The 230,686-nt window shown below is 63.4% G+C and carries 174 protein-coding genes, 1 tRNA gene, 1 pseudogene and 2 riboswitches (2 of these 178 only partly in view); of the genes and pseudogenes, 97 read left to right on the forward strand and 79 right to left on the reverse strand.

What is annotated here, in order from left to right:
* The 3 genes from PQT43_RS10460 to PQT43_RS10470 form a co-directional block, all read left to right on the forward strand.
* Positions 1-1,853, forward strand: the end of a protein-coding gene (locus PQT43_RS10460) for a two-partner secretion domain-containing protein (RefSeq protein WP_272753824.1). The gene continues 9,256 nt to the left of window position 1, outside the view; 1,853 of the gene's 11,109 nt are visible here — the last part of the coding sequence; the start codon falls outside the window, past its left edge; its stop codon occupies positions 1,851-1,853.
* A complete protein-coding gene (locus tag PQT43_RS10465; RefSeq protein ID WP_272753826.1) occupies positions 1,850-2,329 on the forward strand; it encodes a hypothetical protein in 480 nt (159 codons plus the stop codon). Before PQT43_RS10460 ends, PQT43_RS10465 begins: the two co-directional genes overlap by 4 nt.
* A gap of 599 nt (positions 2,330-2,928) precedes the next feature.
* Positions 2,929-4,167 carry an EAL domain-containing protein gene (locus PQT43_RS10470; protein ID WP_102881569.1) on the forward strand — a complete coding sequence of 413 codons (1,239 nt, stop codon included), beginning with the start codon at positions 2,929-2,931 and terminating at the stop codon, positions 4,165-4,167.
* A gap of 22 nt (positions 4,168-4,189) precedes the next feature.
* Here the strand turns inward: PQT43_RS10470 and PQT43_RS10475 are convergent, their stop codons facing one another.
* Both PQT43_RS10475 and PQT43_RS10480 read right to left on the reverse strand, forming a co-directional pair.
* The gene (locus PQT43_RS10475) at positions 4,190-4,816 is read right to left on the reverse strand and encodes a response regulator transcription factor (RefSeq protein ID WP_102881568.1); all 627 of its coding nucleotides are present in this window, start codon (positions 4,814-4,816) and stop codon (positions 4,190-4,192) included.
* 379 nt (positions 4,817-5,195) lie between these two features.
* Positions 5,196-5,669, reverse strand: a complete 474-nt coding sequence (locus tag PQT43_RS10480; protein WP_272753827.1) for a hypothetical protein — start codon at positions 5,667-5,669, stop codon at positions 5,196-5,198.
* A gap of 194 nt (positions 5,670-5,863) precedes the next feature.
* Between PQT43_RS10480 and PQT43_RS10485 the strand changes: the two genes are divergently transcribed.
* Positions 5,864-6,769, forward strand: coding sequence for a LysR family transcriptional regulator (locus PQT43_RS10485; RefSeq protein ID WP_102881566.1), 906 nt, complete (start codon positions 5,864-5,866; stop codon positions 6,767-6,769).
* Positions 6,770-6,881: 112 nt separating this feature from the next.
* On the opposite strand, the gene PQT43_RS10490 is transcribed toward PQT43_RS10485, so the two are convergent.
* The 9 genes from PQT43_RS10490 to PQT43_RS10530 form a co-directional block, all read right to left on the reverse strand.
* On the reverse strand, positions 6,882-8,240 hold the full coding sequence (locus PQT43_RS10490; RefSeq protein WP_267268481.1) for an OprD family outer membrane porin: 1,359 nt from the start codon (positions 8,238-8,240) through the stop codon (positions 6,882-6,884).
* Positions 8,241-8,356: 116 nt separating this feature from the next.
* On the reverse strand, positions 8,357-9,706 hold the full coding sequence (locus PQT43_RS10495) for a citrate-proton symporter (protein WP_102881564.1): 1,350 nt from the start codon (positions 9,704-9,706) through the stop codon (positions 8,357-8,359).
* An 87-nt stretch (positions 9,707-9,793) separates the two neighbouring features.
* Positions 9,794-11,188, reverse strand: a complete 1,395-nt coding sequence (locus PQT43_RS10500) for an amidase (RefSeq protein ID WP_272753828.1) — start codon at positions 11,186-11,188, stop codon at positions 9,794-9,796.
* A gap of 162 nt (positions 11,189-11,350) precedes the next feature.
* Positions 11,351-11,620 (reverse strand): hypothetical protein, encoded by a 270-nt coding sequence (locus tag PQT43_RS10505; RefSeq protein ID WP_102881562.1) that lies wholly within the window; start codon positions 11,618-11,620, stop codon positions 11,351-11,353.
* A gap of 389 nt (positions 11,621-12,009) precedes the next feature.
* The gene (locus PQT43_RS10510; protein ID WP_110596685.1) at positions 12,010-12,771 is read right to left on the reverse strand and encodes a hypothetical protein; all 762 of its coding nucleotides are present in this window, start codon (positions 12,769-12,771) and stop codon (positions 12,010-12,012) included.
* A gap of 135 nt (positions 12,772-12,906) precedes the next feature.
* Positions 12,907-13,797 (reverse strand): aminoglycoside phosphotransferase family protein, encoded by an 891-nt coding sequence (locus tag PQT43_RS10515; RefSeq protein ID WP_102881560.1) that lies wholly within the window; start codon positions 13,795-13,797, stop codon positions 12,907-12,909.
* 106 nt (positions 13,798-13,903) lie between these two features.
* Positions 13,904-15,622, reverse strand: coding sequence for a hydrogenase maturation protein (locus tag PQT43_RS10520; RefSeq protein ID WP_253085391.1), 1,719 nt, complete (start codon positions 15,620-15,622; stop codon positions 13,904-13,906).
* A gap of 259 nt (positions 15,623-15,881) precedes the next feature.
* Positions 15,882-16,196: an SCP2 sterol-binding domain-containing protein gene (locus PQT43_RS10525; protein WP_011061945.1), complete on the reverse strand. Its 315-nt coding sequence runs from the start codon at positions 16,194-16,196 to the stop codon at positions 15,882-15,884.
* A 50-nt stretch (positions 16,197-16,246) separates the two neighbouring features.
* Positions 16,247-16,957, reverse strand: a complete 711-nt coding sequence (locus PQT43_RS10530) for a histidine phosphatase family protein (protein WP_267268477.1) — start codon at positions 16,955-16,957, stop codon at positions 16,247-16,249.
* 203 nt (positions 16,958-17,160) lie between these two features.
* Between PQT43_RS10530 and sohB the strand changes: the two genes are divergently transcribed.
* Positions 17,161-18,186 carry a protease SohB gene (gene sohB, locus PQT43_RS10535; protein ID WP_102864875.1) on the forward strand — a complete coding sequence of 342 codons (1,026 nt, stop codon included), beginning with the start codon at positions 17,161-17,163 and terminating at the stop codon, positions 18,184-18,186.
* Positions 18,187-18,367: 181 nt separating this feature from the next.
* On the opposite strand, the gene PQT43_RS10540 is transcribed toward sohB, so the two are convergent.
* Positions 18,368-18,862: a DUF934 domain-containing protein gene (locus tag PQT43_RS10540; RefSeq protein ID WP_016966421.1), complete on the reverse strand. Its 495-nt coding sequence runs from the start codon at positions 18,860-18,862 to the stop codon at positions 18,368-18,370.
* The gene (locus tag PQT43_RS10545; protein WP_253085393.1) at positions 18,846-20,504 is read right to left on the reverse strand and encodes a nitrite/sulfite reductase; all 1,659 of its coding nucleotides are present in this window, start codon (positions 20,502-20,504) and stop codon (positions 18,846-18,848) included. Before PQT43_RS10545 ends, PQT43_RS10540 begins: the two co-directional genes overlap by 17 nt.
* A gap of 596 nt (positions 20,505-21,100) precedes the next feature.
* Between PQT43_RS10545 and PQT43_RS10550 the strand changes: the two genes are divergently transcribed.
* Positions 21,101-22,183 (forward strand): ABC transporter substrate-binding protein, encoded by a 1,083-nt coding sequence (locus tag PQT43_RS10550; protein ID WP_272753831.1) that lies wholly within the window; start codon positions 21,101-21,103, stop codon positions 22,181-22,183.
* Positions 22,184-22,190: 7 nt separating this feature from the next.
* Here PQT43_RS10550 and PQT43_RS10555 read toward each other — a convergent pair whose 3' ends face one another.
* Both PQT43_RS10555 and metH read right to left on the reverse strand, forming a co-directional pair.
* A complete protein-coding gene (locus PQT43_RS10555; RefSeq protein WP_102864877.1) occupies positions 22,191-22,412 on the reverse strand; it encodes a DUF2970 domain-containing protein in 222 nt (73 codons plus the stop codon).
* 101 nt (positions 22,413-22,513) lie between these two features.
* The gene (metH, locus tag PQT43_RS10560; RefSeq protein ID WP_272753833.1) at positions 22,514-26,224 is read right to left on the reverse strand and encodes a methionine synthase; all 3,711 of its coding nucleotides are present in this window, start codon (positions 26,222-26,224) and stop codon (positions 22,514-22,516) included.
* Positions 26,225-26,377: 153 nt separating this feature from the next.
* Here metH and PQT43_RS10565 point away from each other — a divergent pair, with 153 nt between their 5' ends.
* Both PQT43_RS10565 and nfuA read left to right on the forward strand, forming a co-directional pair.
* Complete coding sequence (locus PQT43_RS10565; RefSeq protein WP_272753834.1) at positions 26,378-28,669, forward strand: fatty acid cis/trans isomerase; 2,292 nt, start codon at positions 26,378-26,380, stop codon at positions 28,667-28,669.
* A gap of 143 nt (positions 28,670-28,812) precedes the next feature.
* Entirely contained in the window at positions 28,813-29,397 is a 585-nt protein-coding gene (gene nfuA / locus PQT43_RS10570; protein WP_102864880.1) for a Fe-S biogenesis protein NfuA, read from the forward strand.
* 175 nt (positions 29,398-29,572) lie between these two features.
* On the opposite strand, the gene cobM is transcribed toward nfuA, so the two are convergent.
* The 4 genes from cobM to PQT43_RS10590 form a co-directional block, all read right to left on the reverse strand.
* Complete coding sequence (gene cobM / locus PQT43_RS10575; RefSeq protein WP_272753836.1) at positions 29,573-30,319, reverse strand: precorrin-4 C(11)-methyltransferase; 747 nt, start codon at positions 30,317-30,319, stop codon at positions 29,573-29,575.
* Positions 30,320-30,400: 81 nt separating this feature from the next.
* Positions 30,401-30,814 (reverse strand): cobalamin biosynthesis protein, encoded by a 414-nt coding sequence (locus PQT43_RS10580; RefSeq protein ID WP_102881552.1) that lies wholly within the window; start codon positions 30,812-30,814, stop codon positions 30,401-30,403.
* Positions 30,811-31,512 (reverse strand): CbtA family protein, encoded by a 702-nt coding sequence (locus PQT43_RS10585; protein ID WP_102881551.1) that lies wholly within the window; start codon positions 31,510-31,512, stop codon positions 30,811-30,813. Before PQT43_RS10585 ends, PQT43_RS10580 begins: the two co-directional genes overlap by 4 nt.
* A gap of 11 nt (positions 31,513-31,523) precedes the next feature.
* A complete protein-coding gene (locus PQT43_RS10590; protein ID WP_060839964.1) occupies positions 31,524-31,712 on the reverse strand; it encodes a CbtB domain-containing protein in 189 nt (62 codons plus the stop codon).
* Positions 31,713-31,809: 97 nt separating this feature from the next.
* Positions 31,810-32,036, reverse strand: a riboswitch (cobalamin riboswitch).
* A gap of 73 nt (positions 32,037-32,109) precedes the next feature.
* Positions 32,110-32,321, forward strand: a riboswitch (cobalamin riboswitch).
* Between the two features lie 98 nt (positions 32,322-32,419).
* Here PQT43_RS10590 and cobW point away from each other — a divergent pair.
* The 7 genes from cobW (at position 32,420) to PQT43_RS10625 (ending at position 43,395) form a co-directional block, all read left to right on the forward strand.
* Positions 32,420-33,490, forward strand: coding sequence for a cobalamin biosynthesis protein CobW (gene cobW / locus PQT43_RS10595; RefSeq protein WP_103739650.1), 1,071 nt, complete (start codon positions 32,420-32,422; stop codon positions 33,488-33,490).
* A gap of 3 nt (positions 33,491-33,493) precedes the next feature.
* Complete coding sequence (cobN, locus tag PQT43_RS10600; protein ID WP_272753837.1) at positions 33,494-37,267, forward strand: cobaltochelatase subunit CobN; 3,774 nt, start codon at positions 33,494-33,496, stop codon at positions 37,265-37,267.
* A gap of 154 nt (positions 37,268-37,421) precedes the next feature.
* Complete coding sequence (locus tag PQT43_RS10605) at positions 37,422-38,429, forward strand: ATP-binding protein (RefSeq protein ID WP_110596695.1); 1,008 nt, start codon at positions 37,422-37,424, stop codon at positions 38,427-38,429.
* A 53-nt stretch (positions 38,430-38,482) separates the two neighbouring features.
* Positions 38,483-39,082 carry a vWA domain-containing protein gene (locus PQT43_RS10610; protein WP_110596696.1) on the forward strand — a complete coding sequence of 200 codons (600 nt, stop codon included), beginning with the start codon at positions 38,483-38,485 and terminating at the stop codon, positions 39,080-39,082.
* A 215-nt stretch (positions 39,083-39,297) separates the two neighbouring features.
* The gene (locus PQT43_RS10615; RefSeq protein WP_102881546.1) at positions 39,298-40,944 is read left to right on the forward strand and encodes a phospholipase D-like domain-containing protein; all 1,647 of its coding nucleotides are present in this window, start codon (positions 39,298-39,300) and stop codon (positions 40,942-40,944) included.
* A gap of 133 nt (positions 40,945-41,077) precedes the next feature.
* The gene (locus tag PQT43_RS10620; RefSeq protein ID WP_267268471.1) at positions 41,078-42,652 is read left to right on the forward strand and encodes a tyrosinase family protein; all 1,575 of its coding nucleotides are present in this window, start codon (positions 41,078-41,080) and stop codon (positions 42,650-42,652) included.
* Between the two features lie 5 nt (positions 42,653-42,657).
* Positions 42,658-43,395 carry a copper chaperone gene (locus PQT43_RS10625; RefSeq protein WP_272753838.1) on the forward strand — a complete coding sequence of 246 codons (738 nt, stop codon included), beginning with the start codon at positions 42,658-42,660 and terminating at the stop codon, positions 43,393-43,395.
* Between the two features lie 74 nt (positions 43,396-43,469).
* Here PQT43_RS10625 and PQT43_RS10630 read toward each other — a convergent pair whose 3' ends face one another.
* The 3 genes from PQT43_RS10630 to PQT43_RS10640 form a co-directional block, all read right to left on the reverse strand.
* Positions 43,470-45,494, reverse strand: coding sequence for a hypothetical protein (locus tag PQT43_RS10630; protein ID WP_272753839.1), 2,025 nt, complete (start codon positions 45,492-45,494; stop codon positions 43,470-43,472).
* 123 nt (positions 45,495-45,617) lie between these two features.
* Positions 45,618-47,348, reverse strand: coding sequence for a thiamine pyrophosphate-binding protein (locus PQT43_RS10635; RefSeq protein WP_253085401.1), 1,731 nt, complete (start codon positions 47,346-47,348; stop codon positions 45,618-45,620).
* Positions 47,335-49,092, reverse strand: a complete 1,758-nt coding sequence (locus PQT43_RS10640; RefSeq protein WP_170003501.1) for a flavin monoamine oxidase family protein — start codon at positions 49,090-49,092, stop codon at positions 47,335-47,337. The genes PQT43_RS10635 and PQT43_RS10640 overlap by 14 nt, the downstream gene beginning before the upstream one ends.
* A 250-nt stretch (positions 49,093-49,342) precedes the next feature.
* On the opposite strand from PQT43_RS10640, the gene PQT43_RS10645 reads away from it, so the two are divergent.
* From PQT43_RS10645 to PQT43_RS10670, 6 genes are all read left to right on the forward strand, one after another.
* Positions 49,343-50,206, forward strand: a complete 864-nt coding sequence (locus PQT43_RS10645) for a LysR family transcriptional regulator (RefSeq protein ID WP_272753841.1) — start codon at positions 49,343-49,345, stop codon at positions 50,204-50,206.
* Between the two features lie 200 nt (positions 50,207-50,406).
* Positions 50,407-51,519 carry a tartrate dehydrogenase gene (locus PQT43_RS10650; RefSeq protein WP_272753842.1) on the forward strand — a complete coding sequence of 371 codons (1,113 nt, stop codon included), beginning with the start codon at positions 50,407-50,409 and terminating at the stop codon, positions 51,517-51,519.
* Positions 51,520-51,523: 4 nt separating this feature from the next.
* Positions 51,524-52,972 carry an aldehyde dehydrogenase family protein gene (locus PQT43_RS10655; RefSeq protein ID WP_272753843.1) on the forward strand — a complete coding sequence of 483 codons (1,449 nt, stop codon included), beginning with the start codon at positions 51,524-51,526 and terminating at the stop codon, positions 52,970-52,972.
* Between the two features lie 48 nt (positions 52,973-53,020).
* Positions 53,021-53,779 carry an SDR family oxidoreductase gene (locus tag PQT43_RS10660; protein WP_272753844.1) on the forward strand — a complete coding sequence of 253 codons (759 nt, stop codon included), beginning with the start codon at positions 53,021-53,023 and terminating at the stop codon, positions 53,777-53,779.
* Positions 53,780-54,274: 495 nt separating this feature from the next.
* Entirely contained in the window at positions 54,275-55,249 is a 975-nt protein-coding gene (locus PQT43_RS10665; RefSeq protein WP_110653276.1) for a cyclase family protein, read from the forward strand.
* Between the two features lie 81 nt (positions 55,250-55,330).
* Positions 55,331-55,843, forward strand: a complete 513-nt coding sequence (locus PQT43_RS10670) for a hypothetical protein (RefSeq protein WP_272753845.1) — start codon at positions 55,331-55,333, stop codon at positions 55,841-55,843.
* Positions 55,844-55,867: 24 nt separating this feature from the next.
* Here PQT43_RS10670 and PQT43_RS10675 read toward each other — a convergent pair whose 3' ends face one another.
* Positions 55,868-56,440: a LuxR C-terminal-related transcriptional regulator gene (locus PQT43_RS10675; protein WP_102881534.1), complete on the reverse strand. Its 573-nt coding sequence runs from the start codon at positions 56,438-56,440 to the stop codon at positions 55,868-55,870.
* A gap of 145 nt (positions 56,441-56,585) precedes the next feature.
* On the opposite strand from PQT43_RS10675, the gene PQT43_RS10680 reads away from it, so the two are divergent.
* From PQT43_RS10680 to PQT43_RS10690, 3 genes are read left to right on the forward strand one after another with little or no spacing between them, the layout of a single operon-like run.
* Positions 56,586-57,764 carry an acetyl-CoA acetyltransferase gene (locus PQT43_RS10680; RefSeq protein ID WP_272753846.1) on the forward strand — a complete coding sequence of 393 codons (1,179 nt, stop codon included), beginning with the start codon at positions 56,586-56,588 and terminating at the stop codon, positions 57,762-57,764.
* Positions 57,765-57,766: 2 nt separating this feature from the next.
* Positions 57,767-59,308, forward strand: coding sequence for a class I adenylate-forming enzyme family protein (locus tag PQT43_RS10685; RefSeq protein ID WP_253085406.1), 1,542 nt, complete (start codon positions 57,767-57,769; stop codon positions 59,306-59,308).
* A 43-nt stretch (positions 59,309-59,351) separates the two neighbouring features.
* Positions 59,352-60,692, forward strand: a complete 1,341-nt coding sequence (locus tag PQT43_RS10690) for an MFS transporter (protein ID WP_272753847.1) — start codon at positions 59,352-59,354, stop codon at positions 60,690-60,692.
* Between the two features lie 58 nt (positions 60,693-60,750).
* Here PQT43_RS10690 and PQT43_RS10695 read toward each other — a convergent pair whose 3' ends face one another.
* The 4 genes from PQT43_RS10695 to PQT43_RS10710 are packed head-to-tail and all read right to left on the reverse strand — an operon-like array spanning position 60,751 to position 68,385.
* Complete coding sequence (locus tag PQT43_RS10695; RefSeq protein ID WP_253085407.1) at positions 60,751-61,407, reverse strand: response regulator; 657 nt, start codon at positions 61,405-61,407, stop codon at positions 60,751-60,753.
* A 59-nt stretch (positions 61,408-61,466) separates the two neighbouring features.
* Positions 61,467-64,655, reverse strand: a complete 3,189-nt coding sequence (locus PQT43_RS10700; protein WP_272753849.1) for a hybrid sensor histidine kinase/response regulator — start codon at positions 64,653-64,655, stop codon at positions 61,467-61,469.
* Entirely contained in the window at positions 64,607-65,890 is a 1,284-nt protein-coding gene (locus PQT43_RS10705; RefSeq protein ID WP_253085409.1) for an EAL domain-containing response regulator, read from the reverse strand. The genes PQT43_RS10700 and PQT43_RS10705 overlap by 49 nt, the downstream gene beginning before the upstream one ends.
* Positions 65,887-68,385, reverse strand: a complete 2,499-nt coding sequence (locus tag PQT43_RS10710; protein ID WP_272753850.1) for an ATP-binding protein — start codon at positions 68,383-68,385, stop codon at positions 65,887-65,889. The genes PQT43_RS10705 and PQT43_RS10710 overlap by 4 nt, the downstream gene beginning before the upstream one ends.
* A 535-nt stretch (positions 68,386-68,920) precedes the next feature.
* Between PQT43_RS10710 and PQT43_RS10715 the strand changes: the two genes are divergently transcribed.
* Positions 68,921-71,989 (forward strand): autotransporter outer membrane beta-barrel domain-containing protein, encoded by a 3,069-nt coding sequence (locus PQT43_RS10715; RefSeq protein ID WP_272753851.1) that lies wholly within the window; start codon positions 68,921-68,923, stop codon positions 71,987-71,989.
* A 259-nt stretch (positions 71,990-72,248) separates the two neighbouring features.
* Here PQT43_RS10715 and PQT43_RS10720 read toward each other — a convergent pair whose 3' ends face one another.
* Entirely contained in the window at positions 72,249-73,031 is a 783-nt protein-coding gene (locus PQT43_RS10720; RefSeq protein ID WP_267268458.1) for an ATP-grasp domain-containing protein, read from the reverse strand.
* A 251-nt stretch (positions 73,032-73,282) separates the two neighbouring features.
* Between PQT43_RS10720 and PQT43_RS10725 the strand changes: the two genes are divergently transcribed.
* The gene (locus tag PQT43_RS10725; protein ID WP_272753852.1) at positions 73,283-74,902 is read left to right on the forward strand and encodes a serine hydrolase domain-containing protein; all 1,620 of its coding nucleotides are present in this window, start codon (positions 73,283-73,285) and stop codon (positions 74,900-74,902) included.
* Between the two features lie 119 nt (positions 74,903-75,021).
* Here PQT43_RS10725 and PQT43_RS10730 read toward each other — a convergent pair whose 3' ends face one another.
* Both PQT43_RS10730 and PQT43_RS10735 read right to left on the reverse strand, forming a co-directional pair.
* Entirely contained in the window at positions 75,022-75,471 is a 450-nt protein-coding gene (locus PQT43_RS10730) for a PTS sugar transporter subunit IIA (RefSeq protein ID WP_170004087.1), read from the reverse strand.
* A gap of 83 nt (positions 75,472-75,554) precedes the next feature.
* Complete coding sequence (locus PQT43_RS10735; RefSeq protein WP_267268456.1) at positions 75,555-76,118, reverse strand: RHS repeat domain-containing protein; 564 nt, start codon at positions 76,116-76,118, stop codon at positions 75,555-75,557.
* Between the two features lie 247 nt (positions 76,119-76,365).
* Here PQT43_RS10735 and PQT43_RS10740 point away from each other — a divergent pair, with 247 nt between their 5' ends.
* Positions 76,366-76,551 carry a hypothetical protein gene (locus PQT43_RS10740; protein WP_267268455.1) on the forward strand — a complete coding sequence of 62 codons (186 nt, stop codon included), beginning with the start codon at positions 76,366-76,368 and terminating at the stop codon, positions 76,549-76,551.
* A gap of 580 nt (positions 76,552-77,131) precedes the next feature.
* Here the strand turns inward: PQT43_RS10740 and PQT43_RS10745 are convergent.
* The 6 genes from PQT43_RS10745 to PQT43_RS10770 form a co-directional block, all read right to left on the reverse strand.
* On the reverse strand, positions 77,132-82,054 hold the full coding sequence (locus PQT43_RS10745; protein WP_267268454.1) for an RHS repeat-associated core domain-containing protein: 4,923 nt from the start codon (positions 82,052-82,054) through the stop codon (positions 77,132-77,134).
* A 2-nt stretch (positions 82,055-82,056) separates the two neighbouring features.
* Entirely contained in the window at positions 82,057-83,166 is a 1,110-nt protein-coding gene (locus PQT43_RS10750) for a DUF2169 family type VI secretion system accessory protein (RefSeq protein WP_272753854.1), read from the reverse strand.
* The gene (locus PQT43_RS10755; RefSeq protein WP_267268452.1) at positions 83,166-85,361 is read right to left on the reverse strand and encodes a type VI secretion system Vgr family protein; all 2,196 of its coding nucleotides are present in this window, start codon (positions 85,359-85,361) and stop codon (positions 83,166-83,168) included. Before PQT43_RS10755 ends, PQT43_RS10750 begins: the two co-directional genes overlap by 1 nt.
* 259 nt (positions 85,362-85,620) lie before the next feature.
* The gene (locus tag PQT43_RS10760; protein WP_267268451.1) at positions 85,621-86,685 is read right to left on the reverse strand and encodes an NAD(P)/FAD-dependent oxidoreductase; all 1,065 of its coding nucleotides are present in this window, start codon (positions 86,683-86,685) and stop codon (positions 85,621-85,623) included.
* Between the two features lie 139 nt (positions 86,686-86,824).
* Positions 86,825-88,366 (reverse strand): MFS transporter, encoded by a 1,542-nt coding sequence (locus PQT43_RS10765; RefSeq protein ID WP_267268450.1) that lies wholly within the window; start codon positions 88,364-88,366, stop codon positions 86,825-86,827.
* Entirely contained in the window at positions 88,363-88,623 is a 261-nt protein-coding gene (locus PQT43_RS10770; RefSeq protein WP_253085421.1) for a hypothetical protein, read from the reverse strand. Before PQT43_RS10770 ends, PQT43_RS10765 begins: the two co-directional genes overlap by 4 nt.
* 104 nt (positions 88,624-88,727) lie before the next feature.
* Between PQT43_RS10770 and PQT43_RS10775 the strand changes: the two genes are divergently transcribed.
* From PQT43_RS10775 to PQT43_RS10795, 5 genes are all read left to right on the forward strand, one after another.
* A complete protein-coding gene (locus PQT43_RS10775) occupies positions 88,728-89,609 on the forward strand; it encodes a LysR family transcriptional regulator (protein WP_272753856.1) in 882 nt (293 codons plus the stop codon).
* Positions 89,610-89,685: 76 nt separating this feature from the next.
* Positions 89,686-90,063, forward strand: coding sequence for a VOC family protein (locus PQT43_RS10780; RefSeq protein ID WP_253085422.1), 378 nt, complete (start codon positions 89,686-89,688; stop codon positions 90,061-90,063).
* A 346-nt stretch (positions 90,064-90,409) separates the two neighbouring features.
* On the forward strand, positions 90,410-91,972 hold the full coding sequence (locus PQT43_RS10785) for a TerC family protein (protein ID WP_110596715.1): 1,563 nt from the start codon (positions 90,410-90,412) through the stop codon (positions 91,970-91,972).
* Between the two features lie 145 nt (positions 91,973-92,117).
* Complete coding sequence (locus tag PQT43_RS10790; protein ID WP_267268447.1) at positions 92,118-92,393, forward strand: hypothetical protein; 276 nt, start codon at positions 92,118-92,120, stop codon at positions 92,391-92,393.
* A 63-nt stretch (positions 92,394-92,456) separates the two neighbouring features.
* Entirely contained in the window at positions 92,457-92,843 is a 387-nt protein-coding gene (locus tag PQT43_RS10795) for a hypothetical protein (RefSeq protein ID WP_267268446.1), read from the forward strand.
* A gap of 70 nt (positions 92,844-92,913) precedes the next feature.
* Here PQT43_RS10795 and PQT43_RS10800 read toward each other — a convergent pair whose 3' ends face one another.
* A complete protein-coding gene (locus PQT43_RS10800; protein WP_110653748.1) occupies positions 92,914-93,486 on the reverse strand; it encodes a type 1 glutamine amidotransferase family protein in 573 nt (190 codons plus the stop codon).
* A gap of 436 nt (positions 93,487-93,922) precedes the next feature.
* On the opposite strand from PQT43_RS10800, the gene PQT43_RS10805 reads away from it, so the two are divergent.
* From PQT43_RS10805 to PQT43_RS10815, 3 genes are all read left to right on the forward strand, one after another.
* Positions 93,923-95,356, forward strand: coding sequence for an RtcB family protein (locus PQT43_RS10805; protein ID WP_102881514.1), 1,434 nt, complete (start codon positions 93,923-93,925; stop codon positions 95,354-95,356).
* Positions 95,357-95,492: 136 nt separating this feature from the next.
* Positions 95,493-95,672, forward strand: coding sequence for a hypothetical protein (locus tag PQT43_RS10810; RefSeq protein ID WP_267268445.1), 180 nt, complete (start codon positions 95,493-95,495; stop codon positions 95,670-95,672).
* 46 nt (positions 95,673-95,718) lie between these two features.
* Complete coding sequence (locus PQT43_RS10815; protein WP_267268444.1) at positions 95,719-96,264, forward strand: hypothetical protein; 546 nt, start codon at positions 95,719-95,721, stop codon at positions 96,262-96,264.
* 745 nt (positions 96,265-97,009) lie between these two features.
* Here the strand turns inward: PQT43_RS10815 and PQT43_RS10820 are convergent.
* On the reverse strand, positions 97,010-97,312 hold the full coding sequence (locus PQT43_RS10820; RefSeq protein WP_267268442.1) for a hypothetical protein: 303 nt from the start codon (positions 97,310-97,312) through the stop codon (positions 97,010-97,012).
* Positions 97,313-97,343: 31 nt separating this feature from the next.
* Between PQT43_RS10820 and PQT43_RS10825 the strand changes: the two genes are divergently transcribed.
* The 4 genes from PQT43_RS10825 (at position 97,344) to PQT43_RS10840 (ending at position 100,962) form a co-directional block, all read left to right on the forward strand.
* Positions 97,344-97,733, forward strand: coding sequence for a RidA family protein (locus PQT43_RS10825; protein ID WP_102881511.1), 390 nt, complete (start codon positions 97,344-97,346; stop codon positions 97,731-97,733).
* Between the two features lie 164 nt (positions 97,734-97,897).
* Positions 97,898-98,662 carry an IclR family transcriptional regulator gene (locus PQT43_RS10830; RefSeq protein ID WP_102881510.1) on the forward strand — a complete coding sequence of 255 codons (765 nt, stop codon included), beginning with the start codon at positions 97,898-97,900 and terminating at the stop codon, positions 98,660-98,662.
* 47 nt (positions 98,663-98,709) lie between these two features.
* Complete coding sequence (locus PQT43_RS10835) at positions 98,710-99,927, forward strand: amino acid deaminase (RefSeq protein WP_123394471.1); 1,218 nt, start codon at positions 98,710-98,712, stop codon at positions 99,925-99,927.
* A gap of 117 nt (positions 99,928-100,044) precedes the next feature.
* Positions 100,045-100,962 (forward strand): sugar kinase, encoded by a 918-nt coding sequence (locus PQT43_RS10840; protein WP_267268441.1) that lies wholly within the window; start codon positions 100,045-100,047, stop codon positions 100,960-100,962.
* Positions 100,963-101,070: 108 nt separating this feature from the next.
* On the opposite strand, the gene PQT43_RS10845 is transcribed toward PQT43_RS10840, so the two are convergent.
* The 12 genes from PQT43_RS10845 to PQT43_RS10900 all read right to left on the reverse strand — a co-directional run bounded on the left by PQT43_RS10845 (position 101,071) and on the right by PQT43_RS10900 (position 117,843).
* Positions 101,071-101,346 carry a peptidylprolyl isomerase gene (locus PQT43_RS10845; RefSeq protein WP_011061856.1) on the reverse strand — a complete coding sequence of 92 codons (276 nt, stop codon included), beginning with the start codon at positions 101,344-101,346 and terminating at the stop codon, positions 101,071-101,073.
* 51 nt (positions 101,347-101,397) lie between these two features.
* Positions 101,398-103,938, reverse strand: coding sequence for a PAS domain-containing hybrid sensor histidine kinase/response regulator (locus PQT43_RS10850; RefSeq protein WP_272753861.1), 2,541 nt, complete (start codon positions 103,936-103,938; stop codon positions 101,398-101,400).
* 342 nt (positions 103,939-104,280) lie between these two features.
* Positions 104,281-106,236 (reverse strand): acetoacetate--CoA ligase, encoded by a 1,956-nt coding sequence (locus PQT43_RS10855; protein ID WP_267268439.1) that lies wholly within the window; start codon positions 106,234-106,236, stop codon positions 104,281-104,283.
* Positions 106,237-106,302: 66 nt separating this feature from the next.
* Positions 106,303-107,076 carry a 3-hydroxybutyrate dehydrogenase gene (gene hbdH, locus PQT43_RS10860; RefSeq protein ID WP_102881504.1) on the reverse strand — a complete coding sequence of 258 codons (774 nt, stop codon included), beginning with the start codon at positions 107,074-107,076 and terminating at the stop codon, positions 106,303-106,305.
* A gap of 7 nt (positions 107,077-107,083) precedes the next feature.
* Positions 107,084-108,475 carry a GntP family permease gene (locus PQT43_RS10865; protein WP_102881503.1) on the reverse strand — a complete coding sequence of 464 codons (1,392 nt, stop codon included), beginning with the start codon at positions 108,473-108,475 and terminating at the stop codon, positions 107,084-107,086.
* Positions 108,476-108,794: 319 nt separating this feature from the next.
* Complete coding sequence (locus tag PQT43_RS10870) at positions 108,795-110,213, reverse strand: sigma-54 interaction domain-containing protein (RefSeq protein WP_110653574.1); 1,419 nt, start codon at positions 110,211-110,213, stop codon at positions 108,795-108,797.
* A 375-nt stretch (positions 110,214-110,588) separates the two neighbouring features.
* Positions 110,589-112,163 carry an ABC transporter ATP-binding protein gene (locus tag PQT43_RS10875; RefSeq protein ID WP_110653575.1) on the reverse strand — a complete coding sequence of 525 codons (1,575 nt, stop codon included), beginning with the start codon at positions 112,161-112,163 and terminating at the stop codon, positions 110,589-110,591.
* Positions 112,164-112,177: 14 nt separating this feature from the next.
* Complete coding sequence (locus PQT43_RS10880; RefSeq protein ID WP_102881500.1) at positions 112,178-113,200, reverse strand: ABC transporter permease; 1,023 nt, start codon at positions 113,198-113,200, stop codon at positions 112,178-112,180.
* Positions 113,200-114,264 (reverse strand): microcin C ABC transporter permease YejB, encoded by a 1,065-nt coding sequence (locus tag PQT43_RS10885; protein ID WP_102864941.1) that lies wholly within the window; start codon positions 114,262-114,264, stop codon positions 113,200-113,202. The genes PQT43_RS10880 and PQT43_RS10885 overlap by 1 nt, the downstream gene beginning before the upstream one ends.
* A complete protein-coding gene (locus PQT43_RS10890; RefSeq protein ID WP_272753862.1) occupies positions 114,264-116,126 on the reverse strand; it encodes an extracellular solute-binding protein in 1,863 nt (620 codons plus the stop codon). The genes PQT43_RS10885 and PQT43_RS10890 overlap by 1 nt, the downstream gene beginning before the upstream one ends.
* 131 nt (positions 116,127-116,257) lie before the next feature.
* Positions 116,258-116,539 carry a peptidylprolyl isomerase gene (locus PQT43_RS10895; RefSeq protein ID WP_007924449.1) on the reverse strand — a complete coding sequence of 94 codons (282 nt, stop codon included), beginning with the start codon at positions 116,537-116,539 and terminating at the stop codon, positions 116,258-116,260.
* Between the two features lie 212 nt (positions 116,540-116,751).
* A complete protein-coding gene (locus PQT43_RS10900) occupies positions 116,752-117,843 on the reverse strand; it encodes a 3-deoxy-7-phosphoheptulonate synthase (RefSeq protein WP_123394462.1) in 1,092 nt (363 codons plus the stop codon).
* A 639-nt stretch (positions 117,844-118,482) separates the two neighbouring features.
* Here PQT43_RS10900 and PQT43_RS10905 point away from each other — a divergent pair.
* The 6 genes from PQT43_RS10905 to PQT43_RS10935 all read left to right on the forward strand — a co-directional run bounded on the left by PQT43_RS10905 (position 118,483) and on the right by PQT43_RS10935 (position 123,344).
* The gene (locus PQT43_RS10905; RefSeq protein ID WP_267268437.1) at positions 118,483-119,238 is read left to right on the forward strand and encodes a carbon-nitrogen hydrolase family protein; all 756 of its coding nucleotides are present in this window, start codon (positions 118,483-118,485) and stop codon (positions 119,236-119,238) included.
* Positions 119,238-119,702: a GNAT family N-acetyltransferase gene (locus PQT43_RS10910; protein ID WP_267268436.1), complete on the forward strand. Its 465-nt coding sequence runs from the start codon at positions 119,238-119,240 to the stop codon at positions 119,700-119,702. The genes PQT43_RS10905 and PQT43_RS10910 overlap by 1 nt, the downstream gene beginning before the upstream one ends.
* Before the next feature lie 441 nt (positions 119,703-120,143).
* Complete coding sequence (gene gacA / locus PQT43_RS10920; RefSeq protein WP_011061841.1) at positions 120,144-120,785, forward strand: response regulator transcription factor GacA; 642 nt, start codon at positions 120,144-120,146, stop codon at positions 120,783-120,785.
* 1 nt (position 120,786) lies between these two features.
* Entirely contained in the window at positions 120,787-122,610 is a 1,824-nt protein-coding gene (gene uvrC, locus PQT43_RS10925) for an excinuclease ABC subunit UvrC (RefSeq protein WP_102864946.1), read from the forward strand.
* A gap of 32 nt (positions 122,611-122,642) precedes the next feature.
* On the forward strand, positions 122,643-123,203 hold the full coding sequence (pgsA, locus tag PQT43_RS10930; RefSeq protein WP_272753865.1) for a CDP-diacylglycerol--glycerol-3-phosphate 3-phosphatidyltransferase: 561 nt from the start codon (positions 122,643-122,645) through the stop codon (positions 123,201-123,203).
* Positions 123,204-123,268: 65 nt separating this feature from the next.
* Positions 123,269-123,344: transfer RNA gene (locus PQT43_RS10935), tRNA-Gly, on the forward strand.
* A 784-nt stretch (positions 123,345-124,128) separates the two neighbouring features.
* On the opposite strand, the gene PQT43_RS10940 is transcribed toward PQT43_RS10935, so the two are convergent.
* On the reverse strand, positions 124,129-124,302 hold the full coding sequence (locus PQT43_RS10940) for a hypothetical protein (protein ID WP_250330849.1): 174 nt from the start codon (positions 124,300-124,302) through the stop codon (positions 124,129-124,131).
* Between the two features lie 756 nt (positions 124,303-125,058).
* Here PQT43_RS10940 and tssA point away from each other — a divergent pair.
* The 23 genes and pseudogenes from tssA (at position 125,059) to PQT43_RS11055 (ending at position 155,710) form a co-directional block, all read left to right on the forward strand.
* Positions 125,059-126,615 carry a type VI secretion system protein TssA gene (tssA, locus tag PQT43_RS10945; protein WP_272753866.1) on the forward strand — a complete coding sequence of 519 codons (1,557 nt, stop codon included), beginning with the start codon at positions 125,059-125,061 and terminating at the stop codon, positions 126,613-126,615.
* A 32-nt stretch (positions 126,616-126,647) separates the two neighbouring features.
* Entirely contained in the window at positions 126,648-127,151 is a 504-nt protein-coding gene (gene tssB / locus PQT43_RS10950) for a type VI secretion system contractile sheath small subunit (protein ID WP_102864948.1), read from the forward strand.
* A gap of 26 nt (positions 127,152-127,177) precedes the next feature.
* Positions 127,178-128,653 (forward strand): type VI secretion system contractile sheath large subunit, encoded by a 1,476-nt coding sequence (tssC, locus tag PQT43_RS10955; RefSeq protein ID WP_102864949.1) that lies wholly within the window; start codon positions 127,178-127,180, stop codon positions 128,651-128,653.
* Between the two features lie 14 nt (positions 128,654-128,667).
* Positions 128,668-129,075 (forward strand): type VI secretion system baseplate subunit TssE, encoded by a 408-nt coding sequence (gene tssE, locus PQT43_RS10960; protein WP_102881492.1) that lies wholly within the window; start codon positions 128,668-128,670, stop codon positions 129,073-129,075.
* A gap of 196 nt (positions 129,076-129,271) precedes the next feature.
* Entirely contained in the window at positions 129,272-131,059 is a 1,788-nt protein-coding gene (tssF, locus tag PQT43_RS10965) for a type VI secretion system baseplate subunit TssF (protein ID WP_110653589.1), read from the forward strand.
* Positions 131,023-132,030: a type VI secretion system baseplate subunit TssG gene (gene tssG, locus PQT43_RS10970; protein WP_102881490.1), complete on the forward strand. Its 1,008-nt coding sequence runs from the start codon at positions 131,023-131,025 to the stop codon at positions 132,028-132,030. Before tssF ends, tssG begins: the two co-directional genes overlap by 37 nt.
* 13 nt (positions 132,031-132,043) lie before the next feature.
* Complete coding sequence (tssH, locus tag PQT43_RS10975) at positions 132,044-134,686, forward strand: type VI secretion system ATPase TssH (RefSeq protein ID WP_272753868.1); 2,643 nt, start codon at positions 132,044-132,046, stop codon at positions 134,684-134,686.
* Between the two features lie 10 nt (positions 134,687-134,696).
* Positions 134,697-136,214, forward strand: a complete 1,518-nt coding sequence (locus tag PQT43_RS10980; protein ID WP_272753869.1) for a sigma-54 interaction domain-containing protein — start codon at positions 134,697-134,699, stop codon at positions 136,212-136,214.
* A 92-nt stretch (positions 136,215-136,306) separates the two neighbouring features.
* Positions 136,307-136,447 (forward strand): type VI secretion protein, encoded by a 141-nt coding sequence (locus PQT43_RS10985; protein WP_102864953.1) that lies wholly within the window; start codon positions 136,307-136,309, stop codon positions 136,445-136,447.
* Positions 136,448-136,464: 17 nt separating this feature from the next.
* Positions 136,465-137,661, forward strand: coding sequence for a type VI secretion system-associated FHA domain protein TagH (tagH, locus tag PQT43_RS10990; RefSeq protein WP_102881487.1), 1,197 nt, complete (start codon positions 136,465-136,467; stop codon positions 137,659-137,661).
* 5 nt (positions 137,662-137,666) lie between these two features.
* Entirely contained in the window at positions 137,667-138,170 is a 504-nt protein-coding gene (gene tssJ / locus PQT43_RS10995) for a type VI secretion system lipoprotein TssJ (RefSeq protein ID WP_102864955.1), read from the forward strand.
* The gene (gene tssK / locus PQT43_RS11000; protein ID WP_102864956.1) at positions 138,170-139,501 is read left to right on the forward strand and encodes a type VI secretion system baseplate subunit TssK; all 1,332 of its coding nucleotides are present in this window, start codon (positions 138,170-138,172) and stop codon (positions 139,499-139,501) included. The genes tssJ and tssK overlap by 1 nt, the downstream gene beginning before the upstream one ends.
* Before the next feature lie 5 nt (positions 139,502-139,506).
* Entirely contained in the window at positions 139,507-140,376 is an 870-nt protein-coding gene (icmH, locus tag PQT43_RS11005; RefSeq protein WP_102881486.1) for a type IVB secretion system protein IcmH/DotU, read from the forward strand.
* Positions 140,377-140,390: 14 nt separating this feature from the next.
* Positions 140,391-143,918, forward strand: coding sequence for a type VI secretion system membrane subunit TssM (tssM, locus tag PQT43_RS11010; RefSeq protein ID WP_272753870.1), 3,528 nt, complete (start codon positions 140,391-140,393; stop codon positions 143,916-143,918).
* Positions 143,918-144,646 carry a PP2C family protein-serine/threonine phosphatase gene (locus tag PQT43_RS11015; protein ID WP_110653595.1) on the forward strand — a complete coding sequence of 243 codons (729 nt, stop codon included), beginning with the start codon at positions 143,918-143,920 and terminating at the stop codon, positions 144,644-144,646. The genes tssM and PQT43_RS11015 overlap by 1 nt, the downstream gene beginning before the upstream one ends.
* Positions 144,643-145,704 carry a serine/threonine-protein kinase gene (locus PQT43_RS11020; protein WP_272753871.1) on the forward strand — a complete coding sequence of 354 codons (1,062 nt, stop codon included), beginning with the start codon at positions 144,643-144,645 and terminating at the stop codon, positions 145,702-145,704. The genes PQT43_RS11015 and PQT43_RS11020 overlap by 4 nt, the downstream gene beginning before the upstream one ends.
* A 76-nt stretch (positions 145,705-145,780) precedes the next feature.
* Positions 145,781-148,793: pseudogene (locus tag PQT43_RS11025) on the forward strand (type VI secretion system Vgr family protein).
* 3 nt (positions 148,794-148,796) lie between these two features.
* Positions 148,797-149,012 (forward strand): hypothetical protein, encoded by a 216-nt coding sequence (locus PQT43_RS11030; RefSeq protein WP_272753872.1) that lies wholly within the window; start codon positions 148,797-148,799, stop codon positions 149,010-149,012.
* 507 nt (positions 149,013-149,519) lie between these two features.
* Positions 149,520-149,951: a hypothetical protein gene (locus PQT43_RS11035; protein WP_267268423.1), complete on the forward strand. Its 432-nt coding sequence runs from the start codon at positions 149,520-149,522 to the stop codon at positions 149,949-149,951.
* 71 nt (positions 149,952-150,022) lie between these two features.
* Complete coding sequence (locus PQT43_RS11040; RefSeq protein WP_267268422.1) at positions 150,023-152,197, forward strand: T6SS effector phospholipase Tle3 domain-containing protein; 2,175 nt, start codon at positions 150,023-150,025, stop codon at positions 152,195-152,197.
* Positions 152,197-153,786 carry a type VI lipase adapter Tla3 domain-containing protein gene (locus PQT43_RS11045; RefSeq protein WP_323808877.1) on the forward strand — a complete coding sequence of 530 codons (1,590 nt, stop codon included), beginning with the start codon at positions 152,197-152,199 and terminating at the stop codon, positions 153,784-153,786. The genes PQT43_RS11040 and PQT43_RS11045 overlap by 1 nt, the downstream gene beginning before the upstream one ends.
* A gap of 55 nt (positions 153,787-153,841) precedes the next feature.
* Complete coding sequence (locus PQT43_RS11050; protein ID WP_336314619.1) at positions 153,842-155,431, forward strand: type VI lipase adapter Tla3 domain-containing protein; 1,590 nt, start codon at positions 153,842-153,844, stop codon at positions 155,429-155,431.
* Positions 155,432-155,449: 18 nt separating this feature from the next.
* Complete coding sequence (locus tag PQT43_RS11055) at positions 155,450-155,710, forward strand: PAAR domain-containing protein (RefSeq protein WP_102880175.1); 261 nt, start codon at positions 155,450-155,452, stop codon at positions 155,708-155,710.
* Between the two features lie 125 nt (positions 155,711-155,835).
* Here PQT43_RS11055 and PQT43_RS11060 read toward each other — a convergent pair whose 3' ends face one another.
* Positions 155,836-156,429, reverse strand: coding sequence for a DUF4265 domain-containing protein (locus PQT43_RS11060; RefSeq protein ID WP_272753873.1), 594 nt, complete (start codon positions 156,427-156,429; stop codon positions 155,836-155,838).
* A gap of 225 nt (positions 156,430-156,654) precedes the next feature.
* On the opposite strand from PQT43_RS11060, the gene PQT43_RS11065 reads away from it, so the two are divergent.
* From PQT43_RS11065 to PQT43_RS11090, 6 genes are read left to right on the forward strand one after another with little or no spacing between them, the layout of a single operon-like run.
* Positions 156,655-157,728, forward strand: a complete 1,074-nt coding sequence (locus PQT43_RS11065; RefSeq protein WP_253085375.1) for a glycosyltransferase — start codon at positions 156,655-156,657, stop codon at positions 157,726-157,728.
* Between the two features lie 52 nt (positions 157,729-157,780).
* Positions 157,781-158,803: a hypothetical protein gene (locus PQT43_RS11070; protein WP_272753874.1), complete on the forward strand. Its 1,023-nt coding sequence runs from the start codon at positions 157,781-157,783 to the stop codon at positions 158,801-158,803.
* On the forward strand, positions 158,800-159,534 hold the full coding sequence (locus PQT43_RS11075) for a hypothetical protein (protein ID WP_110653755.1): 735 nt from the start codon (positions 158,800-158,802) through the stop codon (positions 159,532-159,534). The genes PQT43_RS11070 and PQT43_RS11075 overlap by 4 nt, the downstream gene beginning before the upstream one ends.
* Entirely contained in the window at positions 159,531-160,625 is a 1,095-nt protein-coding gene (locus tag PQT43_RS11080) for a hypothetical protein (protein ID WP_267268420.1), read from the forward strand. The genes PQT43_RS11075 and PQT43_RS11080 overlap by 4 nt, the downstream gene beginning before the upstream one ends.
* Positions 160,626-160,676: 51 nt before the next feature.
* On the forward strand, positions 160,677-161,300 hold the full coding sequence (locus tag PQT43_RS11085; RefSeq protein WP_267268419.1) for a phosphatase PAP2 family protein: 624 nt from the start codon (positions 160,677-160,679) through the stop codon (positions 161,298-161,300).
* Positions 161,287-162,252 (forward strand): fatty acid desaturase family protein, encoded by a 966-nt coding sequence (locus tag PQT43_RS11090; protein ID WP_272753876.1) that lies wholly within the window; start codon positions 161,287-161,289, stop codon positions 162,250-162,252. The genes PQT43_RS11085 and PQT43_RS11090 overlap by 14 nt, the downstream gene beginning before the upstream one ends.
* On the opposite strand, the gene PQT43_RS11095 is transcribed toward PQT43_RS11090, so the two are convergent.
* The 5 genes from PQT43_RS11095 to PQT43_RS11115 form a co-directional block, all read right to left on the reverse strand.
* Positions 162,222-163,163 (reverse strand): EAL domain-containing protein, encoded by a 942-nt coding sequence (locus PQT43_RS11095; protein WP_272753877.1) that lies wholly within the window; start codon positions 163,161-163,163, stop codon positions 162,222-162,224. The two genes, PQT43_RS11090 and PQT43_RS11095, sit on opposite strands and share 31 nt — an antisense overlap.
* A gap of 99 nt (positions 163,164-163,262) precedes the next feature.
* Positions 163,263-163,844, reverse strand: a complete 582-nt coding sequence (locus PQT43_RS11100; RefSeq protein WP_272753878.1) for a CSS-motif domain-containing protein — start codon at positions 163,842-163,844, stop codon at positions 163,263-163,265.
* Between the two features lie 176 nt (positions 163,845-164,020).
* Positions 164,021-165,760: a dipeptidase gene (locus PQT43_RS11105; protein WP_253085368.1), complete on the reverse strand. Its 1,740-nt coding sequence runs from the start codon at positions 165,758-165,760 to the stop codon at positions 164,021-164,023.
* A 213-nt stretch (positions 165,761-165,973) separates the two neighbouring features.
* Positions 165,974-167,218 (reverse strand): saccharopine dehydrogenase family protein, encoded by a 1,245-nt coding sequence (locus tag PQT43_RS11110; protein WP_102863073.1) that lies wholly within the window; start codon positions 167,216-167,218, stop codon positions 165,974-165,976.
* A 29-nt stretch (positions 167,219-167,247) separates the two neighbouring features.
* A complete protein-coding gene (locus tag PQT43_RS11115; RefSeq protein WP_102863074.1) occupies positions 167,248-168,345 on the reverse strand; it encodes a carboxynorspermidine decarboxylase in 1,098 nt (365 codons plus the stop codon).
* Positions 168,346-168,697: 352 nt separating this feature from the next.
* Between PQT43_RS11115 and PQT43_RS11120 the strand changes: the two genes are divergently transcribed.
* From PQT43_RS11120 to PQT43_RS11150, 7 genes are all read left to right on the forward strand, one after another.
* The gene (locus tag PQT43_RS11120; protein WP_272753879.1) at positions 168,698-170,023 is read left to right on the forward strand and encodes a flavin-containing monooxygenase; all 1,326 of its coding nucleotides are present in this window, start codon (positions 168,698-168,700) and stop codon (positions 170,021-170,023) included.
* On the forward strand, positions 170,023-170,433 hold the full coding sequence (locus tag PQT43_RS11125; RefSeq protein WP_011061806.1) for a RidA family protein: 411 nt from the start codon (positions 170,023-170,025) through the stop codon (positions 170,431-170,433). The genes PQT43_RS11120 and PQT43_RS11125 overlap by 1 nt, the downstream gene beginning before the upstream one ends.
* A 70-nt stretch (positions 170,434-170,503) precedes the next feature.
* Positions 170,504-171,181 carry a DUF1028 domain-containing protein gene (locus tag PQT43_RS11130; RefSeq protein ID WP_102863076.1) on the forward strand — a complete coding sequence of 226 codons (678 nt, stop codon included), beginning with the start codon at positions 170,504-170,506 and terminating at the stop codon, positions 171,179-171,181.
* A complete protein-coding gene (gene argE, locus PQT43_RS11135) occupies positions 171,174-172,337 on the forward strand; it encodes an acetylornithine deacetylase (RefSeq protein ID WP_267268416.1) in 1,164 nt (387 codons plus the stop codon). The genes PQT43_RS11130 and argE overlap by 8 nt, the downstream gene beginning before the upstream one ends.
* Positions 172,338-172,558: 221 nt before the next feature.
* Positions 172,559-174,049 (forward strand): aldehyde dehydrogenase, encoded by a 1,491-nt coding sequence (locus PQT43_RS11140; protein ID WP_267268415.1) that lies wholly within the window; start codon positions 172,559-172,561, stop codon positions 174,047-174,049.
* A gap of 108 nt (positions 174,050-174,157) precedes the next feature.
* The gene (locus PQT43_RS11145) at positions 174,158-175,606 is read left to right on the forward strand and encodes an APC family permease (RefSeq protein WP_110652756.1); all 1,449 of its coding nucleotides are present in this window, start codon (positions 174,158-174,160) and stop codon (positions 175,604-175,606) included.
* Positions 175,607-175,608: 2 nt separating this feature from the next.
* Complete coding sequence (locus PQT43_RS11150; protein ID WP_272753885.1) at positions 175,609-177,021, forward strand: aspartate aminotransferase family protein; 1,413 nt, start codon at positions 175,609-175,611, stop codon at positions 177,019-177,021.
* A gap of 155 nt (positions 177,022-177,176) precedes the next feature.
* Here the strand turns inward: PQT43_RS11150 and PQT43_RS11155 are convergent, their stop codons facing one another.
* The 7 genes from PQT43_RS11155 to PQT43_RS11185 form a co-directional block, all read right to left on the reverse strand.
* The gene (locus tag PQT43_RS11155) at positions 177,177-181,355 is read right to left on the reverse strand and encodes a putative Ig domain-containing protein (protein WP_272753887.1); all 4,179 of its coding nucleotides are present in this window, start codon (positions 181,353-181,355) and stop codon (positions 177,177-177,179) included.
* 118 nt (positions 181,356-181,473) lie between these two features.
* Positions 181,474-182,010 (reverse strand): GNAT family N-acetyltransferase, encoded by a 537-nt coding sequence (locus tag PQT43_RS11160; RefSeq protein ID WP_123394435.1) that lies wholly within the window; start codon positions 182,008-182,010, stop codon positions 181,474-181,476.
* Positions 182,007-182,558 carry a phage tail protein gene (locus PQT43_RS11165; RefSeq protein WP_102880191.1) on the reverse strand — a complete coding sequence of 184 codons (552 nt, stop codon included), beginning with the start codon at positions 182,556-182,558 and terminating at the stop codon, positions 182,007-182,009. Before PQT43_RS11165 ends, PQT43_RS11160 begins: the two co-directional genes overlap by 4 nt.
* A gap of 29 nt (positions 182,559-182,587) precedes the next feature.
* Complete coding sequence (locus PQT43_RS11170) at positions 182,588-183,163, reverse strand: phage tail protein (protein ID WP_102880192.1); 576 nt, start codon at positions 183,161-183,163, stop codon at positions 182,588-182,590.
* 35 nt (positions 183,164-183,198) lie between these two features.
* Positions 183,199-183,744 (reverse strand): phage tail protein, encoded by a 546-nt coding sequence (locus PQT43_RS11175; RefSeq protein ID WP_102880193.1) that lies wholly within the window; start codon positions 183,742-183,744, stop codon positions 183,199-183,201.
* 601 nt (positions 183,745-184,345) lie between these two features.
* Entirely contained in the window at positions 184,346-185,479 is a 1,134-nt protein-coding gene (locus PQT43_RS11180) for a branched-chain amino acid ABC transporter substrate-binding protein (protein ID WP_102863086.1), read from the reverse strand.
* A 135-nt stretch (positions 185,480-185,614) separates the two neighbouring features.
* On the reverse strand, positions 185,615-186,874 hold the full coding sequence (locus PQT43_RS11185) for a methionine gamma-lyase (protein WP_267268411.1): 1,260 nt from the start codon (positions 186,872-186,874) through the stop codon (positions 185,615-185,617).
* 124 nt (positions 186,875-186,998) lie between these two features.
* Between PQT43_RS11185 and PQT43_RS11190 the strand changes: the two genes are divergently transcribed.
* A complete protein-coding gene (locus PQT43_RS11190) occupies positions 186,999-187,469 on the forward strand; it encodes an Lrp/AsnC family transcriptional regulator (RefSeq protein WP_102880194.1) in 471 nt (156 codons plus the stop codon).
* A 151-nt stretch (positions 187,470-187,620) separates the two neighbouring features.
* Here the strand turns inward: PQT43_RS11190 and PQT43_RS11195 are convergent, their stop codons facing one another.
* The 3 genes from PQT43_RS11195 to PQT43_RS11205 all read right to left on the reverse strand — a co-directional run bounded on the left by PQT43_RS11195 (position 187,621) and on the right by PQT43_RS11205 (position 190,289).
* A complete protein-coding gene (locus PQT43_RS11195) occupies positions 187,621-188,130 on the reverse strand; it encodes a flavin reductase family protein (RefSeq protein WP_110596527.1) in 510 nt (169 codons plus the stop codon).
* 113 nt (positions 188,131-188,243) lie between these two features.
* On the reverse strand, positions 188,244-189,278 hold the full coding sequence (locus tag PQT43_RS11200) for a methionine synthase (RefSeq protein ID WP_170004818.1): 1,035 nt from the start codon (positions 189,276-189,278) through the stop codon (positions 188,244-188,246).
* Between the two features lie 27 nt (positions 189,279-189,305).
* The gene (locus tag PQT43_RS11205) at positions 189,306-190,289 is read right to left on the reverse strand and encodes a DUF1852 domain-containing protein (RefSeq protein WP_170004820.1); all 984 of its coding nucleotides are present in this window, start codon (positions 190,287-190,289) and stop codon (positions 189,306-189,308) included.
* Positions 190,290-190,755: 466 nt separating this feature from the next.
* On the opposite strand from PQT43_RS11205, the gene PQT43_RS11210 reads away from it, so the two are divergent.
* The 4 genes from PQT43_RS11210 to PQT43_RS11225 all read left to right on the forward strand — a co-directional run bounded on the left by PQT43_RS11210 (position 190,756) and on the right by PQT43_RS11225 (position 194,799).
* The gene (locus PQT43_RS11210) at positions 190,756-191,811 is read left to right on the forward strand and encodes a sugar phosphate isomerase/epimerase family protein (RefSeq protein ID WP_272753894.1); all 1,056 of its coding nucleotides are present in this window, start codon (positions 190,756-190,758) and stop codon (positions 191,809-191,811) included.
* A gap of 22 nt (positions 191,812-191,833) precedes the next feature.
* Positions 191,834-192,721, forward strand: coding sequence for an alpha/beta fold hydrolase (locus PQT43_RS11215; RefSeq protein ID WP_110596531.1), 888 nt, complete (start codon positions 191,834-191,836; stop codon positions 192,719-192,721).
* A gap of 142 nt (positions 192,722-192,863) precedes the next feature.
* Positions 192,864-193,460: a TetR/AcrR family transcriptional regulator gene (locus PQT43_RS11220; protein WP_272753897.1), complete on the forward strand. Its 597-nt coding sequence runs from the start codon at positions 192,864-192,866 to the stop codon at positions 193,458-193,460.
* A gap of 160 nt (positions 193,461-193,620) precedes the next feature.
* Positions 193,621-194,799, forward strand: a complete 1,179-nt coding sequence (locus PQT43_RS11225; protein ID WP_272753899.1) for a sugar transporter — start codon at positions 193,621-193,623, stop codon at positions 194,797-194,799.
* Between the two features lie 307 nt (positions 194,800-195,106).
* Here the strand turns inward: PQT43_RS11225 and PQT43_RS11230 are convergent, their stop codons facing one another.
* The 7 genes from PQT43_RS11230 to PQT43_RS11260 form a co-directional block, all read right to left on the reverse strand.
* Positions 195,107-196,321, reverse strand: a complete 1,215-nt coding sequence (locus PQT43_RS11230; protein WP_272753900.1) for an MFS transporter — start codon at positions 196,319-196,321, stop codon at positions 195,107-195,109.
* A gap of 3 nt (positions 196,322-196,324) precedes the next feature.
* Positions 196,325-197,155: an ABC transporter ATP-binding protein gene (locus PQT43_RS11235; protein WP_258379482.1), complete on the reverse strand. Its 831-nt coding sequence runs from the start codon at positions 197,153-197,155 to the stop codon at positions 196,325-196,327.
* Positions 197,152-198,219, reverse strand: coding sequence for a FecCD family ABC transporter permease (locus PQT43_RS11240; RefSeq protein ID WP_272753902.1), 1,068 nt, complete (start codon positions 198,217-198,219; stop codon positions 197,152-197,154). The genes PQT43_RS11235 and PQT43_RS11240 overlap by 4 nt, the downstream gene beginning before the upstream one ends.
* Positions 198,216-199,349: an ABC transporter substrate-binding protein gene (locus PQT43_RS11245; RefSeq protein ID WP_272753904.1), complete on the reverse strand. Its 1,134-nt coding sequence runs from the start codon at positions 199,347-199,349 to the stop codon at positions 198,216-198,218. Before PQT43_RS11245 ends, PQT43_RS11240 begins: the two co-directional genes overlap by 4 nt.
* Positions 199,336-200,208, reverse strand: coding sequence for a PepSY-associated TM helix domain-containing protein (locus PQT43_RS11250; protein WP_272753906.1), 873 nt, complete (start codon positions 200,206-200,208; stop codon positions 199,336-199,338). Before PQT43_RS11250 ends, PQT43_RS11245 begins: the two co-directional genes overlap by 14 nt.
* Positions 200,209-200,224: 16 nt before the next feature.
* Positions 200,225-202,456 carry a TonB-dependent siderophore receptor gene (locus tag PQT43_RS11255; protein ID WP_272753907.1) on the reverse strand — a complete coding sequence of 744 codons (2,232 nt, stop codon included), beginning with the start codon at positions 202,454-202,456 and terminating at the stop codon, positions 200,225-200,227.
* A 143-nt stretch (positions 202,457-202,599) separates the two neighbouring features.
* Positions 202,600-203,502, reverse strand: coding sequence for a helix-turn-helix domain-containing protein (locus PQT43_RS11260; protein WP_102863102.1), 903 nt, complete (start codon positions 203,500-203,502; stop codon positions 202,600-202,602).
* A 375-nt stretch (positions 203,503-203,877) separates the two neighbouring features.
* Between PQT43_RS11260 and PQT43_RS11265 the strand changes: the two genes are divergently transcribed.
* The 9 genes from PQT43_RS11265 to PQT43_RS11305 are packed head-to-tail and all read left to right on the forward strand — an operon-like array spanning position 203,878 to position 221,581.
* Positions 203,878-205,545, forward strand: a complete 1,668-nt coding sequence (locus tag PQT43_RS11265; protein ID WP_272753909.1) for a (2,3-dihydroxybenzoyl)adenylate synthase — start codon at positions 203,878-203,880, stop codon at positions 205,543-205,545.
* Positions 205,532-207,283 carry an ABC transporter ATP-binding protein gene (locus PQT43_RS11270; RefSeq protein ID WP_272753911.1) on the forward strand — a complete coding sequence of 584 codons (1,752 nt, stop codon included), beginning with the start codon at positions 205,532-205,534 and terminating at the stop codon, positions 207,281-207,283. The genes PQT43_RS11265 and PQT43_RS11270 overlap by 14 nt, the downstream gene beginning before the upstream one ends.
* Positions 207,280-209,043, forward strand: coding sequence for an ABC transporter ATP-binding protein (locus PQT43_RS11275; protein ID WP_272753914.1), 1,764 nt, complete (start codon positions 207,280-207,282; stop codon positions 209,041-209,043). Before PQT43_RS11270 ends, PQT43_RS11275 begins: the two co-directional genes overlap by 4 nt.
* Positions 209,036-212,506, forward strand: a complete 3,471-nt coding sequence (locus PQT43_RS11280; RefSeq protein ID WP_272753916.1) for an amino acid adenylation domain-containing protein — start codon at positions 209,036-209,038, stop codon at positions 212,504-212,506. The genes PQT43_RS11275 and PQT43_RS11280 overlap by 8 nt, the downstream gene beginning before the upstream one ends.
* Positions 212,503-217,923 (forward strand): non-ribosomal peptide synthetase, encoded by a 5,421-nt coding sequence (locus tag PQT43_RS11285; RefSeq protein WP_272753917.1) that lies wholly within the window; start codon positions 212,503-212,505, stop codon positions 217,921-217,923. Before PQT43_RS11280 ends, PQT43_RS11285 begins: the two co-directional genes overlap by 4 nt.
* Positions 217,920-219,035: a saccharopine dehydrogenase NADP-binding domain-containing protein gene (locus tag PQT43_RS11290; protein ID WP_272753918.1), complete on the forward strand. Its 1,116-nt coding sequence runs from the start codon at positions 217,920-217,922 to the stop codon at positions 219,033-219,035. The genes PQT43_RS11285 and PQT43_RS11290 overlap by 4 nt, the downstream gene beginning before the upstream one ends.
* The gene (locus PQT43_RS11295; protein WP_110652742.1) at positions 219,032-219,811 is read left to right on the forward strand and encodes a thioesterase II family protein; all 780 of its coding nucleotides are present in this window, start codon (positions 219,032-219,034) and stop codon (positions 219,809-219,811) included. The genes PQT43_RS11290 and PQT43_RS11295 overlap by 4 nt, the downstream gene beginning before the upstream one ends.
* Positions 219,812-219,834: 23 nt before the next feature.
* On the forward strand, positions 219,835-220,158 hold the full coding sequence (locus tag PQT43_RS11300; RefSeq protein WP_102863566.1) for an isochorismate lyase: 324 nt from the start codon (positions 219,835-219,837) through the stop codon (positions 220,156-220,158).
* The gene (locus tag PQT43_RS11305) at positions 220,151-221,581 is read left to right on the forward strand and encodes an isochorismate synthase (protein ID WP_272753921.1); all 1,431 of its coding nucleotides are present in this window, start codon (positions 220,151-220,153) and stop codon (positions 221,579-221,581) included. Before PQT43_RS11300 ends, PQT43_RS11305 begins: the two co-directional genes overlap by 8 nt.
* Before the next feature lie 189 nt (positions 221,582-221,770).
* Here PQT43_RS11305 and PQT43_RS11310 read toward each other — a convergent pair whose 3' ends face one another.
* The 4 genes from PQT43_RS11310 to PQT43_RS11325 form a co-directional block, all read right to left on the reverse strand.
* On the reverse strand, positions 221,771-222,712 hold the full coding sequence (locus PQT43_RS11310) for an alpha/beta hydrolase (protein ID WP_272753922.1): 942 nt from the start codon (positions 222,710-222,712) through the stop codon (positions 221,771-221,773).
* A 172-nt stretch (positions 222,713-222,884) separates the two neighbouring features.
* Positions 222,885-225,302, reverse strand: coding sequence for a TonB-dependent siderophore receptor (locus PQT43_RS11315; protein WP_272753923.1), 2,418 nt, complete (start codon positions 225,300-225,302; stop codon positions 222,885-222,887).
* A gap of 105 nt (positions 225,303-225,407) precedes the next feature.
* Positions 225,408-226,388: a DUF4880 domain-containing protein gene (locus PQT43_RS11320; protein WP_253085345.1), complete on the reverse strand. Its 981-nt coding sequence runs from the start codon at positions 226,386-226,388 to the stop codon at positions 225,408-225,410.
* On the reverse strand, positions 226,385-226,894 hold the full coding sequence (locus PQT43_RS11325) for a sigma-70 family RNA polymerase sigma factor (protein WP_102880219.1): 510 nt from the start codon (positions 226,892-226,894) through the stop codon (positions 226,385-226,387). Before PQT43_RS11325 ends, PQT43_RS11320 begins: the two co-directional genes overlap by 4 nt.
* A 247-nt stretch (positions 226,895-227,141) precedes the next feature.
* On the opposite strand from PQT43_RS11325, the gene PQT43_RS11330 reads away from it, so the two are divergent.
* A complete protein-coding gene (locus PQT43_RS11330; RefSeq protein ID WP_267268393.1) occupies positions 227,142-228,149 on the forward strand; it encodes a zinc-dependent alcohol dehydrogenase family protein in 1,008 nt (335 codons plus the stop codon).
* 82 nt (positions 228,150-228,231) lie between these two features.
* Here the strand turns inward: PQT43_RS11330 and mhpT are convergent, their stop codons facing one another.
* Positions 228,232-229,443 carry a 3-(3-hydroxy-phenyl)propionate transporter MhpT gene (mhpT, locus tag PQT43_RS11335; RefSeq protein ID WP_267268392.1) on the reverse strand — a complete coding sequence of 404 codons (1,212 nt, stop codon included), beginning with the start codon at positions 229,441-229,443 and terminating at the stop codon, positions 228,232-228,234.
* Positions 229,444-229,774: 331 nt separating this feature from the next.
* On the opposite strand from mhpT, the gene PQT43_RS11340 reads away from it, so the two are divergent.
* Positions 229,775-230,686: the 5' portion of an OprD family porin gene (locus tag PQT43_RS11340; RefSeq protein ID WP_272753924.1), read on the forward strand. It continues 411 nt past the right edge of the window; the window shows 912 of its 1,323 coding nt (coding positions 1-912); its start codon is at positions 229,775-229,777; the stop codon falls past the right edge of the window.

A 230,686-nucleotide genomic window follows, 5' to 3' on the forward strand; every position in this document is an offset into this window, starting at 1 on the left:
CCTTCTGGAATTCCTCCAAAGGCCGCGGCAACACCGATGAAACCCTGCGCCAGAGCAGCCTGGTGGCCGGCGGCAGCCTGACCATCAAGGCCGTGGAAGGCTTGAAGATCGACATCAAGCACATCGACCAGAAAAGCGTCAGCCAGGCCATCGACGCCATGGTCCAGGCCGACCCGCAACTGGCCTGGCTGAAACAGGCCGAGGCCCGGGGCGACGTCGACTGGCGCCAGGTCAAGGAGATCCACGAGTCCTTCAAGTACAACAACTCGGGTTTAGGCCCGGCAGCGCAGTTGATCATCGCCATCGCCCTGGCGGCGGTGATGGGGCCGATGATGGCCGGGATGAACACCATGCTCCAGGCAGTGGCGGTGAACGCCGCCACCAATGCCACGGTCAGCACCATCGACAACCGCGGCAACCTGGGCAAGGTCCTCAAGGACGTGACCTCCAAGGAGAGCATCAAGGGCTACACAGTGGCCGCAGCCACCGCCGGAGTGGCCCAGGGGTTGAACTACAACCCGAGCGCCATGGGCCTGGATGCCAAGAGCCTGCAGACCGTGGCGGTCAAGGTCACGGCCGATGCCTTGATCAAGACCGCAGTCTATGGCGGCAGCTTCAAGGACAACCTGGCGGCTTCGGCAGCCGGAACTGCGGCCAGCATCGGCGGGGCGTATGGCGCCGGCAAGATCGGCGACCTGGGCCTGACCGAGGGCGGCCTGGCGAAAATCGCCCTGCATGCCGGGCTCGGCGGCCTGCTGTCTGAAGCCATGGGCGGTGATTTCCGCACCGGCGCCATCGCCGGTGGTGCCAACGAGTTGCTGGTGGGGGTGCTGGGGGACAAGCTGCTGCCGGACAACCTGATCCCCGGTTCGCCGGAGTACATCCAGGCCCAGGCCAACCTGATGGCCCTGTCGCAGATTGTCGGGGTCCTCGGGGCGGCCGCCGCCGGCGGTGACATGAGCATCGCCTCGACGGTGGCGGCCAATGGCACCCAGAACAACTACCTGACGCACCAGGCCTTCGACGAGTTGGGCAACTGCCTGTCGGGACGTACCTGCTCCACCGATGAGCAGAAAACGGCCGCTGTGACCAAGGCCGAGAAACTCAGCGAGTGGCTGGACTCGGAGATGCGCAGCATCTGCGACAAGGCGCCAACCGGCGACGGTTGCCGGGCGGCGGTCAACGCTTCGATCAAGTACGTGGCCATGAAGGATGCCTGGAAAATCATGAACAAGGACGTGGTCCGTTCCTCGAAGAACACCTTCGACTACCTCTACAACACCGAAGGGGCGGCGACGCGCCTGGTGGCCTACCTGAACACCATCGACAACCGGGCCAACTTCTTCGGCGCCAGCAATGTCTATGAGCAGAATCTGGGCATTGGTGCCAAGTGGTTTGGCGGTGCGGAAGAGGTGTCCAGGGCCTTTTTGACCGGGTTGGGTGCCGATGGCGATGGCAGCTATCTGCCTTCCTACATCACCTTCGCTGCTGGACGATTAGTGGCGCCGGTCTATGACTGGCGCAAGGCGGCCGGGGATGCGTTGATCACCGGTGGCTTCGATAATTTCAAGAATCTCTACAACAAGGCCACCACCGATCCGGTCGCCTGGGATATCAAGCAGTTGAAAGGCGAACAGACTATATTGCAGCCGGTTCATGAGAAGTACCTGGGGGGCCGTGATCTGTTTCAGTCGATATCGGGCAAGGCCACCAATACTTCAGGAATAGCAGGGCACTTTATTGAGGAGAGGCAGGGTGTTCCAGGTGGAATCAATATTCTGGATTACGCCTCCAGGGTCGAGTTTGGGTGCAAGCTGCTGGGTTACTCAAAAAGTCAGGGATGCACTCCATGACTGAGGTGAAATACCCAAGTCTGAAGGTGTTTGCAGTGTTTGTGCTGTGTCCCCTGGTACCGGGTTTTGTTGCCGGCCTGGTGAACTTCGTGTTGCTGCTTGCTCATCTGACCAGCAATCCGCGCTTGCTCGGCGAAGTCAGGGGAGGGGAGCTGTTGCTGATGCCCGTGTTGGCGCCGCTAGTGACGCTGTTGCTGTTCTTCCTGCCCTTCTTCGGGCTGGCCCTGGGGGTGGCGCTGATGAAAGTCAGGCGCAGCGCGTTCAGTTGCATTGCTCTGTCATTGATTGGCGGCAGTCTTGCCATGGCATGGGCTCTGCTGTTTATACGCGAAGTGGTCAATGACATTGCAACGGCCCGCTACTCCGATTACCTGCTGGGGCTGTTGCTGATCTTCCTGGCCGCCGCCATGACCTGCTGGCTGACCGCGCGTTTGTTCCTGCCGCAGCAGGATACTGGTCCCGTCGTGGCCAAGTGATTCACGTGCCCCCGGTTGCCGTTACGGACAGCCGGGGGGGCGAGGCCGAACGTCTTGATGGGCCTGCGGTTTGCAATCAAGAGCCTTCTCGGTAGCGCCCGAGAGTCGTCCTATCTCATTTACAAGCTAACGTTTGTTGGCTTTCCCGGCCTTGAGGAACAAGGCAAACGTCAAACACGAGATAGGTATAAAACCCACGAAACTCATCAAGTCCGCACTGTCTGTCGCTGTCTGCTGTATCGCTGCTCAGGCCATGGCAGCAGACGGCGAAATCAACTTCACCGGCTCTATCACCGCCAGCACCTGTTTGGTGAGTGTCGGCGATCTCAATGGCGCTGCTGGCACGAATGTGTCCTTGGGCAATGCGCCGTCCCTGTCGCTGAAAACTGGCGCAGCAGCGCCCAATGCTCCCTCTCTCCTTACTGGGCAAGGCAAGTGTCCGTGCTGATTTAATATTCAATTACCGCTAACCCCTGCGATTGCCCGCTTTTAGCAAGTAACTGGTCACCATCGGAAATATCCAATCTAAATTTAAGAAGTGTCCTGAGTTCAGTTGAAGCTGTTTTGGATAGGATGCTTTTTTCTCCGGAGCCGCTTTGATGTCGACGCTGAGCGTACTGCTGTTGTGTTCGAACGCTTTTCGCGTTCGACGGTTTTCCAGAATATTGGCAGCTTCGGGCTTTGCCCGGGTGCAGGTAGTCAGCCAGGAAAATGACTGGACCCAATTCCCACCGGAACTGGGTGAACTGGACCTGGTGATCTGCGATTCGCTGCACTCCCTGACGGCCATTTATTACCTGCGCCGGCTCTGCGAACACTACGGTTTCTTCTCGATGATCGAGTGCGAAGCCCTGGAAGCGCCCATTCGCTGGGGGCTGGCGAACTTTCGCGTGCGTTCCGGCAAGTATTGCGTCGGCAGCTACAGCGATCTGGACACGGTGCAGATCAGTGGCTTGTTGCTCAAGGCGCTGACCGTCAAGCGCACGGTAAAAAATCACTCGCGCAGCAGGCTGGCGGCCGATCGGCGCGCCCCTGCCAGCAATGACTGGAGGGCGCAGCTGGATGTTGCCCAGGCGCTGGAACAGCAACAGATCGTTGCCTATTTCCAGCCCCAGGTGTGCCTGAAGACCCGGCGTATCACCGGCGCCGAGGTCCTGGCCCGTTGGCAGCATCCGCACAGGGGCGTGCTGGGACCGCAGTCGTTCCTCGATCTGGTCGACAGCCCGGAGCGCCATCGACAGCTGTTCGACTGCCTGTTGCAACAGGGCCTGATGCTGCAGCGGCAACTGCAGGCCCACACCCAGGGTGATGCCCTGGTGTTCTCCTACAACATCGAGGCCAGCCAGCTGACTGATCCCGAGTTTGCCGCCCAGATGCTGCTGCAGGTCGAGGAGGCGGGTGTGCCCAAGAAGCAGGTCACCCTGGAAATCACCGAGCGCCAGGCTCTGGTTCTGGACATGCAGAGCATCGAAAACATCAGCGTTCTGGTCAAAGGCGGTGTGCGCCTGTCCCTTGACGATTTCGGTACCGGTCACTCGTCGATCATGCGCCTGGCGGGTATTCCCTTCGGCCAGATCAAGCTCGACTCGGGTTTTGTCGCCAACGCCCTGGGGCTCAAGGAAACCCGGATCATCGAGGCGGTGGTGGGGCTGGCGCGTTCGCTCAATCTGGAACTGGTGGCTGAGGGCGTCGAGACGGAGAAACAACGCGCGCATTTACAGCGCCTGGGGGTCGATGCGGCCCAGGGCTATCTGTTCCACAAGCCGATGCGGGGTCAGGCGCTGCTCCAGGTACTGAACGCGAGCCACGCGCCGCTGCGGCTGATTCGTCAGGGCTAGCTGCGCAGCGGGCCGGCGCTCCTCATATCAGGTTCAATTGCCTGGCGATGGTGGCCAGCTCGATGGTGGTCCGCACCCCAAGCTTTTTCAGCACATTGATCTTGTGACCGCTGATGGTCTTGTTGCTCAGGTTGAGCTTGGTGGCGATCTCCAGGTTGGTGTGGCCGTTGGCAAGCAACTGCAGGACCACCAACTCCTTGTTGGTCAGGTTGCTCAGCGCATCGCTCGGGTCGTGGCCGGTTCCCCGGTACATCTCCAGCACTTCCTTGGGAAAGTACAAGTAGCCGTCGGCCAGGGCATCGAGGCCCTTGACCAGTTCCTTCAGTCCGGCGCTCTTGTTGATGAAGCCCATGGCCCCGGCTTGCATGCAGCGCACGCCATAGGTACTGGCGCGGCTGGCGGTGAATACCAGGGTCTTGACCTCCAGTTGGTCCACTGCAATGCGTTGCAGGACCGACAGCCCATCCAGGTTGTCCAGGGAAATGTCCAGCAGCATGTAGTCCGGGCGCAGCTTGTGAATCTTGTCCAGTGCGTCGAAGCCGTCGGAGGATTCACCGATGGGCTTGTAGCCGTTCTCTTCAAGCAGCTCGCTGACCGCGGCGCAGATGATGGGATGGTCGTCGACGATAAGCACGCGTCTTTTTTTCATGGGGTCCTCGGAAGAAACCCTGGTCAGAGCTGTTAGGGCTCGTTGCGTAAAATGGGTCACTCGGCAGTCACTGCTTTTATTGTGGAAGTCATAGGCCCAATGACTCTTTTGCATGGGGTCAACGATGTTTTGCAGGTCCGCGAAGAGCGCGGCATAACCCCAAGAGAGTGAAGGCTTGGTAAACAGCGCAAGCATGTTAGTTCAGAAAAACGGGCAAAAGATTGGCGCAAGAAGCGACTGGTAAATATCCAAGACGCTTCTTGCCAGGGCGCGCGCGCAGTCTATGAGGGCTGTACTCAAGTGGGAAGTTTGCGCAGTGTCCTCAGCCGCTCGGGGCTGAGGATGGCGGGGCGACAGGTCCTGGGCGCCGTTCAGGCTTTTACGGCGCCTTGAGCATCACATAGGCTTCACCACCACGGCGATCGTGCATGATGATGAACGTCTGGCCCTCGAGGGTGATCCGCGCCGGCACGCTCTGCGCCACCGGTGTGCTGGAAAACTTGCCGACGCTGCTCAAGAACTGCTGGGTCAGCGAGCTGTCGTTCTGGCTCGGGGTGGTGATCGCACATTCCTTGTTGGCCTGGACCTGGACCCCCAGGGTTTGATCCTGGTCCATGCCCATCTTGGCGAAACCGGCGTCGGTAAGCTCAACGATGCCATAGGACCGGGCGGCGGTTTCAGCACCGGCGAAAGACGGAGCGGACTTCAGGCAGATATCGCGAAAGGCCAGGATGCCGGCGGAGGTGATGGTGGGTTCAGGGTCGATCTTGCGGGTGATACTGGAGCAGGCGCTCAGCAGCGTCAGGGCTGCGAGCAGCAGGGCTAGCGGTGCAGTGTGGGGCAGCGTAGTCATGGAAAATCCTTGGCAACAGGTCGGCAGGGGCGCCGGAAGTGGTTCGTGTGCCATTGCGCAATCGGCTGTTTAGCAGGGTAGGCATGGCGGGCGCGCAGATCAATATTTTGTAGGCGGGCGCCGGGGCATTCCAAGTGCACTGGCGCAGTAATTGCGTGTTTCAGGGATCTGTTCAGCGATGGGGGTGAGCGACCATGCAGTTACGAGCGTTGCGTTATTTTCACGAGGTGGCCCGTTGTGCCTCCCTGCGCCAGGCGGCGGAGCGGCTGTACGTGACCCCCACCGCCGTGAGCCGGCAGATCGAGCAGTTGGAGCACTTCTTCGGCACCGCGCTGATCGAGCGCGGCCCGCGGGGCATCCGCCTGACGGTGGAAGGCGAGTGCCTGGCCGAGCAGGTCAGTTCCACCTTGCGCGGCTTCGATCAGGTGCGCGACGTGATCGCCAGCCGGCAGAGCCAGGTAGCGGGTAACGTCAGCATCCATGTGTCGGAAAGTATCGTTTCCAGCGTGTTGGCGCCGGTACTGGCGGCGTTCAACCGGGCCCACCCCAAAGTCACCTTCAACATTGTCATCGCCAGTGCCGGCGCCACCCTGGATGCCCTGTGCAGCGGCGAGGCCGATCTGGGCCTGGCCTTCTACCTGCAAGAGCGCGCCGAGGTCGAAGTGACCGCCCATTGCCAACTGTGGCACCGGGTGCTGGTGAGTGCCGAGCACCCGTTTGCCCAGTGCCCGAGCATTCGCCTGGAGGACCTACAGGGCCAGCCCCTGGCCATTCCCGATTCGGCCTACGGCGTGCGCCAGGCCCTGGAGGGCGCGGCGAAGAAACGTGGGGTGAATATCCTGCCAGTGTTTACCACCAGTTCCCTGGAGGTACAGAAAAGCCTGGCTCGCCAGCGCGCGGCGGTACTGATCCTGCCCCAGGTGGATGCCGAGGCCCGGGACCTGGGGGATGGCTTGGTGGCTGTGCCGATCGATGACGAACACCTGGAGCGGATCCGCGTGGATCTGTGCGTGGTGCGCAACCGCCCCTTGTCGGTGGCCACCCTGAAATGCCAGGAAATGCTTGCCCGGGCGATGCAGCACTACGCCCTGGTCGATTGACGGCCTGGAGGAGGGGCCGCGTTGCCTGGGGGCCGCCTGCCGGCTGCCGCTGGCGGCCTTGAGAACGCCGCGTCCGCGGCAGCGGCCACGGGGGCTCGCGCTGCAGCGTGTTTCAGAACAGGTTGAACGGGAAATTCCCCACCAGGCGGAATTCGTCGTAGCTGCCGTCGATCTGCCCGCCGCTGGCGCGATGGTTGTAGACGATGGTGCGCAGCACTGCGTCCTTGAGCCGTCCGGATTGCACCACATACGCCAGCATCAGGCCGTTTTCGTTGTGCTTGGCGCCGTCCAGGCCGCGCACGTTGTAGCCGCGGTTGCGGCCATCGCGATCACCATCATAGTGCGTGCCGTCGATGCCCCAGCCCTTGGCGTGCCACAGGCTGGCGCTCAGCCCCGGCACGCCATAGGCGGCAAAATCCAGGTCGTAGCGCAGCTGCCAGGATTTTTCATTGGGGCCGTTGTAGTCCGAGTACAGGGAGTTGGCCATGTAGTTGCCGGTGGACTCCCAGACATAGTCGAAGTACTCGTTGCCGAACACTTGCTGCCAGGCCAGGGTCAGGCTGTGGGCCTGATGGCTGCCGGTCAGCGCCAGGCTCAAGGCGTCGTTGTCGATGTAGCCCAGGCGCTGCTGGCCCTGGTCCCGGGTGTGGTAGTAGTTGAACGCGGTCTTCAGCGCCAGCTGGCTTTTGTCTCCGGCGCGGTGGGTCAGGCCCAGGTAGTACTGGTCCCACATGTTCTCGAAGCGCGAGGCGTAGAGGCTGCCTTCCAGGCCCAGGCCGGGTTTGACGGTCGCCCCCAGGTAGCTGATGCGCTCACCGCTGTAGGCGCGGTTGCCGAAGGTGGTGGTCAGGCGCTCGCTGCCGGTGCCGGTGCGCGGGATGGCCCGGTCGAAACTGCCGGCCTGCACCGACAACCAGTCGGTTTCATTGCTGTACAGACCCACGCCCTGAAAGCTTGAGGGCAGGGCGCGGTTGTCCTTGTAGCGCAGCACCGGGTTGTCGGTCATCAGGCGCCCGGCCTTGAGCTCGGTGTTGGACAGGCGCAGGCGCACATCGCCGATGCCCAGGCGGCTCCAGGTGGGCAGGGCGTCGCCGTCGCTGTCCACCAGCACCCGGTCGCCACCGTTGGCCACCCGGCCGTGACCGCGTTCCAGGTTGACCGCGCTGAACAGCGCCGCATCCACGCCAAAGCCGATCAGGCCCTGGGTGTAGCCCGAGCTGTACTTGAGCATGCCGGTCTGTACCCAGGTTTCCCTGACCCGGGTGCGCTCGATGCCGTCGGGCTTCTTGATGCTCAGGTAGGTGTCGCGCTGGGTGTGCTGGTTGGAATAGTAGTGGCGCAGGTTGAGGTCCAGGTGGCTGCCCTCGATGAATCCCGGCGCTTGCTCCTGTTGGCTCGGGCGCGGGTTGTCCTGGGCCAGCAGCGTGCCGCTGGCGCTCATGGCCAGGACGCAAAGTATGAGCTGTTTCATGTTGCTTCCCCACAAATCAAAGGCGTCAAGCCACCGCCCGACCGCGGCTGTGCGCGGCCGGCAGGGTAGAGAAAAACGCGGTGGCGCAAAAGAGTGCTGGGCAGTGCCAAGCGGGATCAGCGGGCGCGGGCTTCTGCGAGCCGTTGGCCGGGGTGGCTGCGCCCGGGTGTTTGCGGGCGGGTTTCCTTGGCGAACCAGGCCGCGGTCAGGCACACCAGGTTGGCCACCAGCAGGTAGCCCACTGGCGACATCGGGTTGCCGGTGGTGCCGATCAGCCAGGTGATGATGATCTGCGCGGTGCCGCCGAAGGCCGCCACGCCAAAGGCGTAGACGATGGAGAAACCGGTGGAGCGCACCGCCTTGGGAAAACTCTCCACCAGCAGCACGATCAGCGCCGCGCCGCTCATGCCGTGCAGGCCGGAGAGCACCGCCAGGGTCAGCAGGAAAGTCGCCGGGCTGGGATGCTCGGTCATCAATTGCAAGGCCGGGAACAGCACCAGCAACAGCACCACTCTTGGCGCCATGAGGATGGTGCGGCGGCCGAAGCGGTCGCAGAGCATGCCGCCGGCAATCGCGCACACCGCCATCGCCGCGCCGGCCACCAGGGTCGAGAGCATGGAGATGCTGGTGGGCAGTTTCAGTTCGGTGAGGGCGAAGGTGGTCATGTAGTTGATGAAGTACTGGGTGATGGTGCTGCCCGACAGAATCAGCAGCCCCAGCACCAGGGCCCGGCGATGCTCGCCGAACACCTGGCGCACCAGGCTGCCGGTGCTGGCCTCTTCGCCCTGGCCGTGGAAGGTTTCCGCCAGGTTGCGGCGAATGTAGATGCCGATTGGCAGCACCAGCAGGCCGAACACGAAGGGCACGCGCCAGCCCCAGGTGTTGAGGTCCTCGGGGGACAGCACCTGAGTCAGGGTGTAGCCCACGGTGCCGGCGGCCATGGCGGCCACGCCCTGGGCCACCACCTGCCAGCAGGCATAGGTGCCGCGCTTGTGCGGAGGTGCGGCTTCAAGGATGTAGGTGGTGGCGGGGCCGGCCTCGCCGCCCCAGGCCAGGCCCTGGATCAGCCGGGTGATTACCAGCAGGATCGGCGCGGCGATGCCAATGCTCTCGTAGCTGGGCAGGATGGCGATGCTGCCGGTGCCCACAGCCATCATCACCAGGGTCAGGAGCATCGCCGGCTTGCGCCCGACGCGGTCGGCGTAGGCGCCGATCAGCACGGCCCCCAGGGGCCGCACGATAAAGCCGACGCCGAAGGCGGTGACCGACAGCATCAGGCTGACAAAGGCGCTGTCGGAGGGAAAGAAGGTGTGGCCGATCATCACCGCGAAGGTGGCGTAGACCCCGAAATCGAAGAACTCCACGGCATTGCCGAGGATCACCGCGAACACGCTGCGCTTGCCCCCCGCCGCGTTGGGCGTTTCGGGCTCGGGTGTGGCGGATGGATTGGACGCTTGGCTGTGCATACTGGCCCCTCGAATTTTTATTCATAGGTTGCCCAGGCCCCGGGCGGCGGGGCCCGGGGCTGGGGTGAAGGTGGCAGTTTCGGTGTGTCAGTGAGACGGCGGATTCGGCCAGCTGTGGATTGCTCCGCGCCAGCTCTCATAGGTCTTGGCCACTTGCAGCAGCCATTGATCGGCAAAGCGCGGGGCGATCATCTGCAGGCCGATGGGCAGGCCATCGGCGGCGAAACCGCAGTTGATCGACAGCGCCGGTTGTTCGCCCATGTTCCAGGGCAGGGTGAAGACGATGTGCTCGAATGGTTGCTGCGGGTCGTTGCTCGGCGACGGCCACTCGGCGGGAAAGCGGTTGATCTGGTTGGTCGGCGAGAGCACCAGGTCGAACTCGCTGAACACCTGGGCGGCGCGGCGGCGCATCTCGAAGGTCTGGTTGAAGCCCAGCACCGCCTCGACCCCGGACAGGTCGGCCCCCGGCGCCGCCCAGTCGCGGATGTAGGGCAGCACCTTGGCGAACTGCTCGGCGCCCAGGGCCGAGAGTTCCGCCCATTGCCGGGCACGCCAGAAACGGTCCAGGCCGTCCAGTTGCGCGCGATCCATGATCGGCGCCAGGCTGCGGACCTGGGCGCCGTGGCTTTCGAACAACCGCGCGGCCTGTTCCACTGCTGCGCAGACAAAGCCTTCCGGTTGCAGCCCCGCGCCGGGTTCCAGCATCAGGCCGATCTTCAAACCGTTGACCGACACCGGCGCATCGCTCCAGTCGCTGGTCAAGGGCGGCAGGCTGGTGGCGTCCCGGGCATCGGGCTTGGCCAGGTAGCGCATCATCAGCACCGCGTCGTCGACGCTGCGGGTCATGGGGCCTGCGCAACGCCCGGTGTAATACGGGTCGATGGGAATCCGCCCCAGGGTCGGCTTGAACCCCACCAGCCCGCACCAGGCGGCCGGCAGGCGCACCGAGCCGCCGATGTCGGTGCCGATGTGCAGCGGCCCGTAACCGGCCGCGGCGGCCGCAGCGGCGCCGGAACTGGAGCCGCCGGTATTGCAGGCGGTGTTCCAGGGGTTGCGGGTAATGCCGTGGAAGCTCGACAGCCCCGAGGACAACATGCCGAAGTCCGGCACCGTGGTCTTGGCCAGGATGATCGCTCCGGCTTCACGCATCCGCGCGGCGGGTGGCGCGTCCTGCAGGGCTGGTTTCAATGTGGTGGCCGCGCTGCCCAGGGGAATCGGCGTGCCTTGGGTGGCGATCAGCTCCTTGATTGTCACCGGAATCCCGTCCAGCGGACCGTTGGGGGTGCCCTTGTTCCAGCGCTCGGTGGCGGCCCGGGCCTGCTGGCGTACCTGCTCCGGATCGAAGGCGTAGAGCGCACGGATATGCGGCTCCCAGCGCCCGATATGGGCCAGCAGGTGCTCGTAATAGTCCAGGGGCGAGAGGGTGCGGCTGGCGAATTGCGCCAGCAGCTGGGTGGTGGATAGATCGTGCAAATCAGTCATCGAACGCATCCTTGTGTCGGGCGTCAGTCGGGTTGCTGATGACCCGACTGTAGCGCTTGCACCTTAGCCCAACCATCACAAAGGACGCAGTGTGGTGTTGCGTTTTTGTGAGCACTGGGGCGGCGTGTTTCCTTGCCTCTTCGCCGGCAAGCCGGCGCGGGGTCAAGGGCGCTGTGCTTGCAACTGGCGGCCCAGCACATCCAGTACATCGCAGCCATCGCGCAGCGGAATGGCGCAAACCAATGCCAGCTCTTGCAGCACCACGGCATCGCCGGGGATGTCGGGGCGGGCGGCGAAGTTTTCCAGCAGTTGAGTGACGGCGCGGATGCGATAGGCGGCCGCTTCGTACAGCACATCGGCAGGGGCCTGGGTATCGATCAGCAGGGAAGGGATGGTGCAGTCGTGGCCGGTGATCGGCATGTAGCGATTCATGAGTCCAACTCCATTCAGGGGTGAGCGCCGCTACTCATTCGTCGCCAAACAAAAGGGTGGCAGCTGTACGCGGGTTGGCGAGCCGGGAATGGATGAACCGACAGACCCTAAGGTCTCCCACGCACAGCCGCCATCAAGCGGTCATGCGCTAACAAAGTCCCTGACTCATCTGCCAGAACCTTGCTTCGTTCCATTCACCGGGTCGCCAAACCCGTTCGTCATCAGGACGACCCGGGACTATAGGCATGCACTCCAGAACGGGACAAGGCACCGGCAGGACAGGACTTTCTGAGTTTGCTGTAGGACTCAGGAGCGCGAGTGTGGATCAAGCGCGCCACAGGTTCAATGCGGGGCCTCAGTCGAAGCCGAGGCTTGCGCTGTGGCGGGTTTCAGTTCCCTGGCTGCGCCTTCAGTTTTTCCGCGACATCGGACACCACCCAATTCAGCGTGGCGATCGGAACCGTGATCGCCTTGCCATCGGCGTAGAGCGCACAGAAGGATGCCGAGCACTGCATGACCCGGTAAGTGCCCTTATGCCCATCCGGGTCGTTGACGGTCACTTGGGGTGAGTCTTTGAAGCCGTTTTTCAGATCCTCGGCCGCCGAGTCTTTGCCGATCAGTACAAAGGGGGTGATGGTGATCATCAAGATAAAGGAGATGAAAAACATCGCCACAAACAGGCCGTAGCTGGGGATGAAGATGTACAACGCACATTTTCCTATCTCCTTGAAGAAGGAGGGGGCGGCAACGGTGGCCTGCGGTGGCTTGGCGGACTGCTTCTTGTCAGTGATTTTTTTGTTGAACAAGGCGATCAGATAGTTGAGGCCGCCGAACACCAGGATGCTCAGTACGCAGACGATTGCGGCCCATAGCCAGTGTTGTCCGATGAACTCCAACCCGCCTTTCAAACCGTTGGTCATGGCGTGATACCAGGCCAGAACTGCGTTGACGAAGGTGGTGGAGGTGTCCATGGGAAACATCGAGGTTTCCAGCTGAAAGTAGCCGAGGTAACCATCGTGGTAGGCCTTGCCGTTCAAATAGAAGAACGGAGTGGTGATTGCCAGAATCACCGAGCCGATCATGCCCCAGGCAATCGGGCTTTTACCGGTCTTTTCCTGGGCTTCTTCTGTGTTCTTGACCTTGGCGTTCATCGTCTTTCCTTAGATTTTTCCAATGGTGTCTTCAACTCTGCGATCCGCGCGGGGCGAAATCGTGGCAGCGGCTTTCTTTCTTGCTATCAGGCAAACGGGGGGAAGCTGGGGCAGCAGGCTGGGATGCGTCGCCTATCAGCAATACCAATGAGGCACATCCCGGGAAAAACCGGCGAAGTCTTCCCAGACCTTTTGTGTGCGTTGCAGGCTGGCGTGGATTTCCTGCTCGCCGAAGGCCATGGCCCAGAGCACGCTGAAGAAGCTGTCAAACGCGGCGTAGAAGGCCATGCGGGTGAGAAAAACCGGCTCGGGATGGCCTGCACAGTAGCCGTCGATCTGGCCGCGGGCGAAGTCGCTGCTGAGGTTGCAGGAAAACAGCGCCAGCCGATTGAAGTCCCGCGCCGGATCTCCGAAACGGCAGCGGTTGAAGTCGATGATCGACAACTGGTCATCGGCGCCCACGATCATGTTGTTCAGGTGATAGTCACCGTGGAGAAACACCAGCGGCGTGTCCGCCAGCAGATGAAAGTGCTGTTCGAGAAACTGCAGGAAGTCTTGCTCATGGGCCACCTTGTGGCCACAGCTCCGGTACTGTTCGAGCTTTTTACGGTAGATGGCACGCATCTGCTGTTCGGCGTTTTCAGTGCCCTCAGGCGCAGCAACGCTGTGGATCTGCTGGAGTATTTGACCGGCTTGCAGGCCAAGCTCATAACAGGCGGCGGCGGGCTGCTCGGCAACCCATTGCGCGCCATCCTTGCCTTCGATCCACGACAACAACGAGTAAACCTGGCGTCCTGAATCAAACAGACCGAAGTCCAAGGGTTGGGACATGGCGATGCCCTTTGCCGCCAGATGCTGGGTCCACTGGAACTCGTCGCGTTTGTTGACGTATTGGGATGAATCGTTGGTGCGCAACAGCAGGTGTTGGCCTTGTTCGTCGACGATATGAAAGATTCGATCGCTGGACCAGCCCTGGGTTTGTGCTTCGATGCTGCGCCACGTGGCGTGGCCTGGAATGTCTTGCATGCTCGCCTCCTTGCAAACGATTGCCGCCCCTGGGGGGCGGCAACAAAAGGCGGCGAATGGTACGTGGCCTGGCGGTGCTTTGAAAGCCTGTCGCTCAGGCGGTGAGTCAGCCCACCAGGGCGATGTCCTGGGGCTTGGCCCAGGCTTCGATCAGTCGCTCCGGGGTGCAGCAGGTCTTGCGCTTGTAGACGAAGTTGCTGCACTTCTCGGCGAAGCCCTTGCGGTTTTGCACCATGTCCATGTGCATCTCTTCCAGCTCGGCGTTGCGGCAGTGCTGCATCAGCTGTGGGTCGGCATCCAGCTTGCGCTGGCGCAGGTGCTGGTAGCGCGGGTCGGTGAGGACGCCATTGGCCCGTTGCAGCAGCCACAGGCCGAACTCGTCCGGGCAGCGCGGGCCGATCTCCTGGACCATGCCCATCTGCAGGGCCTGGAGGGCGCTGATGGGCAGGCAGGCCTCGGTCAGTTGCTTGGCCATGGCCTGGCCGACGGCGCGGGGCAGGCTGTAGGTCCAGTACTCGGAGCCGTACAGGCCCATGCTCTTGTAGTGCGGGTTGTACACGGTGTCGGCGCGGGCCAGGACCACGTCCGCCGCCAGGGCCAGCATCAGGCCGCCAGCGCCGGCATTGCCGGTCAGGCCGCTGACCACCAGTTGGCGGGCGGTGAGCAGCTCCAGGCAGACATCGTCGATGGCCTGGATGTTGGCCCAGGCTTCCAGGCCCGGCACTTCGGCGGCCTGGATCACGTTCAGGTGCACGCCGTTGCTGAAGGCACCGCGGCCGCCGCGTACCAGCAGCACCTGGGTGTCCCGGGCCTTGGCCCAACGCAGGGCGCTGACCAGGCGCTGGCATTGCTCAGTGCTCATGGCGCCGTTGTAGAACTCGAAGGTCAGCTCACCGACTCGGCCGGACTCGCGGTAGCGGATCGGTTGGTAGGCTTCGGTGCTGAACGGGCTGCTGGATACCGACCAGTCCAGCACCGGTACATCGGCCAGGCGTTCGCCGAGTACGTGGCGGGCGGGGCGCTTGAAGGTTTCTTCGCCGGGCTGAGGCTTGAGGCGCAGAGAGCCGATCCACAGGCTGTGATCGCCGCAGGCCACCAGCACCGCATCGTCGTGCACCGCCAGCAGTTGCCCGGGCATGCCGGTGCGTGAATCCAGGTGGGCGTCGTAGACGTAGTACTGGCCGCCGGCGAGGCTGGCCAGGACGCCGGGCTGGCCATCAGCGGCGTCGATGCTGCGCTTGATGAACTGCGCGCTGTCGTGCCAGCTGAAGGTGCGGTCGCACTGCTTCATGTTCGGTTGCAGGCGGCCAAGCACCGCGGGGTTGTCGTAGTCCAGGGGCACAGGACGGAAGCCGTTGCGGAATTTTTCCACCACGTCGCGGATGCAATGGATGGCGGCGTCGCTGACCAGGCCGTTGTACAGCTCGGATTTGCGCAGTCCGCTGGGCAGGTTGAATTCATGGGTCGACCAGATTGGCCCGGCGTCCATTTCTTCCACCGCCTGCAACGCGGTGACGCCCCAGCGCTTGAGCTCCTTGCTGATGGCCCAGTCCAGGGCGCTGGCACCACGGTCGCCGACGATGCCTGGGTGGATGATCACCACCGGACGCTTGGCGTTGCTCCACAGCTGCTGCGGTACCCGGTCCTTGAGGAACGGGCAGATCACCAGGTCGGCCTCGGCTTCTTCGATCTGCCGGCAGACCTCTTCTTCACCGGTGAACAGCACCACGCTGGGGCGGTGCCCGGCCTGGCGCAGGTCGAGCCAGGCCCGTTGGGTCAGACCGTTGAAGGCGGTGGACAGCAGGATGATCTTCAGTGATCGCATAAGCGGACTCTTCCGTGAGTGATAGCGGTGTGGCAAAGGGCTCCGGCTGTGCCGTCCCTGGCCGCAATGGAGGCGCAAGAGTAGAGGGGGGGGGCGAGGCACAAACTGACCGAGATCAATCAAGCGTGCGGCCGGAAGACTGAGCCGCCCAGTGGTATTGATCCAGGGCAAAGCGGCGGGCTAGAGGCGTTGCGTGGTGCAGAAACGACAAATCCCGCCTCAGGGGCGGGATTTGTCTACAGCCGGACCTTGCGGTGTCTTAGGCTGGGAACAGCTCGCTCAGTTTCATGGCCAGCATCATGTCGCCTTCGGCGCGCAGTTTGCCGCCCATGAAGGCTTGCATGCCGTCGGTTTCGCCGCTGACGATACCGTCCAGGGTTTCACCGTCCATCACCAGGGTGACTTGTGCGTCTGGGTTCTCGCCTTCCTTGAGTTCACAGGTGCTGTCCTTGACGACCAGCGAGAAATGCTTGGAATCATCGATGCGGAAACCGAAAACCAGGTCCAGGCCGGCAGCGGCAGCTGGGTTGAACTTGGCTTGCATGGCTTGTACGGCGTCAGCTACGGAGGTCATGGTTCGATCCTTTTATGGGTGGTTACAGCAAGGGTCACAGTAAGCCGGGCTCAACGGAAAGTGATGAGCTCCGGAGCCTTCAACAGTTGCAGATGGGCATGACCGTTGAAGGAAGCCAAAGACACCTCGCGCCCACGGAACTTCAGCTGGTTGAGCGAGGTGTTGACGATTTGCCAATTCAGTTCGAACGCCTGCTGGGCAGGTATCCGGGTGATCAGGTGCAGCAGGGCAGTGATGGTGCCGCCGGAGGTGAACACGGCAATCTTGTGCTGGTTGTCCGCTGCTTCGAGAATCCGCTGCAGACCGCCCTGGACGCGCTCGACGAATCCCAGCCAGCTTTCCAGCCCGGGAGGATCGTAGGTGCCGGCCAGCCAGCGCTGAATGATCAGGGCGAAGATGCGTTGGAACTCGGCGCGGTTCTGCGCGGCGTTGCGCAGGATGTTCAGGGCTTCGGGTTCCTGGGGCAACAGGTCGGGGAGCAGGGCGCGGATGATGGCATCGGCGTCGAACTCGTTGAAGGCTGAATCGATTTCCAATGGCGGGTGGTCAAGCCCGGCGGCACTCATCTGTTCCATCGCGGCCTGCGCGGTGTGCTGCTGGCGCCGCAGGTCCCCGGACAGGCAGCGATCAAAGCTGACGCCCAGCGCCGCCAGATGCTCGCCGAGCACGGCAGCCTGGCGCACGCCGGTGGCAGACAGCACGTCGTAGTCGTCTGCACCGAAAGAGGCTTGGCCATGTCGAATCAAATAGATGCTGCCCACGTCCGTGTCGTCCCGGTACGTTGAAAGTTTTGCGAGGTTATGAGGATGCCAGTGAGCTGTCAATGAAAAAACATACGCTTGTTTGAAATGCTTGTTGGAGCCTCGTAACACGAGGTTTCGCGACTGGTGGCCGACCGGTCGCGCCGGTATGCTTGAGCCCATTGCGCTGCTGGTTGGCAGCGGTTCATGTTTGAGGAGTCCCTGTGGAGTTTTTCGCCGAATACGCCAGTTTTCTGGCCAAGACCGTGACCCTGGTGGTCGCCATCCTGGTGGTGCTGATCACTGCCGCTGCGCTGCGTAGCAAGGGCCGCCGCAAAGGCACCGGGCAGTTGCAGGTCAGCAAGCTGAATGATTTCTACAAGGACCTGCGCGAGCGCCTGGAGCAGAGCCTGCTGGACAAGGATCAGCTCAAGGCCTTGCGCAAGGCCCAGGGCAAGACCGAGAAGAAACAGAAGAAACAACCGGCCGAGGCCAAGCCCCGGGTGTTCGTGCTGGACTTCAATGGCGATATCAAGGCTTCGGCGACCGAAGGCCTGCGCCATGAGATCACCGCCTTGCTGAGCCTGGCCACGCCCAAGGATGAAGTGGTGCTGCGCCTGGAAAGCGGTGGCGGCATGGTGCACAGCTATGGTCTGGCTTCGTCGCAACTGGCGCGTATTCGCCAGGCCGGGGTGCCTTTGACCGTGTGCATCGACAAGGTCGCGGCCAGCGGCGGCTACATGATGGCCTGCATCGGCGAGAAGATTATCAGTGCGCCGTTCGCCATCCTCGGTTCCATTGGCGTGGTGGCGCAGTTGCCCAACGTCAATCGACTGCTGAAGAAACACGACATCGATTTTGAAGTGCTCACCGCCGGCGAGTACAAGCGCACCCTGACGGTGTTTGGCGAAAACACCGAGAAGGGCCGGGAGAAGTTCCAGGAAGACCTGGATGTGACCCATCAGTTGTTCAAGAACTTCGTGTCCCGCTATCGCCCGCAATTGGCCATTGATGAAGTGGCCACCGGTGAAGTCTGGTTGGGCGTGGCGGCGCAGGAGAAGCTGCTGGTGGACGAGCTGAAAACCAGCGATGAGTACCTGGCGGACAAAGCCAAGAATGCCGAGGTGTTCCACCTGCACTATGCCGAGCGCAAGAGCTTGCAGGAGCGTGTCGGGCTGGCGGCCAGCGGTTCCATCGACCGCGTGCTGCTGACCTGGTGGAGCCGCCTGACCCAGCAGCGGTTCTGGTAAGCCCCGAATTGCAAGCGCCGGTTCTGTAGGAGCTGGCTTGCCAGCGAAGGCGGCTGCCAGGTTTGTACAAGGCTCAAGGGCCCTTTCGCCGGCAAGCCGCCTCCTACGGTGCAAATGGTAGGCGGCACAAAAAAGCCCTGAACCGGGAAACCGGTTCAGGGCTTTTTGTTGGCGCCAGGGCTTAGCGGCGACGGAACAGCGGCAGCGGTTCGTCAGTGGCGGCCTGGTAGGTCACCGAGAAGTCCTTGAGGCTTTCCAGGGCTTCGTAGGGGTCCTTGTCGGCCCGCAGCGCGTAGGCGTCGAAGCCGCAGCGGTGCAAGTAAAACAGCTGGTCGCGCAACACGTCGCCAATCGCTCGCAGTTCGCCTTTGTAGCCATAACGGTCACGCAGCAGGCGGGCGTTGGAGTAGTTGCGGCCATCGGTAAAGGCCGGGAAGTTCAGGGCAATCACCTGGAAATGCTCGACGTCGTCACCGATCTCCTCGGCTTCTTCGTCAGCATCCAGCCACACGCCCAGGCCGCCGTCGCGAGCCTTGAGGGCATGGGCGTGATCGCGCCACAGGGCCAGCGGCACGATCAGGTCGTCGCAGTTGGAGATGCCGTCGAGGGTCGCGTCCTTGGGCAGCAGGTGCCAGGTTTCGTCGATGACCTCGTTGTTCTTAATGATTCGCTGCATAGACGCGCTCCTTGAAGAGGTCGATGCCAATACGTTGATAGGTGTCGATGAAGCGTTCGTCTTCGGTGCGTTGTTCCACGTACACGTCGATCAGCTTCGAGATCACGTCGGGCATGTCGTCCTGGGCGAAGGACGGGCCGAGGATCTTGCCCAGGCTGGCGTCGCGGCTGGCGCTGCCACCCAGGGACACCTGGTAGAACTCCTCGCCTTTCTTGTCTACCCCGAGGATGCCGATGTGGCCCACGTGGTGGTGACCACAGGCGTTCATGCAACCGGAGATGTTCAGGTCCAGCTCGCCAATGTCGAACAGGTAGTCCAGGTCGTCGAAGCGGCGCTGGATGGATTCGGCGATCGGGATCGACTTGGCGTTGGCCAGGGAGCAGAAGTCGCCGCCCGGGCAGCAGATGATGTCGGTCAAAAGGCCGATGTTCGGCGTGGCGAAGCCGTTTTCACGCAGCTCGCCCCACAGGGTGAACAGTTGGCTTTGCTCGACGTCCGCCAGAATCACGTTTTGCTCGTGGGACGTGCGCAACTGGCCGAAGCTGTAGCGGTCGGCCAGATCGGCGATGGCGTCGAATTGCTTGTCGGTGACATCCCCAGGCGCTACGCCGGTGGGTTTGAGCGACAGGGTGACGGCGACATAACCCGGCTTCTTATGGGCCAGGGTATTGCGTGCGCGCCAGCGGGCGAAACCGGGGTGCTCTTTGTCCAGGGCCGCCAATTCGCTGTCCTGGTTGCTCAGGGTCTTGTAGTCAGGGTCGACGAAGTGCTTGGCCACACGGTGCACTTCGGCTTCGGTCAGGGTGGTCTGGCCGCCGCGCAGGTGAACCATTTCCGCCTCGACCTTCTCGGCGAACACTTCCGGCGTCAGGGCCTTGACCAGGATCTTGATCCGCGCCTTGTACTTGTTGTCACGACGGCCGTAGCGGTTGTAGACCCGCAGGATGGCGTCGAGGTAGCTCAACAGGTCCTGCCAGGGCAGGAACTCGTTGATGAAGGCTCCGACCACCGGGGTACGGCCCAGACCGCCACCGACCAGCACGCGGAAACCCAGCTCGCCGGCAGCGTTGTACACCGGCTCCAGGCCAATGTCGTGGACCTCGATGGCTGCGCGGTCGGAAGTCGAGCCGTTGATGGCGATCTTGAACTTGCGCGGCAGATAGGCGAATTCGGGGTGGAAGGTGGTCCATTGACGGACGATCTCGCACCAGGGGCGCGGGTCGATCAACTCGTCGGCGGCGACACCGGCAAACTGGTCGGTGGTGACGTTACGCAGGCAGTTGCCGCTGGTCTGGATGGCGTGCATCTGCACGGTGGCCAGCTCGGCCAGGATGTCCGGCACGTCTTCCAGGGCTGGCCAGTTGAACTGCACGTTTTGCCGGGTGCTGATGTGCGCATAGCCTTTGTCGTAGTCGCGGGCGATCTTGGCCATCATCCGCGCTTGGCGCGAGGTCAATTGGCCGTAAGGCACGGCTACCCGCAGCATTGGGGCAAAACGTTGGATATAAAGGCCATTCTGCAGGCGCAGGGGACGGAATTCCTCTTCGCTCAGCTCGCCTGCCAGATAGCGTCGGGTCTGATCACGGAACTGCTTGACGCGGTCCTCGATGATCCGCTGATCGTACTCGTCGTATACGTACATATAGGTCCAGTTCTCAGGCTACAGGTGGCGCCAAAGCGCACTTGGCAAATACTGCGGTGAACGGCTTCGGTACGTTGCTTCGACTGGCGTCGACCGGGGCTTGTCGCCGGTTTCACCTCGTCCTGCCTTCGTTCTCGCTCAACCCCACCCATGTAAGCAAATCTGCGCGCACGGCCGCGCACTCCGGTCGGAGCCGCCGAACGATACCAGTTTGTGGTTATGCGCAAAAGTGATGTTTGAGTATATGCAAAGAACCAAAACGACTAACGGTAGGGGTATATGAGTATCCACATTTGAGGTGGGGACAATCCTGGTCTTAACTGTGGTCGTGTCTTTGAGCAGTCACCGACAAAATCTACTAGAGGCGATGCTATGAGCCATCCAACCAAAGTAAGGAAAAGTGACAGTAGCGTTGATGCTTGGGCCATTCTCTTTCTGATCATACTGGTCGTGGGTACGGCCGTGTTTTGGGTCAGCCACCAGTAGTCGAGCGTAAAAGAAGAGCCCGAATTGTCGGACAATCAGGACAATTTGCCGCCGTTGGCCAGCAATTTGCCAGTTATACTGCCTGGGATAATCCAGGGGCTCTTTTCACAATGTTCAAGGTTCTGTGCAAGTGGGTGATATGTCTGAGTTTGCCGTTCTGGGCGGTGGCTCAAGCAACGTCAGTGGTGTTTCTCAACCCCGGTAATTCAACGGAAACCTTCTGGGTCAGTTATTCGCGGTTCATGCAGGCAGCCGCCCGGGATCTGGGCATGGACCTGCAAATTCTCTATGGCGAACGCAATCCCCAGAACTCTCTCGATCAGGCTCGGGAGCTGTTTCAGCGAGCGCAAAAGCCCGATTACCTGATATTGGTCAACGAACAGTATGTCGCTCCGCAGATCCTGCGCATGTCTCAGGGTTCCGGGGTCAAGCTGTTTATCGTCAACAGCCCACTGACCGAGGATCAGCGGGCGTTGATTCGCCAAAGCCGCAGCAGTTACTCCGATTGGATCGGCAGCATGATGAGCAACGATGAAGAGGCCGGTTATCGGATGCTCAAGGAGTTGTTGCGCCAGCATGGCCCTTTGCCTGCCGGGCAAACAATCGATTTGCTGGCCTTTTCCGGGGTGAAAGTCACACCGGCGGCGCAGTTGCGCGAGCAAGGGCTGCACCGGGCCCTGGCGGAAAATCCTCAGGTGCGTCTGCGCCAGCTCGTGTATGGCGAATGGAACCGGCAGCGGGCGCACGAACAAGCACAACAGCTGCTGCAGCGCTATCCACAGACGCAACTGATCTGGTCGGCTAACGACGAAATGGCTCTGGGGGCCATGCAGGCTGCCCGGGAGTTGGGCCGCAAGCCGGGGCGCGATCTGCTGTTCAGTGGACTCAACAGTTCGCCCGAAGCCTTGCAGGCATTGATCGACGGGGAGTTGTCGGTGCTGATGGCCGGACATTTCACCAGCGGCGGCTGGGCCCTGGTGGCCCTGCATGATGATGCGCTGGGGCTCGATGCCCGACGTCTGGGAGGGCCGGACTGGCATTTGTCGCTGTTCCAGTCATTGACCCGTGACCAGGCCCGGCAACTAATTCGCCTGGGCGATCAGGTCGGTGCCCGGGTCGATTTTCGCGGGCTGTCCGCCCAAGGCAAGCCGGACAGCTACCGCTATCCCTTCAGTTTGCAGCTGCTGCACTGACGCCGTTTCAGACTCCCGCCAGGTGCATCGCCAGGTTGGCGATACCCAGCAGCACCAGCACGAACAGGGTGGTAAAGAGAATGCCCAGCACGATGAAGTGACTGGGTTTGCCGTGACTGAAGTCCCGGGCGCGATTTTTCCCGCTTTGTACGCCGAAGGCGGCCGCCAGCACGCTTTGCAGCATCTGCAGGAAGGTTGGGGGCTGATTGTCGCTGCTTGGATCGTCCATAAATCCCTCGACACGGTTGGGTGTCAACAGAGCATAGACAATGTCGCCTGTGATGGCGGGCTGGTGTAGGAGCCGGCGGGCCGGCTCCTACAGAGTCTGGGTCAGTTGTCGTAGCCCAGGTTCGGCGCCAGCCAGCGTTCGCTTACGGCCAGGTCCTGGCCCTTGCGCTCGGTGTAGCTCTGCACCTGGTCCTTGTCGACCTTGCCCACCGCAAAGTACTGCGCCTGCGGGTGGGCGAAGTACCAGCCGCTGACTGCAGCCGCCGGGAACATGGCGAAGTGTTCGGTGAGGAACACGCCACTGCGGCCGGCGCGGCCTTCGCTGGCCTCGGGGTCGAGCAGGGCGAACAGGGTGCTCTTCTCGGTGTGATCCGGGCAGGCCGGATAACCCGGGGCAGGGCGGATGCCGCTGTACTGCTCCTTGATCAGCGCCTCGTTGTCCAGCTGCTCATCCTGGGCATAGCCCCAGTAGTCTTTACGCACCTGCTGGTGCAGCCACTCGGCGCAGGCTTCGGCCAGGCGATCGGCCAGGGCCTTGACCATGATCGAGTTGTAGTCGTCGCCAGCATCCTGGTAGGCCTTGGCCACTTCCTCGGCGCCGATCCCGGCGGTGGTGATGAAGCCGCCGACATAGTCGGTGATGCCGCTGTCCTTGGGCGCGACGAAGTCCGCCAGGGAAAAGTTCGGTTTGCCGTCAGTCTTGATGATTTGCTGGCGCAGGTGATGCAGGCGCGCCAGGGGCTGGCCGTCGTCGCCGTAGACTTCCAGGTCGTCGTCCTGCACCTGGTTGGCCGGCCAGAAGCCGAATACCGCCCGGGCGCTGATCAGTTTTTCATTGATCAGCTTATCGAGCATCTCCCGGGCGTCCTTATACAGGGCGGTGGCGGCTTCACCGACCACTTCGTCTTCGAGGATGCGCGGGTACTTGCCGGCCAGGTCCCAGGAGATGAAGAACGGCGTCCAGTCGATGTACTCGGCCAGCACCTTGAGGTCGATGTTGTCCAGCACCCGGGCGCCGGTGAAGGTTGGCTTGACCGGCTGGTAGTTGGCCCAGTCGAACTGTGGCTTCTTGGCGATGGCTGCGGCGTAGCTCAGGCGCTCGGTACGGGCGCTGCGGTTGGCGGTACGCTCGCGCACCTCCACGTACTCCTCCCGGGTCTTCTCGACGAAGCCAGTCTTGAGCTCCTTGGACAGCAACTGGGTGGCCACGCCCACGGCGCGGGAGGCGTCGGTGACGTAGACCACCGCGTCATTGCTGTACTTGGGCTCGATCTTCACCGCGGTGTGGGCCTTGGAGGTGGTGGCGCCACCGATCATCAGCGGCAGGTGGAAATCCTGGCGCTGCATCTCGCGGGCGACGTGGACCATCTCGTCCAAGGACGGAGTGATCAGCCCGGACAGACCGATGATGTCGCACTTCTGCTCCTTGGCCACCTGGAGGATCTTCTCCGCCGGCACCATCACCCCGAGGTCGACGATGTCGTAGCCGTTGCAGCCCAGGACCACGCCGACGATGTTCTTGCCGATGTCGTGCACATCGCCTTTTACCGTGGCCATGAGGATCTTGCCCTTGGCCTCCGGCTTGTCGCCTTTCTCCAGTTCGATGAACGGAATCAGGTGGGCTACTGCCTGTTTCATCACTCGGGCGGATTTCACCACCTGGGGCAGGAACATCTTGCCGGCGCCGAACAGGTCGCCGACCACGTTCATGCCGGACATCAGCGGGCCTTCGATCACTTCGATCGGGCGGCTGAAACTCAGGCGCGACTCTTCGGTGTCTTCGACGATATGGCTGGTGATGCCCTTGACCAGGGCGTGCTCCAGGCGCTTGTTGACGTCCCAGTTGCGCCATTCCTCGGTTTCCGCTTCCTTGACGCTGCCATCGCCCTTGAACTGGTCGGCGATGGCCAGCAGCGCGTCGGTGCCGTTTGGCGTGCGGTTGAGCACCACGTCTTCCACGGCATCGCGCAGCTGCTGTGGGATCTGGTCGTAGATCTCCAACTGGCCGGCGTTGACGATGCCCATGGTCAGGCCGTTGCGGATCGCGTACAGCAGGAACACCGAGTGGATCGCCTCACGTACCGGGTTGTTGCCGCGGAACGAGAACGACACGTTGGACACGCCGCCGGAGCTCAGGGCATAGGGCAGTTCGTCGCGGATGTAGGCGCAGGCGTTGATGAAGTCCACCGCGTAGTTGTTGTGCTCCTCGATGCCGGTGGCCACGGCGAAGATGTTCGGGTCGAAGATGATGTCTTCCGGCGGGAAGCCCACTTCATTGACCAGAATGTCGTAGGAGCGCTTGCAGATTTCCTTCTTGCGCGCCTCGGTGTCGGCCTGGCCGACCTCGTCGAAGGCCATCACCACAACGGCGGCGCCGTAGCGCTTGCACAACTTGGCGTGGTGAATGAACTGCTCGACGCCTTCTTTCATGCTGATGGAGTTGACGATGCCCTTGCCCTGGATGCACTTGAGGCCGGCTTCGATCACTTCCCACTTGGAGGAGTCGATCATGATCGGTACGCGGGAGATGTCCGGCTCGCCAGCGATCAGATTGAGGAAGGTGACCATGGCCTTCTTCGAATCCAGCATCCCTTCGTCCATGTTGATGTCGATCACCTGGGCGCCGGCTTCCACCTGCTGCAGGGCGACTTCCAGGGCCTCGGTGTAGTTGTCTTCGCGGATCAGCCGGGCGAACTTGGCCGAACCGGTGATGTTGGTGCGCTCACCAACGTTCACGAACAGCGAGTTGCGATCGATGGTGAAGGGCTCCAGGCCCGACAGGCGGCAGGCCTTGGGAATGTCCGGGATCTGTCGCGGGGCATAACCGGCCACGGCTTTGGCGATGGCGGCAATGTGCCCCGGGGTGGTGCCGCAGCAGCCGCCGACGATATTCAGGAAGCCGCTCTGGGCGAATTCCTCGATGACCTTGGCGGTTTGCTCCGGCAGTTCGTCGTATTCGCCGAATTCGTTGGGCAGGCCGGCGTTGGGGTGCGCCGAGACGTGGGTGCTGGCCTTGTTCGACAGCTCTTCCAGGTACGGACGCAGCTCGCTGGCGCCCAGGGCGCAGTTCAGGCCCACCGAGATCGGCTTGGCGTGGGCCACGGAGTTCCAGAAGGCCTCGGTGGTCTGGCCCGACAGGGTGCGGCCAGAGGCATCGGTGATGGTCCCGGAAATCATGATCGGCAGCTCGACGCCCAACTCTTCGAACACGCCCTGTACGGCGAAGATCGCCGCCTTGGCGTTCAAGGTGTCGAAGATGGTCTCGATCAGGATCAGGTCGGCGCCGCCTTCGATCAGGCCCTTGGTGGACTCGGTGTAGTTCTCCACCAGTTCATCGAAGGTGACGTTGCGGTAGCCGGGGTTGTTGACGTCGGGCGACAGCGAGCAGGTGCGGCTGGTCGGGCCCAGGACGCCGGCGACGAAGCGCGGCTTGTCCGGGTTCTCCTGGGTCTTGGCGTCCGCCACCTTGCGGGCCAGGCGTGCGCCCTCTACGTTTAATTCGTAGGCCAGTTCTTCCATGCCGTAATCGGCCATGGAAATGCGCGTGGCGTTGAAGGTGTTGGTTTCCAGGATGTCGGCGCCGGCATCCAGATAGGCTTTTTCGATGCCACCGATCACGTCCGGACGGGTGATCACCAGCAGGTCGTTGTTGCCCTTGACGTCGCTGGGCCAGTCGGCGAAACGCTTGCCACGGTAGTCCTGTTCTTCGAGCTTGTAGCTCTGGATCATGGTGCCCATGCCGCCATCGAGAATCAGAATGCGCTCTTTGAGGGCTTGCTTGAGAGCGTGGAGGCGAGCACTGCGATCAGACATGAGAACTACCTGGTAGGGCCATAACGAAGGGCGTGGATCATAGCAAACCTGCATGGATTTGCGGCATGTACGGGTTTTACATGAATATCGCTCATGTTGGTCGTGGGGCGAGATCGGTAGAATTGCGGCGTTTTTTCTTTCGGGACCAGGGACATGCCGTTTCGTTTTATCGTCAGCAGCGCGCTGCTGCTTCTCAGTTCAGTGTGCATGGCCCAAGGTCCGGCTCCGGCGATTTCCTACACCCGCGACATCCAGCCGATCTTCACCGAGAAGTGCGTGGCCTGTCATGCCTGCTACGACTCCGCCTGTCAGCTCAACCTGGGCAGCGGCGAAGGGGCCGGTCGCGGTGCCTCGAAGATTCCGGTGTACGACGGCGAGCGGAGTCAGGCGCAGGCGCCTACCCGGCTGTTCTATGACGCCAGCGGCAAGGCGGCCTGGCAGCGCCATGGGTTTTTTTCGGTGCTCGACGCCCAGGGCAGCCAGGCCGCACTGATGGCGCGCATGCTCGAACTCGGTCATCGCACCCCGCTGCAGCCTAATGCCAAGTTGCCCAGCGAGATCGTCCTGGGCCTGAGCCGGGAGAACATGTGCCCGCAGCCGGCGGAGTTCGACGCCTATGCCGGTGCGCACCCGAAAGAGGGCATGCCCCTGGCGGTCACCGGTCTCACCGAGCAGCAATACCAGACCCTGCAACGCTGGTTGGCCTCCGGTGCGCCCATCGACGAGCAGGGCCTGGCCCCCAGTGCCCGGGAAAGCCTGCAAGTGGCCCAGTGGGAGAACCTGCTCAACGCCCCTGGCGCTCGGGAAAGCCTGGTGGCGCGCTGGCTCTACGAACACTGGTTCCTGGCCCATGTCTATTTCGAAGGCGGCGAGCCGGGGCACTTCTTCCAGTGGGTGCGCTCCCGAACCCCCAGCGGCCAGCCCATTGACCTGATCAACACCCGTCGCCCCAACGACGACCCGGGCACCCAGGTGTATTACCGCCTGTGGCCGGTGCAAGGGGTGATCGTGCACAAGACCCACATCACCTACCCGCTGAGCGCGGCGAAGATGGCCCGGGTCAAGACCCTGTTCTACAGCGGCGACTGGCAGGTCAGCGCCTTGCCGGGCTACGGACCAGGGCGCCGGGCCAACCCGTTTGAAACCTTCGAGGCGATTCCGGCCAAGGCCCGCTACCAGTTCATGCTCGATAACGCCGAATACTTCGTGCGCACCTTCATTCGTGGTCCGGTGTGCCGCGGGCAGATCGCCACCGATGTGATCCGCGACAACTTCTGGGCGCTGTTCCAGGCCCCGGAACACGATCTGTACATCACCGATCCGGCCTATCGCGGCCAAGCCACGCCGCTGTTGGCCATGCCCGGGCAGAACGACGATGTCGGCAGCGTGCTCAGCCTGTGGCTGTCCTATCGCGACAAGCGCAACGAGTACGAAGCCCTGCGCCGCGACTTCTATGCCGATTCTCCGGCCCCCAGCTGGTCGACCCTGTGGGCCGGCAACGACAACGCGCTGCTGAGCATCTTCCGCCACTTCGACAGTGCTTCGGTGAGCAAGGGCCTGATCGGCGAGGTGCCGCAGACGATGTGGCTGTTCGATTACCCGCTGCTGGAGCGCACTTATTATCAGCTGGCGGTGAATTTTGACGTGTTCGGCAACGTCTCCCACCAGGCCCAGACCCGGTTGTACTTCGACCTGATCCGCAACGGTGCCGAGCAGAACTTCCTGCGCCTGATGCCCGCTGGCACCCGTGAGGATTTCCTTGACGATTGGTACCAGAACAGCGGCAAGTTCAAGATGTGGCTGGATTACGAGTCCATCGACGACGACAAGCGCAGCGCCCTGAAACTGGACCCCAAGGACCCTAAGAAAGACTTCGCCCATCAGTTGCTGGCTCGCTATGGCGAGCTCAACGCCAAACCGGACCCGATCAATCGCTGTGACAGTGCCTATTGCTCGCGGCCCAATATCGACCCGGCGTTGCAGGATGCCGATCAGGCCCTGAGCCGCCTGGCGTCGCGTCCGGCGGCGGGACTCAAGGTCATCGAACAGTTGCCGGAAGCCACCTTGCTGCGGGTCCAGGCCCCGAGCGGCAAGCGCGAGTTCTACAGCATGCTGCGCAATCGCGCCCACAGTAACGTGGCCTTCATGCTGGGCGAGTCGCTACGCTACCAGCCGGGTCTGGACACCCTGACCATTTTTCCGGGCATTCTCAGCAGTTATCCGAACTTCATGTTCAACGTTCCCACCGAGCAGGTGCCGGCATTTGTCCAGGCCATGCAAGCGGCCAGGGACGCCGCCGGCTTCGAGAAGATCGTCGATCGCTGGGGGATTCGTCGCAGTCATCCGCAGTTCTGGCAGTACTTCCACGATCAGACCCGTTATCTGCAGGAAGTCGACCCGGTCGAGGCCGGAGTCATGGACATGAACCGTTACGAAAACCTCTGATACAGGGCCGCTATCTGTCCTCGGGGCGCCCGCTGGCGGGCCCCGGGGAAGCCCTATACCAAGGTCTATCCCGACAAAAATACTAGGACTTTGTCAGCGGCGTCGATTGGCGTAAACTGCGCCCACGTCTGCGAGGAACCACCATGAGCGCCATAACCATTACCGACGCCGCCCACGATTATCTGGCTGATCTGCTATCCAAGCAGAACACCCCGGGGATTGGCATCCGCATCTTCATTACCCAGCCAGGGACTCAGTACGCCGAGACCTGCATCGCCTATTGCAAGCCGGGCGAAGAGAAACCCGAAGACAAGGCCCTTGGCCTGAAGAGCTTCACCGCCTACATCGACGCCTTCAGCGAAGGTTTCCTCGATGACGCGGTTGTCGACTACGCCACCGACCGCATGGGCGGCCAGCTGACCATCAAGGCGCCCAACGCCAAGGTGCCGATGGTCAATGCCGACAGTCCGGTCAACGAACGCATCAACTACTACCTGCAAACCGAGATCAACCCGGGGCTGGCCAGCCACGGCGGTCAGGTCAGCCTGATCGACGTCGTTGACGACGGCATCGCCGTGCTGCAATTCGGTGGCGGTTGCCAGGGTTGCGGCCAGGCCGACGTGACCTTGAAGGAAGGTATCGAGCGCACCCTGCTCGAGCGCATCCCCGAGCTCAAGGGCGTGCGCGACGTCACCGACCACACGCAGAAAGAAAACGCCTACTACTAAGGCGTTCGCTGCGAACAAAAAACGGCGCCCCGTGAGCGCCGTTTTTTATGCCCGCAAACCAGCTCCCCGCAAAAAAGCCTCCGTAGGAGCCGGCTTGCCGGCGAATGGGTCCTCAAGCCTTGCACGATGCCAAGACCGCCTTCGCTGGCAAGCCAGCCCCTACATAGGGTGTGTGTCAGGGGCGATAGAGGTGCGCGTGCCCGGCGCGGTACAGCGATGATTCGCTGAATGCGTCCGTGGCCAGCACCCGGCCCACCAGGATCAGCGCCGTGCGCCGGAAGCCCTTGGCCGCGACTTTATCGGCAATGTCCGCCAGGGTGCCCAGGACCCAGTCCTGATCCGGCCAGGTGGCCCGGTGTACCACGGCAATCGGGCAGTCGGCGCCGTAGTGCGGCAGCAGCTCTGTGACTATCTTCTCCAGGTGGTTGACCCCCAGGTGAATCGCCATGGTGGCGCCGTGGGCCGCGAGGCTAGCGAATTCTTCGCCGGCCGGCATGGCGGTCTTGTCCGCATAGCGGGTCAGGATCACGCTTTGGGACACATCCGGCAGGGTCAATTCGGCTCCCAGCAGGGCGGCACAGGCGGCGGTGGCGGTGACGCCAGGGATGATCTCGAAGGGAATACCCAGCTCCCGCAGGCAGCGAATCTGCTCGCCAATGGCGCCATACAGGCTCGGATCACCGGAATGTACCCGGGCTACATCCTGACCCTGGTCGTGCGCGTGCTTGATCGCCTCGATGATCTGTTCCAGATGCAGCTCGGCGCTGTTGATCACTCGTATCGCGCTGTGGCTTTCGAGGACAGCCTCGGGCACCAGGGAGCCGGCGTAGATGATCACCGGGCAGCGATGGATCAGGCGCTGGCCCTTGACCGTGATCAGTTCCGGATCGCCGGGACCGGCACCGATGAAATAGACAGTCATGGCTGTGTCCTGTGAAAAAGGGGCTGGAGCCAGCTTCAAATGAAGATTGCTCATGATCAAGGCGGCGGATTATCGAGGATTTTACCGGCAAGCGGCCATTGCCAGGGTGGCCTGGGCAAATTTCTGACGAGGGATCAGCAGTTTGGCCGGGCCGGGATGCAGCTGTTCAGCCATGGCCAGGGCGGCACTTTCGGCAACGCCGTAGCAGCCGGTGCGTTCAAAGGCGATCTGTGAACGGTGGCTCAGGCGCAAAGCATAAGGCGCCAACTGCGTGCTGCTGAAACAGGTCAGCGGCAATGCCAGTTGTTCGGCCAACTCCAGCAGTCCGGGCTCAGCCCGTTTCAGGTCGATGCTCGCCAGGGCGAAAACCTGCTGCGTATCGATGCGATGGGCTTCCAGCACCTGATCCAGCAGCGCGCGCAGCGTGGTCGCCGGGCAGCCTTTCTGGCAGCCCAGGCCGACCACCAGGGTCGACGCTGCGCGCACCTCGATCATGCCGAGTACGGATCCGTGTTCTTGCGCCGGAACAGCCAGGCGCTGATCAGCCCGAGGGCCAGCCAGAAGGCGGCGTTGGTCAACTGTGAAGCGATTTTGAACTGGGTCTCCAGTGCTTGCGGGGCCAGCATCGAATGCACTTCCGGTTGTGGTGCGCCGATCACGTGAGGCACGGCGATGATGGCGGCGCCCAGCAGTTTCAGCAGCCAGTTGCCTGCGAACACGATCAGGGCAAGGCCCACGGCGGTGGAAGCGGCAGCGCCGATCCACCAGACCTGGCGCTGCACCAGATCGGCGGCAGCGGTGCCCGGCAACTCCGGCGGCAGGCCCAGGGTCGGCGCCAGGCAGAAAGTCGCATAACCGGCCAGGCCCCAGAGCAGGCCCTGGGAAGTGCGGCTGGGCGCCCGCAGGGTATAGAGCCCAGCCAGCATCAGGGCGAAGCCGACGGCCACCACCAGGTTGCCACCGGTGGTGGACAGCACCCGCTGCCAGCCATCTTCCGGTTCCCAGGCTTCGGCGTCGTGGCTGTGGCCGGCCATGGCGCCTGCGGCGTGTTCATGAGCCTCCACGGCCGGGGCCTGTTCATAGGTTTCCGCCTGCAGAATCAGCGGGGCCACCCAGAAGCTCTGCAGCAGGGTCAGCAGCAAGGCCGCCAGCAACCCGCTGAAGCCTGCGGTTTGTGCAATACGCTTGATCATGTCGGCAGGTCTCAGTGGCAAGGGAAAGCAGCGCTGTGACGAGTGTCGTGGGCGGCGTTGTGCACCGCTTCGATATGGGAGAAACCGGCGAAGTACACCAGGCAGGCGCCCAGCAGCGAAGCGCCGATGGCGGCCACCAGGCGCTGGCTCAGGGTGGAGGTGCTGCTGGCGGAGTGGCTGGTGCTGCTGATGATCGACATGGCGCTTCCCTTTGGAGTGTCGGCGGGGGAGGAGCGCAGGAAAACCCCGCGTGAGGAGCACGCAGGGTTTGCAACAGCGCCCGCCCACCGCGGGTTTGTTATGTGTGTGTTGCGGGCCGGTCTCCGGGCTTGCGAGGGGCAGGGCATGTGTCATGCCGTGCCGACAAGTGTCGCCTTCCCATGCCTTGGCACAGTGGATCTGACACTTCGCTCGCTTACCGTTGCGGGGGCAGCACCGGACTGGTCACGACTTTTTAGTAAAGCACGTGATTCACCGGTTTCCCGTTTCACCCTGTGAAGGGCACCCGTAACAAGGCGCGTAGCAAATCATGGGCGGGGTAACGTCGTCAATTGCGGATGCCGGTGTATTGCCGATTGACCGTCCCCCGCGCTCTGCGTAGCCTTGCGCCTTCGAGGTTCTTCGGCCAGCGGTCGAAGCTAAGAAGGGAACGCGGTCGATGCCGCGGCTGCCCCCGCAACTGTGAAGGGTTTCATTTCTGCAAGGCCACTGCATTGGCGTTCGTAACGCCTGCGGGAAGGCGCAGAAACCGCCAGTCCAATGACTGGCAAGCCCCCAGCCAGGAGACCTGCCTCGATCCCAGATTCTCACTACAACCGGGCGGGGTGATCCGGTGGCGAAATCTCCGCGCGCCTCTGCGCTGCGGCTCTCGTCCCATATGCCCGCCACCTTTGCCAAGGGGCATCCGATGAAAACACTGGCCAAACTTCCCGTCACCATCGTCACCGGCTTCCTTGGCTCGGGTAAGACCACCTTGCTCCGGCACATGCTGGACAACGCCCAGGGCCGGCGCATCGCGGTGATCGTCAACGAGTTCGGCGAGCTGGGCATCGATGGCGAGATCCTCAAGCAATGCTCTATCGGCTGCACCGAGGAAGAGGCCAGCGGCCGGGTCTACGAGCTGGCCAACGGCTGCCTGTGCTGCACCGTGCAGGAAGAGTTCTTCCCGGTGATGCGCGAACTGGTGGCGCGCCGTGGCGACCTGGACCACATCCTTATCGAAACCTCCGGCCTGGCCTTGCCCAAGCCCCTGGTCCAGGCCTTCCAGTGGCCGGAAATCCGCAGCGCCTGCACCGTCGACGCGGTGATCACCGTGGTCGACAGCCCGGCCGTGGCCGCTGGCACCTTTGCCGCGTTCCCCGAGCAAGTGGACGCCCAGCGCAAGCTCGACCCCAACCTGGACCACGAATCGCCGCTGCACGAGCTGTTCGCCGACCAGCTGTCCAGCGCCGACCTGGTGATCCTCAACAAGACCGACCTGATCAACCCCGAAGACCTGGCCAAGGTGCGCCTGGAAGTGGCCGAAGAGCTGCCGCCGGCGGTCAAGGTCATCGAAGCCAGCAGCGGCCGCCTGCCCCTGGACGTATTGCTGGGCCTGGGTGCCGGCTCCGAGGAACACATCGACGGTCGCCACAGCCACCACGATCACCACCACGACGGTGACGACGACCACGACGATCACGATCACGACGCCTTCGACTCCATCTCCATCGAACTGCCCCAGGCCGACGAAAGCCTGCTGCTGGACGCCCTGACCCAGCTGGTGGTCAAGCACGGCATCCTGCGGGTCAAGGGCTTTGCCGCGATCCCCAACAAGCCGATGCGTTTGCTGATCCAGGGCGTGGGCACGCGCTTTGACAAGCACTTCGACCGCAAGTGGGGCGCTGACGAAGCCCGGACCACGCGCCTGGTACTGATCGGCCAGGAACTGGACGCCGCCCAACTCGAAGCGCAACTGCGCGCCGCCCTCAGCGTGTAAGCCATGCACCTGCTCAGGACCCAGCCCGGCGGTTTCGTGTCGGATGACAACATTGCCGACCTTGGACAAACCCCCGCCGAGCTGGTGATCCTGTGCAGCGGCGACTCCAGCCTGGCGCTGCTGGCGGATGCCGCCGAGCAGTTGCCCGGAGATTACCCCAGCTTTCGCCTGGCCAACCCGATGCAGGTGCAGAACCACGCTTCGGTGGATCTGTATGTGGACCAGGTGCTGCGCCACGCCAAGGTGATCCTGATTTCCCTGCACGGCGGCATCGGCTACTGGCGCTACGGCGTCGAGCGGCTGGTGGAGCTGTCCCAGCGCGGGGTGCAACTGATTCTGGTGCCGGGGGACGATCGTCCGGACCCGGAGCTCAGCGACCTGAGCACCGTGGGCCCCGTCGAACGCGATCGCCTGTGGCAGTTCCTGCGCCAGGGCGGGCGCGACAACGCGCTGAATTTCTACCGCTGCCTGGCCAGCGGCCTGCTGGGGCGCGACTATCCCTGGAGCGAGCCGCAGACCCTGCCACGCACGGCGATTTACCACCCACACAAGAGCCAGGCCACTCTCAGCGACTGGCAGGCCGATTGGCAGCAAGGGCAAGCAGTGGCGGCGCTGCTGTTCTACCGCTCCCACCTGCAGGCGGCCAACACCGGCTTTATCGACCTGTTCTGCCAGCGCTTGCAGGCGGCGGGGCTCAACCCCTTGCCGATCGCCGTGGCCAGCCTCAAGGAGCCCGGCTGCCTGAGCCAGGTGGAAGAGTGGCTGGAGGCAACCGCGGCCGGGGTGATCCTCAATACCACCGGCTTTGCCCAATCCAGCCCCGAAGCCCCGCACCTGCGGCCGTTCCGCCGCAACATTCCGGTGATCCAGGCCATCTGCGCCCAGGACAACGAGCCCGGCTGGCGCGACAGCGAGCAAGGCCTGGGCCCGCGGGACCTGGCCATGCACATCGCCTTGCCGGAACTGGACGGGCGCATCATCAGCCGGCCCATCAGCTTCAAGGACCTGGCCTGGCGCAGCGAGCGCAGCCAGTCGGACGTGGTCTGCTATCGCGGTCAGCCCGAGCGCATGGACTTTGTCGCCGAACTGGCCCGGCGCTGGGTCGAGCTGGGGCGCCTGGACAATGGCCACAAGCGCATCGCCCTGGTGCTGGCCAACTACCCGACCCGCGACGGGCGCATCGGCAACGGCGTCGGCCTGGACACTCCGGCTGCGGCGCTGAACATCCTCAAGGCCCTGCACGCCGAAGGCTACCCGCTGCCGGCCGAGTTGCCCGCCAGCGGCAGCGAGCTGATCCGGCAACTGCTGGGCGGGGTCAGCAATGACCTGGACAGCCTCGACCAGCGCCCGTGTCAGCAAAGCCTGGCCCTGGACGACTACGCGCTGATGTTCCAGGCCCTGCCCGCCGCCAACCGCGAGGCGGTGCTGCAGCGCTGGGGCGCACCGCAGCAAGACCCGATGTTCCGCGACGGGCGGATGATGATCGCCGGCCTGCGCTTTGGCCTGACCTTTGTCGGCATCCAGCCGGCCCGGGGTTATCAGGTGGACCCCAGCGCGGTCTACCACGACCCGGACCTGGTGCCGCCCCACGGCTACCTGGCGTTCTACTTCTGGCTGCGCCAGACCTACGGCGCCCATGCGCTGATCCACGTCGGCAAGCACGGCAACCTGGAATGGCTGCCGGGCAAGGGTGTCGGCCTCTCGGAGAACTGCTGGCCGGATGCGTTGCTGGGGCCGCTGCCGAACATCTACCCGTTCATCGTCAACGACCCGGGGGAGGGCGCCCAGGCCAAGCGCCGCACCCAGGCGGTGATCATCGACCACCTGATGCCGCCGCTGACCCGTGCCGAAACCTACGGCCCGCTGCGTAACCTGGAGCTGCTGGCGGACGAGTACTACGAAGCCCAACTGCTGGACCCACGTCGCGCTCGGGAGCTGCAACGGGACATCCTGCAACTGGTGCGCGAGACCCACATCGACCGTGAGTTGCAACTGGGCGAACAGCTGGACAGCGACGCCGACGCGGCGATCTGGCTGCCGCGCCTGGACACTTACCTGTGCGACCTCAAGGAATCGCAGATCCGCGATGGCCTGCACGTGTTCGGCGAATCCCCCGGCGGCCGACTGCGCATCGACACCCTGCTGGCCCTGCTGCGCATTCCCCGGGGCGATGGCAAGGGCGCCCATGCCAGTCTGCTGCGGGCCTTGGCCAAGGCTTTCGACCTGGGCTTCGATCCGCTGGACTGCGCCCTGGCCGAACCCTGGACCGGGCGCCGCCCGCAGCCGTTGCGACAGCTCAGCGATGCCTTGTGGCGTACGGCGGGCGATGTGCGCGAACGCCTGGAACTGTACGCCGCAGCATTGATCGAAGCCGCGCTCCAGGGCCCGGTGGCACAGTTGGATGAGCCGGGCTGGGAGCCGGTACGGGTCATCATCGACGCCTTGCGCGAAGTGGTCGCGCCGCGCCTGGACGCATGCGGCCCGGCGGAAATGCGTGGCCTGCTGGACGCCTTGAGCGGGCGTTTCGTCCCCGCAGGGCCCAGCGGTGCACCCAGCCGCGGGCGTCTGGACGTGCTGCCCACCGGACGCAACTTCTATTCGGTGGACGTGCGCAACCTGCCCACCACCACCGCCTGGCGCATCGGTTTCCAGTCGGCGAACCTGATTCTCGAACGCCACCTGCAGGACCACGGCGATCACTTGCTGCAACTGGGCCTGTCGGTCTGGGGCACGGCCACCATGCGCACCGGCGGCGACGACATTGCCCAGGCCATGGCCCTGATGGGCGTGCGCCCGGTGTGGGCCACCGGCAGCCAGCGGGTGGACGATTTCGAGATCCTGCCCCTGAGCCTGCTGGACCGGCCGCGGGTCGACGTGACCCTGCGGGTGTCCGGGTTCTTCCGCGACGCCTTCGCCAACCTGATCCGCCTGTTCGACGCAGCGGTGCAAGCGGTGGCGGCCCTCGATGAGCCTGAGGACATGAACCCCCTGGCGGCCAGGGTTCGCGCCGAGCGCGAGGCCTTGATTGCGTCTGGCCTGGAGCAGGACGCGGCCGCGCGTCAGGCCGGCTGGCGGATCTTCGGCGCCAAGCCCGGGGCCTATGGCGCCGGGGTCCAGGGTGCCATCGACGGTCGCCTGTGGCAGAGCCGCGAGGACCTGGCCGAGGTCTACCTGAACTGGGGCGGCTATGCCTATGGCGGCAGCGACGAAGGCACCGCCGCCCGCGAGCAGTTCGCCACCCGCCTGAGCCAGGTGCAGGCGGTGTTGCAGAACCAGGACAACCGCGAGCACGACCTGCTGGATTCCAACGACTACTACCAGTTCCAGGGTGGCATGTTGGCCGCGGTGGAAAGCCTCAGCGGGGCCAAGGCTGCCAGCTACCACGGCGACCACAGCCAGCCGGACCTGCCGAAGATCCGCACCCTCAAGGAAGAACTGAACCGGGTGATCCGCTCCCGGGCGGCCAATCCGAAGTGGATCGAAGGGGTCAAGCGCCATGGCTACAAGGGCGCCTTTGAAATGGCCGCGACCCTGGACAACCTGTTCGCCTTCGACGCCACCACCGAGCTGATCGACGATCACCAGTACGCCTTGCTGGCAGACGCCTACCTGCTGGACGACTCGACCCGCGAGTTCGTCCGCCAGCATAATCCCCACGCCCTGCGCGACATGACCGAGCGCCTGCTGGAAGCCCAGCAGCGCGGCCTGTGGCAAGAGCCCGGCGATTATCGTGAAGCCCTGGAGCACCTGTTGCTGGATATTGAAGAAGACAGCTGAGCCTGTAGCCGCTGCCGCAGGCTGTGAACGCCGACGACGTCGACGTCACCTGCTACCGCCCCGAACCTCTTCGCGACGGCTCTGCGGTGTCGATCGCAACCTGTAGCAGCGGCCACCCCCTGATGTTTGCACAACCCTTGAGCGAGACCCCGACATGAGCGACACCCCCCATTTTCCGCTGTCCGCCGTGGTCGGCGCCGAAAGCCTGAAACTGGCCCTGTGCCTGACCGCCATCGACCCGAAGATCGGCGGTGTGCTGATCGAAGGTCCGCGGGGCATGGCCAAGTCGACCCTGGCGCGGGGCCTGGCCGATCTCTTGGCCAGCGGCCAGTTCGTCACCTTGCCCCTGGGCGCCACCGAAGAGCGCCTGGTGGGCACCCTGGATCTGGACGCCGCCCTGGGCGAAGGCCGGGCGCAGTTCTCACCGGGGGTTCTGGCCAAGGCGGACGGTGGTGTGCTCTATGTCGATGAAGTCAACCTGCTGCCCGATCACCTGGTGGACCTGCTGCTGGACGTGGCCGCCAGCGGCACCAACCTGATCGAGCGCGACGGTATTTCCCATCGCCATTCGGCGAAGTTCGTGCTGATTGGCACCATGAACCCGGAAGAGGGCGAACTGCGTCCGCAACTGCTGGACCGCTTCGGCCTCAACGTCGCCTTGAGCGGCCAGCCCGCGCCGCAGGAGCGCGGGCAGATCATCCGCCGGCGCCTGGATTTCGACAGCGATCCCCAGGGCTTCTGCGGCCAATGGGCCGAGGCGCAAACGGCGTTGCGCGAGCGTTGCCAGCAGGCCCGAGCGCTGCTGCCGGCCATCGCCCTCGATGACCTGTCCCTGGAGCTGATCACCGAGCGTTGCTTCGCTGCAGGCGTCGACGGCCTGCGCGCCGACCTGGTGTGGTTGCGAGCCGCCCGGGCCCACGCCGCCTGGCGCGGTGCCAGCGCCATCGCCGAGCAAGACATCGACGCGGTCGCCGAGTTTGCCTTGCGCCACCGCCGCCGAGAGACGGCGCCCAGTGCGCCGCAATCGGAGTCCAGCCCCCAGACGCCGGCGTCAGCCAACGCCAACCCCAGTGAAGGCCAGGGCCAATGGGGCGAAATGCCGGCCCAGGCGTTGCCCACCGGCGCCCGGCGTGAAGTGCCCAGCTGGCCAAAAAAGCCCTAGGCATCCGTCCCCGCACTGATCGGGGGGCGGATGCCAAGCCCCGGGCGGGGCACCTGGATCATGGCCGGCAAGGCAAAGGCCGCGAGGCCCGCGCCGGTTCCATCAACTGGCCCGGCACCTTGCTCAAGGGCCGGCCGCGCTTGCGCCAAGACCTGCTGTTTCGCCTGCGCAGCCGCGCGCCCCATGAACTGTGGCTGGTGATCGTCGACGCCTCGGCCTCGACCCGCCGCCACAGCGCCCTGAGCGACGCCAAGGGTTTGCTGGCACAACTGTTCGACGACGCCTACCGCCAGCGCGCGCGCCTGGCCCTGCTTACCGCCAGTGGCCGCGCACCGAGCTGGCAGGTCCAGGGCCTGAAAGCCTCCAAGGACCTGCGGCACTGGCTCGATGGCCTCGGTGCTGCTGGCGGCACGCCCTTGCCACAAGCCCTGAGCGAAGCGGCCCAGTGGCTGGAACAGCGCCAGCGGCGCCTGCCGGCGGAACAGCAGCGCGTACTGCTGATCACCGACGGCCGCCTGAAAACCCTGCCGCTGTTGCAGCCCCTGAACTGCCCGACCTTATTGCTCGACATTGAACGCGGCCCGATCCGCCTGGGCCGCGCCCGCGAACTGGCGACACGCCTCAACGCCGCCTACCACCACCTCGATCTGTAGCCTCTAACCCCGTAACCCCGTAACCCCGTAACCCCGTAACCCCGTAACCCTGTAGCCGCTGCTGAGCCTGCGAAGCTGCGACCGCCGACGCAGTCGGCGCAAAGGCCCCCAATCCTTCCCAGAAACAACGCGGAGCCTGCCCCTGCGAGCCCTTCGGGCCCGTTCGCAGCCTGCGGCAGCGGCTACACTGCCAGCGCCAACACAGGAGTGAAGCGATGCGGGTACTGGTGCGTAACGATAAGGACGATTTCCGGGTCAAGGCCTATGCCGGGACCAATGGGGTGTTGCTGGCCATGGATCTGGATGCGTCACGGCGCAAGGGGCTGCTGGGCTTCGCCATCGAGAAGCAGGTCGGCAGCAAGCCCTGGCTGTTTCTGTTCAATAGCCTGACCTTCCCCGGCAAGACCCATACCTTCCCCCAATACAACGCCACCCCCAGCGATCAGGCGCCGCTGCAGAAGTTTCGCTGGGCCGACTACGCGGTCCGCCCCGGCACCACCCTCAACTATCGGGTGCATCTGGCCTACGGCAGCCCCGATGCGCCGCAACTGGGGGAGGCCCTGGAACTGAGCATCACCGCCGACAACGGCCAGCCGCCGGGGCAGCAGGTGATCTTCAACCGTGCCGTGGCCGCCAGCCAGGCCTTCTCGCGCAAGTTTCCGGAACTGGATGCGTTGCTCAGCAACAACAAGAAACTGCCCATCGAGTCCTGGCCCGACGCCCCGCGGCAATGGCTGGAAAACGGTCTGCTGGAGGCGCTTCTGGGGTTTATCCAGCGCGCCACGGATGCCAGCTGGAGCCTGGACATCGCCATCTACGAGTACCAGTTGCAGGCCGTTGTTGACGCGGTCAACGCCGCCTTCGACCGTGGCGTGCAAGTGCGGGTGCTGTACCACGCCGGCCCCGGGGACGACGACACCACGCAGAACCAGGCCAGCCTGCAGCACCTGCCCGAGCACAGCAAACGTGGGCGGGTGACCCACGGGATCTTCCATGACAAGTTCATCGTCCTCAGCCGCCTCGACGCCGCCGGCCAGCGTCAGCCCGAAGCGGTGCTCTGCGGCAGCACCAACTTCACCGCCAACGGGGTCTACCGCCAGGCCAATGTGCTGCACAGCCTCGATCACCCGGACATTGCCGGGCGCTATCTACAGGTGTTCGAGCAGATCTGGCAGGCGCCGACGGACGTGGGGGCCACGCGCAAATGGTTGACCCAGGACAATCCCATGCAGCCGGATGCACCGCTGTTCGCCGGTTTTTCCCCGCGCAGGGGGCAGGGCGATCTCAGTGAGTTCGTCGACATCATCAACGGCGCCCGCCGCGACTTGCTGTTCGTCACCGCCTTCGCCTTGCCCGACAGGATTCTCGACGCCTTGCTCGGCCAGCCCCACGACGATGTGCTGCGTTATGGCCTGCAAAACACGGCCAGTCGCATCACCGGCTTCCACGCCGATCGCACCGCCGAGTTTGCCGCCACCGCGTTGCTCAACAAGGGCCTGGAAGGCTGGCTCAAGGAGGGTCTGAAGGGCCAGAGGGGCAACCTGCTGGTGCACACCAAGGCGCTGGTGACCGACTTCACCAGCGAGGCTCCGGTGATCATCAGCGGCAGCCACAACCTCAGCGTCGGCGCCAGCCAGAGCAATGACGAGAACTACCTGATCATCCGTGGCGACACCGATCTGGCGGATCGCTACGGCCTGGAACTGCTGCGCTTCTATGAGCATTACCGGTTTCGCTACTTCGCCAGGCAGTTGGCCCTCAAGCAGGTCCGGCCTCTGGCGGTGGACGACCACTGGAGCGATGACTATTACCTGGAAGGCGACCTGCGCCAGCTGTCGCGCCTGCGTTTTTCCGGGCGCTGAACCGAGCCGCCGAACGGCCTGCCATCGGTCCGCTTTTACCGGGGCCGGGCAGGCAGATTGATATCACCTGATCTAGCGTTGCCAGCGGAGCGAGCGCTCCCTCCGCAACGGAGCCTTTTCAGGGAGATAAATCATGGTTTATATACGGCGTGATGTAGGGAAATTGAGCGGCGATTGGGACCCGACCCTGTTGTGGTATGCCAGGGCGGTGGGCGTCCTGCTCCAGCGCCCGATCACCGATCGCACCAGTTGGCGATTCCTCGCGGCGATTCACGGATTCTCCGAGTCGTGGTGGAGGATGGACGGCTACCTCAAGGCCGGTGAGGCACTGCCCAATGAGGCGGAACAGCTGCTGTACTGGGACCAGTGCCAGCATGGCAACTGGTTCTTCCTGCCCTGGCACCGCGGTTACCTGGCGTCCTTCGAACAGATCGTCCGCGATGTGGTCGTCCAGCTGGGTGGTCCCAAGGATTGGGCGCTGCCTTACTGGAATTACAACGAGGGGCAGCAGTCCCTGCACCTGCCCGCGTGCTTTGCCGCCAAGACCCTGCCAAACAATGAGGGGCCCAACCCGCTGTATGTTGAAAAGCGCTTTGGCCTTTTGGGCGACGGCAACGTCGTGCTCGATGGCAGCCTGATCGGTCTCGGCTGTCTGGACGACCCGAGGTACGAGGGCGGCAGCGAAGGCAGCCCGCCCGGCTTTGGCGGTACCCCGAAAACCCTGCTTAGAAGCGGTGTCACAGGCGGCCTGGAGTCGTGCCCGCACAACGTCGTGCATACCGAAGTCGGTGGCCGCGATCAGGTGCGAACCGCTCCCGACGGTTCTCGGTATACGGTTCGTGGCCTGATGAGCTATCCCAATACCGCCGCGCTGGACCCGATCTTCTGGCTGCATCATGCCAATATCGACCGCTTGTGGCAGGTCTGGCTGGACAGCCCCGAGGAGCACAGCAACCCCGACAAGTCCAACTGGTACAACGGCCCCGACAAACTGAGCCGGCCCTTTATCGTGCCCCAGGTCGATGGCGAACCATGGAAGTTCAAGGTGGCGGAGGTGCTCGATACCCTGGCGCCCAGGCTCAACTATCGATACGACACCACGGCTCCCGCCAAGAGCCAGGGCAACCGTCTGCACCAGCGCTTGCAGCGCCTGGGGCTGGCAACCGATCAATTGCAGAACTTCAGCGCCAGCGGAGCATTGATGGCCAAGGAACCGGAAACAGAAGTGATAGGGGCCAATCGTGCGCCGCTGGAAATCGTCGGGCACTCGGTGCAGACCTCAGTGCAACTGGACAAGCAGGGCGCGCAACAGGTGTTCAGCAGCCTGAAGTCGAACCTGTTCGCTGCCAGCCTTACGCCGCCGGACCGGGTATTTCTCAACCTGGAAAATATTCGCGGCAACAGCGATGCGGTGTTGCTGGAGGTTTATGTCAACCTGCCGGCCGATGCCGATCCGGCTCAGCATCCGGAGCTGCGGGCCGGGGTCTTGTCGTTGTTCGGCGTGAGCGATGCCAGTCGTACCGACCACGAGCACGGCGGGCACGGCATCACCGAGGTGTTCGAGATCACCGATATCATCGATGCCCTGCACCTGGGGGGCATCACCTCGGCGGATCAGTTGAATATCCGCCTGGTGTCCAGGGCGGCGGTGCCTGCCGAGGACCAGATCACGGTATCGCGGGTCAGCCTCACCCGGTTGGGCGGTTGAGGGGCGTGCTACGTGGCCTGCGACCCTTTGGCCAGAACCCGCGTCCCTGGTTGCTGCTGATCAGCCTGGTGGGGTGGGGGTGGTTGCTGGGGTCGACGGCGATGCTGTCGATTCCGTCGTTCTGCGGCAGCCTGCCGTTGTCCGGTTATGCCTTGGGCTGGCGGGGCATCGAGCAGGCGTTGCTGTTCAATCCACCGCAGCAATTGTTGCAGGGCTGGTGGCTGATGCTGCTTGCCATGCTGCCACTGCTGTTGGTGCAGCCCTTGCTCTACGTCTGGCACCGTAGCTTGCGGCGCAAGCGTTGGCAGGGCGTTGCCCTGTTCGTGCTGGGCTTCGGCGCGGTCTGGAGCCTGGCAGGCGTGGTGCTGATGGGGCTAGTGGTGGCGGTCCGGGTGTGGTTCGGCCTGAGTGCCTGGCAGGGTTTTTTTGCCGTGTTGCTGTTGTGCCTGGTCTGGCAGGCCTCGCCGTTCAAGCAACATTGCCTGAACCAGTGCCACCGGCAGCCGCGGATCTGTGCCTTTGGCCTGGGCTATCTGAGGGACTGCCTGGGTTTTGGCCTGTCCGCCGGGGCTTGGTGCGTAGGTTCCTGCTGGCCGCTGATGCTGTTGCCGGTGCTGCTGGAACAGGGGCATGTGGCGCTGATGCTGCTGGGCATGCTGTGGATGCTCTACGAACGCCTGTTGCGGCCTCGGGGCTTGCGCTGGTATTGGCCCTGGCCTCGTCATCCGCGGGGTTTGTCCTAGTCGTTGCCTGAGGTTGCCCAGGGGCAGGGTCGCCCGCGGTTGCGATCCCGCCCCTGGTAGCCTTTGCCTCAGGCCTACAACCGCGGCGCCGGGCTCACCGTGGCATTGCGCCAGGCGGTTTGCAGTTGCTCTTCGAGCAACGCCGGGACCTGTTTGCCGGGCTGGTTTGCCAGGCTCAGCTTCAGGCCGTTGAGGGAGCGGCCGCTGAGGCGGTTGCCCGCCAGATCCTCACGAAACACCTGTTCCGCCTCGGCATAGCGCTTCTGCGCCAGCAAGGCATAACCCAGGGACTCGCGCAGGGTGTAGTACCAGTCCGGCGGCTCGTTGTAGGCCAGGGCGTCTTGCACCTCCACCGCCTTGCGCCAGGCGGCAATCTGCTGCTGGCCGGCATCGCCGGTCAGGGCCTGCAGGTCAGCGTTGAGGCCCTCTTTGGCGTTGTTGAATACCTGGTTGCCCAGGTTTTTGAAGGCTGCGAGATCCAGTGGGCCGGCGGCACGGGTCAGGGCGCGGTCGAGCAGGGTCAGGTTGGCGATGCGCAGCAGCTGCAGCGCGGGATTGTTGCCATATTGCAGGGCGTCCTTGCCGGTCAGGGGCTGGGGCGAGGTAGCGACGGCCTGCCAGAAACCCTTGAGGGCATCACGGGCCTGGTCCTGGTTGAGGTTCTGGGCGCTCAGTTGCCGGTACGCCAGGGCATAGGCCTTCATCAGTTGGGTGTAGGGCTTGGTCAAGTCCTGCCAGGGCTTGTCCGTTCCCTGGTTGGCCTCGCGGCAGGTCTGGTTGAGGGTGGCCAGGCCGGCGTCGATCTTCGGTTCGATCCGTGCCAGGGCGTCCCAGTCCTCGAAGCGTACGGCGAAGTAGTAGGGCACCGCGTAGAAGTAGTCGCTCTTGGTCTTGAGCTCTTCGGGGTACTGCTGGCAAAGGAAGGGCACGGCCGCGTAGCGGGTGGTGTTTTCCACCAGTTCCTCGGCCATGTTCATGGATTCGTTCTTCCGGCCTTCGATGGACAGGGTCCAGGTCAGGAAGTGGATGTTGTGCCCCAGGTAGTGCAAGGCGTAGGGGCTTTGCGGCTGGACCTGATGGGCGTAGGCGCGGTCCACCGAGACGGCGGTGTAGTTGGCCACGCTGGCCAGGTTGTTGTTGCCGGTGCGCTGGTAGATGTGCGAGGCCATGTGCACCAGATGGCCGATGGCCGGGTTCTGGTCGCGGAAGCGATTGGCCATGGGCAGGCCGCTGTCGGGGAAGGGTGATTCCTCGATGGCGTGGATGTAGAAGTGATTGGCTCCGGTGTGCTGCTGGTCCTGGACCAGTACCCGGTTGAGCACTTGCAGGGCCTCGTAGGCGGCGTCGGTCGGCTTGACCTGATTGGATACGGCCTCGGTGCCGTCCCACCATTTCCACGGGTCGCGGCTGAGCAGGGCGTCGGCGTACAGGGTCGCGGCATCCAGGTCGTCAAAGTAGTCTTCCGACAGTTTTTTCATGGCGTCGGCGTAGCGCTTGTTGCCCTCATCGCCAAGGCTGACCTGGCCGTCCTTTTCGCTATACAGGCTCAGCAGCGCCTTGGCGTAGTCCACCTCGCGCTGCAACTGACGCTGGCTGAAGGTGGCTTGTGCGGCGCTGTCCTTGAGCCGGGCGCTGGCGTGCTCCAGGGCGATCTGAACCGAGCGGTAGGCCAACTGGTTGCAACCGGTGGTGGCGACACTGTTGATGTTGGAGTTGGCCGACAGCGCGATGCCCCAATAGGGCATGGCCGAGCCTTCGTCGAAGCGGCTGGCCTGGTAGAAGGCGCGGATCGCCGCGGAGAAATTGAAACCGTATTGCAGGGCCATGCCCTGGCTGTAGAAGGCCTGGACCTGCTCCGGCTGCTTGAGGCTGACCAGGGGGTAACGGGTGCCACCCAGGCCCGAGAGCAGTTGGTCGCCCTCGGTGTCCTGGGGGCTGACGCATTTGTGCAGCACTTGCAGGTAGGGCGTGTCCGGCGGCACCGGGGTGAAGCCGCCACTGTGTTCATCGCTGCCGTGGTTCATGGTGTGGGCCAGGGCGCTGGCGCTGACCAGCAGCAGGCCGGCGGCGAGGGTCGAGCGCAGGAAGGGAACGTCCATGCTGTGTTGCTCCTAAGAGGACATGCTCGGTAGGAGCCGGCTTGCCGGCGCAGGCGGTCTTACCGACCTGTTCGCCGGCAAGCCGGCTCCTACAGTGGGAGGGGCACTGACAACCGCCGGGGTTCAGTCGTTGTCGTGGCTGTGACGGGCGACGAACGACGGGCCGTCCGGCTTGGCCAGGCGCTTGATCTGCGGTGCCAGGTCCTGCCGGGGAATCACCACCTGGATCAGCGCCGGGCGGTCCTTGATCTGCAGCAGTTGCGGCAGCAACTGTTCCAGCCCGGCCCGGGTCGAGACCTTGAAACCCTCGGCGCCAAACCCCTTGGCCAGGGCCAGGTAGTCCCAGGTCGGCAGGGTGTCGAACGGGGCGAACTGGCCGCCGGGCTCGAAGGCATCGATATCGACGAACGCCTGTTCGATGGCGTAGACCTCGTTGCTCATGACGAACACCAGGGCGTTGATCCGGTTGCGTGCCAGGGTTGACAGCGACTGGCAGATCATCATGAAGCCGCCGTCGCCGGCCACCACGATCGGCCGCCGACCGCTGCCCATGGCCACCCCCAGGGCGCAGCCGGTTTCATGGCCCAGGGAACCCCAGATGGCATCGGCGACAAAGCTGTCCCGAGGCAGGCCGTTGATGTTGCTGGCGGCATACAGGGCCGAGCTTTCACCGAGGATCAGGCTGCTGCCCGGCCACAGGTTCTGTTGCCGGGCAAAACCGTCGAGGATCTCCAGGAACAGGTCATAACCCAGTGCATCGTCGGGTGCGCCCTGTTGCAGCAGCGGCGGGCGCGCGGGTTCCGGAACGTGGTTGCGCAGGGGGTAATCGCTGTCCAGGCCCAGGGCCCCCAGCAGCCGTTGCACGTACTCCGGCAGCGGTACGTGGGGGTAGTACTGCAGGCCGGTGCGGGCCAGTTGGCTGTTGACCAGGATGATCCGGCTGAAGTCCTGGTTCAGCAGTTGCAGGTAGTCGTCGGTGAAGATCACCCCCAGGGCGAGGATGCAGTCCACGTCCTGCATGAAGGCCTGGGTCCACAGGCGCGAAGCGGTGCCGGCATAGGTGCCGATGAACTGCGGGTGACTTTCGTCGACCACGGTCTTGGCTTCCAGGCTGGTGGTGAAGGGCAGGCCGCTGGCCTCGATCAGGCGCATTACCTGCTCCTGCAGGCCGTAGCGGGCCACCTCGATGCCGAGCATGATCAGCGGCGAGCGGGCGCTGCCCAGGCGCAGCAGGCTGGCCTCGATGGCGGCGCGCATCGAGGCCTCGTCGCAGCGGGCGGGCAGCGGTTGCAGTTCGCCCTGAGGGCGCGGGCAAGGTTCGCCCCAGACGTTCTGCCAGGCTTCCAGGTAGATCGGCCGGCGCTCGCTGATGGCCTTGACCAGCGCCTCGTCGATCAGCGCCGGGGCGCGCAGGCTGTCGTCAAGAATCAGGCTGGCCACGGTCACCGGCTCAAAGACCTTGCGGCCCACATCCAGATCACCGGTGGAGTGGTGGAACAGCACATCCTGGGACCAGATCAGGTCGCGGTTCTGCGCCGACGGGCTGGCGCTGATCAGCACCAGCGGATTGCGTTCGACATAGGCGCCGGCAATGGCATTCAGGGCACTGAAGGTGCCGACGCTGTATTGCAGCGATACCGCGCCGATCCCGGTGTAACGGGCATAGCCGTCGGCCGCGTAGGCGGCGGCCATCTCGTTGACTTCGCCCACCGCGTCGATGCCGTCGAAGTCGTCCAGGGCCGACATGAAGTGCGAGACGTAGTCCCCCGGCACCTGGAACACCTTGGTCAGGCCCAGTTGCTGCAGGCGGGTCAGCAGGTAGTCGGCGACGCTGAAGGGGTCATTGCTGGCCATGGGCGATCCCCTCGTAGGCGAACTGGGTGACGCCGTCCAGGGTCTTGGCGCAGTTCTGGCAGGGCAGCGGCTGGTCGCCGGGCAGGGTGCAGCCGTCCGGGGTCGGCACCGGCAGCAGGGCATAGTCCTTGGGCAGCCAGTTGGGGCGCTTGAGGCCAAAGAAATCCTGCAGGGTCGACTCGGCCACGGTCAGCGCGCCTTCCACCCAGCCCTGGCCCATGGAGTAGGCCTCGCCGACGATATGGATCTGCTGGTCGGCCACCGGCTTGCGCATGCGGCACAGGATCTGGTCGATCCGGTAGTTGGCCTTCCATTCGTGCCAGCCGCCGCCATAGGGATCGGCATCCCAGGCGTGGTAGACCGCCGAATAGGGACGTGGCAGCTCCACCTGGTCATGCAGTTGAGTGACTTGCATCTGCGCCACCCGGACCATTTCGTCGCTGACCTGAAACTCGCTTTTGGGCACCACTGCTGCAGCTTGCAACTGCCCGGCGAGGCTGGCCGGCACATGGCCGACAAAGGGTGCACCGCCTTCGAGGCCTTTCCAGAAGGGCACGGTGCCGATGTCGTTGTAGGAGGCCATCAACAGCGAGTTGAGATTCGGCTGGCCGCCGGGCTGTTCGCACTCGGTGCCCATGTAGTAGACCTGGCGCACCGGCAGGTCGGTGACCGAGCGCCCGGCCACCAGCCCGAGGCTGCGCCACCAGGGCTGTTCGTAGGCCAGAAACAGCTTGAACGCCGACTGCATCAGCACCGAGCCGAGGTTCTCCTTGAGCCAGGGATCGTCGAACAGCGGCGCATCGATCAGCTCCAGGGCACGACGGGGCATGGCCAGGATGATCTGCTTCGCCTTGACCACCTGGCTGCCGTCGATGTCCCGGGTGCTGCCCTGTTCGGTGATGGTGCTCTGGAAATGCAGGCGATAGGGGAAGTCGCGGTCCTTGGCGTAGCTGATCTGCACCAGGCGCTGGTTCATCTGCACCCGTTGGGCGCCGGGCAAGATTCCCGGCAGCTTGCGGAACTTGGCCTCCAGGGTCAGGGGCAGGCTCTGGAAACCCTTGGTCAGGGTGAGGAACTCGGTGTCGTCGCTGTATTCGGTGGCGGGCAGCTGGGTGACCGCGCTGGCGTTGGCGACGTTGGCGTCGTAGCCGCCGGCGTCCTTCATGAACTGGTAGCCCTCATTGCTCATGACCCGGTACAGCAGGTCCCAGAAGCCGTAGCGCCAGATTTCTTTGCCGAACACCTTGACCTGCATCTGCTGGCACAGGCTGAGCTGGTCGAAGCCCGGGTAGACGTAGTTCATCACCTTGACTTGCAGGTCCTCGGGGCCGAAGCCACGTTCGGACCAGGCCAGGTCGTAGGGGATCTTGTGCGGCGCCTCCTTGAAGTCGCGATAACGAAAGCGCTTGCCCCGCAGGTAGAACAGGTTGTTCAGCGAGCCCACCGGGGGCGGCGCGCCCATGGGGAATTTCTGGCTTGGCAGGCGCAACTGCTTGACCAGGCTGTCTACCAGCACATGGCCGGTGGGGCCGGGGATATAGCGCATGCCGCCGACTTCCGCGACCACGTTGGGCAGCCCCGGCAGGTTGATGCTGAACAGCCGGCCGCCGATCCGGTCGCCGTATTCGAACAGGCCGATACGCAGTTTTTCACCTTGTTCATGCTGCAGGCGCCAGGCGCTGTAGGTGCCGGACACACCCCCACCGACCACCGCGACATCGAGTTCGAGTTCTTGAGGTTTCATGCTGAAGTCCTTTTCGCTGGGAGGCGGACAGGGAGGTCCGTCGCGACCAGTATTGTCCAGTTTTGGCGAAATGCCAGTTTGCCATTAGTGCATGTTTCGGCCTGTGTATACGGGGCTTTTACGATTATTGTCGGACAATATACGGGCCTGCTGGCGGGGCGCTCTGCGAGGGGCTTGAAGCGTCGCAGCAGCGTTGGACAGGGCGGCGCCAACTGCGTAGTTTTCACGCACTGCGCACAAGGACTCCGCCATGTCTCCGGACCTGACTTCCATCGAGCTGTTTCTCAAGGCCCTGACCCTGGGCAACCTGTCCCGGGCCGCCGAGCAGTCGCACCTGTCGCTGTCGGCCGCCAGCCGGCGTCTGTCGCTGCTGGAGCAACACTTCAAGGTGGCGCTGCTGACCCGCACCTCCACCGGGGTGCAGCCGACGGCGGCGGGGCAGGCCCTGGCCGAACATGCCCGCAGCCTCCTGCGGGCGGTGGATGTGATGCACGCTGACCTGGCCGACTTTGCCAAGGGCACCACCGGCCGGGTCAGCCTGTACGCCAACAGCTCGGCGATGAGCCAGGAACTGCCCCGGCAATTGACCCAGTGGAGCGACCTGCACCCGGGGATTCGCGTGGACATCCGCGAAGAGCGCAGCCGCGAGATTCTTCTGGCGGTGCGCGACGGCATCGCCGATGTGGGCATTGTCACCACCTTGCCCCAGGCCCGGGACCTGTACTTCAAGCCCTATTGCCGTGACCGTCTGTGCCTGATCGTGCCCCAGGCTCATCCGTTCAAGATGAGCCATGCGCGCTTCCAGGACTTGCTGGGCTACGACTTCGTCGGTCTGGAAGACAACGCCGCCATCACCCCGTTGATCACCGAGGCTGCGGCTGCGGTGAGCATGCCCCTGCGCCTGCGGGTGCAGGTGCGCAGCTTCGAGGCGGTGTGCCGGCTGATCGCCGCCGGGCAGGGCGTGGGGGTGTTGCCCCAGGGCGCGGTGCAGATCTTTCGCAAGGAGATGGCCTTGCGTTTTATCGAAATCGACGACCCCTGGGCCGATCGTCAGATGTTCCTGTGCCGACGCCAGGAGCAACCTTCCCTGGCCAGCCGCGAGCTGTTCGACTAACTGGCTGACTGCGATCGCAGCGCGGCGCCGCCGCCCTAGTCGCGGGCCCCTGGCTGCTTGGCGCCGCGAGCCTTCGAATTTTGCGAAGGCGGTTTCCACAATGAGCAATTCCCCTGGGCGCTTCCCCGTGCCCAGAATGGGCTCGCCCGTGCGCTTGACCTGCCTCGATAACAACAACACGTCAGACCAGGAGATACGGCTTGTCCAGGATCAATCCCGCTGTAAAACCTCCCCATCGCATCGCGGTGATCGCCGGTGACGGCATCGGCCGCGAAGTGGTTCCCGAAGGCCTGCGCGTGCTGGAAGCCGTCAGCCGGCGCTTCGGCATCGATCTTCAGTTCGATCATTTCAACTGGTGCAGCGAGCACTACCAGGCCCACGGCAGCATGATGCCCGAGGACTGGGCCGAGCAGATCGGCGACCACGAGGCGATCTTCTTCGGCGCTGTCGGCGCCCCGGACATCGTCCCCGACCATATTGCGGTCTGGGATTCGCTGCTGAAGATCCGCCGCCAGTTCGATCAATACGTGAATATCCGTCCGGTGCGCCTGATGCCCGGGGTGCCGTGCCCCCTGGCCGGGCGGGTGCCGGGGGACATCGATTTCATCGTGGTGCGGGAAAACACCGAAGGCGAATACTCCAGCGTCGGCGGGCGGATGTGGGAGGGCACCCCGCGGGAGATTGCCTTGCAGGAGTCGGTGTTCTCCCGTCACGGCGTGGACCGGGTGGTGAAGTACGCCTTCGAGCTGGCCAGCCGCCGGCCCCGGCGCAATCTGGTGGCGGCCACCAAGTCCAATGGCATCGCCATCACCATGCCGTTCTGGGACGAGCGGGTGGAGGCGCTGGCCAAGGCCTATCCCCAGGTCGAGACGCGCAAGTTCCACATCGACATTCTCTGCGCGCACTTCGTCCAGCATCCGGACTGGTTCGATGTGGTGGTGGCTTCCAATCTGTTCGGCGACATCCTCTCCGACCTGGGCCCAGCCTGCACCGGCACCATCGGCATCGCGCCCTCGGCCAACCTCAACCCCGAGCGTCTGTACCCTTCGCTGTTCGAGCCGGTGCATGGCTCGGCGCCGGATATCGCCGGGCTGGGGGTGGCCAACCCGATTGGTCAGATCTGGTCGGCGGCGCTGATGATCGAGCACCTGGGGCAGGGGGATGAGCTCTACCAGCGGGCCGCGGCAGCGATTGTCGCCAGCATCGAGACGGTGCTCGCCGAAGGCCCGCGCACCCGGGAAATGGGCGGCAATGCCAGTACCGTGGAAGTCGGGCGGGCCATAGCCGAATGTCTGGCTGGAAACAGGAGCTGAGCTGATGAGTCTGGAACACTACATCGACAACCAATGGCAAGCCTCGTCCTGGGCCGAGGACATTCCGGTACTCGACCCCAGCACCGGCATCGCCTATGCGCGTATCGCCCGGGGCACCGCCGAGGACATCGACCTGGCGGTGCAGGCCGCGCAACGGGCCCTGGGGGACAACTTCGACGGGCCCTGGGGCAGCCTTTGCGCCCTGGAGCGTGGGCGCCTGCTGGCCCGCCTGGGCCAGGCGGTGCTGGAGCACCATGAAGAGCTGGCGCAGATCGAGGCCCGGGACACCGGCAAGGCCCTGAAGGTGGCCCGCGCCGACGCCACCGCCCTGGCGCGCTACTTCGAGTACTACGCCGGGGCCGCCGACAAGCTGCACGGCGAAACCTTGCCCTATCAGGCCGGCTACACCGTGCTCACGGTGCGCGAGCCTCACGGCGTGACCGGACACATCATTCCCTGGAACTACCCGATGCAGATCTTCGGCCGCAGCGTCGGCGCGGCCCTGGCAGCGGGCAACGCCTGTGTGGTCAAGCCCGCCGAGGACGCCAGCCTGTCGCTGCTGCGGCTGGCGGAACTGGCGGCTCAGGTGGGTTTTCCGGCGGGCACGATCAACGTGGTCAGCGGCTATGGCCACGAAGCCGGCGCGGCGTTGTGCGCTCATCCTGGCATTGCGCATATCTCCTTTACCGGTTCCACCGGCACCGGCGCCCGGGTGGCCAAGGCCGCCGCCGAACGGCATTGCCCGGTGACCCTGGAGCTTGGGGGCAAGTCGCCGCAGATCGTGTTTGCCGACGCCGATGTGGAGCGGGCGCTGCCGGTGCTGATCAATGCCATCGTGCAGAACTGCGGCCAGACCTGTTCCGCCGGCAGCCGCCTGCTGGTGCAGCGCAGCCTCTATGAACCGCTGCTGGAACGCCTGGCCCAGTGCTTTGGTCAACTGCGTGCCGGGCCCTCGGAGCTGGACCTGGACATGGGCCCGCTGATCAACCAGAAGCAGCTGCGCCAGGTGCGCGAATTCGTCCGCGAAGCCGAGGCCGCCGGTATCCCGGTGGCGGCGCGCGGGCAGGTGGTGCCCGAGGCCGGCAACGGCGGCTATTTCCAGGAGGCGGTGCTGTTTCGCGATGTGCCGCCAGACAGCCGTCTGGCCCGGGAGGAAGTGTTCGGCCCGGTGCTGGCGGTGCTGCCCTTCGAGGACGAAGCCGAAGCCATTCGCCTGGCCAACGACAGCGCCTTCGGCCTGGTGGCCGGGGTCTGGACCCGCGACGGCGCGCGGCAGTTGCGCATGGCCCACAAGCTGCGCTGCGGCCAGGTGTTCATCAACAACTACGGCGCCGGTGGCGGTGTCGAACTGCCCTTCGGCGGGGTCAAGGCCAGCGGGTATGGCCGGGAGAAGGGCTTCGAGGCGCTGCTGGGTTTCACCACCTTGAAGACCATCGCCATTCGTCACGACTGATGGCCGCCACGACGGCGGCCCATAACAACAAAAACAGGAGTCACTCCCATGCGTCTAGCCAACAAGACTGCCATCGTCACCGGCGCCGGTTCCGGCTTTGGTGAGGGCATCGCCAAGACCTTCGCCCAGCAGGGCGCCCGGGTCATCGTCGCCGACATGAACGCCACGGGCGGCCAGCGGGTGGTGGACGAGATCCGCGCCGTCGGCGGCCAGGCCCACTTCATCGAGGTCAACGTGGCCCAGGACGCCAGCGTTGGCGCCTTGCTGCGCAATACCCTGGAGCAGTACGGCGGCCTGGACATCGTGGTCAACAACGCCGGCACCACCCATCGCAACCGGCCGATGCTGGAAGTGGACGAGGCCGAGTTCGACCGGGTGTTTGCGGTCAACGTGAAAAGCATCTATCTGAGCGCCAAGCACTTCGTGCCGCATTTTCGCAGTCAGGGCGGCGGGGTGTTCATCAACATTGCCTCCACCGCGGCGATCCGGCCGCGCCCGGGGCTGGTCTGGTACAACGGCAGCAAGGGCGCGGTGGTAGTGATGAGCAAGACCATGGCCGCCGAGCTCGGGCCGGACAACATCCGTGTCAACTGCGTCAACCCGGTGGTCGGCGCCACGGCCCTGCTCAGTGAGTTCATGGGCGTGCCGGACACCCCGGAGAACCGCCAGAAATTCATGGCGAGCATTCCCCTGGGGCGCTTCTCCACCCCCCAGGACGTGGCCAACGCCTGCCTGTACCTGGCCTCCGACGAAGCCGCGTTCATCACTGGCACCTGCCTGGAAGTGGATGGTGGACGTTGCGTGTGATGATCTGTAAAACCCTCCAGGCCCGCGGGTAATCCGTGCTTTGTGTAGCCGCTGCCGCAGGCTGCGAACGGCCCGCAGGGCCGCAAAGTTCCAGCGGGCGCCTGGGGTTGACGGTTGATCGCCGGGCAAGGCCCTGCGGGCCTTTTCGCAGCCTCGCCGTGGCTCGACAGCGGCTACAGCCAGTGTCAATCCGGGCTGGTGTAGCCGCTGCCGCAGGCTGCGAACGGCCCGCAGGGCCGCAAAGTTCCAGCGGGCGCCTGGGGTTGACGGTTGATCGCCAGGCAAGGCCCTGCGGGCCTTTTCGCAGCCTCGCCGTGGCTCGACAGCGGCTACAGCCAGTGTCAATCCGGGCTGGTGTAGCCGCTGCCGCAGGCTGCGAACGGCCCGCAGGGCCGCAAAGTTCCAGAGGGCGCCGGGGCTTGACGGTTGATCACCCAAGCAAGGCCCGGCGGGCATTTTCGCCCGTTTCAACCCAATCAATGGAGTGCATTCGACATGTGTGGGATCGATAACAACACCAGCCACCCCAATACCAAGCAGCTGCTTGAAGGCCTGCCAAAGAACTGGGGCAAGTGGGGCCCGGACGACGAGGTCGGCGCCCTCAACTACCTGCAACAGGCCGAGGTGCTGCGCGGTGTTGCTGCGGTGCGCCAGGGCAAGACCTTCACCCTGCAGGTGCAGATCGGCCACCCCGGCGGCGACCCGATGTGGCCGGCGCGCAACCCCTCGATGCGCTTCAACACCCTGGACCGCAGCCACTATCAGGCCGGCAAGCAACCGTCCATGACTGGTGGTGCCGAGTACTGCGACGACGTGATCTTCATGCAACTGCAGGGCTCGACCCAGTACGACGCCCTGGGCCACGCCTGGTACGACAACCAGTTGTGGAACGGCTACGACGCCAGCAGCACCGTCGGCGGCATGGCCAAGGCCAGCGTGCTGCCGATTGCCGAGCGCGGCGTGGTGGGCCGCGCGGTGCTGATCGACATGGCCCGGCACCGCGGCAAGAAGTACCTGGGCCGCGGCGAAACCTTCAATCACCTGGACCTGCTGGCCGCCGCCAAGGCCCAGGGCGTGGCCATCGAGAAGCGCGACATCCTGATCATCCGCACCGGTTCCATGGGCGCCTTCTACGAGTACGGCAAGACCGAGTTCTTCAAGGACCTGGTGGAGCCGGGGCTGACCTACAGCCGCGAACTGGTGGACTGGTTCAACCAGATGGAAATCCCCAATCTGGTGACCGACACCATCGCCAACGAAGTGATCACCGACCCGGTGTCCGGGGTGCAGATTCCGCTGCACTGCGCGTTGATGCGCAACCTGGGCATCGCCTTCACCGAGATCGTGCTGCTCGAAGACCTGGCCGAGGATTGCGCCGCCGACGGCCAGTGGACCTTCCTCTACACCGCCGCGCCGTTGAAGATCGTCGGCGGCAGCGGGGCACCGGTGAACCCCATCGTCATCAAGTAACCGGCGCTTGCTGGTGGAGAGGCGGGCGCAGGGTTTATCCTGCGCCCCCTCACCAAGACCGATAGGGATCATCGACCGATCATGCATGACGATTCGCACTCGCCGGACTGCAGCTGCTGCCTGGATCACGCCAATGCCCATCAGGGCGTACTCGATACCCTGGGGTTGATGGCCGACCACCCCGAGGCCAGCGAGGACGACATCGTCCAACTGCTGCAGGCGCGTGGCTACTCGGCCATCGCCGCGGAAAAACTCAACGCCTTCGTGCCATCGGCCCTGGCCTGGATCGTGCTCAAGCGCCTGGGGGTGAAACACCTGCCCAACCACTTCATCGCCCTCGATGAGGCCGGTGAGGACGTACGGATTCCGGTGGCCGGCCAGCACTACTTCACCGCCGCGCTGACCCTTGCCTACGACACCTTTGAAAACGGCTGGAGCGAGGTGCTGCCGCGCAAGACCTACGAGCTCGTCGCCAACAGAAGCGCCGAAATGGCCGCTGCCAATCAGCTGCTGTTTGCGGGCGAATCCCTGCAGGGCACCACGCTGGGGGCTTCACGTCTGCTGCGCCTGAGCGCCAGCGAGCTGCTGGCTTAGCGGCAGGCGCCGCTGGGTGGCGCTTCAACGGATGTAGATGATCTTCGACACCAGCTCGGCGCTGTTCTTGGCCTGCAGCTTCTTCATCAGCCGGGCGCGATGGACTTCCACGGTGCGGTGGGAAATCGCCAGTTTGCGCGCCACTTCCTTGCAGGTCAGGCCGTTGACGATGTGCAGGGAAATTTCCCGCTCGCGAGGGGTCAGGCGCACGGTCGGCGCCAACGGCCGGTCCAGGCGCTCGAAGTGCCAGATCATCAGCCCGAACGGATCGTCCGGGGTCAGGGAAAAGCCGTGGGCCCGGGCCCAGAACACCTCGCCATTGCGGTGCTGCATGAAGCGTTCGTCGGTATAGGACGCGCCCTGGCCGTTGCGCAGCCAGTGTTCGCTGCGTTCGCCAATGCTCTGGTAATCGGCCTGGGAGGGATACAGCAACAGGGTCAGGTGATCCAGCAGCTGTTCGCGCTCATAGCCGAACAGGCGCAGGAAGGCCTGGTTGCAATCGAGCATGCGCCGATGCCCGGTGATCAACTGCGGTGCGGGTGAAACCTGAAAGGCCAGGCGCTCGAGGTCCTGGAGCTGCTGGGCATATACGGTCATGGGGCATCCTGCCTCGTGGAAGTCGGTGCGCCGCTCTGGCGAGCGGGGTACTACTTACTGCTGTACGTAGTTGCCCCAACTAGCGTCTGATTTCGGCGCTCGCCATTGTATGGAATGCCCGCTTCAAGCACAGAAGAAAATCACCATGACCCATGCTTCCGTATCCATTGTTGCTGCTGCCCACACGTCTTTCGGCCGTCTGCAGGGTTCGACCCTCGAGGACCTGATTGTCCAGGTCACTCGTGAAGCCCTGACGGATGCTGCGATTGACGCCGCCGAGATCGACGCCCTGTTCCTCGGACACTTCAACTCAGGCCTGGTGCCGGACGGTTTCCCGGCTTCGCTGATGCTGCAGGCCGACCCGCAATTGCGCTTCAAACCGGCCACCCGCTGCGAGAACGCCTGCGCCTCGGGCTCGGCGGCGATTCAGGCCGGGGTCAACGCGATCCGCAGCGGCGCCGCTGAACTGGTGCTGGTGGTGGGGGCGGAAAAGATGACCGGCAACTCCACCGCCGAGGTCACCCAAGCCCTGGCCGGAGCCGGTTACCAGAATGATCCGCAGGAGGCCGGCCTGAGCTTTGCGCAGCTGTTTGCCCGGGTCGCGCAGCAGTACACCGAGCGCTACCACAGCCCGCTGGCCTCGATGGCGGCGATTGCGGTGAAGAACCACGCCAATGCCATGGCCAACCCGCTGGCGCAGATGCATCGGCCGATGGACTTCGAGCATTGCAACAATGTGTCCCAGAGCAATCCGCTGATCGCGCCGTCGCTGCGCCTCACCGACTGCTCGCTGATCAGTGACGGCGCGGCGGCCATTGTCCTGGCGTCACCGCAGCGCGCCCGCTCGTTCCGGCGCGAAGTGGCGATCCGCTCCCTGAGCCAGGTCAATGACCTGCTGCCGATGGCCAGTCGCGACATCCTCGCCTTCGACGGCCCGCAGCGGGCCATCCACGGCGCCTTGCGCGAGGCCGGGGTGAGCCTGGGGGACATGAACTTCGCCGAGGTCCATGACTGCTTCACCATCGCCGAGCTGTTGATCTACGAGGCCATGGGTCTGGCGCCCAAGGGCGAAGGCCATCGGGCGCTGGATGAGGGCATCGTGCGCCAGGGCGGTCGTTTGCCGGTCAACCTGTCCGGTGGGCTCAAGGCCAAGGGCCACCCGGTGGGCGCCACCGGGGTCTCGATGCATGCCCTGGGCTTTCGCCAATTGATCGGCGAGCCCATTGGCCTGGGCGTGCCCCGTGCCGAGTTCGGCTTGCTGTTCAACATGGGCGGGATGGCGGTGGCCAACTACGCCTCGGTCCTGCAAGCGGTCAGGACCTGAGCATGAACATCGCCCATTGGCTGCTGGATGCGGCTCAACGCTGGCCTCAGCGTCCAGCGCTGTTCGAGGGCTGCCGCCAGGTGGCCGACTATCAGGACTTCGCAACCCGGGTCCGGGCTCGGGCCCTGCAGTTGCGCCACGGCCATGGCATCGCTCCGGGGGAGCGGGTGGCGTTGCTGATGAAGAACAGTTGCGACTACCTGGAACTGCTCTACGCCATCTGGTGGAGCGGGGCGGTGGCGGTGCCGGTCAACAGCAAGCTGCATCCGCGGGAGGCGGCCTGGATCGTCGGCAACGCCGGGGCTCGGGCGATCTATACCGACAGCGGGCGGACTTTCGAGCTTAAGGACTTGCCGGACAACTGCCGCGAGTTGCCCGGTTACGCCAGCCCCGCGCCGACGGTAGCCCCGGACCACGAGCTGCTGGAGCCCTGTCCGCGCAAGGACGATGATCTGGCCTGGCTGTTCTACACCTCAGGCACCACCGGCCGTTCCAAGGGGGTGATGCTGTCGCACGGCAACCTGATGGCCATGTCGCTGTGCTACCCGCTGGATGTGGACCCGGTGCAGGCCACTGATGCGGTGGTCTATGCCGCGCCGATGTCTCACGGGGCCGGGCTCTACAACTTCATTCACGTGCGCTGCGGGGCCCGGCATGTGGTGCCGGAGTCACGGGGGTTCGATGCGCAGGAGCTGTTCGGGTTGGCGCAGGAACTGGGGCAGGTCAGCCTGTTTGCCGCCCCGACCATGGTCAAGCGCATGGTGGAGCAGGCCCGGCAGCAAGGCTATGACGGCGCGGGGATCAAGACCCTTGTCTACGGTGGGGCCCCCATGTACCTGGCGGACCTGGGCCAGGCCCTGGATACCTTCGGCCCGCGGTTGGTGCAGATCTACGGCCAGGGCGAGTGCCCGATGACCATCAGCGCCCTGTCCCGGGAGCTGATCGCCGACCGCGAGCACCCCGACTGGCCCGCAATCGCGGCCTCGGTGGGGCGGCCGCAGTCCTGTGTCGAGGTGCGGATAGTCGATGCCGATGGACAGCGCCTGGGCCCCGGCGAACCCGGGGAAATCGCTGTGCGCGGGGCCCCGGTGATGCACGGCTACTGGGACAACCCGTCAGCCACTCAGGAGGCCCTGGTGGATGGCTGGTTGCTCACCGGCGATATCGGCTTTCTCGACAGTCGCGGGTTGCTGACCCTCACGGACCGCTCCAAGGACGTGATCATTTCCGGCGGCAGCAATATCTACCCACGGGAGGTGGAAGAGGTGCTGATGCAGCATCCCGGGGTGTTCGAGGTCTGCGTGGTGGGGCAGGCGGATGCCGAGTGGGGCGAGTCGGTGGTGGCTTTCGTGGTGCTGCGCTGCCCTGGCGGCCTCGATGCTCAGGCACTCAACCAATGGTTCGTGACCCGCATGGCCTCGTTCAAGAAGCCCAGGAAATACCTGTTTTGCCGCGAGCTGCCCAAGAACAGCTACGGCAAGATTCTCAAGACCCGCTTGCGCCAGTGGTTGCAGGACCCCACAGGGTCCATCGCCGACCTCTGAAAGATTTTTTCCATGGACAGCAATACGACAGGAGTCTCCCAACATGGACATGACCTCTTGCAATCCCCAGCGCCAGCGGCGCCGGGCCTTTATCGGCGCGACCTCGGGCCACTTGATCGAGTGGTACGACTACGGCGTCTATGGGTTCCTGGCGCTGTACATCGGCAAGGCGTTCTTCGTCTCCGATGACCCCACCAGCAGCCTCTTGGCGAGCTTTGCGGCCTTTGCCCTGAGCTTTTTCATCCGTCCCCTGGGCGGGCTGTTCTTCGGCCCCCTGGCGGACAAGATCGGGCGGCGCAAGACCCTGATCACCGTACTGATGCTGATGGCCGGTTCCACCTGCCTGCTGGGCCTGCTGCCGACCTACGCCAGCATCGGCATCGCCGCGCCGATCCTCCTGGTGCTGATCCGCTGCGTGCAGGGGTTTTCCGCCGGAGGCGAGATCGGCACCATCACCAGCTTCATTTCCGAGTACGCCGGGCCCGGGCGCCGGGGCTTCGCCACCTGCTGGCTGATGGTCACCGCGGTGCTCGGCCTGTTGCTGGGCGGCGCCGTGGCCAATGGCATGACCTGGGCCCTGGGGGCCGAGTTGATGCAGGACTGGGGCTGGCGGATTCCGTTCCTGATCGCCGGCCCCCTGGGGTTCATCTCGCTGTACATCCGCCTGAAGCTCGAAGACAGCCCGGAGTTCCTCGCCCTGGTGCACGCCGGAGAGACCTCCAAGGCACCGCTGCGGGAGGTCTGGCAGTGGAAGCGCTCGATTGCCCTGGTGTTCTTCATCATCACCCTGCACAGCTCGATCTTTTACCTGGTGCTGACCTTCGCCTCGACCTACATGTCCAACACCCTCAAGTTCGACAGTGGCACCACCTTGCTCTATGTGTTCGTCGCCAGCCTCTCGGCGGCGCTGGTCATGCCCCTGGGCGGCGCCTTCACCGACCGCTACGGACGCAAGCCGTTCCTGATGATGATCGGCACCCTGGCCACCCTGGCCATGTACTGGTTCTTCAAGTCGGCGCCCAACGCCACCCCGGCCACGCTGTTCTGGCCGCTGATGGCGGTGGCGATCCTGTTCGGACTCTACGCCTCCTCGACCTATGCCCTGATGAGCGAACTGCTGCCGACCCGCATCCGCTCCACCGGGATTGCCGTGGCCTACAACATTCCCGTGGCGGTGTTCGGTGGCAGTGCACCGCTGATCTCCACCTGGCTGATCAAGCTCACCGGCGACATCACCTCGCCCTGGTACTTCTACGTGGCCACCGGGGTGGTGTCGTTGATTGCCCTGGTGGTGCTGCGCAAGGAGGACTTTGTCGCCTGCGCTCCTGGCTTGCAGAACCAAGACAGCCTGGCACCCTCGTTGATGGTCAATCCGGCGCCCTGATGCGGCCACCAACCGCCTGGCGATTCCTCCGGCACCGGCCCGTTGAGCCGAGCCCGGTTTACTGGAACTCCCCGGACTCCAGGCAGAACGCGACCAGGGCCTGGTCGCTGTCCAGGTTGAGTTTGCGGATCGCCGAGATCTTCTGCGCGCTGACGGTCTTGACACTGCGCTTGAGGTTGGCGGCGATCTGCATCATCGACTCGCCACGCACGAAGTGCCGCAGCACCTCGTATTCCTTGGGCGTGAGGCTACTCAGGCCGTCGGCCATGGAGCGCACCGGGGTGCTGTGGAATTCACTCTGCGCCGTTAGGCTCGGCGGGTGATGGATGCGCCCCCGCTTCACGTTCTTCAGGGCGCTCAATAGTTCGCTCATGTCATGGCGTTTGAGCAGTACTGCGCGCACGCCCAGGTCGTACAGCGCCGCGACGATCATCGGGTTGGACATCATGGTCAACACCAACACCTGGACCCGCGGAAAGTGGCGGATCAGGTAGGTCACCAGCCGGATGCCGTCGCCGAACGTCTCGTCGCCCTCCATGAAGTAATCGGTAATCACCACGTCGATTCGCGGATCGTCCGTGAGTTGCTGGATCAGTGCGCTGGGGGTGGTAACGGCAGCCACCACTTCATATTGGCCCGTCTTGTGCAACAAATCGCCGACTGCAGCCAGCACCAGGGGATGATCGTCAGCCAGGGCAACTCGGGTTTTTTTCATGGTGGATACGATCCATTTTCGTCGAAGGAGATGCACAGGAATGTGGGTGCGGAGAGAGGTCAGTCGGGCTGGCTGATGTCCTGCAAGGCGTGCAACAGCGTCAGGCTATTCGTGCGCGTGGTGGTCGTCAAACCGACTTCTCGCAGGCTCTGCCCCAGGGTTTGTAGCTGTTGGATCAGGGGCTCGTGGCCGGCGACCGCCAGCGATCCGCGTATCCGGTGCAGCAGGTGGAAGATGCGTTCGTAGTCTTGCTGGTCCAGGGCTTGGCGCAGGTGTTCGAGGTCCAGCTTCATGGTGCTGGTGAAAATCTGTTGCAGGTTGGGCGGCAGGCTGCCGTGATCTTCGGGCGACTTTGGGTTGGCAGGCGGGATTTGAGCCTCCTGCGGGGGCAGTTGGGTGAGCTGCGCCAGGCTGGCCCGCAAGGTCAGCAGGGCGACCGGCTTGACCAGCCAGGTGTCCATGCCGGCGGCCTGGCAACGGGCTTCTTCATCGCACATGGCGTTGGCGGTGATGCCGATGATTGGCCGGTCGTCCCCCGATGCCCGCAGTATGCAGGTCAGCTCATAGCCGTTCATGCGCGGCATGTTGACGTCGGTCAGCAGCACGTCGTAGTCACCCACTCGCCACAGGTCGAGGGCTTCCGCGCCATCGGCGGCCAGGGTGTTGCGACAACCCAGTTGCTGTAATTGATGGCTCAGGGTCGCCTGGTTGATCGGGTTGTCCTCGGCCACCAACACATTCAGCCCCAGGGCCGGCAGGCCGCTCAGGTCGCAGGGCAGCGGTTCGCTGTGCTGCGGAGCACGCCCGAGGCGGCGTTCGATCAGGCGGCCGATGGCCATGAAGTCACAGGCTTCGTTCAGGTCCGCGCCTGGCTCCTGATGATCACCGCCGAGGTCGATCTGCAGCCATTGTGTGCCCGGTGGCGCCGGCTCGGGGCTGTCCTCCAGGAGCCGTAACTGGATGCCCTGGCCTTGGGGGGGCGCGGCCGCCGGGTCCAGTGGGCTGGCCTGGGCACCCCATTGTTGTAGCCACAGGCACAGGTTGTCGGTGAGTTCGTGGTGTGGGCTGTGGACCTGGATCTGCGTACCGCCGAGGTCCGGCGGAGGGGGGACGGGCACCTTGTCGGCTACCGGCAGTTCCAGGCTCATGGTGAAGCTGCTGCCCAGGCCCAGCTCGCTGGTGAGGTGGATCTGGCTGCCCATCAGTGCCGCCAACCGGGCGCAAATCGCCAGTCCCAGGCCGGCGCCGTGCACCGTGTGAGATTGGGCATCGATCTGATAGAAGGGGATGAACAATTGCTGCTGTTCCTCCTGGCCTATGCCTATTCCTGTGTCCACCACCTGCAGTGACAAGCAGACCCGCCCCCGGCGGCTGTTCTCGCAGCGGGCGCGTACGATGACGTGCCCTGAATGGGTGAACTTGACTGCGTTGCTGATCAGGTTGGTGAGGATCTGGCTGATTCGCCCGGTGTCGCCGAGCAAAGGCGGCAGGGCTGGGTCGACCGAGGCAAACAGCAGCAGTCCCTTGTTTCGGGCCGCGTCGACAAACGCCGCGGTACAGCGTTGCACCAGCGCCCTGGGGTCGAACGACTGATCGGCCAGGGACAGTTGGCCGGATTCGATCCGGGTGATATCGAGAATGTCACTGATGATCTGCAGCAACAGGCCCGAGGACACCTGGATGCGCTCAAGCAACTGGCGTTGTTCGCGGTCCAGGTCGGTCAGGCCCATCAGTTCCAGCGAACCGAGCACGCCGTACAGCGGCGTGCGGATCTCATGGCTCATGGTCGCCAGAAACACCGACTTGGCGCTGTTGGCCTTGTCGGCCGCCTGTTTTGCCTGGGTCAGTTGCTGTTCCATCTGGGCCCTGACACTCAGATCGGCGAAGGCGCAGACCAGCACCTCCTGGTTGCGATAACGAGTCGGAGCGTAGGCGATGTAGAACGAGTGTCCGTCGTGGCTCTGATAGTTTTCGATTTCACCCGGCTCTCTGGCCTGGCTGATCCGCTCCAGCAGTTCCAGTTCCAGGCCGCTGTCCTCCAGGCTCTGGCCAATCTGGGTGTTGAACCACTTCAGGGCCAGGGTATTGGCGAAGACAATCAGGCTGCGCTCGCGGCTTAGCACGCACAGGGCCACCGGGGTAGTTTCCAGCAGGGTCCGGTTGAACTGGTCGCTTTCCACCAGCTCGCTATGGGCCCGTTGCGCCGGCACTATGACCCGCCGTTGATACCAGCGGGCGTAGCTGCGTCCGGCCACGGGGCTCAGTACCAGCAGCAAGAGGACCCCCGCCAGAGGCCAGGAGTGGCCAAGGAACAGGGTCCGGTAGCTCAACAGGTAATAGCCGGTCCAGATGGCGCGCTCATCACTGATGCGAAACACCAGGCCGTCGCCGCGCAGGCTGACCTCCTGTTCCCTGTCCACAGGTTGCGGGCGTTCTCCCAGCAGCAAGCCATCGTGCTGGTTTTCCAGCCAGAAAGCGTCATAGAAGTTAGGTTGCGTCGGCCGCGAAAAGACATTGATGCGCTGGCGATGGGTCAAGGCCGCGGCGTAGGTGCCGGCTTGGGGTGAGCCTGTGCCGAGGTGTGGGGCGCGCAGCGGGGTGAAGGCCAGTAGATGGTCGGCAAACCCCGGCAGGCGAATCCAGCGCACTTCATCGTCGTGGCTGCCGTGAGCGCTATTGCGTATGGCCTGGATGCTGGCCATGACCTGGGCGGCGGAGAGTTGCGGCTGGCGCGTGTCGACCGTCGGTACGGTGTAGCTGCTGCCGGTACCGGCATCCACCACCAGCAAGGCCGAGGCCGGGTAGCTTGATCGGACCCAGAAACTGGAGTAGAGGTCCGCCAGGTAGCGGCCGAAACTCGCCGCCCGGGGGCTGTCCAGGGGGCATTGGAGCATGTCCTCGCAGACCAGGGTGAAGGGGGTTTCTACGCTTGAATGGCTGCCCTGGAACAGTGTGGCGCCAAGTGCATGCTGCTGATCCATGAGGCGAAAAATGCTGGTTGGGCTCTGCGGGTCATGATTGCCGAATGGCTCGCTTTTCACGCGCTCGAGCAGAACTTTTTGCTCACCCAGGTAGCGGGTCAGCAACTGGAAGTCCACGGCAATCCGTTCCTGCTCCTGGCGAATGATCCGCTGGCCACCCCAGAACAGAGCGCCGCCCATGATCAGCAGCAAAGGCAGGATGACGAACAGGAGCAGATTCAGTCGTCTGAAGTTTTGTGCAATGCGTCGTAGCGGGATATCTGGCATGGGTTGGGTGAGACGTGCTGGGTGAGTGAGAAAAGCTCGGGTGTGACAACACTGCATCCCAGCAATTGTGTAAACGCCTCCTGCTCCAATGCCGCAGAAATAAGATAGCCCTGGGCGCTGTCGCAACCAATCTGGCGCAAGAACTCCAGATCGCGAACCGATTCTACGCCCTCTGCCACCACTTCCAGGCCTAATTGCCGGCCCAGCTGCACCGCCGCCACCAGGGCCGCGGCACGGGTTTCATCGGCGGCGGCGCCGTGGACGAAGTGGCGATCGATTTTCATTTCGGTAAAGGGCGTGGATATCAATGCGTACATGGAACTGTAGCCCATGCCGAAGTCATCCTGAGCCAATCCGAACCCCTTAAGGCGCAGGCGGCTGGCCCCCATGTGGTATTGGCCGGGGGACAGTGGCCGTTCGGTCTCCAGCAGCTCGAAGCAGAGGTCGCTGGTGGATAGCCCGGCGGCAACGGTAAGCTGCTGTAGCTCGTCCGGCAGGCCCGGATCATCCAGCAGCCCGGTGGGCAGGTTGACCGACACCTTGAGGCGATAGCCCAGACGCTGCCAGTGTTGCTGCGCCTGGATGGCGTCGTCGAGCATCAGCAGCAACAGGCGGTGATCGAGCTGGCACCGGCTGATCGAGGCCAGGAACGAGTCTGGCATCAGCAGGCCGAAGGACGGGCTGTTCCAGCGCACCAGAGCCTCGGCGCCGATGATCCGACCCGTGCTCAGCGAACGTCGGGGCTGGAACCGGGCCTTGAGTTCGCGACGTTCGATTGCCCGCTCCAGCACCTGGCGCTCAAATTGCGCAGCATGCTCGGGCTGGGGCGGCGCTGCGTGGCTCTGGCCGTTGCCAATCATGGCGCTGATCTGCTCGACGTGAGCCGCTCTCAGTGGCTTGGTGAAAGTCCCGAGCACGGCCAGGCCTTTTTCCTTGGCCATCAAGCTGACGCTGTTCATCAACCGCCGGGAGCAGGATGACACGATGGCCAGGATTGGCACCTGCTTGACGCCGGTCAGGGCATGGATGAATTGCACGCCATCCATTTCCGGCATGTGCAGGTCTACCAGCACTAGGTCGTAGACCTGCTGATGCAGCATGGCCAGGGCCTGGCGCGCTTCGAGAGCGCTGTCCACCGGGCCGAAGCCGGCCTGCAGCAACAGTTGCCGCACTTGCATGCAGTGGATCGGGTGATCATCCAGCACTAGGACGCGCAGGGTTTTGGGCACGCTCACATGACTTTCCTCTTGATGGATTGCAGTACTTCGCTCAAGGCGTCCAGGGGAACCGGCTTGACGAGCAATTGATGGATTCCGGCCTCTTCACAGCGGCTGCGCAGTGCGGGCGAGAGTTCACCTGTGATGCCGATGATGGGGCCGTCGAACCCGCGCTCGCGCAAGGCACGGGCAAACGACAGGCCGTCCATGTACGCCATCTGCAGGTCGGTCAGCACGGCGTCGAAGGACAGCAGGTCGCTGCGCTTCAGGGCCTTGACGGCACTGGCGCAGGCTTCCATGTGGTTGCCCAGGTAGCGGCCCTGTTGAACGATCACCTGCAGCGACAACGGGCTGTCATCCACCGCCAGCAGCTTGAGTTCCAGACTTGGCGCCAGGGCGAGTGGGGCGGCGAAGCGACGTTCGGCGGCAATGCCTGACTGAGCTTGGGCTACCGCGTTGCGCAGGCTGTCGAGGCTGAAGGTACGGGCGATCCAGCTGTTGCTGGCTTGGTGCTGCGACGGCCCCATGCCGGGGGGGCGAATGATGACCCGTGGGCCGCTCCAGGCTACTGGTCGCGATGCCCCGAGAAACGCTTCCACCAGCACCGCCTTGTGTGTCGGCGGGTCGCGGTCGGCGACGTAGGGGATCGCCAATGCGCCCCAGCGGCGTAGCCACTGGCAGAGGTTGAGATTCATGTCTTGGACATCACCGCGCACATACACCGGGGTCAGCCCCAGGCGCGGCAGATCGGGTGGCGGTGCCGTCGTGCAGGGCTCCAGGGCCAGGCTGAAACTGAAACTGGAACCCAGTCCCGGCTCGCTGATAGCGGTCAATTGCCCCTGCATCATGCCTGCCAGCCGTTGGCAGATGGCCAGGCCGAGCCCGGTGCCCGGGGTTTTCTGGCCCAACCAACCGGGAACGCGGTAATAGGGATCGAACAGGTTGGTCTGGAACTCAGGCGCTATCCCCGGGCCACTGTCCACCACCTGGAAACGCAGGTGCGGCGTCTGGCCAGGTTGTATGTGGGTATGCAGGCGCAGCACCACGTGGCCGGATTCGGTGAACTTGATGGCGTTGCTCAGCAGATTGTTGAGAATCTGGCGAATGCGCTCGCCGTCGCCGAGCACCGTCTCGCTGGTACTCGGGTCCAGGGTCACGTACAGGCGCAGGCCCTTGCCGCGGGCCCGCGCCGAGTAACTGAAGGCCACTTCTTCCACCAGACGGATCGGCGAGAACGGCGCGCGGTTCAGGCTCAGTCGCCCGGACTCGATCAGGGACAGGTCGAGGGTGTCATTGATGGTGCGCATCAGCGCCGAGGAGGCTTGCTGGGTGGCGTCCAGATAGTCGCTTTGTTCGGCGCTGACGGCGGTGGTGCGGAGCATTTCCAGGGAGCCGAGGATGCCGTACATGGGTGTGCGGATCTCGTGGCTCAGGGTACTGAGGAACAGGGTCTTCTCGTGGCTGGCTTGCTCCGAGAGCTGCTTGTCCTGCAGCAGCGACTGTTCGGCCACCTTGAAGTTGGTGACGTCGCTGATACAGCACAACACCGCAGCCACGCCGTTGTAGCCGGTGGGGGCGCATATCAGCTGGATGAACGTGCCGTCCTGCATTGCGTGGTCGATGGTGTGCACGCGGTTGTGCGGCACCTCCAGGATTCGCTCGCGCAAGCCGGGGACCGAATCTAGCCAGCGACGCCCGGACTCGTTACACAGGATTAGCCGACCATTGTCACGGCGCATCAGGCACAGGCCAACTGGCGCAACCTCGATGAAGCGCTGGTTGAGGGAAACGCTGTCCGCCAGGGCGCTGTAGTGACGCATTGCAGGTTCCACCAGGCGCAGGCGGATGTAGCGGGCGCCGAGAAAGGTCGCTGCAAACAGCAGCAGGGTCACCAGCAGGGTGCTGTATAGCGTGCCGCCACTGTCTTTCAGCAGTTGGCTGACTGGCGCGTAGTACACCAGGCGCCAGCCGGCGTTGCCCACCGATTTGTTGAGCACGACGTAGTCAGGCAGCGCGCCCAGGCGGTGCAGGCTGAAGGAGTCTTCGTCCGCCTGCAGGCGCGCCAGGCTCGCGGGTACTTGCCAGTTGGTGCTGTGCAGCACCAGCGTGCCCCCAGCGTCGTAGAGCAGGTACTTGCCCTGGTGCAGGCCCTGGGGGTCGAGGGCCTGGTCGATGTCATTGAGCGCCAGGCCAAGCCAGCCCTCGAGGGCATTGTGTTCGTCCACCGGGCGCAGCAGGTACACCTGTTGGCTGCCTTCGGCACCGGCCCAGTGCCACAAGGTTCGCGCCCCAGGGTGCCGGGCCAGCAGGTTCTGCGCGGCGCTTTGGTCAAGCTGCTTGAGCCAGGGGGCGTGCCTTGTGCCCTCGTGGGGCCGGTTGGCGTTGCGCTGCGCCGCTCCGTAGAGGGCTGTGACCAGGCCCTGTTCCGGGGTCAGGTAGAGCAACTGGCTGTGGGTGTTGTCAATCTCGATCAGGTCTCGGGATGTGAGGATCAGGGCCCAGCGTGGGGACATGGCGTTGCCGAATGGCAATACCCTTAATTGCCCATTACTGGTCAGAAAGTTGCTGGCGGATGAACTAAGGCGGTCGTCCTTAGTGCGTACTGCTGAAGATGAAATGGACTTCAACAGACTTTCCCGTTGATTGAAGAACTGTTGTGCGTTAAATGCCGCGGCATTCATCTGTCGGCGATAGTTTGAAAGCGTTTCATTAAGTGACCAATGAATCACGAAGCCGGCAATGGCGAGAATGCAAAAAAGCAGGCTGTTCATGAATAATCGCAGCAGAATCACCGGAATATAAGCGCCGGAAAAGTGGCTGGTGAGGGCTGGAAAATGGGCTTGTTTAGGCATGGGTTCATGGTAATCAGAACTTTCTATGCCTTATCTAAGAATATTCTTAATGCTGATCGTTTAAGACGATTCTTATTTTGTGATTTTCCTATTGACTTGAGTATTTGAGCCTCTTTTGTTCTAGCGCAGAGGCTTGAAGTTTATGGTTTTTGTTAAAAAAACGATCAGTGTAGCGGTCAGTTCTGCACTGTCGTTGGTGACACTTGTTGCTCCCCCAGCTACCGCTGCCGACTATGAAAAAATCGATGTTTCTTCCGCTGAAGGCGAGTCGCTGAGCCTGGATGATGTGCGCGTCGATTACGTAGGTAGCGGCCCGGCAGTACTGGTCAGCGGTTCGCAGAATGAATTGCAGGGCAGTGGATACGATATCCACGCCACGGCGGGCAGCCCGAGCAGTTCGGTGGTGGGGATGCAGGTGGGGGCAGGTGGCAAGGCTCAGTTGTCTGGTGTGACCATCACCACTGGCGGCTCTGATTACGCCACGGCCGCCATGTCCACCGGCAGCGGCAGTCGCTTGATTCTCAACGATGTAGCCATCACCACTAGCGGTAACCAAAGTCACGGCGTGGTGGTTTCTGCCGGTGGTCAGGCAGAGTTGTCTGGGGGCTCCATCAGCACCTCGGGCAACCAGGCATCGGCATTGTCTGCCAGCGGTAGCGGCTCGAAAATCAAGGCTTCGAACATGACCCTGGCGAGCACCTCAAGTGGGTTTCTGGCGCTCCTCAAGGCCCAGAACGGCGCTGTGATTGAACTGGATCAGGTTGACATCGACTATCAGGGCACCTATGTGGCGATGTCTGTCGACGGCGTGGGGTCTTCCATTAGCGCCAACGGCGTCAACATCAATGCCAGCAATGGACGCGGCGTGAGTGTAAGCAGTGGTTCCCTGACCTTTCATAACGGCACCATCAATGCTCTGGGCGATGGCATCACTCTCACGCCTCAGTACCAGAAGCCAGGGGGGACGGCGCGAGTCAGCAATAGTCAGATCACCTCGCAGAACGGTTACGGCATCAACGTTAACGCCGACCAGTCCGCTGCTGATCTGGACACCGTGCACATCACCACCCTGGGCAACTACGGCTCGGCGATCTGGATGCCGGGCAGTCACACCCGGGTGAACGTAAACAACAGCATCCTGGAAACCCACGGCACGCAGGCCGTGGCCGTCGACAACCGTGGCGGCGTATTCACCATGGACGGTGGTGCCATCATCACCCAGGGCAACAGCTCCCATGCGCTGTACGCCTCGGCGGACACCTCGAACAGCCCGGGCGCGCAATTTAACGTCAGTCGCGTGCTGATCGAAACCAGTGGTCGTGGCGCCGTCGGGGCACTGGCACGGATGTCGGGGGCGCAAATCAGCCTGAGCGACAGCCGCATCGTGACCCACGGTGAACTGGGTTATGGCTTGTTTGCTTCGGGCCGCGGCGCCAGTGTGCAACTGGTCGACAGCGAGGTGCAGACCTCTGGTGCTCAGGCCCACGGACTGGCCATCAGCAACAACGCCACCACCCGCCTGTCGGGCTCGACCCTGACGACTGCTGGCACGGGTGCTCATGGCATTCTCAGTTACGCCACCGGTGTCGGGGTGGTGAACGACGTCGAGGTGACCTCCAGCCATATTCAGACTCAGGATGGTGCTGGCATACAAGTCAATGGTGGTGGCCTGACCACGCGTTTCACCGACAGCAGCTTGAGCGCCCGCAGCAATGGAGAGCGTGGTATCGCGCTGCGCATCGCCAACAGTGCCGACGGGGTATTGGCCGGGCCGGTGCAACTGCAAGCAGTGAGGTCGCACCTGGCGGGTGACGTGCAAGTGGATGGCGGTAGCCTGCAGTTGTCTCTGGCTGATCACTCCAGTCTGGATGGGGCCATTCTGGGGGGCGGGCGTGACACCCAGCTGTCTTTGGACGACAGCAGCGCCTGGATCTTGCGTGGCGATTCGCAGCTCACGCGCCTGAGCAACAATGGTGTGGTGGAGTTTGCCGACCCCACGCTGGCGGGCGCTTTCAAGCAGCTGCAGATCAGTGGTGATCTTAGCGGCGATGGTCACTACATCATGAACACCGACCTGGGTCGGCAGCAGGGCGACCGCCTGATCGTTGGTGGCCAGGTGACCGGCGAAAACAGCATTCTGGTCCGCAACTCCGGGTCTGAACCCGGGGCCGAGGGGCAGAGCCTGACGCTGGTACAAAGCGCGGGTGGCTCGGGTTCGTTCAGCCTGGTCAATCGTGATGGCGTGGTGGACGCCGGAACCTATCGCTACGGCTTGCAGGCCGATACCCAGGGTAACTGGAGCCTGGTCAATGTCGGTCGCCTGCAACCGATGCCGGGGCCTGACAATCTCTCCACTGGCGCCAGCGCGGCCATCAACAGCAGCGCCATCGCCACCTTGCGCGCCACCTGGGACGCCGAGCGCGCGACCCTGGTACAGCGTCTGGGCGACCTGCGCCAAGGAGTGGATCGTCAGGGACTGTGGATTCGCGGGTTCGGCCAGCAGCAGTCGCTGGACAATGGTGTCGGCCGTGATTTTTCCCAGCAGGTGCAGGGCACTCAGTTGGGGATGGATACCCGAGTCGACACCGCCGGTGGTGCTTTGGTGCTGGGCGCGCTGGCCGGCTACAGCCAGAGCGCCCGCGACTTCAAGCGCGAGGGCAGTGGCAAGCTCGACAGCTACCATCTGGGCGGCTACGCCACTTACCTGGATGATTCGGGCTGGTACACCGATACCTTGCTGACCCTGAACCGCTGGTCCACCCGCCTGGACGTGTGGGGCACCGACGGTGCCAAGGTCTCCGGGCACTCGCACAGCAAAGGCGCAGGGCTGTCGGTGGAGGCTGGCAAACAGATCGATCTGGGCGAGCGCTGGTTCGTCGAGCCCCAGGTGCAGGTTTCCATGCTCTACGCCCGTTCGGACAACTATCGCCTGGACAACGGGCTGCAAGTGGAGCCCGGTGATGGCTTGTCGACACAGGTCCGCACCGGCGCTCGGGTCGGGCGCAACCTGCAACTGGACAGTGGCACGCGCCTGCAGCCCTACCTCAAGGCCGGTTGGATCGAGGATCTTTCGGCGCAGAACAAGGTGCGCACCAACGGCATCGGCAGCCGTCCCGATGGCAGTGGTGGCGGTTGGTACGCCGGTGCCGGAATCACCGGGGAACTGACCCGCAACCATCAGGTGTATGCCGAGGTCGAGACCAGTGAAGGTTCGAACATCGATCGGCCCTGGGCGGCCAATGTCGGTTACCGCCTGAGCTTCTGAGGTTACTTTATGGCTGTTTGCCGAAAGCCTGCTGATTACCAGATGCTCCTGAAAGTGACTTATCACATGAGCCGCAGCCTTGCGGCTGAAGATGTGCCGCAGCACCTGCGGAACAAGCTGCGCATCAGCGCCGCGCAGCCGGCGGAGTTGGTGGCGCAGTTGCGGGGCGAAGGCTGGAAGCGGGCCTATATCGATGGCGGTGCGGTGATCCGGGCCTTTTTGCAGGCGGGGCTGCGGTGCTTGCTGCGCTGCGCAGTGCTCAGTCGGCAGCGCCGAGCATGGCGGCAAAGCGCTGCGCCGACCACTCCTTGCGGTCCGATACCTGACCGTCTCCCAGTTCCACCAGACGCAGCACGCCGTCGGCCCGCAAGACCACATCCACCGAAAAAAACCGGCTGTCGATCAGCGCAGCGCACTCGTTCACCAGTGCCGGCACCTCGCCTTGTGCAGCATGGGCCTTGCCGTTGAGCACGAAGTAGCGCCGTTCGCTGTCCTCCAGGTAGTCCTCCCGGCGCCGGACACAGATGCCTCCCTCGATCTGGCCGCGATACTGACGCATGCGCTCTACCAATGGGGCTATGTCTGCCGGCGAATCCACCAGACTGCCGCTGCCGGTGTTCAGCGACTTGACGTAGTCCTTGATGAAATAACCCGGCCAGTTCAGGTCTGCCAGTGCCTGGATAAAGTCGGTGTCGGGCGCCAGTACCCGGGTCTCGCTGGTGTACCGGGCCAGCAGCGGATACCACTCTGGCAGGTGATGGCAGTGCCGGTAGTGGGCCTGGGAGGTGAACTCCTTGGCGTCCTTGGCGTGCAAGTGCTCGAGCAGTGCGCCGTAGCCCTCGGGCGTCAACATCCAGCCGCGGTAGAGCACTGGCTCGTCGGCTGGCAGGGCCGGGGAAGCCTTGAAACGGCCGCTTTCGAAATCCTCGAAAGAGAACAGCGAGGCGTTCAGGCCAGCGGCCAGCACCGCCTCGTACTCGTCCAGGTAGTGCTCGTCCGGGCGTTTGGGGTCGAACGGGTCGCTGGGATACAGCAGGTGCATGGCAGGTTCCATCGAGTGAAAGTGGGGCCGGGTCGAGGGACGCGGTGAGGATGGCGTTCGAGCGGTGGATGATAACGGCATTTTTGCAGGCTTTGTTCCCGGGCCTGCAGCGCCTCATATCCCTGCACGTTTATTCACAGAAAATCACTGACTGCAGACAGATTCCAATGTTTGCGATGGTGATACTGGTGCGCCTTCCGAGGAGCCTCCCAAGGAGCCTGAAGGATCGACGTGACCAGAGGAAAACCCCCATGCGTTCCATGCTTGCAACCTTGCTGATCAGCACTTTGGGCGCGATGCCCCTGGCCCATGCCACCGAGCCTCTGGCGTTTCACGAGGTGTTCGACGACATCAAGCCTGACCAGCCCGGTTGCGCCGCCGGGGTGATGCGCGGCGCCAAAACGATCTGGAGCGCAGGGTATGGCGCTGCCGAGCTGGCCACGGGCCGGGCGATCCAGGCCGATACCCTGTTCAACCTGGCCTCGGTGTCCAAGCAGTTCACCGGTTTTGTCATCCTTGAGCTAGAAGCCCAAGGCCGCCTGGATCTGGATGACTCGATCCGGCGCTTTGTGCCGGAGCTGCCGGCCTATGCCGAGGGCATCCAGATCCGTCATCTGCTGCACCACACCTCGGGCCTGCAGGACTACATGCTGCTGGCGGAGTTGGCGGGGATTCCCCTGACCCAGCGCTTCACCCAGCAACAGGCCCTGGATCTGCTGTTCAAGCAGAACGCCCTGGTGTTTCCCCCCGGCAGCGAATTCAGCTACAGCAACAGCGGTTATGTACTGTTGTCGAGCATCGCCGAGCGAGCCGCCGGCATGCCCCTCAAGGACTACAGTCGAGCCCATCTGTTCGAGCCCCTGGGCATGAGTCGCTCGAGCATTGTCGATCAGTACCCGGTGCAGTTGCCGAACCTGGCCCAGGGCTATGAACAGGACGAGCCGTCCAAGGGCCCCGAAGCCGTGGACGCCCGCTGGGAACAGACCGGCGACGGTCAGGTGCACAGCACTGTGGCGGACCTGATGCTGTGGTTGCGCAACCTGTCCACGGGGCGGGTCGGGGGCACGGCGCTGGTGGAGAAGATGCGCCAGACCGAGCCCTTCAACGACGGTGACCCGGGCTATTACGGCATGGGCCTGGCCAACCGCAGTTACCGGGGCCTGCAAGAGGTGTCCCACAGCGGCAGTTGGGCCGGTTTCAGCACCGATGTGGCCTGGTACCCGAAGCTGGATGTGGCCACTGTGGTCCTGTGCAACAGCACGGAAGGGGAGGCGTCGGAGCGCGGGCATCGCTTGCTGGATGTCCTGCTGGGCCCGTCCTGGTTGCCCCGGGACACGGGCATTCCGGCGCCGCCGCCGAGCATCAAGGCGGTGCCCAAGGCGTTCTTGAATACCTTGGTGGCCGGCACCTACCTGGATGATCTCGGTCATCAGTTCCAGCTGCAACGCACCGGCAAGGGGTTTGTCCTGGACACCTTTCATGAGGTCCTGCCGTTGCTCCGCCAGAGCGATCAACTGATGGTGGCGGACAACGACGGCATCCCGATCTATCTCGCAGCGGCACCGGGGGCACGGATCGTCAGCAACAACCCGGCCTCGACCTACGTCCTGGCCCCGGCTTGGAAACCCGAGGATATTCGTCGTTATGTCGGCCTCTACGCCCTGCAAACCAGCCCCGGACAGCTCAAGGTCTACCCCCGGCAAGGCAAGCTCTACGTACGTATCGGCCAGCACAGCTACCCTTTGCAGCCGCTGACGACGGAGCGCTTTCGCGCCGGTGAACTGGGGGTGATCAGCTTTGCCGAGGAGGGTGCCGTGTTGACCAGCAGCGTGGCACGCAATCTGCGCTTCAGGAAGGTGACGGGGCAATAGCCTCGGGCCGCATGTTGGTAACGGACAGTCGGGGCCTTCTTGCAGCCTTTTGAGGCGAGCATTTTAGACCTGGAAGCCCCACCACCTGGCCAGCACCTCGGACCAGGACCTTTGGGGGACTACCAGTGGTCAACCAGTTGCTTGACCTGCGACGCATCGTGGCACCGCAGCAGCGCCTGACGAAAGCGTGGATTGGAGAACAGCCGGGCAGTGTCCGCCAGCAGTTCCAGGTGTTGCTGATCGGCGGGGGCGGGCACCAGCAGCACGAGGATATCGCTCACCGGCTGCTGGTCGGGTGCGGCAAAGGCCATGGCGGTCTGCGGCCGCAGGTACAGCGCATGGATGCTGTCGAGCTCGGCGAGCCGCGCATGGGGCACAGCCACACCATCGCCGATGGCGGTACTGGCGGCCAGTTCCCGGCGCCACAGACTGGCCGTGACCCAATCGCCGGGCAGTTGCCGCGTTTCTTGAAGATGCTGGCCAACCTGATCGAACAGGCGCTGTTTGTTCGAGACATTGACGTCGAGGAGGATGTCCTCGACCTGCAGATAGCGGGCAAGCTTACTCATGGGCTTCTCCGGGCGTTTCAGGCTTTGCTCAAGGAGAATTGAAGCGCATTTGCCTGGCTGGGTCAGTGGCGGCCGGGCAGTCTTTACGAACTCTTTAGGTGGGGGCTAGGGGATGGTAAGGGAATGGCTGAGGAAGTGAGGTCACTCTTGTGGGCGATGGGTGCAAAGGCGATGGTGTCGGCGTAGATGGGCGAGGTTTCGAGCAGTTTTTTGTCGCTCCACAGGTATTCCTCGCCGATGATGTGTTGTTCGCTGTGGGCGTAGTGCATGCCGCGTTTGTTGCTGCGGCTGAAGTTGAACTTGCGTGTGCGGCGGCCAAAGGCGTCGTACTGGTAGCGCCAGTGTTCGTTATTGGGGGGGTAGAGGTCGGTGAGGCGGTTGTCGCTGTTCCAGCGGTATTGCCAGTGCTGGGGGCGGCAGCCGTAGCGGTGCACGATTTTTTCCAGCAGGTGGCCGCAAGGGTCGTAGCGGTAGCGGTTGGCCCCGGACTTGAGCACGCACCCGCCTTGTTGTTCGGCATGGATGCCCATGCCCTTGGCGCTGTGGATCTGGCCTTCGCTGAGCAGGTTGAGGGCGTTGTCGTAGCACCACTGTTGTGGCTGGCCCTGGCCCAATTGAAGTGTTCTCAGTACAACAACCCCGCTCACCACAAGTAACTAAACGAGGTAGTTACTATAGCTAAGCACGATTCTAAGTCAGACGCTGCTATAAATAAATCGGCTAAAGCAGAACGTTATTGCCGGGGGGGTATTGCCCCAATGGCGGCACTAAAAAGCCCGCACCACAACTGATTATTAAGGGGTATTGGTTTGGAGTAGCACGGTTTTTTAACTGGCCAGCCAGTAATGGTGAATATTGAACAGGGTAGATTAATTATTCAGGTGGGGATCATGTATGAACGGCGTTAATATAACAGGCACCACCACCGATGAGTTTATTTTCGAGCTGATTATCGATGGTGAGGATGTTATTAGAGCAGGGTTTACGCCCGGCGCTGTATTTAAGATAGAAAAGTACCGGAATGGACTGATAATTACCCTTGCCACCGATGAGGCGGAGATTAAACGGTTATTATTGTAGGTGGGCGCTCAGCCGCATGTCGGCGTTGACTGGCTGACACAAAGCTGCCTGACCGGGCAACCGCTGGATATCAGCGTGATGCCCTGTCAGGTGGTGAATCGGGCAAAAGTAACTAAACATATGGATATTTTAAATCCTTCAAGGCTATAAATAGAAATGCCGGAAAGTGCAAAATAATCCACCGGCATTTTATTGGTTACAGTTTATATGAAAAAATAAAAAGACTCATCATTAATAGATACAACATAACTGGGGGACTCATCGAAAACTGGTGATATCAATAGATTCCTCAAGTCATTGCTTTCGATTGATTTTGCTAAAAAATCAATCAAATCGTTCCTGTATGAAACGACTAATTCACCATTAAATAAAACCTTTTTTCCTTTGCGAAAAACAAGATTGTGGGCGATGTAATATTGATTGTCAGACAGTTTATCTTCCAGCTCGACAAACGTATCCACTGGGTATATAGCACCACACTTGGTTAACTCCAACATAGAAAAGAACAAATCACTCTTGTTCGAACCAGAGTAGATTTCCTTTCTCGTAAGAAGCTCAAATGAATAATTATTTTTCATCATTAATTCGGTATATCATAGAAAATATGACCATCCGTTTCATTGTTGTACCACTTGATATGTGGTGAGTCGCCGAATCCGCCTTCCGGCCCCATATGTTGTTCATAACCTTTAGGGTACTTTGGAATACCATCAGCACGTGCACTTTGTGTATGGGCTTTATAACGGTTCATGTTGCCTTGAGACTCTTGTAAAAATGCTTTTGCGTCAGTACTTGACTGCACTTTAACCTGGAATTTATCACCATTAGCAAGAGCGCTTTTCGAATCTTTTATCGCTTGATTCCATTCTTTACTTCCTCTAACTAATGGCTTCATTTCGGAAGCTTTGCTACTGAGTTTTCCTTTATATGCACTACACCCAGCCAGCCCCAGTGGATCAACCCAACTCAACGGATTATCCACATACCCCTGCGGCCGAATCCCACCCGCGAGTCCTATCGGATCTGGACTCAAATACTGCGCCGTCTCCGGATCGTAGTACCGGTGCCGATTGTAGTGCAGCCCACTCTCTTCGTCGTAGTACTGGCCCGGAAAGCGAATCGGGCAGGTGGTCTTGTTGATCGGCACCACGTTGCTGCTGGCGAACTCGTCATTCGCGGCTTGCCATAGCCGTGCCTGGCCCCAGACGTTGGGGCTGTTGCTCCAGCCCAGTTGGCCGCTTTCGTCCAGTAGCTCTCGGGGCGTGCCGAGGTGGTCGGTGACGATGTACCAGAGTTTGTCGCCTTGTTGTTGCGCCAGTGGGGTGATGCCGCCGGGGGCGTAGCTCCAGCGGGTGGCGTGTTCGAAGGCGACGGTGCCGTCGGCGTAGATGGGCGCGGCTTCGAGCAGTTGTTCGCCGCTCCACAGGTATTCCTCGCCGATGATGTGTTGTTCGCTGTGGGCGTAGATCGAGTTGCGTTTGTTGCTGCGGCTGAAGTTGAACTTGCGCGTGCGGCGGCCAAAGGCGTCGTACTCGTAGCGCCAGTGTTCGTTGTTGGGGGTGTAGAGGTCGGTGAGGCGGTTGTCGTTGTTCCAGCGGTATTGCCAGCGCTGGGGGCGGAAGCCGTGGCGGTCGACGATTTTTTCGGCCAGGCGGCCGCAGGGGTCGTAGCGGTAGCGGTGGGCCCCGGATTTGACCACGCGCCCGCCTTTTTGCTCAGCCTTGACGCCCATGCCTTTTGCGCTGTGGATCTGCCCTTCGCTGAGCAGGTTGAGGGCGTTGTCGTAGAGCCATTGCTGTGGCTGGCCCTGGCCCAGGTGGGCGGCGATCAGTTGCTGGTTGGCGTTGTAGCGGTAGTGGCTCTGGCCCCAGCGGTTGTCGTCGATCTGGATCGGGTTGAAGGCTTTGTCGTAGCGGTAGTGGCGTTCGACAAAGGAGGTCGCTGCTGCGCCGGCCTTTTGCTCGGTCAGCAAGCTGAGGCTGTTGTAGTGCTGATGCAGGTTGAAGCCGGCGGCGCTAGTGCGCTGAATGTCGCGGCCCAGGGCGTCGCGGCTGATCTGCAGCGGTGCATGGCCGGCGATCAGCAGTTGTGCCAGGCCGCCATTGCGGTCGTGCTGCCACTGCACCTGGGGCAGGGCGGCGAAGGCTTCCTGGGCGTTGGCCTGTTCGGCGATGGCACCGGCTTGCTGGCCGATGGGCAGGCCACTGGCGGGGTCGTACTGGTGTTCGATCAGGCGGCCATTGATGCGTTCGCTGAGCAAGCGGCCCACGGCGTCGCGTTGGTATTCGATATGGGCGCCCGGGCTGTTGACGCGGATCAGGTGTCCGACGTCGTTGTAGTTGAACTCGGTCTGTTCGCTCAGTTCGCCGTTGGCCCGGTAGTGAGCGATGTTCAGCAGGCGCGCACTGGCGATGTCGTAGTGGTAGGCCACGCGGGCGCCGTCGGCACAGTGTTTTTCGCTGAGCCAACCGACGGCGTTGTAGCAATAGCGGGTGAGGGTGCCGGCGAAGTCGCGTTCGGCGATCAAGCGCCCGGCCTTGTCGTAGGCGTATTGATACACGTCGCCGACGCCATTGGTCAGGCGGGTCAAGCGGGTGAGTCTGTCGTAGCCCAGGGTCAGGCTTTGCCCGCCGGGGTAGGTGAGCTTTTCCAGCAGGTCGAAGGCGCCGTAGGCGTAGCGGGTGCGATGACCTTCGCCATCGATGAAGCTGGCCAGTCGGTGTTCGCTGTCGTAAGCCCAGTGTTGTTCGGTGCCATCGGCCAGGGTCACGCCGCTGAGGGAACCTCGGGGATGGGCGTGCTGGCTGTGGTAGGCATAACGGGTGATCTGGCCCAATGCGTCTTGCTGTTGGAGAGGGCGGCCCAGGGTGTCCAGCTGTACGCGGCTGATCTGGCCGTCCGGTTGCTGGATTTCGCTCAGGCGCTGTTTGCGGTCGTAGCGGTAAAGGGTCTGGGTGCCCTCCGGCCAGGTCTGGCTCAGCAACTCGCCATGGGCCCCGTGTTGGTAGGTGGTGGTACGCCCATCGGGGTCTTTGACGCTGCTGAGGTTGCCCTGGGCGTCGTACGCCATTTGCCAGGTGACACCGTCGCCGGCGACGTAGCGTGTCAGCAGGCCTTGGGTGTTGTAGTCAAAGGTGTGCCGGGTGCCGTCCGGGTTGATCTGAGTCAGCAGCTCGCCGAAGTCGCTGTAGCGGTAGGTGGTGGTGCGACCCAGAGGGTCGGTGGTGGCGACCTTGTTGGTGTATTCGTCCCACTCGGTCAGCCATTCGTGGCCCAGCGCATCGATTTTGCGCACCACCAGGAAGTCGCTGTTGTAGTAGTGCCGGCTGCTACCGCCTTCAGCGTCGTGGTAGTCGGTGCAGCGGTTGGCCTCGTGGTACTCGAAGCGGTCGGTGTAATGCCCGCTGTCGGCATGGGTGCGAATGACTCGCCCTTTGGCGTCGTAGGTAATGTGGAAATGGGTCTTGTCGGTGTCGTGCCACTGGGTCATGTGGCCGGCGTTGTCGTAAGCGTGATACAGGGTGCCGAACTGATGGCTGGCGCAGTCGGTCAGCATGCTGTGTTGCTCATAGCGGCAACTGAGCAAGCGGCGCGGGTGTTGTTCGCTGTCGTGCAGGGTGATGCCTGTCAGATGGCCTGTGCTGCTGAGCTCGATGTGCAACTGATAGCCGTCGCTGTGCTCGATACGCTGCACCCGTTGCTGTGGACCGTAGATAAAGCGGATGCGGTTGCCGTTGCTGTCTTCGATCGCGGTCAGGGGGCGAGTGTGGTTCGGGCTGTGGGCAAAGCTCAGGGTCTGCTGGGTCGCGCGGTCATACAGGCGCAAGGTGCCCGAACGTTGGCCGCTGAGCAGGTAGCGCCCGTTACGTCGGTTATGGGCCTGGACTTCGTCGTCCGGCGCCTCGTAGTCCAGGGTGCTGCCGTCGACCGTGTGATAGGTAATGCGCTGGTGATCGAGCACCAAGTGCTGGGACCAATCGTCCGCCCATTTAAACCCCAGCAACCCGCGAAAATTGGCCCGTGAGCGGTACAGGCGCGAGAGTTTCAGCGGGATGCTGCCGGGAATCTCCAGCACCGGCCAGGTTTGCAGGTAGTCACCGGTAGCGACATCCACCGGCTCGCCTTCAAGACTGCATTTGCTGGTTTCGCAGTTTTTGCCGCTGTCGGAGGTCCTCCCGGTTTTCACGTCTTCTGCGCTGCCGTGGGCGGCACCTTGGGGTCTGACGTGAACGCCGTCGCCGGCATGGGCGACGGTTTCAGTGCGGTTGGCGTTTTTCAAGGCATTGGCGGCTTTGGCCGCTTCCGCAGCCTTGCCTGCCTTGAACAGCGTCCAGGGCAAGGTCAGGATCTCCACGCCCGCCCGGGTCACGGCCTCGATGTGATTGCCCTTGGACCAGGCATCGGTGACTGGTTTGACCAAGGCAGAACCCACGGCCTTGGCTCCGTTGCTGATGCTTGTTCCGACAGTCCCCGGGGTGATGTTGCCCAGGCGCATGTTCTCCGCGAGGATCTGCGCATCCAAGGCACGGCCGCGCAGACCATCGGCGGTGTAGTTGCTCTGCAGGCTCTTGGCTTGATGCTTGGCCCCGGTGTAGGCCAGTTCGCCGATTCCCATGACCGTGTCTTTGGCAAACCCGGTTACGCCCCGGGTGACTTGCGCATCGGCGTCCGCCACCGCCGGAAAGTAATGGGCAATCAGCGGACCCATGGGCGTCGAGCTCAGCACCGCCCCTTGCTTGATGCTGGCGATGCCTTCATCGGCGCTTTTGTTCCAGCCGTCAAAATCGATGTACTTATCCAGCCCATCGATGTCGAGTTGCTGCTGTTTCAGGGCTTCGCGCTCGGCCTCCAATGCTTGCAGGCGTTCGCTGGTGCGTTCTCCGGGAGGGGCCAGGTCACTCGTCTCGCTGGCAACCGCAGTGGCCGACTGGGCCGTCGTCACAATCTTGCCCAGGGTGCCGCCTACACCGGCGGCGTTGCAGTTGATCAGGCAGGCGCTGTCATGCCGGGCCAGCGGCAGGCCATTGACCTTGACGTTGCCGTGGCCCTCCAGCAGCTTGACGTTGCCCGCGCCCAGCGAGGTGCCGGCCACCACATGTGCGCCGGCATCGGCCTGGACCTGATTGAAGAGGTCACCCAGCCGATAGACCTTGGTGCCACGGGCCTTGACGTCGCTGGAAGCCAGCACCGGTTTGTCCAATGTCGCGAACGAGTCAAAGGCCACCACCACCGGTCCGACCCAGCAGAAGTCCGGCACACTGCACACGGCTTGCCATTCACTGCTGTCATGGGCGACGTGGCGCTTGCTGCCCCCTTTGGCGGTGGCGGCCGCGTCCCTATCCACCGGCGCCGACTCGGCGGCTACCGCTTGAGTGGCGGCGGCTTTTTGCGCGTCCAGCTCAGCTTTCAGCTGCTGCAACTCACTGAGCCTGCGCTCATCCATCAAGCGTTGTTCCGCTGCCGCATCATCGGCGCTGTCGGAGATCGTCAATCTGTCCGTCATGTTCAAGCCTTCCCTGGCAACGCGGCGGTGCCAACCAGCGCCATGGTTATCTGGCTGATACCCGCCGTCACGGGCAGGCGCCAGAGCAGCACGGCCTGGCGCTGGTCCAGGTCAAGGCGCAGGGTGTCGAGCACCGGTACGCTGACGTAGGGCTCAGCGTCCGCGCTTTCACACACCACCAGCGGTGCAACTCCGGGCAACTGCATGAGGTAGTCACCCTCGCTCAGGCAGCCCTTGAGCCGCACGCTCTCATCACCGGTCAGATAGGGCACGGCCACCTGATCGGCCGGGGCGCTCTGGTAAAAGCGTGGGTCGAAGTCGTCCGGCAGCAGTGGATAGCGTTCAGCGAGCCATTGCGCGTCCAGCGTGCCTTGCAAGTCCACGCGCGGCTGCCACCAGCGCGCCAGCGCGGTCAGGCCCACGGGCTGCAAACGCTGCGAGGGGGCTTTGTAGGGATGTGCTGGGTCTTCAATCTGAGGGGCGGGCAGGCTGTCCAACTGCGCGATCTGTGCCTCGATGCGTTGGCGCACCGAAGCCTCCAGGGTGTTCAATTCAGCCGCGCTCGGCAGCCAGCCACAACCGGCGGTGTTGCTGGGGTAGCTGACGCTGGGAATCGGCGTCTGCCCGGGTGACGGCTCGGGGTCGTAGAAGCAGCCGCCAAACGCCAGGCGGTAATCCAGCGCGACCTTTTCCACTTTATCGGGGGCACTCAGCGTCCAGCCCATCAGCCCCTTGTGCACGGTGCGCGGGCCATGGACCTGCAAGTTCTTGCGCACCGCTCCGACCTGCACCTCGACCGGCCAGTTCGTGCGCCACTGCCCCTCAGCACTGTGCACGCTGCCTTGCAGCAGCACATCGGTGCCGGGCTTGCCCAACAGCAGATCGCCTTCTTCGGCGATCACCGCCTGCAAGGGAAAAGTGGCTATCGGTCCATCGAAGTGATCGCCGAGGACAATCGCGCTCTGATCTGCACTCAAGGGCATGGCCAAGCCCTGGGCAAAGTCAAAGGTGCCGCGAATCACCAGAATGTCCATGGGCACGCCCGCCGGGGTGGTTTTTTCATACAGCAGGTGTGGCAGCCCGGTGTGGTTCTCGATGTGGATGACGCCCATCACCAGCTACCGTCGATCAAGAGCGGCATGGCATCGGTCACATCCAGGCCTTTGAGCTGGGTGGTTTCGGCGTCCACCGGCAGGTTCGGCGCCGGTTGTGCGGTGCCGCTGTTGAGGTGCACGTCTGCGGGGGCATCGGCGTTGACCGTGTTGCCTGCCACCAGATGAATGTCCGGTCCGTCGAGGTAGATCCCGGCATCGGTGATCACCACTCTCGAGCGTCCGACCTGCAAGGTGATGCTTTCACCGTCCAGCTTGATGCTCGATCCTGGTCCGCTGGCCTCCGGCGCAGGCTCCTCACCCGCAGGTGGTGCGGCACTTTGCACGCTGCCATCGCCGACCTTGAGGCTGTAGGACGTGCCCACCACCGTGCTCTGGCTACGGCCCACCTGGGTGCTCTGGTTGATTCCCACCAGGGTGTTCATGTGCAGGCCGACGTTCTGGCTGTAGACCGTGCCGATGTTCATCATCTTGGCCAGCCCGACGTTTTGCAGAGAGGCCAGGTTGATGGTCTCGGTCTTGAAGCAGTCGACATTGATCGACCAGTTGCGCTTGATGCGATCACGTTCGTGGCGGTCGATGGTCTTGGTGCGATCACGTCCGACCCAGTGGGTTTCGTCGTGTTCGACTTCGATGTTCTGATCCCTCTCCGCGTGGACGTAGATCTCTTCGGCGCCCTTTTTGTCCTCGATGCGCAACTCGTTGGAGCCATTGCCGCCCAGGCTGCTGCGGGTCTTGAACACGCTGCGAGTCTTGTTTGCAGGCAACGGATAAGGCACGGGCGTGTGCTGGTTCGGTACGCAGCCGGTCACCAATGGCTGTTCGGGATCACCGCCGATAAAGCTGACCAGCACTTCCATGCCGATCCGCGGGATGATCACGTGGCCAAAGCCTTCACCGGCCCAACTGGTGGCCACCCGCACCCAGCAGCTGGAGAACTCGTTGCGCTCGCCTTCGCGGTCCCAATGAAACTGAATCTTTATCCGTGAGAATTCGTCACACCAGATTTCCTCACCGGCAGGACCGGTCACCAGCGCGGTCTGGCTGCTCAGGCGGGGCTTGGGGGCGGGCTCTTGCGGCCGAAAGAAGGTGTCCCAGGGGATGGCGCTGAAGCGGTTACGGTAACCCTGGGTAAAGCCGCCGTGGCGGTCGTCGCTGGTGACCGACTCTTCCAGCACCTGCGGTTGTCGACCCTCATGCTCAACGCTGACCAGCAGCCACATCTGGTTGTATTCGCCGCGCGGGTGCTCGCTGAGGGTGACCAGATGGCCGCAGCGAAAGCTCGACAGATCACTCTGCCCCTTGGCCAACTGGTAATCGGCGCGATGGCCTTCAAGGGCGATCTGGCTCAGTTGCTGGCCCACCGCGCCAGTGCTGTAGCGGCCGGGGTAGCGATAGTCCTCAAGGATTGGTAGCGCCTCGCTCTGTGCGCAGCTGTGCAGGGTGCTGGGCACCGGATCGAGCGGGGCGCCGCTGGAGGCGCTGCGCGGGTCGGGCTTTTTCAGGTTGTAGTCGCGGCGCACCACCTGGCTGGTGCGGGTGCTGAAACGCACCGCGAAATGGCTGACCACCGGGTCTTCGGCGGCTAGGCCACTGCCTTGCTGATAGCGCACGGTGGCGAGGATCGGGTAGTCGGTCTGGTTGTCGGAAAATACCAGCAGGTGCTGGTCGAGGCTGTGTTCGTGGTGCCAGTGAATGCCGTCTTCGAAGCACAGGCGTTGCACAAACTGGAAATCCGTCTCCCCGTATTGCACGCAATACACCCTGGGTACTGAAGGCTTGGGAGCAATGTTGAAGCGGTATTGGTCGGCGAGGATGCCGTGTTCCTTGAGCACCTTGGCAATGATCTGCGGCACCGTCAGGTTCTGATAGACCCGTTGGTTGTGGCGGTGCTGCAACTGATAAAGGTGAGGACGCAGGATCAGGTGATAGCGGGTCATGCGCTTGCCGCTGTCGCCGATTTCGATGTCGTCGATCAGGCCGTGGATGCCTTCACCCTTGAGGCCGAACTGCAGGAACGCCGGCTGGTTGAGCAGGCTTTCCAGATCGACATTGGGATTGTCCGAAACCAGCTCGATGTGGATCGCATACAGCTCGCTGATGGCTTCGCGGCCCTTGAAGGCCAGCACCTTGAAGTCGTGGCGAACGGCAGGGATGGACAGCACGAAATGCGCAGTGTCGGCCGGCGCGAACATAGGCTCATCCTTAAGCTTGAGAGAGGCCAGACCCGCGCCGTACCTGGCCCGGGTGCAAAGTGGCGCTCAACCTAGCAAAGGGGGCGCAAAAACTAATATGGGATGAGTCTGGAAAGTCGCTTGAAATTTCCGGACCTGACTTTGCTGTCCGCAACCAGGAGCCAGGGATGGCTGAGCCACTCAGGTCATGACCCGGCTCAAGCTCACGGGTGGCTTGATTCGAAGAACGGACGCCCGATGACGAGCCCGCTGAACCCCGTCAGCCCAGACGTGCCGGGCGGCACGAGGCAAGCTCGGCAGAGCATTGGCCCAGCAGCAACTCCTGGCTGACCAGGCGGCCGACGGTGGGCGCCAGGGTCACCCCGGCATGCATCACCGCCAGGTACAGGCCCAGGTACTGCTGGCTCGGGCCAATGATCGGCAACTGGTCACAGGGCATTGGGCGTTGACCGACCTCAACGCTGCGCAGGGCTATCTTCTCGGCGCCGCGGAACAGGCGGCGGATCGAGGCCATGGCTTGCTGCGCTATGGCCTCGGGCCCTTGAGGACCGCTGTCGTCGATGTAGTCTTCCGCCGCCAGCAGGCTGCCGTCCGCCGCTTCGCGAATCTCCAGCAGGCGGTTGGAAACCAGGGTCTTGACCAGGCCGCGCGGGGCATCGAAGCGGATCAGGATCGACGGCGAGGCCTGCACCGGCAGCTGGATTCCCAGGGGCGCCAACAGGGCAGGGGTGGCGCAGCCCGCTGCCAGGACGATATGCTCGGCTAGGTAAGGCCCGGCCGCAGTGGTGATGCCAAGCACGCGCCGGCCCTCCACCAGCAACCCCTGTACCGGCGTCTGGGTAAGCACCCGGGCGCCGTGGGCCCGGGCCCCTTCGAGCAGCGTCTGGGTGGTGGCTACCGGGTCGAGGCTGCCTTCGCCGGGGGCGTACCGGGCTCGTTGCGGTAGTTCCTGCAGATTGGGTTCAAGTTCACCGATCCGGTCACGGTCGATCCAATGGGCGGACGACATCGGCCCCTGGGTATCGGTGTCTGTCGAGTCCGGGCCGGTTTCGGCATAAGTCAGTGCTCCGGTCCATTGAATCTGCAACTGGGGCAACTCCTGCTGCAGGCGTCGATAGTCCGCCAGCGCCAGGGAGCGCAGCGGCCGAGCGGCTGCCGGGAACTCGCCGTGGGGGTTGATCCAGGCAAAGGAATGGCGAGTGACCCCAGAACCGGGACTGGCTTGCTCGACCACCGTGACCTGCGCGCCCTGTCTGGCCAGGTGGTAGGCGATGGATGCACCGACAATGCCGGCACCGACCACAATCACGTTTGTAGGCTTCACACTGACCTCGTCTGCTGAAGGCCGTACCTTAGCCGGCCATTTGTTGTTCAAGCCATTTGTTTATTGTTCTGAAATTGCAAGCAGCGGGCCGCTGCCCACCTTGGCGGCGGCCCAGAGAGCCAATCGGCATCCCCATGCTTCATTGGGTTTTCAGCACCAGGCCTTGGGCCTGGGGCAGGGGGTTGCGCATCAACCGGCCCACCACCAGGGCCCCAAGCAGGGCGAGAATGCCTGCCACCGTCAGTACCAACCCGAAGCCGCCGACAAAGGCTTGCAGGGCCAGGGGTTCAACCAGGGCGCGGGCACTTTCCGGCAGGTTCGCCAAGGCGCCCTGCATATCCCCGGCCACCACCCGCGAGGCGATGTCCGGCGCCTGGGCCAGCCAAGGCCCGGGCACCTGGCTGAGGCTGCCTTGCAGCCGTTGCAGGGTATGGCTGGCCAATAGCGCACCGAACACGCCGATGGCCAGCATGATGGCGCTGAAGCGCATGGTGGTGCTCATGCCCGAGGCCATGCCGGTGCGTTCCCGGGGCACGCAGGCCATGATGTTTTTCTGCGTATCGCCGTTGAGCAGGCCGGCCCCGGCACCGGTCACGGCAATCGCCGCCGCGAAGCTCAGGTAGCCCCCGGCATGCACCGCCCAGGCACTGAGCAGGTTGCCGCAGCCCACCAGGGTCAGCCCGGCGGCCATCGGGGCGGCGGGGCTGTAGCGCCCGGCGAGGCGGGCACCGATGCGTGGGCAGATCAGCATGGTCAGGGCAAAGGGCAGCATGCCCAGGCCTGAGGCAATGGCGGAGAAGCCCAGACCGTTCTGCAGGTAGAAGGGCAGCAGGGTCATCATCACCTGGGCACAGCCGGCGTAGGCGAACATGCCCAGCAGGGCGCCGATGAACCGCGGATGGCGAAACAGTTGCAGATCGACCATGGGCCGGCGTTGCAGGCGCTCGATCAGCACGAACAGCCCCAGCAGCGCCACTCCGGCCAACAGGCGGGTGGAGGTGGCTGGGTGGCTCCAGCCGATGCGGTTGGCTTCGATCAGGCCCCAGATCAGGCACAGCAGGCTGGCGCTGAAGGCCAGGCTGCCCCAGGGGTCCAGGCGCGCCGCCTGGGTATCCCGGGATTCCGGCACGTTGCGCAGCACGCTCCACAGCAGCAGGGCGCCTACCGGCAGGTTGAAGTAGAAGATCCAGCGCCAGCCGAAGTATTCGGTGATCAAGCCGCCGACCGTGGGCGCGGCGGTCATGGCCATGCCCATGCAGGCCCCCCAGAAGGCCCAGGCCTTGGCCCGCTCCGCTTCGTCATGGAAGGTATGGCCGATGGAGGCCAGGGCCGACGTCAGCAACAGCGCTGCGCCCACGCCTTTGAGGGCCCGAGCGAGGTCCAGCAGCAGGGCGTTGGGGGCGGCGCCGCAGCCCAGGGAGGCGAGGATAAACAGGCCCAGGCCGCAGAGCAGGGTCCTCTTGCGTCCGAAGCGGTCCGCCAGGCTGCCCGCCGGCAGCAGCAGGGCGGCGAAGGCCAGCATGTAGGCACTGACCACCCATTCGATATCGGCGAAGTTGGCCCCCAGGTCGCGGGCGATGCTCGGCAGGGCCACGGCGACGATGTTGGTGTCCAGGACGATCAGCGAGCAGACCCCGGAAGCAGTCAGCAGGGTCAGGCGGGGATTGATGAGGCGGCTCATGACGCTGTCCGCCGACTGAGGATGGACAGTGCTGTCAGTTCGATGCTCGCCACCACCGGTACCCCGTCATCGAGGATGACCACTGCACAGGGGCAGCCTTTGGCCAGGGTGGTTTGCTGGCCGGCCTTGAGCGGGATTGGGGGGCTGTTCAAAGGCAGGATTGCTTTGTGGGCAACGTTGGCTTGGATCTCTGCGGCCACGGCGCTCTGCAGGTAGCAGCAGGCGATCATTGCCAGAATCAGTGGTTTGACGCGCATGGCAAAGGCTCTCTACTGTGAAGGTCCGCTCAGCTTATCCTGGCCTTTGTGGGTCTTTGTTAGCTGCTGGCGGTCAGTTCGTTACCTTTGAGCTAATGCCTTTTATGGAAATTCGTCACTTTCGTTACTTCCTGGCGGTGGCCCGGCAGCGCAATTTTACCCGCGCGGCCGAGCAACTGGGGATTGCCCCGCCGACCTTGAGCCGACAGATCCAGGACATGGAGAAGACCCTCGGTACGCGGCTGTTTTTGCGCCAGCAGCGCGAGGTCAGTCTCACCGAGGCCGGTGCCACTTTGCTCCTGGAAGCCGAAGCCACGGTTCGCCAGTTCGAGTTCGCCCAGCGCAACGCCCAGCGCGCCGGGCGCGGAGAGATCGGCCACATCGAGCTGGGCTATGTGGCCTCGTCGGTGTATTCCGGGTTGTTGCAGAAGCAGGTGCAGAGCTTCAGTCGTGACTGTCCGGACGTCAGCCTGAATGTGCGCGAGTGTCCGATGGCAACCCTGCCGGCGCGAATTGCCGACGGACGCCTGGACGTCGGCTACATTCGTTCGCCCATGACCCTGCCCGACGGCGTGGAGGCCATTCGCCTGGACGCCGAGGGGTTTGTCCTGGCGCTGTCCGCCGAGTCCTGGCTGTGCCGGCTGCCGCAGATCGCCTCCGAGCACCTGCTCAATGAAACCTTCATCCTTCCTGAGCAGATCAGCGGCACCTTGCAAGTGGCGGCCCAGGGGGCCTATGCCCCCAAGCTCGGTGCCCAGCCCGGCGGCCTGGTGGCGGTGCTGGCCCTGGTTTCCCTGGGTCAGGGCGTGGCGGTGGTGCCCGAGTCGGTGGTGGGGCATTTGAGCCTGCCCCATGTGGTGTACCGGCCCATCGGTGGCAGTTCGGCGTCGTCCTGGCTGTCGCTGATTTACCGGCGTTTTGAGCAGGCGCCGGCGGTGGTGCGCTACATCGACCAGGTCAAGCGCGAGTACCGGCGTTCGGCCTGATACGGCATGTTCAGCACTGCGCCCGGCGAGCATAATCCGCCGGGCTATTTCTCTTCCTTCAGGAGCTGCGTCCTCGATGATCGACCAACTTGACCACCTGGTACTGACCACCATCGATCCTGTGGCCGCCGAGGACTTTTACGTTCGGGTGCTAGGTATGCAACTGCAAACCTTTGCCGGAGGGCGCAAGGCCTTCAAGTACGGCCAGCAGAAGATCAACCTGCATGTGCGTGGCCAGGAATTCGAACCCAAGGCTCACCTGCCGGTACCGGGGGCGCTGGACCTGTGCTTTATCGCCAGCGTGCCCCTGGAGCAGGTGATTGCCCATCTGCGCCGAGTCAACTGGCCGATCATCGAAGGCCCGGTGGCGCGCACCGGAGCCACGGGACCGATCCGCTCGGTGTACCTGCGGGACCCGGACTTGAACCTCATCGAGATTGCCGAGCGGGTGTAGGCGGTTTGAGGGGGTGTCCCGGATAAACTTTTGTAATGATTTCCCGCTGGGGAAAAGTGCCGCCGCCCCTGTAATCTCCAATTCCGTTTTTTCACTCAGGACTTGCATGAACACGCTCTCGGAGCCCCCCAGTCGGCGCTCTTTCTTCGCTTTGCCCCATGACTTCTCGCGCCATCCGGCCCCATTGAGACGCAGACGCTCAGGCAATCATTCTCCCGGCCGCACGTCCCCGGCCTTTGCCACTTCCCGCACTGACCAGCCCGTCACCCAGGTTGCACCTGTCCTGCACCTTGGTGCTTCGTCGCGCCTGGCCGTTTGAATTTTCTGGAGAACTTGAGTCGTCGTTATGGAATGGATCGCAGACCCCACGGCCTGGCTTGGCCTTTTGACCCTGATTATCCTGGAACTGGTGCTGGGCATCGACAACCTGGTGTTTATCGCCATCCTCGCGGACAAGCTGCCGCCGGAGCAGCGTGACCGCGCCCGCTTGATCGGCCTGTCCCTGGCATTGCTGATGCGCCTGGGCCTGCTGGCCAGCATCTCCTGGATGGTGACCCTGACCCAGCCGCTGTTCGAGGTGTTCGACAAGAGCTTTTCCGGCCGCGACCTGATCATGCTGTTCGGTGGTGTGTTCCTGTTGTTCAAGGCCACCATGGAGCTGCACGAACGCCTGGAGGGTCATGTCAGCCAGCGTGCCGGCAGTGCCACCTACGCCTTGTTCTGGCCGATCGTGGCGCAGATTGTGGTGCTCGATGCGGTGTTCTCCCTGGACGCGGTGATTACCGCCGTGGGCATGGTGGAGCATCTGTCGGTGATGATGATCGCGGTGGTGGTTTCCATCGGTGTGATGATCGTCGCCAGCAAGCCGCTGACCCGTTTCGTCAACGAACACCCGACAGTGATCATGCTGTGTCTGGGCTTCTTGATGATGATCGGCTTCAGCCTGACCGCCGAAGGCCTGGGCTTCCATATTCCCAAGGGCTACCTGTACGCGGCCATCGGCTTCTCGATTCTGATCGAGGTGTTCAACCAGATCGCCCGGGCCCGCCGCAAGAAGTCCATGCAGGGCCTGCGCCCGATGCGTGAGCGCACGGCCTATGCAGTGATGCGCCTGCTGGGTGGCCGCAAGCTGGCGGCAGAAGAGGTGGGTGAGGAAATCGCCGATTTGCTGGAAGACGGTGATGCACCGAGCAGCGAGCTGTTCGACCGCCGCGAACGGGTGATGATCAGCGGCGTACTGCAGTTGGCGGAGCGGCCGATCCGTACGCTGATGACGGTGCGCGCCGAGGTCGACTCCATCGACCTCACGGACAGCCCGGAAAGCATCCGGACCAAGTTGATGCACTCGTCCTATTCGCGCCTGCCGCTGATTCGCGATGGTGCGGTGGATGAGCCGCTGGGCTTCGTGCACAAGAAGGAGTTGCTCAAGGAATACCTGGCCGGCAACGAGCCGAACCTTGAGCACCTGGCGCGCAAGACCATCAACCTGCTGGACAGTTTTTCGATCCTCAACGCCCTGGAACAGATGCGCAAGGCGTCGACCCACATCGCCTTCGTGATCAACGAGTTTGGTGACTTCATGGGCATCCTGACCATGACCGACATTCTCGAATCCATTGCCGGCGAGCTGCCGGATGCCAGCGAGGTCGAAGGGCCGGATGTGGTGGAAGACGAGGGTAGGTTCCTGGTCAATGGCGCCCTGAACCTGCCCCAGGTGCGCCAGCGTACCGGCTTTGGCGCCGAGCCTACCGAGGACTACCAGACCCTGGCCGGGCTGGTGATGAGCCTGCTGGACCGTCTGCCGGTCAAGGGCGACCGCTTGGAATGGGAGGGCTGGAACATTCAGGTGATGGCGGTGGAAGAGCGCCGCGTGACCCAGGTCCAGCTGTCTCGGCAGGTGCCTGCCTGACGGGAGAAGTCCTGGAGTTGGCGCTGTAAGGTGCTATGCCGTTGCGTGGCTTGAGCGCAGAGGTTCAGGCCCAGGTTCATGCCCTGTCACGCAGGGCTTTTGCCTCCAGCCAGGTGTACAGGCGGCGAGCGATGCGTTCACTGGCATGTCCCTCCTCCTTGGGTGCGATGCGATCGGAACGAAGGTTGAGTCAAAGCAGTGGGAACTGCTCTTGTCCAGCCAGGGCGTGTGGGAAAAATGCTTGGATGAAGCGCTGTTTGCCCAGAATGGCTCGGTTCGCAGCGGCGCCGCCAAGCCCAAGCCTCCCGCACCTGTGGTGCAGGTTTCCAGTCAGCACGCCATGGAGCCGCCTGCTCCGTTGTTGTCGGAGGAGGTGAGACGGCTGGAGAAGATACTGAGCGTAAATGTCGCCGAGCCTTGAGCGCTTGCCGAATGTCGACCTGCTTCAGCTAAAATCCCCGCTCGCTGAATAACGAGGTGCCCAGTGAGCAAGCTAGCCTGCAGATGCGGACACATCATCATCGATCAGACCGACGATTTGCCCTATAAGGCTGCGTTGCTGCGTGATGAGCATGAAGAGCGCTTTTTCGCCGATGCCTCCCTTCTGGCCAATGAACTGCTGGATGCCGCGAGCGCCGGTAAGGTCGATAAGTTGCTTGAGCAACACTATGGCAATGGGCACTGGCGACCCGGGCCAATGGAATTCTTCGGGGACAAGTTCACCAGTGTCTATCTGTCCTCCATCTCGACGGTTTATGAATGTGAGCGGTGTGGGCGCCTGTGGGTACAGAAGGAAGGCGCCAACCACTTCGTCTGCTTCACCCCGGAGAGCGGTCAGTATGAGTCGATCTTGCGCTCCCAAGTCCCGTAGGAGCTGGCTTGCCAGCTAAAGCAGCCGTGAGATCGCTTTCGCCGGCAAGCCGGCTCCTACAAGGGAGAGGTCAGATCTTCTGCTGGTGCTCGGCGGCATGCATGCCGAGGTAGGCGCGAAGGTTGTCGTCGTTGATGCCCAGGGTGCCGAGAATCTGCGCCATGAAACTCACTGGAGCGCTGCCCGGGGCGGTGATCACGCGCTGGTCCGCTACCGCGTGGGGCACATCCTGGTAGTGCGCGGCGCCGGCATAACCGACTGCCAGCAGGTTGGCCGCCGAATTGGAGGTGTGCTTCACCGCGTCCAGCACCCCGGCCCGAGCCAATTCGCGGGTGCCGTCGCAAATGCCGGCGATCACAAGGTGGCGTGCCTGGGCGGCGCGCAGCAGGTCGCCGATGTCCGGCGCCTTGTCGCTTTGCCAGACGCTCCCGCCGCAAACCATCAGCAGATCCACTTCGTCCAGACGAATGTCTTCCAACGCCAGGTCCGGGGTCACCCGCAGGCCGCCCATGGAGGTCACGATAGCGCCCTTGGGGGAAGCGTAACGGCAGTCGAAGCCATAGTAGCCACGGCCGGTGGCGTTGATCAGGGCGGTTTCCCAGTCGGCGAAGTTGTCGCAGATGATAGTGATGGCGCGGGTCATGGAGCTTCCTTGCTTGGGGCGATGAGCGGGTGGGGAGCGCCAGGGTAACCCGTTTTTGCCGGGCGCCTGGAGAAGCTTTTACAGCTTTGGCGACAATCGCCGGCTTGGAGGAGCGATGGTCATCGCCGGCAATTGTCGTTGGCTTTCAACCAGCGAGCGGCCTTAGGATCCAGGGCAGATACTGGGTTTTGCGCTCGAGCAGGGCAAGGTGCCGCCGATCCATGCCAGCGTGTTTTACACGCCGTGGAAAGGCGGGCCGAAGCCACACTGACGTCACGTCGCCAGGCAGGCGCCTCGTCAAATAATTGCTCCCCGGCTCTTTACATCCACGCCGTCATTCCCCATTATCCGCGCCGTCTAAGTTTCGCTGCTGACCAGACAATTCCAGCCACCAAAAGGGTGGTTGTTTTGTTGCGTCCAAGAAAAGCAGTTGAAAATGACCAAGACTCCTCTGAAAAGAATTCAGCACAAGCTCGCCCGTTCCGGGGTGGCCATCGAACGCCTGAATTCCAATTCCCTCTCTATCTCTTCGATCAATGACGCCGGGCTCAAGGTGGATCTGCTGCTGCCCGATAGCTTTGCCATCGAAGAGAAAGCCATCCTCCAACTGATGGATTTCGCCAAGGTCGCCCACCCCCATGGCGGTGAAGTGAAGTGCGCCTGCGCCACGCCGGACTTCCACACCGGTAGCCCGATCCCGGTGGGCAGTGTGATTGTCACCAGCCACGACATGGTGGTGCCGCAAGCCATCGGCACCGACATCAATTGCGGCATGCGCCTGCATAAGCTGGGGCTGAACTACGAACAGTTCATGGCGCAGAAAGCCAAGTGGACCGCCCTGGTACGTGGTGATCTGCTGGAGGGTACGCGCAACATTCCCACCAGCCCAACGGCCATGACCGCGCTGTTTCAAGCGGGACTGGGGGACTTCTGGGCCCAGGTGCAGCAGCAGGACCCCATCGGGCTGTTCGCCGGGGCGGATTTCGCCCAATTGCAGCGAGAGCTGTCGGGCCTGCATGAGTCGTCGTTCGCCCGCGGCAGCGCCGACTATGCGCCTGAAGCCCTGCAGGACCGCTCGCGGAAAATCCTTCGCGACCCGGGCCTGGGCTCCCTGGGTGGCGGCAACCACTTTGTCGAGATCCAGGTGGTCACCGAGTTGGTGGATCGTCAGGCCTGCTTTGCTCAGGGCCTGTCCGTGGGGCAGGTGGTGATGATGATTCACACCGGCTCCCGGGACGTGGGCTTCTATGTGGGGCGACGCTGGATGGACAAGGCCAAGGCCTTGTGGCCAGAAGGTATCAAGCATCCCGACTCGAAGATATTCGCCCTGTTCGGCGAGATGGCTGATGAGTACCTGCTGGCCATGCACAGCGCCGCCCATTACGCCGACGCCAACCGCGCGCTGATCGCGGAAATGGTCCGCCAGCGTACCCGGCAAGTGTTTGGCGCGGGCATCGAAGCGCCGCTGATTGTCGATGTGCCGCACAACATCGTGCTGCGCGAAGAGGGCGGCAATGTGCATCGCAAAGGCGCGACACCGGCCTATGCCGGGCAGCCGCTGCTGATTCCGGGAAGCATGGGGCATGACTCCTACCTGCTCACCGGGCTGGGCAATGAGCGCTGGCTGCGTTCGGCCAGTCACGGCGCCGGGCGCTCGATGTCGCGCAGCGAGATCGTGTTCAAGGCCAAGAAGGATAAGGCTTTCCTCGGCTTGCAGGGCGTTGAGTGCATCACCACCAAGGAAGAGCGGATGATCGAAGAGGCGCCAGGGGCCTACAAGGAAATTGGACAGGTGATTCGTTCCCAGGTGGAAGAAGGGACGGTATCGGTGATGGCGCGGTTTTCGCCGATCTTGACCTTCAAGGCGTAAGCACGAAGGCGCTGTGGGGCGGGGATGGTTTTCGGGTTTGCCGTGCAACAGTGCGGCCGATACATTGTCGTCCCCCCGGCCTGGTCGTTCTGAGTGGTGCCGTTGAAGTTATCTGTGGAAGGGACGTCATCAGATCGTGAAGCGGGTTAAAAAAACTGTTTGGTTTGTGTTGTGCATGGGGTCGATGCTCTCGATGGGCGCTGGCCTTTATCAATTCATGCTGCCTAAAGGTGATCCCAGCCTGGCGTTGATGCTGGTGCTGATTGCGCTTATTTCTGGTTTTTATCTGCGGCCGCAAAAGCCCAGGGCACGGTAGTCGCTCTGGTGATTGCCTGTTTGTGGCCAAAGTCGGGTGCTCGATCATGAATCAAGATGAAAGTCTGAAGCGCGATGCTGTAGTGCCATTTACCGGTGCCAGCGAGTTCGTCGTCGACAAGCCCCCCCTTGTCGAACTGCTTGCCGTGCTTGCTCAGTGTGGCGAGGTGGTGTCCAGCTTCTTCAAGCCAGATCCCTCAATCAAGGCGTTGGATGAGAGAACGCGACTGGCCGAGTTTCTGGAGCGTTTCAGCAACCTCGCCAGGTCGACGGCTATTGGGCAGATTGAGTCTGAGTTCGGGCCCTTTTCCATGCTGAATCGATATGAGTTCGAGGGCTCGTTGCTGGCGGTGGTGCTGCGGGGCGGGTGTCATCACGCGACCCGTGGATTAAGCCTGGCCAACGCTCGGAAGTTGGTGGATGAGGCGCTGGAGGCGGTGTTTGCGGCTCCGTTTTCCGAGCTGGTGGTGTATCGGTTCGATAGTTCCGATTGGTCTGAGTTGACCAGGGATTCGACTATTTCTTCTGCCTATGTCGCCTGCCAGGGGGCGCGGAATCTTTGGTGGGTGTTGTGCGTTGCTGACTTTGATTGATGGCTTGTGGGCGCCAGGCTTTCCATGGGGGAAGTCGTTTGCCCGCATGGGTAACAGTTTGGGGCAGGCACGGGGGTGACACCCACGATGGGGCTTCTTGTGTAGGCGCTGGCTTGCCAGCGAAGGCGGCATCGAGGACACCGGTGGATTGGGTGTTGTAGGTAGCGGTTGCTGCGCTGTCACCCAGTTGTCAGCCATGGCAATACAAGCTCTGTGGCGAGGGAGCTTGCTCTCGGTCGATCGGCTGGCGTTTCGGCGCGCGTAAACCTGAGTCTCCGATTTGGCAGGTGTACATATCCGTTGCTTTGGGTGTGGCCACTGGCGGTTTCGCCCTTACGGCGAGTCCCTTTTGTCAAACGACACAAAAGGAACCAAAAAGTCTTGCCCCTCCACTCGGTGCCTCGCCGAGGCTCGGCATTCCCTCTCTCCGGCATTGATCCGTGGGCCGCCGCCACCGGCCGTCCCTGGCCGGATGGCGGCTAACCCGGCGTCCTGCCGGGTTGCCCACGGCTCAATGCCTGCGTTCGGCCATCGTGGTTAACGGGGCGCTTAGGATCAAAAGCCAAGGCAGAGCAAATCTGAGCAGAGCAAAGCAGGAGCCGTTGCTGTGCCTTGGGTTACTGCTCCGGCAGTTGCAGCGCTTGTTGTTCCGCCACGTGCAACACATGGATATTCGGACGACCAAACCCGGTCGCGGGCTGCCGCGACGCAACGGGATGTAGAAGGTGGCGAGCGTCGTCACAGGTCACTTGAGCGTGTTCTCCGCAAATACAGAAATGCCTGACATAGGCTGACGACTGTTTCTAATACTCTCTCGTTCCTCGTTGCGGAAAGTTTTGCCATTCCCTCTGTTATCTCCTTTGTTCTCCATGGCACACTCGGGCACGAATTCCGTTATTTCATATTTTATTCCGCTGTAGCGGAATATTTTAGGCGGAGTTTCTTTGTTTAGAGCCTTGGCGTTTTCCAGGCCATCGTTGTTTTCTGCGGTATTGACTGCGCAGCAACGCACGGTGAGTGGGACAGCGTTCTTGGGCATGGCCGTCAAGATGGCCAACCTTCAACCAGGAGAATCTCTCATGAGCATCACCCGTTACGGCACCGGCAGCACCGCAGGCGGTGGCCAGCCGCGTCCTTTTGCTCGCGCCGTCGAAGCCGATGGCTGGCTGCATGTATCCGGCCAGGTGCCGGCGTTGGATGGCGAGATCATTCACGGTGGGATCGTCGAGCAGACGCATCAGACGATGCGCAATCTGCTGGCCATTCTCGAAGAGGCCGGGTACGGCCTGGAGGATGTGGTGCGGGTTGGCGTGTGGCTGGAAGACCCGCGGGATTTCTGGAGTTTCAACAAGGTGTTCGGCGAGTACTTCAAGCCCGAACACGCGCCGGCCCGGGCCTGTGTGCAGGCCAGCATGATGGTTGACTGCAAGGTCGAGATCGATTGTGTGGCCTACAAGAAGAAGCCTTGAGTGCGCTTCTGTAGCCGCTGCCGAGCCTGGGCGAGGCTGCGATCGACCGCAACGCGGGCGCAGGGTGATGAGATCGCTGCGGCCCCTGCGACGGCGTGTCGCTCAGGGCGTTCGCAGCCTGCGGCAGCGGCTACAGGGATTGTGTTTTGCATAGGGGTGGGTAGATGACTGAAGACAGCATCAAGCGCCGGGCCAAGGGCCTGGATCGGGCGTTCGATATTCTCGATTTCCTCAAGGAGATCGGCCAGCCGCTGCGACCCAACGATATCGCCAAGGGCATTGGCAGTCCCAAGTCCACGGTCTATGAGTTGGTGGCGTCCTTGCTGGAGCGGCGGGTGCTGGAGCCGGTAGGCAAGGACGGTCATGTGTACCTGGGCCGCCAGCTGTATTTTCTCGGGCAGGCTCATTTGCGCCATTTCGATCTGAGCCGCGAGGCTGATCAGGCGTTGCAGGAAATTGTCAGTCAGACCCGGGAAACCGCGCAGATGTGCCTACTCAACGGGCGCAAATACACCGTGGCGCTGATGAAGGAGGGCGAGCGGAATTTCCGCATTACCTCGGACATTGGCGAGAACGCGCCGATCCCCTGGACCGCTTCCGGGCGGTTGCTGTTGGGGCATATGAGCGATGAGCAGATCGTCGAGATGATCGATGACCAGGACTTCATGCTGCCTAACGGTGAGCGGCTGCCGCTGGAGACCTTCCTCAAGGAAATCCGTCAGGCCACCGAGGAGGGGTTCTTTTCCTTCGACAGCGTCGCCGACACCTTCACCCATTGTTTTGCCGCGCCGGTACGCGATGAGCACGGGGTGTGCATCTGCACCCTGTGCATCGTCGCGCCCAGGGCCGATGCGCAGAGCCATTACCAGGACTATCGCCGGGTGCTGATCGACAGCGCCAACCGCCTGGCCCGGCGTATCAACGATTGATGACTTTGTCGCGGCTGTGCGCAGCCGCCTTGATAAGGAGTGCCAACATGTCTTCTGCTTTGAATCTGCCCCTGGTGGAAAAGGGCGCCGCTGCTATCGGCGCGAGTCTGCTGAGCGACGTCAGCCTGCCGGCCCTGGTGCTGCACCGCGAGGCGCTGGAACACAACATTCGCTGGATGCAGAAGTTTGTCAGTGACAGCGGCGCCGAGCTGGCGCCCCACGGCAAGACCAGCATGATGCCCGCGCTGTTTCAGCGGCAGTTGGACGCCGGCGCCTGGGGCATCACCCTGGCCACGGCAGTACAGACTCGCGCCGCCTACGCCCATGGCGCGCGCCGGGTGTTGATGGCCAACCAGCTGGTGGGGGCGCCGAACATGGCGTTGATCGCCGAGCTGTTGGCGGATGCGGATTTCGATTTCTATTGCATGGTGGATCACCCGGATAACGTGGCCGATCTGGGGGCGTTTTTCGCCCAGCGTGGCGTCACCCTCAAGGTGATGATCGAGTACGGCGTGGTGGGCGGTCGTTGCGGTTGCCGCAGCGAGCAGGAAGTACTGGCCCTGGCCAAGGCGATCCAGGCGCAGCCAGCTTTGGCGTTGTGCGGTATCGAAGGTTACGAAGGGGTGATCCACGGCGACCAGGCCATCAGTGGCATTCGCCAGTTTGCCGATTCCCTGGTGCGTCTGGCGGTGGATCTGCACAACGATGGTTTGTTTGCCATCGAGCGGCCGATCATCACGGCTTCGGGTTCGGCCTGGTACGACCTGATCGCCGAGTCCTTCGAGACCCATAACGCCAAGGGGCGTTTCCTCAGCGTGCTGCGTCCGGGCAGTTATGTCGCCCATGACCACGGCATCTACAAAGAGGCTCAGTGCTGTGTGTTGGATCGACGCAGTGATCTGCACGAAGGCCTGCGTCCGGCGATGGAGGTCTGGGCCCATGTGCAGTCGCTGCCGGAGCCGGGCTTTGCGGTGGTGGCCCTGGGCAAGCGCGATGTCGCCTATGACGCTGGCTTGCCGGTGCCGCTGCGGCGTTACCGCGCGGGAGCCGAGGCTGGTGCCGGTGATGATGTCGCGGCGTGCAAGGTGACGGCGGTGATGGATCAGCACGCGTTTCTCACCGTGGCGCCGGGAGTGGAGCTGCGTATTGGCGACATCATTTCCTTTGGTACATCGCACCCGTGCCTGACCTTCGACAAGTGGCGCACCGGTTTGCTGGTGGATGAGCGCCTGCAGGTGATCGAGAGTCTGGAAACTTGCTTCTGAACGTAGCAGCCGGCCCGCCGACGAACAGACCCTGGGTTAGGGCGCAACTCTGAGGACGCTTTCGTTGGCAAGCCAGGTTCTACAAGGTGGTGTGTGCTTTGAGGAGAGGTCAAGAATATGAACGGGAAGCAGCGCATTGCCGCCATTGGCGAATGCATGATCGAGCTGCAACAGCGTCACGACGGCAGTCTGCAACAGAGCTTTGGTGGCGATACCTTGAACACTGCGGTGTATCTGTGCCGGGAGCTCGGGCAGCAGGCGCAGGTGGATTACGTGACTGCCCTGGGCTACGACAGCTTCAGCGATGCCATGTGCCAGAGCTGGGCGCAGGAGGGTATCGGCCTGGGAAAGGTTCAGCGCCTGCCAGGGCGTTTGCCGGGGTTGTATTGCATTCAGACCGATGCCCGGGGGGAGCGGCGTTTTCTGTATTGGCGCAATGAGGCGGCGGTACGGGACTGCTTCAACACCGCGGCGGCGGGGCCGATCCTGGCGGACTTGTGCGATTACGATGTGTTGTATTTCAGCGGCATCACCCTGGCGGTGCTCGGGGAGGTGGGACGCAAAAAGCTGATTGACCTGCTGGTGGAAGCGCGCATCCGTCGGGCGCAGATCGTGTTTGACAACAACTATCGGCCAAGGCTCTGGGCCTCGGTGGAGCAGGCGCGAGCGGCCTATCTGCAGGTACTGGAGCATGTGGATCTGGCGCTGTTGACCCTGGAGGACGAGCAGGCACTGTTTGGCCATGACTATGCCCATGGCGTGTTCGCGGCCTACCCGAACATTGCCGAGGTGGTGGTCAAGCGCGGGGCGGATTCGTGCCTGGTGCGTTGCGGCGGCGAGAGTCATGAGATACCGGCGCTGCCAGTGGCGCAGGTGGTGGACACCACGGCGGCGGGAGACTCCTTCAGCGCGGCTTATCTGGCCTGTCGTTTGCGCGGCGGCAGCCCGGTGCAGGCCGCAGAGGCCGGGCATCGATTGGCGAGTCGGGTGATTCAGCATCCTGGGGCGTTGCTTCCCCGGGAGGCGGTTTTGTAGGAGCCGGCTTGCCGGCGAAGAGGCCTTTGAACTGGGCGCTGTGCGTGAGGGCGCGTTCGCTGGCAAGCCAGCTCCTACGGCGGGGAGGTACGGGCTGGTGCTGGGGCGTCAGTCGCGGAAGAACACCTGCACCAGGTGATAGCCGAATTTGCTCTTGATCGGGCCGTGCACGGTGCGCAGGGGTTTCTTGAAAATCACCTGATCAATGGCGCCGACCATCTGCCCCGGACGCACTTCCCCCAGGTCGCCGCCGCGCTTGCCCGACGGGCAGGTGGAGTATTTCTTGGCCAGCACGTCGAAGGCTTCGCCCTTGGCGATGCGCTGCTTGAGCTGCTCGGCTTCTTCGGCGGTTTTCACCAGGATGTGGCGGGCTTGGGCTTTCATGATGGCGTGACCTTGTAGCGGGAAATCGGCGGCCGCGGATTATGCCTGAATTCAGGACTCGCGGCCGATCATCTGGCGAATCTTCTGCGCCAGTTCTTCGATGGAAAACGGCTTGGCCATCAGGTCCATGCCCGGCTCCAGAAAGCCCTGGCGCTCGGCGGCCTTTTCCGCGTAGCCGGTCATGAACAGTACCTTGAGCCCCGGGCGCTGTTGGCGGGCGATTTCCGCCAGCTGTCGGCCGTTCATGCCCGGCAGGCCGACGTCGGTCACCAGCAGGTCGACGCGCAGTGGCGATTCCAGCAACGGCAGGGCGCTGCGTGCATCCTCGGCCTCGATGGCGCGGTAGCCCAGTTCGCTGAGGACGTTGAGCACCAGCATGCGCACCGCCGGGTCGTCCTCCACCACCATCACGCTTTCCCCGGCCATGGCCTGGGGCGCCTCGCTGCTGCCCGTGAGTTGCAGCGGTTCCAGGGGCGCGCTGTGCAGGCGCGGCAGGTACAGGCGCACACAGGTGCCCTGGCCCGGCTCGCTGCTGATGGTCACGTGTCCGCCGGACTGCTGGGCAAAACCATAGATCATCGACAGCCCGAGGCCCGTGCCCTGGCCGATGGGCTTGGTGGTGAAGAAGGGGTCGAAGGCCTTGGCCAGAATCCGTGGGCTCATGCCGGCGCCGTTGTCGCTGACCCCCAGCATCACGTAGTCGCCGGCCTTGACCGGCTCCAGGGTGCTGATGTCGCTGCCGTCGAGGTAACTGTTGGCGGTCTCGATCAGCAGTCGGCCGCCGTCGGGCATGGCGTCGCGGGCGTTGATCACCAGATTGAGCAAGGCGTTTTCCAGCTGGCTGGCATCGGTGTTTACCGGCCACACCTCGTCCGCCAGTTGCATCTGCAGCTGGATGTGTTCGCCCTTGGTGTGGTTGAACAGCTCCTGCAGTGAGCGCACCAGCTGGTTCGGGTCCAGGGGCTGGCGGTCCAGGGACTGGCGTCGGGAGAAGGCCAGCAGGCGGTGGGTCAGGGACGCGGCGCGTTTGGCCGAGGACATGGCGGCTTCGGTGAAACGACCGATTTCATCGCTGCGGCCGTTGTCGATGTAGCGCTGCATCAGGTCCAGGCTGCCGATGATGCCGGTGAGCATGTTGTTGAAGTCGTGAGCGATGCCGCCAGTGAGCTGGCCCACAGCCTCCATCTTCTGCGCGTGGCGCAGGGCGTCCTCGGCGCGTTCGCGCTCGAACATTTCGTTCTGCAGGCGCTGGTTGACGGCGGCCAGCGCCTCGGTGCGGCGGTTGACCCGTTCTTCCAGGGTTTCGTTGAGGTTGCGCAGAGCCTCCTCGGTCTGTCTGCGCTCGGTTTCATCGATGACGAAAATGTAGAAACCGTTGATGGCACCGTCGGCGCCATGGCGGGGCAGGTACTTCATCAGGGCGTGGCGCGGGCGGCCGTCGCGGTGGGGCGAGTTGGCTTCGAAGCTGCAAGGCTTGCCCGCCAATGCGGCGGCAATGTTCTCGGCGCGGGTGGCGTAGATCTCGTCGCCCACCACTTCGCGGATGGTCTTGCCGTACAGCTCCTGCGGGGTCAGGCCGTACCAGTCCAGATAAGCGCTGTTGTTCAGGCGAAAGCGCTCTTCGTGGTCGACATAACCGATCAGCACTGGCATGGCGTTGATGATCAGTTGCAGTTCGGTCTGGCTCTGGCGCAGTGCTTGCTCCATCTGCTTGCGCTCGGTCAGGTCCAGGGCGGCGCCGAGAAAGCGCGTCGGTCGGCCGTGGTGATCCTTGTAGCAGCGACCCCGGGCGAACACCCAGCGCACCTGGCCGTCGGCCAGTTGCAGGCGGTATTCCTCGGCGTATTCGCTGCCCTGGGTGATGCAGCGCTTGATGCTCCGGGCCACCATGGCCCTGTCTTCCGGGTGCACGCCTTTGAGGTACTCACTGATGGGCAGTTGTCGGGATAGCTGCGGGTCGACGCTGTGCAGCTGGGCAAAATGGGTATCGGCGATAAAGCGATCTTCGCCAATGTCCCAATCCCAGGTGCCCACCGCATCGGTGGCCGCCAGGGCCAGTTGCAGGCGCTCCTCGGTCTCGTGCTGGGCCCGCAGGCTGTCGTCGGAGCGCTGCTGCAGTTCGAGGGCGATGCGCCGGCGCTCGTTGGTCTCGATGGCGGTCACCAGGATTCCGGCAACGTCGCCGCGTTCATCGCGGATCGGGCTGTAGGTCAGGTCCAGCCACAGGTCGTGTGCAGTGCCGTCGCTGCGTTGCAGGCTGAAGCGCTGCTCGCTGAAGCTGCGCACCTGGCCGTTGAGCACCGCGCGGTAGACCGGGTCGGTGAAGTCCATCAGCTCTGGCCAGATCAGGTGCGCCGGCTGGCCGAAGGCCTGGGGGTGCTTGTTGCCTGCCAGCAGGGCGAAGCCGTCGTTGTAGATCTGGGTCAGCTCGGAGCCCCACAGCAGCAACATCGGCATCGGCGAATGGATCACGATGTCCACGGCGGTACGCAGGCTCTGGGGCCAGTGGCCGGATTCACCGAGGGCCGTGGCGGACCAGTCCAGACGGGCTATCAGGTGGGCGGCTTCGCTGCCGGAGTGGGGGGCATTCATGTCGGGTGTGTCCTGGGCGCAGCGGTGTTACGCGGCAAGGTCATGGCTCGCGTACTGGAAAAGTCGCATGGACATGCCGTGCATATTCAAACGGATGGATTGTAGGTGTTTCTGGCGGGGTTATTTTCACCTGCTTTTGCGGCAGATGACCAGTCTAGAGGGGCTGAACGGTCTCTGTAGCCGCTGCCGCAGGCTGCGAACGCTCTGGGCGGCACTGCGTCGCAGGAAGCGCTGCTCTTGAGATCGCTGAAGGTCCTGCGGCCCTTTGCGCAGCCTCGCGGGCTCGGCAGCGGCTACAGGTCCTGCGTCGCGAAGGGCTGCGCCGGCGGTGGTTGGCCGTCGTCAGTGGCGCAATTCCTCGCGGTCGCGGAACTGCTCCAGGGCTTCGGGGTTGGCCAGGGCGTCGGTATTCTTCACCGGCAGGCCATGCACCACATTGCGCACCGCCAACTCCACGATCTTGCCGCTGATGGTCCGGGGAATGTCGGTCACTGCGAGGATCTTCGCCGGCACATGGCGCGGTGTGGTGTTGCTGCGGATCACCTGGCGAATCCGCTCCTGCAACGGCTCATCGAGCACCACGCCATCCTGCAGGCGTACGAACAGCACCACCCGCACGTCATGTTCCCAGCTCTGGCCGATGGCCAGGCTTTCCAGCACCTGTTCCAGTTTCTCCACCTGGCGGTAGATTTCCGCGGTGCCAATCCGCACTCCACCCGGGTTGAGCACCGCATCCGAGCGTCCGTGAATCAGCCAGCCGCCATGGGGCAGCTGTTCGGCGTAGTCGCCCTGGGCCCAGACCCCGGGAAACAGGCTGAAGTACGAGGCCTTGAGCTTGCTCTGGTCCGGGTCGTGCCACAGGCTCACCGGAATACTCGGAAAGTGCCGGGTGCACACCAGTTCGCCTTTCTCGCCGGTCACCGGCTGGCCCTGGTCGTTCCACACTTCGATGGCCATGCCCAGGCTCTTGCCCTGCATCTCGCCGCGGCGCACCGCTTGCACCGGGTTGCCAGCGACAAAGCAGGCGACGATATCTGTGCCGCCGGACATCGAGGCCAGGCACAGGTCGCTTTTGATCTCGCGGTACACGTAGTCGTAGCTCTGTGGCGACAGCGGCGAGCCGGTGCAGAGCAGGGTCTTGAGGCTGTCCAGGCGGTGGCTGAGGCGCGGTCGGCTGCCAGCCTTTTCAAGGGCGGCCAGGTACTTGGGGCTGGTGCCGAAGACGCTGATGCCTTCGCTATCGATCAGGTCGATCAGATGCTCGTTGGAGGGATGGAAGGGCGATCCGTCGTAGAGCACCAAGCTGGCGCCGGTGGCCAGGGCCGAGACCAGCCAGTTCCACATCATCCAGCCGCAAGTGGTGTAGTAGAACAGCCGCTCGCCGGGCCCCAGGTCGGTGTGCAGGCCGTGTTCCTTGAGGTGCTGCAGCAGCACCCCGCCAGTGCCGTGGACGATGCACTTGGGCACCCCGGTGGTGCCGCTGGAATAGAGGATGTACAGCGGATGGGCGAAGGGCACCGGGACGAATTCGGGTGCGCCGTCGGGCTGATAGAAGTCGTCCCAGAGGCTGACCCGGGCCTGGGTACGGTAGTCCTCGACCCGGGCTTGCGGACGGGCGTAGGGCACGATGAGCAACTGCTCCAGGGACGGCAGGCGCTCAAGGATCTCGTTGACCTTGGCGGTCTGGTCGATGTCCTTGCCGGCGTAGCGATAGCCGGCGCAGGTGATCAGCACCTTGGGTTCGATCTGGCCAAAACGGTCGATCACCCCCTGGGTGCCGAAATCCGGCGAACAGCTGGACCACACCGCGCCGAGGCTGGTGCTGGCCAGCATGCCCACCAGGGTCTGCCAGGTGTTGGGCAGGCAGGCGGCAACCCGGTCGCCGAGGCCGACCCCGGCAGCCCGCAGGCTGCGCTGCAGGCCGGCGACCTGGGCCGCCAGTTCGGCGTAGGTCAGTGGTTCGCGCTGGCCGTTCTCGTTGATCGCCACCACCGCCACGGTGTCGTCCCGGCGCTTGAGCAGGTGCTCGGCGAAGTTCAGCGTGGCCCCTGGAAACCATTGGGCGCTGGGCATTTGCGGGACTTCGCGCAGCACGGATTCAGCGGGCTGGTGAAAGCTGACCTCGAAGAAGTCGACGATGGCCTGCCAGAAGCTTTCTCGTTGGTCGATGCTCCACTGGTGCAGGGCGGGAAAGTCGGCCAGGTTGAGGTCGTGACGGTGGTTGACCAGGCGCCGGAAGGCTTCCATGCGGGTCTTGCTGATGCGCTCGGCGCTGGGTTGCCAGAGTATTTCGGACATGGGATGCCTCTTGTTTTTCTTGAATTGCACGCAAACTGATTCTAATGCCGGATGCAGGGCGCGGGGTTATTGCGCCAGCCAGCCGCCGTCGATGTTCCAGGCCGCACCGCGAACTTGGGCGCCGGCTTCGCTGCACAAAAATAGCACCAGCTCGCCCAGTTGCGACGGGGTGACGAATTCCAGGGACGGCTGCTTTTCCGCCAGCAGATCATGCTGGGCCTGTTGCGGGTCAGCCCCGGCCGCTACCCGGTCGTCGATCTGCTTCTGCACCAGCGGGGTCAGCACCCAGCCGGGGCAGATGGCGTTGCAGGTGACGTTGCTGGTGGCGGTTTCCAGGCCTACCACCTTGGTCAGGCCGATCACCCCGTGCTTGGCCGCGACGTAGGCGGCCTTGCCCACCGAACCCACCTGGCCGTGCACCGAGGCGATGTTGACGATCCGTCCCCAGCCCTTGGCGCGCATCCCCGGCAGCCCCAGGCGGGTGCTGTGGAACACTGAGGACAGGTTGATGGCGATGATCGAATCCCAGCGCTCCACGGGGAATTCCTCCACCGCCGCCACGTGCTGGATGCCGGCGTTGTTCACCAGGATATCGACGCCGCCAAACTCCCGTTCGGCGTAGGCGAACAGTTCGGCGATCTGTGCCGGGTCGCTGACGTCCGCCGGGTGATGGCCGACCTGGCCGCCGAATTGTGCGACCTCGGCGATGGCCTTCGAGGCATCGCCAAAGCCGTTGAGAATCAGCTTGGCCCCGGCCTTGGCCAGGACCAGGGCGATGCCCAGGCCAATGCCGCTGGTGGAGCCGGTGACCAGGGCGGTCTTGCCAGAAAGAGTGGTCATGAATACCTCACACAATGCCGGTGGCGTAGAAAGTGGCGATGACGACGAAGACCGCCAGGGTCTTGATCAGGGTGATGCAGAAAATGTCCTTGTAGGCTTCGCGGTGGGTCAGCCCGGTGACTGCCAGCAGGGTGATCACCGCGCCGTTGTGGGGCAGGGTGTCCATGCCGCCGCTGGCCATGGAGGCCACCCGATGCAGCACTTCCAGGGGGATGTTGGCGGCATGGGCGGCGCTGATGAAGCTTTCGGACATGGCCGCCAGGGCGATGCTCATGCCTCCCGAGGCCGAGCCGGTGATGCCCGCCAGCAGGGTCACGGTAATGGCTTCGTTGACCAGTGGGTTGGGAATGTTTTTCAGCCAGTCCGCCAGCACCAGAAACCCTGGCAGGGAGGCGATTACCGCGCCGAAACCGTATTCCGAGGCGGTGTTCATGGCGGCCAGCAAGGCGCCGCTGACCGCGCTTTTGCTGCCTTCGGCGAGCTTGCTGCGAATCGCCGAGTAGCCGCACACCAGCACCATCACAATGCCCACCAGCAACGCAGCCTGCACCGCCCAGATGGCGGTGAGCTTGGCGATTTCACTGGTGACCGGCGCCGCCATGCCCGGCAGGCTGAGGCTGTGGGTCTTGCCGTACCACTGGGGAATCCAGTGGGTGAACAGCAGGTTCATGATGCCCACCAGCAGCAGCGGCGACAGCGCCAGCCAGGGGTTGGGCAGCTTCAGGTCCTCGGCGGTTTCCGGCTCGTTGCGCAGCTCGGTGCCGTAGCCTTCACCGGCCTTCTGCGCCTTGTTGCGCTGGCGCTGGAGGAACAGCATGCCGGCGCAGAACACGAAAATGGTGCCGATCACCCCCAGCCAGGGCGCGGCCCAGGCGGTGGTGTTGAAGAAAGTGCTGGGGATGATGTTCTGGATCTGCGGGGTGCCGGGTAGCGCATCCATGGTGAAGGAGAATGCACCCAGAGCAATGGTGGCCGGGATCAGGCGCTTGGGGATATTGCTCTGGCGGAACATCTCGGCGGCGAACGGGTAGACCGCGAACACCACCACGAACAGCGAAACCCCGCCGTAGGTCAGCAGGGCGCAGACCAAAACGATCACCAGTATCGCCTGGCGGGTGCCCAGCAGGCGGATCGCGGCGGCGACGATGGAGCGGGAAAAGCCCGACAGCTCGATCAGCTTGCCGAACACCGCGCCCAGCAGGAATACCGGGAAATACAGTTTGATGAAGCCGACCATCTTCTCCATGAACACCCCGGTAAAGGCGGGCGCCACGGCAGAGGGATCGGTGAGCAGCACCGCGCCGAGGGCGGCGATGGGGGCAAAGAGGATAACGCTGTAGCCACGGTAGGCAGCCAGCATCAGCAGCGCCAGGGCTGCCAAGGCAATGATCACACTCATGGTGTGTCTCTCCAGGATTGTTATTTTTGTCGGGTGTTGCGTGTGGAGAGCGTTATAGCGAGAACTGTGCCAAATGGATAAATCATTGAAATATATGAGTATTTTTTATTTTTTTGAGTGTTGTCCAGATTTTATTCTCCAAATGGAGACAGTGAGTCGAAGGTGCAGGCTCCCGCTGGAGTGCGCGGCACTCCCCAGGCTGGTCGTCGGGTTGTATCAGAAAGTCCGCAATCAAAGGGTTTGGGGGCACTGTCCGGCCCAGTGAGAGTAAACCCCTCGCGACAAAAGCAGTTGTCTCTAAATCGGGATCTATGTCTCGTTATTGAGACTCAGCGATTCCCAGCGCCGCCATCTTCTTGTACAGCGTCGAGCGCCCCAGCCCCAGGCGTCGGGCCGCTTCATCCACCTTGCCGGCGCATTGCGCCAGGGTGGTGCTGATCAATTGCCGATCGAATCGCTCCCGGGCGGCGGCGAAGGTGTCCTGGTTCGGCGACTCGGCCGGCACCGGGGCCGCATTGCGTTGCACCGGGCTGAAGCTGCCAATCGCCGCGCGAATGTCCGCAGCATTGAGTATCAGGTCGTCGCTGAGCAGCGCCGCGCGCTCCAGCACGTTGCGCAGTTCGCGGATATTCCCCGGCCAGGCATGTTGCGCCAGCAGGGCCAGGGCTTCGCGATCCAGTTCATGCTGGCTGCGCAGCTCTTCGAGAATCCCTTCGCTCAGGGCCGGCAGATCGTCCAGGCGTTCGCGCAGGGCCGGCACCTGGATGGGCAGCACGTTGAGCCGGTAGTACAGGTCGGCCCGGAACTCGCCGCGCTTGATCGCCGCTTCCAGGTCGGAGGAGGTGGCGGCGATCACCCGCACATCGCTATGGATCACTTCGTTGGAGCCCACCGGCTCGAACTCTTTTTCCTGCAGCACTCGCAGCAACTTGCTTTGCAGGGGCAGGGGCATGTCGCCGATTTCATCGAGGAACAGGGTGCCGCCCTGGGCGATCTGCAACTTGCCGGCGCGGCCCTTGCGGTCGGCGCCGGTGAAGGCCCCAGGGGCGGTGCCGAAGAACTCCGCCTCCAGCAGCGCCTCGGGAATCGCCGCGCTGTTGATGCTGACAAAGGGCTTGTGGGCTCGGGGCGACGCGGCATGAATGGCCTGGGCCAGCAGTTCCTTGCCGGTGCCGGTCTCGCCTTGCAGCAGTACCGGGGATTCGGCACTGGCGCTGCGTCGGGCCCGGCGTTTGACTTCCAGGCTGGCGGCGCTGGTGCCGATGAAATGGGCGAAGTTGTACTTGGTCTGCCGGGCCCGCAACAGAGAGCGGGTGGAGGCCAATTCTTCCTGCATGCTCAGGTAGCGCTTGAGCATCGGCGACAGGCTGCGCAATTCGTCGAACAGGGCAAAGCCGATGGCGCCGATCACCGTGCCGGCGGCGTCGTGGATCGGCAGGCGCATCACCACCAGCGGTTCCTTGGGGGTGTCCTGCATGTCCAGCAGGATCGGGCGGCCGGTGCGTACCACTTCCCGCAGCAGGCTGCCGGGGATCACGCTTTCGCAGGGCTTGCCGATGGCGAAGGCCGCCGATTCCAGGCCGAAGCGCCGGGCGTAGCGCTCATTCATCCAGACGATATTGGCGTCGCGATCGACGATCACCGTGCCTTCGCTGGACTGCTCGATGATCTCAAACAGCGAACGGATCGCCAGTTGGCGCACACGCTGGTAATCCTTGAGGCTTTCGCTGTCGTTCATGGCGGCATCCTGAAAATGGGCGCGGCGATTATGCCGCAGTCTGCCCCGGTTGTTGCGCTGTAGCCGCTGCCGAGCGCCAGCGAGGCTGCGCAAAGGGCCGCAGGACCTTCGGCGGCCTTGAGGGCAGCGCCTGCTGCGCAGCCGTTCGCAGCCTGCGGCAGCGGCTACAAAGAACAGCGCGCCTTCTGTAGCCGCTGCCGAGCCTGCGAGGCTGCGCAAAGGGCCGCAGGACCTTCGGCGGTCTCAAGGGCGGCGTCTCCTGCGACGGAGTGCCGCCCAGAGCGTTCGCAGCCTGCGGCAGCGGCTACACGATGCAGCATCTGTAGCCGCTGTCGAGCCTTGGCGAGGCTGCGAAAAAGGGACGTCGGCGACGGGTCAGCCGGGGTGGGCGGCGGCCAGCAGTTCCTGGGTGTAGGGGTGTTGCGGGTTGGCGAATACTTCATGGCTGGCGCCGCGCTCCACCACCTGGCCGTCCTTGATCACGATCATGTCGTGGGCCAGGGCCCGCACCACTGCCAAATCATGGCTGATGAACAGGTAGGTCAGGCCGTACTTTTCCTGCAACTGGCGCAGCAGGGCCACCACCTGTTTCTGCACGGTGCGGTCCAGGGCCGAGGTCGGTTCGTCCAGCAGGATCAGCGCCGGTTTGAGCACCAGGGCCCGGGCAATGGCGATGCGCTGGCGCTGGCCGCCGGAGAATTCGTGGGGGTAGCGGTGGCGGCTGCCGGGGTCGAGGCCGACTTCCTCCAGGGCGCGGATCACCTGTTCGTCGCATTGGCGGGCGTCGTACTGGCTGTGCACTTCCAGGCCTTCGCTGATGATCTGCGCCACCGACATGCGCGGGCTGAGGCTGCCGAAGGGGTCCTGGAACACCACCTGCATCTGCTTGCGCCAGGGCCGCAGTTGCTTCTGGTTGAGGCCGTCCAGGGCCTGGCCCTGGAAGCGGATGCTGCCTTGGGAATCCAGCAGCCGCAGGATCGCCTGGCCCAGGGTGGACTTGCCCGAGCCGGACTCGCCGACGATGCCCAGGGTCTTGCCTTGCTCCACGCTGAGGCTGATGTCGTCCACTGCCCGCAGGTATTCCTTGCGCCGGAACAGGCCGCCGCCTATCTGGAAGTCAACGCTGAGATTGTTCACTTCCAGCACGGTTTCGCGGCTGTCGCGGCACAACGGTCGGCCCTCGGGCTCGGCGTGCAGCAGTTCGCAGCTGTAGGGATGTTGCGGGGCGTTGAACAGGGTGTCGCAATCGGCCTGCTCGACGATTTCCCCGGCCTTCATCACGCACACCCTTTGGGCGATGCGCCGCACCAGGTTGAGGTCGTGGCTGATCAGCAACAGAGACATGCCCAGGCGCTGTTGCAAGGATTTGAGCAGCAGCAGGATCTTGCGCTGCACGGTCACGTCCAGGGCGGTGGTGGGTTCGTCGGCAATCAGCAGCTCCGGCTCGCAGGCCAGGGCCATGGCGATCATCACCCGCTGGCGCTGGCCGCCGGAAAGCTGGTGCGGGTAGGCCTTGAGTCGCTCCTTGGGTTTCTGGATGCCCACCAGTTCCAGCAGTTCGAGAATTCGCGCCTGGGCCTCCTTGCCCCCCAGGCCGCGATGCAGGAGCAGGGTTTCGCCGATCTGCTTCTCCACGCTGTGCAGCGGGTTGAGGGAGGTCATGGGCTCTTGGAAGATCATGGCGATGCGGTTGCCCCGCAGTTTTTGCAGGGTTGCCGGATCGCAGCCCATCAGCTCCTGGCCGCGGTAGCGCACGCTGCCGGAGCTGCTACAGCCGGTCTGCGGCAGCAGTTGCAGGATCGAGTGGGCGGTCACCGACTTGCCCGAGCCGGACTCACCCACCAGGGCCAGGCATTCGCCGGGGCGGATGTCCAGGCTCAGGTCGCGGACCACGGTCTGTTCGCCGAAGGTGACCTTGAGCTGGCGGATTTCGATGAGGTTGTCAGGCATTTCTACAGTCCGCTTCAAGATCGTGGATCAAAGGCATCGCGCAACGCTTCGCCGATAAACACCAGCAGCGAAAGGATCAGCGCCAGGGTGAAAAACGCCGTCAGCCCCAGCCATGGCGCCTGCAGGTTCTGCTTGCCCTGGCCGATCAGTTCGCCCAGGGAAGCGCTGCCCGCGGGCATGCCGAAGCCGAGGAAGTCCAGGGCGGTGAGGGTCGAGATGGCGCCGGTGAGGATGAACGGCAGGTAGCTCAGGGTGGCGTTCATGGCATTGGGCAGGATGTGCCGCAGGATGACCTTGCGGTCGCTCAGGCCCAGAGCCCGGGCGGCCTTGACGTATTCCAGGTTGCGCCCTCGGAGGAACTCGGCGCGTACCACGTCCACCAGGGCCAGCCAGGAAAACAGCGCCATGATTCCCAGCAGCCACCAGAAGTTCGGCTCTACGAAGCCCGAGAGGATGATCAGCAGGTAGAGCACCGGCAGCCCGGACCAGACTTCCAGCAGGCGCTGGCCCAAGAGGTCGACCCAGCCGCCGTAATAGCCTTGCAGGGCGCCGGCGGCGATGCCGATCAGGGCGCTGATGGCGGTCAGCGCCAGGGCGAACAGGATCGATACCCGGGCGCCGTAGATCACCCGCGCGGCCACATCCCGGGCCTGGTCGTCGGTGCCCAGCCAGTTGACCTGGCTCGGTGGGCTGGGGGCCGGCTGAGTCAGGTCGTAGTTGGGCGTGTCTTCGCTGAAGGGGATCGGCGGGAACAGCAGCCAGCCACCGTCCTTGCGGATCAGCTGCTGCACGTAATCGCTGCGATAGTCGGCCTGGAACGGCAGTTGGCCGCCGAATTCCTGCTCGGTGTAGCGCTTGAACACCGGGAAGTACAGCGAGCCCTGGTAACTGACCACCAGGGGTTTGTCGTTGGCGATCAGCTCGCCGCCCAGGGTCAGGATGAACAGGCCGATGAACAGCCACAGCGACCACCAGCCGCGGCGGTTTTTCTTGAAGCGGTCCAAGCGTCGGCGGGCGACGGGAGAAAGCTTGAGCATCAGGCATTCCTCGCGGCGAAGTCGATACGCGGGTCGACCAGGGTGTAGCACAGGTCGCCGATGAGTTTTATCAGGAGGCCAAACAGGGTGAAGATGAACAGCGAACCGAACACCACCGGATAATCCCGGGACACCGCCGCCTCGTAGCTCATGCGCCCCAGGCCGTCGAGGGAGAAGATCACCTCGATCAGCAAGGAACCGGCGAAAAACACACTGATAAAGGCCTGGGGAATCCCCGAGACCACCAGCAGCATGGCGTTGCGGAACACGTGGCCATAGAGCACGCGGCGCTCGCTCAGGCCCTTGGCCCGGGCGGTGACCACGTACTGGCGGGTGATCTCGTTGAGGAAGGAGTTCTTGGTGAGGATGGTCAGGGTGGCGAAGCCACCGATCACCAGGGAGCTGACCGGCAATACCAGGTGCCAGAAGTAGTCGGCGATCTTGCCCAGGGTACTCAGCTGTTCAAAGTTGTCCGAGACCAGGCCGCGTACCGGGAACCAGTTCAGCGAGGTGCCGCCGGCGAACAGCACGATCAGGAACATGGCGAACAGAAAGGCCGGCATGGCGTAGCCGATGATGATCGCGGTGCTGCTCCAGATGTCGAAATGGCTGCCGTGGTGCACGGCCTTGCGAATCCCCAGGGGGATCGACACCAGGTAGGTGATCAAGGTCGCCCAGAGACCGAGGGAAATGGTCACCGGCATTTTCTCCAGGATCAGGTCGGTGACCGTGGCGCCGCGGAAGAAGCTCTTGCCGAAGTCCAGTTGGGCGTAGTTCTTGAGCATCAGCCACAGGCGTTCATGGGCCGGCTTGTCGAAGCCGTACTGTTTTTCGATGTCCTGGATCAGCTTGGGATCGAGCCCGCGGCTGGCCCGGGAGCCGCTGCTGCTCATGGCATCGGCGGAGCCGCCGACGCTGCCGCCACCACCAATGCCTTGCAGGCGGGCGATGGCCTGTTCCACCGGGCCGCCGGGGGCCGCCTGGACGATGACGAAGTTGACCAGGAGGATGATCAGCAGGGTCGGAATGATCAGCAACAGGCGCCGCAGAATGTAGGCCAGCATCAGTGTCGTCCTCCGGGTTTGCCACGGCGGATCAGCTCGGCGGCCATTTGTTCATTGGTCAGCGCGGTGCTGCTGACTTCCCACCAGCTTTCGATGGCTTCGTCGTTGCTCGCCGGCACCTTGGGGATGCCGAAGCGGTTCCACCACACCGTGGAGGTGCCGGGCGGGTAGTAGTTGGCGATCCAGTAGTAGTTCCACTGCAGCACCCGGTCCAGGGCGTGGGCGTAGCGCAGCATTTCCGGCTGGCTGGTGGCCTTCACCAGGCCGTTGAGCAGGCGGTCCACTGCCGGGTTCTTGAGCACCATGTAGTTGTTGGAGCCCGGATCGTTGGCCGCCGCCGAACCGAAGTAGTTGTACAGCTCCATGCCCGGCGAAGTGGTCACCGGGTAGCCGGTGACGATCATGTCGTAGTCCCGGGCCATGAGGCGGTTGACGTACTGCGAAGAGTCGATGCGGCGGATGTTCAGGCTGATGCCGATCTGCGCCAGGTTGCGCTTGTAGGGCAGCAGCAGGCGCTCGATGGAACCTTGGGTGATGAGGAAGGTGAAACTCAGGGGCTCGCCTTCGGCGTTGACCAGTTTGTCGCCTTCGGCTTTCCAGCCGGCCTGTTCCAGCAGGGCCAGGGCTTGCAGTTGCTTGTCGCGGATCACGCCGCTGCCGTCGGTTTTTGGCGCTTGGAAAACCTGGGTGAAGACTTCGTCGGGGATCTGTCCGCGCAGGGGTTCGAGGATCTTCAGCTCCTCGGCGTCCGGCAGGCTGCGGGCGGCCAGGGGCGTGTTGGAGAAGAAACTCTGCTGGCGGATGTAGAGGTTGCGCATCATCTGCCGGTTGCTCCATTCGAAGTCCCAGAGCAGGGCCAGGGCCTGGCGCACCCGGCGGTCCTGGAACACCGGCCGGTCGAGATTGAACACATAGCCCTGAGCCGGTTGCGGCGCCGACTGAGCCAGGTGGGCCTTTTGCAGGCGGCCGTCGTTCAGGGCCGGGCTGTCGTAGCCGATGGAGTAGCCGGTGGCGGAGAACTCGCGGTTGTAGTCGTAGGCGCCGCCGCGCAGCACCTGGCGGGCGACGTCGATGTCGCCGAAGTACTCGACGCTGAAATGGTCGAAGTTGTACAAGCCGCGGCTCACTGGCAGGTCCTTGCCCCACCAGTCGGGGTTGCGGGCGAAGGTGATGCTGTTGCCCGAATCCACTTTGGCCACGCGATAGGGGCCACTGCCCAGGGGGGCTTCGTAACCGCCGCCGCCCGCGAAGTCGCGGCTCTTCCACCAGTGTTCGGGGAACACCGGCAGGGTCGCGATATCCAGGGGCAGGGTGCGGTTTTCATTGCTCTTGAAGTCGAAGCGCACCACTCGTGGCGATTCCACGGTGACGCCTTTGACGTCCTCGAACTGGGTGCGGTAGCGCATGCTGCCCTGGGTCATCAGCAGGTCGTAGCTGTAGCGCACGTCCTCGGCGGTGATCGCGGTGCCGTCGGCAAAGCGCGCCTTGGGGTTGAGGTAGAAACGCAGCCACAGGCCGTCTTCGGCACGCTCCATCTTTTCGGCCACCAGACCGTAGACGGTGTAGGGCTCATCCAGGGAACGCAGGGCCAGGGGCGAATAGACCAGGCCGTCGAGCTGGGACACGCCGATGCCTTTGTCTATATAAGGCAGCACGTGGTCGAAGCGCCCGATCTCGATGGCCGAGCGGCGCAGGGTCCCGCCTTTGGGGGCTTGGGGATTGACGTAGTCGAAGTGGCTGAAGCCCTGGGGGTACTTGGCTGGTTCGCCGTAGACGGTCATGGCGTGTTGCGGGGCCGCCTGGGCACCCGTGGCCTCCAGCAACAGGACGGTGAAAAGCACGGTGGGGAAAAGCAGTCGCATTGTCAGCCTTACGAGCCGGGTGATCGATGACCACGATTTGTACGCTAGCGGCGCGTGACTGGCCAGCCGCTTTCACAAACACAACGGCCCACCAGGAGGCGGGCCGTTGAGCAGACGCAGTCGCGAGGGGATCAGTCCTGGCGGCTGGTGACTTCCAGCAGGTGGTAGCCGAACTGGGTTTTCACCGGACCTTGCACGACGTTCACGGGAGCGCTGAACACCACGGTGTCGAATTCCTTGACCATCTGGCCCGGGCCGAAGGAGCCCAGGTTGCCGCCGTCACGGCTGGACGGGCAGGTGGAGTTCTTTTTCGCGACTTCGGCGAAGTCGGCGCCGGCTTCGATCTCGGCTTTGAGTTCGTTGCACTTGGCTTCGCTGGCAACCAGGATGTGACGGGCAGTGGCTTTGGCCATGGATGTTGCTCCTTTCAAGAAAGTTGAGAGCCTACCGGATTCAGGTGGCTATTTCTTCTCAAAGTTCCTTCAAGGCGTTGCCGTCTGGCGCCTTCGCGGGCTGCCACGCTCCTGCGGGCGCGGCAGGTGTTACAGAAGCCGGCTTGCTGGCGAAGAAGTCGCTGCTCTTGGGGACGTCTTCGCTGGCAAGCCAGTGCCTGCAGCAGGGGCAGTCAGGCGGGGACGGCAGCGACCTTGTGTGCGTGCTGCAGTTGTTGCGCGGCATTGCGCAGCAATTGCTCGGTCGCGCTCCAGCCCAGGCAGCCGTCGGTCACGGAGACGCCGTAGCGCAGCTGGCCGCTCAGGGGCTGGCAGCCTTCGAACAGGTGGCTTTCCAGCATCACCCCCATCAGCGAGGTGTCGCCCTGCAGGCGTTGCTCCAGTACGTCGTTGAATACGGCCGGTTGGCGCAGTGGGTCCTTGCCGCTGTTGGCGTGGCTGCAGTCCACCATGATCCGCGCCGGTATCTTCAGCTTGTGCAGGTCGCGCTGGACCTGGGCCACGCTTTGGCGGTCGTAGTTCGGGCCGCTGTGGCCGCCGCGCAATACCAGATGAGTGTCGGGGTTGCCCGGAGTCTGGATGATCGCCGGATGGCCCTGGCTGTCGACGCCGAAATGGCGGTGGGGGTGGGCAGCCGAACGCATGGCATCACAGGCGATGGCGACGCCGCCGTCGGTGCCGTTCTTGAAGCCTACGGGCATCTCCAGGCCGCTGGCCATCTCGCGGTGGATCTGCGATTCGGTGGTGCGGGCGCCAATGGCGACCCAGCTCAACAGGTCGTCGAAGTAGCCGGCGGCCATGGGCTGCAGCAATTCGGTGGCAATCGGCAGGCCCAGGCGCAGCATTTCGCGCATCAGCTCCCGGGACAGGGTCAGGCCGCCGGCCATGTCGTCGCTGCCATCCAGGTCGGGGTCGTAGGCCAGGCCTTTCCAGCCCACGGTGGTGCGGGGCTTTTCGACGTAGGCACGCATCACCAGGAGCATCTGGTCGCTCACCTCTTCGGCCAGGCGGGCCAGGTTGGCGGCGTATTCCAGGGCTGATTGCGGGTCATGGATGGAGCAGGGACCGACGACTACCAGCAGGCGGTGGTCTTGTCCTTCGAGAATGGCGCGTATCGCCAGGCGGTGGTTGGCGACCTGCTGGCTCAGGGCCAGTGACAGGGGCAATTGCTGCTTGAGCTCCAGAGAGCTGGGCAGGCGCTGGGTCAGGGTTTCGTTGGCGCTGACTTGGGCGGACAGGGGCAGAGCGGATACGGACGAGTTCATGTTCGGTCTTCCTGGGCGGGCGGCGGGTGATGTCCCGCGCGCGGCCCTACTGGGGTGTTCGACAATTGGCCGTACTGGCCACAAGTGTGCAATTGCCACCGGTAGGTGACCGATCGGAGGCGGCAGGCTGTCCCGAGCGGAGGCTGCTAAATCGCCAGGTGGAGAACATGTCGTAGCGGTAATAGGTGGCGTAGTTCATGGGGCAAATCCTCGGTAAGTTCGGTGTGTTGCTGAAAGTCGTGGTTAAAAACGTCGAGCCTGAAAAAACAAAACCCCCGGTCGGGAGGCCGACCGGGGGTTGAGAATTCTCTGGTAGGCGACCCGTTAAAGTGGGCGCCGGTTGGGTATCAGGCGCGCCAGTGGCTAAACCAATACCCAAAATAAAAGCTCGCCGGAGCGCTGGTGCCGTCGACCCGAGCAGCCGCAACCGAACGCAGTGCGCTGGCGGTGTGGCGATGCAGGGAAAGGGTCTGGGACAACATGAGTTTCTCCGTGAAGTGGGGCGAGCTTACTAGAGGCCGGGGCCGCGATTCAATCAGTAATTTCTATGGAAGCTGATGCAATGAGCCATGGATTAAGCCGTGAGAGGATTTATGCCACACTCGCCGCTGCCTCTCGTTGTCTCGCCAAGGAACGTTCATGACCGTGCTGACCCTCGCTGCCGCCCAATCGGTGTCCATTGCTGGAGACTTGTCGGCGAATCTGGCCCGACATCAGCATTTGATGGGGTTGGCAGCGCAGCAGGGGGTGCAGTTGCTGGTGTTTCCTGAGCTGTCCCTGACTGGTTATGAACCGCAGTTGGTCGCTGAACTGGCGCTGCCGCCCGACTCCCCGCGGCTGCAGCCACTGCGCAATCTGGCCCGCGAGTTGAAGCTGACGACGGTGGTGGGCATGCCGATTCGCTTGTCCGTCGATGGACCGGTGCTGATTGGCGCACTGGTGCTGGGGGCGGACGGCTCGCTGGCGGTTTATAGCAAGCAGCATCTGCACCCTGGAGAGGAGCGGGTTTTTGCTCCGGGTAGCGGTGGTGCGCCGTTGCAGTTGGGGAATGAGGTCCTGGCCTTGGCGGTATGCGCGGATTTCTGTCATGCCAGCCATGTGCAGGCTGCGGTGGACGCTGGCGCCGGCATCTACGCCGCCGGGGTGTTGATCAGTGAAGGCGGGTATGCCGTCGACAGTGCTCTGTTGCAAGGATATGCCCGGGACCACGGGATTCTGATGCTGATGGCCAACCATGGCGGCCCCAGCGGCGGCTGGTCCTGTGCCGGGCGCAGCGCAATCTGGGGCGCCCAGGGACAATTGCTGGGTGCTGTGGAAGGTGTCGGCGAAGCGCTGCTGATCGCCCGGCGCGATGGGGCGCAATGGCGGGTCGAAGCGCGGGCGGTTGCGGGTTGATGAGCGCCTTTCAATTGCGTCCGGCGGCTGACGCGGATTTGGCCTTCGCCCGGGATCTGACGCGTTCCACAATGCTGCGCTATTACATTCGCAATGATCTGTTGTGGCTTGACGAGGCGTTTGATGTGGCGTGGGGCGGTCGCGAGAATCTTTTGATTTGCTCGGGAACCGAGGTATTGGGGTTTGTCAGCCTGAGCAGGGACCAGCGCGCCGTCTACATCCGTGAGTTGCACGTACTGGAGGCGTGGCGGGGGCGGGGCGCCGGAGCCTGGACGCTGTTGCAGGTGATGGAAAAGGCCCGTTCGGAGCGGCGGGGCTTGTTGCGTCTGACTGTGTTCAAGGGCAACCCGGCACAGCGTCTATACGAGCGGGTGGGGTTGAAGGTGGTGGGTGAGGAGGAGTGCTTTTTGCGGATGGAATGCTCATGCGCCTCAGATCCTCTGGAAGGCTCCTGCGGCAATTGAGCGCAACCTTGTGGGTTCAATCCCATTTGCTGTTCTTGCGTCCCGCCAGAGGTGGAAAGGTATGCGCGGGATCGAGCCTCTGCCAGTGGGAAAAGTGTTGAACCGATTTACCTTGAAGCTCGCGCCTGGCTTGGCTTGTGCGGCAATGCGGATACCGGGCATAGTTCAAAACCGTTCAAATTGCTGGAGGGTACTGTTCAAGGACGATCAGAGGGCAATCTTTCGTCTGACCAGGACCCTGGCGAGTTGTCGTAGATCTAGAGTCTGCGCAAAAAGCCCCTGATCGCCGAGCCCTGAAGCCAGAGCGTTTTCTTGCTTCAGGTTGGCGGCGTCTCTTATCGCTTGCCGATGTTTTTTATATAGCGCTTGTGATTAGGTTTGTACGTCGCTTTTTGCTAAGGTATCCGGCAACCTATAAAGACCAAATCGCGAGGTGTCTGCTTGATTAGGGTGCTAGTAGTCGATGACCATGATCTCGTTCGTACGGGCATTACACGAATGTTGGCTGACATCGATGGCCTGCAAGTAGTCGGGCAGGCGGAGTCAGGGGAAGAATCCCTGCTCAAGGCTCGGGAGTTGAAGCCCGACGTGGTCCTGATGGACGTAAAGATGCCTGGGATCGGCGGCCTTGAGGCCACGCGCAAATTGCTGCGCAGTCATCCGGATATCAAGGTCGTGGCGGTGACTGTCTGCGAGGAAGATCCTTTTCCGACGCGGTTGCTGCAGGCCGGTGCGGCGGGCTACCTGACCAAGGGCGCGGGCCTCAATGAAATGGTTCAGGCCATTCGCCTGGTTTTTGCCGGTCAGCGCTACATCAGCCCGCAGATTGCTCAGCAACTGGTGTTCAAATCGTTCCAGCCTTCCAGTGATTCCCCGTTCGATGCCTTGTCGGAGCGGGAAATTCAGATTGCGCTGATGATTGTCGGTTGCCAGAAGGTGCAGATCATCTCCGACAAGCTGTGTCTGTCGCCGAAAACCGTGAACACCTACCGCTATCGTATTTTCGAGAAGCTGTCGATCAGTAGTGATGTCGAGTTGACGCTACTGGCGGTTCGTCATGGCATGGTTGATGCCAGCCTCTGAAATGACTGACCTGTTTGATCCCAGTGCTTTTCTTTCTACCTGCAGTGGCCGTCCCGGCGTGTATCGCATGTTCGACAGCGATGCACGCCTGCTTTACGTGGGCAAAGCCAAGAATCTGAAAAACCGGCTGTCCAGCTATTTTCGCAAGACCGGCCAGGCACCGAAGACCGCAGCCCTGGTGGCGCGTATCGCGCAGATCGAAACCACCATTACCGCCAACGAGACCGAAGCGCTGCTGCTGGAGCAGACGCTGATCAAGGAGTGGCGGCCGCCCTACAACATTCTCTTGCGCGACGATAAGTCCTATCCCTATGTGTTTCTTTCGGATGGCGATTTTCCGCGTTTCAGCATCCATCGCGGGGCGAAGAAGCACAAGGGCAAGTATTTTGGGCCATACCCCAGTGCCGGTGCCATTCGTGAAAGCCTCAGCCTGTTGCAGAAGACCTTCATGGTTCGCCAGTGCGAGGACAGCTATTACAAAAACCGCACGCGGCCCTGCCTGCAGTACCAGATCAAACGCTGCAAGGCACCTTGCGTCGGTCTGGTGGAGCCCGAGATCTATGCCGAAGACGTGCGCCACTCGGTCATGTTCCTGGAGGGGCGTAGCAACGCCTTGACCGACGAACTTTCCAGTGCCATGGAGGCGGCCGCCGGCACTCTGGATTTTGAAAAGGCCGCTGAGTTGCGGGACCAGATTTCCCTGCTGCGCCGAGTCCAGGACCAGCAAAGCATGGAAGGTGGCACCGGTGATGTGGATGTGGTCGCGGCCTTCGTCAACCCGGGTGGCGCCTGCGTGCACCTGATCAGCGTGCGTGGCGGTCGGGTGCTGGGTAGCAAGAACTTCTTTCCCCAGGTGGGCATCGAGGAAGACGTGGCGCAAGTCATGTCGGCCTTTCTGGGTCAGTATTTTGTCAGCAGTCCTGAGCGCGATCTGCCTGCGGAGTTGATCGTCAACGTGGTGCACGAAGACTTCCCGACGCTGGTCGCCGCCATTTACGAACTGCGGGGCCGCGAGCTGACCATCAGTCACCGGGTCCGTGGCACCCGTGCCCGCTGGCAGCAACTGGCGGTGACCAATGCCGAACAGGCTCTGAGTGCACGCTTGGCCAACCGCCAGCACGTAGCCGCGCGCTTTGAAGCCCTGGCTGAAGTTCTGAATCTGGACGAGCCGCCCCAGCGCCTGGAGTGCTACGACATCAGCCATTCCAGCGGCGAGGCCACAGTGGCCTCCTGCGTGGTGTTCGGCCCGGAAGGGCCGCTTAAATCTGATTATCGCCGTTACAACATTGAAGGTGTCACCGCCGGAGACGACTATGCGGCCATGCATCAGGCTCTTACCCGGCGCTTCAGCAAGCTCAAGGAAGGCGAAGGCAAGCTGCCGGATATCCTTCTGGTGGATGGCGGCAAGGGGCAGTTGTCCATGGCTCGCGACGTGCTCAATGAACTGGCGGTACCAGATCTGATCCTCCTCGGCGTAGCCAAGGGGGCGACCCGCAAGGCGGGTTTCGAGACCTTGTACCTGAATGACGCCGCCCACGAGTTCACCCTCAAAGGCGACTCACCGGCGTTACACCTGATTCAGCAAATCCGCGATGAGGCTCACCGCTTCGCGATCACCGGTCACCGTGCTCGACGTGGCAAGACCCGGCGTACCTCGACCCTGGAAGGGGTGGCGGGCGTTGGCCCGAAGCGTCGGCGGGACCTTCTTAAACATTTTGGTGGATTGCAAGAACTGTCTCGTGCCAGCATCGACGAGATAGCCAAAGCACCGGGAATCAGTAAAAAGCTCGCAGAGTTGATTTATGCAAACCTGCACAGCGAGTAGAATGCCCAATCACCTCGTAGCCAGTTGTGCCGATGAATATCCCTAATCTGATCACCGTTCTACGCGTCCTGCTCATCCCGATTTTCATATTGCTGTTCTATTTGCCCTATAGCTGGAGCTACATGGCGGCCAGTTCAGTCTTTGCCTTCGCGGCTGCCACTGACTGGTTAGATGGCTACCTGGCACGACGCCTGCAGCAGAGCACGCCGTTTGGCGCGTTCCTCGACCCTGTAGCCGACAAGCTGATGGTGGCGGTGGCCCTGGTGCTGCTGGTGCAAGAGCACGGCAACCTGTGGCTGACCTTGCCGGCAGCCGTGATCATCGGTCGCGAGATTGTTGTTTCGGCACTGCGCGAATGGATGGCCGAACTTGGCGCCCGGGCCCAGGTGGCAGTGTCCAATATGGGCAAATGGAAAACAGCAGCGCAGATGCTGGCGCTGGTGATCCTCCTGGCCAACCCTTCGGACTTCAGCTTCTGGGTCCTGGTGGGCTATTCCTTGCTGCTGGTAGCGGCGGGGCTAACCTTGTGGTCGATGCTGCAGTATCTGCGGGCCGCCTGGCCGCATCTGAAAATCGACAACGAGAAAAAATAAGTATTTTTGAATCAAAGGCTTGACGCGCATTCGGATTTCTATAGAATGCGTAATACCAAGACGATGCGGGAATAGCTCAGTTGGTAGAGCACGACCTTGCCAAGGTCGGGGTCGCGAGTTCGAGTCTCGTTTCCCGCTCCAAATATAGCGTTGTAGAATTCAGTTGATTTCTACTGCGATCGAAAAAAGGACCTCCGGGTCCTTTTTTCGTTTCTGTGATTTTCACTCAAATCCAGCACCATCCAGTGCGTTTAAGTCCAGAATTGAGTACGTTTCAAACGCTCAAATCTGGTCAAGTGCTGAATACGGTTTGTTGTCGGCGCATACCGATTTAGGTTATCCCCGCCCATCAACTCAATCGGACCTTGCGTGGGAAATCGCCACACCACGGGATCGTCTTACTGAAGGTTCTGTAGTTCAGTCCTCTTTCCCAAACGTGACCCCCCCCTGAAAACACAGATTCTGCTCCATCCGATTCTGCGATAGCGTTCTCCTCATGCTTTGTAGTACGCGCGACACCTCGAGTCCTCCGACATCGGTCATTTCCTGCGGTGTGTCGATCTGGTTGGTATAGAAGTTGTAGGCCTGGCTGGGAAGGCCGAGGGCGTTTTCGATGCGCGGCTGATCAGATTGCCTCATGGCCAAGTTTCTCGCTGGCATAGCGGGTCATGCATTTACCGCAGTCGCCGATTTCGATGATTGTTGATCAGGCTGCGGATGCCTTCACCGTCCAGGCCGAACTGCAAGAACGCCGGTTGGTTGAGTAGGCTTTTCAGCTCGACATTAGGCTCTGTCCGAAAAGTTTTGAGACGAAGGTCAGGCAAGGCGAAAACGGTCGAGGAACGGCCGGGGTCGCGTTCGACTTTACGGGGTGTAAATGAGCATTCCGATCAGACTCGCGCACGAGACCGTTTTCAACGCAGCATCACCGAGTATCAAGGGTTTTCGTACAAAGCCTAGGGTTGTCCGAAATCAGCTCGATACGGATCGCATACAGCTCGCAGATGGCTTCGCAACCCTTGAAGGCCAGCCCCTTGAAGTCGTGGCGAACGGCAGGGATGGACAGCACAAAATGTGCAGTGTCGACTGACGCGAACATAGACTCATCCTTAAGCTTTAGAGAGGCCAGACCCGCACCTTGCCTGGCTCGGATGCAAGATGGCGCTCAACCTGGCAAAGCGTGCGCAAACGCTAATATGAGACCGGTCTGTAAAGTCAGTTGAAACTTCTGAGTCTAAAAGCTGCCCTCAATTAAGAACGGTGATGTTTAGGTCTAGGGCTCCGCCCAACATTCAAACGCCATGACCAAACAACACATCAGGACCATTTTGGGTAAGTAAAAACATGGCCCATGTCCGGTGCTACAACAACGCAAAGCCAGCACTCTCATAATGAATCGCCGAGCAGTTTCCATTTTTTTGGAAGCTGTTGTACCGCTATTTCAGGGAGTTACACCTTGAGCCGAGTGTTCCTCTTGTTGGGCGCGACCTTGAAAGGAGGTTGTGTTTTGGTTGCTAAGTAATTTTCTTATGTTGTTGATAAATATGAACTAATTATATTTCTCTCTCGGTGCGCCGTTAGCTGAATAAGGTTGTCTCGCCCCGATTTTACTTTCTGATACAGCATGGTTAATGGAGGTATATATCTGTGGCAATGCATCGTGACGGCACTGCATCAGCGAAAAGGCCGGTAACAAAGGTCCTAGCGCGGAGTGCGCTTGTAGGAAAAATTGAAACGGTAAGGGAATTATTCTCGTAAGTTTAGGATTTTTCTTAAATTAATACTTGTGGGTTAGGGGTTATATTTTTAAAGCATTAGCCACTTGTTCTGCGGCAAAGCTTTAAACAGGTCATGGATGAACTACTCAAATAAACTGTCTGCTCATTATCTTGAGATCGCCAAAGTCTCTATTTCCAAAGAGAGTTTTGCGGGCGCGGATGTTCGCTTTTCGAGTGAATACGAAGCCCTTGAAAACGAGTTGGCCAAAGCCCAGTCCATGCATGAAAGCGGTCAGATCGACTGGCTGAAAGTTCTTGAAAACAGTGAAAACCTGCTACGTGTGCAGTCCAAGGATCTGCGGGTGGCCGCCTGGCTCACTTGGGCGCTGTATCAGCGCGAGTCCTTCGCAGGATTGCTGGCGGGTTCCAGCCTCTTGCAGTACCTGTGTGAACAGCATTGGGTCGAGGTCCACCCCAATAAACTGCGTACCCGTGGTGCCGCCATCAGCTGGCTGGTGCCTCGACTGGAGCAGGCGTTAAGCGAAAACATCGCGATCAAGGAACAGTTACCGCTGTTTCGTCGATTGGTGCTGAATCTGGAAAAGCTTGATGCAGTACTGACCCAGCATCTTGGCGATGACGCTCCTTTGTTGCTGCCCATCTGTCGGCGGCTGTCGAGCATGATCCAGCGTGCCGTCGAGCATCAGCCAGAGCCCGGAGCCGTCGGCACGGTGGTAGCACAGGTCAAGCAGGCAGCGACCCAGCTCTTCTCATCGGCCTCGTCGATCGATAACGAAAAGGATGCTCAGAGGGTCCTGCGTGCGCTGCAGGAGCATGCCCGACCTCTGTGCGCCTGGTGGCTCAAGCAGAAGGCTACCGACATGCGCTCCCTGCGCCTGAACCGCACCATGCTGTGGTTGCCCATCGATAGTGTCCCGGAGCGTAACGCTGAACAGGTCACGGCATTGCGAGGGCTGCCTGGGGACAAACTCAAGGCTTACCAGGAACGCTTTGCCGGTGGTCAGTTCGCTGATTTGTTGCTGGAGCTCGAAGCCAGCCTGTCCAGGGCACCCTTTTGGTTCGACGGGCAGCGCATGGTCTGGGAGTGCTTGCAAGCGTTGAACGCCGATCAGGCCATGCGTGAAGTCGAATTTCACTTTGCGCTCTTGCTGCAGCGTCTGCCGGGAGTGGTGGAGTTGCGCTTTCACGACGGCACTCCCTTCGCCGATCCGGCCACTCGAAGCTGGATCAGCGCCCATGTCATGCCTCACCTATCCGCCACCAGCGCACCGCGTCAGGTCGACGCCAGCTCCAGCCAGCCGATTTGGGAGGAGGCCCTGGAAGAGGTCTTGCCGATCCTGCGCAAGGATGGCCTCAAGGCGGCGGTGCAAGTACTCAAGCCAGGCCTGCAGAGTGCGCGTGGCGGTCGCGTGAGGTTCTTCTGGCATTTCAGCCTGGCGCGGCTGTGTTTCATCGCCAAGAAGTACGAGCTGGCCAAGACCCAGCTGGAAACCCTTGATCAAGAATTGCAGAACTCAGGCTTGCACGCCTGGGAGCCGGATCTTGCGTTGGAAGTGCTGCACCTCCTGCTTAGCTGCTGTGAGTTGTTGCCGCAGAACCACGCAGTGCGAGAACGCAAGGAAGAGATTTATCGCAGGCTGTGCCATCTCGACCTCGAGGTGGTACTCGAATAGGCCCACGGGCCGACAATCGCAAGGAAAGGACCATGGCCAAAGAAGGCTCTGTAGCCCCTAAGGAACGCATCAACGTCACCTTCAAACCCGCGACCGGCGGAGCTCAGGAGGAGATTGAGCTACCGCTGAAACTGCTGGCGATCGGCGATTACACCCAGCGTCCGGATGAACGCAAGGTGGAAGATCGCAAGCCGATCAGTATCGACAAAATGACCTTCGACGAAGTCTTGGCCAAGCAGGATCTGAGTCTGACGCTCAGCGTGCCTAACCGTCTTCAGGAGGACAGTGACGCTGATGAGCTGGCGGTCAGTCTGCGGGTCAGCTCGATGAAGGACTTCAACCCGGCCAGCTTGGTAGAGCAGGTGCCCGAGTTGAAAAAGCTGATGGAGCTGCGCGATGCCTTGGTGGCACTCAAGGGGCCTCTGGGTAATGCACCTGCGTTTCGCAAAGCCATCGAAGGCGTTCTCGCCGACGACGAATCCCGCGTTCGCGTGCTCGGTGAGCTGGGCCTGAACGCTGCCGCCCCAGACGCCTGACCCATCAGACAAGGAAGCCACAACACATGACTACCCGTGCCGCGCAACACCAAAGCAACGAGAGCAGCGAGTACAGCATTCTCGACGGCATCATCGCCGAAACCCGTCTGACTCCGAACGACGAAGCCTACGATATCGCCAAGCGCGGAGTGTCAGCCTTCATCGAGGAACTGCTCAAACCGCAGAACAGCGGCGAGCCGGTCAAGAAGGCCATGGTCGATCGCATGATCGCCGAGATCGATGCCAAGCTCAGCCAGCAGATGGATGAGATTCTCCACCACGAAGACTTTCAGTCGCTGGAGTCCGCCTGGCGGGGGCTGCAGTTACTGGTGGAGCGCACCAATTTCCGTGAAAACATCAAGATAGAAATCCTCAACGTCTCCAAGCAGGACCTGCTGGACGACTTCGAAGATTCGCCGGAAGTGATGCAGGCCGGCCTTTACAAACACATCTACACCGCGGAGTACGGTCAGTTTGGTGGCCAGCCAGTCGGCGCGATCATCGCCAACTACTTCATGTCGCCCAGTTCTCCTGACGTGAAGTTGATGCAGTACGTCTCCAGCGTTGCCTGCATGTCACATGCGCCGTTCATTGCCGCCGCAGGCCCGAACTTCTTTGGCCTGGAAAGCTTCACCGGCCTGCCGGACCTGAAGGATCTGAAGGATCATTTCGAAGGCCCGCAATTTGCCAAGTGGCAGAGCTTCCGGCAATCGGAAGACTCTCGCTACATTGCCCTGACCTTGCCGCGGTTCCTGCTGCGCAATCCCTATGATCCGGAAGAAAACCCGGTCAAGTCCTTCGTCTACAAGGAAACCGTTGCCAACAACCACGAGCACTACCTGTGGGGCAATACCGCGTATGCGTTCGGCACCAAGTTGACCGACAGCTTCGCCAAGTTCCGCTGGTGCCCGAACATCATCGGTCCGCAGAGCGGTGGCGCGGTGGAGGACTTGCCGCTGCACCATTTCGAAAGCATGGGTGAAATCGAAACCAAGATCCCGACTGAAGTGCTGGTTTCAGATCGTCGTGAGTATGAACTGGCCGAGGAGGGCTTCATCTCCCTGACCATGCGCAAGGGCAGTGACAACGCCGCGTTCTTCTCTGCCAACTCGGTACAGAAGCCGAAGTTCTTTGGCATCAGCGCTGAAGGCAAGACGGCGGAGCTGAACTACAAGCTTGGCACCCAACTGCCCTACATGATGATCGTCAACCGCCTGGCTCACTACCTGAAGGTGCTGCAACGTGAACAGCTCGGCTCATGGAAGGAGCGTACCGATCTTGAGCTGGAGCTCAATAAATGGATCCGTCAGTACGTGGCTGACCAGGAAAACCCCAGTGCCGAAGTCCGTGGTCGTCGTCCGCTGCGCGCTGCGCAGATCATCGTCAGCGATGTGGAAGGCGAGCCGGGCTGGTATCGCGTGAGCCTGAACGTGCGCCCGCACTTCAAGTACATGGGGGCCGACTTCACGCTTTCTCTGGTTGGCAAACTGGATAAAGAGTAACCGGGAGCCAGGTCATGAGCGGATACGGCAGCCTGTTTGAACGCCTGAGCGCAGAGGCCGACCAGCGTGTCGGCTGGAGCCGCGAGGTCGGCGCGATGGCATCGGTGGCTGCCCATCTGGGCAAGATGCTCAGCACCCGTGCGGGGAGCGTGCAAACGCTTTCCGACTACGGTTTGCCCGATCTCAACGACATGCGCTTGAGCTTGCACGATGCCCTGAGCCAGGCCCGTTTGGCCATCGAGCACTTCATCGAAGCCTACGAGCCGCGGCTCAGTCAGGTGCGTGTCGTTTCTCTGCCGCGTGATCATGACCCGCTCAAGCTGGCGTTCAGCATTGAAGGCTTGCTTGAGGTGGAAGGGATCAAGCGTCAGGTCAGTTTTTCCGCCTGCCTGGATGGCAGCGGGCAAGTCAAGGTCAGTTAAGGAGACGACGATGACAGCAAACCACGCAGTCTGCGCCAGCCGGGTTGTTGGCTGCCCAGGCCACGACCTTTGTTGGCTATCCGGTACGCGTCGCGAACACGGCAGGGATCTTTGGAGAGTGGGGTAACGCGGCGCGGCTACTGGCAACGCGTTCCACCGCAGTGATCCATGACTCTTACTACCAGGCACTGAGCCCATGTCCTTTAACCACTACTACCAAAGTGAGCTTACCGCGCTGCGCCAGCTGGGCCGTCGTTTCGCCGAGCGCAGTCCGGCCTTGGCACCTTTTCTGGGGGAGGCCGGACGAGACCCGGATGTGGAGCGCCTGCTCGAAGGGTTTGCATTTCTGACGGGACGTCTGCGCCAGAAGCTCGACGACGAACTGCCCGAGCTGAGCCACTCGCTGATGCACCTGCTGTGGCCGAACTACATGCGGCCATTGCCGGCGTTCAGCATCTTGCAGTTCGATCCCCTGCAGCAGTCCGGACCCGCCCAGCGCATACCGCGAGATACGCCGGTAGAGAGCAAGCCCATCGATGATGTCTGCTGCCGATTTCGCACCTGCTATCCGACCGATGTGCTGCCTCTGGACCTGACGGCATTGAGTTACTCGGTCAAGGGTGACGGTGCACTGTTGAGCTTGCGTCTGGAAATGAGTTGCGACGGTCATATTGGTGAACTGAACCTGGAGCGTCTGCGCCTGCACCTGGCCGGTGAGCGCTACATCAGTCAGATGCTTTACCTCAGCCTGCTGCGCAACCTTGAGGGCATCGAGCTGGTGCCGTTGGGGGTGGACGGCGAGCCGCTGGCCGGAGTCAACGGCGTTGGGATGTCCTTCAAGATACCGGGCAATCGTGTACAGCCTGTGGGCTTTGCTGAAGAAGAGGCCTTGATCCCGTACCCGCTGAATACCTTCCGCGGGTATCGCTATTTGCAGGAGTATTTTGCGCTCCAGGATAAGTTCCTGTTTGTCGATCTCAGTGGTCTGGATCTGCTGCAGAGGTTGGCCCAAGACATCCTTCAGCGCATGCACGGCCTGGAGTTGCGCTTCGATATTCGCAACAGTGGGGTGCAACGTCTGCGTCCGACACTGGACAACGTGAAGCTCTACTGCACGCCTATCGTCAACCTGTTCAAGCACGATGCCTTGCCGATTCGTCTCGACGGCAAGCAGGACGAGTACCTGCTGCTGCCGGCCAAGTACGAACTGGAGCATTGCGGCGTGTTTTCCATTGAAAGCGTCACCGGCTGGAAGCCGGGCGGCCTGGGTTATCAGGCGTATGTACCCTTCGAGTCGTTCGAGCATGATCCGAGTTTCGACGTGCCCCACAGCCGTCCGCACTACAGCATTCGCCAGCGCTCATCGTTGCTGCACGACGGCCTCGATACCTACCTGAGCTTCGGTATCCGTCACACCGATGCTCAGGAAACCCTGTCGATCGAGCTGATGTGCACCAACCAGAACCTGCCGCGCCGACTCAAGCTCGGCGACATCAACCAGTTGTGCGAGGAAACCCCGGAGTTTCTCAGTTTCCGCAATATCACACCGGTCACGTCGAGCTACGCGCCGCCGCTGAACCGCGATTTTCTGTGGAAGCTCATCAGCAACATGTCGCTCAACTATCTGTCGCTGGCCAACGTCGATGCGTTGAAGGTGATCCTCGAAACCTACGATTTGCCGCGCTACTACGACCAGCACCTGGAGAAGGTCAGCAAGCGTTTGCTGGGCGGGCTCAAGTCGATACGTCACGAGCACGTCGACCGCCTGCACCGAGGCTTGCCGCTGCGTGGATTGCGCACCGAGCTGAGTATCGATCCCCAAGGCTATATCGGTGAAGGCGACCTGTTCGTTTTCGCGTCGGTTCTTAACGAGTTTTTTGCTCTTTACGCCAGTCTCAATTCCTACCATGAGCTGCGGGTAAAAAGTACACAGGGAGAGGTGTACAAATGGGCTCCACGCATGGGGCTGCAGCCCCTGCTTTAAGCAGACTGAGCACGGTAATACGAGAGTATTCGCTGTTTCAGGCCGTACTGTTGGTCGTCGATCGCTTGCGTGATGCCCATCCGTACCTGAGTGAAGAGGAACTCTACGATCAGCTGGAGTTCCAGGCCAATCCGAGCCTGGGTTTCCCTGGCAGCGATGTTGATCGCGTGGAGTTTTTTGAAGAGCGCGGCCAGATGCGCGCACGTTTGCGTTTCAACCTGATCGGGTTGTTCGGCGCGGGCTCGCCCTTGCCGGCCTTCTATGGCGAGCAGGCCCTGGGCGATGGCGAGGAGGGCAACCCGACACGCAACTTCCTCGATCTGTTCCATCACCGCCTGCAACGCCTGATGCTGCCGATCTGGAGTAAATACCGCTACCGCGCCAGCTTCAAGAGTGGTGCCCTGGACCCGTTTTCAGCTCAGTTATTTGCCTTGATCGGCCTGGGTGGCGAAGAGATCCGCAAGGCCAAGGAACTGAACTGGAAACGCTTGCTGCCATACCTGGGATTGCTCAGCTTGCGCGCCCATTCGGCGGCGCTGATCGAGGCGGTGCTGCGCTACTACTTCAAGCACGCAGACCTGGTGATCGAGCAGTGCATCGAGCGCCGGGTAGAGATTCTCGACGAACAGCGCAACTGCCTGGGGCAGGCCAACAGCCTGCTCGCTGAGGACCTGGTACTGGGCGAGCGGGTGCGCGACCGCAGCGGCAAGTTCCGCATTCATATCAGCCAGCTCGACTGGCAACGCTTCCACGAGTTCCTGCCGATCGGATTCGGTTACCAGCCCTTGTGCGCGCTGGTGCGGTTCACCCTGCGCGATCCGCTGGACTACGACATTCGCCTGGTGCTGCGCCAGGAGGAAATCCGCGAACTGTGCATCGGTGAACAGAACACCTGTCGTCTGGGGTGGACCAGTTGGCTCGGTCATGAAAAGGCCGACGGCGTGGTGACCCTGGGCAGCAAAATTCATTAAGGACAGATGACCCATGATCAACCTAGACCTGCAACAACTTATCCAGGCACTGGACGCTGAAACCCGCCGCGACCTGGAGCGTTCCGCTGAGCGCTGCGTCGCCCGTGGCGGCAACAAGGTGCTGGTCGAAGACCTGCTGCTGGGTTTGCTGGAGCGTCCCCAGGGTCTGCTTGCCCGGGCGTTGCAGGACGCGCAAGTCGAGGCCGGCGAGTTGATTGAGGCACTGCAATCGCAAGTCGGCGATAGCGGCTCGCGCAGCCCGGTGTTCGCTCCGGAACTGGTGCAGTGGCTGCAGGACGCATTACTGGTGGCCAATCTTGAACTGGGTCAAAGCCAGGTCGAGCAGGCGGCCTTGATTCTGGCCTTGCTGCGCAACCCGATGCGTTATGCCGGCAGTCGCTACCAGCCGTTGCTGGCGAAGCTGGACATCGAACGCCTGAAGGATTTTGCCCTGTCACAACAGCAACGAACCTCCGGCGGCGGGCCGGCGGCAGCGGGGGAGTCGCTGTTGCAGCGTTTCACTCATAACCTCACCCAACAGGCGCGAGACGGCCAGCTCGACCCGGTGCTGTGCCGCGACGATGCGATCCGGCAGATGGTCGACATCCTCGCCCGTCGCCGCAAGAACAACCCGATTGTGGTCGGTGAGGCCGGTGTCGGTAAAACCGCGGTCGTCGAAGGCCTGGCCTCGCGCATCGCTGCCGGAGAAGTACCGCCCGTGCTCAAGGACATTGAGCTGCTCTCGCTGGACATGGGGCTGCTGCAAGCGGGCGCCAGCGTCAAAGGTGAATTCGAGCGGCGCCTCAAAGGGGTGATTGACGAGGTCAAAGCCTCGCCCAAACCGATCATCCTGTTCATCGATGAGGCTCATACCCTGATCGGCGCGGGCGGCAATGCCGGAGGCTCCGATGCGGCCAACCTGCTCAAGCCGGCCCTGGCCCGTGGTGAGCTGCGTACCATTGCGGCCACCACCTGGAGCGAATACAAAAAATACTTCGAGAAAGATCCGGCCCTGGCCCGGCGTTTCCAACCCGTGCAATTGCACGAACCCACCGTTGCCGAGGCGGTGACTATTCTGCGAGGCCTGGCCCAGGTCTATGAGAAGAGCCACGGTATCTACCTGCGTGATGACGCAGTGGTGGCCGCCGCCGAGCTCTCGGCCCGCTACCTCGCCGGGCGCCAGTTGCCGGACAAGGCCGTCGATGTCCTCGACACTGCCTGTGCCCGGGTTCGCATCAGCCTTGCAGCGGCACCTGAGCGTCTGGAGCGTCTGCGTGGCGAGTGTGCTGAGGGACGGCGTCAGTGCCAGGCTCTGCGGCGCGATGCCGAAGCCGGACTGAAGATCGACCAGGAGGTCCTGGACAGCCTGGAAGCGCGGCTGGCCGATGCCGCGGAGCAACAGCAGGCCCTGGAAACACTCTGGCATGAGCAACGCACATTGGCCGAGCGCCTGCTGCAGTTACGTGTGCAATTGGCCAGGGCCCGCGACGCCAGCCCCCTGCGCTCGACACAAGACAGCGAAGGCTCGCCGGATGCCGGCCGGGAGACTGATGTACAAGCCGGGCCTGGCGTGGTGGAGCTGGAGTCGGCACTCAACGACACCCATCGCGCCCTGAGCGATGCGCAAACCCGGGAGCGGCTGGTCAGCTTCGAGGTGTGTCCACGCCTGGTGGCTGAAGTCATCAGCGCCTGGACCGGCGTACCGCTGGCGCAACTGGCCCGTGAGCACAACGCCAAGGTGGCGAGTTTCGCCACTGACCTGAGTGCCCGTATTCGCGGTCAGGACCAGGCGGTACAGGTTCTGGATCGTTCGATGCGTGCCGTGGCCGCAGGCCTGAATAAACCAGAAGCACCAGTCGGCGTATTTCTCCTGGTGGGCCCCAGCGGTGTGGGCAAGACCGAAACCGCCCTGGCCCTGGCAGACCTGCTGTATGGCGGTGAGCGTTTCATCACCACCATCAACATGTCCGAGTTCCAGGAGAAACACACCGTTTCACGTTTGATTGGCGCTCCGCCGGGTTATGTCGGCTATGGCGAAGGCGGCATGCTCACCGAAGCGGTGCGGCAAAAACCCTACTCCGTGGTGCTGCTCGATGAAGTCGAGAAAGCCGATCCGGATGTGCTCAACCTGTTCTATCAGATCTTCGACAAGGGCGTGGCCAACGATGGCGAAGGGCGTGAGATCGATTTTCGCAACACGCTGATACTGATGACCTCGAACCTGGGCAGCGAGCGGATCAGCGCGCTATGCGAGAACGGCGAGCGCCCGAGTGTCGACACCCTGGAGCAGACGATCCGTCCGGTATTGAGCAAGCATTTCAAACCGGCGCTGCTGGCACGTATGCGCGTGGTGCCTTACTACCCGGTGAGTGGCCCGGTGCTGCGTGAACTGATCGAAATCAAGTTGGCGCGACTGGGTGAGCGGCTGAACGCTCGGCAGCTGGAGTTCAGCCACTGCCAGGCGTTGGTCGATCACTTGGCCGAACGCTGTACTCAGAGCGAAAGCGGTGCACGCCTGATCGACTACTTGCTCGACCTGCACGTCCTGCCGTTGGTGGCCGACCGCCTGCTGGCGGCCATGGCCACCGGCGAGAACCTCAAACGTGTGTACGCAACGCTCGATAGCAGCGGTGGCGTGGCCTGCGAGTTCGCCTGAGGTGGGCATCATGTTCACTCGGGTGCCGCAGCCGCTGGCCTATGCAGAGGCACTGCTGGCGCAATTTTCCGCTTTGTCCCGGGCGGTGCAAGGCGCTGTGCTGCTTGAAGACTTTGTGCGAGGCGCAGCACAGCTCAGTGGCTGTGAACTGAGTCAGCTGTATCTGCTCGATGCCACCCATAGCTGCCTGCAACTGCGCGCCGAATGCCTCGGTGGCCTTTTACAACCGCGGGAAGTGATCAACCTGCCGAGCGATTACAGCGGTGAGCAACTGCTGCAGTTTGCCCTGTGCCAGAACCGGGTGGTGAGCCTGGTGGGTCTGAACCACAGCCTCCACGACACCAGCTTCCTGCCCGTGCACAGCGCTGCGTGGCAGTCACTGTTATGCGTACCGCTGGTCAACGCGCGCAAGGCTGTCGAAGGCTTGCTGTTGTGTGCCAGCCCGCAACAGCAAGACCTGCAAGCCTTTGCCCAGTCGTTGGGCCAACTGGGGGCGTTTGTCCTTGGACAATGGGCGTTGCTCCAGCGTTTGCGTCTGCCCGCGGGCGAGCCTGCGCCGCTTCTGCCTCCCGAGGTCATCACCAGTGGTTATGGCCTGATCGGCACCAGTCCGGCGATGCGCCAGGCCTATCAGTTGATCAGCAAGGTCCTGCACAGCCCTTACACCGTGTTGCTGCGTGGCGAAACCGGTACCGGCAAGGAAGTGGTGGCGCGTGCCATTCATGATTACGGCCCGCGTCGTTCCCAGGCATTTGTGGTGCAGAACTGCGCGGCGTTTCCGGAAAACCTGCTGGAAAGCGAGTTGTTCGGTTATCGCAAGGGGGCGTTCACGGGCGCTGACCGCGATCGCCCCGGACTGTTTGATGCGGCCAATGGCGGCACTCTGTTGCTGGACGAAATCGGCGACATGCCGCTGTCCCTGCAAGCCAAACTGCTTCGGGTCCTACAGGACGGCGAGATCCGCCCGTTGGGCTCCAACGACACGCACACCATCGACGTGCGGATCATCGCCGCCACCCACCGCGATCTGGCGGCGCTGGTGGGCGAAGGCAAGTTCCGTGAGGACCTGTATTACCGCCTGGCTCAGTTCCCGATCGAGTTGCCGGCTTTGCGACAGCGTGAAGGCGACATTCTCGACCTGGCCCGGCATTTCGCCGACAAGGCCTGTGTCTTCCTGCAAAAGGACCCGGTGAGCTGGTCGCCGACGGCCCTCAATCATCTGTCCGGTTACGCCTTTCCAGGCAACGTGCGCGAGCTCAAGGGGCTGGTGGAGCGTGCAGTGCTGCTCTGTGAAGGCGGTGAACTGATGGCCGAGCATTTTTCCCTGAACGTTGAAGTCATGCCCGAAGAGCCGGGTCTGAACCTGCGCGAGCAGTTGGAAAAAGTCGAACGCCACCTGTTGCTCGATTGCCTGCGCAAGAACGACGGCAATCAGACCCTGGCGGCCCGGGAGCTGGGATTGCCCCGTCGCACGCTGCTGTACCGCCTGGGGCGCCTGAACATCAATCTTGACGACTTTGTGGTCTAGCGAGGCATGCAGCCTTGGCTGGTTTTTTGTACTTCTGGGCGCGCCTGCAAGGGAGGGCGTTTTGTGCACTGTCTACCTATGGAGACCTTCTGATGTCTGTTCGTCACTGGCAAGCCGTCCTCTTGACCCTGGTTGTTGTGGTCGGCCTCGGCGCCTGCAGCGGCAATTACAAATTCAACGATGACACCTATCGCCCGCTGGGTGATCCGCAGGCGGTCAATCGCGGCAAGTGAGCGCAAGGAGCAGCATCATGGAACTGGTTTTTGAAGTGCTCAATGCCAAGCAATTCGTGCCGGCGGACTTGAGCAGCAAAACTTTCAGGCGGGCGGGTGGCACCATCGGCCGGGCAGGGGATTGCGAGTGGCAGATTCCGGATAGCAACCGTCATCTGTCCAACCATCATGCGCTGGTCAGCTATCGCGATGGCCAGTTTTTCCTCACCGATACCAGCAGCAACGGTATTCAGGACCGTGGCAGTGGCGCGCGTCTGCGCAAGGGCCAAGCCCAGCGTATCGAGCAGGGCAGTGTCTACCTGCTGGGGGATTTCGAGATCCGTGCACGCCTGGTGCAAGCCTCGGAGGCCTTCGCCGTTGAAGCCGGTCGGCCACAAGCGGCCGGCAGCATCATTCCGGATAACGCATTCATAGACCTCGACCCGCTCAACGCATTGGACCAGCAGGAACACAGTGGGGCAGAGCTTGACGAGCTGAGCGCGCTTGATGTGCCACACCAGGAGCCTGGGCAGCGAGCTGACTATGCCCGCATCGATAGGGAATGCCTGTTGGTCCCGGAACTGGTGGCCCCCCCCGAGCCGCAGGCGCTACCCGAGCCCAAGGCGCCGGCCTGCCAAAGTGAGGCTTTCTGGGCGCGTTTTGGCGCGGTCCTGGGGGTGGATCTGCAGGCGCTCGATAACGATCAGCGCGAGGCCCTGGCAGTCAATGTCGCGGGGTTGTTCAAGCAGAGCATGGGGGGCTTGCAGCAGAGCTTGCGAACCCGTAGCGAGCTGAAAAACGAGCTGCGCCTGGCCCTCACCACGGCCCAGGGCAACAGTCAGAACCCGCTCAAGTTCGCCGTGGATTGCGAAGCGCTACTGGGCATCCTGCTGCTGGACCACAAGCCAGGGCAACTGTCTGCCGAGCAGGCGATTTCCCGCGCTTTTCGCGACCTGCAGGCGCACCAGGTGGCGCTGCTCAGCGCCAGCCGCGCCGCAGTGCGTAGCACCCTCGAACACTTTTCGCCGCAACAGCTGACGCTACGTTTCGAGCGCGATGGCCAGCAACCGTTGCTGGCGACTTCCGGTAGCCGCTGGCGAGCGTACCGCCGCTATCACCAGGCGCTGTGCCAGGACGACGACTGGAACGAGCGCCTGCTGGCGCGGGATTTTGCTCAGGCCTATGAAGAGCAGATCCGCCTGATCTCCACCCTCCACCTCGATGATCAAGGATGACCTGCATGTCTCGCCGTACCCACCCATTACTCAAGGCCCTGACGCTGCTCATGGCCTTGGCGCTGTTGACCGGCTGCGCATCGATGTCGCCGTATTCGACCCTGACCAAGCTCAACCTGAAGCTCAGTGCCAGCGACCGGCTCAACCCCGACCTCAATGGGCGTGCGTCGCCGATCGTGGTGCGGTTGATGGAACTCAAGCATCCCGTCGCGTTCGAGAACGCCGACTTTTTCAGTCTCTACGAGCGCGCCAGGGAGTCCCTGGCACCGGATCTGGTGGCCAGTGAAGAGCTGGAGTTGCGCCCGGGGGAAAGCCTCGAATTCAAGTTGCGGGTCGAGGACGGGAGCCGTTTCGTCGGCGTGCTTGCGGCTTATCGTGATTTGCCGGAAAGCCAGTGGCGTTATGTGGTGCAGCTCACCCCGCAGGAGGTGACCGAGGTCGGCCTGATCCTCGACCAGTCCGGCATCCGCAACAGCAACGATGTGTCCACCCAAGCGGATGACAATTGATGAACGTGCATAAAATCATTTGGCAGGAAGGCATGTTGCTGCGGCCTCAGCATTTCCAGCACAACGATCGTTACTACGATTACCAGATGAAAACCCGTACCCAACTGCTGGGTAGTTACAGTTGGGGATTTCTGGCGCTGGAGATCGATCTGCAGTTTCTCAACATGGGCAAGCTGGTGATCAGCCGGGCCTCCGGTATCTTGCCGGACGGCAGTCTGTTCGAGCTGGGGGACGATACCGAGCCACTGGCCCTGGATGTACCGCCCAACACGGGGAGCACGCCGGTCTACCTGGCTTTGCCGCTGGTCACGGGCAACCACATCGAAGCGCGGCGCGCAGAGCAATCCGATGTGCTGGCGCGCTACATCGTCTACGAGGCGGAAATCGCCGACTCCAACGCTGGTGATGATTCCAGCAGCCAGCTCAGCTGTGCCCGTCCGGACTTCCGTCTGCTCCTGGGCGAGCAGCAGAGCGGGCAGGCTTATGTGAAGTTGAAAGTCTGTGAAGTGCTGGATGCCACCTCCGATGGCGTGATCAGCCTCGATCCGGATTTCGTGCCGACCTTCCTGCACACCCATGCCAGCACCTATCTGCTTTCGTGCCTGAAAGAGATCATCAGCATGCTCAGTCATCGGGGGGACACCATCGCCGAGCGGATTCGCTCCAACGGCAAGGTCGGTGGTGCCGAGGTGGGCGACTTCATGATGCTGCAACTGATCAACCGCACCGAACTGCTGTTGCGCCATTACCTGGATCTTGAACATGTCCATCCGGAGGAGCTCTATCGCTCGCTGCTGGTCATGCTCGGGGAGCTGGCGACTTTCGCCAGTGACAGCAAGCGCCCTCGGCTGGACAGCCGTTATCAGCACAGCGACCAGGGGGCGAGCTTTCGCAAACTGATGGACGCCATTCGCCAGGTGCTGTCGATGGTGCTTGAGCAGCATGCCATCGAACTGGTGCTGCAGGCCCGTCAGTACGGGGTGCTGGTGTCGCCGCTGCATGATCACAAGCTGTTGGAGTCGGCCTCGTTCGTGCTTGCGGCCAGTGCCAACTGCGACTCTGAAGAACTGCGTCATCGCTTGCCGTCGCACCTCAAGGTCGGGCCGGTGGAAAGCATTCGGCAACTGGTCAACCTGCATCTGCCGGGGATCAAGGTCCGGCCCTTGCCGGTGGCGCCGCGACAGATCGCATTCCACTCCAACAAGACCTATTTCATCCTCGACCTCAGTCCCGAGGACTTGGCGCAACTGGAGCGTTCGGGCGGTTTCGCCTTCCACGTCTCCGGTGAGTTCGCCGAGCTTGAACTGAAATTCTGGGCCATCAGGAACTGAACGACATGATCAAGGATCTGGAACACCCTCAGGACGATAAAACCGTTTTGCTTGACCGCCTTGGGCATGGCCCGGCGCGCAACCCGCTGACCGACTTCGCCGATCCCCCGCGTTTCGAGCAGTTAGAGGAACGGATGATCTATGCCGCACGCCTGGGTCCTGCGCAATCCTTCAGCGTCAGCCTCAACCCGCTCGTGGCGGCGGCGTCCGACCTGCTGTCGGAAGTGGTTCGCCTCAAGCACAGCGAGGCGGCTGAAGACTTGCGTGCACTCAATACGCGCCTGAGTGCCGGCCTCAGGCAGTTCGACGCGCGAGCCCTGCAGGACGGTGCGCTGAGCAGCCAGGTGATGGCCGCCCGCTATGTGCTGTGCACCGTGGTCGACGAGGCGGTGGTGAGCACCTCTTGGGGCAATGAAAGCCAGTGGTCGCAAATGAGTCTGCTCAGCAGCTTTCACAACGAAACCTTCGGCGGCGAAAAGTTCTTCCAACTGCTGGATCGGCTGTCGAAGAACCCGGTCAAGCATCTGCCGATGCTGGAGCTGATGTACCTGTGCCTGTCGTTGGGGTTCGAGGGCAAGTACCGGGTCATTCCCCGCGGCGTGCTCGAGCTTGAGGGGATTCGCGACGCCTTGTACCGGCAGATCCGCCAGCTGCGTGGCGATGTGCCTCGTGAGCTGTCGCCACATTGGGAAGGGCTCGGCGATCAGCGTCGCAGCCTGGTGCGCATTGTGCCGGGGTGGATGGTTGCGCTGTTCACCGTGGTTTGCCTGCTGGTGATGTACTCGGGGTTTGCCTGGGTGCTGGGCCAGCAGCGCGAAAGCCTGTTGCAGACGTATCAACCGCTTGACCCGGTGGTGGTCCAGCCCCAGCAGTAAGACAGGGACGTGTGATGAAAAACTTCTTCAAGAAAGCCGGCGCCTTGCTGCGTCAGACCTGGGTCTGGACGCTGCTGTTGGTGCTGAGTGTGGCATTGCTGGTGTGGTTCGTCGGGCCGCTACTGGCCGTCAACGACAACAAGTTCTGGGCCAGCGCAACCTCGCGTCTGCTGACCATCAGTGCGTTGTTCCTGATCTGGGGCCTGGCGATGGTCTTTGTCAGTTGGCGCGCCGGTGTCCGCAAGAAAGCCGTCGAAGACAGCGAGGCCGGACAGCAGCGCATGCAGCGCGACGAGTTGATCGACCAGGAGCACAAAGAGCTCCATGAGCGCTTCAAGGACGCGCTGCGCACCCTCAAGACCTCAAGCCTGTACCGCGGTCGCAGCGAGCGTTGGCGCAGTGACCTGCCCTGGTACCTGCTGCTCGGTCCACAAGGCAGCGGCAAGACCAGCCTGCTGGACTTTTCGGGCCTGGAGTTTCCACTCAACAAAATGGGCCGCAAGCTGACCCGCGACACCAGCGGCACCCGGCACTGCGACTGGTACTTCGCCGAACATGGCGTGCTGATCGACACGGCCGGCCGCTACCTGAGCCAAGGCGCCGCCGACGTCGACGCCAGTGCCTGGAACACCTTGCTGGGTCTGTTGCGCAAGCGACGTCGTGGCCGCCCGCTCAATGGTGTGCTGGTGACGGTTCCGGTAGCGGCACTGCTGAGCGCCGACGAGCAGGAACTGGAGACCCTGGCGCAGCAGGTGCGTATGCGCTTGCAGGATGTTCATCAGAAATTGCATGTCGATGTCCCGGTCTACCTGGTGCTCAGCAAGGCCGACCAACTGGCGGGGTTTGACGAGTTCTTTGATCACATGAGCCGTGAGGAAAGCGATCAGGTACTCGGCGCCAGCTTTGGCAAGGAACAAAGCGGCACCGATGTGGCAGTACTTCGCCAGGAGTTCGAGGAGTTGCTGCGGCGCTTGAACAGCCAGGTGATCATGCGCATGCATCAGGAGCGAGACACCCAGCGGCGTGGGCGCATTCTCGACTTCCCACACCAATTGGGACAGATCGGAGAGCGCTTGTGCCTGTTCGTCGACATGGCATTCACCGGTAACCGCTATCAGCGGCCCAGCCAGCTGCGGGGCTTCTACCTGACCAGTGCGCCGCACCTGATCGAACAGCTCGATCAAGACACGGCCAGTATCGGCGCGACCCTGGGCATGTCGGCTGCCGTCCTGCCGACCCTGCGCGGCGGTCGCTCGCGCTTTATTCATCACCTGTTGAGCCGGGTGATTTTTCCCGAGGCCGATTTGGCCGGCCTGGACCAACGCGAGCGTCGACGCATTCACTGGGGCCAGCGTGCCCTGTACGTGGGCGCCCTGGCGGCCCTGGCGGTGTTTGGCATGCTGTGGGCCGGGAGCTTCTCGGCCAACCACGGGCGCCTGGAGCAACTGCGTTCACTGGCGCAGAGCTGGAGTGAGCAACGCGCGGCCTTGAATGCGCGGGATGACGCGCAGGCCCTGCTCAAACCCCTCGACACTCGTTATGCGGCCACCCAGGTCTTTGCGCCCGGGGGCGAGGTGGCGCTGCATGAGCGTGTCGGGCTGTATCAAGGCGATGCCAGTCGTCCGGTGCTCTTGCGTGCCTATGAGCGTGAGTTGCAGGAGCAACTGTTGCCAAGGGTTGCGCAGATGCTCGAAGGGCAGGTTCGCGCCAACATGCGCGATCGCGAACGCCTGCTCAACAGCTTGCGCGCGTATCTGATGCTGAACCTGCAGGATCGCCGTGATCCGTCCTTGCTCAAGGACTGGGTGGCGCGAGAATGGTCGAGCCGCTACGCCGGCAACAGCGCCTTGCAGAATGGTCTGAATGGACACTTCGAACGCCTGCTCCAATTGCCATTCAGCTATCCGCTCAACGAGGCTCTGGTGAGCCAGGCCCGTCAGGTGTTGCGCAGCGAATCGTTGGCTAATGTGGTCTACCGAGTGTTGCGCGAGCAGGCTCGCAGCTTGCCGCAATACCGTCTGAGCCAGCACCTGGGGCCACAAGGCAATCTGTTTGTCGGCACTGACTATGTGATCCCGGGTTTTTATACCCAGCAGGGTTATCAGCAGTATTTTTCGATCCAGGGCACGGCGCTGGTCACCGATATCCTGCGTGACAACTGGGTGCTGGGCGAAGGTTCGGGAATCAGTGGCATGGATCTGCGTCGGCTGATGGTGGAGCTGGAGCAACTGTACTTTCGCGACTACGCCAACCACTGGAGCGAAGCCCTGGGTCGGGTCAGCCTGCCGCCGTTCAACGATGCTGGCGATGGGGCCGAACAACTGGCCAGTCTGACCGCGGCCAACTCGCCGCTCTTGCAATTGCTGGTGGAGATCCGGGAGAACACCCGCTTCCAGAGCGTGCTGGAGCCTGCCGACGAGACGGCGCAGGCAGGCAAGGCGGGGGATGCAGCGCCGGGTGCGCAGGGCGAGGGGCTGGCCGCTGTCGCAGGTAAGGCCCGCCAGGCCCTGGCCAAGAGTCTGCCGAATACGGCGAAGAAGGCGCTGCAACGTCGCTTCGAGCCGCTGCACCGCTTGCTGGACGACAACAACGGCCCGGCGGCGGACCTGACCCCGGCGTTGCTGGCAATCAACGACCTGCAGCTGCAGTTGTCCAGCCTGGCGCGGGCCAGCCAGCCTGATCAGGCTGCCTTTGAAATGGCCAAGGCGCGCATGAGCGGCCAGCGCGATGCCTTGAGCAGCCTGCGCAATGCCTCGGTGCGCCTGCCGCGTCCGGTGAGCCTGTGGTTCAACACGCTGGCCGAGGACGCCTGGCGCCTGGTGCTCAATGATTCGTACCAGTACCTCAACCAGCGATACCAGAGCGAGCTGTACAGTTTCTACGGTAAGGCGATCCGCAAGCGTTATCCGTTCAATGCCCATAGCACCAGCGATGTGGCCGTCAACGATTTTCGTGAGTTCTTCAAGGCTCAGGGCATCGCCGAGCGCTTCTTCGACTCCTACATACGACCTTTCGTCAGTGGTGATCCGGGTAGCTACCGCTTGCGCAGCATCGACGGCCAAAGCCTGCCGATCAACAAGGCCTACCTTGAGCAGATGGTCGCCGCGCAAGTGATTCGCCAGGGATTCTTCGCCGAGAACCCGGCGGAGCCCCAGGTGCAGTTCAGGCTTGAGCCCTACACCCTCGACCCGGCGGTGAGTCGTGCCGAGTTCCGTTTTGGCAACCGGCAACTGGAATACCGGCATGGCCCCATTGTGCCGATGTCCTTCAAGTGGCCCACCGATGCTGAAGAAGGGCGTGCCAGCCTGGTGTTGGACAAGATGGTCGGCCGGCCCATCGGTATCGAGAAGAACACCGGGCCCTGGTCGTTGTTCCGTCTGCTCGACCTGATGCAGACCGAATACCTGACCGGTCGTGATGTGCTGGTACTCAAGGCCGAACTGGGTGGCTTGCGTGCCAACTATCTGCTGCTGAGCCAGCGCACGCCGAACCCGTTCGACATGGGCGTGCTGCGCTCATTCCGTATGCCGGCGCAGCTCTGATGTCGGTTGCCGGCACCTGGCGCAGCGCCGCACGGACCGACCCGGGCAAGGTGCGGCTGCGCAATGAAGATGCCTTTCTCGATTGCCCGGAGCAGGGGCTCTGGGTGGTCGCCGATGGCATGGGCGGTCACCAGTGCGGAGATGTTGCCAGCCAGCTGATTGTCGCCAGCCTGGCGGAGTTGTCGCTGCATGACAGTTTCGAGGGGCGGCTCAATGACTTGCGCCAATGCCTGCACTGGCTCAACCGGCGCCTTGGCCAGGAGTTGACGGTCAGTGTGGGGCGCCAAGACAGCATTGTTGGCAGCACCGTGGTGGCGCTGTTGCTGCAAGGCAACCGCGCGGCCTGTATCTGGGCGGGCGACAGCCGCTGTTATCTGTGGCGTGGGCAGTGCCTGTATCAACTGTCCAAGGATCACTCGCTGAGGCAGCAATTGGTGGACGAGCAGCGGATGAGCCCGGAGCAGGCCAGTGCTCATCCCGACGCCAATGCCCTGACTCGTGCGGTGGGCGCCAGCGAGCGGTTGGCCCTGGATGTGCTGGAGTTCGAGGTCCATGCGGGCGATGTTTTTCTGCTGTGCAGCGATGGTCTTTACCAAGGACTTAGCGGAGATGCCTTGGGCCGGGCGCTGAGCCTTGCGTCGCCACGGATTGCCCTGGAGCGCCTGTTTGAAGGGGCATTGCGCGGCGCAGCCAGAGACAACCTGACGGCCGTGGTGATCCGCCAATGACGGATATGAAGCCCGATATGCAGCGCATCCTGGCCGGTGAGGCTGAGGCCGGCGACCTGACCTATTTCGCCTTCGTCAAACCCCCACCTGCTGCGCCTGCCGTGGCGCGTCCCAGGGGCAAGGGCCGCAGCCGGGCGCGAAAACGTGGCAAAGCCAAACCTGCGCAAACTGCGCCTTTAGGCACGCTGCCGCGATTGCTGGCGGGTCGCTATCGTCTTGAGCGGCTGCTCGGTGCTGGAGGCATGGGCACGGTTTATCGCGCGCGCGACCTGCTGCATGAACAGTTTGGCGACCCCGACCCCTACATCGCCCTCAAGGTGTTGAGCGAGGAGTTTTCCGAGTCGCCGGATGCGGGCCTGGTGCTGTATGGCGAGTTCGCCCTGACGCGCCGCTTGCGCCACCCGAACATCGTGCGTTTGCACAGCTTTGAAGTGGATGCCCAATGTCACTGTGCGTTCATTACCATGGAGCTGATGCGCGGGCTGACCCTGGACAAGCTGCTCTGCGAGCACCCGACGGGCCTGCCGTGGACAGCCTTGCAGGAGGTGGCCGTGCCGCTGCTTGACGCCCTGGCTTACAGCCATGGGCGCGGCGTGCTGCATGGGGATCTGAAACCGAGCAACGTGATGCTCGGTGAAGAGGGCGTGCGCCTGTTCGACTTCGGCCTGGGTCAGGCCGAGGCAGGTGTCTTGCCTGGCCTGCCTCACTTGAGCCGCAGTCGCTTCAATGCCTGGACGCCGGGCTACGCTGCCCCCGAATTGCTGGAGGGCGGTGCCTTGTCGGCCGCTGCAGATCTGTATGCCGTTGCTTGCGTGATCTTTGAACTGGCCTCTGGCAAGCATCCCTTCCGAGGCTTGCCGTCGACCCAGGCGCGTGATCAGCGACTGGAGCGCACCCTGCAGGCGCCCAAGCATCTTCCCGGGCATTGCTGGCCCGCCCTGCGAGCGGCGCTGGCCTTCAATGTGGAGGAGCGTAGCGACGGCCTTCAGGCACTGCGTGAGGCGCTGGGCGCGCAACCGTCCTGGATATCGCGCTGGATGTCGCGATGCAGAAGATAGTCCGTGAGTGGGGAGGGTTCCGGTCTTTTTCGTCGGGCTCGGAAGGCCAATGGTTCTCTAAGTGGAGATGTGTGTCATGCGTCAAAGGGATTTGCAGTTCACGTTTTCCGTGCTGACCGCACAGGTGGCGTTCGAGGTTGTCGAGTTCACTCTGGAAGAGGCCTTGTCCGAGCCTTTTCGCTTGACGCTCGAGCTGGCCAGCGACAACGGTGCCATCGATTTTGGCCAGATCCTCGACCAGCCGGCCTTGCTGACGATCTGGCAAGGCGGCCTGCAGGTGCGGCATGTCCATGGTTTGGTCAGCAGCTTCACCCAGGGTAAAACCGGGTTTCGCCGCACCCGTTACCGCCTGCTGGTGGAGCCGCAACTGGCACGGCTGGCCCTGAGTTCCGACTGGCGTATTTATCAGCAGAAAACGGTGCCCGAGATCCTCAAGTCGGTGCTCGACGAGCACGGCGTCCTTGATTACCAGCCCTATATCCACACCCCGCATGCGCCGCGTGAATACTGCGTCCAGGCCGGTGATACCGACCTCTATCTGTTCGACCGCCTGTCCACCGAGGAAGGCCTGTTCTATTTCTTCAAACACGATGCCAACGCCCACACCCTGGTCCAGGGTGACAAGTTGTACGTCCAGGAGCGCATCCAGGGCGGGCCGGTGCTGTACACCACCCAACCGGCCGGGGATGCCCCGCAACCAGTGCTGTACGCCTTCACCTACACGGAAAACGTGCGTACCGCCGAGCAGACGCAGCGTGACTACAGCTTCAAGCGCCCGGCCTTCGACCAGCAGCAGCGAATGCTCGGCGATGACCTTGAGCATCAGGCTCAACGCTATGAGCGCTACGATTACCCGGGCCGCTACAAGAGCAGCGCCGTCGGCCAACCCTTCACCCAAAACCGCCTGTTGGGCCATCGTCACGATGCCCGGGTGGCGACGGTGGAAGGGGATGATCCGCGGCTGATTCCGGGGTTTTCCTTCCAACTGACCGGGCACCCCCGGGGTGACTTCAACCGCTGGTGGCGCTCGGTGCGCATCATCCACAAAGGGATACAGCACGCCAGCCAGCAAGAAGAGGCTGCCGGTGCCGAGATGGGCGTGAGTTACGACTTCAGCGCCCAGATCATTGCCGAGGACTGCGAATGGCGGCCGAGGCCACTGCCCAAACCGGTCATTGACGGCCCGCAGATAGCCACGGTGGTGGGCCCGGAAGGCGAGGAAATCCACACTGACGAATATGGCCGGGTGAAAATTCAGTTCCCCTGGGACCGCGAGGGCAAGCACAACGGCTTCAGCTCCTGCTGGGTGCGGGTTTCACAGAACTGGGCGGGGGCGGACTGGGGCCATATGGCGATCCCGCGCATTGGCCAGGAAGTCATAGTCGATTACCTGGATGGCGACTGTGACCAGCCAATCATCACCGGACGCACCTACCGGGCCAGCCATATGCCGCCCTACCGCCTGCCGGATCACAAGACGCTCAACACCCTCAAGAGCAAGGAACACAAGGGCAGCCGGGCCAACGAACTGCGCATCGATGACACCACCCAGCAGATCAGTGCAGCCTTGATGAGCGACCACGGCAGCAGCGCCTTGCACCTGGGGTACCTGACCCATCCCCGGCCTGAAGGGGGCGCACCCCGTGGCGAAGGCTTTGAACTGCGCACCGACGAGCACGGCGCCTTGCGCGCGGCCAAAGGGCTGCTGCTCAGCACCGAAGCGCAACTGCAGGCCAATGCCGGGCAACTGCAGCGTGGCGCCGCCATCCAGGTGCTGGAAGCCGCGCTGCAACTGGCCAAGGGGCTGGGCGACTATGCGCAAGACCATCAAGGCGTCGGGCACGACACCCAACCGCAGCAAACCCTCAGCGAGGCGGTGCGCGACCTGGGGCATGGCGCCAACGACGAGTCGCAGCAGAGTAACGGCGGCAACCCGGCCATCGCCCAAGAGCGTCACCCTGGCGGCGGGCGAGCATATCGACAGCGTCGCCCAGCAGAATCAGCAGCTCACCTCGGGACAGAAATTCGTGGTCAATGCCGGTAGCGATCTGGGCCTGTTCGCCCAGAGCGGCGAGATGCGCCACATCACCCACCAGGGGCCGATGCTGCTGCAGGCGCAACAGAACAGCATTCGCCTGGAGGCGGATCAGAGTGTGGAGGTCAGCGCGGGCCAGCAGCACGTGCTGGTGTCTGCCAAGGAGCACATCACCCTGATGTGCGGCGGGGCCTACCTGACGCTCAAGGGCGGCAATATCGAGTTGGGTATGCCGGGGAATTTCACGGTCAAGGCGGCCAAACATAGCCTCGTGGGCGGGGCCAGTCTTGCGGCGCAGTTGCCGAACTTCAACGTGGGCGATACCCAGCGGCGCTTCATGCTCAAACAGATCGATGGTCAGTCGGCCATGCCCAACGTGCCCTACACGATCACCCTGGCCAATGGCGAAATCGTCGAAGGCGTGACCGATGCGCAAGGCGCAACGCAGCTATTGCAGAAAGATGCCATGAGTATTGCCAAGGTGAGCATGAAGCGTTCGAGCAAGCCGCTGGTCACGGCCGCTGCAGCAGTGGGAGCGGCCGCTCTCGTGGCAAAGGTTTTCTCCGAACCTGATAGTGAAAAAGGGCGGGCCCTGACGGAGGGAGAAATCACTCTGGCGAAACGTGTGTTTGGCGACTCTATCGATTACGACAAGGTGCGCTTGCGTGATGAGGACTATGTGCCGTGGCAGGGGGCAACTTATGCCATTTCACCCAATGGGCATATTTACTTTGGAGAAAGCTTGCGTGGCGTTTCCGACTGGAGCCTTGAGGAGCCGGAATCACAGGGATTCTTCATTCACGAAATGACTCATGTCTGGCAACACCAACACGGAGTGAACGTACTGTTAGTGGGTGCCTATCAACAGGTAAAGCAATTTTTGGTAAGCAATCAATACGCTTACCACCTAGAGCCAGGAAAAACTCTCAAAGACTTCAATATCGAGCAGCAAGGCGACATCGTCCGCGACTACTTTATGGCAATGATTAAAGGGACAGCTGAGCCGATAGCCAAATTTGCATCCACATTAAAAAACTTTCCGGCAGGGTACTAAGTCATGAAAAAACAATTATCTCTTTTACTCATGACAACGGTCCTGATTACAACGCCTGTCCATGCCATTTCCAAAATGCCGCCAGCAACCCCTGTATTGATCAAGGATAACCAGCCTGTTGTTGATCTTCGGCCCTTGCTGGCTGGAACCAACAATGTAGAGATTACACATGTGTTTATCTGTCGCCTTACTGCGCTGCGCTGCGCTGCGCTGCGCTGAAACGATATGGGACATTGATCTTCCTGCTGGCTGGCAGCAGCCGGAAATCACTTTGCTTGGCGACTATTCGGGAGCCATCGTAAGAGTGCTCAGAAAGGAGGCTTTACAACCAGGAGGCAGTTACAACCTTTTCATTAACTTTAACGAGCGGAGCCGACGGCATCAGCAGACCGTTGACAACACGGTTACCGAGTTTTGTCTGGAAAGAAAAACGGGCGCCTTGCAAGTCCTATCCCGGAAAGATTGCCGAGCCCGAAGAATCGCCGAACAGCAAGGAACGCGCCAATGAACGGTGTGGCTATCAGGGCAAGCGCTCAAGAAGTTCAACAACGAGCAGCAAGGCGAAATGTGCGTGACTACTACCAGGGCCCGGATTTGGGATACATCGAGGCACAGGCGCAGTTTCATCGAGTGCTGGACAATTTTTCGCTTGGGTACTGAATCATGAGGTATTCGATACGGGCTGCGTTGTGTGTTGCGTTATTCATGCCATCAGTAGCAGAGGCCGTGTCCAAGCGTCCTCCGGATATTCCCGTGATGATGGAACTCGGGCGCCCAGTGGCAGACCTTGGACTTTTGTTGGCCAACACCAAAAATCTAGAAATCACTCATGTATTTCTCTGCCGTCGGACCGCCAGCAAGTGTTACGAAACGCTATGGGACATTGATCTTCCTGATGGGTGGATTCAATCCCGAATAGTGTTGTTAGGGGACTACCCAGGTGCGGTTGTCAGAACGATGAACCCCGAAGCGTTGCAGCCGGGAGGCAGTTACAACCTTGGTATTTACTTCAATGAGCGCAGCCGCTGGCACAAACAGACGGTCTCTAGCACCTTCTTGGAGTTTTGCGTGATAGAAGACGACGGCGTGTGGCAAATCCAGGATCCGGCGCTCTGCCTGGCTCGAAGAAATGCCGAAGAGCGTAAGTCTCGCCGCTGATATTGATTGGATGTAACCCCGTGGCGAGGCCTGGAAGCTCGCTATCGATGCCATCAAGGAGGAACTGCACGATGAACGACGCGCTTCGCACCAGGACCATTTGCACCGCTGAAGCGATCACCCTGCCAGGCGGTGGCGATGTGCACCTGATCGCGCCGCCCCCCAAGCCCTGCGTGACCATCGTGGTGCACGGCGTCAACGACCTGGCCGGTTGCTACGAGCGCATCGAGCGCGGCCTGTGCGAGGGGCTCAACGAGCGCCTGGACATGGCGCCGACCCTGCCCAATGGCGTGAGCAATCCGGGCTTTCTGCGTCCGGCCGGCTACAGCCTGCCCGAGGACGATGAGGGCAAGGCCCGCAACCCCGACGCGGTGTACTACCGGCGTAAATTCGCCGCCGCGGCCAACGGCGCCGACACCCGCAGTGTGGTCATACCGTTCTATTGGGGCTTTCGCGAGGAAGAGAAGCACATCATCAAGGATGCGCCCCACGGCGAGTGGATGGATCGCAACAGAAACCGCCTGGACAAGGCGGGCACCCTGGAGGGGGGACATTTCGTCAATGCCACCACCAACCTGCCGGACATGTGGGGCAAGGGCTTCAACGGCAAGCTGTTTGGCTTCATTTCCCTGGATCTGTTTGCCGGAGAGCTGACTCACCCATTGTTCTCCGCGCCTGGACGCCGCTACATGGTGCTGGCGGCGATGCGTCTGGCGATGCTGATCAAGATCATCCGCAAGCGCTACCCCAACGACACGGTGAATGTGGTGGGCCACAGCCAAGGCACGCTCATCACGTTATTGGCCCATGCCTTTCTCAATGAAGACAAGGTGCGGCCGGCCGACGGCGTGGTGATGATCAACTCGCCCTACAGCCTGTGCGAACCCAACATGGAGAAGCTTCAGGGCTTCGGCGCGCAGCAGACGGCCGAGGCTCGCCTGGCGACCCTTGACGCCATCCTGCAGTTCATTACCGCAGCGCCCAATCCGTACCCGGCCTTGTCGAGTATCGCCCTCAAGAACTGCCAGGGTTATGGCGCTATTGGCGGACCTGGCTGGAGCGGCGGCAGCGCCTGCGAAACCACGATTGACGCCAAGCGCATTGCCTTCAACGAGCGCGATAACCGAGGCAGTGTTTACCTGTATTTCACTCCACAGGACCAGACCGTTGGCCTGGCCAACGTCCAGGGAATCGGCTGGCAGGGTGTTGACGAGCAGCTGTATGGCAAGCCCCTGCGCCGGACCTTACCGCTGAGTTTCCACCAGCGAATCTTTACCCTGCGCAAGCGCGGTGGCGAAAAGGAACTGATCGGTTTGCACACGCCGCCCCATGCCTACCCATTGCTGCTTCAGGGGGAGGACACCTGGGAAGACACCGGTCTGCCTTGCCTGCAGCAGATGTCCGTGGCCCGCGCCTCCCTTGAGCAAGGGAAGTCGGTGATGCTGACCGCACCGTTATTGCCAGTGCCCGTTGAAACCAACTTTGACGCCGATGGCACAGTGGTCATGCCGGGAGCGGACTCCAACAGCGGTGTCTATCAGATCAAGGACAAACTGGCGCCCATCGACGCCGCCATTGCGATCAGCAATAAAGCCTGGACCCCCGAAAGCACCCGGCACAGCCGGCTGGAGGCGATCGACGAGGCCGTCGCCTTCAAGCACGGACGCGACATTGGTAGCGTTCAAAAGGCCCTCAACGAAGGCAAGGAGATATCTGAAACCACCCACGTGTTTGCCGCCCGAGCGACCGATGACGGCAAGGTGCTGGTGACGCGTTCAGAAACACCCTACGAGGCACGCATGCGCCTGCAAAGTGGCGGCAAGGACAAGGAGCACGAAGAAGCGCTGTCTTTCCACTCGGCCATTCCAAACAACCCTGAACATAGCCGGCGAGTGCTGGCGTATGACGTGGCGATAGGGGCGGGGGAGAGTGTGGATGATGTGACGTTTTATGCGTATTTGTGTCGGGTGGCGGATTGGCGGTTGGATTGGAGGAGCAATCGGGCCAAAGGAAGGGCACAGGCTGATTCAGATTTAGATAATGATCTTCCAGACGAAGCTGTACAGACCTTCCTTCGAGCGGAGACCGATAAAGACCGCGATCTGATCGTCTCTACAGTGACGTACCGCACAACTGGCACGCTACCAACCACGGTCGTGAACGACATGCCCTCTTTGGTGTTCTCGCAGACCTTGGCGGAGCGAAAAGCTGGCAAGCCTATTCGCCAGGGAGGCGAAGTAATCTGATGCGCTCGATATTTACCAGTTTGAGCGTTGCCAGCCTGCTGCTGGTCAGTTTTTCAACGTTGGCCGCGCAATCTCCATTAACGCTGACCCGCTGTTTTGCGAACCCGGCGACGCCCGTGCTTGCCTACCCTCTAACCAAGAAGACCGCTGATATGTCTGCTGATACTCGTTACCAAGCACCGACTACCTCACCTCGTCTAGAAACCCTGGATGTGCTCAGCATCGGCATAAGCCTGGATGTATTTCGTCAAGGGCAGACCTGGCAGGCTTTGCAAGAGCAGAGTGCGAAGCAAACGGAGTCACTGCACGTAGGCAGTATCTTGCCCATGGATCCAAATAAGTACCCAGTCACTGCTGACGACAAAGACACGGCCTCTGAAAAACGTGAAGCCGATGCACTTGAGCTAGGGCTCAGGGACTTTCTGGAGAAATGGCCGATTCCTACCGTCACTGTGGTTCGAGGTTGGGACTCAAAAGCCCCCAAACTACGCTTTACGCCCGAAGAAACTCAAGAGAGTTTATCTGTGATGGTCAACGATATGCGAACCCCTGCTGGACTGCATTGGCATCGTATTCGTAACTTACAGGACGGCATTGTCTGCAACGACACTCCCGAGGGCGTCATGGAGTCCCTGTTCCAACTATTCGAACAGCACCCAGACCTCCCGGCGCTGCTGGTGTACGTCAATGAAGGCTTCAACATGGCGCTGTCATTGACAACGAAAGGCAATAAGCCAATAGGACTTGGAACCGGCCCTCGACAACCTGGGGAGCTCACAGACTCAATGGTCGCTCTGGTCGTCGGTCGTCCCGAACGTGTCGAATGGCTGCGCTATTACGCCCCCTTCACCAAGGTCAACAAGAACAAGATCGACCCCGAATTCACCGGTTGGGGCTGGCGTAAACCTGCTTTCGAATTCCAACCTTCGGAATTCATCCCGCAACCTTGGACCGAGCGTGCTTTTGAACAGTGGGACGCCTTGCCAGTACTGGCCCGGATTCATCGCCCGGTCACGGTTTCCCAGCAGCGCCCGGACAACGGCGAGCGCCTCAAACGCGAAGCCTTGACCACTCAACTGGCCGCTGGCTGGAGCAAAGCCACTGATGCCGTTACACCAGCACCGGCCCGGGTATTCTACGACGGCGGTCTGAACAGCACGCCACTGGCCGAGTTGCTGCCCGCGTTGACGGCTGCCCGCAGCTCCCTGGACCTGCTCGATTCCCGCGAAGGCTACGACCTGACCCAGCGTTTGGGCGATACCGGCGCCGCCTCGCCGTTCGTGGGCATCGCGCTGGCGACCATGGCCAGTTACCAGAATGCCGACACCAGCGTGGTCATGCCTCTGCGTCGCAAGGATCAAGCGACCCTTATCACCATCACCTCGCCGACACCTGGGCAAAAGCCCGTTGGCAACAAATTTGGCATCAACCTGATGCCCCAAACCGCCAGCCATGACGACGGCGCCTCGGTAAAACCCGCGCCGGCTGCTCCTGCCGCATCGCGGATACCGGTTGTGGAAGAGGACTACACGCTGGAAGAGTTTCTGGCTGAGCTGAGGCCCAAGGACAACTGGATGGATGATCTCTAGCGCTGGCTGATCAAGCTGCGCTGAAGACTCGGGTCAAAGGGAGAGGGCTGTTTCGATGCACCGCATATTGTTGTTGATGGGCTGCCTGTTGTTACTCAATCACGGTGTTCAAGCCGCCGAACTGCCCCTGACTTCTGGTCGTTGCTTTGCCAGTTCGGCCACGCCCGTGACGGCCTATACCCCAGCCAGGAAGGCTTCCACCATGACTGTTGATACTCGTTACCGTGCACCGACTACTTCACCGCGATTGGAAACACTGGATGTGCTCAGCCTCGGCGTGAGTCTGGATGTCTTTCGCCAGGGAGATATCTGGAAAACCTTGCAAGAGCAAAATGTGAGAGAACCGGCGTCTCTGCACGTTGGCAGTATCCTGCCCATGGACCCGAAGAAGTATCCGGTGACAGCTGATGACAAAGATATTGCTTATGCAAAACGCAAAGCGGATGCATTGGAACTGGGACTGCGTAACTTCCCGGAAAAATGGCCGGTGCCCACCATCACAGTGGTCCGTGGTTGGAATTCCAAAACGCTGAACTTGCGCTTGAGACCTGAAAGAACCCAGGAAATGCTTACCAGTATGGTGAACAGTTACCGAACAGATGCGGGCTTACATTGGCATCGCATCCGTAATGTACGGAATGGGGTTGTCTGCAATGACACTCCCGAAGATTTTCTAGAAAGCTTGTTCCAACTCTTTGAGCGTAACCCTGATTTGCCTGCTGTGCTGATCTACAACTTGGAAGGCTTCAATATGGCCTTGGCGTTAACCACGAAAGGCAAAGACAACCAGCCTATAGGTGTAGGAACTGGTCCCCGACAACCTGGTGAACTCACCGACGCCATGGTCGCCCTGGTCGTCGGTCGCCCCGAACGTGTCGAATGGCTGCGCTATTACGCCCCCTTTACCAAGGTCAACAAGAACAAGATCGATCCCGAATTCACCGGTTGGGGCTGGCGTAAACCGGCGGTGGAGTTCCAACCTTCGGAGTTCATCCCACAACCCTGGACCGAGCGCGCTTTTGAACAGTGGGACGCCTTGCCAGTGCTGGCCAGGATTCATCGCCCGGTCACGGTTTCCTTACAGCGCCCGGACAACGGCGAGCGCCTCAAGCGCGAAGCCTTGACCGTTCAACTGGCTGCTGGTTGGAAAAAAGCCACTGATGCCGTTACGCCCGCACCGGCCCGGGTGTTCTACGACGGCGGTCTGAACAGCACACCTCTGGCCGAGTTGCTGCCCGCGCTGACGGCTGCCCGCAGCTCGCTGGATTTGCTCGACTCCCGCGAGGGCTACGACCTGACCCAGCGTTTGGGTGATACCGGCGCCGCCTCGCCGTTTGTGGGTATCGCGCTGGCGACCATGGCCAGTTACCAGAATGCCGACACCAGCGTGGTCATGCCTCTGCGTCGCAAGGATCAAGCGACCCTTATCACCATCACCTCGCCGACACCTGGGCAAAAGCCCGTTGGCAACAAATTTGGCATCAACCTGATGCCCCAAACCGCCAGCAGTGATGACGGTGCCTCGGTAAACCCTGCACCGGTTGCTCCTGCCGCATCGCGGAGGCCGGTTGTGGAAGAGGACTACACGCTGGAAGAGTTTCTGGCCGAGCTGCGGCCCAAGGACAATTGGATGGATGACCTTTAAGGTCGCTTAGGAGTGGGCATGGACATTATTCGACTAGGGGACAGTACCAGTCATGGCGGTTCTGTCATTGAGGCATTCAGCCAAACCGACTTGAACGGTAAACCCATGGCGGGTGTCGGGCACAAGGTTGTGTGTCCTCTGTGCAAAGGGGTTTTTCCTATTGCAGAAGGCAGTGCCCTGTTGGATGTCGGTGGTATTGCAGTGGCCCTTGACGGTATGAAGACCGCGTGTGGCGCCAGCCTGATCGCGAGCGGTCCCAAAGCAAGGGCTGCGTGTTAGCCGGGTAACGGCGTCGAAGTGTTCAAGAGCGCAGGGGGGCTGGCGCTGATCGATGAGCCACGGTAACGGCTTCTCAGGCCGGGCCATAGAGTGCTGTTGCGCTTGCCTTTTACTGAGCTGACCGCTCAATGGGTCATGCGTGGTAACGATGCCAGGGATGAGCATTGCGATTGTCGTTCGAAGTCGATCCCGTGATGCTGCAGGCAGGCGTCTTCATAGGCAATCTGGTCATCGTCAGCGATCGAGCAAAGGTAGGCGTCTATAGGTTCGAAGCGGCACTCTGGCGGTATATCAACCGAGAAGAGCGACAGGCTATGAGTCACTGAACAGTGGGCACCCAACTGTTGCAGTGTCTTGATGATGTTGGCTTTGTCCTGTGCATTTTCAGCGAAAACTCTGAGGGTGGAGTGGCCTCCTTGTTGAATAACGACGGTAGCGATCAGCTCGTTGTTTTCCTGTCGCGTATCAATCAGGTCGCCTTTGCTGAGTCCATAAATGTAATAGGGCGTGTTGTCGACGATGTAGGTCGTTTCGCCTTGTTTGATGCCCCAAAGGGATTCGGCAGCGACGGGTGGGTAACCGTCATCGTCCTGTTTCAGGAGGATGGTGATCTTGTGAAAGACTTCTGGGTGATGCTGTTTCATGCCCATGGGCTCCGCCCGCTCGAACGTGTCCGAGAGTAGTGATAGCTGATTCGTGCCGAAGAATACCTTATCCAATCGCTCCCTCAGGACAGATTCCAGCGGCTATGTGGGGGGCACTTCAATGGTGCTCCTGAAGAATCCGGGGTCTCGAATCGCAGCGGGGTCCAGCGACTGCGTTGGCCATCACACGGGGCGCACTTGGCGTTTGAATAATCTCGGGAATAATGCTGTGATTGCGCCCGTCGCGCCCCCGGGTGGCCGCACTTTTTTCAGAGATTCAGTGAAATGGATAGCCAAGCAATGACAACCAGGACGTCGCAGCTGCCTCCCGGCAGCGATAGGCGCGAGCGCCTGGTGGGTATCGCAGCCCATACCGCGCTGGTGTTGGAGACCAACAACCTGCGTGGCGGCAAGGATGCACAGGAGGCCTTGAACAGCCTCAAGCGGCTGATCGCACGCCTTGCCCAGCAGAGCCTGCCACCCCAGAGCTTGGCCCAGTGGGTCATCACCCACGATGGCCTCGATCCTGTGGCGCGCCAGGCCCTGTGTGCACTGGCCGGACGGGAACTGGACTTTGTCGAGATCGATACCCTCACCGGTTACTACGATGCCAAGAATGTCGGTTTCGACGCGGTCGACCAGGGGCGCTGCCAGTACGTGGTCTTTGCCGATGCCGATTGCATTCCCTGTAGCCATTGGCTGGAGCAGTTGCTCGTGCCTTTCGCCGAGGACGACGCGCCGTTGGCAGTTGCCGGGCGTACCAGTTATGCGCCCAGCGTCGCCGGCAGTGCCCTGACCGCCATCGACTTCATGTACTTCCCCAGCCCCTTGCGCCGCGGCGCCACGCGTAACTTCTACGCCAACAACGTGGCCTTTCGCTGTGACACCTTCGAGCAATATCGCTATGAGCCGCTCGATGGCATCTATCGCGCCCATTGCCAGGTCATGGGCCTGCGCTTGCAAGCGGCGGGCGTGGCGGTGGTCTATGCGCCAGGCGCCCATACCGAGCATCGACTGCCCGACAGCCAGGGCGAAGTGCTCAAGCTGCGCTGGCTCAGGGGTGGTGACAGCGTCGGCCTGACCCCCTATCTGGTTCGCGCCTATATGCCGGGCTGGCTGCAGTGGCTTGGGCGCAGTGGTCCGATCGGCCCTCTGTGCGTGATGCTCGGGCGCCTCGGCTACAGCCTGCGGGCCCTCAACCATCAGGACTTGCCGCCCTTGCGCGGGCTCCGACGTCTTGGGGCGATGCTGGTGGTCATCGGCATGTCGTTGCTCGACACCGCCGGCGCTGTGGTGCGTGGCATGGGCATCAGTGTCGGGCGCCGCAGCGCCGCTCACAGTGAAGCCTTGTCGTATCACCGCAACCTGGATTGATCCCCGTCGCGCCGTATCGTCGCACGCCGCCTGCGTGCCCACAGGACTCCCCATGAAAACACCTTCGCTCGCTTCATTCGGCTACTCCCTGGCCTGCCTGGCACTGCTGGCATTGAGCAGCCAGGCCAATGCCGCGCCTTCCGAGTTCAGTGGTCGCGGGGTGTTTCACTTCGCCTCGGACAGTGGCTGCGCGACCGTCACCCGCAGCACCGACCGCGACTGCAACCGGATTGCCCTGGATGTGGCAGATGCCCGGGCCAGCGTCGACCCGCAAACCCACGCCATCGTGATTGGCGCTGACGACCACCATGACAGCAAGACGGTGATCGGCGACGTGCTGCTGCACGGCAGTGGCATCGCCGCCGATGGCCAGCGCGTGCCGCTGAGCCTGCAGGTGCTGTTGCGGCGCTCGGGCACGAAGTGGAAGTCCGACACCTATGTGCACTCGCCCGTGCGCGGCAAGTTCAGCGACATCGTCCTCGACCCCTATCAGATCAGCGTCCGCGAAGGCGCCGGCGAGCGTGTGCTGTTCACCGCCGAGCAGGCGCGCAAGGTCCTGGCACAGCCGTCAATCGCCGCGCGAGTGGCCAGCTACTTCGTGGTCGTGCGTCCCAGCGATGCCCAGAACCCGGCGGCCGACGACATCACCATCGGCCTGGGTGTCGGACGGCTGTCCAAGTCAGTGATGCGTGCCAGTTTCACCGCGGCGCAATCGGGCACTGGCGAACTGGATGCGTTGCTGGCAACGGGCACCTGGAACCTTAACCTGCAGGCCCTGAGCGGCCAGATTCCGTTGTGGGTGGTTCAGCGCCAACTGTTCGTGTTCGGCCTTGAGGACAGTCCTCTGCTCAAGGCGGTGCGCCAACGCGGCCTGAACAAGCGCGACACCCTGGAATTGGGCGCGGTCAACGGCAAGGGCTACCTGCGTTACAACGGCCATGAACAACCCTTTGCCAATGCCGGGGCGTCCGGAACGGCCTTTATGCGTGACAGCTTTATCGGCCTGATCCTGGCCTGGCATCGCAGCCAGCAGGTAGCCACGGTATCCGCCACTGCCCGGCAGCCTGCGCAATGAGTGGGGGTGAAGCAGTCGCCACCGAGGCGGACTTCAGCTGCCTGAGCATGCCTCAGGCCCAGGGCCTGGGGGCGGTGCAGGCGCGCCTGGTGGATCGCATCAAGCGCGCTGCGCTGCGGCGTCTGCACCGTAGCCCCCGCGGGGAGCGCTTGTTGTTGCGCATGTACCTGGCCGGCGAAGACGCCACCGAGCGCACGCTGCTGGAAGACTTGCTCCCCCAGTCGCCGCCCTGGCTCGAGCGTCAGGTGCAACAGCACCTGGCCGATGAGCGTCGCCATGTGACGCTGTTTGCCGACGCTTTGCGCGGCCTGGGCGACGACGGCTCGGTGCGCCTGGAACCGGACTGGCTCAGCCGGCGCAAGATCCGCCGCTGGCAGCGCCTGGCCCATCGCTATGCGGCACATTTCGAGCATGGCCTGCTGGTGCCGGCCTACGCCACCGGGCTCTGTGCCGAGCAGATGGCCCAGCGGGTATTGAGCCGCCACTGTGCGGTGATCGGCACCGGGCATGAGCTGTATCCGCTGCTGTCGCGGGTCCTGGCCGACGAGAAGGCCCACGTGCGCTTGTGCGAGAACACCTTGCGCCGCATTGTCGCGCCCCATGAGTCTGTACACCTGGACCTGTTGCTCAAGGACATTCGCGCAGTGGATGCCAGTTTCGGCGTGACCGGTGCCCTGGCCATGTACGTCGCCGGTTGGGTCCTGGGCGGTGTGGGCAGCGCGGCCCGATGAGTAAACGGATTCTTTATCTGGCGACCGCCGATGCCCGTGGCCACCTGATGCGCGCGCAGTTGCTGGTGCATGCCCTGCGTGAGGCGGGGGGCCAGGTCGAGGTGCTGACGACCTCGGAGCAGGGGCAGCACTTTCTGCAACGCTTCGGCATCGAGGCCGAGCTGCTGTCCACGCACTATGCGGTGCAGTTCGACAGTGAGCAGAACATGCTGCGCCAAGCCACCAATCGCAATGTCGCGCATTACCTGTTTCGTCCCGGGCGGATGCTGCGGGACATTCTGCGTCTGGGGCGCAGGCTGCGCAGTGTGGATCTGGTGATCAACGACTCCTTCCATCCGGCGCTGCTGTACATGGGCATGCTGCCGGGATGGCGACGCAAGGTCGTGCACGTGTACGGCGCGAGCCTCAAGGTGGCACTGCTGAACAATTTCGCGGGCATGTGGCCGCGGCAGTTCGGGCGGTTGTTCGGCTGGATTGTCGACCGCCAGATCAACGCGGCGCGAGCCCGCATCGAGCATGATTTCGCCTATGAAGTGGACGACGCCCAGGCGCCGTTGCTGTATCGCCTGCCGACTCCGGTGGCCCTGGCGGCGGTGATGCCGGAACCTGCGGCCCCCGGGGCTGCGGTGTACCTCAATCCGCATTTCAGCGAGCCCAGCCTGGCCGATGCCTTGGGTACGGGCCTGGAGGACGCCGGCCTGGACGCGCATCGGGTGGGCGAGGGCTATGCCGGGCGCCATGGCTGGCTCGGGGTCGACCCGCACTGGGCCAGCCGCGCCGCCCAGGCCCGGCTGATAGTGTCAGCGCCGGGCATGGCGGCACTGTCCATCGCTCGGGTCTATCAGCGGCCGATCATCCTGGTGCTCAGCGATCAGCCCGAGCAGACCAGCAATGCGGCGCGTGCCGCCCAGCTACAGCTGCTGCATCGGGTGGTGACCTGGCGCGGCGACGCCGCGGACTTTCGCCGCCAGGTGACTGCGGCGGCGCAGCAATTGACCGCGGCGGCGGGGGCCGAGTCGACAGCGGCTGCCGGTCGGGCGCGGGCCCAGGGGCGGATCGACGCCTGGGTCAGCCGCCTGCTCAGCCTGTGAACACGCCGCTGTGGGCCGTGATCCACTCTTGCATCCACTAAGCGAGCAGCCATGAGCAATCCCTTGCCCAGCCCGACCCCGAGAGCCAACTATCGACAGACGCTGGTTGCGCTGCTGGGCCTGTTGTTGGGCCTGAGCATTTTCATCGGCGTGCAGCGACTGATCACGCCGCGCTACACCTGGGTCACGCCGCTGGATGAATGGATTCCTTTCATTGCCCAGTCCTGGTGGCTGTACGTGCTGTTCTTTCCCTTCGTGCTGCTGGCGGCGACCTACGCCAGTGCCGAAGCGTTCAGGACGTTCAAGAACGCCACGGGGATGGCTTTCGCCATTGCCCTCCTGTGTTTCTGGCTGTTCCCCGAGCACCTGCCCAGGCCCGATCTTGGCAACCTCGACAATGCCTTTTTGCATCAGCGCCTGAGCCGCATGTGGCAGCTGGACCTGGCGTCCAACGGCTGTCCCAGCCTGCATGTGGCGGTAACGTGCCTGGCCTGCCGTGCGCTCTGGTCCCACCCCGGCAAATGGCTGATCGGCATCACCGGTCTGTTGATCTGCCTGTCGACCCTGACCCTCAAGCAACACACGCTGCTGGATGTCGCAGGCGGCCTCCTGCTGGCCCTGGTCTGCGCCCTGGCCACCCAACGACAAGGAACCCATGCCCGTGTCCCAGCCTAATGCCCGCGCCGGCGACAATCAGGCGCTCAAGGCCTTTGTCCCGGCCGCCGAGCTGTTTGTCCTCAAGCCCTGGATCGGGATGCTGGCGCTGCTGGCCGACTGGCTGCTGATCGCTGCCGCGTTGGTCTGTGCCGCACGCTGGCCGCACCCGGTCACCTACCTGTTGGCGGCGCTGATCATTGCCCGCAGCCAGTTGGCCCTGGCGGTGATCATGCATGAGAGTGCCCACGGCCTGCTCCTGCGCCGGCAGGCACTCAATGATGGCGTGGGTCAGCTGTTGGCGGCTGGCCCGCTGTTTCTTTCCATGGCTACCTACCGCGCCGGCCACCTGAAGCACCACCGGCAGCCGATGCTGCATGACGACCCGGTGATGGCGGTGTTTGGCATGGGGGACTACCCGCTGCCTCGGGGCAAGCTGGCCAGGCGCTTGCTGGCGGATCTGTTCGGGGTGGGCTACTTCATCAGTGCCTACAAATTTGCCCGGGGTGATTACCGCGCCATCATGCCCAAGGTCGACAAGTCTGCGGGGCAGGTGTCCTGGGAGATCTGTTCAATGCTGCTGGCCAACGGCGTGCTGTTCGGCTTGCTGAGTGCGTTCGGGCACCCCTGGCTCTACCTGGGTTTGTGGTTGTTGCCGGCCATCACTTTGCTGCCCTTGATGGGCCGGGTCCGGGCGCTGATGGAGCACGCCGGCTTGCCCGCTCATGCTGACCAGAGCCAGAACGCCCGCAGCATCGTGCGTCCGAACGGGCAGACCTTCTTCTTCGGCCCCCATGGGATTCACTACCACATCGAGCATCACCTCTATGTACGCGTGCCGTTCTACCATTTGCGCCGCCTGCATGAACAACTGGCAGCGCGGCAGTTGCTGCCTGCGGCGAATCTCTATGGCGGCTACATCGGGGTACTGCGGGATGTCAGCTACCCGGCGTTGAAGCCGCCGGCGGCCTGACTCTCTGCGACGTCCCCGGTCCCATCCCCCGGATGCTGATCGATGAACTCCCGCAGTTGCTGAATGCTCATGGGGCGGCCGAACAGCCAGCCTTGGGCATACTGCACGCCATGTTTGCGCAAAATGTCGCGCTGGAGCGGATTTTCGACGCCTTCGGCAATCATCTGCAGGCCCAGGGAGCGGGCCAGTTCGATGATGTGCATCGTCACCAGGCTGGTGGGGGCGTCGGTGCCCAGGGTGTCGACAAACATCTTGTCGATCTTCAGGTAGTCCAACTCATAGGTGGCCAGGTACGACAGGCTGGAATGACCGGTGCCGAAGTCGTCGATGGCCACCTGGAAACCGTTGGCCCTGACCGCCAGTAGTACGGCGCGGGACTTGTCGGGGTCCATCAGGCCGCGCTCGGTGATTTCCACCATCAGGCTGCGCGGTCCCATGCCGGCTTCTTCGGAGAGTTTCTTCAAGCGCTGTTCGGCGTCCTGAGTCTTCAGATCCTCGCTGGAAAGGTTGATGGCGATGTGCAGGCGTTCATCGGCGCGCAGCAGTTCCGCGGCATCGCGCACCACGATTTCCATGACCCGGGCGGTGATGCGCTGGATCAGTCCGTTGGCTTCGGCCATGGGGATGAAGACACTGGGACTGATCAGCTTGCCGCCCTGGGTGCGCCAGCGCGCCAGGGCCTCGGCACCGACGCAGCGGCCATTGTGCAAGTCGATGATGGGCTGGTACTCGATGAAAAACTCGTCGCGTTCCAAGGCCGCTTGCAACTCCCCCTTCAGGGACAGGCGGCGCCGGGCCAGATAGGCGACCAGAGCGGCCAACAGCAGGCCCAGCACCAGCCCCAAAGGCGCGATGATCAGCGCGAGGCGCCGTACCCGCTCGGCCACCACCGATGAGGATTGGGCGGCCAATGCCGCGGTTTCGCTGTTGGACGCCGGCACAATGACGACGAAGTAGCCGTCATCTTCGAATTCCAGCGCTTTGCCATCGCCGCTGTAGCGCTGTACCCATTACTCCTTCACCACGCCGCGCTGGCCGATGATGCTGCGCAGCCGGGTTTGCAGGAAGGCGCTGGACACCGATGACTGCTGATTCAGCAGGTCCAGGGCAAAGTCGGGGTGAATGATGGCGGCGTAGTTGTCCCGGGCCACCACGGCAAACACCTGATCCGGCAGACCGGGCAGTTGTACTTTGTTCCAGAAGCGCAGGCCGCTGGGGTCCGGGCCCGAAAAAGCGCCCAACGCCAGGGGTTCGGTTTGGGCTTGCAGGGTGTTGCACAGCAGCGTCGAGCCGGCCATGCCGGCCATGCCCACGATGTGGCGATAGCCCAGTACCAGTCTGTGCATGTCTTGGAGCTGTTGGCTGGAACAGAAGGCTTGAGGAGGTTGCTGGTTGAGCTGGCTGATGGCGGCATTGATCTGCGCGCGCTGCAGGCGGGCACGCTCCAGAACGTCGTTGGCCACCTCGTGCAACGAGGACATGACCGCTTCGCGGCCCTGGCTTTGGGCCAGGTAGAGGGACAGCGACAGGGGCGCAAGCAGCGCCAGTAGGCCGACGGTGCAGGCCAGCAGGAGGACACCCAGCTTGTTCATTGAACTCTCCGTGACCCACTGACGGCCTCGCAAACGCTTGGCTGGGTCTTGATGACGTTCGGGAAAATGGACAGGAAAATGCCGAATGGCTTATGGGAGGGGAGTATAGAAAGCGCTGGGCAATCAATCGGAACAAGGTCATCGGACCCGCCATTGCGGCGGGTCCGACAGGTGTGTCAAAGCTTGGGCAGTTGCCCGATACGCCCGACCATCTCGGTGACGATCTGCAAGTCCAGGAGGAACTGGTCCACGGTCTTGAACTCGTTGTCGGTGTGGCCGGTGTACTTGACTTCGGGCCGCGCCAGGCCGAATTGCACGCCGTTGGGCAGCTCATGCACCGAGGTGGCGCCGGCGGAGGTGCCGAACTGGTGTTGCATGCCCAGGTTCTCGCTGGCCACCGCCAGTAAGGCCTTGACCCATTCGCCTTCGGGGTTGCGGTACATCGGCGCGGCGATGGAGGTGTCGAGCGTCACCGCCACCTGGGTTTTCTTGCTCCAGGCCGCCAGTTTGTCGGTGATTTCAGCCTTCAGCGCGTCCGGGGTCTTGCCCTTGGGCACTCGCAGGTTGACCGCCAGCTTGAAGGCTTTGTCATCCACGCCGACGAAGGTCGGGGAGGTGGTCAGCGGGCCCATGAAGGCGTCGGCGAAACCTATGCCCAGCTTGTTCCCCAGGTAGTCCAGGCCCCAGTTGTCGGCGGCGTAGCGGGCACCGTCGGTGAACGCGTTGTGCTTGAGGGCGATCTTGCCGTCGAGGCTGTTGATGAAGTCCAGCATCCGCGCCACCGGGTTGACCCCGGACTCGGGTTCGGAGGAGTGGGCGGACACGCCGGTGACGGTCAACTGCACATCCTTGTCCACCACCTTGGCGGTGACCTGGAAGTTGCCGCCGTTGGCCTTGGCATAGGCGGCACCGGCTTGCTGCAGGCTGGCCACCAGTTCGGCGGGTGTGTCGGTCTTGAAGGTGGCCACCGAGGTGGAAGGAATCTGGTTGGTGGCCAGGCCACCGGTCAGCCCGGTCATTTCCGCGCCCTTGCCTTCGGCGGCACGCCGGGCAAAGGTCGCCATCACCGTGCCGTAGCCTTTCTCGGCGATCACCACCGGGTAGCCGCCATCCAGCGCCAGGTTGTAGTTGGGCGTCGGGTTGCGTTCGAAGTAGTAGGGGATGGCGTCGCCGCTGGTTTCCTCGGTGGTGTCCACCAGCAGTTTGAAGTTGCGTGCCAGGGGCAGCTTCTCTTCCTTGATGATCTTCATGGCGTAGAGCGCGACCACGATGCCGTTCTTGTCGTCCTCGGTGCCGCGGCCGTACATGCGGTCGCCGATCAGGGTGACCTTGAACGGGTCGAGGCGGGTGCCGTCTTCCAGGACCCAGTTTTCCGGGGTCACCGGCACCACGTCGGCGTGGGCGTGGATGCCGACCACTTCGTCGCCGGTGCCGTCCAGGGAGATCTCGTAGACCCGGTTGTCGATGTTGCGAAAGTTCAGGTTGAAGGCCTTGGCCAGGCCCTGGATCTTCTCGGCGATCTTGAGAAACTCGGGGTTCTTGTACTGCGGCACACCGTCGATGTTGAAGGTGGGAATGGCCACCAGTTCACGCAGGGTCTCGGTGGCGGCCTTGCCGTACTTCACCCGGGCGTAGAGGCCCAGCAGGCGATGGATTTCGTTCTGCTGTTCGGCGGACAGGCTCTTGTTGTCGAGAAAGGCGCTGATGGCCGGGACCAGGTTGGCGTCCTTGCCCGCTTCGCTCTTGGCCAGGCTGCCGAGGAACTGACGGAAGTCGCTGACCGAGTGGTCACTGAAGGACTTGAGGATGGCCGCGCTCTGTTGCGGGGTGATATTGGCCTGGGCGGCGCTGGAAAACGCGGACAGGCTGGCGAGCATCAGGGTGGCCGCAGCCAGGTGCTTGAGAGAAAAATCCATTGTTGAGGGCATTCCTTTGCAGGTGATGAGTGGGAAGTGTCTGATGTTTCAGACAGAAACGTTCCCAAGCTAACACTACGAAGGAGGGCGGCGGGAGTCCCGGATGTGGGATCTGTCGCACAGAAATGCAAAAGCGGCGCACAAACGAAAGATGTTACAGGGCGGGGAACAGCGGGCGCCTGGGTCTCGGCGCCCGCTGTGGGTGGGGCAGGATCAGATGGCGGCGTCCCAAGGACGGTCGCCATGCTCGTCCTTGATACGGGTCGGCAGGCCCATCACGTCCAGCGCCTTGAGGAACGGCTTGGCCGCCAGCTCCTCGACGTTGACCATGCGTTGCACGTCCCACTCGCCACGAGCGACCAGCAGGGCGGCAGCCACTGGCGGTACACCGGCGGTGTAGGAAATGCCCTGGCTGTCAGTCTCGGCGTAGGCTTCTTCGTGGTCAGCCACGTTGTAGATGAAGACTTCGCGCGGCTGGCCATCCTTGGTGCCCTTGACCAGGTCACCGATGCAGGTCTTGCCGGTGTAGCCCGGGGCCAGGGAGGCCGGATCAGGCAGCACGGCCTTGACCACTTTGAGCGGCACCACTTCCAGGCCTTCGGCGGTCTTGACCGGTTGCTCGGAGAGCAGGCCGAGGTTGCGCAGCACGGTAAACACGTTGATGTAGTGCTCGCCGAAGCTCATCCAGAAGCGCACGTTGGGCACGTCGAGGTTTTTCGACAGCGAGTGCACTTCGTCGTGGCCGGTCAGGTACAGGTTCTGCGAGCCGACCACGGGCAGGTCGTCGGTACGCTTGACTTCGAACATGGTGTTGCTGGTCCACTGGCTGTCCTGCCAGCTCCACACCTGTCCGGTGAATTCGCGGAAGTTGATTTCCGGGTCGAAATTGGTGGCGAAGTATTTGCCGTGGGAACCGGCATTGACGTCGAGAATGTCGATGGAATCAATGCGGTCGAAATGTTCTTGCTTGGCCAGGGCGGCATAGGCGTTGACCACGCCCGGATCGAAGCCCACGCCGAGAATGGCGGTGACTTTCTTCTCCTGGCATTCCTCGAGGTGCTTCCACTCGTAGTTGCCGTACCAGGGTGGGGTCTCGCAGATCTTGCCCGGCTCTTCGTGGATCGCGGTGTCCAGGTAGGCCACACCGGTATCGATGCAGGCACGCAGCACCGACATGTTGAGGAACGCGGAGCCGACGTTGATGACGATCTGCGACTCAGTCTCGCGGATCAGCGCCTTGGTCGCTTCGATGTCCAGCGCGTTGAGGGCGAAGGCTTTTATTTCAGCGGGCTGTTTGAGGCTGCCCTTGGCCTTGACGCTGTCGATGATGGCCTGGCATTTGGAGATGTTGCGCGACGCGATAGCAATACGACCGAGTTCGTCGTTGTGCTGCGCGCACTTGTGGGCCACCACCTTGGCGACACCTCCTGCACCAATGATAAGAACATTCTTCTTCAATTTATTTACTTCTCCTCGTGTCTGTCCGCTCAGGAAAGGCTGGACAGGTAGTCTTCGAAACCAAACTCGCGCACCACGTCGATGCTGCCATCGAGTTGTTTCACGACAATGGACGGCATTTTCAGACCGTTGAACCAGTTTTTCTTGACCATGGTGTAACCCGCAGCGTCGATGAACGACAGTCGATCGCCGATGGCCAGCGGACGATCAAATTGGTATTCGCCGAAGATGTCCCCGGCCAGGCAGGATTTGCCACACACCATGTAGGTATGTTCACCCGTGCTTGGTGACAGCTTGGCGTTCAAGCGATAAATCAGCAGGTCGAGCATGTGGGCTTCGATGGAACTGTCCACCACTGCCAGGTGCTTGCCGTTGTACAGGGTGTCGAGCACGGTCACTTCCAGGGACGCGCTCTGGGTGATGGCGGCTTCGCCCGGCTCCAGGTAGACCTGCACGCCGTACTTCTCGGAGAAAGCCTTGAGGCGCGCGCAGAAGGCGTCCAGGGCGTAGTCCTCGCCGGTGAAGTGAATGCCGCCGCCGAGGCTGACCCATTCGACCTTGTGCAGCAGGTGGCCGAAGCGCTCTTCGATGGTGGTCAACATCTGGTCGAACAGGCCGAAGTCGCCGTTCTCGCAGTTGTTGTGGAACATGAAGCCGGAGATCTGTTCGATCACGCCTTCGATCTTCGCCGGGTCCCACTCGCCCAGGCGGCTGAACGGGCGCGCCGGGTCGGCCAGCAGGTAGTCCGAGCTGCTCACCTGGGGGTTGACCCGCAGGCCGCGGACCTTGCCGCTGGAGGCATCGGCAAAGCGCTGCAGCTGGCTGATGGAGTTGAAGATGATCTTGTCGCAGTTGGCGAGCATGTCCTCGATCTCATCGTCGGCCCAGGCCACGCTGTAGGCATGGGTTTCGCCTGCGAACTTCTGCCGGCCGAGCTTGAGCTCGTACAGCGACGAGGAGGTGGTGCCGTCCATGTACTGCTGCATCAGGTCGAACACCGACCAGGTGGCGAAGCACTTGAGGGCCAGCAGGGCCTTGGCGCCGGACTGCTCGCGCACGTAGGCGATCTTCTGCATGTTGCTCAAAAGCTTCTGCTTGTCGATGAGGTAGTACGGCGTCTTGATCATTTCAGGGTCTCCGGCAGGGCCAGCCAAAAAGGTAGGCATTGTGCCCTCAGTGCCTGCAGATCGAAAGCACGGAAATGCATTTTCGCCGGGTAATCATCTGAACGGCCAAACTGATCAGTCTGATGGCCGCGGGTTAACGCCCGGACGTCCCCGATCACAGTCCGGCCTCGTGCAACCCTGGGCCGCAGGCCCTCGTGCTGCCTCGTTTTTTCTTATCCAGGGAGCACATTTTTAGTCATTTTCCTTCGCCGACGTCTGTCGCACCATCTGCTGCATCCGACTCACACCCGGGTTCTGAACCAGGTGTCCAGCGCTTGCGCTGACGCCCTTCGTCTTGCAGAAGGACACACACATGACCGTAGAACAAATACAAGTGGATACCTTGGTGGTCGGCGCGGGCCAGGCCGGCGTGGCCATGAGCGAACACCTGAGCAAGCTCGGGGTGCCCCATCTGGTGCTGGAGCGCAGCCGCATCGCCGAGGCCTGGCGCACCGGACGCTGGGACTCGCTGGTGGCCAACGGGCCGGCCTGGCATGACCGCTTTCCCGGCCTGGAATTCGATACCCCTGCCGATGCCTTCCCGGCCAAGGATCAGGTGGCGGACTACTTCGAGGCCTATGCCCGCCAGTTCAATGCGCCGGTCCGCACCGGTGTGGAAGTGCGTAAGGTGCAGCGCAATGTCGGACGCCCAGGCTTCACCGTCGAGACCTCCGAGGGGGTGATCCAGGCCCAGCGCGTGGTGGCCGCCACCGGACCTTTCCAGCGCCCGGTGATTCCGCCGATTGCGCCCAAGGATGCACGGGTTGAGCAGATCCATTCCGCCGCCTACCGCAATCCGCAGCAACTGCCGGCGGGTGCGGTGCTGGTGGTGGGGGCGGGTTCCTCCGGCGTGCAGATCGCCGATGAGCTGCAGCGAGCGGGGCGCCAGGTCTACCTGTCGGTGGGGGCCCATGACCGTCCGCCGCGCGCCTACCGTGGCCGGGACTTCTGCTGGTGGCTCGGGGTGCTGGGGGAGTGGGATGCGGAGATTGCCAAACCGGGCCGGGAGCACGTGACCATCGCTGTCAGTGGTGCCCGCGGCGGCCAGACCATCGACTTCCGCGCCCTGGCCCATCAAGGCATCACCCTGGTGGGGCTGACCCAGGCCTTCGACGGTGAACGGGTGACCTTCCGGGCGGACCTGGTGGACAACCTGGCCCGAGGCGACGAGAACTACCTAGCGCTGCTGGACGCGGCCGATGCTTATATCGCCCGCAACGGCCTCGACCTGCCGCCGGAGCCCGAGGCTAGGCAGCGAGTCCCTGATCCGCAGTGCGTGAAGCAGCCGATCCTGGAGCTGGACCTGCTGGAGGCGGGGATCACCTCGATCATCTGGGCCACCGGCTATGCCGTGGACTTTTCCTGGCTGCAGGTGGACACCTTCAGCGAACAGGGCAAGCCCCTGCACCAGCGCGGTGTGTCCCGCGAGCCCGGGGTCTATTTCCTCGGCCTGCCCTGGCTGTCGCGTCGGGGTTCCTCCTTTATCTGGGGCGTCTGGCACGACGCCAAGCACGTCGCCGATCACATCGCGACCCAGCGCAAATACCTGGCCTACAGCCAAGCCCGGCAGTCCTCGACGCAGACTTCAGCGCAACCAGAGACACCGATCCACAACCTCGACAGCGTGGGAGCCCACTGATGCCTACTCATACCCGTATTCGCATGTTCAACACCAAGGACACCTATCCCAACCAGTCCCTGGACAATGACCTGTGCCAGGCGGTGCGTGCCGGCAACACGGTGTATGTGCGCGGTCAGGTCGGCACTGATTTCGACGGTCGGCTGGTGGGCCTCGGCGACCCGCGAGCCCAGGCCGAACAGGCGATGAAAAACGTCAAGCAACTGCTGGAAGAAGCCGGCAGCGACCTGTCCCATATCGTCAAGACCACCACCTACCTCACCGACCCGCGTTATCGCGAGCCGGTCTATCAGGAGGTGGGCAAGTGGCTCAAGGGCGTATTCCCGATTTCCACTGGCCTGGTGGTCTCGGCCCTCGGCCAGCCGCAGTGGCTCATGGAAATCGACGTGATCGCGGTCATTCCCGAGTGACCCCTGTGCGGTTGTTTCCAGCGGCGCCGAGTCGAGCGTCCATGCAGGCCCAGTGGGCCAAGGAGTTGCCATGACTTTTTCCATCGTTGGCCGCTGTGCCGAAACCGGCCAGTTGGGCATTGCCATCAGTTCGTCGAGCATCGCCGTCGGCGCTCGTTGCCCCTGGGTGCGAGCGGGAGTGGGGGCGGTGGCCACCCAGAACGTGACCCTGCCGGCCCTGGGGCCGCAGATTCTCGACCTGCTGGAGAACCACAAGCTCGATCCCGGCACGGCCCTGGACAAGGCCCTGGGCAGCAACGGCTGGAGCCAGTACCGCCAGGTGACGGTGATCGACGGCCAGGGGCGCACAGCGCTGTTCAGTGGCCAGCAAGCCCTGGGCCTGCACAACGCGCTGGCCGGCGAACAATGCGTGGCCGCCGGCAACCTGCTGGCGGGCACAGGAGTGATCGAGGCCATGGTCGAGGCGTTCGAACAGACGCCGGGCATTCTCGTCGAGCGCCTGCTGGCGGCCATGCACGCGGCCATGGCTGCCGGGGGCGAGGCGGGGCCGGTGCATTCGGCGGCGCTGAGCGTGGTGGACGACCTGACCTGGCCCATCGTCGACCTGCGGGTGGACTGGGCCGATGAAGACCCCATCGGTCAGTTGGCCGGTCTCTGGCAGGCCTATCGGCCGCAGATGCAGGACTACCTGACTCGGGCCCTGGACCCCACGGCGGCGCCCAGCTACGGAGTGCCGGGCAATGAGTGAGCATTCGAGCCGCGAGCTGCTGGCGCGGCTGGTGGGTTTTGCCACGGTCAGCCGCGACTCCAACCTGGAACTGATCGGTTTTATCCGCGACTACCTGATGAGTCATGGGGTGGACAGCGAGCTGATCTACAACCCGCAGCGCACCAAGGCCAATCTGTTTGCCAGCATCGGCCCCAGCGATCGCAGCGGTGTGGTGCTGTCCGGGCACACCGACGTGGTGCCGGTGGATGGCCAGGCCTGGAGCGTCGAGCCGTTTGTCTTGAGCGAGCGGGAAGGGCGCCTGTACGGCCGTGGCACCGCTGACATGAAGGGCTTTATCGCCTCGGTGCTGGCGGCGGTGCCGGGCTTGGTCCGGCGAGAGCTGCGCATACCGATCCACCTGGCCTTTTCCTACGACGAGGAGGTGGGCTGCCTGGGCGTGCGGCCGATGCTCGAACGATTGCAGCAGCGCCCGCACAAACCGTTGCTGTGCCTGGTCGGCGAGCCCACCGAACTGCGCCCGGTGCTGGGCCACAAGGGCAAGCTGGCCATGCGTTGCCAGGTGCGTGGCGCGGCCTGTCATTCGGCCTATGCGCCATATGGGGTCAACGCCATCGAGTACGCGGCGCGGCTGATCGGCAAGCTGGGGGAGATCGGCGGCCAACTGGCCCGTCCCGAACACCACGACCCGCGCTTCGATCCGCCGTTCTCCACGGTGCAGACCGGCACCATCAAGGGCGGCCGGGCGCTGAACATCGTGCCGGCGGACTGCGAGTTCGATTTCGAGGTGCGCACCCTGCCGGAGTTCGATGCCCAGGCGGTGGTGGATGAACTGCAGCGTTATGCCCAAGACCAATTGCTGCCGCAGATGCAGGCGGTACAGGCCGACACCGGGATCGCCCTGCAACCCTTGAGCGCCTACCCCGGGCTGGCCACCGCCGCCGACAGCGAGGCCGCCGAACTGCTGGCGCTGCTCAGTGGTTCGCGGGCGTTCGGCACTGTGGCGTTCGGCACCGAGGGCGGGCTGTTTCATCAGGCCGGTATCCCTACGGTGGTCTGTGGCCCGGGCAGCATGGACCAGGGCCACAAGCCGGACGAGTTCATCAGCCTTGAGCAGTTGCACGCCTGCGACGCCATGCTGCTACGCCTGGGGGATTGGCTGGAGCGTCCGACCTGACCTTGCCCAGCGGTTGACGGGCTCCGTTTCACGCCCCAGGCCATCTCCCGGATGGCCTGGGCGTTGGCGTTTGTGCGGCCCGGCCCAGGGCCTTGGCTACAGAGCTTTTTCATGGTGCCGGAGCATATTTTTAGTATTTTTCCTCTCGCTCGCGGTGACGCACCATCCTCCCTACCTACCTAACAACCAGGCCGTTACAACGGTCGACGAGGGAGTGCAGCGTGTTCGATCTCGGTTACTGGCAGCAGCGAGCTGCCCGGCAAACATTCATTGACCAGGCGCTGATCGGCGGCCAACGGTTGTCCGCCCAGTCCGGCGCCACGTTCGATGCCATCAACCCCGCCACCAATCAACGCTTGGCCCGGGTCAGCGCCTGTGGCGCCGCCGAGGTGGACCTGGCGGTGGCCGCCGCGCGCCGGGCCTTCGACCAGGGGCCCTGGGCGCGCATGGCCCCGGTGGAACGCAAGAAGGTGCTGCTGCGTCTGGCCGAGCTGATGCTCGCCCACCGCGAGGAACTGGCCCTGCTGGAATCCCTGAACATGGGCAAACCGGTGATGGATGCCTGGAACATTGACGTGCCCGGCGCCGCCAACGTCTTCGCCTGGTACGCCGAAAGCGTCGACAAGCTCTACGATCAGGTGGCCCCCGGCGCCCGCAACAGCCACGCCAGCATCAGCCGTGAAGCCTTGGGGGTGATCGGCGCCGTGGTGCCCTGGAACTTCCCCTTGGACATGGCGGCCTGGAAGCTGGCACCGGCCCTGGCGGTGGGCAACTCGGTGGTGCTCAAGCCCGCCGAACAGTCGCCGTTCTCGGCCCTGCGCCTGGCCGAATTGGCCCTCGAGGCCGGTGTGCCGGAAGGGGTGCTCAACGTGGTGCCGGGCCTGGGCGTCGAGGCCGGTCGCGCCCTGGGCCTGCACCCGGATGTGGATTGCCTGGTGTTCACCGGCTCCACCGAAGTGGGCAAGTATTTCATGCAGTACTCGGCCCAATCCAACCTCAAGCAGGTCTGGCTGGAATGTGGCGGCAAGAGCCCGAACCTGGTGTTCGCCGACTGCCAGGACCTGGACCTGGCCGCCGAAAAAGCCGCCTTTGGCATCTTCTTCAACCAGGGCGAGGTGTGTTCGGCCAACTCGCGGCTGCTGGTGGAACGCAGCATTCATGACCAGTTCGTCGAACGCCTGCAAGCCAAGGCTCGGGACTGGCGGCCGGGCAATCCCCTGGACCCGGCCAGCCGTGCCGGGGCCATGGTCGATGCCCGTCAGACCGCCAGCGTCATGGGCTATATCAAGGGCGCCCGGGAGCAGGGCGCCGAGCTGGCGTGCGGCGGTCGGCAACTGATCATCGATGGCAGCGACAACTACATCGAACCGACCATTTTCACTGGTGTGGATCGCCAGATGACCCTGTTCCGCGAAGAGCTGTTTGGCCCAGTGCTGGCGGTGACCGCCTTTGACCACGAGGAACAGGCTGTAGCGTTGGCCAACGACAGCGTCTATGGCCTGGCGGCGTCGCTGTGGAGCGATGACCTCAACCGTGCCCACCGGGTGGCCCGGCAACTGCGGGCCGGCACCGTGTCGGTGAACACCGTGGACGCCCTGGACGTCACCGTGCCCTTTGGCGGCGGTCGGCAATCGGGGTTTGGTCGCGACCTGTCGCTGCACGCTTTCGACAAGTACACCCAACTGAAAACCACCTGGTTCCAGTTGCGCTGAGCCATGCCTTGCGACCTGCTCGCCAGGTCCAGTGCCGCGCCGTCAGAGCGCGTCTTTACCTGCCGCTTCGGCGGCAGGCCCACAACAATAAAAAGCGGAGTGTGTGCCATGACTGCAAGTGTCTCCATCGGGGCCGCAAGCCCCTTGCAACGCGGCGGTTTGCGCCGGGTCCTGGGCCTGGGTTCGCTGGTCTCGGTGGCCGTCGGCCTGGTGGTGTCCCAGGGGGTGATGGTGCTGATGCTGCAAGGGGCGGGGATGGCCGGGCTGGGCTTCTTCATGCCCCTGCTGCTGGCCTATCTGATGGCCCTGACCTACGCGCTGTCCTTTTCCGAGCTGGCGTTGATGGTGCCTCGGGCCGGCAGCTTGAGCAGCTACACCGAAGTGGCCATCGGGCACTTCCCGGCGATCCTCGCCACCTTCTCCGGCTACATGGTGGTGGCGATGTTCGCCCTGTCCGCCGAACTGCTGCTCCTGGACCTGATCATCGGCAAGGTCTACCCCGGCGCGCTGCCGCCGATGCTGGTGGCCTATGGCGTGCTGGGCACCTTCACCTTGCTCAATCTGCTGGGCATTGACGTCTTCGCCAAGCTGCAGACGGTCCTGGCGGTGGTGATGGTGGTGATTCTGCTGACCCTGGGCCTGGGCGCCATCGGCAGCGCGCAGGCGGATCTGCAACTGCCGCTGGATCAGGGCTGGAACCCCATGGAAATGGGGGCGCTGGCGTTGGCGGCGATGGCCATCTGGGGCTTTGTCGGTGCCGAGTTCGTCTGCCCGCTGGTGGAGGAAACCCGCAACCCGGAACGCAATATCCCGCGCTCGATGATCATTGGCCTGAGCATCATTTTCCTGGTGATCACTCTGTATTGCCTCGGCGCACTGCTGTGCATTCCCCGGGAGCAACTGGCGAGCAACCCGCTGCCGCATTTCCTTTTCGCCACCTCGGTGTTCGGTGAGGCCGGCAAGCTGTTCCTGGTGGGCGCAGTGATCACCGCGACCTGCAGCACGGTCAATTCGTCCCTGGCGGCTCTGCCGCGCATGCTCTACGGCATGGCGCAGAACGGCCAGGCCTTTCCCCAGTTCAAGCGCCTGAGTCCGCGCACCCGTACGCCCTGGGTGGCGGTGCTGTTCATTGCCGCCCTCACGGGCCTGCCGATCCTGCTGCTGGGCCAGGACCCGGATTCCATCAGCCTGCTGCTGTTGGCCGCGGCCCTGGCCTGGCTCTTGGCCTACATCATCGTGCACATCGACGTGATCGCCCTGCGGCGTCGCTACCCCGAGGCGCCACGGCCGTTCCGCTCACCCTTCTACCCGTGGCCCCAGGTGCTGGGCATCGTCGGCATGCTGTTTGCGATCTATCACGTCTCACCGTCGCCGCAGATGACCGCGCGGATCTTCGGCAGCGCCGGGGTGGTGCTCGGGGTGATCTCGGTGATTGCCGTGCTCTGGATCAAGCTGGTGATGCGCAAGCCACTGTTTGTTCCCGAGCCGCTGTTGCCCCTCGAACCGGGGCCCGCTGCAACCTCTTCCCTTGAACCCACTTGCCGTGCAGGAGAATGACCATGAGCGCTTCCAACCCTCAGCCAGACAACGCCCCGCAACGCAGTACCCAGGACTACCAGGCTGCCGACGCCGCGCACCATATCCATGCCTTTCTCGACCAGAAGGCGCTGAACGCCGAAGGCCCGCGGGTCATCGTCCGTGGCCAGGGCCTGCACCTGTGGGACAACGACGGCAAGCGCTACCTGGACGGCATGTCCGGCCTGTGGTGCACCAACCTCGGTTACGGCCGCAAGGACCTGGCGGCCGCCGCCAGCGCCCAGCTGGAACAGCTGCCGTACTACAACATGTTCTTCCACACCACCCACCCGGCGGTGGTGGAGCTGTCGGAGTTGCTGTTCAGCCTGCTGCCGGGGCACTACAGCCACGCCATCTACACCAACTCCGGTTCCGAGGCCAACGAGGTGCTGATCCGCAGCGTGCGCCGCTACTGGCAGATCCTCGGCCAGCCACAGAAGAAGGTGATGATCGGCCGCTGGAACGGCTATCACGGCTCGACCCTGGCGGCCACCGCCCTGGGCGGGATGAAGTTCATGCACGACATGGGTGGCTTGATCCCGGACGTGGCGCATATCGACGAGCCTTACTGGTTCGCCCACGAAGGCAACCTGACGCCCGCCGAATTCGGTCTGCGCTGCGCCCGCCAGCTGGAAGAAAAAATCCTTGAGCTGGGGGCCGAGAACGTCGCCGGTTTCATCGCCGAGCCGTTCCAGGGCGCGGGCGGCATGATCTTCCCGCCGGACAGCTACTGGCCGGAGATCCAGCGCATCTGCCGCCAGTACGACGTGCTGCTGTGTGCCGACGAAGTGATCGGCGGTTTCGGCCGTACCGGGGAGTGGTTCGCCCACCAGCACTTCGGTTTCGAGCCCGATACCCTGTCCATCGCCAAGGGCCTGACCTCGGGCTACATCCCCATGGGCGGCCTGGTGCTGAGCAAACGCATCGCCCAGGTGCTGGTGGAGCAGGGCGGGGTGTTCGCCCACGGTTTGACCTACTCCGGGCACCCGGTGGCGGCCGCCGTGGCCATCGCCAACCTCAAGGCCCTGCGCGATGAGGGCGTGGTGAGCCAGGTCAAGAACGACACCGGTCCCTACCTGCAGCAATGCCTGCGCGAAGTGTTCGGCAAGCATCCGCTGATCGGCGAGATCCAGGGCACCGGGCTGGTGGCGGCCCTGCAGTTCGCCGAGGACAAGGCCACGCGCAAACGTTTTGCCAACGAGAACGACATCGCCTGGCGCTGTCGCACCCTGGGCTTTGAAGAGGGCCTGATCATTCGCTCGACCTTCGGGCGCATGATCATGGCCCCGGCCCTGGTGGCCACCCGCGGTGATATCGATGAGTTGATCGACAAGACCCGGCGCGCGGTGGAGCGCACGACCCAGGAAATCGAGGCCGGGCAACTGCCGACGGCCTGAGGACTGCTGCTGGATCGAGCGCTTGTCGGCGCTGTTAAAACACAACACCCCGCCAGAGTCGGACTCTGGCGGGGTGTTGTTTTGTTGCCGTGGCTCAAGGGGAGCCATTTCCATCTGTGGGGTTCAGCCCTGGGCCACTAATCTGTGGCCAGGGTTCAGAACTTACCGTTGAGACCCAGGCGGAAGGTGTCGTTGCGTTCGTCCGAGCCCAGGGCGGTCTTGTACGAGACGCCCAGTTGCCAGGCGCGTCCTAGGTTGAAGTCCACCCCCATGTCCAGGCTGGCGAAATCGCTGTCCAGGGCATCGGGTTTGAGCCGGTACAGGGTGCCTTCGTCGCCCTGGTCGGTGTAGCGCATCTTGTAGTCACTGCTGTTACTGAAGTTGTGGCCCCAGGCCAGGCCGACCTTGGGCGTGACCACACCGATAGGGGTCATCAGGTCGTAGCCCGAGCGCACGCCGAGGTAGGAGGTGAAGTTCTGCTGGCGCTGCTCGTCGTAGGACAGGCCATAAATACCACCGCCACTTTCACGGTAGGCGTCCAGGCGGGTGGTGCTGGCATTCAGGCGGCTGTAAGGGGTCAGCGACAACGGACCCTGGCGGTACTCGTAGCTGGCGGTCAGGGAGGCGAACAACTGGTCGGCATCCCGCGAGCCACGGGCATAGTCATCGGCACTGCCGGTGATGTAGCGGCGTGAGTCGAAGCTGATGCGGTTGTAGCCCAGCAGGCCGTCGACATACACCTGCGGGGCCAGGTTCAGGCTCAGGTAGGTGGCGATGCCGATGGCGTCCGCGTCGCTGCGGGTGTGGTTCTTGCCGATGTCACTGCGGTCGTTGCCGTAGCCGAAACCGATCCCGGCAACGGCCGTGGGCGACAGGCGATAGTCGACCCCGGCGCTCAGGCCCAGGGTGGTAAAGCTGTTGTCCCGGGCGCCCCGTGCGTGGGTCGAGCCGACGTTGACGAAGCCGTCGCTCCAGAACGCCAGGGCATCCTGTTGGCAATTGTCTTTGAGGGCGGCAGCGGCTTCGCGTTTTTCCTGCTCGGTCTGGTTGGCCGAGGCCCCCAGTTGGTCCTGGACGGCCTTGGCGATCTCGCCCAGCGGCACTTCGCGGCCTTCCTTGCGCAGGCTGGCGTTGAACGAATTGCGGTCGCAACTGATCTGGTGCAGTTGCTCCAGACGCCGGTTGAAGTTGTCCATCTGGGTGCTGGCAAAGCGTTCCGCGGCCCGGGTCTGGGCGTTGAGCAGGCCAATCACTTCGGCGTCCTTGGTGGGGTCCGAACGTTCCTGGATGGTGAAGGTGATGGTGCTCGAGGCGCTGGAGCCGCTGCCGTTTTGCAGGCTGAAGCTGACGATCGCGGTGCCGGCGAAAGCGGCCGACGGTACGAAGCGCATCGAGAACGGGCCCATCATCCTCGCCCGGCCGGCCGAGGCCGGGGTGACCGAGCCCAGGACGGCCTGGGTGAATGGACCGCCGGTGGCGCCTTGGGTCAGGTCGACGGTGGCCGACTGGCCCGCAGCGAGGATCTGGCTTGAGGCGGGCACGCTGATTGCCACCGCGGCGATGGTGATCGAGTAGGCCTGGGAACCGGTAGCGCCGTTGGCATCGGTGGCGGTGATGGTCAGGTTGGCAGTGCCGCTGGTGCTCGGCGTACCGCTGATCAAGCCGCTGGCGGTGTTCAGGCTCAGGCCCGCCGGCAGGCTACCGCTGCTGATGCTGTAGCTGTAGGGCGCCGTGCCGCCGGAGACGCTAAGAGTCGCGCTGTAGGCACTGCCCGCGGTACCGGCGCCGAGGGAGGCTGGGGTCAGCACCAGGGTCGGCGCGCTGACGGTGATGGTCACCGTGGCCGGGCTGGAAGTGCCACTGGCGTTGGTGGCGGTGTAGGTGAAGCTGTCGGAACCGGAGAACCCGGCGGTCGGGGTGTAGGTGATGCTGGTGCCGCTGGCGCTGGCGGTGCCATGGCTGGCCGCGCTGGCGACGGCCACGCTGGTGGCCGCGCCGCCGCTGAGGTTGAGGGTGATCGGGTTGGCGCTGCTGTTGGCCGAGACCGTGGCGCTGACGGCGCCTGCCACCGGTGCCTGGGCGCCGATGGTGATGGAGTAGGCCTGGGAGCCGGTGGCGCTGTTGGCGTCAGTGGCGGTGACGGTCAGGTTGAAGGTGCCGCTGGCGCTCGGCGTACCGCTGATTGCACCGGTGCTGGTGTTCAGGCTCAGGCCGGTTGGCAGAGTGCCGGCGGTGATGGCGTAGCTGTAGGGCGCGGCGCCGCCGGAAGCACTGAGGCTGGCGCTGTAGGCCGTGCCGACGGTGCCGTTGCTCAGGGAGCCGGGGCTGAGGACGATGCTCGGCGCGCTGACGGTGATGGTCACCGTGGCCGGGCTAGAAGTGCCGCTGGCGTTGGTGGCGGTGTAGGTGAAGCTGTCGGAACCGGAGAAACCGGCGGTCGGGGTGTAGGTGATGCTGGTGCCGCTGGCGGTGGCGGTGCCATGGCTGGCCGCGCTGGCCACGGCCACGCTGGTGGCGGCGCCACCGCTGAGGTTGAGGGTGATCGGGTTGGCGCTGCTGTTGGCCGCCACCGTGGCGCTGACGGCGCCTGCCACCGGTGCCTGGGCGCCGATGGTGATGGAATAGGCCTGGGAGCCGGTGGCGCTGTTGGCGTCAGTGGCGGTGATGGTCAGGTTGAAGGTGCCGCTGGCGCTCGGCGTACCGCTGATTGCACCGGTGCTCGTGTTCAGGCTCAGGCCGGTTGGCAGAGTGCCGGCGGTGATGGCGTAGCTGTAGGGCGCGGCGCCGCCGGAAGCACTGAGGCTGGCGCTGTAGGCCGTGCCGACGGTGCCGTTGCTCAGGGAGCCGGGGCTGAGGACGATGCTCGGCGCGCTGACGGTGATGGTCACCGTAGCCGGGCTGGAGGTGCCGCTGGCGTTGGTGGCGGTGTAGGTGAAGCTGTCGGAACCGGAGAAACCGGCGGTCGGGGTGTAGGTGATGCTGGTGCCGCTGGCGGTGGCGGTGCCATGGCTGGCTGCACTGGCCACGGCGACGCTGGTGGCAGCGCCGCCGGTGATGTTCAAAGTGATCGGGTTGGCGCTGCTGTTGGCCGCGACGGTGGCGCTGACGGCGTTGGCAACCGGCGCCAGGCCGTTGATCACCAGGCTGTAGGCGCGGGAACCGGTGGCGCTGTTGGCGTCAGTGGCGGTGACGGTCAGGTTGCTGGTACCACTGGCGCTCGGCGTGCCGCTGATCACGCCTGTGCTGGTGTTCAGGCTCAGGCCGGCCGGCAAGCTGCCGGCGCTGATCGCGTAGGTGTACGGCGCGGTACCGCCGGTGGCGCTTAGGGTCTGGCTGTAGGCTGCGCCCTGGGTGCCGTCGGGCAGCGTCGTCGGCGTTATCGCCAGGGTCGGCGGGGTGACGGTGATGGTCACCGTGGCCGGGCTGGAGGTGCCGCTGGCGTTGGTGGCGGTGTAGGTGAAGCTGTCGGAGCCGGAGAAACCGGCAGTCGGGGTGTAGGTGATGCTGGTGCCGCTGGCGGTGGCGGTGCCATGGCTGGCCGCGCTGGCCACGGCGACGCTGGTGGCCGCGCCGCCGCTGAGGCTCAGGGTGATCGGGTTGGCGCTGCTGTTGGCCGCCACCGTGGCGCTGACCGGGCCGACGGTAGGGGCCGGCACGGCGTAGGTATAGCCATTGGTCAGGGTGGCGCTGCCCCCCGGTGTGGTGACTGCAACGTTGACCGCCCCTGCAGCATGGGCCGGGGTGGTGGCGGTGATGGTGGTGGCGTTGTTGACGATGTAACCGGTGGCGGCTGTCCCGCCAAAGCTCACCGCTGTGGCGCCGGTAAAATTGGTGCCGGTAAGGGTGACGGAGGTGGCGCCTGCGGTGCTGCCGGTGTTCGGGGTGACCGAGGTCAGGGTCGGAGTCGCGGAGCTGGTGACCAGCAGGTTGTAGGTGGCGACCCCGCCATCGTTGTTGCCGTCATTGAGGGTGATGCTGAAGGTGTAGTTACCGGCGGTGGTCGGGGTGCCGTGCAACACCGTGGTCGCGCTGCCGGGGGACGCATCGAGGATCAGGCCCGGTGGCAGGCAGGGGGTCACACCATCGTAGTCAGGATCGTTGGCGTCGCACTCCACCCAGCGGTCCAGGGGCATGGTGCCGCCGACAGAGCTGATGGTGATGCTCATGCTCTGACCCACGGCGATGGTGGGCAAGGTGCTGCCGGAGGCCGGGTTGGTGATCACGGGGGCAACCGCCATGGCCTGGCTGCTCATGCTCAGCATGACCAGCAACAGAAACAGTGAAATCAGCGGGCGTGTCAGCCAGTTACCTGGCGCGGTCAGCGGTGTTCTCATGAGGGCTTCCTGCCTTGCGACCGGTTTGAGGGTCGTGTCCAGCGTAAGTGTTGATAAAGGTCCAGCGGTTACAGCACGGCTACAGCCGGCCCCTTGGGGGGCAGGTATTACTTGATGCTCAGGGACTGTCGATCTCTTCCCGGGCGGCCATCCGCGCGGGACGCTGCATTTGGGTGTACAGGCCACTGTCGGCACCGGCCCGGAAGCCCAGCCGCTCATACAGCCGGCGGGCACGGCTGCCCTGTTCGACGCTCAGGCTGCAGGTCTGACGCTGGGCGTCGGCCTTGGCCAGTACCGTGCGCAGCAACTGGGTGCCGATGCCCCGGCCATGCCAGTCCGGTAGCAGGGCAATATCGACAATGCGCACATCGTCGGCCGCGTACTGCACGCACAGGCGCCCGATCGGGCTGCCTGCCTGCTCGACGATCAGAAAGTCCGCGGCGGGAAAGTGTTTTTCATAATGCTGGCGTTGCAGCTCGGCCTGGGAGTGCAGGAAAGCCCGGCGCTGGGCGTCGTTCCAGCCAGGCACTGCACTGACTTCGGCCCAGCGGCGTGAGGCGTACAGCGCCTGGAGAAATCCCAGGTCATGGCTGTTCTGCTTGCGCAGTACAGCCACGTTGCCTGCCGGCAAATGGAGAGCGGTGATGTGAGTCATGAGCTTCTGATCGGGTACTCGCCATCCAGGCAGATGCAGTAGGACAGTGTCTGGAAGGGTTGCATGGTGTTGCGCAAGGCCGTCGACGTTGCGCCGCTACCGGTGTCGCCCACCGTGGTGGCCGCCAGTGTCTGGTTTGTCGCCGTTGGTGCGGTGTTGTTGTACAGGCGGACGTTGCGCGGTTGTGCCAGGTAGGCGGTGTTGTTGGGAATATCCAGAGCGGCCGCCGATTCGCTGCCGTCCTTGGCCAACACCTGATGGGTATGCGGGGCGAAGTTGCTGGCCACCATGGTTATCCGGTCGGCTCCCACGGCCGTGCCAACTGGCCTGTCGGTCAGCCCGGGGCCGGGCCCGGCCCCCATGGCCACGCGCCCGTTGAGATTGGGCAGATTGAAGTTCTGTCCGGGGGTGCCGCCATACAGGTTGCCAATCACCGAATAGAGGGCTGGATTCTGCTGGACGGTGATGAGCGAGCCATCGCAGTACGCCCAGTTTTGCGGGACGAAGTTGTAGGGGAACAGTCTGATTTCACCGGTAAAAGCGTCCATGATCGGTCATTCCAGATTGAGTGAGGGGGTCACTGCTGTCGGGTCGGATAGAGGCCGACCAGGCAAATGATGTAGTTGATCGCCAACGAACCCATCAGGTTGCTGTGGGGGGTCGTGGCGCCACCGCTCGGGGTCAGTGCCGAGTCGAGAAACTGCGGGTTCATCGCAACGGTGACGGATGTTCCGGTTCCTGCGCTGTACAGTCCGGTGATGATCCCCGCGCCCGGGAATTTGCCAAAGGTCATGCTATTGGCCGTTGCGGCTGGGGATGGGATCGGCGACGTGGCATCTTGGGCGCTCACCATAAAGCCATGGGTGTGGGGGGCAGTGTTTTCCGGCCTCATGGTCACGGTTTCCACGCCAAACTTCTGCGTTAGCGTCCTTGGGGTCAGTCCGGTGCCGGCGCCTTGGCCCACGGGGAGCCGGCCACGGTAGTCCGGGAGACCGAAGTTGGTGCTGCCGTTGCCGCCGTACAGGGTGCCCAGTAACGAGTAGAGGACCTGGAAGTTGCTGATGGGCATCAGCGAACCGTCACAGAACGCCCAATTCTCTGGCGCATAGTTGCCGGCGAACATGCGGATTTCTCCGACGAAAGCTTCAGACATGTCAGTTTCCTTGCTTGAGGGTCTGTAGACAGCCGTTACTGGCGCGGCGGGTAGATGCCCGTCGTAGCGATGCAGAAATAGCCCACGATGGAGGGCTGCACATTCGGCATGGGCATGCCTGGCGTTGGGGTGACGGTCGCGCTGTTGAGGGCGATCAGAGTGCCGGTTGCCGGGGTATAGGTCGGTTTTGCCGGGACCCCCTTGGTGTTCGAGCTGACAGCGGGAATATTGCCGCCCGGGTCATCGTTGCCCGGATCGTTGGAGACGTGCGTGGCGTGGTTATGCTTTGCCACCGAGTTTTGCGGCATCGTCACGGTTTCGCTACCGCCTTTGGTGCCCAGCGCGTGCACATCCATGATCGGATCGACAGTGGAGGCCCTGTAGTTCTGCCCCAGAGCGACCCGGCCACGCAGATCCGGCAGGCCGAACGTCGTACTGCCGTCACCGCCATAGGTTCTGCCCAGTAGGGAAGCCAGCGCCACGTGGGTGTTGATGGGTAGAACCTGGCCCTCGCAAGGGAGCCAACCCTCAGGTGCCCAGCCCCAGGGGAACAAGCGAATTTCTCCGATAAAAGGATCCACGTTCTTTTCTCCTTGAACAAGTTTTTGACGCCGGGAATCCGTCTCTTACTAATAGACTAGCAAGGGCGTAGACGCACAATAAACAAAAGTGAATTTAGTGTGCAAATGTTATTTCAAGTTGTTTGGTGGTAATTAACGGAGGGCTCGTCTATTAGCAGGTAGTTGACGCTCCGGCTAAGAGATTTCAAGAGGGAAGTCTTTCACAGTGTTGCTGGTTGTCGCTCGGTTCAGGGCGTTATGTCCAACGGGGGCGGGGGGTGAGGGCGGGATGTCCAGGCTGGGTGCAGGCTTTTGAGTTCGGATTTTCGGAATCGTAAGTTCATTGTCAAGTAACTAAGCGTGCTAACGATCTACGCCGAAAGTATTGCTTGTCTAGTCTGGGTTTTGGCGGATTTACAGCATGCTTGAAGTGTTGCGGTAACAGGTCTTAGTTGCTGTTGTGGGGTGGTTATTCCCAAGTTGATAAGTAGGGTATTATTTTTGCGGGGGGGCGGAGTAGTAAAGTTTTTTGCTCTAAGACCCTGTTTTGTTTGAGGTTATTGTTTTTTTTTGACGCCAGCGGGACGCCGCTCCCTGGGAGGAGCGGCGCGCCGTTACCGGCTTACAGCCCGGCGCTTTCTGCCGCTACGCTCTTGGGCTTGCCGTAATGCCATTCATAGACCACGAACTTGAAGTCCTTGAGGTCGCCTTTCTCGTCGAAGCTCAAGTCCCCGGTGGGGGTCTTGAAGGTGCCTTTGTGGATCGCCTCGGCGACTTTCTCCGGGTCTTCGCTCTTGGCCGCGGCGATGCCCCCGGCAATCACTTCCACGGCCGAGTAGGACGGCAGCACGAACGGGCCGCTGGGGTTTTCCTTCTTGGCTTCGAAGGCTTCCACCAGGGCCTTGTTGGCCGGGTCCTGGTCGAAGGACTTGGGCAGGGTCACCAGCATGCCTTCGGAAGCGTCCTTGGCGATCTGCGAGATCGAGTCGTTGCCTACGCCTTCAGGGCCCATGAAGCGCGCGGTCAGGCCCTTTTCCTTGGCCTGGCGCAGCAGCAGGCCCATTTCCGGGTGGTAGCCGCCGAAGTACACGAAATCGACATTGGCCTGCTTGAGCTTGGCCAGGATCGACGAGTAGTCGCGCTCGCCGACGTTGATGCCTTCGAACATCGCGACCTTGATGCCTTCCTTGCCGAGGATGTCCTTGACCGAGCTGGCGATGCCTTCACCGTACTGCTGCTTGTCGTGCAGCACCGCCACATTGGTCGGTTTCAGCTGGGCGATGTAGCGTGCCGCCGCCGGACCCTGGGCGTTGTCCAGGCCGATGGTGCGGAACACCATCTTGTAGCCCCGGGCCGTCAGCTCCGGGCTGGTGGCCGCCGGGGTGATCATCACGATGCCTTCATCTTCGTAGATGTCGGACGCCGGCTGAGTGGAGCTGGAGCACAGGTGCCCGACCACGAACTTGACGCCGTCATTCACCACTTTGTTGGCCACGGCCACCGCTTGCTTGGGGTCGCAGGCATCGTCGTATTCCACGGCCACCAGTTGCTTGCCGTCGACGCCACCCTTGGCGTTGATCTGCTCGATGGCCATGCGCGCGCCGCTGAACTGCATGTCACCGTATTGCGCCACCGGGCCGGTCTTGGCCCCGGCGATGCCGATCCGGATGCTGTCGGCTGCCAGGGAATGGCAGGCGAGACCGGCAAGGATCATGGCGCTGAGCAGTTGGGTGGCTTTGTTATTGATACGACTCATATGTTGTTCCACTCCTGTGGGTAACGATTCAAAGGGTGTTGCGGGTGTTGCTTGGATGCATGATGCGCCGCAGGCAGCGGCGCATCGGCAACTCGGGGTTGTAGACCGGACAGCCCGGAACGGCGTTGACCCGGCTCAAGGAAGGGCCTTGCCGATCCTGGCCACGGCCTCGACGGCCGGTAGCGGCGCCGCGGGTTCGACACAGGCATCCAGGGCCTGGGCGAGATCGGCCAGCAGGTCGGCGATGTCTTCCAGGCCCACCGACAGGCGCACCAGGCCTTCGGCGATGCCGTGTTCGGCCCGTTCTTCCGGGGTGTAGGTGGAATGGGTCATGCTCGCCGGGTGCTGGGCCAGGGACTCGGCGTCCCCCAGGCTCACTGCGCGACTGAACAGTTGCAGGGCGTTCATGAAGCGGCTGCCGGTGGCCAGGCCGCCCTTGAGTTCAAAGGCGAGCATGCCGCCGGGCAATTTCATCTGCTGTTGCGCCAGGCCGTATTGCGCGAAGGACGGCAGGCCGGGGTAGGCGACCCACTGCACCCGCGGATGCTCTTGCAGGTACTCGGCGATGATCTGGGCGTTGCTACAGTGGCGCTCCATGCGCAGGGCCAGGGTCTTGAGGCCGCGCATCAGGAGAAAGGCGTCCTGCGGTGAAAGCACGGCGCCGGTGAGGTCCTTCAGGCCCTGCAGGCGAATGCGCTCCGCCAGGCTCTGGCGGGTGACCACGATACCGGCAGTGATGTCACCGTGGCCGTTGAGGTATTTGGTCGCCGAATGCACCACCAGATCGGCCCCCAGCTCCAGTGGACGCTGTAGGTAAGGGGTGCAATAGGTGTTGTCCACGGCAAAGGTGATGCGCGGATGCTGGCGGGCGATTTCGGCCACGGCGGCAATGTCCACCAGTTGCATGTTGGGATTGGCCGGGGACTCGCAATAGATCATGCGTGTGGCCGGGCTGATGGCGGCCCGCAGGTTGCCCAGATCGCTCATGTCCACATGGCGCACCTTGACCCCGAACTCGGCCAGGCCGTGGTGCAGGAGCGCGAAGGTGCAGCCATACAAGGTCCGGCAGACGATGATTTCGTCGGTGGGGCGCAGCAGGGTCCACAAGGTGGCGGCAATGGCGCCCATACCGGAGCCGAAGGCCACTGCGGCTTCACCATTTTCCAGGGCCGCCATGCGCGCTTCCAGCAACGCCAGGGTCGGGTTGCCGATACGGGTGTAGAAGTAGCCGGGTTCTTCGCCGGCAAAGCAGCCAGCGCCATATTCGGCGGTGGCGAAGGTAAAGGTGGAGGTCAGGTAGATCGGTGGAATCAGCGCGCCCTGATGCTCCTGAGGGTTATAGCCGTGGTGGATGGCTCGGGTGGAAAAACCAAGGTCACTGTTTTTATTGTTCATGGTGAACACTCTCGGATTTTCCCTAATGCTATGCTCAAATCCGGCGCAATAAATTCTAATCTGGCTACAAAAAAAGCACTTGATTGGAATAAATCATCATAAAAACAAGATAAAGAGGCAAAACATGCCCCAGAGCCTGGATCGTACGGACAAAGCCCTGCTGGTTGCCCTGCAAGACAATGCCCGGCTGACCAATGCCGAGCTGGCGGACAGCGTGGCCCTCACCACCTCGCCGTGCTGGCGCCGGGTCAAGTTGCTGGAAGAGAGCGGGGTGATCACCGGCTACCAGGCGATCCTCTCGCCCAAGGCGCTGGGCTATGGGGTCACTGCCTTTGTCAGCGTGATGATGGAGTCCCATTCCCGGGAGACGGCTCGGGCTTTCGAGCAGCGGCTGCTGGAAATCCCGGAAATCATCGCCTGCCACAACGTCTCTGGGCGCTATGACTTTCTTCTCGAGGTGCTGGCCAAGGACCTGGAGTCCTTCGGCGAATTTGCCCGAGAGGTGCTGCAGACCCTGCCGGCGGTAAAGGAAATCTACTCGAGCTTTTCCTTCAAGTCGGTGAAGCCGTTGCGGCAGATTCCGGTACAAGAGTAAGGAGGGAGGTGCGGCCGTTTTGCGGCTATCGGCGGCGTCGTGGTTCGGCACTATCGCCAAGAGGCCGCGGCAACCGCGTCTGTCTGATTCGCAAGCAAGCCAGTGGCCTGCAACAGGCCCTCAGCGAAAGAGCACCGCGCAGCTCAAGGCTTCAAACCGAGCCATGGGCTGCGAGGTTGCAATACTGCCCTTTGAAATACAGCAATGGCTGCGCAGCCGCCGCTTGTTGCAGGTTCAACGCTTTCACTTCACCAATCACGATCAGGTGATCACCTGCGGCGTGTTCGGCGTGAATTTCACAATCCAGCCAATGCAGGCTGCCGGCAATGATCGGATTACCCAGCGGCGATTCCTGCCATTGGACGCCATGCCACTTGTCCGTGCCTTTGCGAGCGAACTGGTTGGAAATCCTGACCTGCTCACCGGACAGGATATTGACCGCGAATCGACCCGCCTGGCGAATCTTGGGATAGCTGGCCGAGCCGGACATGACGCTGAATGACACCAGTGGCGGACTCATCGACACGCTATAAAACGACTGGCAGGTAAAGCCGATCGGCTCGCCAGCAACCTGCGAGGTAATCACCGTGATACCGGATGCGTAGTGCCCGAGCGCTTCGCGAAAGCTCAATGGCTCGATAGCCGTTCTGGGAAGTGACATGGAGGGTCCTAAATATCGGGTGCTGCTCGAAAGTGTCGAGGAGGGCCTGAAGCAGCCCGGTAACTTTTTAATCCACTGCTTCAATCCTCCCGCACAGCATTTCCGGCTTCAGCTCAGCACGGGTTCGAGAGTTCTCTTCGGATAATGTCTGCACCAGCGCTTAACGCCTTTAGCTTGCCTCTTGCCACTCCACGAGCTAATGGCGCCATGCCACAGTTGGTGCATGGATAGAGTTTGTCGGCCTCTACGAACTGCAGTGCTTTGCGTAGGGTATTGGCCACTTCCTCTGGTGTTTCAATGGTGTTGGAGGCCACGTCAATGGCCCCGACCATCACTTTTTTGCCTCTGATGAGTTCAATGAGATCCATTGGGACATGAGAGTTGTGACATTCCAGCGAGACTATATCGATACTGGATTTTTGCAGCTTGGGGAAAGCCTCTTCATATTGTCGCCACTCTGATCCCAGAGTCTTTTTCCAATCTGTGTTGGCCTTGATGCCGTAGCCATAGCAAATATGGACCGCCGTTTCACACTTGAGGCCTTCAATGGCCCTTTCCAGGGTGGCCACTCCCCAATCATTCACCTCATCAAAGAAGACGTTAAAGGCGGGCTCATCAAACTGGATGATATCCACACCGGCAGCCTCTAACTCTCGGGCTTCCTGATTGAGGATCTTGGCGAATTCCCAAGCCAGTTTTTCGCGACTTTTATAATGGCTGTCATAAAGCGTGTCGATCATGGTCATGGGGCCTGGCAGCGCCCATTTTATGGGTTGTTTGGTTTGCTGACGTAAAAACTTGGCATCTTCAACAAATACCGGTTTTTGCCGAGCAACAGCACCCACCACCGTTGGCACGCTCGCATCATAGCGATCACGAATTCTAACGGTTTCACGTTTTGCAAAATCAACGCCGCTGAGGTGTTCAATAAAGGTAGTGACAAAGTGTTGGCGCGTTTGTTCGCCATCACTGACGATATCAATACCGGCCTGTTGTTGTTCCTGCAGTGACAAACGTAAAGCATCGTGTTTGCCCTCGACCAATTCCTCGCCTTGCAACTTCCAGGGCGACCACAGTGTTTCAGGTTGTGCAAGCCAGGAGGGTTTAGGCAAGCTGCCGGCAGTTGAGGTGGGTAACAGTTTTTTCATCATCAATGGCCTTGTGATTTCAATGAGTCAAAGAGCGCAATGGGCGGACCACTGCTCAAGGATGGCCTGGTACGGCTTGATGAAGTTCTCCTCAACAAACTGCCCCTGCTCAATAGCCAGGCGGCTACGTTCCTCTCGGTCATAGACGATACGAGTCAGTGAGTAATCCTGGTGTTTCAGACTTGGTTGATAGGATTTTCCTGCCGCAGAATTGGCATTGTAGATTTCAGGGCGGTAAATCTTCTGGAAGGTGTCCATCGTGCTGATGGTGCTGATCAACTCAAGATTGGTGTAGTCACTGAGCAAGTCGCCGACGAAATAGAAAGCCAAAGGCGCAACGCTGTTTGCAGGCATGAAGTAGCGAACCTTCAATCCCATCTTCTTGAAGTAATCATCGGTTAAAGAATATTCATCCTGCTGGTATTCAAAGCCCAAGACAGGGTGCTGGTTCTCAGTCCGATGATAGGTTCGGCTGCTGGAAACACTGAGGCAAATAACCGGTGGTTTGCTAAAGTTTTCTTTGTAGGCGCTTGAGTGGATGAAGTGCTTGAACAGCTTTCCATGCAGCTCTCCAAAGTTATCGGGAGTGCTGAATTCTGGCTGGTCCTTGTTGTGGTTCAATAACAGAACGCTAAAGTCATAATCTCGTACGTAAGAGGAGAAGTTGTTTCCGACAATGCCTTCCAGGCGTTCATTGGTCTTTCGGTCGAAAATGTTCGTTTTCAGTATTTCAATCAAAGGGATGGCGTTGCCACTGTTTTCAGTATCAATGTCCATTTCAACGGAAACGATTTCAAGTTCGACAGCGTAACGATCGCCTTTGGGGTTGTCCCAATGCGCCAAGGCATTGAAGCGGTTGTCAATCATTTTCAACGTGTTGCGCAAGTTGTCTTGGCGGCTTTTGCCACGGGCCAAGTTGGCGAAATTGGTAGTGATACGGGTGTTTTCGGAGGGGTGATAGTTTTCGTCGAAGCAAATGCTTTTGATGGTAAATGTAAGCTCTTTGTTCATGGCGTCCTGGTTTCCGAGATGGAGCCTGAGTTTATTTATCGGCTCTCTGTACTTTCCAATGTTATTGCTAGGTTCTTTTGCTTAGTGGTGTTTCTAAGCTATCGATCATTGAGCTGCATTTTATGCTGGGCTATTAATTGAGGGGTAATGAATTGATTTCACTGAGTCTTTAGTCACATTCATGATGTGCTGTTCATTCAGTTGTAGAAGGCTATTGCCCGCAGGACTCATTGATAGGCGAAACCAACAACTGAACGTGTGCGAGCTGGCGAGTGTGTGGAGAGCGCCATGCGCTTCCCGTTCATGTACCCGGCGCGTTCGCGTTTGCAGAACGGCGCCATCCCTGGCAAGCCAGCTGCTACCGGTGATCAGCTCGTCTCAAAGCGCTTTTCCGCACGCCGATGATTGACGCGGCAACAGTGCCTCCCTATTCTTTGTTGACCAACAAAGAATAGGGAGTAATTCGATGAAAACCCTCAAGGGCCCCAGCCTGCACCTGGCACAGTTCAGTGCCGATACCGCCCCCTTCAACAGCCTGTCGGGCATTGCCCAGTGGGCTGCTGATCTGGGTTTCAAGGCACTGCAGATTCCTGCCTGGGATGCGCGTCTGTTCGACCTCGCCACCGCGGCGGACAGCCAGGATTACTGCGATGACCTCAAGGGCCAGCTGGCGCAAAAGGGTCTGGTGATCAGTGAGCTGACCAGCCATATCTTCGGCCAGCTGGTGGCGGTGCATCCGGCCTACGACGCAATGTGCGACAACTTCGCGCCCCAGGCGCTGCGGGGCAATCCCCAAGCCAGAACGGCCTGGGCCATAGAGCAGATGAAGCTGGCGGCCAAGGCCTCGCGCCGCCTGGGGCTCGGTGACATGGGCACCTTTTCCGGGTCCCTGGCCTGGCCTTATCTGTTTCCCTTTCCGCAACGTCCAGAAGGTTTGATCGAGGCCGCTTTCGAGGAGCTGGCGCGACGCTGGCGGCCGATCCTCGATGTGTGCGACGAGCAGGGGGTCAACCTGTGCTACGAGATCCATCCCAGCGAGGACCTGCACGATGGCACCAGCTTCGAACGCTTCTATGAATTGGTCGACCGTCACCCGCGCTGCAACATCCTCTTCGACCCCAGCCATTTCGTGCTGCAGCAGTTGGACTACCTGAGCTACCTGGACATCTACCACGAGCGCATCCGCATGTTTCACGTCAAGGATGCCGAGTTCAATCCCAGCGGCCGCCAGGGCATCTACGGCGGCTACAGTTCCTGGGTCGAGCGGGCCGGGCGCTTCCGTTCCCTGGGCGACGGTCAGGTCGACTTCAAGGGGATCTTTGCCAAGCTGGCGCAATACGACTACCCGGGCTGGGCGACCCTGGAGTGGGAGTGCTGCCTCAAGGATCAGGAGGACGGCGCCCGGGAAGGTGTCGAGTTCATCAACCGCCACATGATCCAGGTCACCGAGCGGATCTTCGACGACTTCGCCGGGGCCGGGATCGACCGCCAACAGATCAACCGCATGCTCGGCATTGCCTGAACCCTTCATCAAGAGAACCCCCATGACTGCATTCACCGACAACACCCAGGCCGACACTGGCGGCCTGACCCATCGCTATGTGCGCATCGACGGCCAGCGCATCCACTGTGTCAGCGCCGGCACGGGCCGGCCGGTGCTGCTGATTCCCGGCTGGCCGCAGACCTGGTACGCCTGGCGCGAAGTTATCCAGGCCCTGGCTGCCCGGGGCTTCCAGGCCATTGCCGTGGACCCGCCGGGCAGCGGCCACTCCGACCGCCCGGAGCAGGGCTACGACACCGGCCATGTGGCCGGGGTGCTGCACCAGGTGATGGGGCAGTTGGGCTTCGAACGCTACAGCGTGGTCGGCCACGACGTCGGCATGTGGATCGCCTACGCCCTGGCCAGCGATCATCCGCAGGCGGTGGAGCGTCTGGCGCTGACCGAAGCAGTGATCCCGGGGCTGGCGGCGGCGCCGCCGATCTTCGTCGCGCCAGAGCAGAACATCTTTCTCTGGCACTTCATGTTCAACCAGCTGCGGGATTTGCCGGAAGCCTTGATCGCCGGACGCGAGCGGGCCTACCTGAATTACATCTTCGATCACTGGTCCCATCGCCGCGAGGCGGTGGCCGCCGAGGTCTATATCGAGGCCTACGCGGCGCCGGGCGGCCTGCGTGCGGGTTTTGCCTACTACCGGGCGATTCCCGAGACCGTGCGCCAGAATCAGTTGCGCGCGCAGCGGCCGCTGGCAATGCCGGTGCTGGCCATCGGCGCCGAGCACGCCACCAACGATGCGCCCTTGCTGACCCTGCAGGGCCACGCCACGGATCTGCGCGGCGCCATCGTGCCCGACTGCGGGCACTTCATCATGGAAGAGGCGCCGGAGGAGTTCCTCGCTCACCTGCTGCCCTTTCTTCAGGAGGGCGCCGACTGAAGAAAGGGCAGGCGGTCCCGGGCCATGGAAAATGGCCGGGGCCGGTGCAAATCTAATATCATTTCGTCGCGGCGCCTTGCGCCAACCCACTGACCGGCCCCTGCCGGTCAGTTTCCTTGTCCTGACGAGATACCCGACCCCCATGGCTGGAAGACCCCGCGAATTCGATCGCAACCAGGCGTTGCGCCAAGCGCTCGAGCTGTTCTGGGCCCGTGGATTTGAAACCACCTCCATGGCCGATCTGGTGGCGGCCCTGGGGATCGCCTCGGCGCGGATCTACGCCGCCTTCGGTTCCAAGGAGGCGCTGTTTCGCGAGGCCATCGAACTCTATGAAAGCCACGAGGGCGGTTTTGCCGACCAGGCCCTGGGCGAAGCCAGCGCCTATGCCGCCATCGAGCGCATGCTCAAGGAGGCGGTGGCGCTCTACACCCGGGCCGGTCATCCCCAGGGCTGCATGGTGGTGTCCTCGGCGGTGAACTGCTCCAGCGACAACGACGGCGTGCGTGAGTGGCTGGCCGAGCATCGCCGGGCCCGTACCGCGAGCATCATCCAGCGCCTGGAAACGGCGGTGCAATCCGGCGAACTGCCGGCACACACCGATGCAACTTCCCTGGGGGATTATTACTCTACGGTGCTGCACGGGCTGTCGGTACAGGCCCGGGACGGGGTCACCCAGGCGCGCCTGCTCAAAGGGGTGGCGCTGGCCATGACGGTCTTCGAGGCGGCGCAGGGCAACTGACCTGGCGCCTGCCAGCCTGTGTCGCGCAAAAAAACAGGCAGCGACACCGCGCGCCAGCTGCGCAAGCGGGCAGCCCCCGGTCATGGTTCCTGGCCCGGGTTGTGCATTTTTATCGGGTCCTGGACCTGTTCGATCATCGATAGAGTATTACGACCCGCCCATGAGCTACTCCGCGGCTACACCTCAAGGTAACTGGCAGCCGGTCATCGCGTTGGCGCTGGCGGCCTTTGTCTTCAACACGACGGAATTCGTGCCGGTGGGGCTGCTCAGCGCCATCGGCGCCAGCTTCGACCTGCCTACCGCGCGGGTCGGGCTGATGCTGACCATCTACGCCTGGATCGTGTCCCTGACCTCGCTGCCGGTGATGCTGCTGACCCGCAACGTCGAGCGGCGCCGGTTGCTCACGGTGCTGTTCGGGCTGTTCATCGTCAGCCATGTGCTGTCCAGCCTGGCCAACAGCTTCGGCCTGTTGATGCTCAGCCGCATCGGCGTGGCCCTGGCCCATGCCCTGTTCTGGTCCATCACCGCGTCACTGGCGGTGCGCCTGGCGCCGCCGGGCAAGCAAGTGCAGGCCCTGGGCCTGCTGGCCACCGGCACTTCCCTGGCCATGGTCCTGGGCATTCCCCTGGGGCGCCTGCTGGGCGAGGCCCTGGGCTGGCGTACCACTTTCGGCGTGATCGCGGCCATGGCCGGCTTGCTGGTGCTGTGGTTGATCCGCACCTTGCCGCTGCTGCCCAGCCAGAACTCCGGCTCCCTGCGCAGCCTGCCGCTGCTGTTCAAACGCCCGGCGCTGGTGGCGATCTATGGGCTGACGGCCCTGGTGGTCACCGCGCAGTTCACCGCCTACAGCTACATCGAGCCGTTCATCAAGGTAGCGGCGGGCCTGGGGGGCGATGTGGTGACCCTGATCCTGCTGGTGTTTGGCGGTGCCGGGATCATCGGCTCGCTGCTGTTCAGCTGGTTGCACCGCCACAGTCCCCAGGGCTTCCTGCTGACGGCGGTGACCCTGCTGGCGCTGTGCCTGAGCCTGCTGCTGCCCCTCAACGGCCATGTCTGGTCACTGGTGGTGCTGAGCGTGGTCTGGGGCATGGCGATCATGGGCTTCGGCCTGGCCCTGCAATCCAAGGTGCTGGTGCTGGCGTCGGACGCCACCGACGTGGCGATGGCGATGTTCTCCGGGATCTACAACATCGGCATCGGCGGTGGTGCGTTGCTCGGCAGCTGGGTCGGCGGACAGTTGGGTTTTGCCTATGTCGGGCTGGCGGGCGGCGCCCTGGCGGGCCTGGCCTTGCTGCTCTACAGCCTGGCCCTGCGGCGCATGGCCCGCAGCAACGTGTAGCCGCTGCCGCAGGCTGCGAACGGACGGCATTGTGACCTGGCAGACGCGGCGATCTTGAGGCCGATAGAGGTTCGGCGGGAGATCGCCAGGCAAGGTCCTGCGGACCTTTTCGCAGCCTCGCCACAGGCTCGGCAGCGGCTACAGGGACCGCGCTGCCTTTGTCATGTGTAGCCGCTGCTGAGCCCCGGCGAAGCTGCGAAAAGGCCCTGCGGGCCTTGCTTGGCGATCGACCACCGAACCTGTTTTGTCTTGCAGATCTTTGCGAGCGCTATGTCGGAATGCCGCCCAAGCCGTTCGTCCGCCAAGGTCAGCGGCGTTGGGCCTCAGGCCAGCACGCCACCAGCAACAACAGCAACGCCGCCAGCAGGTAGGGCAGGCGCGGCTCCACCGCGTAGATCAGGGTGCCCGCCAAGGGCCCGACCACCACCCCCAGGCCCTGGGCGGCACCGACGGAACCGGCGGTGGCGCCTTGCTCGGCAGCGTCCACTGCGTTGCTGGCCAGGGCAGCGAAGGAGGGGAAGATCCAGCCCATGCCGGCGGCCGAGACAAAGAACCCGAGCCACAGCACCCAGGCGTGAGCGGCGAGGATGCTCGCGGCAAAGCCCATTGCGGCCACCAGGGCGCCGACGCGGATCATCCGCAGTGGCGGCCACTCCAGCTTGCGCACCAGCAGTTGCGAGGCAATCAACGCCAGCCCCACCAGGGTCAGGGCGACACCGGCGGTCTGCGCCGCCTCCGCCGGACCCATGCCCAGGCGGTCGAGGGCGAAGAAGCCGACGGTGATCTGCGCCATGGCCACGCACAGCATCGAGACGAACGCCACCAGCAGCGGCCGGCGCAGGCGCGGGTCCGTCAGGCTCACCGACTTGGGCGGTTGCTTGAGGTGCAGCTCCTGACGCGGCAGCCGCGCTTTGAGGAAGGCGAAGCCCAGCAGCGGCAGCAGCGCCAGCACATAGAACGGCAGGCTGAGGCTGTAGCGGGCCAGCAGCGCGGCAATCGCCGGGCCCAGGACCAGGCCGCAAGCGTTGGCCGCCCCCAGCGAGGCCATGGCCCGGGCCCGGTGCTCGGGCTCGATGTTGTCGGCGATCAGCGCGTAGCCGCCCACTGGAATCGCCGCGTAGAAGACCCCGATCAGACCGCGTCCCAACAGAAGCCCGGCAAAGGCCAGGATGGCCGAGGGCAGGGCGTGCAGCGCCAGGTCGATGAAGAGGCTCAGGGCGAGAAAGGCCAGGGTGAAGCCGCCGGTGCCCAGCAGCAGGATCTGCCGTCGGCCCAGGCGGTCACTGGCCCGGCCCCAGGGCCGGGCCAGGAGCATCCAGATCACCCCGGAGACGGTCACCGCCATGCCCGCTTGCCAGGTGGCCAGGCCAAGAATCCGTGCGATGGGACCGATCAGCGAGACAAAGGCCATCATCGCCATGGTGCAGGCCAGGTTGGCCACCAACAGCGGACGCAGGTCGAAGGCCGGGGCGGCCTGGGGCGTGTCCAGGGTGTCGAGGGGCAACTGTTGTGAGTGGGTCATGGTTTATCCCAGGGCTGAGTGAAAGGGCAGGCGGCCGTCGACCATCACCAGCGGTCGACCGCGCACCTGTTCCAGCCGCCCGTCGACGCCATAGACGTCGCGCAGCAGCTGTTGGTTGATCACCTCCAGGGCCGGTCCGGCGGCGGCCAGACGGCCGTTGTGCAGGACCACCACCTGCTGGCTGAAACCCAGGGCCAGGTTGATGTCGTGGACCACCACCAGGGTGATCAACTGGCGTTCGCGGGTGGCCCGGGTAATGGCCTCCACCACCTGGCACTGGTGGTACAGGTCCAGGGCGCTGGTGGGTTCGTCCAGCAGCAGTACCCGAGGCTGGCGCACCAGGGCCTGGGCCAGCCCCACCAACTGGCGCTGGCCGCCGGAGAGGGCATCGATGGGACGGTCGGCCAGGGCGGTGAGGTCCAGGTCCCGGAGCACCTGTTCGACCCCGTGCAGCACCGCGGCGCTGGGTCGGCCGGGGGCGAAGCCGGCACCGCGATGCCCGGCCATGGCCGCGCTGAGCACCGCTTCGAAGGCGCACAGGCGCGTGCGTTCCGGCAGGCTCTGGGGCAGGTAGACGATGTGCTGCGCGCGCTCGACCTGGGGCAGGCGGTTGAGGTCGACGCCATCGAGCAGCACCTGCCCGGTGGTTTTCTGCAACCCGGCGATGCCCCGCAGCAGGGTCGATTTGCCCGCCGCGTTGGGGCCGATCAACGCGGTCAGGGTGCCGGGGGCCAGGGGCGGCAGGCTCACGTCGCGCAGTACCTGGTGGCTGCCGTAATGCATGTTCAGGCCGGCTGTGCACAGCCCGGGCGTGGAGGGGGCGTTAAGGCTCACAGGACACCTCGGCGGTTGCGCATGACGATGGCCATGAAAAACGGAATGCCCACCAGGGCGGTGACGATGCCCACCGGCACCAGCACCCCGGGGATCAGGGCCTTGCTGGCGATGGAGGCCATGGACAGGATCAGCCCGCCGCTGAGCACGCTGGCCGGCAGGAACAGCCGATGGTCCTCGCCCACCAGCAGCCGGGCGATGTGCGGGGCGATCAGGCCGATAAAGCCGATGGTGCCGACAAAGGACACCGCCAGGGCCGACAGCAGGCTGATGCGCAGCAGCGCCAGCAGGCGCAGGCGGCCGACGTCGATGCCGAAGCTGCGGGCCCGTTCCTCGCCCAGGGTCAGGGCGGTCAGGGCCCAGCTCTGGCGCAGGGAAAACGGCAGGCACAGCAGCAGTGCCAGGGCCAGTACCGCAAGTTTTTCCCAAGAGGCGCGGGCCAGGCTGCCCAGGGTCCAGAACACCAGTTGCTGCAGGCTGTCCTGGGTGGCGACGAACTGCAGCAGGGCCACCAGGGCGTTGAAGGCGAACACCAGGGCGATGCCGAACAGCACCAGGCTTTCCACGCCGAAGCCACGCCAGCGCGCCAGCAGGTAGAGCAAGGCCACCGAGGCCAGGGCAAACAGGAAGGCATTGGCCGAGATCAGGTACTGCGCCGGCACCCCGGGAAGACCCAGGCCCAGGACAATGGCCAGGGCCGCGCCAAAGGCTGCGGCGGCGGACACGCCGAGGGTGAAGGGGCTGGCCAGGGGGTTGTCGAGCACGGTCTGCATCTCCGCCCCGGCCAGGGCCAGGGCGGCGCCCACCAGCACCGCCATCAGGGCGTAGGGCAGGCGCACGTTCCACACGATCACCGCTTCGACCCGGGGCATCGAGCCCGGGTCCCAGAGCACCTGCAGCAGGCGCGAGAGGCTCATGCCCGAAGGCCCGGTGGTGATGTCCAGGACCAGGGACAGCAGCAAGGCCAGGGCCAGAGCGGACAACAGCAGCACCCGGCGGCCATGGCGTCTTTGGTAATGCCCTGAGGCAACGCGCTCCTGCACGTCGGTGGCAGCCTGGGTCATGGTTGCAGGCTCGTAGCGAACACGCCGCTGGCGGGAATCGGCATGAAGCGCTGGTACAGCTCGCGGCGGGTCTGGTCCGGGTCCAGGTCCTTGAACAGCTCCGGGTGCAGCCACTTGGCCAGGGCCTGGACCGCGATCAGGTGCTCCGGCGAGTCATAGAAAATGTGCCACAGGCCATGCACATTGCCCTCGCGCACCGCCCGCAACTCGTTCAGCGGTGGGCGCTGGGCGGCCTGGCGCAGGCTGTCCCGAGCCTGTTGCAGGGTGGCGGAATAACCCAGGGTCACGCCGCCCTGGCCGGCAGCGAACACCCCGGTGGCCACGTACACATCCGGATCGCTGGAGAGGATGTACTCCACGTTGAGCACGCCAATGGGCCCGGGAATGCGCCCGTCGGCGATGTTGCGCCCGCCCGCCAGCTTGATCATTTCGCCGAAGTTGCCGGTGCCCGGGGAGCCGCAGCAATCCTGCAAGCCGGCGAGCATGTCGACGAAGATCTTCGGCTGCTGGACCTTGCCGGCCTTGGCCAGGGTGTCGCTGACCCGGGCCAGGGACTGCTGGTAGAAGGCGATGAACGCCTCGGCCTGCTGTTCACGGCCCAGGGCCTGGCCCAGCAGGCGCATGCTGGGCACGGTGTTGCTCAGGGGATGGTCGCTGAAGTCGACGAAGATCACCGCCACTCCAGCCGCTTCCAGCTGCTTCACCGCTTCGCTGTCGGGGCTCGGCCCGTGGCCGCCGCTCAGGGCCATGATCGCCAGGTCCGGGTGCACCGCCAGGGCCTTTTCGACGCTGAAGGTTTCGGCGGACGTGCCGCCTACCAGCGGCACCTTGTCTGCCTCGGGGAAAGCCTTGTGGTAGGCCTCGTAGCCCTGCACGTCGAGGCCGCGAAAGTCCCCTTGCCAACCGGCGAGACGGGCGAAGGGATTCTGGCTTTCGAGCAGCGACAGGGAATAGATCATCCGGCCTTCCCCCAGGAGAATGTGTTCGACCTTGTCCGGCACCTGGACCTGGCGTCCGGCCAGATCGGTGAGGGTCGCGGCGCTGGCCGTGGCGGCCCACAGCAGGCCCAGGGGCAGCAGGCCGAGCAAGAGCCCGCGCTGGGCGCGGCGCAAGAAATCACGGTGTGTCATGTAAGGTTTCCTTGAACGATTGAACGGCCCGGCGAGCGACGCGCTTGCGCCACCACAACAACAGGCCGGTGATGTACAGCAGGGGTAACGAAATACCGCAGAGAAAAGCCAGCCAGGCGCCGGGTGTGCCCAGCAGCAAATGCCCGTGGGCGGCGGAGAACAGCGGCTTGACCGCCATCGGCGTGGCTGTGAGCCAGCCAAACAGCTCCGGGCGCGCGAGCCAGGCACCGCTGGCGGCGATCAGCAGCAGGGGCAGGCACAGCCACGCGGCGGCGATGTTGTGCCATTCGCGCAGGCGCCGGGTGCCCTGGCTGCCGGGGCGCAGGCTGGCGGCTTTCCACCAGCTGCGGCGGCCCGGCCACCACAGGTACAGGCCGCTGCCCAGGGAGCCCAGCAGCACTAGGCCGCACACCAGCACCAGGGTCGAGCCCAAGGCCTGCGGCAACAGCAGGCTGCGGTGCAGCGCCACCAGCTTGGCCAGCCACAGGTCCTCGAAGACGAAGAAGCCCCGGGGCGCGCCGTTGTAGGGATCGATCATGGCGATGCCGGTGCCGGGACGCTCCTTGAGGGCACCGAAGACGATCACGTTGTCCGATTCGAGAAAGCCCTGGCGCGGAGGGGCTGCGCCGAAGACTTTGTGCAACTGCGGGTAGGCGTCGGAGGCGGCCTTGATCCAGGCGTCCTGTTCCAGCCGCGTGCCGTGCTCGCCGGGGGCCAGTTGCAGCATCGTTGCACCGACCTCCCAGCGCAGGATCGGTCCCTTGAGCTCCAGCAAGGCGCCGCTCAGGCCCAGTAGCGCCAGGAGCAGCCCCAGGCTCAGGGCCAGCCAGCGATGCAGCCGCAGCCAGAGTTCACGCATGGGCAGCATCGGCGGCTTACCAGCGGTAGCGCAGGCTGGCGATGACGCTGCGGTCATAACCGGCGCTGCAATTGGTCAGCGAGCAGCCTTCGTAGTAGCGCTTGTCGGTGAGGTTGGTGGCGTTCACCGCCAGGCGCAGGCCCTTGGCCGCCGGGATCAGCTTGTCGAAGTCGTAGTGCACCGCCGCGTCCAGCAGGGTGTAGGAGGGCACGCTGACGGTGTTGGCGGCATCGGCTTGGGTAGACCCGATGTAGCGCACGCCGGCACCAAAGCCGAGGCCGCTGAGCGGGCCTTCGGGCAGGGTGTAGTCGGCCCACAGCGAGGCCATCTTTTCCGGGGTGTCGGTGGGGCGCTGGCCTTTCTCCAGCGGGTTGTTGCTCTTGCTCACCTCGGCGTCGTTGTAGGTCAGCGCCGCCAGCAGGTCCAGGCCCCGGGCCAGGCTGGCCTTGCCTTCAAGCTCGATGCCGCGCACGTTCACCTCGCCGGTCTGCAGGGTGTTCAGGCGTTGGGCCGGGTCGGCGGTCTTGACGTTTTCCTGGGTCAGGTCAAACAGCGACAGGGTGATGTAGCTGTCGATCCCCGGTGGCTGGTACTTGACCCCCACTTCCGATTGCTTGGCGCTGGTGGGCTTGTACGGCGTGCCGTAGAAGTTGGTGCCCAGCACCGGGTCGAAGGACGTGGAGTAGCTGATGTACGGCGCCAGGCCGTTGTCCGCCAGGTACACCAGGCCGGTGCGGTAGGTGAACTTCTCGTCGTTCTGCTTGCTGCCGCTGTCGTTCATGCGGTTATCGGTACGGGCGCTGGAGCGGTCCTGGCGGCCACCGACGCTGAGCACCCAATGCTCGTCGAAGGTGAACTGCTGCTGGGCGTAGACCCCGACCTGATCGGCGCGCTGCACGGTGTTGGTGAACGGCGTGCTGGGGTTGAACACGCCGCCATGCACCGGGTTGTAGATGTCGATGGACGAGGCAGCGCCGCCGCGCAGGTAGTAGTCCTCGCGGGTGCGCCGGTAGTCGACCCCCAAAAGCGACACCATGTGCGTATTGCCCAGGCTCCAGCGGGCCTGGACGTTGTTGTCCAGGGAGTAGGTGTCGCCGACGATGCGGAAGCGATAGGCGGCGCGGTTCAAGGTGCGCAGGTCCGGGGCCAGGGACATGCCGCTGGCGGTGTTGGTCAGCAGGTTGACGTGGCCGTAGCGGGCGCTGGAATTGAGGCTCCAGACATCGTTCAGACGCTGCTCCAGCAAGTAGCCCAGTGAGTACTGGGTGCGGTCGTTGTCCAGCCCCGGTTCATCGAGGAAGACGTTGTGCTTGAGCTTGCCATTGGGGTTGCCGAGCAGGGTGCCTTGGGCCGGCAGGGACACCCTGGGCGCGCCGAACGCATCCTGGGTGTAGTCGGCCAGCAGGGTCAGGCGGGTGTCGTCGTTGGGCTTCCAGGTGAAGGAGGGCGCGAAGTACTGCTTGTCGTCCTTGATGTGCTCGAACTGGGTGCCGCTGTCACGTTCCAGGCCCACCAGGCGGTAGAGGAACTGCCCTTCATCGTCCAGCGGGCCGCTGAAGTCGAACTGACCCTGAGCCCGGTCGAAACTGCCGCCCTGGATCTGCACTTCATGGAAGGGCTGCTCCAGCGGGCGCTTGCTGATCTGGTTGACCACGCCTCCGGGCGAGTTCTGGCCGAACAGCACCGAGGCCGGGCCCTTGAGCACATCGATGCGTTCCAGGCCATAGGCTTCGACCTTGGGCCAGGCCTGGGCGGTGTTGCCCTTGAGGCCATCGCGGAGCATGCCGGTGGTGACGTCGAAACCGCGGATCGAGATCGTGTCGAAACGCTGGCTGGCGGCGGTGGTATTGGCCTGCACCCCGGCGGTGTAGCGCAGCGCCTCGTTCACCGACTGCACCTGCTGGGCATCCATCTGGTCGCGGGTGATCACGGAAATCGACTGGGGAATCTCACTCAACGAGGCATCGGTCTTGGTCCCGCTGAGGCTGCGCTTGGCCACGTAGCCGCTTTGCTGGCCAGTAGGGGAGTCGACCTGGGTGGCGCTGATCACGCTGGTGTCCAGGGTCAGCGGCTGCTGCGGCTCGCGCTCGGCGTCCGCGGCCAGCGCGCTACCAGCCTGGGTCAACGACAGGCCCAGGGCCAGGCCGTGGATCAGGCACGCCAGCGGACTGCGGCGCAGGGGCGGGCGAGGAACTGCAGAATCGACAGGCCAACCTGAGGTGTTTCGGTGCGCAACGCTGGTGCCCATGCTTCACTCCGTGATGGGGATTAAATGAGAATGCAAACGTATCTCATTTGTGAGCATGGGTTAGGGCCTAAAACTTTGGCTTGAGCGATCATTTCTTTCGTTTGCGGTACGGCGGGGCAAGGTCAAGGGCAAGCGCGCCGGACTCAGCGCAGGGACTTGGGCGAAACCCCGAAGCGCTTGCGAAAGGCGGTGGAGAAATGCGCCGGGCTGTAGCCGACCCGATAGGCCGCGCTGGAGACATTGGTCTCGCCGCTGGCCAGCAAACGGTAAGCCTCGCCCAGGCGCTGCTCCTGCAGGTAGGCATAGACGCTGGTGCCGAACACCTGGCGAAAGCCGGCGGTGAGCTTGCGCGGATTCAGACCCACCTGACGCGACAGCTCCGACAGCGACGGCGAGTCCTGCAATGAGTTGAGCAGCAGGTCCCGGGCGGCGTGGATACGTTCGATGTCCGCCGCGCTGCCGGGGCTGTCCTGCAGTGGTCGGGACTCGGCATGGGCGAGGATGCCCTCGACCCCCAGGGCAGTGAGCTCCAGGGCCTTGCCTCCCAGGTAGAAGGAGCGGGTCGGACCTTGCAGTGGGCAGGTGAAGATTTGCTGGGCCAGGGCCAGCAGTGGCTTGCTGGCCGGCTGGCAGAACAGCATCGGCCCGCCGCCTCGCGGGTCCAGCAGGCGCTCGGGTTCCAGGCCGGCATTGCGGATCGACGGGAAGTCCAGTTGCACCGTGGTGTAGCGCACCGGTACGCCACGGGCGAACAGGTGGTCGCCGCAGTGCTCGCCCTGGTTGGCCACGGCGCACAGGGTCGGGCCGCGAATTTCCACTTCCGGCTGGCCCTCGACCCGGCAATTGAGCTGGCCGCTGAGCACCAGGATGATTTTCAAACCTTGCCAGAGCGGCTCTTGCATCCACATCTGGCTGTCCATCAGCACAGTCCCGGTGGACAAGGTGATTTCCGGCACCACCGCCGCCGTGCCGGCGTGCTGCGGATTGGGAAACTGCAGGGTGAAATCCCTTTGGACAGGCTGCGGCGCAGCGTGGGGGCTGAGCATGGCGAACTCCCTGTGAACCCGAAAAAGAGGCCATAAGCTATCAGGAAAATCCGCCCCTGTAATTAAGAATGATTATCCTTTAGCTTTCCAGCCCCGTCCTGTCAGGGCCTGCCGGGGCCGCGCCGCGCAATCAAAAGAAAAAGCCGCGCAAACGAATGTCCTGCCGATTGCCGGGCTTTGGAAATTGCCGGTTAATAATCACTCTCATTTGCAAGCACGGCAGCCCTTCATGGACGACACCCCACGCAACAGCACCGCAGGAGCGCCTGTGGAGCTTCATTTCCTTCCGCGCTGACGACGTTTTCCCGTTCATTCCAAGGGCCTGGCACCTCAGGTCCGGGGCCGCTTTTTGCGTCAAAAAACTCAGGAGACAGCATGTCCACTTTCGATGATCTGCAGGATTGCCCCTCTTGGCCCGAGGCGTTTGCCCAGCGCTATCGCCAGGCCGGTTACTGGCGCAATGAAACCTTTGGCGACCTGCTGCGGGTGGCGGCCCAGGCTTTTGCCGAGCGCGAGGCGCTGACCGATGGCGAACAGCGCCTGAGCTATCGGCAGTTGGACCTGCGGGTCGATCAACTGGCCGCCGGCCTGTACCGCCTGGGCTTGCGGGCCGGGGACAATGTGGTCCTGCAATTGCCCAATCGCAGCGCTTTCGTCGAAACCTGCTTTGCCCTGTACCGCCTCGGCGTGCGGCCGATCTTCGCCTTGCCGGCGCACCGGCATCTGGAGATCGGTCGTTTCTGCGAATTCGCCCAGGCCCGGGCCTACCTGTGCACCGACTGTGACGCCGGCTTCGATTACCGGGCCATGGCCCGGAATCTCAAGGCCGGTCATCCGCACCTGGAGTGGGTGATAGTGGCCGGCGAGGCCGAGGAATTCACCGCCCTTGATGGCCTGTATGACCCGGCCCCGTCGCCGGCTTTCCCGGCGCCGAGTGCCGATGCCGTGGCCTGCTTCCAGTTGTCCGGCGGCTCCACCGGGATTCCCAAGCTGATCCCGCGGCGGCACAACGAATACCTCTACAACCTGCGGGCCAGCGTCGAGCGCTGCGGTTTGTCCAGTGCCAGCGTGTACCTGGCGGTGCTGCCCATGGCCCACAACTTTCCCATGTGCTGCCCGGGGTTCATGGGCACCTTGTCGGTCGGCGGGCGCGTGGTGCTCGGCCACTCGCCAAGCCCGGAGGTCTGTTTCGAACTGATCGAGCGCGAAGCCGTGACCCATACCGCCCTGGTGCCGCCCCTGGCCCTGGTCTGGATGGAGGCGGCCCAGGCTCGCGGACGAGGGCTTTCGTCGTTGCAGTTGTTGCAGGTGGGCGGGGCCAAGCTCAGTTTCGAGGCCGCGCGGCGTATCGAACCGGTGCTCGGTTGCCGCCTGCAGCAAGTGTTCGGCATGGCCGAAGGGCTGATCTGCTACACCGACCCGCAAGACCCGCCCCAGCGGGTGCTGCACACCCAGGGCCGGCCCCTGTCGCCGGCGGACGAAATTCGCGTGGTGGACGAGCAGGACCAGCCCGTCCCGGTGGGGCAGGTGGGCCAGCTGCTGACCCGTGGCCCCTACACCATCCGCGGCTATTACCGCTATCCCGAGCACAACGCCCAGGCCTTCACCGCCGACGGCTTCTATCGCACCGGTGACCGGGTGCAGCTCACCGCCGACGGCTACCTGATGGTGGAAGGGCGGGACAAGGACCTGATCAACCGCGGTGGCGAAAAGATCGCCGCCGAAGAAGTGGAGAACCTGCTGCTGAGCCATCCGGCGGTGGCCGACATCGCCCTGGTGGCGATGCCCGACGCCTTCCTCGGCGAGCGCACCTGCGCCTTCGTCATTGCCCGTGGCCAGGCGCCCCGGGCTGTGGAATTGCTACGCCATCTGCGGGCCCAGGGCCTGGCGGCGTTCAAGCTGCCGGATCGCTTCGAGTTCATCCCGGCCTTTCCCCAGACCGGGGTCGGCAAGGTCAGCCGCAAACACCTGCGTGAGGCCATTCAGGCCTTGTACTTCGGTGCTGAGGCCCAAACCCGGGTGGGAACTGATGCCCGTGGCTGAACAACCAGGATTGACTGAACTGTTGCAACCGGTGCGCGGGCGTCTGCTGGCGGCGATGCTGCTGCAGGTGCTGGCTGCGCTGGTGGGCCTGCTGCCGCTGATCGCCGTGGCCGAACTGGCGCCGCTGCTGCTGGCGGGTGAGCTGGACGTGGACCGCGCGGGCTTCTGGCTGCTGGCCGGGGGCGGGGCCTTGCTCCTGCGTCTGTTGGGGCTGGCGGCGGGGTTGCAGATTACCCATCTGGCCGACAGTGACCTGCAGCGCCATCTGCGCCAGCGCATCGCTGCCCATCTGGCGCGGGTGCCCCTGGCCTGGCTGGATGGGCAGCGGCAAACCGCCGAGCGGGTGTTGCTGGAGGATGTCGGCGCCCTGCATCAATTGGTGGCGCACCTGCCCAACAATCTGGTGGCGGCCCTGGTGGTGCCCTTGGCCAGCCTGATCTACCTGCTGACCGTGAGCCTGCCCATGACCCTGGTGGTGCTGGCGCCACCGCTGGTTGCGCTGTGGCGCCTGCGGGTGATGCGTACCCCGGCGTACCACGCCGAGCGCCAGCGCTTGGGCGCGGCCATGGGCGCGCTGTCGACGGCGACCCTGAACTTTGTGCAGAGCATCGCCATGGTCAAATCCTTTGGCCGGGTGGAGCGGGTCCAGGACGACTTTTTCAAGGCTGTAGAGGATTTCGGCCGTTTCTTCTCCCAGTGGGTCGAGCGCTGGGCCGGCCTGGGGGCCAGTGTCGAAGTGCTGCTCTCGCCTCTGCTGGTGCTGGCCCTGGTGCTGGTGGGCGGGGTGGCGCTGATTGCCGGCGGCGGGCTGCAGCCGGCGCAGTTGCTGGCGTTTGCCTTGCTGGGCCCGGCCCTGGCGGCGCCGGTGGCGGCCCTGGGCCATGGCGCCGATTCTCTGGTCCAGGGCCGGGCGGCGGCGCAGCGCATCAGCGCGGTACTGAGCACGCCGGTGCTGGCGCAGCCGGCGTTCTCCCGAGAGCCCGAAGGCGCCCTGGTGACCTTCGAGGCCGTGGACTTCAGCTACCCCGACGGCACTCAGGTGCTGCGGGGCATCGATCTGCGCCTGCAGCCCGGCACCCTGACCGCCCTGGTGGGGGATTCCGGGGCCGGCAAATCCACCCTGGCCACCTTGCTTGCGCGCTTTGCCGATGTCAGCGCCGGGGCGATCCGCATCGGCGGTGTCGACCTGCGGGACATGGACAGCGCGACCCTGTATCGCCAGGTGGCCTTTGTCTTTCAAGAGGTGCGTGTGCTGCGCGCCAGCGTCCTCGATAACCTGCGCCTGGGGCGCCCCGAGGCCAGCCTCGCAGAGGTCGAAGAGGCGGCTCGGGCCGCGCAGATCCACGAACGCATCTGCGCCTTGCCCGAGGGTTATCACACCCTGCTGGGGACCGGCGTGCAGTTGTCCGGCGGCGAGGTCCAGCGCCTGGGCATTGCCCGGGCCATGCTCAGCCAGGCACCGATCCTGGTGCTCGACGAGGCCACCGCGGCCAGCGATCCGCAATCGGAAGCGGCGATCCAGCAGGCGCTGTCGCGGTTGGCGGCGGGGCGCACGGTGCTGGTGATCGCCCATCGCTTGAGCAGCATTCAGGACGCCGATCAGATCGCCGTGCTCGAGGGCGGGCAATTGCGCGAGTGCGGTCGGCACCAGGCCCTGCTGGATCAGCAGGGGGTGTATGCCGGGCTGTGGGCGGCGGAGCAGTTTGGCGCGGCCCCGTTGACGAGGGCGCTGTCATGATCGCTGCCCTGTTACGCAGCTTGCAGCCCAAGGAAGCCGGCCTGCTGCGCCGGGCGCTGCTGGCCATGGCGGCCAGTGCCTTGGCCCAGGGCCTGGCGCTGGCCTTGCTGCCCATGGCGTTTGCCGGGGTCTTCGACGCCGCGTCGGGCAAGGCGCCCTGGCTCTGGGCCGGGGCTTTTACCGGGTTCGCCGGGCTGTGCCTGGGGTTGCGCCGCCATGCCCAGCTGGCCGGCTACAGGGCCGGGGCGGCTGCCGCTCAGTCGCTGAACCTGCGCATCGGCCAGCAGTTGGCGCGCCTGCCCCTGGAGTGGTTCGTCGAGCGGCGCGGCGCCGAACTCAACCGCATGGTGACCCACACCGTGGCGCAGATCATGAGTGCCCCGGCGCACCTGCTGCAGCCCATGGCCAACGCCTTGCTCACACCCCTGGCGTTGCTGCTGGCGCTGTTTTTCTACGACCGCTCCATGGCCCTGGCCGCCTTGGCCAGTGTGCCCCTGTTGCTGTTGTTCTATCACTGGGGCGTGCGTTGGGGCGGGCAGGCCGAGCGCCTCAGCGAAGCGGCGGCCGGCGAAGCGGCGGCGCGGGTCCTGGAGTTCCTGCGGCAGCAGCCGCTGCTGCGCTCCAGCGGGCGCAACGGTGAAGGCTTCAGTCTGCTGGGCGAGGCTTTGCAGCAACAGCGTCAGGCCCAGCGCCGGGCCCATTGGCGCACTTTTCCGGCGGCCCTGGGGCTGGTGGTGGTGCTCCAGGCCGGCTACACCGCCGTGTTGCTGTGCGGGCTCTACGCGGTCCTCGGTGGCAGTCTCGGGGCCGTGCAGTACCTGGCCCTGGCGGTGCTCGCCACTTGCCTGGTGGAGCCCATGGGCGCCTTGGTCAATCTGGGCACCACCTTGCGCCAGACCCGCCACGGCGTGGACAGCCTGTGCCAGTTGCTGAACCTGCCGCCCCTGCCGGAGCCGAGCGAGCCCCAGACGCCGCAGGGGCAACGGGTCGAGGTGCGGGAGCTGGGGCTGGTGCGCCAGGGCCGAGCGCTGCTGCAGGACATCAGCTTCGAGCTGGAACCGGGCTCCCTGAACCTGCTGGTGGGGGCCTCGGGCTCCGGCAAGTCGAGCCTGTTGCGCTTGCTGGCGCGCTTTTGCGATGTCAGCAGCGGCGCCATCCTCCTGGGGGGCGTGGACCTGCGCCAGCTCTCGGCCCGGCAGCGCGACCAGGACATTGCCCTGATGTTCCAGGACTGTCCGCCGCTGGCCGCCAGCCTGCTGGACAACCTGCGCCTGGGCCGCCCCGAGGCCAGTGAGGCACAACTGATGAGCGCGGCCCACGCCACCGGCCTTGACCGCCTGGCCCAGCGCCTGCCCCAGGGCTGGCAGACCCGGGTGGGCGAGGGCGGCGTCAGCCTCTCCGGTGGCGAACGCCAGTGCCTGGCCCTGGCCCGGGTCATGCTCAAGGACGCCACGCTGATCCTGCTGGATGAACCCACCGCCGCGCTGGACGCCATCAGTGAGGCGCGGGTCAACCGCAGCCTGCTGCAACTGGCGCGCAAGCACACGGTGCTGCTGGTGACCCACAAGCCGACCCTGGCCCCCCATGCCGCGCAGATCCTCCTGCTGGACCAGGGCCGCCTGGCCCAGCGCGGCACCCATGCCCAACTGATGGCGGCTACCGGCCGTTATCGCGAACTGTTCCACGAGCGCGAGGCGATCAATCGCTGGCGCTTGCGACCTACCCCTTCCGTACCCCATAGGACCGTCCACCATGACTGATAACCCAGCACTGGCACGCGCTCATCCAGCGCACGCCGGCCTGAGTCATTCACCCCAAGGCCTCTGCGCGGGCATAGCCCGGCTGCTCGACTACGCGCCCGAGGAGCTTGAGGCGGATGTTTCGCTGATCGAGCAGGGTCTCGATTCGGTGAGCATCATGCGCCTGCCGGCGTTGCTGGCCGCCGAGGGCGTGACCCTGAGTTTTGCCGAACTCATCCAGCAGCCGACCCTGGACGCCTGGTGGGCGCTGATTGAGGCCCGTCGCGGCCTTGCGGCGCCACGCCTGCAGGCGGTAGCCGACGCCGGCGACGACGCTGATTTTCCTCTGACCCCGCTGCAACAGGCGTACTGGTTCGGTCGCGATCCGGGCATGTCCCTGGGGGGCGTGGGTTGCCACCTGTATCAGGAACTGGATGGCCAGGGCCTGGAACCCCAGCGCCTGGAGCAGGCCGTGCGCCGCCTGTGCCAGCGCCACCCGATGCTGCGGGCCTGTTTCATCAATGAAACCTGCCAGCGCATCCTGCCCCACAGCCCCTGGCCCGGGCTGACCGTCCACGACCTGCGCCAGGAGTCCCGTGTGGGCGTCGCCGAGGCCCTTGAGCAGATCCGTGAGCAACTGTCGCACCGCTGCCTGGAGGTCAGCAGCGGGGAAGTCTTCGATGTGCAACTGAGCCTGCTGCCCGAAGGCCGTAGCCGTCTGCACCTGAACATCGACCTGCTGGTGGCGGATGTCCTGAGCATTGGCATTCTGTTGCGGGATCTGGCCCTGATCCATGCCGGTCTCGAACAGCAACTGCCGGTGCTGGAGTGGGACTTTGCCCACTACCTGAAAGCCGAGCAGGCGGCCCGGGCGCCGCAACTGGCGGCGGCCCGGGACTACTGGCTGCCGCGCCTGGAGGAGTTGCCCGACGGCCCGCAATTGCCCCTGGCCCGGGAGCCGCAGCAACTGGGTAGGCCACGCTTCCAGCGTCTGGCCATGCGCCTGGATAAAGGCCAGTTGCAGGCCCTGGAGCACAAGGGCCGGCAGCACGGCCTGACCCTGGCCAGCGTGCTGGCCTGCGCCTATGCCCAGGTCCTGGGGCGCTGGAGTGCCAGTCAGCATTTCCTGCTCAACGTGCCGCTGTTCAACCGTCAGGAATTGCACCCTTGCGTGCCCCACCTGCTGGCGGACTTCTCCAATCTGGTGCTGCTGGAAGTGGATCAGCGCCAGCCCCTGGATTTCTGCCAGCAGGCCCTGGCGCTGCAGGCTCAGTTGCACCGGGATATCGCCCACAGCGCCTGGCCCGGGGTCGAGGTGCTGCGCGAGCGTGCGCGCCTGCGTCAGGGCGGCGGTCAGGGGGCGCCGGTGGTGTTTGCCTGCAACCTGGGCCCGGCCTTTGTCGATGACACCTGCCGCCAGCAACTGGGCGAGCCTGGCTGGGCGCTGTCGCAGACGCCCCAGGTGTGGCTGGATCACCAGAGCTACCCCATGGCCGACGGCCTGCTGCTGAACTGGGACGCGGTGCAGGGGCTGTTCCCCGAGGGCCTGCTGGAGCAGATGTTCGAGGCCTATCGCAATCTGCTGCTGTGGCTTTGCGAGCATGACTGGCAACAGGTGGCGCCGTTGCCCCTGCCGGCCGACCAGCAGCGGGTGCGCAGCGCGGTCAACGACTGCCGGCACGCGACCCCGGCCCAGCTGTTGCACCAGGGCTTCTTCCAACAGGCCCAGGCCCATCCCGAGCGGCTGGCGCTGATCTGCGACCAGGGCCAGTTGAGTTATGCCGAGCTGGCCCGGCAAGCCCTGCAACTGGCGGGCGCCCTGGTGGAGTGGGGCGTGCAACCCGGCGAGGCGGTGGCGATCACCCTGCCCAAGGGCCGCGAACAAGTGATCGCGGTGCTGGGGATTCTCGCCGCTGGAGCGGTCTACGTGCCGGTGGGCATCGAGCAGCCGCCGGCCCGACGCGACATGATCTATCAGCGTGCCGGGGTACGTGTGGTACTCACCGACACGGCCCACCGCGACGGCGGCATCTGGCTCGCCGCACTGCGGGTGGTGACCCTGGCCCAGGCGCGCCCGGCAGCCGCCCTGGCGCAGCCTTTGCCGCTTGCGGCGGATGCCCTGGCGTATGTGATCTTCACCTCCGGCACCACCGGTGAACCCAAGGGGGTGGAGCTGTCGCACCAGGCGGCGATGAACACCATCGAGGCGCTCAACCGGCGTTATCGGGTCAGCGCCGAGGATCGGATGCTGGGCGTCTCGGCCCTGGATTTCGACCTGTCGGTGTACGACCTGTTCGGCCTCTTGAGTGTCGGTGGCGCCCTGGTGCTGCCGGCCGACGCCTTGCGCAAGGAGCCTCAGGAATGGCTGCGCCTGATCCGCGAACAGCGGGTCACCCTGTGGAACTCGGTGCCAGCGCTGCTGGACATGCTGACCTTGCAGGTACGGGACGCTGGCGGCCTGGCGGCGTTGCGCCTGGCCATGGTTTCCGGGGACTGGGTCGGCCTCGACCTGCCACGCCGTTTGCGAGGGGCGGCGGGGCGTGAGCTGCAGTTCGTGGCCCTGGGCGGCGCCACCGAGGCGGCGATCTGGTCGAACTGCCAGGACGTGGACGCGGTGCCCGGGCACTGGCGTTCGATCCCCTATGGCCGGCCCCTGGACAACCAGTGCTTCCGGGTGGTGGACAGCCAGGGCCGGGATTGCCCGGACTGGGTGCCGGGCGAGCTGTGGATCGGCGGAGCCGGGGTTGCCGCGGGCTATCGCGGCCTGCCCAGCCTGAGTGCCCAGCGCTTTGTCGAGCATGACGGTGGGCGCTGGTACCGCACCGGCGACCAGGGTCGCTACTGGGCCGACGGCACCCTGGAGTTCCTCGGGCGCCTGGACCATCAGGTCAAGGTCCGCGGCTTTCGCATCGAGCTGGCGGAAATCGATGTGGCCCTGGAGCGCCACCCGGCCATCAGCCGTGCCCTGAGCCTGGTGCTGCCCGGCAGCGAGCCGCAACTGGCGGCGGTGCTGGTGGCCAACGAGCCGCTGCCGCCGACCCAGGCCCTGCGGCAGTGGCTGGGCCAATGGCTGCCCGAACACATGCTCCCGGACAGCTGGCTGACCCTGGCCGAGCTGCCGCTGAGCAGCAACGGCAAGGTCGATCGCGCGGCCTTGCTGTGGCTGCTGCAGGAGCAGCGGCGCGGCATCGCGCCGCACAGCGCCGAGCCTCCTCAAGGGGAGTGGGAAGAGGCCGTGGCCGCCCTTTGGCAGGAGTTGCTGGAGGTGCCACAGGTGGGCCGGCACCAGGGCTTTTTCGCCTTGGGTGGCAACAGCCTGCTGGCCGCCCGCTTGATCGAACGCATCGCTCGGCAGTTCCAGCTGGAACTGTCGCTCAAGGACTTTTTCAACGCGGCCACCGTGGCCCTGCAGGGGCAGTTGCTCGCCTCGCGCCGGGAACAGCGGCCCGTCACTCAGAACGCAATGGTGGAGGGCGTGTTATGACGCTGCAGCAACTGCAACAGGATCTGCAACAACTGGGCGTGGAGCTCTGGGAAGAACAGGGTCGCCTGCGCTATCGGGCCCCGGTCGGGGTCATGGACGACGCACGCCTGCAGCAACTTCGGCAACACAAGGACGCGCTGCTGCAACAGCTGCAGGCGGCGCAGATGCCGACCCTGGAGGCCGACCTGCCGGCCCGGGAAGAACCCTTCCCGCTGACCGATGTGCAGGCGGCCTATCTGCTGGGCCGCACCACGGCCTTCAGCTTTGGCGGCGTGGCCTGTCACGGTTATCTGGAGTTCGCCCAGCAGGACCTCGACCCGCTGCGTCTGGAACAGGCCTGGAACCAGCTGATCGCCCGTCACGAGATGCTCCGCGCCGTGGTGCTGGAGGAGGGCTACCAGCGCATCCTGCCCCAGGTGCCCCATTACGCCATTGCGAACCACGACCTGAGCCAGGACGACGGCAGTGCCTTGCAGGCCCTGCGCGAGCGCATGGAACTGCGCCGCGCCACGCCTCAGCAATGGCCCTTGATCGAATTGTGCGTGAGCCAGGGCCGCGACACCTCGCGCCTGCACCTGTCGGTGGACCTGCTGGTGTGCGACTACCAGAGCGTGCGCATGCTGCTGGCCGAGTTGCAGCAGCTGTACCGCGGTGAGGCCCTGCCGGCCCCGGCGCAGATCAGCTTCCGCGACTACGTGCTGGGCGAGCGGCGCCTGCGCGAGCAACCGCGCTACCAGCGCGACCGTGACTACTGGTGGGCGCGGGTCGACAGCCTGCCGGGGGCACCGGAGCTGCCGTTGCTGGGGGCACCCACCGGGCCACGCTTCCAGCGCCGGGCCATGAGCCTGGAAGCGCGGGACTGCAACGCCCTGCGCCTGAATGCGGCCGCCGCCGGGGTCGGCGTGTCGGCGGCGATTCTCTCGGCCTATGCCGAAACCCTGGGCCGCTGGAGTCGGCGCGGACACTTCTGCCTGAGCCTGACCCTGCTCAATCGCCTGTCCCTGCACCCTCAGGTCGACCGCTTGGTGGGGGATTTCAGCTCGGTGGAACTGCTGGAAGTGCAGACCCTGCAAGGGGGCAGTTTCGGCCAGCGCAGCCAGCAGTTGCAGGAACGGCTGTGGCAGGACATGGACCATCGCCTGTGCTCGGGCATCGAAGTGCTGCGCGAGCTGGCGCGGCGCAAGGGCCAGGATGCGGCGCTGATGCCGTACGCCTTCACCAGCACCCTGGGCGCAGGTGGCGAAAGCGGCGGCGGGGCCTTCATGCCAGGGGCCGAGCTGGTGTTCGGCATCAGCCAGACGCCCCAGGTGCTGATCGATTGCCAGGTCAGCGAACGGGACAACGGCCTGGCGATCAACTGGGACATTCGCGAAGGGGTATTCAGCGAGGCGCTGCTCGACGACTTGTTCGATACCTTTGAACGGCTGCTCAAGCGCCTGGCCCGGGAACCCTCGGCCTGGACCCTGGACGATTGCCTGGAATTGCCGGCGGCCCAGCGCCTGCAACGCGAGCTGGTGAACCAGACAGCGGCGCCGTTGCCCACCGGCGGGTTGCATGAGCCGTTCTGGCTTCAGGCAGCTGCTGCGCCCCAGCGTGTGGCCTTGATCCAGGGTGCCGGGCAACTGAGCTACGGCGAGCTGGCCGGACGCGCCGAAGCCGTGGCCGAGGCCCTGCTGAACGCCGGCTGCCAGCCGGGAGAGCGGGTCGCGGTGTGCATGGACAAGGGCCTGGAGCAGGTGATCGCGGTGCTGGGCATTCTGCGAGCCGGGGCGGCCTATCTGCCCCTGGACACCAACCAGCCCGAGGCCCGGCGCCAGTTGATCCTGGATAACGCCGAGGTCGGCCGGGTGCTCAGTCAGTCCTGGTTGAGCGATGAGTTGTGCTGGCCGGCGCGGGTGACCCAGGTGATCCAGGTCGATCAGGGCCCGTTGGCGGCGCAAGCTCCGTTGCCGGTGCTGGACATCGATCCGCAGCAGCTGGCCTACGTGATCTATACCTCCGGCTCCACCGGGGTGCCCAAGGGCGTGATGATCAGCCATCAGGCGGCGCTCAATACCATCGTCGACATCAACCAGCGCTTTGCCATCGGCGCCGAGGATCGGGTCCTGGCCCTGGCCAGCCTGGGCTTCGACCTGTCGGTGTATGACCTCTTCGGCCTGCTGGCCGTGGGCGGCGCCCTGGTGCTGCCCGACCCGCAACGCCGCGCCGATCCTTCGCACTGGGCGGCGTGTGCCCGGGAGCATGGGGTCACGCTGTGGAACTCGGTGCCGGCGCAATTGCAGATGCTTACCCACTACCTGCAGGCGGTGCCGTCCATGGCCCCCGGAACCCTGCGCCTGGCGCTGCTGTCGGGGGACTGGATTCCCCTGAACCTGCCGGCGGAGGCTGCCCAGCTGTTGCCGCAGTTGCGGCTGATCAGCCTCGGGGGGGCCACGGAAGCGGCCATCTGGTCGATCTACTATCCGATCACCCAGGTCGATCCGCAGTGGCGCAGCATTCCCTACGGCGCGCCCCTGGCCAATCAGCGCTTCATGGTCCTCGACGAGCAGGGCCGCGACCGTCCTCAAGGGGTGGCCGGCGAGCTGTACATCGCCGGTAGCGGCCTGGCCCTGGGTTACCTGGGGGACGCCGAGAAAACCGCCGAGCGCTTTGTCGATCACCCTCGCAGCGGCGAGCGCCTGTACCGCACCGGCGACCTGGGCCGCTACCTGGAAGATGGCCTGATCGAGTTCCTTGGTCGCGAGGATTTCCAGGTCAAGGTGCGCGGTCATCGCATTGAGTTGGCGGAGGTGGAAAGTGCACTGCTCAGCCATCCCCATGTGGAGTCCGCGGTGGTGGTGGCCGCTGGCGAAGGGGCCTTCGAACGGCGGCTGCAGGCCTGTCTGCGGGCCAGTTTGCGGGACATGCCGCTGGCCTGGCCGGAGCAGCTGGAGGCGCGTACCCAGGCCGCGGCCCAGGCCGTGCGCGGTGACCTGAGCGATGCCCTGGTCAGCGAGATGTCGGCCTGTGTCGAGCGCGCCGCGCTGCTGTCCATGGGCCTGGCCCTGCAGCGTCCCGGGCTGTTCCAGCAGGCGGGGCAGCGTCACTCCCTGGAAGAAGTGTGGGCCTTGAGCGAGGTCGCGCCGCGCAACCAGCGCTTGATCCGGCGCTGGTTGCAGGCCCTGGCCCAAGAAGGGCTGGTGCAGCATGACCGGCAGTCCGGTGGCTACTCGGACCTGCGGGTGCAGCGCGAGGAATACCTTCAGCTGTGGCAGCGCATCGAAGCCTTGGAGCCTTGCGTAGGCTGGGGCGCCGAGGTCCTGCGTTATCTGCGCGAGAGCCAGGAGCAACTGCCGGCGCTGATGAGCGACCAGCTGGACCCGCTGCACCTGCTGTTCCCCGAGGGCCGTACCGATACCGCCGAGGGCGCCTACCGCAAGAACCTGATCAGCCAGTACCTGAACCAGGCGGTGTGCGCCGCGGTGCAGGAGATCATCCGCCAGCGTCCTGCCGGTCAGCGGCTGCGCCTGCTGGAAATCGGCGCCGGGGTCGGCGGCACCAGCGCCGATTTGATCCCGGCCCTGGACGGCCTGCCGGTGGACTACCAGTTCACCGACCTGTCGCAGTTCTTCCTCAACGAGGCCCGGGAACATTTCGCCGCCTATCCCTGGGTCAGCTACGGGCTGTTCGACCTCAACCAGGACCACTGGGCCCAGGGCGTGGCCGCCAACTCCCTGGACGTGATTCTCTGCGCCAACGTGCTGCACAACTCGCGGCATGCCAGCCGGGTGCTGGCGCGGCTGCGGGAGATGCTGGCCCCGGGGGGCTGGCTGATCTTCATCGAAGCCACCCGCGACACTTACCAGATCATGGCCTCCATGGAATTCAAGGAAGGCCTGACCGCGTTCGAGGACTTCCGTGCGCAACTGGACACCACCTTCATCCGGCGCGAGCAGTGGCAGCAGTTGCTGCTGGAGGCCGGGGGCGAAACCCCGCTGTGCCTGCCCAAGGCCGATGACGCCATGTCGCAGATCGGTCAGCACCTGTTCATCACCCGCTTCAAGAGCGAGCGCCAGACCCTGGAGCCCGAGCCACTGCGTGCCCATCTGGCCCAGCGTCTGCCGGACTACATGATCCCGGCGGACTGGCAGATCCTCGATGAGATGCCCCTGACCGCCAACGGCAAGGTCGACCGCCAGGCCCTGGCCCGGATCGGCATGGCCGGGCCCGAGCAACAGGTCAACAGCGGCGCGGCGCCGGTGGACGATCTGGAACGCAGCATCGCCGAGGTCTGGCAGACCCTGTTGCGGGTGCCGGCGGTGGGCCGTGAGCAGGGCTTCTTCGAACTGGGCGGCGACTCGTTGCTGGTGGCGCAAGTGGTGGGTCGCCTGCGCGAAGCCTTGCCCCAGGCCCGGCAGTTGCCCTGGAGCGACTTGCTGCGGCAGTTGATCAACCAGCCCACCGTGGCGGCCCTGGCCGACTACCTGCGCGGGCAGGGTGGACAAGGCGATTCACCGCTGGTGCGCATCAGCGACAAGGTGCAGGGCCCGACACGGATCTTCGTCCACGACGGCAGTGGCACCCTGGCGCCGTATCGCGCGCTGTTCGCTGCCCTGGGGGAAGACGCGCCCCTGGAAGGGCTGGTGCTCAACGACGTGCCGGGGTATCTGGCGCTGGAGCCGGCCACGGCGATTCGCCGGTTGGCTGAGCGCTATGCCGACACCCTGCAGGCCGAAGGCCGGCGCCAGGTGAGCATCGTCGGCTACTGCCTGGGCGGGTTGCTGGCCACCGAACTGGCGGCATGCCTGGCGGCGCGTTCCATCGAGGTGCTGCAGCTGAGCGTGATCAGCAGCTACCGGGTGCCGTTCATGATCGAGGACGACCTCTTGGCCGAGTACGTGTTCGCCCGGGTGATGCAGGCCGATCCGCTGGTGCTGGGATACCCCGAGGACGAGCAGGCCATGGAGCGCAGCATCGCCCGGGTCCTGGCCCAGACCCCAGGACGGGTGCCCCAGGGTTCGCTGTTGGCCTTGAGCGACGATGGCCAATGCACCTCGGCCCTGGCCTGTCTGCGGCGCCTGGCAGAGAAGACCCCCGAGCAGCGCCTGCAGGCGATTGCCGAAGCCATGCGCCACGCCGGTTCGCAGTTGAGTGACCTGGACTGGCTGCGCGAGCAATTGCAGGTGTTGCGTCACAGTCTGGCGGCGGTGGCCCTGCATGAGGCCACGCCGTATCAGGGCGACCTGCTGTTCATTCGCCAGAGCGGCGAGGTCCAGGTGCTGCCGGGCATGCACCGCGACATGAGCGCTTACTGGCAGGCCCTGTGCCTGGGCGAACTGCGGGTGGTGGATGTGCCCGGGGATCATTTCAGTTGCATGCAGCAGCCCCAGGTGCAAGCCGTGGCCCGGGCCTTCGACGCCGCCGAGGTGGCGGCATGAGTGGGGCGCTTATTGGTCTGGTCGGCGCGTATGGCAGCGTCGGCCGTCAGGTGGCGCAACTGCTGGCACCCAGGGTTGCCCTGCGCCTGGGCGGACGCGACCGGCAGCAGGCCGAGCAGTTGAACCAGCAGTTGGGGGCGTGCGCCGACGTGCGCGCCCTGGACCTGTGGGATGAGCAGAGCCTGGCCGGTTTCTGTACCGGCTGCACCCTGGTGATCAACTGCGCCGGGCCCAGCTACCGGATTCTCGATCGGGTAGCCCGGGCCGCGCTGGCGGCGGGCGCCGATTACCTGGATGTGGGCGGTGACGACCCGGTGCACGAGCGTCTGGCCGGTCAAGTGCCCGCAGGGCGTCGGGTGCTGTTGTCGGCGGGCATGCTGCCGGGGCTGTCGGGGGTGTTCCCGCGGTTGCTGGCGCAGTCCTTCCAGCGAGTCGACGAGATGCGCTGCTATGCCGGCGGCCTGGGACGGCTGTCCGTCACGGCCGCCGATGACTTCCTGCTGAGCCTGGGCAATGGCTTCGGCCAGGCCCAGTGCGGCTGGCGCGAGGGACACGTGGTGCGCAGCACGGGCAGTGCCCGGCAGCCTCTGCAACGGGACTGGCTGCCGGTGGCCGGGGTACAGGCCTATCCTTACCTGAGCACCGAGCAGCAGCGCTTGTTCAGTGACCTGCAAGTGCCTCACGGCCAGGGCTTCAACCTGTTCGAGGGCGGGCAACTGGCGGCGACTTTGCAGCGTATCCAGGGCTCGGCGCCAGAGGCGCGCAACACGCCGCAGAACATCGCCGCGCTGGTCCAGGCCAGTGCCCTGGATGTCGCCGGACGGCGGCCGTACCAACTGCTGGCGGTGGAGGTCGACGGCCTGCGTGACGGCCGCCCGCAGCAGGCCAGTGCCTGGTTGCGGGCCGGCGACGGTTCGCGGTTGACCGGCAGCGTCGCGGCGTTTTGCGCGCTGCATTGGCGGCAGTTGCCGCCCGGCCTGCATTACGCGGCCCAGGTGCTGGATGCCCAAGCCTGCCTGGAGCAGGTCTGTCAGTGGTTGCCGGACACCCGGGTCAGCCTGGGCCACAGCGCCGGTAGCCCACTGGCCGAGCTAGAGGAGGGTGTGCTGTGAGAAAGGCTCCCAGTGCCTGGCTGCGCCGTTACCCGCAGCCGCAACCGCCGCGCTGCCGGCTGGTGTGCCTGCCCCATGCCGGGGGCAGCGCGAGTTTTTTCAATGACTGGCGGGCGGGGTTGCCCGCCGATATCGAGTTGATCAGCGTGCAGTACCCGGGGCGTGAAGAGCGCCTCAACGAGACCTGGCCCGGCAGCCTGGAGTGGATGGCGGGCACTATCACTCGGGCCCTGTCGGACCTGGTGGACCGGCCCCTGGTGCTGTTCGGCCACAGCATGGGCGCGGCCCTGGCCTATGAAGTGGCGGGGCGCATGCAGCAGCAAGGCTCGGCCCCTCAGCGCCTGATTGTGTCGGCACACCCGGCGCCCCATCGCCAGCGCCACAGCGAGCTGCACCTGGGGTCGGACGAGGCGTTGCTGGCGGATGTACGGCGCCTGTCCGATGGCGCGCCGTCCCTGTTGGACGACCCGACGCTGCGGGACCTGTACCTGCCGGCACTGCGTAACGACTATCGGCTGATCGAGTCCTATCGCGGCGACATCGGCCGCGCCCTGGACCTGCCCCTGAGCGTGTGCCTGGGGGGCCAGGACCCGGAAGTCGATGCGGACGAAGCCTATGCCTGGGCCGAGGTCAGCGCCCAGGTCACCGACTTCCAGAGTTTCCCCGGTGCTCACTTCTATCTGCGCGAGCAGCAGGCCGAAGTGCTGCGGCACCTGACCCGGCTGCTGGCCGGCCACGGCGAGCAGCCGTGGCACTGCTGGCCCTCGACCCCGTGAATTTTCCTTTGGTAGTAATCGACATGAAAACCCCCGAGCAATGCAGCGCCCTGGAAGACATCCGCTGGGCGATCGACACCCTGGACCAGCAGATCATCCAGGCCCTCGGCCAGCGCCTGGCCTACGTCAAGGCGGCCGCACAATTCAAGCCGACCCAGGACAGCATCGCCGCGCCGGAGCGGGTCGCGGCGATGCTCCCGCAGCGTCAGCAATGGGCGGAGCAGGCGGGCCTGGACCCGATGTTCGTGGTGCCGCTGTTTGCCCAGATCATCCACTGGAACATCGCCCAGCAAGTGCGCCACTGGCGCGTTCAGCGTGGGCTTGAGCAAGGAGTCGGCAATGAATGAGTCGTGCCTGTCCGGGCTGACCCAGGCCCTGCGCGAAGGCGAGGCCCAGGCTCGGCGCAAGAGTCGCGCGGTACTGGTGGTGTTCAGCCTGGCCGCCGAGCGCCTGGAGCCACTGCGGCTGTTTGCTGCCAACCGCCAGGTGTTCGGCCAGAGCCTGTTCTGGTCCAGCGACCAGGGCGCTCTGGCCCTGGCCGGGTTCGGCTGCACCGAGGAAATCAGCCCGCCGGCCGCCGAGCGCTTTGCCGCCAGTACCCAGGCCTGGCGCCAACTGCTGGAGCAGGCCCATCAGGTCGGTCCGCGCAAGGCTTATCTGTGCGGCGGTTTCGCCTTCGATCCCCAGGCGCCGCGCAGTACCCAGTGGCAGTCGTTCGCCGCCACCTCCCTGGTACTGCCACGGATACTGTTGTTGCGCGAAGGCGAACAGCAGCACTGGCTGTTCAGCCTGTGGATCGAGCCGGGCGCCGATGTGGCCCATTGCGCTGCCGGCCTTGCGGCGGAATGGAACCTGCTGCAGGTCCGCTATGCCCATACACCGTCACTGCAGGTGCCGGTGGGCACCCGGCAGGACGACGCCCTGGGCGCCGAGCAGTGGCAGGCCACGGTCGCCGGCGCCATCGGCTGGATCAACGCCGGTGAACTGAGCAAAGTGGTGCTGGCCCGGGAAGTCTGCTTGCGGGCCCCGCGCAGCATTCCCTGCGGCCCCTTGCTGGAGAACCTCAGGGCGGCCTATCCCCAGGCCTTTCTGTTTGCCTTCAGCCGCGGCGACAGCTGCTTCCTCGGCGCCACCCCCGAACGTCTGGTGCGCGTTGCCCGGGGCACCTTGAGCACCGTGGCCCTGGCCGGCACCTGCGCCCGCGGTCAGCACGATCAACAGGACGCCGAACTGGGCCAGGGCCTGATGGACAGCGCCAAGGATCGCCACGAGCACGCCCTGGTGGTGCAGACCCTGCGCGAAGCGCTGCAGCCCTATTGCGCCATGCTGGAAATTCCTGCGCAGCCGCAACTGCACCGCCTGGCCCACGTCCAGCACCTGCTGACCCCGGTGCTGGGGCGGTTGCGGCCCCAGGTGGACCTCCTGCAACTGGTCGACGCCCTGCACCCGACCCCGGCGGTGGGCGGCCTGCCCCGGGCCAAGGCCCTGGGGTATATCCGCGAGCATGAGCAACTGGACCGGGGCTGGTACGCCGCCCCGGTGGGTTGGCTCAACGCCGAGGGCGACGGCGAGTTTGCCGTGGCCCTGCGCTCGGCCTTGATTCGCGGCAACCAGGCGCACCTGTTTGCCGGCTGCGGGATTGTGGGCGAGTCGGACCCCGAGAGTGAATACCAGGAGACCTGCCTGAAGTTGCGCACCATTGGCGACGCGTTGTGTCCGCCAGCGGCCTTGCCGAGCGTGGCAGTGAGCGCTGGACAAAGCGCCTTGTAGACGCTGGCGCAGGCTCGCAGCGATCCTGAGGGCGCCGAGGCCCCTTCGGTGCCTTGCGCAGCCTGCGGCAGCGGCTACACAGAGGGTTTCCTGTAGCCGCTGCTGAGCCTGCGAAGCTGCGAAAAGGCCGGGCCGCGTTCGGTACGCAGGGCCCTGCCTGGCGAGCGCTTGGAGCCCTGGTCTGCAGGTTCAGCCAGTGGGCACCTTGACCGCTGCCGGGCCGGCGATGCTGGACGCCGGCCTGGTCCGCAGCAGGGCATTGATCGCCTGGCCGTAGTCCTTGCCCGCCAGGCGCATGCTGTTGTTGTGGGTGCCGCCGGGCACCAGCAGCAGTTTCTTCGGCTCCAGGGCGGCCTTGAACAGTTGCTGGCTCAGGCGCGGCGGTACGTAGTCGTCTTTGAGGCCGTGGACCACCAGCAAGGGCATGCCGATCTCGCCGATCTTGTCGATGGAGTCGAACTTCTGTGACAGCAGCCAGCGCACCGGCAGCGAGGTCTTGGTCGCTGCGGCAGCGGCATCGGCCAGGGTGGTGAAGGTGGATTCGACGATCAGCCCGCGAGCGGCAATCGGGGTCTTTTCGGCGGCGGCATTGCGCCCCAGTTCGGCAGCCAGGTCGATGGCCACCGCCCCTCCCAGGGAGTGGCCGTAGATCAGGCGTTTGCTGGCATCGGGTTGCAGCACCTTGAGCCGCTCCCAGGCGACGCGCGCGTCTTCATACACGCTGCTTTCCGAGGGCAGGTCGCCATGGCTCTGGCCGAACCCCCGGTAATCGATGGCCAGCACCGAGTAGCCCAGGGCGTGCAGTTGCTCGATGCGAAACAACTGGCCGGTGAGGTTCCAGCGCACGCCGTGCAGGTAGAGGATCGCCGGGGCATCGGCGCGTTTGGCCGGCCACCACCAGGCGTGGATGTTCTGTCCGGGCTTGAAGCTTTGCGGTTTGAGTTGCAGTTCCTGCACTGTGCTGGGCAGACCGCGATACCAGCCGGCGTTGCCCGGCTCGATGCGAAACACCAGTTGGCGCTCCTTGTGTTCGAGCACCGCACAGCTCACCGGCAGGCCGACGATCAGTGTGGCCAGGCACAGCAGCGCAAACCAGCGACGGCGCAGGCGCTGGGACAGGGATGGGGACATGCAGGGCTTCACCACAGGACGGACGACAGCGCGTTTTTAACAGATGTGCCGGGATGACGGCACTCATTTTCAGCGCAGCGGTCGGCGGCAAAGGTTAGAAAATGCTACGGGGGAGGGGTAACAGACGTCGTGGCCAGCCGCTGGTGGGACGGGCCACGACGAGGGGGCTGCTTTAGAAGTTCCAGCGAGTGCTGAGCATCACATTCCGCGGGTCGCCGTAGTACGACGAGTTGTAGAAGCCGATGTTGGTGAAGTACTTCTTGTCGAACAGGTTGTTGACGTTGAGGGTGGCCGAGACGTTCTCGGTGATCTGGTAGCGGGCCATCAGATCCACCAGCCAGTAAGGGTCCTGGGCGAATTTTTCCTCGGTGCCCTTGCCGTAGTTGCTGAGTATCTTCCAGCCGGTGCCCTGCCAGCGGACGCCGCTGCCCAGGGTCAGCTTGTCCAGGCTGCCGGTCAGTTTGTAGCTGGTGTAGAGGTTGACCTGATCTTCCGGTTCCCAGGTGGAGACCTTGGCGCCGCTCTGGTCGCGAATGATCTTGTGGGTGTAACCAGCCTGCAGCTGCCAGCCGGGGGCGAGCTCTCCGGAGATTTCCGCTTCATAACCCTTGGCCTTGGACTTGATGCCCTTGGAGGCATAGTCCAGCCCGGGGGTGGTGGGGTTGGCGTTATAGGCCAGGTCATCCACGGGCCGGTTTTCTTCATGCACCTCGAAGTAGGCCAGGCTGGAGTTCAGGCGACCGTCGAAGAACTCGCCCTTGAGGCCCACCTCGTAGTTGGTGCCTTCGTCGGGCTTGAGCACCTTGTCGTTGCGGTCGCGGTAGTCGTCCTGGGGCAGGTAGATCTCGGTATAGCTGGCATAGACGGAGAAGTTCTGGTCGAGGTCGTAGACCACCCCGGCGTAGGGAATGACCTTGCCGGTGTCCTTGGTCCGGCTGGTGCCGCTGACCTCGTAGTTGTTGACCCGGCTGCCCAGCAGCAACGAAAGATCATCGTTGAGGCTAAAGCGCGCGGTCATGTAGCCGGCACTCTGGCGGGTGGTCTCGTCGTTCTTTTTGGTGATGCGGCCCCAATCGGGCTTGGGGCTGTGCCCGTCCCAGTTGAAGTAGTCGTAGAAATTGTTGTGATTGGTGGCGCTGGTGAAGTCCCGGCCTTTCCAGTGCGAGTTGGAGATCGAGGCCCCGACCACCAGCTCATGCTCGCGCCCCAGCAGGTCGAAGGGCCCCGTAGCGTAGAGGTCGCCGCTGTCGCTGACGGTTTCGCCGGTGTACTTGCGGGTCAGCAGCGAGGCGATGCCGGTCTCGGCATTGGGCGACATCAACGAACCCAAGGGGGCGTTGTAGCCATTGATCTGGTGGTTGTACTGGGCCTTGGCCACCCAGCCGTTGGCAAAGCTGTGCTCAAGGGTGGTGAACGCGGTACGGGTGTATTGCGACCAGCGGCTCCAGCTCGCGCCGTTGTTGTAGGAGCGCGAGGTGCTGATGGCATTGCCCTTGGAGTCGTACAGCGAGCTGCTGCCCGACCAGCTGGAACCCTTGGGGTCGTTGTCCTGATAGTCGGCGCCGACGGTCAGCAGGGTGTCCGGTGACAGGTCGAACTCCAGGATGCCGTAGTAGACGCTGGTCTGGCGCTGGTAGTGGTCAAGGAAGGATTTCTTGTCCTGATAGGCGGCGACCATCCGTCCGCGGACATTGCCGCTGTCGGTCAGGGGGCCACTGACATCGACCTGCGAGCGGTAGTTGTCCCAGGAACCGGCCCCCAGGTCGATATGCCCGGCGAATTCGGCGGTGGGTTTCTTGCGCACCATGTTGATGGTGCCGCCGGGGCCACCGGCACCGGTGAGCAGGCCGGTGGCGCCCTTGAGTATTTCCACGCGGTCGTAGATCACCGTGTCGGTGAGGGTGTGGCCCGAGGAGTACTGCGCGTCCTGCAGGATCGGAATCCCGTCGTACTGGAAGTTCTGAATGGCAAAGCCGCGGGAGAAGTAGCTGGTGCGGTCACTGTCGTAGGTGGCCACGGTGATGCCCGGGGTATGGCGCATCACGTCGTCGATGGAGTTGAGGCCGAAATCGTCCATGGCCTGGCGGGTGACCACCGAGATCGACTGCGGGGTTTCCCGGGGTGTCAGCACCAGCCGGGTGGCGGTGGCGATGGTGCCGGGGGTGTAGGAGCCGGAGCCTTCGGTGATGGTTCCCAACTGGTTGGTGCTGACGGTGGTGGTGCCGAGTTCCACGCGTTCGCCGCCGGCCCTGAGCACTCGATAGCCCGCACCTTCGGCCACCGCTTGCAGGCCCAGGGGCGCCAGCAGGCGTTGCAGGCCTTCACCGATGGCGAAGCGGCCGCTCAGGCCTGGGCTGTGCTTGCCGGCGCTGAGGCTGGCATCGACGGCGATCATGGCCCCGGATTGCTGGCCGAAGGCGCCCAGCACCTGATCCAGGTTGCCTGGGGCGATTGCGTAGTCGTGGCGCTGGCGGTCAGCCACTTCGGCGTTGGCCTCGGCGGCCAGCAGCGGCAGGCTGGTGCTGGCGATCGACAGGCCGATGAGGAACGGGCGCAGGGCCGCGGCAAGGGGCGTGAGGCGGATGTGCATAAGAAAGTCCATGGGTTGGGAAGGGTTGGCGCTGAGCTGTTTTCCAGCTTCTTCCCTGGTCTTGATGCGTGAGATTGGAAAAACTGCCGCCTTCCTGGAAAAAAATCAGGCCGCCGTCACTGAGGCCCAATAGCCCATGACCCGCTGAATGCGAATGGGCAGGGTTCGGGCCAGCAAGTCGAGGCTGGCGTCCGGCTGGTCGAGGGAGAACGAACCGGACACCCGCAGCCCGGCGACCTCGGCGGCGCAGCGCAGCAGGCCCGGACGATAGCGGTCGAGTTCGGCGATCACCTCGGCCAATGGCATGCGTTCGGCGATCAGCAGGCCCTGGGTCCAGGCGCTGGCTGCGGCGGCCACTGGCGTTACGAGGCTCATGCGTTGCTCGATGTCCACCTGCTGGCGCGGGCCCAGGACCTGTCCGGGCCCCTGACCCAGGCTGACCGAGGCACTGCCGCTCAGCAGTTGCACCCGGGTGCCGCGGTGTCCCGGCAAGCCGACGCTGACCATCAACTGCGACAGCGGTGCCAGGTGGATCCTGGCTTCGGCGGTGACGACCCGCACTGGCGCGGCGTTGCCCAAGGTCAGCAGCAGGCGTCCACTGTTGAGCCGTAGTTGCGGTCCTTGCACACGGTCCTGAAGATCCAGAGTGGTGCGGGTGTCCAGCTGCAGCGCCGTGCCGACCGCCAGTTGCAGTTGGCGGCGTTCGCCGGTGGCGGTGTGGTAGTCGCTGAACAACTGCGGCAACAGCAGCCGCTCGCGCACGCTCCAACTGCTGGCGGCCACCACTCCAAGGCCGACGACGCCCTTGAGCAAGGTGCGCCGCGAAGGGTGGCTGCGGGCCTGGAGCAACTGCCGGGTGCGAGCGGCGGGCAGGCTGCGGGTGCTGTCGCGCAGGTCCTGCCCGAGCCCGGCCAGGCGTTGCCAGGCCAATTCATGTTGCGGGTCGGCCCGGCGCCAGGCCAGGCACCCGGCCTGTTGCTCGGCGCTGCTGGTGCCCGACTGCAGGAGCACCAGCCATTCCAGGGCCTGATCCAGTACGCGGTGATCCACCGCGCCCTGATCGTCCATGGGCTTAAAGGCGCTCATGCCGGGTACACCGCCGCGTAGCAGTGGCGGTAGGCCTTGAGCATGGCTTTCTGTACCACGTTGACCGAGAGCTGCAGGCGCTCGGCAATCTGCGGGTAGGTCAGGCCTTCGAGCTGGGACAGCAGAAACACGTCCCGCACCCGATGGCCCAGGCCGTCCAGCACCTGACCCACGGCGTCCAGGGCTTCGAGCACCAGCAGGCGGGTTTCCGGTGAGGGCTGGTGTTGCGGTTCCAACTGCGCCAGGGATTCAAGGTAGGCCCGCTCCAGGGCCTGGCGGCGGAAATACTGGCCGCACAGTCGGCTGGCCACGGTGTTCAGATAGGCCCGGGGTTCACGCAGTACCGGCAGTTGTTCGCTGCGCAGAATCCGCAGGAAGGTGTCCTGTGCCAGGTCCATGGCCTGGTCCTGGTTACCGAGCTTGCGTCGCAGCAGTTGCACCACCCAGTTGTGATGCTGGACGTAGAGCTCGCCCACGGCGTGCTGTAGCGAGGAGTTGGGCACCATCGAGAAAGCTTCCAGGGTCGAGGCGGATGAAATGACGGTTTATGGTAATGCTTCTCATTAGTGTGCGCTCGGTTTTTTATTGCCCGGGCACTGCCGCCTGGGGCATCGCCAGACCCTGTCTGGTCCTGTTGCGGCCCGAGTTTGGCGTGAGGGGCGGGCCGGTTCGGTGTTAGGGTGAGCCCCCTGGTTGCGCCGACGCCTTGAGCGTCGGTCTTGAAGACATTACCGATCTGTGGAGAAGCACCCCATGCAAGCCATCAAGCTCAGCCTGCCGGCATCCCTGGACAACCTTAAAATCGTGGAACTGGCCGATCCCGGGCAACCCGGCGCCGGGCAGATCCGCGTGCGTCTGCATGCCTGTTCCCTGAATTTCCACGACTACGCCGTGGTCACCGGCGCGCTGCCCACCGCCGACGGGCGGATTCCCATGGCCGACGGCGCCGGGGTGGTGGAAGCGGTGGGCGCCGGGGTCACGGAGTTCCAGGTGGGTGATTCGGTGGTCTCCTGCTTCTTCCCCCACTGGCATGACGGTGGCCCGGCCATCGCCGACTTCAGCACCACCCCGGGCGATGGCGTCGACGGTTATGCCCGTGAAGTGGTGATCCAGCCCAGCCACTGGTTCACCCATGCGCCCAAGGGCTACAGCCATGCCGAAGCGGCGACCCTGACCACCGCCGGTCTCACGGCCTGGCGTGCGCTGGTGGTGGACGGCGGGCTTAAGGCCGGGGAAACCGTGCTGGTACTGGGCACCGGCGGCGTGTCGATCTTTGCCCTGCAGCTGGCCAAGGCCATGGGCGCTACGGTGATTGCCACCTCTTCGTCGGACGCCAAGCTGGCCAAGGTTCGCGAGCTGGGCGCCGACCACACCCTCAACTACCGCACCCAGCCTGAATGGGGCAACGAGGTGCTCAAGCTGACCGGCGGCCGTGGCGTTGATCACGTGGTGGAAGTCGGCGGCCCGGGCACCTTGCCGCAGTCCATCACTGCTTGCCGCATCGGCGGGCATATCGCCCTGATCGGCGTGCTCACCGGTTGGGCCGGGCCGGTGCCGACGGCGGCGCTGATGGCCAAGCAGCAGCGCCTGCAGGGCTTGATCGTCGGCAGTCGCCAGCACCAGGTGGAGATGGTTCGTGGCCTGGAGGCGACGGGGATCAAGCCGATCATCGACAGCACCTTCCCCCTGGCCGAGATCGCCAAGGCCTTCGCCCATGAAGCCTCGGGTGCGCACCTGGGGAAAATCTGCCTGACGTTCTAAGGCGTCGTGCGCGGCAACGCCCGGGTGGCTCTGGACGTTGCCGCCGCCCAGGTGTGGCGTTGGCTCGCATTGCCGCCTCGGCTCAATGCGCCGGCTTGAGTTCGGGCGTGGCGTTGGCCCGGGCGATGACGGTGAGGATCGACAGGGCGGCGATGACCAGCCCTGGCGAGGTGGCCAGCAGGACCCCGGCGGTGCCGGCGCCGGCGGCGAGGATCTGCCCGGCGGCCAGCGGCCCGGCCACCGAGCCCAGGCGTCCGATGGCCACGGCAGCGCCGACGCCGGTGGCACGCACCGCGGTCGGGTAGGAGGGCGGTGCCAGCGCGTAGAGCACCAATTGCGCGGCCATTACGAACAGCCCGGCGGCAAACCCGGCCACGGCCATGGGCGCAATGCCCACCGACAGCCCGACCCCGGCCAGCGCCGCCAGCAACCCGGCGTAGACGAACAGCACCACCTTGAGCCCGTTGCAGCGGTCCAGCAGCAGGCCGCCGAGCAGCGAACCGAGGGCGCCGCCGATGTTGAACAGCATCTGCACCAGGCCCGCCTGGGGTTTACTGAAGCCTTGTTCGAGCAGCAGCGACGGCAGCCAGTTGAGCAGCATGTACATCACGGTCAGGGTGAAGAAGTAGCTGAGCCACAGGGCCAGCGTGGTGCGCGCGCGACCTTCGCCGAACAGTGCCTGGGTGGTGGAGGCTCGGCGGCTGTCGGCGCTGGCGTTGTGTTGGCGAAAGGCAGTGGATTCCGGCAGTAGCCAGGCCATCAGCGGCACCACCAGCAGCGGCGCCAGGCCGCCGATGATGAAGGTGGTCTGCCAATGTTCACTGGAGAACATCGCCACCACCGCCGCCAGCGCGCCGCCCAGGGGCACGCCGCAGTACATGACGCTGATGGCCGTGCCCCGGCGGCGTTCACTCACCGCTTCGGCGCACAGGGCGATCAGGTTGGGCAGCGCCGCGCCCAGGCCCAGGCCAGTCATGAAGCGCACCAGCAGCAGGCTCGAATAGCTCTCGACGTAGGCCGTGCACAGCGAGAATAGGCCGAACAGCAACACCGCGCCGACCAGGATCTTCTTGCGCCCGATACGGTCGGCGACCCAGCCGCCGAAGAACGCCCCGGGCAGCAGGCCGATGATTCCGGCGCTGAACACCCAGCCCATCATCTTCGGGTCCAGGGCGAAGCTCTGGCGCAATCCGGCAGCGGCGGTGCCGGCCGCCTGCAGATCGAACCCCTCGATCAGTGCAACGATAAAGCACAAAGCGATGGTCAGCGTCGAACGACGCGATGGACTGTCCATGGGCAAACCTCATTGTTGTTTTTGTTGTGGTGGCCAACTGGACGCCGGGCCTGAACGCGCCGGCGTTGGTGGCTGGCGATTAAGATAACAAAGATAACTAAAAAATGAATAGCGCCTTAATTTCATCGATAAACGTAAATAAAGGCATTCAAATCAGCTAGTTAAATCAATAATCATGATTCGACGTAAAAATAGATAATATTATTAATGTTCGATTATCGGTCATTTGCGGTTGACGTAAGGCTTGGGCTGTTTCCATTCTCTGTCCGTGACGTCGGCTGCCAGGCCCGCGCTCGACACCTAAAACAACAACAAAAAATGGACATCGGACATGCCAAATCTCCCAACCAACGCCGTTGCGGCGGCGTCAGCTTCCTGTATGCCCAGTCTCCCCACGCGGCTGGCTCTGGCCGTGCTGGGCTTGAGCCTGTTGCCCGCTCCACTCTGGGCGGCGGGTTTTATTGACGACAGCCACGGCACCCTGACCCTGCGCAATTACTACCTGGATCGCGACTACCAGGACGGTGGGGCGAAGACCGCCGCGCGGGAGTGGGCCCAGGGTTTCATCATGAACATGGAGTCGGGGTTCACCGAGGGTCGCGTCGGTTTCGGCCTCGATGTGCGCGGGCTGCTGGGGGTCAAGCTCGACTCCTCGCCGGACCGCAGCGGCACCGAGCTGCTGCCGGTGTCGGCCAGCGACAAGCGCGCCGTGGATGAATACTCGCGGCTGGCGCCCACCGCCAAACTGCGCTTTGCCCGGACCACGGTGAAGACCGGCGATGTCTCGATCTTCCTGCCGTTCGCCTTTGCCAGCCCGTCGCGCCTGCTGCCGCAGACCTTTCGCGGCACCACCCTGAGCTCCACGGACATCGACGGCCTGACCCTCAATACCGGCTATATCGACCGCATCAACAAGCGCGACTCCACCGACTACCAGGCCATGACCATTGCCTCGCCCAACCGGCGGTTCAATGGCACGGCCAGCACCTCGCACCTGGCGTACCTGGGGGGCGATTACCAGGTCAACAAGGCGCTCAGCCTGCGCGCCTATCACGCCGAGGTGGCCGACCTCTACCAGCAGGACACTCTGGCCCTGCTGCACAACCTGCCCCTGGGCGATGGCGTGCTGAGCAGCGACCTGCGCAGTTTTTTCAGCCGGGAAGACGGCAGTGCCAAGGCCGGCCGGGTCGACAACCGCAACCTCTCGGCGCTGTTTGGCTACAAGTTCGGCGGGCACCGGGTG

Source organism: Pseudomonas sp. BLCC-B112 (genome assembly GCF_028550695.1).
In the GTDB taxonomy this organism is placed as follows: Bacteria; Pseudomonadota; Gammaproteobacteria; order Pseudomonadales; family Pseudomonadaceae; genus Aquipseudomonas; species Aquipseudomonas danubii.

Excerpts from the sequence above, each read along its gene's own strand:
- PQT43_RS11220 (WP_272753897.1), top strand. The coding sequence starts at position 192,864 with ATGGCTGGAAGACCCCGCGAATTCGATCGCAACCAGGCGTTGCGCCAA.
- PQT43_RS10700 (WP_272753849.1), bottom strand. The coding sequence starts at position 64,655 with ATGCCAGATATCCCGCTACGACGCATTGCACAAAACTTCAGACGACTG.
- tssG (WP_102881490.1), top strand. The coding sequence starts at position 131,023 with ATGGGCTCCACGCATGGGGCTGCAGCCCCTGCTTTAAGCAGACTGAGC.
- PQT43_RS11080 (WP_267268420.1), top strand. The coding sequence starts at position 159,531 with ATGAGTAAACGGATTCTTTATCTGGCGACCGCCGATGCCCGTGGCCAC.
- PQT43_RS11255 (WP_272753907.1), bottom strand. The coding sequence starts at position 202,456 with ATGGGCACCAGCGTTGCGCACCGAAACACCTCAGGTTGGCCTGTCGAT.
- PQT43_RS10680 (WP_272753846.1), top strand. The coding sequence starts at position 56,586 with ATGACCCATGCTTCCGTATCCATTGTTGCTGCTGCCCACACGTCTTTC.
- PQT43_RS11115 (WP_102863074.1), bottom strand. The coding sequence starts at position 168,345 with ATGATCAAGACGCCGTACTACCTCATCGACAAGCAGAAGCTTTTGAGC.
- PQT43_RS10660 (WP_272753844.1), top strand. The coding sequence starts at position 53,021 with ATGCGTCTAGCCAACAAGACTGCCATCGTCACCGGCGCCGGTTCCGGC.
- PQT43_RS10590 (WP_060839964.1), bottom strand. The coding sequence starts at position 31,712 with ATGTCGATCATCAGCAGCACCAGCCACTCCGCCAGCAGCACCTCCACC.
- PQT43_RS11265 (WP_272753909.1), top strand. The coding sequence starts at position 203,878 with ATGTCCACTTTCGATGATCTGCAGGATTGCCCCTCTTGGCCCGAGGCG.
- PQT43_RS11300 (WP_102863566.1), top strand. The coding sequence starts at position 219,835 with ATGAAAACCCCCGAGCAATGCAGCGCCCTGGAAGACATCCGCTGGGCG.
- PQT43_RS11045 (WP_323808877.1), top strand. The coding sequence starts at position 152,197 with ATGCGCTCGATATTTACCAGTTTGAGCGTTGCCAGCCTGCTGCTGGTC.
- PQT43_RS11085 (WP_267268419.1), top strand. The coding sequence starts at position 160,677 with ATGAGCAATCCCTTGCCCAGCCCGACCCCGAGAGCCAACTATCGACAG.
- tssJ (WP_102864955.1), top strand. The coding sequence starts at position 137,667 with ATGTCTCGCCGTACCCACCCATTACTCAAGGCCCTGACGCTGCTCATG.
- PQT43_RS10655 (WP_272753843.1), top strand. The coding sequence starts at position 51,524 with ATGAGTCTGGAACACTACATCGACAACCAATGGCAAGCCTCGTCCTGG.
- PQT43_RS11195 (WP_110596527.1), bottom strand. The coding sequence starts at position 188,130 with ATGTCACTTCCCAGAACGGCTATCGAGCCATTGAGCTTTCGCGAAGCG.
- PQT43_RS10620 (WP_267268471.1), top strand. The coding sequence starts at position 41,078 with ATGGTTTATATACGGCGTGATGTAGGGAAATTGAGCGGCGATTGGGAC.
- PQT43_RS11040 (WP_267268422.1), top strand. The coding sequence starts at position 150,023 with ATGAACGACGCGCTTCGCACCAGGACCATTTGCACCGCTGAAGCGATC.
- PQT43_RS10565 (WP_272753834.1), top strand. The coding sequence starts at position 26,378 with ATGCCGTTTCGTTTTATCGTCAGCAGCGCGCTGCTGCTTCTCAGTTCA.
- metH (WP_272753833.1), bottom strand. The coding sequence starts at position 26,224 with ATGTCTGATCGCAGTGCTCGCCTCCACGCTCTCAAGCAAGCCCTCAAA.
- PQT43_RS11250 (WP_272753906.1), bottom strand. The coding sequence starts at position 200,208 with ATGCGTGAACTCTGGCTGCGGCTGCATCGCTGGCTGGCCCTGAGCCTG.
- tssM (WP_272753870.1), top strand. The coding sequence starts at position 140,391 with ATGAAAAACTTCTTCAAGAAAGCCGGCGCCTTGCTGCGTCAGACCTGG.
- PQT43_RS10985 (WP_102864953.1), top strand. The coding sequence starts at position 136,307 with ATGTCTGTTCGTCACTGGCAAGCCGTCCTCTTGACCCTGGTTGTTGTG.
- tssC (WP_102864949.1), top strand. The coding sequence starts at position 127,178 with ATGACTACCCGTGCCGCGCAACACCAAAGCAACGAGAGCAGCGAGTAC.
- PQT43_RS10615 (WP_102881546.1), top strand. The coding sequence starts at position 39,298 with ATGCGGGTACTGGTGCGTAACGATAAGGACGATTTCCGGGTCAAGGCC.
- PQT43_RS11230 (WP_272753900.1), bottom strand. The coding sequence starts at position 196,321 with ATGACCCACTCACAACAGTTGCCCCTCGACACCCTGGACACGCCCCAG.
- PQT43_RS11280 (WP_272753916.1), top strand. The coding sequence starts at position 209,036 with ATGACTGATAACCCAGCACTGGCACGCGCTCATCCAGCGCACGCCGGC.
- PQT43_RS11245 (WP_272753904.1), bottom strand. The coding sequence starts at position 199,349 with ATGACACACCGTGATTTCTTGCGCCGCGCCCAGCGCGGGCTCTTGCTC.
- PQT43_RS10585 (WP_102881551.1), bottom strand. The coding sequence starts at position 31,512 with ATGATCAAGCGTATTGCACAAACCGCAGGCTTCAGCGGGTTGCTGGCG.
- PQT43_RS11285 (WP_272753917.1), top strand. The coding sequence starts at position 212,503 with ATGACGCTGCAGCAACTGCAACAGGATCTGCAACAACTGGGCGTGGAG.
- PQT43_RS11015 (WP_110653595.1), top strand. The coding sequence starts at position 143,918 with ATGTCGGTTGCCGGCACCTGGCGCAGCGCCGCACGGACCGACCCGGGC.
- pgsA (WP_272753865.1), top strand. The coding sequence starts at position 122,643 with ATGAATATCCCTAATCTGATCACCGTTCTACGCGTCCTGCTCATCCCG.
- PQT43_RS11185 (WP_267268411.1), bottom strand. The coding sequence starts at position 186,874 with ATGAACAATAAAAACAGTGACCTTGGTTTTTCCACCCGAGCCATCCAC.
- PQT43_RS11170 (WP_102880192.1), bottom strand. The coding sequence starts at position 183,163 with ATGTCTGAAGCTTTCGTCGGAGAAATCCGCATGTTCGCCGGCAACTAT.
- PQT43_RS11215 (WP_110596531.1), top strand. The coding sequence starts at position 191,834 with ATGACTGCATTCACCGACAACACCCAGGCCGACACTGGCGGCCTGACC.
- PQT43_RS10750 (WP_272753854.1), bottom strand. The coding sequence starts at position 83,166 with ATGGGCGTCATCCACATCGAGAACCACACCGGGCTGCCACACCTGCTG.
- PQT43_RS11275 (WP_272753914.1), top strand. The coding sequence starts at position 207,280 with ATGATCGCTGCCCTGTTACGCAGCTTGCAGCCCAAGGAAGCCGGCCTG.
- PQT43_RS11055 (WP_102880175.1), top strand. The coding sequence starts at position 155,450 with ATGGACATTATTCGACTAGGGGACAGTACCAGTCATGGCGGTTCTGTC.
- PQT43_RS10520 (WP_253085391.1), bottom strand. The coding sequence starts at position 15,622 with ATGCGATCACTGAAGATCATCCTGCTGTCCACCGCCTTCAACGGTCTG.
- PQT43_RS11180 (WP_102863086.1), bottom strand. The coding sequence starts at position 185,479 with ATGAGTCGTATCAATAACAAAGCCACCCAACTGCTCAGCGCCATGATC.
- PQT43_RS10830 (WP_102881510.1), top strand. The coding sequence starts at position 97,898 with ATGACTGAAGACAGCATCAAGCGCCGGGCCAAGGGCCTGGATCGGGCG.
- PQT43_RS10910 (WP_267268436.1), top strand. The coding sequence starts at position 119,238 with ATGAGCGCCTTTCAATTGCGTCCGGCGGCTGACGCGGATTTGGCCTTC.
- PQT43_RS10770 (WP_253085421.1), bottom strand. The coding sequence starts at position 88,623 with ATGCGCGTCAAACCACTGATTCTGGCAATGATCGCCTGCTGCTACCTG.
- PQT43_RS10525 (WP_011061945.1), bottom strand. The coding sequence starts at position 16,196 with ATGACCTCCGTAGCTGACGCCGTACAAGCCATGCAAGCCAAGTTCAAC.
- PQT43_RS11100 (WP_272753878.1), bottom strand. The coding sequence starts at position 163,844 with ATGAACAAGCTGGGTGTCCTCCTGCTGGCCTGCACCGTCGGCCTACTG.
- cobM (WP_272753836.1), bottom strand. The coding sequence starts at position 30,319 with ATGACTGTCTATTTCATCGGTGCCGGTCCCGGCGATCCGGAACTGATC.
- tssE (WP_102881492.1), top strand. The coding sequence starts at position 128,668 with ATGAGCGGATACGGCAGCCTGTTTGAACGCCTGAGCGCAGAGGCCGAC.
- PQT43_RS11330 (WP_267268393.1), top strand. The coding sequence starts at position 227,142 with ATGCAAGCCATCAAGCTCAGCCTGCCGGCATCCCTGGACAACCTTAAA.
- PQT43_RS10470 (WP_102881569.1), top strand. The coding sequence starts at position 2,929 with ATGTCGACGCTGAGCGTACTGCTGTTGTGTTCGAACGCTTTTCGCGTT.
- PQT43_RS11260 (WP_102863102.1), bottom strand. The coding sequence starts at position 203,502 with ATGCTCAGCCCCCACGCTGCGCCGCAGCCTGTCCAAAGGGATTTCACC.
- tssK (WP_102864956.1), top strand. The coding sequence starts at position 138,170 with ATGAACGTGCATAAAATCATTTGGCAGGAAGGCATGTTGCTGCGGCCT.
- PQT43_RS10710 (WP_272753850.1), bottom strand. The coding sequence starts at position 68,385 with ATGTCCCCACGCTGGGCCCTGATCCTCACATCCCGAGACCTGATCGAG.
- PQT43_RS10505 (WP_102881562.1), bottom strand. The coding sequence starts at position 11,620 with ATGAATCGCTACATGCCGATCACCGGCCACGACTGCACCATCCCTTCC.
- hbdH (WP_102881504.1), bottom strand. The coding sequence starts at position 107,076 with ATGACCACTCTTTCTGGCAAGACCGCCCTGGTCACCGGCTCCACCAGC.
- PQT43_RS11050 (WP_336314619.1), top strand. The coding sequence starts at position 153,842 with ATGCACCGCATATTGTTGTTGATGGGCTGCCTGTTGTTACTCAATCAC.
- PQT43_RS10665 (WP_110653276.1), top strand. The coding sequence starts at position 54,275 with ATGTGTGGGATCGATAACAACACCAGCCACCCCAATACCAAGCAGCTG.
- PQT43_RS10845 (WP_011061856.1), bottom strand. The coding sequence starts at position 101,346 with ATGAAAGCCCAAGCCCGCCACATCCTGGTGAAAACCGCCGAAGAAGCC.
- tssB (WP_102864948.1), top strand. The coding sequence starts at position 126,648 with ATGGCCAAAGAAGGCTCTGTAGCCCCTAAGGAACGCATCAACGTCACC.
- PQT43_RS10815 (WP_267268444.1), top strand. The coding sequence starts at position 95,719 with ATGAATCAAGATGAAAGTCTGAAGCGCGATGCTGTAGTGCCATTTACC.
- PQT43_RS11105 (WP_253085368.1), bottom strand. The coding sequence starts at position 165,760 with ATGGATTTTTCTCTCAAGCACCTGGCTGCGGCCACCCTGATGCTCGCC.
- PQT43_RS10775 (WP_272753856.1), top strand. The coding sequence starts at position 88,728 with ATGGAAATTCGTCACTTTCGTTACTTCCTGGCGGTGGCCCGGCAGCGC.
- PQT43_RS11270 (WP_272753911.1), top strand. The coding sequence starts at position 205,532 with ATGCCCGTGGCTGAACAACCAGGATTGACTGAACTGTTGCAACCGGTG.
- PQT43_RS10740 (WP_267268455.1), top strand. The coding sequence starts at position 76,366 with ATGAACGGCGTTAATATAACAGGCACCACCACCGATGAGTTTATTTTC.
- PQT43_RS11030 (WP_272753872.1), top strand. The coding sequence starts at position 148,797 with ATGAAAAAACAATTATCTCTTTTACTCATGACAACGGTCCTGATTACA.
- PQT43_RS10805 (WP_102881514.1), top strand. The coding sequence starts at position 93,923 with ATGACCAAGACTCCTCTGAAAAGAATTCAGCACAAGCTCGCCCGTTCC.
- PQT43_RS11125 (WP_011061806.1), top strand. The coding sequence starts at position 170,023 with ATGCCTACTCATACCCGTATTCGCATGTTCAACACCAAGGACACCTAT.
- PQT43_RS11205 (WP_170004820.1), bottom strand. The coding sequence starts at position 190,289 with ATGAACAAAGAGCTTACATTTACCATCAAAAGCATTTGCTTCGACGAA.
- PQT43_RS11145 (WP_110652756.1), top strand. The coding sequence starts at position 174,158 with ATGACTGCAAGTGTCTCCATCGGGGCCGCAAGCCCCTTGCAACGCGGC.
- PQT43_RS10865 (WP_102881503.1), bottom strand. The coding sequence starts at position 108,475 with ATGAGTGTGATCATTGCCTTGGCAGCCCTGGCGCTGCTGATGCTGGCT.
- PQT43_RS11315 (WP_272753923.1), bottom strand. The coding sequence starts at position 225,302 with ATGCACATCCGCCTCACGCCCCTTGCCGCGGCCCTGCGCCCGTTCCTC.
- PQT43_RS10635 (WP_253085401.1), bottom strand. The coding sequence starts at position 47,348 with ATGGCCAGCAATGACCCCTTCAGCGTCGCCGACTACCTGCTGACCCGC.
- mhpT (WP_267268392.1), bottom strand. The coding sequence starts at position 229,443 with ATGGACAGTCCATCGCGTCGTTCGACGCTGACCATCGCTTTGTGCTTT.
- PQT43_RS10765 (WP_267268450.1), bottom strand. The coding sequence starts at position 88,366 with ATGAGCCGCCTCATCAATCCCCGCCTGACCCTGCTGACTGCTTCCGGG.
- PQT43_RS10500 (WP_272753828.1), bottom strand. The coding sequence starts at position 11,188 with ATGACTGATTTGCACGATCTATCCACCACCCAGCTGCTGGCGCAATTC.
- PQT43_RS10580 (WP_102881552.1), bottom strand. The coding sequence starts at position 30,814 with ATGATCGAGGTGCGCGCAGCGTCGACCCTGGTGGTCGGCCTGGGCTGC.
- tssH (WP_272753868.1), top strand. The coding sequence starts at position 132,044 with ATGATCAACCTAGACCTGCAACAACTTATCCAGGCACTGGACGCTGAA.
- tssF (WP_110653589.1), top strand. The coding sequence starts at position 129,272 with ATGTCCTTTAACCACTACTACCAAAGTGAGCTTACCGCGCTGCGCCAG.
- PQT43_RS10890 (WP_272753862.1), bottom strand. The coding sequence starts at position 116,126 with ATGCGACTGCTTTTCCCCACCGTGCTTTTCACCGTCCTGTTGCTGGAG.
- PQT43_RS10870 (WP_110653574.1), bottom strand. The coding sequence starts at position 110,213 with ATGAACGACAGCGAAAGCCTCAAGGATTACCAGCGTGTGCGCCAACTG.
- PQT43_RS10880 (WP_102881500.1), bottom strand. The coding sequence starts at position 113,200 with ATGCTCAAGCTTTCTCCCGTCGCCCGCCGACGCTTGGACCGCTTCAAG.
- PQT43_RS11200 (WP_170004818.1), bottom strand. The coding sequence starts at position 189,278 with ATGAAAAAACTGTTACCCACCTCAACTGCCGGCAGCTTGCCTAAACCC.
- PQT43_RS10885 (WP_102864941.1), bottom strand. The coding sequence starts at position 114,264 with ATGCTGGCCTACATTCTGCGGCGCCTGTTGCTGATCATTCCGACCCTG.
- PQT43_RS10840 (WP_267268441.1), top strand. The coding sequence starts at position 100,045 with ATGAACGGGAAGCAGCGCATTGCCGCCATTGGCGAATGCATGATCGAG.
- PQT43_RS11190 (WP_102880194.1), top strand. The coding sequence starts at position 186,999 with ATGCCCCAGAGCCTGGATCGTACGGACAAAGCCCTGCTGGTTGCCCTG.
- PQT43_RS10480 (WP_272753827.1), bottom strand. The coding sequence starts at position 5,669 with ATGACTACGCTGCCCCACACTGCACCGCTAGCCCTGCTGCTCGCAGCC.
- PQT43_RS10855 (WP_267268439.1), bottom strand. The coding sequence starts at position 106,236 with ATGTCCGAAATACTCTGGCAACCCAGCGCCGAGCGCATCAGCAAGACC.
- PQT43_RS10670 (WP_272753845.1), top strand. The coding sequence starts at position 55,331 with ATGCATGACGATTCGCACTCGCCGGACTGCAGCTGCTGCCTGGATCAC.
- PQT43_RS11320 (WP_253085345.1), bottom strand. The coding sequence starts at position 226,388 with ATGAGCGCCTTTAAGCCCATGGACGATCAGGGCGCGGTGGATCACCGC.
- PQT43_RS10485 (WP_102881566.1), top strand. The coding sequence starts at position 5,864 with ATGCAGTTACGAGCGTTGCGTTATTTTCACGAGGTGGCCCGTTGTGCC.
- cobW (WP_103739650.1), top strand. The coding sequence starts at position 32,420 with ATGAAAACACTGGCCAAACTTCCCGTCACCATCGTCACCGGCTTCCTT.
- PQT43_RS11160 (WP_123394435.1), bottom strand. The coding sequence starts at position 182,010 with ATGACTCACATCACCGCTCTCCATTTGCCGGCAGGCAACGTGGCTGTA.
- PQT43_RS11020 (WP_272753871.1), top strand. The coding sequence starts at position 144,643 with ATGACGGATATGAAGCCCGATATGCAGCGCATCCTGGCCGGTGAGGCT.
- PQT43_RS10900 (WP_123394462.1), bottom strand. The coding sequence starts at position 117,843 with ATGAACTCGTCCGTATCCGCTCTGCCCCTGTCCGCCCAAGTCAGCGCC.
- PQT43_RS10550 (WP_272753831.1), top strand. The coding sequence starts at position 21,101 with ATGTTCAAGGTTCTGTGCAAGTGGGTGATATGTCTGAGTTTGCCGTTC.
- PQT43_RS11120 (WP_272753879.1), top strand. The coding sequence starts at position 168,698 with ATGACCGTAGAACAAATACAAGTGGATACCTTGGTGGTCGGCGCGGGC.
- PQT43_RS11155 (WP_272753887.1), bottom strand. The coding sequence starts at position 181,355 with ATGAGAACACCGCTGACCGCGCCAGGTAACTGGCTGACACGCCCGCTG.
- PQT43_RS10685 (WP_253085406.1), top strand. The coding sequence starts at position 57,767 with ATGAACATCGCCCATTGGCTGCTGGATGCGGCTCAACGCTGGCCTCAG.
- cobN (WP_272753837.1), top strand. The coding sequence starts at position 33,494 with ATGCACCTGCTCAGGACCCAGCCCGGCGGTTTCGTGTCGGATGACAAC.
- PQT43_RS10895 (WP_007924449.1), bottom strand. The coding sequence starts at position 116,539 with ATGGCCAAAGCCACTGCCCGTCACATCCTGGTTGCCAGCGAAGCCAAG.
- PQT43_RS10905 (WP_267268437.1), top strand. The coding sequence starts at position 118,483 with ATGACCGTGCTGACCCTCGCTGCCGCCCAATCGGTGTCCATTGCTGGA.
- PQT43_RS10980 (WP_272753869.1), top strand. The coding sequence starts at position 134,697 with ATGTTCACTCGGGTGCCGCAGCCGCTGGCCTATGCAGAGGCACTGCTG.
- tagH (WP_102881487.1), top strand. The coding sequence starts at position 136,465 with ATGGAACTGGTTTTTGAAGTGCTCAATGCCAAGCAATTCGTGCCGGCG.
- PQT43_RS11310 (WP_272753922.1), bottom strand. The coding sequence starts at position 222,712 with ATGTCCCCATCCCTGTCCCAGCGCCTGCGCCGTCGCTGGTTTGCGCTG.
- PQT43_RS10785 (WP_110596715.1), top strand. The coding sequence starts at position 90,410 with ATGGAATGGATCGCAGACCCCACGGCCTGGCTTGGCCTTTTGACCCTG.
- PQT43_RS10690 (WP_272753847.1), top strand. The coding sequence starts at position 59,352 with ATGGACATGACCTCTTGCAATCCCCAGCGCCAGCGGCGCCGGGCCTTT.
- PQT43_RS10640 (WP_170003501.1), bottom strand. The coding sequence starts at position 49,092 with ATGAAACCTCAAGAACTCGAACTCGATGTCGCGGTGGTCGGTGGGGGT.
- PQT43_RS10495 (WP_102881564.1), bottom strand. The coding sequence starts at position 9,706 with ATGCACAGCCAAGCGTCCAATCCATCCGCCACACCCGAGCCCGAAACG.
- PQT43_RS10510 (WP_110596685.1), bottom strand. The coding sequence starts at position 12,771 with ATGAACGCCAAGGTCAAGAACACAGAAGAAGCCCAGGAAAAGACCGGT.
- PQT43_RS11240 (WP_272753902.1), bottom strand. The coding sequence starts at position 198,219 with ATGACCCAGGCTGCCACCGACGTGCAGGAGCGCGTTGCCTCAGGGCAT.
- PQT43_RS10825 (WP_102881511.1), top strand. The coding sequence starts at position 97,344 with ATGAGCATCACCCGTTACGGCACCGGCAGCACCGCAGGCGGTGGCCAG.
- PQT43_RS10780 (WP_253085422.1), top strand. The coding sequence starts at position 89,686 with ATGATCGACCAACTTGACCACCTGGTACTGACCACCATCGATCCTGTG.
- PQT43_RS10940 (WP_250330849.1), bottom strand. The coding sequence starts at position 124,302 with ATGTTCGCGTCAGTCGACACTGCACATTTTGTGCTGTCCATCCCTGCC.
- PQT43_RS10675 (WP_102881534.1), bottom strand. The coding sequence starts at position 56,440 with ATGACCGTATATGCCCAGCAGCTCCAGGACCTCGAGCGCCTGGCCTTT.
- PQT43_RS11305 (WP_272753921.1), top strand. The coding sequence starts at position 220,151 with ATGAATGAGTCGTGCCTGTCCGGGCTGACCCAGGCCCTGCGCGAAGGC.
- PQT43_RS10555 (WP_102864877.1), bottom strand. The coding sequence starts at position 22,412 with ATGGACGATCCAAGCAGCGACAATCAGCCCCCAACCTTCCTGCAGATG.
- PQT43_RS10755 (WP_267268452.1), bottom strand. The coding sequence starts at position 85,361 with ATGTTCGCGCCGGCCGACACTGCGCATTTCGTGCTGTCCATCCCTGCC.
- PQT43_RS10645 (WP_272753841.1), top strand. The coding sequence starts at position 49,343 with ATGTCTCCGGACCTGACTTCCATCGAGCTGTTTCTCAAGGCCCTGACC.
- PQT43_RS10725 (WP_272753852.1), top strand. The coding sequence starts at position 73,283 with ATGCGTTCCATGCTTGCAACCTTGCTGATCAGCACTTTGGGCGCGATG.
- PQT43_RS11290 (WP_272753918.1), top strand. The coding sequence starts at position 217,920 with ATGAGTGGGGCGCTTATTGGTCTGGTCGGCGCGTATGGCAGCGTCGGC.
- PQT43_RS10695 (WP_253085407.1), bottom strand. The coding sequence starts at position 61,407 with ATGAAAAAAACCCGAGTTGCCCTGGCTGACGATCATCCCCTGGTGCTG.
- PQT43_RS10545 (WP_253085393.1), bottom strand. The coding sequence starts at position 20,504 with ATGTACGTATACGACGAGTACGATCAGCGGATCATCGAGGACCGCGTC.
- PQT43_RS10475 (WP_102881568.1), bottom strand. The coding sequence starts at position 4,816 with ATGAAAAAAAGACGCGTGCTTATCGTCGACGACCATCCCATCATCTGC.
- PQT43_RS10850 (WP_272753861.1), bottom strand. The coding sequence starts at position 103,938 with ATGAATGCCCCCCACTCCGGCAGCGAAGCCGCCCACCTGATAGCCCGT.
- uvrC (WP_102864946.1), top strand. The coding sequence starts at position 120,787 with ATGACTGACCTGTTTGATCCCAGTGCTTTTCTTTCTACCTGCAGTGGC.
- PQT43_RS11070 (WP_272753874.1), top strand. The coding sequence starts at position 157,781 with ATGAAAACACCTTCGCTCGCTTCATTCGGCTACTCCCTGGCCTGCCTG.
- nfuA (WP_102864880.1), top strand. The coding sequence starts at position 28,813 with ATGAGCGCCATAACCATTACCGACGCCGCCCACGATTATCTGGCTGAT.
- PQT43_RS10835 (WP_123394471.1), top strand. The coding sequence starts at position 98,710 with ATGTCTTCTGCTTTGAATCTGCCCCTGGTGGAAAAGGGCGCCGCTGCT.
- PQT43_RS10790 (WP_267268447.1), top strand. The coding sequence starts at position 92,118 with ATGTCCCTCCTCCTTGGGTGCGATGCGATCGGAACGAAGGTTGAGTCA.
- PQT43_RS10730 (WP_170004087.1), bottom strand. The coding sequence starts at position 75,471 with ATGAGTAAGCTTGCCCGCTATCTGCAGGTCGAGGACATCCTCCTCGAC.
- PQT43_RS10490 (WP_267268481.1), bottom strand. The coding sequence starts at position 8,240 with ATGAAACAGCTCATACTTTGCGTCCTGGCCATGAGCGCCAGCGGCACG.
- PQT43_RS10745 (WP_267268454.1), bottom strand. The coding sequence starts at position 82,054 with ATGACGGACAGATTGACGATCTCCGACAGCGCCGATGATGCGGCAGCG.
- PQT43_RS11165 (WP_102880191.1), bottom strand. The coding sequence starts at position 182,558 with ATGGACGCTTTTACCGGTGAAATCAGACTGTTCCCCTACAACTTCGTC.
- icmH (WP_102881486.1), top strand. The coding sequence starts at position 139,507 with ATGATCAAGGATCTGGAACACCCTCAGGACGATAAAACCGTTTTGCTT.
- PQT43_RS10800 (WP_110653748.1), bottom strand. The coding sequence starts at position 93,486 with ATGACCCGCGCCATCACTATCATCTGCGACAACTTCGCCGACTGGGAA.
- PQT43_RS10515 (WP_102881560.1), bottom strand. The coding sequence starts at position 13,797 with ATGCAAGACATTCCAGGCCACGCCACGTGGCGCAGCATCGAAGCACAA.
- PQT43_RS11225 (WP_272753899.1), top strand. The coding sequence starts at position 193,621 with ATGAGCTACTCCGCGGCTACACCTCAAGGTAACTGGCAGCCGGTCATC.
- PQT43_RS11075 (WP_110653755.1), top strand. The coding sequence starts at position 158,800 with ATGAGTGGGGGTGAAGCAGTCGCCACCGAGGCGGACTTCAGCTGCCTG.
- PQT43_RS10875 (WP_110653575.1), bottom strand. The coding sequence starts at position 112,163 with ATGCCTGACAACCTCATCGAAATCCGCCAGCTCAAGGTCACCTTCGGC.
- PQT43_RS10605 (WP_110596695.1), top strand. The coding sequence starts at position 37,422 with ATGAGCGACACCCCCCATTTTCCGCTGTCCGCCGTGGTCGGCGCCGAA.
- PQT43_RS11065 (WP_253085375.1), top strand. The coding sequence starts at position 156,655 with ATGACAACCAGGACGTCGCAGCTGCCTCCCGGCAGCGATAGGCGCGAG.
- argE (WP_267268416.1), top strand. The coding sequence starts at position 171,174 with ATGAGTGAGCATTCGAGCCGCGAGCTGCTGGCGCGGCTGGTGGGTTTT.
- PQT43_RS11150 (WP_272753885.1), top strand. The coding sequence starts at position 175,609 with ATGAGCGCTTCCAACCCTCAGCCAGACAACGCCCCGCAACGCAGTACC.
- PQT43_RS10540 (WP_016966421.1), bottom strand. The coding sequence starts at position 18,862 with ATGCAGCGAATCATTAAGAACAACGAGGTCATCGACGAAACCTGGCAC.
- PQT43_RS11210 (WP_272753894.1), top strand. The coding sequence starts at position 190,756 with ATGAAAACCCTCAAGGGCCCCAGCCTGCACCTGGCACAGTTCAGTGCC.
- tssA (WP_272753866.1), top strand. The coding sequence starts at position 125,059 with ATGAACTACTCAAATAAACTGTCTGCTCATTATCTTGAGATCGCCAAA.
- PQT43_RS11130 (WP_102863076.1), top strand. The coding sequence starts at position 170,504 with ATGACTTTTTCCATCGTTGGCCGCTGTGCCGAAACCGGCCAGTTGGGC.
- PQT43_RS11325 (WP_102880219.1), bottom strand. The coding sequence starts at position 226,894 with ATGGTGCCCAACTCCTCGCTACAGCACGCCGTGGGCGAGCTCTACGTC.
- PQT43_RS10465 (WP_272753826.1), top strand. The coding sequence starts at position 1,850 with ATGACTGAGGTGAAATACCCAAGTCTGAAGGTGTTTGCAGTGTTTGTG.
- PQT43_RS10630 (WP_272753839.1), bottom strand. The coding sequence starts at position 45,494 with ATGGACGTTCCCTTCCTGCGCTCGACCCTCGCCGCCGGCCTGCTGCTG.
- PQT43_RS10720 (WP_267268458.1), bottom strand. The coding sequence starts at position 73,031 with ATGCACCTGCTGTATCCCAGCGACCCGTTCGACCCCAAACGCCCGGAC.